This is a genomic window from Aliiglaciecola sp. NS0011-25 (assembly GCF_040370605.1).
Lineage (GTDB): Bacteria > Pseudomonadota > Gammaproteobacteria > Enterobacterales > Alteromonadaceae > Aliiglaciecola > Aliiglaciecola lipolytica_A.
Genome location: NZ_BAABWR010000004.1, coordinates 57,672 through 259,999, shown reverse-complemented (window position 1 = coordinate 259,999; position 202,328 = coordinate 57,672). Strand labels below are relative to the sequence as shown.

The window sequence follows — 202,328 nt, the reverse complement described above, 5'->3', positions numbered from 1 at the left end:
TTTGGGGACAGTCAGTTCTTGACTAAATCGTATTTAAAAAATGTCAGATTAGGCAAGGACTAAATCAAGTTATTTTATTCGGTTTTAGCCCAGCCAATTTTTCGTAACATTCGTTTTAAGGCGGCACTTTTTAGAGGTTTAGGTAAAAACATAAGGTCCGCTTTTTGCGCATTTTCTCGCATAATGTCACTGCGATCGGAAGAGTTTAGGATGCCTGGAATACTGTATTGCAGTTTATTCCTAAGACGGTTGGCGATGTCTAACCCAGTTAACTGATTATCTAAGTGAAAATCTAACAGCATGAGGTCTATGTTTTGCTCTATTTTTTCAACATCCTCTAGGCTCTCAACACTGACGACGTTAGCTTCCCAGCTCTCTAATAACTGAACGACAGCCTCGCGAGTTTGCGGATCGTTTTCGGCCAACAATACGGTTCTACCATGCAAAATCTCGGTTTTTGCCAACCCAGTATCGGTAGATTTAACTCGGCTTTTTCGTTGTTTGCTAAGTGGTAAAGAGACAGAAAAGTTACTGCCTCTGCCAATCTGCGATTGCAGTTGAATAGGGTGATTCAGCAGTGACGAAATACGATCGACTATTGTCAGTCCTAACCCTAAGCCTTGCTGAATATTGGTTTTATCTAACTGTTTAAATTCTTCAAAAATATAACCTTGGTCAGTGCTGGAAATACCTGGTCCGGTGTCCAATACGCACACTTTAATCTGGTTTTTGCTGCGACGGCATCCGATCAGAATTTTTCCCGCTTGGGTATATCGGATTGCGTTAGATAATAGGTTTTGAATAATACGCTTAAGTAGTTTTTTATCTGAAATTACAACAGCGCTGCTGTGCACGTAAATCAAATTCAAGTTTTTTCGTTGTGCGATCAGATTAAAATCGTTGAATAAAGGCGATAAAACATCATCAATGGGGAACTCTTGAATATGGGATTCAAGTACCCCAGATTCTAGTTTTGTCATGTCTAAAAGCAATGAAAGTAGCTCTTCTGCATTGTTAATAGAATCATTTAATGATTGGCTTAATAGTTTTATTTCCGGTTCGTTAGATTTTTGCTGTATTAGCTCACCAAATAAACTTGCCGCATTGAAAGGTTGCATTAAGTCATGTCCTGCAGCAGCTAAGAACTTCGTTTTACTTTCATTTGCTCTTTCGGCAAGCAGCTTGGCTTTGGTTAACGCTAGATTGGAATGTTTCAGTTCTTCAGTGCGCAAATCCACTCGCTTTTCCAATTGCGATTTGGCTAATTCTAATTGCTGTTGAATTTCCATATATTCTGTAATATCGCTATAGGTGGTAACAAATCCACCTCCAGGAAGTGGGCCTCCATTGAGTTCAATCACCTGACCATTGGGTTGCTTGCGAACATATTTATAAATACTGCCTTGTTTAATATATTCGATCCTTTTGTCTATTTCCTGCTGCGGGTTGTCTAAACTACCAAACAATCCCCGCTGGGCATTAAACGCCAGAATTTTGCGCATTGAGATACCGGCATGTATATAACCTTCAGGGTAGTCGAACATTTGTATATAGCGTTGATTCCAAGCTATCAATTTCAGATCTGGGTCGATAACACTGATACCTTGCTGGATATGCTCAACACTGGATTGTAGAATTTCGTGATTAAATTGAAAGGTTTGCGCGGCTTCTTCCACCCATTCGACTAATTCAGTCAGAGGAACTTCATCTTTTTCTGCTATGGCTGAAATTAATATTCTTGAACTTGCGCCGCCTATTTTGGCCGCCAACATACTTTCCACCGATTCGACAATATTGATACTGGCATAACTGCTTTGTGCCGCATCACCTAGTTTATTTTTGATTCCATCAAGTTCATCTTGATTGAGCACATTTTGTGTCAGTGCTAGTAACTTAGACAATTTAATCGGTTGTTTCTGTGGGAAACTATTCTTAGGACTATTTTGTTGACTCTGTGGGGCAGAGGGGAAAAACCAAGTGATCAGCCCAAAGCAAATGCCATTGGCTAATAAACTAAATATAAATCCTCGTCCTAATTCCAAATCTGTTGGCGTAGGATCAAAATAGTAACTTGAGGTAATACTGGGCCAAAGCAACCAATAAAACCAACCTGCAGCGCCAACTAAAAGCCCAACATAGGCAGCTAATTTACTTGATTTTTGCCAATAAAGGCTCAGAATCATCATCGGAAATGTTTGCGCCAATAGTGCCATGGCAATTATGCCGCTGTTGACCAGCGGGGAGCCTGAACTCACATCTTTATGATAAAAGTAGGAGACGGCTAATACCGAAGCGATAGTTAGCCGTCGAATAAACAAAATGATGGCGGGACTTAAATTATTCTGTTTGTGATTAATTAATTTGAATTTGACCCAAGCAGGCGTAATTAGGTTGTTAGAAATCATTATCCCAACAGCTAAGGTGGCTACGACCACCATACTGGTTGCGGCGGCTAACCCGCCAATAAAACTCACCAATGTTGTAATCGCGCTATTTGAATTCAGTGGCAGTGCCAGCGCATAGATATCTGTGGAAATATCTTGTTGATCAAAAATTATGTGGCCTGCTAGGCCGATAGGCATTACAAACAATCCCATCCCCACTAAAAACAGTGGGAATAACCACCTGGCAGTATTGAGCTCATTTTTTGATTTGTATTCCACAAAGTTCACATGAAATTGCCTCGGCAGACAAAACATCGCGCATATGCCTAATAGAACATGACTGACATACACCCAACCTCCTGAGTTAGTGTGTAAAACCTGTTGGGCTTCAGTCGATAACTGAGCTTTACCCATTAAGTCGAATACGCCGTTAAATAACTCATAACAAACGAAAATTCCAACAAAACTCAGAGCAATAAGTTTCAAAGATGAGGCAAACGCCACGGTTAGCATTAATCCGGGCTTTTTATCGGTTAAGTCAAACGAGCGAGCCCCTAAAAAAATAGCTAATATGGCAAGCACTATTGCGAAATACAATCCCATACTGGTGGAGGATTCATTAGTTAATAGTGTCAAGCTGTCAACTACCGAATCGAGCTGCAAAGCCACGTAGGGCACCACACCAATAAAACACAGTAACGACACTGTTGCGGCTAGCAAATTTGCGCTGTTGTATTGCATACCAATAAAATCGGCAAGTGAACTAATATTATTCCGTTGGCATATTTCTGCTATTTTCTGTAACGTACCAAAACCAAAAAGCATCACTAATATAATGCCTAAATAAGTTGGTACAAACGCCCATCCGTATTGTGTTGCTTGGGTTGTTGTACCAAAAAACGCCCATGATGAGCAGTGAACGCCCAAGGCTAAACTATAAATTATCGGATGTTGTCGTCCCTGCCGTAAATATTTATCGCCCAAATAACCAACCAAAAACAAGGCGATCAAATACATGAAAATGACAGTCGACATGGAAACAAGGCTAAACATGGATTAGTACATATCCTTTTGCAGCGGCTATTAGTTGAAATTTAATTAGTTTTTTCAGCCAAACTCACTATAAAACCGATTGCTTTTAATTCCAATTGGAAATGTTTTTTCTATTTCATTAAAAAAACTGGGGTCTTTGCCCTTGAAGCCGTTTAAACAAACCCCATTAATAACGCAACTCGAAGTTAATCCGATTAAGTTAAGTGAAAAAGGCGATGGAGTAAGGCATGAGCAAAGAGCAACAGCCAACAGATGATAATCAACAGGAACAACCTGAATTCAACCAAGCGGAACAAGCTGAAGTTGAGCAAGCGGCTGAAAATGCCGATGCCGGTGATTCCGAACAAACAATTGCAAAGTTACAAGAAGCATTAGCTAAAGCAGAAGCGACTGTAAACGAGCAAAGAGATTCGGTTTTGCGCGCTAAAGCTGAAATGGAAAATGCTCGTCGCCGCGCAGAAGGCGAAGTAGAAAAAGCGCGTAAATTCGCTTTAGAGCGTTTTGCAGGAGAGCTTTTACCTGTAGCAGACAATTTGGAGCGAGCTATTCAGTTAGCTGATCCGGATAACGAATCGCTTAAACCTATGATTGAAGGTGTGGATATCACCCTTAAGTCATTCGTAAGCACAGTAGAAAAATTTGGCTTGAAAGTGATAGATCCGCAGGGTGAACCCTTCAATCCAGAATTGCATCAGGCAATGTCGATGCAAGAAAATGCAGAGCTACCTCCTAATACGGTGATGGCTGTCATGCAAAAAGGCTATGAAATTAACGGTCGGTTGCTACGTCCTGCGATGGTAATGGTTTCTAGAGCCGCTGAAGGTGGCGTTGACATCGAAGCATAAGAGTTTTTGTGGAGATTTTTTTACATTTAACATTGAAAAAAATCAGAATAACCCCACAAATGATAAGACTTAGTTTTAATAATTTTTTAATGGAGACACGCTAATGGGTAAGATCATTGGTATCGACTTAGGTACAACAAATTCATGTGTCGCAGTTTTAGAAGGCGACAAAGTTAAAATTCTTGAGAATGCGGAAGGTGATCGCACAACGCCATCTATCATCGCATACAGTAACGACGGCGAAACTTTGGTAGGCGCACCTGCTAAACGTCAAGCAGTGACTAACCCACAAAACACTTTATACGCAATTAAGCGTCTTATAGGTCGTCGTTGGGAAGATAAAGAAGTACAACGTGACATCGACATCATGCCATTTACTATCACTAAAGCTGATAATGGTGATGCATGGGTTGAAGTTAAGGGTGAGAAATTGGCTCCGCCACAAATCTCAGCTGAAGTACTTAAAAAAATGAAAAAGACAGCAGAAGATTACTTGGGTGAAAAAGTCACCGAAGCGGTTATCACTGTTCCTGCTTATTTTAATGATTCACAACGTCAAGCAACTAAAGATGCAGGTAAAATTGCCGGTCTAGAAGTTAAACGTATCATCAACGAGCCAACTGCCGCTGCTCTAGCATACGGTATGGACAAGAAAAAAGGTGATAACGTCGTTGCTGTTTATGACCTTGGTGGTGGTACTTTCGATATCTCAATCATTGAGATTGATGAAGTTGAAGGCGAGCACACATTTGAAGTACTAGCGACTAACGGTGATACTCACCTAGGTGGTGAAGATTTCGATAACCGTGTAATCAACTACCTAGTTGACGAATTCAAGAAAGATCAAGGCGTAGATTTACGTAAAGATCCACTTGCAATGCAACGTCTAAAAGAAGCCGGTGAAAAAGCTAAAATTGAATTATCTTCTGCACAACAAACAGAAGTTAACTTGCCATACATCACTGCTGATGCGTCTGGTCCTAAGCACCTTACTATTAAAGTAACGCGTGCTAAGTTAGAGTCATTGGTTGAAGATATGGTAAAAGCTTCTCTTGAACCAGTGAAGCAGGCTTTGGCCGATGCTGATTTATCCGTTAGCGATATCAACGACATTATTTTAGTTGGTGGTCAGACTCGTATGCCACTAGTACAAAAATATGTAACTGAATTCTTCGGTAAAGAGCCGCGTAAAGATGTTAACCCTGATGAAGCTGTTGCCGCAGGTGCTGCGATTCAAGGTGGTGTTTTAGCCGGTGATGTTACAGATGTATTGTTGCTAGACGTTACACCATTGTCTCTTGGTATCGAAACAATGGGCGGTGTTATGACTGCATTGATTGAGAAAAACTCTACGATTCCTACTAAGAAATCTCAGACTTTCTCAACTGCAGAAGATAATCAGTCTGCTGTAACTGTACACGTATTACAGGGTGAGCGTAAGCAAGCGTCTGGCAATAAATCTCTAGGTCAATTTAACCTAGAAGGTATTCGTCCAGCACAACGTGGCGCTCCTCAAATTGAAGTCACTTTCGATATTGATGCTGATGGTATTTTACATGTATCTGCCAAAGATAAAGATACCGGTAAAGAGCAGAAAATCACTATCCAAGCTTCTTCTGGTTTGAGTGAATCTGAAGTTGAAAAAATGGTAGCTGACGCAGAAGCAAATAAAGATGCTGATGCGAAATTTGAAGAAATGGTACAAACACGTAATCAAGCTGATGCAATGATCCACGGTACCAAAAAGCAAATTGAAGAAGCCGGTGACGACTTACCAGCGGAAGACAAAGCAACCATCGAAACTGCAATTGAAGCACTTGAAGCAGCTGTTAAGAGTGAAGACAAAGCGGAAATTGAAGCTAAGACTCAAGAATTGATTCAAGCTTCTGCTAAGTTGATGGAAATTGCTCAAGCTAAAGCTGCTGCTGAAGGCGCTGCTGCTGGTGCAGAACAACCGCAAACAGAAAATGCGACAGCTGAAGACGATGTTGTTGATGCTGAGTTCGAAGAAGTGAAAGACGATAAGAAATAAGCGTCTTAACCTGTCGTAATTGGCAGGTAATTGATAAAAATAGGCGCAGAAATAACCTTTCTGCGCCTTTTAAGTGTTATCCCCTTGTTACTTAATAGCGCGTTTAGGTGACAAGGGGATAAAGCCCGAATTAACAGGGCATCTAACGTTGCTCAAGTTCAAACACGGTAAATTGTGTTTGTCATCAAAAAGGATAAACAAGCGATATGTCGAAGCGAGACTATTATGAAGTGCTTGGTGTTAGCAAAAGTGCTGACGAGCGCGAAATTAAAAAGGCATACAAACGCCTCGCCATGAAATTTCACCCTGATAGAACCAAGGGTGATAAAGGCATGGAAGAAAAATTTAAAGAGGTGCAAGAGGCCCACGAAATCCTAACCGATTCGCAAAAACGTGCTGCTTATGATCAGTATGGTCACGCTGGTGTTGATCCTAACCGAGGTGGCGCTGGCTTCGGTGGCGGCGCTGATTTTGGCGATATTTTTGGTGATGTATTCGGCGATATATTTGGTGGCGGCGGCCGTGGAGGGCGTCAGTCAAGAGCGCGTCAAGGTTCCGACTTACGATATAATTTGGAACTTAGCCTTGAAGAAGCGGTTCGCGGTAAGAGTGTCGAGATAAAAGTACCTACCTTGGTTGCCTGTGAGCCTTGTGATGGCACTGGTGCGAAAAAAGGCACTAAACCAACGACTTGCCCTACCTGTCATGGTAATGGACAAGTGCAAATGCGTCAGGGCTTTTTTGCTGTGCAGCAAACCTGTCCTACCTGTTCTGGTCGTGGCCAAATTATTTCCGATCCTTGTCGTGAATGTCATGGTCATGGTCGCACGGAGAAAACGAAAACCTTATCGGTTAAAGTACCAGCGGGCGTTGATACCGGAGATCGTATTCGTTTAACTGGTGAAGGTGAAGCGGGAGAAAGCGGTGCACCTCCTGGTGATTTATATGTTCAGGTGCATGTTCGTGAACACAATATCTTTACCAGAGATAGCAATAACCTGTACTGTGAAGTGCCGCTAAGCTTTACTGTTGCAGCCCTTGGTGGTGACATTGAAGTGCCCACTTTGGATGGCAAGGTTAAGCTGAAAATCACGCCTGAAACGCAAACCGGTAAGCTTTTCCGTTTACGTGGTAAAGGGGTGAAGTCGGTACGAAGCGGTAGTGTTGGTGACTTGATGTGCCGCGTAGTTGTGGAAACACCGGTGAACCTGAACAGCAAACAAAAAGAATTGTTGCAGGAATTAAATAATTCCATGGGTAAAGGCGACGAAGCAGCTAAATACCGTCCCAAAGAGAAAGGTTTTTTCGATGGTGTGAAGAAATTCTTCGATGACTTAACCAGTTAATTGAAAAATAAGTGATATGATAAAGACGTCATTTTTATGGCGTCTTTTTTTATACCTAAGATTTATGCTTTAATTTACGAAGTGGTTACTGATGGTAAGCAGCTTATTTTAAATAAATGTTTAACTAATTAGTTATTGATTTCTAATGATATAACAATGTAAATTGCTGTTTGTACGTCGAATCTAAGTCTATGAATCCAAAAACTATCCATTTAATCGAGGTCAATATGAAAAACATTATCGCTCCTGCGATGTTAGGTATTACATTGTTAACTGCAAGTTTCGCATCAGTCGCAGTTACGCCAGCTAAATCTGAAAAGCATGCCGGTGATGCAATAGAATATCGTCAAGCTATATTGCAATTAGTTAAAAGTAACGTTGGAATTATGGGCGCTATGGCGAAAGGACAAGTTCCTTTGAGTGCTGAAACATTAGAAAAGAATGCAAGCCGCATTGAACAATTATCCTTGATGATGGACGATTACTTTTCAGTCGACACAAGTAAGTTCAGTGTTGAAACTGAAGCTTTACCGGCGATTTGGAAAGACTATTCTGACTTCCAAACTAAAATTACGGCATTAACAGAAGCGGCAAGTAATCTGAAAATGGCCGCAGCAAGTGGCGATGAAGGCCAGCTAAAAGCAAACATTGGCGCAATCTTTAAATCTTGTAAAGGTTGTCATGATTCTTACAAGGCTGAATAACACCTTGTAAGAAGTCATTTTTAATTAAAAATAATAGTCTACTTCTGGCACTGGTGCTGCGATAGCAATTAACCAATACAAGAAGGCGGCAATGACAATTGCAAGAATAACCGCTAATAATAATCTAGATGAACCGATACCGTTTTGCGCGGCATCGGTTTTTTTTCCAGTAATCATAGCCCCGATTAAGGGAATTTTGCGTCCAAATTGATACCAAAGGATGGCCAGGATATGAATCCCAGCTATGCCTAAAATAACGTTGAATATTTGATGGTGTAAACCGTCCAACCAACTCTGTGTATCGCTGCTCACCGCTGACATATAAGGTCCAGAAGCAAGCACATCATCACTTGCAAATAAACCTGTGATGGCTTGAGCCCCTACAATTAAGATGACTGCTGGAACGATTAAACCACCCAATGGATTGTGACCAGTGAAATGAGGGTTTTTGGCTTTCAAAAAAGCTACCAAATACTGCCAGATAGCCTTCGGAGGATAGATGAAATTACTAAATCTTGCGTATTTTGGACCAACTAACCCCCACATTAAACGGAAGATAATGAGTCCTAGAGTGAAGTATCCAATATAAAAATGAATATCCATATACTCGCTACCTAATTCAGCCGTTATCCATTGGGATACCAAAGCTAAAACCAATAACCAGTGAAAAAGCCTAAGCGGAATATCCCAAATTAATTTCTTTTGCATTTTGATTTTTCTCCAAAGAGGTACCAATATCCTCACATTATCTAAGATCAGTTATACTCTTTTTATATTACATCCAAGAACGTTTTAGCTTAGAGACAATAAACAAGGCATTGCCTAAAATTCGTTTCGCATCATTTTGATTGATAAAAGGAATTCTCAGAGCGCCGGATGCCATAATGATATTAATAGTGGCTATTTCATGCCTTCTCATCATACGGCTTTGTATAAATTGTGTTTGTTGTACTTTATATTTTGGGAAACTGTAAAAATCGACTCCAAATAATCCTTTTCTAAGATAAATATATTCGTCATCATCAGCATACCCCCAGCGTTTCCATCGACAATATATCAAAAATACGATAAATCCACTTAGCAACTGGGTTACTAAAATACCTAAAATCCCTGATTTTGAAAAAGTTATTGCGCTTACGAGCAGATTAAAAGGGATTAACCACAAAAGCTGTCTAAAAATAAATCGTTTACTGATGGCAAGAAAGCTAATGTCATGTAATTTATTATTCGGTAACGCATCCTTGACGATGCTATGCGCTTCATCTTGCGTCACTGAAGGTACTAATATTCTGTTACTATTGGCCTGCAATTGGTTAGAATTTTGCTCTGTGCTGCTATTCTGTTTTAATTCCAAATTGACCCTGCCGAGAATCACATCTAACCAATCTTGTTTTAACGCTATTACTTGAAGGCGCGAACGTTTCATGGTGACTTCTTGTTTAGTGAATAAGCCACTTCGACGAATATATCTGTCTGTGGTTTTCGCCAACGAATAATCGTAAAATAAAACGATTGAGCCAACTACGGATATCAAAGTAATAATCAAAGTTGCAAAAAGAACTAGCGAAAAAAATGCTAACCCTAACTGCCAAATTGCCTGTGACTGTGCGTCAAAATAACGTTCATAATCAAAACCTAATTGCTCTGCCAATGAGGCTAAATAGGCGGCTAAGTTGTCATAAAATGGTGCTAGTGCACCAATAATAATCCACACTCGATTGTTAGTAATACCGTGTAAAATCAGATCTTTAATTGAACGTGTATTGAGAATTTGTTCGCTTTCAATTCCCACATTAGGTTGCTCTAAAAGAGTCTTGTCTTCATCAGCTTGCCGTTCGGTTGGCGTATTGTGTGTTTTACCCTTTGCAAGGATGGATTGTTTTAACTTTTCAGCAAAATCCACAGGTAATGCAACTATTTTTGCTTCTTGTTTCGTCGAGCCAGCAGTATCGAGTTGCAAACAACAGGTATGGGTTAGCCGGTAGTAAAGCGGCCTTTCAATGGTGACGTTTTGAATTCTAGAAAAAGGCAAATCAATATGGGTTTTAGAGAACACACCAGAGCGGATTTCAACCGTTTCATCAATCAATCGAAATGAATAAAAGAAGTATTGCAGCCAAGATGAAACACTGATTAAAGCTAAAATTCCCACAATGATTGGGACCCAGATTTGCGGGTTCTCTTGCACCGTAGAGTAGCTTATGGCAATGGCTGGCAGCAAATAGATAACATTATTGGCCGCTAATTTAATCCCACTTGCAATAAAATATAACACCGCAATGGGGGACAGTTTCTGCCAACGGTGAGTATTGAGTGTGGCATTTTCTCCCTCATTATCCATCACTTTGAACACCTTTATGATCCAAGATGAATTGCCTGATTTTTTGTGCATCATCAAGACTTAAACCAGGTATTTCAAACGTGTGCATTGCGCCCCCAGCACTAAAAACCTGTAATGAAGCCAATTTAAAGGTTCTCTCCAGTGGGCCTCGTTTTAACTCAACGTGTTGTATCCGTAGTATCGGCTGACTATAAATTTTACGAAATATTACCCCGCAGGCGAAATGCAAATCAGTGTCTGTTAAACAATATTGTTTGCATGGAATAGCTATATATAAATAGAGGCTAATTAGAATTGCGACTAAAAACGCAATACCAAGTCCCAGCGGATAGACTGCGATTAGCTCGGGGTGAATATCAATAAACGGCTGCCATCGGGTTAACGACATAACTAACATAAACATCAAGAAAAACAGCCAAGTAGAGCAGATAACCATGGGTCTATAACGGCTATTTAGAGGTTCAAAATCAATTTCTAATGGATCGGGTAAAGTGGATGTTTCTATTAGTTGATAAGACACAATCATACGGCAACATTAATTTAATTTACCCTAATGTAGCGGAATCAGAGTTTGAATCAATATATATCAGGTTACAAAATCTTAATCAGCTTAAAAACTGCTATGAAGATTTCCAATCAAATATAACTTATCGCTTTTTTACTGCTGCAAATTAGGTGTTTATATTGCACAATATTCAATAGTATTTATCTAATTGAAATGAGTAGAAAATGACAGGAATTGGTATTTTGGGAGCCAATGGCCGAATGGGCCGTGTATTAATAGATGCCGCCCATTTAGATGATAACGTGAATTTGGCCGCAGCTTCTGTGCGAGAAGGTTCGCAATGGATTGGAATGGACGCTGGCGAGTTAGCCGGTATTGGTAAACAAAATCTTAGCATTACAGCAAGTTTAGACCAACAAGCACCTGAGATAGACGTCGTCATCGATTTTACGCTGCCCGATGTGCTTGAACAAAATTTAGCTTGGTGCGTGGCAAATAATAAAGCCATTGTGATTGGCACCACTGGACTGAACGATAATCAAAAAGCGCTGTTGCAAAATGCGGCTACTAAGATTCCAGTTGTGTTTGCGGCGAACTACAGTGTAGGCGTTAATCTTATGTTGAATTTGGTTCGTCAGGCGGCAAAAACAATGGGCGATACAGCAGACATCGAAATTCTTGAAGCCCATCATCGTTTTAAAAAAGATGCGCCATCTGGAACTGCTATGGCAATTGGAGAGGCTATCGCTGACGAAATTGGCCGTGATTTAAAGCAATGTGCCGTGTACGGAAGGGAAGGTGACACTGGTGAGCGCAAACATGAAACAATTGGATTTGCTACCGTCAGAGCGGGCGACGTGGTTGGTGAACACACAGCGTTATTCGCAGATATTGGTGAGCGACTAGAGATCACTCACAAAGCTTCTAGTCGATTGACCTTTGCTAAAGGTGCGATAACCGCTGCTAAATGGCTGGTTGGCAAACCTGCCGGACTATATTCTATGCAGGATGTGCTGGGGTTTAATTAATCTGAACTAAAATAGTGGGTAAAAATTAAGTGGCGTTTACCGGTTGCTTAATTTGACGTTTTAATGACTTACCTACGAATTTTGAATCAAATGCTCATTTTAGTAATTTTTCTACATTCTAATGGATCAAATAAAACCATTAGTGTATGATCTCGGGAATTTGCCAAATTTTCGGATGAGATGTGCTTAATCTCCCGAAAATACTAGCGGTGATGAGGTAAACGGGATATAAATTAATAATTTCAACCCGTTTTTTATAGGGTTTTGATGCTTAGCTTGCAAAAAAACCTTGGGTTGTCCTTAATTAGGAGGTTGACTTGGCTATTTCTGCTCTTTTGGTGCTAGAAGACGGTTCTGTTTTCAAAGGCACATCAATTGGAGCTTCTGGTGTTTCTGTCGGTGAAGTGGTGTTTAATACATCAATGACAGGCTATCAGGAGATTTTGACTGACCCTTCATATGCTGAACAAATTATTACCTTAACTTATCCTCATATAGGTAATACCGGTACTAATGAAGAAGATGTTGAATCCACAAAAATTTGGGCTAAAGGCCTAATTATTCGAGACCTTCCTTTATTAGCTAGTAACTTCCGTAATCAATCTTCTCTTTCTGACTATTTGAAACATAACAATATTTTAGGCATTGCCGATATTGATACTCGTCGATTGACACGCATCCTTCGAGACAAAGGCGCGCTTAAAGGTTGCATTGTCACTGTTGATGATTTTAATCAAGATGATGTTTCTGAAGCCTTAAGTGCTGCTCAAGCGTTTCCGGGTTTGAAAGGAATGGATCTAGCGAAAGTGGTGACTACAGATAAAGCATATCCATGGCAAGATGGTGTGTGGTCTTTAGAAACCGGATATGCGAAAAATGTAGAAGATTGTAAGTTTCATGTAGTTGCTTATGATTTTGGTGCGAAACACAATATATTGCGCATGTTAGTAGATAGAAGTTGCCGCTTAACTGTGGTGCCAGCTACAACACCCGCCGAAGAAGTGTTAGCAATGCAGCCAGATGGAATATTTTTATCCAATGGCCCTGGTGATCCTGAACCTTGTGATTACGCTATTGCCGCTATCAAAACTTTCTTGGAAACCGAAATTCCTATTTTTGGTATTTGTTTAGGTCACCAATTGTTGGCGTTAGCCAGTGGTGCAAAAACAGAAAAAATGAAGTTTGGTCATCATGGCGCAAATCATCCGGTTAAAGACTTAAAGCGTGATGTGGTAATGATTACCAGCCAAAACCACGGTTTTGCAGTGGACGAGTCTTCTTTGCCAGATAATTTGGATGTGACACACGTATCTTTGTTTGATAAGTCGTTGCAAGGCATACACAGAAATGACAAACCGGCATTTAGCTTTCAAGGGCATCCTGAAGCAAGTCCAGGTCCCCATGATGCAGCTCCCTTGTTTGATCATTTTATTGAGCTGATAGAAAAATCAAAATCAGCAACTACTTCAATTTCAGCTTGATACTTAGAGAAAGAATACTATGCCAAAACGTACTGATTTAAAAAGCATTCTGATTCTGGGCGCGGGTCCAATTGTAATTGGCCAGGCATGCGAATTTGATTATTCAGGAGCTCAAGCCTGTAAAGCCCTACGTGAAGAAGGGTATAGAGTTATTCTAGTCAATTCCAATCCTGCTACCATTATGACAGACCCGGAAATGGCTGATGCGACTTACATTGAACCCATCCATTGGGAAGTGGTAAAACGCATAATTGAAAAAGAACGCCCAGACGCAATTTTACCTACTATGGGTGGTCAAACGGCACTTAACTGCGCCCTTGATTTGAACAAACATGGTGTATTGGAAGAGTACTCTGTTGAGATGATTGGCGCGACAGCCGATGCAATTGATAAAGCAGAAGACCGTGAGCGTTTTGATAAGGCGATGAAATCAATTGGTTTGGCTTGTCCAAGAGCTGAAATCGCACATACCATCGAACAAGCTCATGATGTGCTGAGTCGTATTGGTTTTCCTTGTATAATCAGACCTTCGTTCACTATGGGCGGCTCCGGTGGCGGTATCGCCTATAACGTTGATGAGTTTGATGAGATTTGTCGCCGCGGGTTAGACCTTTCACCAACCAGTGAGCTACTCATTGATGAATCGCTAATTGGTTGGAAAGAATACGAAATGGAAGTGGTACGAGATAAAAGCGATAATTGTATTATTGTTTGTACCATCGAAAACTTCGATCCAATGGGTGTTCATACTGGTGATTCAATAACGGTTGCACCAGCGCAAACCCTGACAGATAAAGAATTTCAAATCATGCGTAATGCAGCAATGGCAGTATTGCGTGAGATTGGTGTTGAAACCGGCGGTTCAAACGTACAGTTTGGTGTTGACCCAAAAACTGGCCGCATGGTTATCATAGAAATGAATCCTCGAGTGTCTAGATCTTCTGCACTAGCGTCGAAGGCCACAGGTTTTCCAATTGCGAAAGTTGCGGCTAAATTAGCGGTTGGCTACACCTTAGATGAACTGGCAAATGATATTACTGGTGGTTTAACCCCAGCATCGTTTGAGCCTGCGATTGACTATGTTGTCACTAAAATCCCTCGTTTTAACTTCGAAAAATTCGCTGGTGCTAATGATCGCTTAACCACACAGATGAAATCTGTCGGTGAAGTGATGGCAATTGGCCGTAATCAGCAAGAGTCTTTGCAAAAAGCGTTACGAGGCCTAGAAGTTGGCGTTAATGGCTTAAACCCGATCATCGATATTGAAGATCCGGAAAGTGAAGCGATTATTATCCGCGAGCTCAGAGAACCAGGCGCAGAGCGCATTTGGTATATTGCTGATGCAATGAGAATGGGCATGTCAGTTGAGCAAGTTTTCTCACTGACCAACATTGATCGTTGGTATTTGGTTCAGATTGAAGACCTTGTGAACCTTGAAAAACAGGTGGCTGAAATTGGCCTATCCGGGATCGATTATGACTTGATGCGCACCTTAAAACGCAAAGGGTTTGCTGATTCTCGTTTGGCTGAGTTAACTAATGTCGCCGAAAGTGACGTGCGTGAACTTAGACACTCGATGGAAATCACACCTGTTTATAAGCGCGTAGATACCTGTGCAGCGGAGTTTTCGACTAGTACAGCTTACATGTATTCAACTTATGATGAAGAATGTGAAGCTAATCCATCGGATAAAGATAAGATTATGGTGTTGGGCGGCGGTCCTAACCGAATAGGTCAAGGTATCGAATTTGACTACTGTTGTGTTCATGCAGCGCTAGCAATGCGTGAAGATGGCTATGAAACTATCATGGTTAACTGTAACCCAGAAACGGTTTCTACTGATTATGATACGTCTGACCGGTTATACTTTGAATCCGTTACCTTAGAAGATGTGCTCGAAATTGTGCGTATCGAAAAGCCTAAGGGCGTCATAGTGCAGTATGGTGGCCAAACACCATTGAAACTCGCTCGCGAGTTAGAAGCTGCCGGCGTGCCAATTATTGGTACATCTCCTGATGCTATCGATAGAGCTGAAGATCGTGAACGCTTCCAACATATGGTCAATAAATTAAACCTAAAACAACCCGCAAATAGCACCGTTAGCAACATGGAGCAGGCGTTGGTTGAAGCTGAAAAAATTGGTTTTCCATTAGTTGTTCGTCCGTCTTATGTTCTAGGTGGTCGTGCAATGGAAATTGTTTACGACTTAAAAGATTTAAAACGATACTTGAATGAAGCTGTGAAAGTTTCAAATGACTCTCCAGTGTTACTTGACCGTTTCCTTGATGATGCCATTGAAGTTGATATCGACGCCATGTGTGATGGTGAAAACGTGGTAATCGGCGGAATTATGGAGCATATAGAACAAGCTGGAGTTCACTCTGGTGATTCTGCCTGTTCCTTACCGCCATACTCATTGAGTCAAGAAATCCAAGACGTAATGCGTAAGCAAGTTAAAGATATGGCCCTAGAACTAGGTGTTGTGGGTTTGATGAATACACAATTTGCCGTGAAAAATGGCGAAGTGTACTTAATTGAAGTAAACCCGCGCGCTGCTCGTACTGTTCCGTTTGTATCTAAAGCAACAGGAATGGCGCTTGCAAAAATAGGCGCTCGTGCAATGGTTGGTCAATCACTTCCTTCACAAGGGGTAACGGAGGAAATTATCCCGCCGTTTTATTCTGTCAAAGAAGTTGTTCTGCCGTTTGCTAAGTTTCAAGGTGTTGATCCTTTGTTGGGCCCAGAAATGCGTTCAACAGGTGAAGTGATGGGAGTAGGGGATACCTTTGAAGAAGCCTACGCCAAAGCTAACTTAGGCGCTGGTGCGCCCATTCCGCAGAAAGGTAAAGCGCTGATTTCAGTTCGTCACAATGACAAAAAACGCGTTGTTGAACTTGCCCGTAAAATGATTGAGAAAGGCTTCAGTTTAGAGGCTACCTCGGGTACTGCAAAAGAGTTAAACGATGTTGGAATTGCCTGTAGTGTGGTTAATAAACTTACAGAAGGTCGTCCAAACATTGTTGACGCCATTAAAAATGGTGAATATTGTTATATTGTGAATACTACTGAGGGACGCAAAGCGATAAATGATTCCGTTTATATTCGTCGTGAAGCATTGCTCAATAAAATCACCTATACCACAACTTTGAATGCAGCATTTGCGACAGTAAATGCCCAAACTGCAGATGATCGCGCGAAAGTAAACTCGGTCCAATCTTTACACCAGAGAGTTAACGAACGCTAAACTTGTGGTAAACTAAGCAAAATTTCTAGTAATAAAAGTGCGCATTCACTGCGCACTTTTTAATTAACCTCAACATAAACAAAAGCACATATAAGTGAGCGTTGATCAATGAATCAATATCCAATGACAGCAAAAGGCGCAGAAATGTTGCGCGCAGAGCTTAATGAACTTAAATCTGTTAAGCGTCCACAAATCATTCAATCCATAGCGGAAGCTAGGGAGCATGGTGATTTAAAAGAAAATGCCGAATATCATGCAGCCCGCGAACAACAGAGTTTTTGTGAAGGCCGCATTCAGGATATCGAAGGTAAGTTATCTAATGCACAAATTATTGATGTAACTAAAATAACAAACAATGGAAAAGTTATTTTTGGGGCAACAGTCACTATCATCAATGTTGAATCTGATGAAGAAACAACCTATAAAATCGTAGGTGATGATGAGGCAGACATTAAAAATAATCTAATCTCTGTGAATTCACCTATCGCCCGTGGTTTGATAGGTAAAGAAGAAGACGACATTGTTACAATTCAAACTCCTGCAGGCACTGTAGAATATGAAGTGTGTCAGGTCGAATATATTTAAGTTTGAATTCTCAGGCGGCGGCAATTTAAGCTAAAGTTTGATTTAAATTGAATATTCAGTGCTGCGGCTGGTTTTTGCTTCTACACTACCAGCCAACGCGCCTTGCTTAGTTAGCAAAACCTCAAATTTTAAAACGCTATCAATTAAAACGTTATCAAGTAAAATACTATCAATCTTTGCGTTTAGTGTAGTCTCTCCAAGCCCATCCTAAAGCGATCAAGCTCAAAATCCATAGCGGCAAGTCTTGCCACTTTCTGTAGGGTGTAAAGCCTGTTGTACTGGCTATTTCAGCCGATAATACACCTGCCTTAAATTGCGGAAGTCGACTAATTATTGTTCCGTCGTAACCGATGAAGGCAGTAATACCATTGTTCGTTGCCCGTAAAACTGGAATGCCAAACTCTTTTGCTCTGACTTGGGCAATTTCAAGGTGCTGATCGGGACCATGGGAATGACCAAACCAAGCATCATTACTCACAGTGATGATGAAATCGGTTTCAGTTGTTAAATTTGCAGCGATTTGCCTAGGAAATGCAATCTCAAAACAAATCGCAGGAGCCAAATTGATGCCATTTGAGACCAGATTCGATTGCAAATAATCACCTCTGGTAAAGGATGACATCGGTAAATCAAAAATCGGTGCAAGTTGTCTTAGCCAACTTTCAAACGGAATAAATTCGCCAAATGGCAGCAAATGATGCTTATCGTATCTGTTTGAGTGCAAATAATGATATTGTCCCTGCGTATCCTCAGGCAGCTTTTTACCTATGGCAATGAGGTTATTAAACGCTTGTCGTGAGTCATAATCGTAGTTGACTATACCGGTGATTAACCCTGTATCCTGCTCGGTTGCTTGGCTATCTAATTGACGCAAAAAGGATTCCGCAGTTGATTCTAATTGGGGAATAGCCGCTTCAGGCCAAATAATGAGTTGATTCTGCCAATGACCTTCGGTCAATTTGCGGTATTTTTCCATGGTCGGAGCTTCTTCTTCTGGAGCCCAGCGCATTTCTTGTTTTATATTGCCTTGCACCATTGCAATGGAGACTGTGCTTGCCTTGGGCGTCACCCAATTAACAGAGTTTAATGCCCATCCGCCTATAAATATGATTGAAGCTAAGGCAATGGTAGGAATATAAACCTTTTGTTTTATACTTAATGCGCATGAGACTGCTAAAGCGATTAAAATAACACTCAGTCCCGTCTCACCGACAACCGGTATCCAGCCGGAAAGGGGACCAAGAAGTTGACTGTAACCAATAGATAACCAAGGAAATCCAGTAAATAACCAACTTCGAATAAATTCGCTTATAAACCAAATAAAAGGTGCCAACAATGGCCAGTAACGCAGTTTGCAATATCGTTTGAGCACAAACGCGAACAATCCCGGATACAAGGCTAAAAAACTGCAGAGCAGAACCATAAGCCCTACTGAGCCAATCAAGGGGAGTCCACCAAAGTCTGCAATACTTACGTGAACCCACGAAATACCGGCACCAAACCAACCTAAACCAAATGCAAAGCCGGTTTTAAATCCCGATTTACTGACTAATAAACGATAAAAGAACCCAGTTAATAAAATGGGCGTTAAAAACCAAAGCGAAAAAGGTGCATAACTGAACGTCATTAACGCACCCAATAAAATAACACCAATATAATGCAGCATGGTTTTTAACACTTAGTCTTCTTTGTTGGGTAAGGTCACTTTCAGTTGTAACAATCGACGTTTATCTGAATTAGTAATTTTAAATATCAGACCTTCAATTTCAATCTCGTCATCCGTCATTGGCATATGCCCAAATGCTTTCAAAACTATGCCACCAATGGTATCGGCTTGTTCAACATCATAGTGGGTTTCAAAGAATTGATTGAAATCTTCGATTGGTGTGAGTGCTTTAACAGAGTATGTGTAAGTATTTAGAGGACGAATATCGTCAGAATCATTTTCTTCGATATCATGTTCGTCTTCTATCTCGCCTACAATCAACTCTAGAATATCTTCTATCGTAACAAGACCTGACACGCCACCGTATTCATCTACCACTATCGCCATATGATAACGTTGCTGCCTGAACTCTTTGAGCAAAACGTCAACACGTTTACTTTCAGGTACAATAACAGCTGGTCGTAATACGTCTTTTAGGTGAAATTCCTTTCCAGGGATGAATGCATAAGCAAGTAGGTCTTTGGCTAAAGAATTCCTTCAATGTGATCTTTGTCTTCGTTGATTACTGGGAATCGAGAGTGAGCAGACTCCAGCATCACCGGTAGAAATTCTTCTACTGACTCGTCAACATTAATGGTCATCATTTGCGCTCTAGGGATCATGATGTCCCTTACACGCATTTCATTGACGCCCATCACACCTTCAATCATCTCTCTGGTCTGCGGGTCAATTACTTCTCGTTGCTCTGCATCGGATATAATATCAACCAATGCTTCTTTACTTTTCGGTTCTGCGTTAAAAGTTTGTACTAGTTTATCTAGCCAGCTTTTATTCGTAGAACCGCTAGTAGAGTGGGGGTTGTCTTCGCTCATAATATCTTTTTTAGGTTCCTTGGATCACTATATTTAATGATCTTGATAGGGGTCGTCAATGCCTAATTTTGTTAAAATTTGCACTTCTAGACTTTCCATTATTTCTGCATCCTGATCATCTACATGGTCAAACCCAAGTAAATGGAGGCTTCCATGGACAATCATATGTGCCCAGTGATCGGATAATAGTTTATTTTGTTGCTCAGCTTCTTTTTCAACTATGTCTGCGCAAACGACTAAATCGCCTAATAAATTAAGTTCTATTTCAGCCGGGGCCTCAAACGGAAAGGATAATATATTGGTGGGTTTGTCTTTTTCACGGTATGTCGCGTTTAAATTTTGGCTTTCTTCAGGTGTCACGATTCTAATCGTTAACTCTGTTTCATCGATTTGTTGATCGGCTAACGCGAATTTAACCCACTGCTCGAATTGTTGAGCTGTTGGGAGGTTGTTATTTTCGCAAGCAATTTGGATATCTAGGTCAATATTCACTTAATCGGCTTCTCATTTTCACCTTTAGCGCTTTGCTCTGCTTGTTTTTGCAATTTAGCTTTTTCTTGAGCAGACTCAAATTCTTCATATGCTCGAACGATTCGCGCGACCACGGGATGCCGAACTACATCGTTAGCAGTGAAAAAGTTAAAGGAAATATCTTGAACGTCCTTTAATACGTCTATGGTGTGACGCAATCCAGAGCGTACCCCTCTTGGTAAGTCTATTTGCGTAATGTCACCGGTAATCACCGCACGTGAATTGAAACCAATACGAGTTAAGAACATTTTCATTTGTTCTACAGTGGTGTTTTGACTTTCATCTAAGATGATAAAAGCGTCATTTAATGTTCGGCCACGCATGTAAGCTAAAGGCGCTACTTCGATAACATTACGTTCGATAAGTTTTTCAACTTTTTCAAATCCTAACATTTCGAAAAGGGCGTCATACAGAGGGCGAAGATAAGGATCAACTTTTTGAGATAGATCACCGGGTAAAAACCCGAGTTTTTCACCCGCTTCAACTGCTGGTCGAGTTAGCAGGATTCGGCGGATTTCTTGGCGTTCCAATGCATCAACAGCACAAGCAACCGCTAAATAGGTTTTACCTGTACCAGCTGGGCCCACACCGAAACTGATGTCATGGTTTAATATATTAGACACATATTGGCTCTGATTGGGGTTTCTTGGTTTGATCACGCCCCTACGAGTTTTAATATGTACTTCTTTGCCGTAATGTCCCGCTTCCGCTCTTTCAAGGCATTTTGCTTCTTGAATGGCTAAGTGAACCTGATCAGATTCCAACATTGGAATCTTACCTTTAATAGGTTGAGTTTCGATATAAAGCAATTTAAGTAATTCGGCCGCACCGTTACTTTGTAAAGGATCGCCTATCACTTTAAATTCATTATTGCGATATGTGATTTCAACCCCTAAACGGCGTTCTATTTGCTTTATGTTGTCATCTAATGGTCCGCACAAACTTGATAGACGTTTGTGATCGGCTGGTTCTAAAAACACTTCGCTGCTGACAATAGTACTCAAAATTGAATTTTACCTTTTTGACTAGTTTAATGTGATGTTGGCGAAAATTTCTGTACACCTAATGCATCTTCTTGAATTGTCTGTTTTGACAAGATAGATTTAGGTGCAACACTGACTCTCAAGCCCATATCTTTTTCACGTCTGACAACGTCTCCTCGCAATGAGTTCGCGAACACGTCAGTAATTTTGACATCGATGAATTCACCAATCATGTCAGGTGTACCTTCGAAGTTTACAACACGATTATTTTCAGTACGGCCAGACAACTCCATTGGATTCTTTTTCGATGGGCCTTCAACTAATATACGTTGTTCCGTGTGAAGCATATTTCTGGCTATTCGCAAGGCCTGTTGATTAATTCTACTTTGTAAAATTTGCAGACGTTGTTTTTTGGTTTCTTCGCTGACGTCATCTGGCAAGTCGGCCGCAGGCGTACCTGGTCGTGCGCTATAGATGAAACTAAAACTCATATCAAAATCTATTGCTTGGATTAAATCCATTGTCGCTTGAAAGTCTTCATCTGTTTCTCCGGGGAAACCAATAATAAAGTCTGAGGACATACAAAGATTAGGGCGAATTTTTTTAAGTCGACGAATTTTTGATTTAAATTCGATAGCTGTATGGCCACGTTTCATCAAATTTAAAATTCGGTCTGCGCCGCTTTGCACAGGAAGATGCAGGTGATCAACCAATTCTGGAATCGACGCGTAGGCTTCAATCAAATCATCAGTAAACTCAACCGGATGAGACGTTGTATAACGAATTCTATCGATGCCATCGATGGAGGCAATTAATTCAAGTAATTCGGCAAAGTTGCAAATGCTTTCATCGAAATGAGGTCCTCTAAATGCATTTACATTTTGACCAAGTAGATTTACCTCGCGAACACCTTGTTCAGCTAGTTGCGCTACTTCGAGTAACACATCATCAACCGGACGGCTTACTTCTTCGCCTCGTGTATAAGGTACAACGCAAAAACTGCAGTATTTGGAACATCCTTCCATAATAGAAACAAATGCGCTTGGACCATCTGCCCGTGGTTCCGGTAGACGGTCAAATTTTTCAATCTCAGGGAAACTGACATCAATAACTGATTTTGAGCCACCTTTTATCTGGTTGATCATCTCTGGCAATCGATGCAATGTTTGCGGGCCAAAAATCAAATCCACAAAAGGTGCTCGTTGTCTTATCGTGGTGCCTTCTTGTGAGGCAACACAACCACCCACACCGATAATCAATTCAGGCTTGTGTTTTTTTAAGTTTTTCCAGCGCCCCAATTGATGGAATACTTTTTCTTGGGCTTTTTCGCGAATAGAGCAGGTGTTCAACAAGATAACATCAGCATCTTCTGCTTCGTCAGCAAGCTCATAACCATGAGTAGCATCAAGTAGATCGGCCATTTTTTCCGAATCATACTCGTTCATTTGACAGCCCCACGTTTTAATGTATAACTTTTTGCTCATATTGCGTTTTTAAACCCTAATTTTTATATGCCATTTAGACGCCACCATCGACTGACTATGCTAGACAAATTTGTTACAAACTGGCTAAACCGAACCGCTTATTTTAACGTTATTTGTTGATTGGATCTAGCTTTCATCTGTTATTTAACTGCGGCGCGATCATGTCCCCTAATTTATTTAATTTTTTACTGATTAAACTGGATTTATTTCAGTATGATATAGCCATCAAAAGTAATTCAGCGTGATTAAAAAATATGTTTGATGTAGGTATTGTTGGTGGAGGAATGGTGGGTGCTGCAACTGCTGTAGGACTTGCTCAGCAGGGGCTCGATGTTGTTATATTTGAAGCGAAATTACCCGAAGCGTACTCTCCTGAACAGCCGCCAGATATGCGAGTATCCGCCATTAACATTAATGCTTATTCATTATTGAATTCTTTGGGAGCTTGGCGAGATGTTCAATCCATGCGCTTTTGCCCATTTAAAAAAATGTTAGTGTGGGAAAGCGACAAGGGCGCGACGCAATTTGATTGTAATGAAATAAATCAGCAGCAACTGGGTTTCATTATTGAGAATAGATTAATTCAGTTGGCATTGCTAAATCGTATTCATTCCTTGCCAAATATTACCTTGGTAAGTGGGGCAACGATTAAAGAAATTCAAAACGGTGTACCCAATATCATTAATACCGCTGATAATTCATCTTACCAATGTACTATTTTAGTCGGGGCGGATGGGGCAAATTCGCAGGTGAGAAGTAGCTTGAATATTGGTCAACAAGGCTGGCAGTATAAGCAACATGCGATGGGCATCAACATCAAATTGGCGGACGCTAAACAGCAAGATATAACCTGGCAGAAATTTAAACCCTCAGGCCCTTTGGCATTCCTACCGTTGTATGATGGTTTTGCTTCATTGGTTTGGTATGACTCAGCGGATAAAATTGCAGAGTTAAAACGTCTGAATCTAAGTAATTTGAAAACCCAAATTATGGCGAATTTTCCTAAAAAACTTGGCGATTTTGAGATACTTCAAAGCGCTAGTTTTCCATTAACACGGATGCATGCAAATCAATATTGCAAAGGTAATTCAGTATTAATCGGCGACGCAGCGCACACCATTAATCCATTAGCAGGACAAGGCGTGAATTTAGGTTTTCGTGATGTGTCTGCACTTTTAGAATGTTTGAGTAACTGGGATAAACAAGCAACCTCAGTGCAGCCATTATTAAAACAATATGAAAATAAACGAAAATCATCGAATTTATTAATGATGTCGACTATGGATGCAATTTACGCGGCATTTAGCAATGATAACTTGCCTTTGAAACTACTCAGAAACCTTGGTTTGAGTTTGGCTGACAATGCCGGACCAATTAAAAAACAAGTTATGAAGGTAGCATTAGGATTGACCTAAACCAGCGCCAATCCTGTAGGGAAGGGGGTTATTTCCCCCAGATTCCTTTTTCAGTTTCGCCTTGGATCTCACAGTCACCATTTAAGTATTCTGGTTTTTGACCTTTCTTACGTTTTTCAAAGTAATCCTGGCTGATTGAAACTATCGTAGGAGTCATTAACACTATGGCGATAATATTAATAAATGTCATCAAGCCTAACGCCATATCGGCCATTGCCCAGACTTTTGGTAATGAGGCCATTGAACCCCAAAAAATCATCAAAAGATAACCGCCCGTGTATACCCAGCGTCCGACTTTATTGTCTAATTTAAACATGTGGAGATTACTTTCTCCATACGCATAATTGGCAACAACAGACGTAAATGCGAATAAACTAATGGCTGCCGCAACAAAATCACCGCCAAATTCACCTAAGTGACTGCCCATCGCATCTTGGGTTAAACGTATACCTTCCATCTGCTCACTACTTGAACCACCTGCTAACAATATGACAATGGCTGTGCAAGTACATAAGATCATTGTATCTATAAAGACACCGAGCATTTGTACATAACCCTGTGAAACAGGGTGGTTAGGATTCGGTGATGCTCCAGCTGCTGCATGGGGTACACTTCCAGATCCGGCTTCGTTCGAATAAAGCCCTCGTTGTATACCATTCTTTATTGCTGCACCTAAGGCCCCAGCCGCAGCTTCGTGTAAACCGAAGGCTGATGAAATTATGTCTGAAAGCATAGCAGGGACAAGTTCGTAATTAGCGATGGCAATTCCCAAGGTTACCAAAACATATGTAATGGCCATAAAAGGCACTATCCATTCGGCGAATCTGGCAATAGCGCGAAGGCCGCCAACGACTATCATACCGGCCATTAGGATAATCACTAGACCTGAATAATGGGTCGGAATTTCATAGGCGTGATTTAAAGCGTCAGTAATAGTGTTTGCTTGTACGGCGCTAAAAATAAATCCATATCCCAAAAACAGAAATAATGAAAATAGCACCGCTAACCAGCGTTTATTGAGACCTTGTTGAATGTAGTAGGCGGGACCGCCTCGGAATTCACCATTTATATCTCGGACTTTATAAAGTTGGCCCAAAACGCTTTCTGCGAAGCCTGTTGCCATACCAAGCAAGGCAATCATCCACATCCAGAAAATCGAACCTGAGCCACCGAGTGAAATGGCAACCGCGACGCCAGCCAAATTTCCGGTGCCTACTCGAGCGGATAGGCTGGTACACAATGCTTGAAATGAACTAATTCCTGAGGCATCACTTTGGGTACTGTTTTTCATGATGCTAAACATGTGCCCGAAATGTCGGAATTGTAAAAAACCTAACCTGACAGTGAACCATACTCCAGCAAATACCAACATGACTGCAAGTATAGGAAAGTAAAAATTAGATTGCTCCCCTTCGGTTTCCCATAAAACACTTAACCCTCTGTTCCATAATAGATCGTTTATGAAACTTACAATGTCGTTTATCACTCGAATCCTTGCCCATTTATAATTTTTATAGCTGCAGTTTGAAGTGATCTAGTTCTTATGTAAAGAGAAGGAGGGCTATCATTTGACAACAAATAAAAAAGCCCAAGACAAAATCTTGGGCTTAAATATGGCTGGGGTAGCTGGATTTGAACCAACGAATGGCGGGATCAAAACCCGCTGCCTTACCGCTTGGCTATACCCCAAATGGCAGCAAGTGCAAATGCACTTGCTACGCAAAAGATGGCTGGGGTAGCTGGATTTGAACCAACGAATGGCGGGATCAAAACCCGCTGCCTTACCGCTTGGCTATACCCCAACAAAGATGGTGCGGAAGGAGAGACTTGAACTCTCACGCCGTGAAGCACTGGAACCTAAATCCAGCGTGTCTACCAATTCCACCACTTCCGCACATGCTTGTTCTAAAACAAGACTTGGTGGCTACGGCGGGACTCGAACCTGCGACCCCATCATTATGAGTGATGTGCTCTAACCAGCTGAGCTACGTAGCCATCTATCTTTGGGTACTCCGCTTTGGAGTGGCGCGTATTATGCTGATAAGGCATAAGGTCGTCAACCCTTTTTTTAACAGAATTGTTTGATTGCTCGATATCTAAGCAAAGCCAGTTAAAAAATCTACAACATGACACTTATTTGTACAAATGTATTGAATCTTTTTTAAATTAGTACTGTTTAATTCGATTTTTGAAGGATAGAAACTTTGCATTAAATTGAAAATAAAAACATAAAAAACGTTATTTTTAGATTGATTGCATGTTTTAGCAGTCATTTGTCGCACTGCTATACGCATTTTAGCTGTGATTTGGCAGATGCAACGGTCATTAGGTGAACAAATGATAATTGCCCTTTGCCTGACAACCAATTAACAGCTAGGTATATAAACCAAATGAAGTGTTATCGATTAAGAATATCGTCTTGTCATAAAACTCCTATATAAAGAATGGCAGACTAAAAATAGTTATCAATTGAAAAGACCGATAGAGAAGTTGCTTTTTGTATATTGTGTACAGCGATAAAAAAACCGAGCACTAATGGCTCGGTTTTTTAAAATTGATCGCCTGTTTAGACGAAACTAGCTATGTTAATACCGATTAAGCTTGGGTATTAATAACTGAACCTACACGTGAGTCAGGTGTAGGACTGTTTTGAGTCGAAGATGATTGAGACGGTGATTCAAGCTCGGCTTGACGTTGTTGAGTTTCAACCTGACGAGCTTGTTGCTGCGGAGCTGCTTGGGCAGCTGAACTGCTAGATGAAGAACCTACTTCCATTTTAATAATCCTCGTTGCTGATAACTATTGGTAAATATAGTACAAAAAATAACAGCATGCACTATTGTGAAATAAACAACTCTGTCAATCGCACAGCGCCTATAACAAGCTAATATGCTTACATTTAGTCAATCCATTGTTCTAATTGTTGTTGCATAAAATTCGCGATCATCGGTTGCGCTTGCAAATTAGGGTGGATGCCATCTTTTTGCATTAGTGATTTGTCTAAGGCAATTTCCTGTAAAAAGAACGGGATTAAAGGAATCTCATTTTCAACGGATAGCTCAGTGAACATGCCGGTGAACATTTGGTTATATCTGCGACCGTAATTAGTGGGTATCTGCATTTGCTGTAAAATTACCGAAAGCCCTTGCTGTTGAGCAATATCAATCATCTGTTGAATGTTGGCCTGCATTTTTTTCACTGGGTGACCTTGCAATCCGTCATTACCACCCAATTCAATGTATAAATGGGTAGGGGAGTGTTGATCGAGTAATCTGGGAAGCCGAGCTAAAGCACCGTCTGTCGTTTCACCGCTTATTGCGGCGTTTACAACGTTTATGCCTTGGTTTTGCCATGCATTTTGTAACAAACTAACCCAACCTTGTTCTTGCGTTAGCCCATAAGCAGCGCTTAAGCTATCTCCTAGAATCAGTATTTTTACCGATTGTGGATCGTCAGCTTGTTGAGCTTGCAAGTGATCTGAAATACTCAGTAAAAGTATAACTATTAACCCAACAATAAACAGACGATTTCTGTCTCTTTTAAACCATAAGTGCACTATGACAACAACTCCAAATGTAATGATAGAAACTAAACAAATCACCAAAGTAGTAAGTACGAGCGAAGGTGAACTTCAGATCCTTCAACCAATTAGTTTTAAAGTCAAGGCTGGTGAGTCGGTTGCCATTATTGGTGCGTCGGGTTCCGGTAAGTCTACACTGCTGAGTTTGTTAGCGGGTCTGGATCAGGTAACCGAAGGTGAGATCTTCTTGGCTGGTGCGCCTTTGCATTCTATGGATGAAGAACAGCGTGCTAGGCTACGGGGCGAAAAAGTTGGATTTATATTTCAAAGTTTTATGTTGGTGCAAAGCTTAACCGCATTGGAAAATATTATGCTTCCGGCTGAAATAGCGGGTTTAGATAATGCCAAACAGCTTGGTCAACAAATTCTTGAACAGGTCGGCTTGGGACATCGTGGCAATCACTATCCCAATCAATTGTCAGGCGGTGAGCAACAACGTGTAGCGATAGCACGTGCCTTTATCACTAAGCCTAAAATTTTATTTGCGGATGAACCAACCGGTAATTTGGATGCCGCTAATAGTGAAAAAGTAGAGTCTTTGTTGTTCGAGTTAAATAGAGACTCAGATACTACTTTAGTGCTTGTTACCCATGATCCCGTATTGGCGAAACAGTGTCAGCGTCAGTTGAGTATGCAAGCGGGTGTGTTAACTGAGGTTACCTCATCCGATTCACAATCAGACCAACAACAGCAGGCTAGTTAAACATGAAATATGGTTTTAATTTGGCTTGGCGTTTATTCAAGCACGAAGCTAAACGTGGCGAACTTACGATTATTTTGTTTGCGATTGTTTTGTCTGTGGCAGCGGTTTTGTCACTCTCATTATTCAGTGAACGACTTCAAGGTGCTCTGACGGCTAAATCTGCCGAGTTTATTGCCGCTGACAGGCTGTTAGAGTCAGATAAACCCGTTGATCCTAACTGGATTGCAAAAGCAAAAGAATTAGGCTTGCAAACCACCCAGCAAGTGTATGCCCGCTCCATGGTATTTGGTAACGAGCAAATGACTTTAACCAGCTTACGCGCTGCAGATGACGGTTATCCCTTAAAAGGTGAGTTAAAAACCTCAACAGAGCCTTTTGGTTTGGGTCAGGTGACTAAAAATTTACCGGCTTCTGGGGAAGCTTGGGCGGAGTCACTGTTGTTACAGAAACTCGGTTTAAAGCTTGGTGATAAAATTGAGGTGGGAGATAAGGAGTTCACTTTAACCCGAGTCATTACGGATGTGCCGGATTCTGGGTTTAGTGTGTTTGGTGGTAATCCGAAGGTATTGATAAGCCTTAACGATTTGGCTGCAACTCATATTACTGGCCCAGGTAGTCGAATTGATTACACCTACTTTTTCGTAGGGGATAGCGGTGACTTAGATGATTATTATGATTGGCTGCGACCTCAATTAAATCGAGAAATTCACTCTTGGCAATCGGTAGAAGATGACGACTCGCAACTTGGGCGTTCTGTAGGCAGAGCTGAGCAATACTTTTTACTTGCCAGTTTGTTAGCAATTGTATTGGCGGCAGTGTCTATTGCCGTTGCTGCTCAACGTTATAGCCAACGTCATTATGATCCCGTTGCGATCATGAAAACCCTGGGTGCGAGTAAACAATTAGTACAACGGGTTTATTTATATCAAATATCTTTTATCACCTTGTTGGGTATCTTAGTGGGGACGGTCGTCGGTTTTATCATTCAACAATTAGTCATTTTGGCGATTGCCGATAAAGTCAGTGTTTCCATCGATGTATGGCATTGGCGTCCTTTGGTCATTGCTGTTTTTACCGGAATGATTTGTGCGGTTTTGTTTTCACTTTATCCCTTGTTAAAATTGTTCTCGGTTCCGCCTTTGCGTGTACTCAGACGTGATTTAGGTGCTGGGATGAGTTCCAGAGTTCTGCAGTTTGCGGCCACGGGTTCAGCCATATTGATATTGATGTGGGCCTATAGCCAAAACTTGCAAATTAGCTTAATCCTGTTTGTTTCCGGTATCGTTTTAGTCTGTGCGTTGTTGGCCATCACTTATGGTTTGATCGCGGTTGGCAGAAAGTTAGGTCAAGGTAAAATGGGGGCGTGGCAGTTAGCTTGGGCGAGAATCAAAAGACGGGCTATGGATAACAGTGTGCAGCTGATTAGTTTTTCGGTCACTATTATGTTGTTACTTGTGGTTTTGGTTATGCGTAACGACATGGTCTCGCAGTGGCGCGACCAGCTACCGCAAGGCACTCCTAACTATTTCATGTCAAATATTACTGAGCAGCAACGTCCTGCATTAAATCAACATTTCGAACAGTTAGGTGTTAAAACCGATGTGTTTTATCCGGTTGTTAGGGCTAGGTTTGTGTCGATTAACGACGAAAAAATACGAACGGAGATCACTAAAGAAGATGAAGATAAACAAGATAGTGGCCGCAACGGACTAGGGCGAGAGGCTAATTTAACTTGGAGTAATCAACTCCAAAATGAAAACAAAATTGTTGCTGGAAAGTGGTTAGACGAATGGCAAACCGGAGATGAATATGGGGTATCTGTTGAGCAGAGGTTAGCGTCAAGATTAAATATTAAGTTAGATGACAAACTAACATTTAATATTGGTAGTGAAGTGATTAGCGTGAAAGTGACCAGTCTTCGCAGTGTCAATTGGCAGACCATGCAACCCAATTTCTTTTTTGTATTGCAGCCTGAAGCCATGCAGGCATTTCTACCCACTTACATCACTAGCTTTCATGTTCCAACAGAGCAAAAATCGAAAATAGCGCAGCTAATGCAGCCATTTTCCAGTGTCACCTTATTTGATGTAGACGCAAGAATTAATCAATTAAGAGCCATTGTTGATCAAGTCTCTGTGGCGGTTGAGTTTATTCTAGTGTTAGTGTTGATTGCCGGTTCTTTGGTGTTAATTGCGCAAGTTCAGGCGAGCATGGATGAGCGCCAGCAAGAGTTGGCCATTTTACGTACGCTAGGGGCCAAAGGCAGCTTGATCCGCGCCAGTGTTATTTATGAGTTTTTAATTATTGGTGCAGTGGCGGGGTTGATGGCAGCCTTTGCCAATGAACTCACCTTATATTTATTGCAGTCACAAATTTTTGAAATGCAGGGAAAACTACATTTCGAATATTGGATTATTGCTCCAGTTGTTGGTGCGGCCACTGTAGGCTTGTTAGGTGCTGCAGGATGCTGGAGGTTATTAACCTTAAATACCAGTCAGTTATTGCGGAAAATGGTGTAGACAATTAAAGCTATTCAAAATAATCATTAAAAAGGGCGATTCGCCCTTTTTCTGATTTTATTTGCTTCAATCTGGAGTGAACAGAATTACCCTTTAGTACATGATAGGCACAGTGATACTGAGTCTGAGAAACGTAGTGCATGGGGCTTATCTACTTCGGCTTCAGCATAAATTACCCAAGGATGTTCTGCGGCAATTTCCAATACGTCTGATGTTAGCTTTTCCAGCAGTGAAAAACGGTTGTCTTCTACTAGTTTGATAATTCGTTTGGTAATGATTTTATAATTTAATGCATCTTCCATATCATCTGAGTCTGTTGCTTGCTCGGCGTTGTAATGAATTTTCACATTAACGATAACGTCTTGTTTGTTCACTATTTCATCTTCATTAATACCAATGTAAGTGCGTAACCTGAGGTTTTTAATTCTGATAGTGGCTGGATTCAGCTTCATTTATTGTCACTTCCTTAAAATTCGCGAAATGTTGTTTAATCGTTGTGTTTTCAATAGGTCTATTATCTGCTAGTTTGTGGACCAACATCAAATAATCCAATGTGAATCTATATGGAAACTAAGTCGCCCACTGCGATTAAAGCAATATTAGTGTTAGCCTGTATTGTTATTATATTAGCTGGTATTAAAGCAGCCAGTACAATCGTAGTTCCTTTTCTTTTATCTATTTTTATAGCGATGGCGTGTCATCCAATTATCCATTGGGCTTCTAAATACAAGGTTCCTCGTTGGTTATCAGTGATACTAGTTATACTGTTAATTGTGATATTTGGATTTATGTTAGCAGGTTTAGTGGGTAACTCCATGGCCGAATTTCGTGAAAATATTCCTCAATACAAACAACAATTAAGTGATGAGCTAGTATGGATAACCAGCAAGCTTGAAACTCTGTTTAATATTGAAGTAAACAGTGATTTGCTCGTGTCTTATTTAGATCCCGGCATCGCCATGAGTATGGCCACTAATATACTCACCAGTTTTGGCAGTGTACTGACTAACTTTTTATTAATTATTTTAACTGTCGTGTTTATGCTTTTTGAAGCAGATTCGGTGCCTAAGAAAGTGCATATTGCGCTGGATGATCCATCCATGAAGATTCAGCAAATAGATAAGTTTTTAGTGTCGGTTAAAAATTATTTAGTAATAAAAACCATCGTCAGCATAGGCACTGGCGTGGTGATTGGCCTTTGGTTATATTTCTTAGGCCTAGATCACTTTATGTTATGGGCGGTGTTAGCGTTTCTATTGAATTACATTCCAAACATTGGGTCGATTATTGCGGCTGTCCCAGCGGTATTGCTGGCATTTGTACAATTGGGCCCTGGTGTGGCTGGACTCACCGCCATTGGATATGTGGTCACCAACACTGTTATGGGTAATGTAGTTGAACCGAAATTTTTAGGCAGAGGCTTAGGCTTATCCACTTTAGTGGTGTTTTTATCGTTAATTTTCTGGGGATGGTTATTAGGCACTGTGGGCATGCTGTTATCGGTGCCTTTGACTATGATCGTAAAAATAGCATTAGAGTCTAATCAAGATAGTCAGTGGATAGCGGTCTTGCTCGATAGTGAAGATATTCCAGATGAAAAAAAAGATGAAGCTGAGCTCAATCAGGCATCCGAGTAAAGGTCATTTCAATTTTGGCTCCACCTAGTGTGGAGTCAGTAATTTCCATTTTACCGTGGTAAGCAGAGATTAAATCGGTTACCACCGCCATACCAATACCTTGACCTTCTTGATAACTGTCTAAGCGTTTTCCTCGGTGCAATAATTCTTGGCGATGTTGCGGCTCAATGCCGTTGCCGTCATCTTCCACGGTAATGCGCAACAATTTATTGGTTTGTTGTGCCGACACTTTGACTTTAGACTTTGCCGCTTTACAGGCGTTATCCATTAAATTTCCGAGTAATTCCATTAAATCAGTTTGGTCACCTTTGAACTGGCAATTCTCTGGTATTTGTAAGCTAATCGATAAATCTTTATCAGCATGCACTTTAGCCATTGCTGATTGTAGTTTTTGAACAATCGGCAATACCGAAACTGCCTGATCCCAGCCACTGCCAGCACCGGCAACGGCACGTTTTAATTGACGTTGAATAATATTATTTATTTGTGATAAAGGTTCATTGGCTGAGCTGGGCAGATTCGGGTTACCGGCAAGCACAGCTAAAGGGGTTTTTAAGCTATGGGCTAGATCGCTAAGACTATTTTTATAGCGACTACGTTGCTGCTGTTCGGTATCGAGCAGGTGATTGATACTGCGTTTTAGTTTTTCCAATTCAGGCGGGTAGGTTTGTTGTAAGCGTTCTATATCACCTTCCTCGGTCTTTTTGATTTGACCAATCAATGTGTTTATTGGGCTCAAGGCCATATTTAAACTGGCTATTAATACGATCAAAAGTAACAAGGCTAAAAAGCCTAGCCAATACCAAAGGGTATTGGAAAAGGCATCCCGCTCTTTTTCAAAGGTGAGTTTATCTTGCACAATAAAAAAGCTGACAGGCTCAAAATCTACATTACCTTCAAACTCAGCGGTATAGGAATAGAGGAAATAATCAGCGTCCAAACTAAATTCAGCTAAAAATATTTCTTTACCAATAATTGGGGCGTCTAACTGAGGTTGTTCTGACCAGTTTAAAGTGGATAAAGACTGCCACACAACATCATCGTTTATTTTAATAAATGCATACAATCCAGAGCCAGGAATGTTGAGCTTGTCGTTAAACAGTTGTTCAGGCATTTCAGGCTCACCGTCTACCATTTCAAATTCAGAAATAAGGGTGAGACTTTGCACCCGCAATTGTTCGAGCATAGATTGACTGAGACTATCCGTGTAGGCTTGTTCTAAGGTCATTGCGCCTAAAGGAATGAAAAGTAGCAGTGCCAGCAAGGCGGCCGCAAAACTTCTGAGGCGCAACGATAACCTGATCATAATTCTCGATTGATTCGGTAGCCGCGTCCGCGCAGGGTTTCAATTGGTTTATAATTATTTTCTGGATCTAGTTTCTTACGTAAACGCCCGACAAACACTTCTATCACGTTACTGTCTAAATCAAAATCTTGATCATATATGTGTTCAGTCAATTCCGTTTTAGAAACTATTTTTTGGGGATTGAGTAAAAGGTACTCCAACACTTTGTATTCATAAGCCGTGAGTTCTAAGGATTGCCCGTTTACAGCGACTTCTTCGGCTGTGGTGTCGAGTGTTATAGGACCTTTTTCAATAAGCGGATTGGCTTGTCCTGAGGATCTACGAATCAGCGCTTTTGCTCGGGCGAGTAGTTCTTCATTGTGAAAAGGTTTAGTAAGATAATCATCTGCTCCAGCATCTAAACCTTCTACTTTTTCCTGCCAACGATCCCGCGCTGTCAAAATCAGAATAGGGCAGGTGACATCGTTTTTACGCGCATTTTTTATAACATCAAATCCGTCAATTACAGGTAGACCTATATCGACTATGGCCAAATCGTATGGGTGTTCAGCTAACAAATAGCTGGCTTTGGCACCATCATCGGCTAAATCGACACTATAACCATGTTGTTGTAACAACTGATCTAATTGGGTTAACAGTCTACTGTCATCTTCCACCACAAGAATACGCATTATTTATCTCTACTACGTTGTTTGGTTATCTTACCTGAACGTTTATCGACATCTACAGTGACCACTCGCCCATTTTTCTGTAAAACTTTGACCTTATAGGTATTTTTACTTTGGTTAACACGCAATACTCGACCGTTAACCTTTTGCAGCACTCTATTTGCAGCTTGGGCTTTATCAATGTTGTCTTTTGATGTTTCTTGGGCTGACACTTGCCCGCCGAAGCAAAGAGCAAGGGTCATTAATAAGAAAATCAATTTACCTCTGATGTGCACAATCAAAATGGGTTCCTGATTTGTTGGCGTTTTTATGATTACAAATAGTTTAATGTCTTACTGGTGATACCTTCACTTTTACTTTCACTGTATTACCTGGGCGCGAATGCATAAAGGTTTCATAGGCTGCACCTTGATAACGATATTTTACGTTATAACCTTTGATTTTTCTTACTTTTTTTGCAGGCTCATATACGGTCTCACAATGTTGGGTCACTCGAGTGCTGTATTGCGGCCCTTGCACGCTATTACCAATTGCGCCGCCGATAATGGCGCCCGTTACTGTGCTCCTGCGGTTGTCGCCAATTACATTTCCAATCACGCCACCAATTACTGCGCCGGCAATTGTTGAGTTTGTGCGCTGACGATGATCGTTGTTGTAGCGAACTGTTCGTTCAACAGGGTAACACTGCTGTATGGGTTGTTTTACCGTCGAGTATTGATATACCGGATCGACCCGAACTACTTTTGCATAATCATAACGGGTATCGGCTAACGCTTGACCAGCAGAAAAACCGAAAAGTAATGTGGCAATTGAGATGTTTTTTAGATTTAACATTTTGTCTCTCCTTTGAAATCTTAGGTTCATAATAGGAGAGACTAACTGAACTATAACTGAACTAAACCTTATCGGTTAGTTAAGCATTGGGGTTTAAACGGATTGTAGATTTCTGTTGTGCAATGGATTAAAGCAGGTAGCTGAAATCGTACTGTTTCTATTGTTAGTGTAGATGTGTATTTCCAAATCTATGTTTTTCAATTTGTACCAAAGGTCTAAGTTATCAGCGCTAGGGCAAATAATTCGTTGTATATACTGTTCTTGAACGCCTTTGGCTAAATCTAGTTTTTGGGGAATTTTGATGAACGCTCTGACTTCTCCAAAAGACGCATTCGAACCTTGATAGTCCCAGTCTCCTAAATGCAAAGCGGTGTAAAACGTTCTATCCACACTTTCCAACGTTTTTGGGTCAGCTTGATAGCTGTCTTTATCGGCGAATCGAACAATTTTCATTGAGAAGAGTTGATTACAAGCAGAAATACTCAACATGATCACAGCCAGCAAAAAAGCTCTTTTGATCAATTTAATCGTAAACTTATGTGTGTTTTTCATTCACCACCCCTTCGTTACTCAGGGTATCGGCTAGTAATTCATAAGCTTGAGTGCTGCGATGTAGCCAAGTGTCTAATCCTTTTTCACATAACAGCTTTCATAATGGCCGCAGTTAAGTAGATAAGAAAGAGGTTGGCTAAGAATTGGAACGCAGGCTTTTATCGTTAATCGAAGTCGACTTTTTTTCGCAGAGATTTGGTTTTTCCGGCTTTTTTCTTACTTTCTACTCGGCGAACTTGGGATGACTTTGTGGGTTTAGTCGCCCGTCTAGGTTTGGGTTTTTCGCCGGCTTTTTTAATAATTTCGATTAAACGAGTAACGGCATCTTCGCGGTTTTGTTCCTGCGTGCGGTAGTTTTGGGCTTTTATCACCAGAATGCCGTCATTGGTTATCCGGCTGTCGTTACTATTGAGCAAACTTGTTTTGTAAAACTCAGGCAAAGTAGAGGCGTTAACATCAAAACGAAGGTGGATTGCGCTGGAGACTTTATTCACATTTTGTCCGCCAGCGCCTTGGGCGCGAATAGCATTCATTTCAAACTGATCGTCAGATATGCTGAGGTGTTCGGTTATGCTTATTAGTGCCATGATTATCTGCCTAAGGTAAGGTTTGTGAAAATGGTTTCACGACTACACTTTTGAAAACTCCGGCCCCAATGTACGGATCGCTATCTGCCCATTGTTGAGCATCAGACAAACTATCAAACTCAGCAATGATCACCGAACCGGTAAATCCTGCTTCACCAGGAGTTGGGCTATCAATTGCCGGACAAGGACCGGCAATGACCAAACGTCCTTGTTGTTTAAGTGACTCCAATCTTTCTAGGTGAGCAGGGCGCACACTCAGTCTTAAAGGTAGACTATTGGCTACGTCCTCTGCGTAAATGACATACAACATTGAATTATCCTTCTTATCAAATTAGTTATTTATGGGTAGCCGCTTTCATCTCACAGACAAAGCTTGCAAGTTGTTCTAGCATTTTACTCGGATTATCGAGGTTTTGTTCGATAATGTTCACCGTAGCTGAACCGGAAATGGCGCCTGCTGCGCCTGCCGTTATCGCTTCAGTTACTTGTGCTGGTTTTGATATTCCAAAACCTAACAAGGGAGGAGCGACTTGGTATTGAGTTAGTTTAGCAATTAATTCGTCGGCGGGAATAGTCGCGGCTGTCTCTGCACCCGTTACACCAGCTCTACCAAGTAAATAAGTATAGCCAGACGACTTACGACCAATTTCGGCTAAGGTTTCGTCACTCGCATTTGGCGGCGCGATGAGAATTTGATTGATTTTATTGCTTTCCGCTACGTCTATAAATCGCTGTGCTTCGCGCAGGGGAACATCGGCAATTAGAATCGAATCTACTCCAGCAGCGTTAGCCGCCTGATAAAACTCCGTTAAGCCTTTTTTAATGACAAGGTTGCTATACAGCAGCAGTCCAATTGGCACCTCTGGAAAAATATCGCGAATTTGTTTAATCACATCAAAACAATCTGATGGTGTTATTTTATTCTCCAAGGCGCGAATACTGGCTTTTTGAATCGTAGGGCCATCTGCGATGGGATCTGAATAGGGAATACCTAATTCCAATGCATCGGCACCGCTTTCTACTAGTGTTTTAATGATATTAAATGAGGTTTCTTTATCTGGATCCCCAAGCATTACGAAGGGGACAAATGCGCCTTGGTTAGCTTTATTCAGGCGTTCAAACATGTTGTCGTAACGGCTCATTTTTGTTCTCCCAAAATATTGTAAACGTGGGCTAAGTCTTTATCACCTCGACCAGATAGATTCACCACTATGATAGTTTCCTCTTCTGCTTCATCTGCCATATTGAGGGCATGGGCAAGGGCGTGTGAAGACTCAAGCGCCGGAATAATCCCTTCTTTGCGAGCAAGTAATTGGAACGCGTTTAATGCTTCGTCATCGGTAACTGCCGCATACTGTGCTCGACCTATGTCGTGTAAATAAGCATGCTGAGGACCCACTGCAGGGTAATCTAAACCAGCAGAAACTGAATAGGATTCTTCAATCTGGCCGTCGTTATCTTGCATAATGTAACTGTATGCACCATGTAACACACCTTTACTACCTGTGCAGATAGCGGCACCGTGATCCGGTGTGTGAATGCCTTTACCCGCAGGCTCTACACCAATTAAACTCACACTAGGTTCATCAATGAAATCAGCAAACATACCTATGGCATTTGAACCACCACCTACGCAAGCCACAACGGCATCGGGTAAGCGTCCTTCTTTTTCCATGATCTGCGCACGGGTTTCTTCACCAATCATTCGATGAAATTCACGTACGATAGTCGGGAAAGGATGAGGTCCGGCAGCCGTACCAAGTAGATAGTGGGCCTTGTCATAGGTGGCTGACCAATCACGCATCGCTTCATTTACCGCATCTTTAAGAGTACCTGAACCGGCATTGACGGGGATGACTTCGGCACCCATTAGGCGCATACGAAACACATTTGGTGCTTGACGCTCTACGTCTTTGGCACCCATATAAATACGTGCTTTTAAGCCCATAAGCGCGCAGGCTAAAGCTGTTGCCACACCGTGTTGGCCAGCACCCGTCTCAGCGATTACTTCGGTTTTGCCCATACGTTTGGTTAATATTGCCTGTCCCAAAACTTGATTGGTTTTATGGGCTCCACCGTGTAATAAGTCTTCGCGTTTTAAATACAGTTTTACTTTCGGGTTACTCACTAGATTTTTAGTAAGAGTCATCGCTGTTGGGCGGCCCGCGTAGTCTTTTAATAAGCCGTTAAATTCTTCCACAAAGCTGGGATCATTTTGCGCATCTATAAAGGCTTGTTCAAGTTGATCTAAAGCGGGAATAAGTAACTCTGGTACATACATACCACCGTATTCGCCAAATTTACTGTCTAAGTGATTCATGTTGCTCTCTTATGTCTATATTTGTTTTAACGTTATTATTTGTCTGTAAGCTATTAGCAATCGTTGCATGATTAAACTTCAGTAGCGTCGTAACAGATCAAATAATTGTGCAATTTTTTGTTGATCTTTAATGCCTGGGGCGGATTCCACCCCCGAATTTGCATCTAGCCCTAGTACGTTAGTTGCTCTGGCATCTTGAATGTTTTGAGGAGTCAGCCCGCCAGCTAATATGACATTATTGTTATCTGGCAATTGGGATAACAACTGCCAATCAAATTGTTGTCCTGTGCCGCCGGATTGCTCGCCGACTTTGCAATCTAACAAAATCCTATCGACGTTCTCTAAATCCATAACCGGTAGGCTATTTGTGACCCCAAATGCTTTCCAAATTTCACAATTGGGCTGTAATTGAGTACGCAACGCATCAATAAAAGTTTGATCTTCTTGTCCGTGCAATTGTACCGCAGTTAAATTTAATTGATTGGCATATTCGACAATGGTGTCGATAGTGTTGTTAACAAAAACGCCCACATAATGAAATGGTACCGAATCGACAATTTGTTTTGCGCTTTGCAGAGTAATTGCGCGCGGCGACTTTTCAGCGAAAATTAAGCCGCCATAGATTGCGCCACAGCTGGCAATAACTTGGGCATCTTCGACTCTAGTGATGCCGCAAATTTTAACCTCACCGAAAAGTAGTTTTTTAACTGCACTGATAACGTCGAGTTCTTGCATCACTGAACTGCCGACCAAAAATCCGTCTACTAATGGGGCCAGTCGGCGCACATCTTTATTGGTATAAATACCGGATTCAGATATCACTACACATTCGTGCTTACTTTGTTTTATTAGAGGAACTAGTTTTTCGGTAGTGGCTAAGTCAGTACTTAAATCACGTAAATTACGGTTATTGATACCAATAATTTTAGCCCCCAAAGCCAAGGCTCTATGAGCCTCTTCTTCGTTACTGACTTCCGTCAATACATCAAGTTGATATTGCTCAGCTAGCTCAGCAAGTTGAGCATATTCTTCATCGTTGAGTACCGACAGCATAAGCAGTACAGCATCGGCATTGTGATGACGGGCCAAATATATTTGATAAGGGTCTACAAAAAAATCTTTATTTAAAACCGGCTGGCTAACGCGTTGGCGCACATATTCTAGGTATTCAAATTTACCTTGAAAGTACTTTTCATCGGTTAATACTGAAATGCACGCAGCATATGGACCATAGGCTGCAATAATCTCATCGAGATTAAAATCATCGCGAATCAAACCTTTCGATGGTGAAGCCTTTTTACATTCGAGCACATAGCCTGCATTTGGTTTAGATAACGCTTGATAAAAACTGCGATCTGAAGGAGTCAAATTATCTTTAAATGATGAAAGCGGCAGATCTAATTTACGTTGCACCAATTCTTCACGTTTATTGGCGACTATTTTTTCTAATACATTTGCCACTTATTGTGCTCCTTGTTGACTAGTGTTGGCGGCAGATAAAATGGTGTCTAATGCTTGTTTGGATTGCATGGCCTCAACCGCTATTTGCGCACCTTGTTCATACGTGGATGCGATACCTGTCAACTTCAACAAAGCGCCGGCGTTCATCGCGACCGCGGATTGGTGGGCAAGCTGTCCTTTACCGGTTAATACCGCCTCTATTAGTGCTTTATTCTCTTCAGGCTCTCCACCTTTTATACTTTCAAGTGAGTGCTCTTGTAGACCAAAATCAGCAGGCGTTAATGTGTATTCGTTAATCTCGCCATTTTTTAATTCAGCCACTTGAGATGGACCGTGCAAGGCTAATTCATCTAAGCCACTACCATGCACTACCAGCGCATGCTCATAGCCCAACAATTTTAGGGTTTTGGCAAATGGCATGACCCATTCAGGAGCGTATACCCCGATCATCATGTGTGTCGGCTTGCCTGGGTTGGCCAACGGGCCGAGTAAGTTAAACAAGGTGCGGGTTTTTAAGGTGGTTCTGACTGGCATCGCAAACTTAATTCCTGCATGATAATTTGGTGCAAACAAGAAACATAAATTTGCATCATCTAAGCAGTTTCTCGCAGTCTGCGCACTCATACTAAGATCCATGCCGAATTCTCGAAATAGATCCGCGGAACCGGATTTACTGGAAACACTGCGATTGCCATGTTTTGCCACTTTTACACCACAGCTAGCGGCCACAATTGCGGCGGCTGAGGAAATGTTGATGGTGTTGTGACCATCGCCTCCGGTTCCTACAATATCTGCAAAGGGATAATCGGGACGAGGGAAGGGCGCTGCATTATTGATTAACGCTGCCGCTGCACCAGCAATTTCTGCTGGCTTTTCACCCTTTATTTTAAGGGCGGTTAACATCGATGAAATCACGATGTCATTTAACTCGCCTTTCACTACCATTGAAAATAAGGCTTCGCAATCTTGCTGTGATAAATCCTGACCTAGGTATAACGATTCCAAATGGGAAAGAGTATTGATAGTCATATTTATGCCTTTTGCGTTAAATAACGAATGCTTTGTTCAAGTAGTTGACTTCCATGAGAGGTCAAAATCGACTCAGGGTGAAATTGGAAGCCCAACATTCTGTCGGCAGGATGATACACACACATGGGAATACCTTCAAAGTTAGCTATTACATTTAGTTCTTTTGGAATGTCACTGACTACCAATGAATGATATCGTGCCACTGGCAGTGGATTTGCTAGGCCACAGAAGAGTGCGCTGTTGTCATGCTGGATGTATGACGCTTTGCCGTGCATAACTTGTTCAGCTCTAATCACTTTTCCACCGTATGATTTAACAATCGCTTGATGGCCTAAACAAATTCCTAGTACTGGAAATTGACCTTTAACAAGCTCGATGAGTTCGAGTAAACAACCGGCTTGTGATGGCTCTCCTGGTCCGGGTGATAACAATAATAATACTTCTGAATTTTCTGCTTTTTGTTGCATTTGAGAATAGATCATTTGAGCAGAAACTGAATTTCGATAAATAATCAACTCCATTCCCATACCACGTAACTCATCTACTAGGTTGTAGGTAAAGGAATCATAATTATCCAGCAGAAACACACTAATTGGACGGCTCATAAATTATTCTCCTTAGCATGGGCACTGACAATCGCGGTAATAACCGCTTGTGCTTTGCCTCTGGTTTCGTCTGCTTCAGATTGTGGATCTGAGTCGTACACCACGCCTGCGCCAGCCTGGATATAAGCAATATTGTGTTTGACAAATGCGGAGCGAATTACGATACAAGTATCCATGTCGCCATTGCCATTGATATAACCCACTGCACCGCCATAACTTCCTCTGCGTTTTTTCTCTACTTCACGGATAAGCGATGCTGCACTGACTTTAGGGGCACCTACTAGCGTCCCCATATTCATGCAGGCGGCGTAAGCATGCAGTGCATCTAAGTCATCTCGTAATTGACCGACTACACGACTGACTAAATGCATTACATGGGAATATCTATCTACTTTTAAAAGATCTTTTACGAAGCGGGTACCGGGTTGGGAAACTTTTGCTACGTCATTTCGGGCTAAATCAACAAGCATTAGGTGTTCGGCTTTTTCTTTTTGGTCTTCACGTAGATTAAGCTCAATTCGACTATCCAAATCTACATTGATACTGCCATCAGCATGTTTTCCTCTGGGGCGAGTACCTGCAATCGGATATATCTCAATTTGATTACTCTGTTTATCGTATTTGAGTGCCGACTCGGGGGAGGCGCCAAACATACAAAAATCGTCATCTTGTAGAAAGAACATGTATGGACTTGGATTTTGTTTCTTTAGATTGGCATAAGCTGCATAGGGAGAAGGACAAGGTAATTTAAACGTGCGCGAAGGAACAACTTGGAAAATATCGCCAGCCAAAATATGTTCTTTAAGATTTAACACATCCTGTTTGTATTCGTCATCTGACTTATCCACCTCTAACTTCATCTCAATACCGACCGGCGTTGATTGCATGGGTTGTTGTTTGAGTTGTTTTAATTGGCTGATGATTTCTTCTAGTTGTTGACTGACTGAAAAGTAACTACTGCTTACATTTTTGCCACTAAATACTGTGCTAATGACTTCAGTGGTTTGTAATTGATGGTCTATCACGAGCAATGATTGGGCTAGGTAAAAAACAAAATCAGGGCAGGTATTTTCGCTGTCGGGCACCTCGGGTAGGGATTCAAAACTGGCTAAAAGGTCGTAAGCGAATGCGCCGCCTAAAAATAAGTTTTGAGGATGTTCACGCAAGCAATGAATATTTTTGACAATTAATCGCAATGCATCAAATACGGCCGGTGCTTTTAATCGAGTGTCTTCGTCAAGATTCGAATCGGGTATCGAAAACGTTAATTTCAGGGCGGCGTTATTCGAGTCTACTTCAACTTCAACGCCTGCAGGTATGTGGTGTTCAAATAACGGTAACACAGAGGCACCATTTTCATTTAACCCTTGAATGAGCACGGTGTGACCATGGCAAGTTAATTTTAATGCGGCATCCAACAAGATTAAACTCTTTAAGTTATCCTTACTGTCAATCTCCGCCGACTCAAGCAATAACGTATTGGTTTTGCTTTTGCACAACTGTTGATAGGCGCTGAGAGGGTCAGCAACATAGGGACCATGTTTAACAATGGTTTCGGCTATTCCGGGTTTTTCACTTAATTGAGTTAAACTCATGTTTTACTTCTCAAGTTTGATTTTAATTTTAGCGCGTTGCGGGCAGATACGAAAAAGGCCCGATAAACGGGCCTCTTAATAATTATTTGCTACACACACAAACACTCACAGCCCGCTAGTTAGGGATGTGCCACCACCAGATTTTGCTATTTGTGGAATGAATTGTATTTGTCATGTGTTTAAATTCACTTTGTAAACTGTAATTAAACCTTAAAATAAGGCTGTCTATTGACTTTTTTTGAGAATTTATCCAACTCCCAAGGCATTTAACCTGAATATTTTGTGGCGTTTAACATATAATAACGCTATCACCCTTATAGAAGAAAACAATTCGCTCGTTGTGTCAATACATTGGACGATAAAAAGTTTAAAATTGCCTAATTAAAGCGTTATATGATAGAAGCCATGAAAATAGATTTGCATTGCCATAGTAGTTATTCAGACGGTCGATTGACTCCCCAGGAGCTGTTAGATCGTGCTCACAATATGCAAGTAGATGTACTGGCATTAACTGATCATGACACTGTTGATGGGGTTCAAGAACTTAAAGATCATCAACAACAGTGTAAACGTAAATTAGCCGTGATTGCTGGTGTTGAATTGTCAACAAGCTGGCATGGATTTGATATTCATATTGTTGGTCTTAACGTGGATCACAACGACCCAGTATTTTTATCTCGACTTGCACAGCAGAGTCAAAGTAGACAAGAACGGGCGCTAAAAATAGCCAATAAATTAGAAAAAGCGGGTGTACCTGATGTGTATGAAACCGCAAAAAGCTTTGCTGGCGTTGGACAAATAACCCGTGCTCATTTTGCTAGAGCATTGGTAAAACTTAATGCTGTCAGCAGCCTAGAAAATGCTTTTAAAAAGTATTTAGGGAAAGGTAAAAAGGCCCACGTAAAACCTGAGTGGATAAGCATCGAAGACGCGGTGACTTGGATTCAGGATGCCGGCGGACAAGCAGTTTTAGCCCACCCAGGACATTACGACATGACCGCAAAGTGGTTGCGTCGATTGGTGGCTGAGTTTGCCCTATCAGGCGGCGATGGGATCGAGGCTAATCACATGCATTTAGCTGCAAGCAAAAGGGAATTGCTGGTGGAATTAGCCATCGAACATCAGCTGCTGGCCTCTACAGGGTCGGATTTTCATTATCCGAGTCGCTGGACGGAGCTAGGGAAAAGTTTAGCCATATCAGAGCGTTTAACGCCTGTGTGGCATGATTGGAAAAACCTCTCAGAACTAAACAATAGAATAGGAAATTAGCGAAAACTTATGAGTCAGTATTTTTATGTTCATCCTGATAATCCTCAGCAACGGTTATTGCGCCAAGCCTGTGAAATTATTCGAGCTGGTGGCGTGATTGTTTATCCCACAGATTCTGGCTACGCAATTGGGTGCCAAATGGAAGACAAGTCTGCCCTTGAACAAATTTGCAGGATACGACAGATTGGCAAAGATCATAACTTTACTTTGATGTGCCGTGATATGTCTGAATTGTCGAACTACGCTAGGGTTGATAATACCGCCTTTCGTTTGATTAAGAATAATACGCCAGGGCCATATACTTTTATTCTAAAAGCCACTAAAGAGGTACCAAAGCGGTTGCAGAACCCAAAACGTAAAACAATAGGTATTCGAGTGCCCGATAACATCATAGCGCTGCAATTGTTAGAAGAATTAAACGAACCCTTAATGTCCACGACCTTGATTTTACCCGGTGAAACTCAGGCCGAATTTGATCCTGAAGATATTAGAGACAAATTAGAACGTCAGGTCGATTTGATTATTAATGGTGGGTACTTAGGTGAGCAACCCACCAGTGTGATCGACATGTCTGAGGGGGGGATTGATATCATCCGCGAAGGCAGTGGCGACACTAGCGTATTTGGTTGAGGCGAATTAGCCAATGACCCAAGAGTCAGCGCCGAATAAAGCACCTATTCAACAGCCATTGCCCCTTGCATTCGTCAATGGCGAGGCAATGATTGATAAACCGGAAGATTTATATATTCCGCCGGATGCTTTAGAAGTTATTTTAGAAGCGTTTGAAGGGCCATTGGATTTACTTTTATATCTAATTCGCAAACAAAAATTCGATATAGTGAATTTGCCAGTGCTACAAATTACCCAACAATACATGGAATATGTTGAGGTAATGAAAGAAATAAAGTTGGAGTTAGCCGCTGAATATTTGCTGATGGCAGCGATTTTAGCCGAAGTCAAATCGCGACTCTTATTGCCTAAACGACCAGACGCCGAAGAAGATGAAGATGATCCTCGCGCTGAATTGATTCGTCGTTTGCAAGAATATGAAGCGATAAAGTTAGCAGCCCAAGAAATTGATGGGCTACCTCGAATGGAAAGAGATCTGTTCAGCGCCAGTGCTACACCGAACGAGCATGTCGCACCAATAAAAATACAACCTGAAGTGAACTTACAAGAACTCGTATTAGCGTTTCAATCGGTGATGAAAAAAGCCAAAGCCTTTGAGCATCATCAAATTGAAAGGGAAGTCTTGTCGACTCGAGAACGAATGAGCAAGATTTTAGAATTATTAGATGAAAAAGACTATCTTGGTTTTGAGACCTTATTTTTTGTATCGGAAGGAAAAGCTGGGGTAGTAGTGACTTTCTTAGCAATATTGGAGTTGGTAAAAGAGAGTTTGGTAGAATTGGTACAAGCTCAACCTTTCAGTCAAATACATCTGAAACTGCGTAATCGAGAAGAGGGTGTATGGCAAGATTAACCGATGAACAGTTAAAACAACTTGTTGAAGCGGCAATTTTTGTTGCCGATGAGCCATTGAGCAAAGATAAATTACAGACCACAGTGTTAGAAGGCCTCAGGGTGTCAAATAAAAAGCTTGATGCCGCGTTAGCTGAGCTGAAATTAGACTATGCCCCGCGAGGGATTCAACTGATTGAGGTCTCATCTGGCTTTCGGTTTCAATCGGTGGATAGCTTGAGCCCTTGGTTAAGCAAATTGTGGCAAGAACAAGCGCCGCGCTATTCTCGGGCGCTATTAGAGACTTTATCTTTGATAGCTTATCGTCAACCGATAACCCGAGGAGAGATAGAAGACGTGCGAGGGGTTTCAGTCAGTAGTCACATTATGAAAACCCTAACGGAAAGAGAATGGGTGAAAGTGGTTGGTCACAAAGAAGTGCCAGGGCGACCTTCGTTATATGCAACAACTAAAGGGTTTTTGGATTACTTTGGGATTAAAAGTTTAGCTGATCTACCGCCCATGCAAACAATTGAAGTGCTTCCTGAGTTGGAGCAAAAAGAACAAGACGAACAGCGACTAAAAACAGTGGCTGAACATATGACATCAGACACAGCGTCCCAAGAAACAGCGATAAATTTGGCTGAACTAGGACCAAATAAAGAGCAAATACATTAATGAGTGAAAAACTGCAAAAAGTACTGGCAAACGCTGGTCAAGGATCCCGTCGTGAGATGGAAAAGTGGATAGAGCAGGGACGTATATCGGTAAACGGTAATGTCGCTACTTTGGGAGACCGAGTAGAAAATACCGATCAAATACGAGTGGATGGTCAGTTGTTAGCCTTAGCCCAAGAAAAGCCGGTGTGCCGCGTGCTGATGTACAACAAACCCGAGGGAGAATTGTGTAGTCGCAAAGATCCTGAAGGTCGCCCCACAGTGTTTGACCGCTTACCTAAAATTCAGAATGGTCGCTGGATTGCGGTAGGTCGCTTGGATATTAACACCAGCGGACTACTATTATTTACTAACGATGGTGAACTGGCTAATCGATTAATGCATCCTAAGCATGAAATCCAAAGAGAGTACGCCGTTCGCGTGTTTGGTGAAGTTGATAGTAAGATGATAGCGCTATTGAAAAAAGGGGTGGAGTTGGATGATGGTATGGCTAAATTTACTACCATATCTCGTCGTCCTGGGGATGATGAAAGCCTAAACTCTTGGTTCAATGTTACCTTATCTGAAGGACGTAATAGAGAAGTTCGTCGTCTATGGGAGTCGCAAGGCGTGCAGGTCAGTCGCCTGATTCGGGTTAACTACGGTGGTTTAGAGTTGCAAAAGCGCTTACCTCAAGGTGGCTGGATAGAATTAACCTTAGATGAGCTTAATCCGTTGCGTAAATCTGTACAATTACCCAATGAAACTGAAAGTTTGATCAATGAAAAGCGTAACAAGCTTGATCACGTTAGGATTAGTCGCATGCGACGTTCAGTCAAAAAGCATAAATTGAATAAGAATTTAAAAAGAAGAAAATAACAATTTAAAAAATGCGAAAAAAGCACCTTTTGATTAAATTCGAAGGTGCTTTTTTTATGCTCTTAAGTGAGTTACAAGGAAATAATGAGTAAACCAATTGAACAGGCCAAGCCTACTGACCACACCAAACTTCTCAGTACGTGGATATCTAACCAATAACAAATAGCATAAATTAAACGTGAGATAACAAATCCAATCGCTAGGTATTGAGCGATATCACCCACGTTTTGCGTAATTAGCGCCGTTAATGCACCGGGTATAAACATGATTAGTGCTTCAAAACTATTTTCGTGAACGGCTTTGGCTCGCGCACCAAAACCGGTGAGTTTACTCTGTTGCGCACGAGGGTTTCGATTGTCATAACCTCCCTGCTTATTCTGCGCAATGGCTAAAGGTGCTTTGAATACAATTGGCATAATAGTGGCAATGATTAAACAGATGATAATAGTCGTCATGAGATACTCACAATGTGAACCTGATTGTCTAAGTATAACGTTAACATCTAAATATTTGTTTAAACAAATACCTTTTTAATTATCACCGATTTATGTGTGCTGGGAAATGTAAAAAATGGCCGTCTACATAAGAGTTATGAAAGACGGCCGAATAGTCGGGAATGACATTTGGTACCGTTAAATAAAGGTATTTACATATTGCTGTCGAATTGAAATTCAACTTTATTCAGTAATTGCGCATCATCAATGTTTAGCTCGACTTCACGATAAAGAATGATTTGACCTGCAACAGTTGCCCCTTGTTTTATACTCAAAGTAGGCACTGAATGATCGTTATTGTTACGATTATTTTTGTGGAAAATGATATCGCCCAGCACTTGCGTGTTGTTGGTTAGCAAAATATCTCCGTTGTGAGTGTGCACAGAACCTTCGACTACAACACCATTTAACTTAATCTCACCATTGATGGTTTCGACCTCTTGAGCAACTTTCGAAGAATGCTGCAAACTGATATCACCGTTGACGGTTTTGACAAAACCTGCACTGCTAAAATGGTGACCCGCTTCAATGTCACCATTTACGGTTGACGCATTTTCGACTGTGACATAATCACCCATTTCGATACTGCCATTGACCGTATCGACAGTTCGAGCAGTCACATTATCGTGTAACTCAATGCTGCCATTTACTGAGCTGACGTTAGAGACGTGTTTACCTTGAGATACTTCTAATCCACCAAAAACACTACTCACGCTATTACCGTCCGATGTGTCGTTACTACCGCCTCCAACATGGATGATGCAACCAGATAAAACGAGCATAGTAGAGGTGGCGATGATTGCTCGTGAAATAGTTTTTAGTGAGTTAGCGCTTAACATAAAATTCCTAAGTATGTGTGATAATTGTAATTTGAGTTGTATTTTTATAAGAAGTTGCAGAACTCAGGCCATATTTTTAACTGTATGATTTTAATGTATTTTTTATTTTATGAGAATGAAATAATTAATTTTTTTAGGCAGAATAACAAAATATTAGTCAATTATGCTGAGTGTTTAGCGATTTTCACAGCGCCTTGTTTAGAGAGTAAATGAAGTCGGGTAGGTCACTCAAATAACGGGATTTAAGCTATTTGGTATTCCCACAAGCGCCGCCTTTCAACGACGCTTTTGAGGGGTAAATTGGGTTTACTTATTTACTTTTTTTCTAAAAGGGTGATTAAACTGGACGTGTCGAATCTACCCCCTCCATTGGCCTGAACTTGGCTATAAAATTGATCTACTAGAGCCGTTAACGGTAAATGTGCCTTCGATACTCTCGCTTGGTCCAATACTATACCGAGATCTTTGCGCATCCAATCGACGGCAAACCCAAAGTTAAACTCATTATCTAACATAGTGCTGGCACGATTATCCATCTGCCAAGATTGTGCAGCGCCTTTAGAAATAACCTCAACAACTGCCTCAGCATCTAAGCCATTTTGTTTGGCAAAGTGTAATGCTTCAGATAAACCTTGTACTACACCGGCAATGCAGATTTGATTCACCATTTTGGCCATTTGACCACTACCAACCGGACCTAATAGCTTTTGCATTTTGGCGTAACAGCGAATTAGCGATTCTATTTTTTGATAGTCCCTTGGCTCAGCTCCAACCATCACGGTAAGGGCACCGCTTTGTGCTCCCGCTTGGCCGCCAGAAACGGGGGCATCTGCATAGCCGATATTTTTGGATTGAGCTATTTGAGCTAGTTCTTGTGCCACTAAAGCCGATGTCGTTGTATGATCAACAAAAATACTGCCTTCTTTCATTGTATTAAATGCGCCTTTATCACCTACTGTTACTTCCCGTAGGTCGTCATCGTTACCCACGCAGGCAAAGACAACATCTTTACCTTTTGCTGCTTCAGCGGGGGTTGCAGCTTTTGCACCCTTATACTCTTTTAACCAAAGCTCAGCTTTGCTATCAGTACGATTATAAACGGTCACTTTATGGCCTGCATTGGCTAAATAGCCCGCCATAGGAAAACCCATGACCCCTAGGCCAATAAACGCGATATTCAGAGAATGATTTTGATTCGACATAGGAATTCCTTTTAAAATTATGCGCGTTGAGCGCTAGTCTGCTGTTCGTCAGTGGTTTTGGTTTTTAAGCCACTACTGGATTCTAAAACATAGGTTTTTGGCATAAAGCAATCTACCGAAGACTCCTGCATTTCTTTGTTAAACTGTTCAGGATAATCATCTGTCAGTAAACAGCCAGCTTCAAGGCTAGGGTATATTTCATCATAACGCTTTATTTCTGTTTGGCTTATGCGCCGATAAATATGCCCTCTGTTGATTGAGCTATGGTCAGTCAGGCCTGCTGAAGAGACTATATCTAAAGTGGCATGTACTGTTTCTTGGTGATACCTGGCCACTCGTTGGGCTTTGTCTTCGACCACGATGCCTTTGGCTAAATTCTTATCTTGTGTGGCAATCCCGGTGGGGCATTGGTTAGTATTGCACACTAAAGACTGCACGCATCCCAGTGCCATCATCATACCGCGAGCGCTATTACAAATGTCTGCACCTACCGCAATATTTCGCACTACGTGAAAGCCGGTAAACGTTTTGCCACTTGCAATGACTTTGATGTCTTTTTTAAGATCGAAACCTTGTAAAATATCGCAAACATACACAAGTGCTTCTCGAAGAGGCATGCCCACTGAGTTAGAGTATTCTAATGGCGCTGCACCTGTGCCACCTTCACCACCGTCTACAGTGATGAAATCAGGTTTTATGCCGGTTTGAATCATGGCTTTACACATCGCCACAAATTCACTTTTTTGACCTATACAAAGTTTGAAACCAATGGGTTTTCCGGCTGATAAATCCCGCAATTGTTGAATAAAATCCATCATTTCAAGAGGCGTTGAGAATGCACTGTGTCCGGGAGGTGAGTCGACGCGGGTACCTGGTTCGACTAATCTTATTCGTGCTATTTCAGCGGTATTTTTATCCGCAGGAAGAATACCACCATGACCTGGTTTAGCGCCTTGTGATAATTTGATTTCAATCATCTTTATCGATTCTTTTTGGGCCACTTGCTTAAACGCTTCAGGATCAAAATTTCCCTGATTATCACGGCAACCAAAGTACCCCGTACCGACTTGCCATACGATATCGCCGCCATTCTCGAGGTGATAAGGGCTAACGCTGCCTTCTCCAGTATTGTGATAAAAGTTACCTAGCTTTGCGCCTTTGTTTAAGGCGCGAATGGCGTTTGCACTTAACGACCCGAAACTCATAGCTGATATATTAAATACACTGGCTTCGTATGGTTGTTTGCAATCTGGACCACCAACCTTAACTCTTGGTTCAGGCTGCTTTTCGTCGTAATGTATCGCGCCTACTGAATGGCTTATCCATTCATAGCCAACATTTTGTGTTTGTAGTTTTGTTCCATAGGGCAGGGAGTCTAATTGACCCTTTGCGCGTTGGTATATAACCGAACGAAACATACGATTAACAGGCACTCCATCAGTTTCTGATTCAAAAAGATACTGGCGCAGAAAGGGTCTTATATCTTCCATTAACCATCGCCCGTGACCGACTATGGGGAAATTTCGTAACAGTGCATGTTTGGTTTGAAATATATCGTAAAAACCAACAACGGTTAGGGGGATAAGAATAATGAGTCCCCATGTAGACGCTGACCATAAAACGCTGGCAAGGATTAACAGCCCCCAACTTAAAAAACAAAATACATAAAATGCTAAACGCATGATTTTCCCCATTCAACACTAAACCACTATTTTGATTAGGATAATGTTCAGTGAACTAGTTTATAACGTCAACCTGAGATTAGATTGAACTTCTTCGATAAGTGTCTTGGGAACATGGTGTTCTTTGGCTAACTTTTGCCATTGTGACACCTGTTCTACGACCTCATCTATGATGCGATCAATTTTTCGTTTATTAAAAATTGGACTTAACTGAGCGAAGGAATATAAATCCTTTCTATCAAAGTTATCACGCTTGCCATTTATAGACATCCAATGACTGTTGACCCATCTACTGCCTGGTTTGTAACTGTACGCTAAGTCATAGGCAGGGGCTAACGTCCATTGTTGCTGTTGATCAAACATAAACGAAATATTTTTTGCATGATCATCGTGATTTTTGGCCACCACATTGAATACCATTCTTCTGAATATTTGTTCGGCTTCTTTAGCAGATAACTTTAAGCTTCGGGCAACGTCAAATAACTCTGCATAAGAATAGATTCCCACTTGCTTAAAACTAACGTGAGCAAGTCCATTTAATGTTTGGACGTGGACTTTGTCATTGCCGATACGATCAAATCTTTGGGTGATAAAGTGTCGTCGTTTACCTTCGTTGAGCAAATAACAGGGCATCATATCTATTTGACTGGCCGTGGCCATTAAATAGTAAACGTATTCCATTGCCCCATAACCGGTGGGATCACCAAATGTTTCCTGGTTCTTATTGTGTTCACTTACCCCATCAAATTTCATTAAATAATGGCTGAACCCGTCTGGCGCATTAGTTTGTCCAGAACGCACTTGGGTAAAATCTGAATTAAATGCTAAAACCGCTTTCGGCCTTGCGCCACCAGCACTCATACCAACCGACATTAGCGCCATCATCGCTTCTTTGTCCTCATAACCTTGTTGATTCAAAGATACATTAAATTTGGACCTTTGATTGACAATGTCTTGGGCAACTTCCACGAGGTTTTCAACCTCAAGTTGCTGTGATGAGTTAAGATTTTTATGCCGGGTCGCTGGGGCAAAAGTTAGTGCGCCCATGCCGCGAGTACCTGTGTATTTTAAGCGTTGAAGAGGGGATATATCCTTTGCTGATTTCCCCTGCGAAGCAACCCATGCATTGATGACGGCATTACCAAAATCATCGGGTAGGGAGTCAGCAACCAATCCGGGGAGGCCTTTAAATGCGGCAAAGTCGGTTTCAGGGAAAGTATAAATCTGTTTTGATAAAGGCATTTTTAACGGTGACAATTGAATACCGGTTTTGATGAATGCCGGAGTGTACTCGAACGCGCCCAACTGTTTATCAGGATCATAGCTAACCGCACCAACTTGGTGATCCAGGTAATTCACTATGACTACCTCTTTTACCATGCCGGATCACCTTTTTTGCTTGCTGGATTATTACCTGATGCTCGTTGTCTTTGTTGGCCTTGCCGTTTGGCTAACTGAATGGGGGACTCGGTTGGAATAGGAATAAACAGATCCAATTGTTTGCTCAATCCCAAAGCGACTAAAATAGCTACCACTGTTTCTAATTGAGCATGACCTTTTTCCGCGCGCATAACCACCTTTCTGGAAAGGCCTGTTTTATCTGCGATGTCTTGTTGCGTTAAATCAGCATTCAGGCGGGCTTGTTTCAAACGTTCACCTAAATCGGCTACAATCTCTTTTGTTTGCATAACTACCTAAAGTGATAAAAAGGACACATTAATAAACATTATACCAATAATGTCCCAATTTAATGACTTTATCAACATCTATCTTAGTGTGCTTATTTTAGGACTTAACATGAATTATGTTTTTTAAAGTCCTATTCTTGGGACTTTATTCTTGGCGGGTTATAATCGGTTTTGATTAAAGAATTGGGTAATTGCGTTAGCATCTATATCAACACCCTGTTTTTCAAGCCAATGGATCGCATCTACCAGTGAAGAGAAAAACTGATAATTAACCTCGGCAGCTTGATAACCAGTAGATAATTGTTGCTTGATTGTATTACTGATATCAGAATCTAGAATCACCACTGCCACCGCTGTAATCCCCAGCTGCTTGCGTAAAAAGGTCTGCTTTTTAAACAAGTTATAAGTTGAAGGTGGAAATAAACTTTCTCCATATAAACAACTTAATTGCGCCCATGGACGGTTTTTATCAACCGTGCGGAAATTGTCAATCGTTTGCTGCAGTGAGCCCTCTAATGCTTCATCATTCCATGGGCCTCGCCCACTAAAAAGTAACACTTGGCCACATTTTCCTATGACATGCTCACCATGTTCTTGCAAAATAACTGTACCTTTAAATGCTTGTCTGACTAAGTTAAAACTATAGACCGGAAAAAGTAAAATTGCGTCTATAAGAATTAAAATATGCGATATTCAGCTAAAACCCATTTGAGCCATAGCGCTTAAATGGGTTTTAGCACAGTGGTGCAATTAAAAATGGTTACTTTTCGTTAGCCAGGTTCAGAGCCAATACCTCACAATTGAGTTCTGCCAAAATGGATTCAGCAGTATTCCCCAGAAATGCAGCGGAAATGCCTTTACGTGCCACTGTGCCTAAAATCACTAGCTGCGCATCAATTTGCTTGACCACATTTGGAATCACTTTTTCTGGCAAGCCTGCAACAACATGTTTTTTTGCCATACTTATTTCATGTTCTTTTTCCATCCCATCGAGTTTTTCACTATGAAATTGGGCACTATTGGCGCTGAGCTTTTCAAAATTGATAGTAGGAAAGTCAATCGACGCACTCATGTTATGCACTAAATAGGCGCTAACAGTATGTATTTCACTGCCGCCTAATTTGGCAAAAAGTCTAGCGGCTTCTAGTATGTCTTTATTTAATGCTACATGATTATCGTCTTTGGCCAACACATCTACCGCTGCCAAAATCGGCGAGTTTGTCCAAGTCTGGTGTTTCACAAGCAATAGCGGCGCTTTGCAATATCGCAGCAAATGCCGATCTAATGGTAACGCAAAGGGATTAATGCTCATGGCATCTGCAGAAATACGTTTTATAACCAGATCAGGTTGAATTTTGTCTACGGCGTCTTCTATCCCTTCATAAACTTCGCGACACCATTCAACATGGGTGGTGCACTTTATGTTCTTTTTCTCGAGATCTTCAGCAATGCTATTCATATAGAGATAGCGATCTGCAAGATATTCTTTTTTCATTTCTTTACGGTGGTCACTAGATAGAATATCGGTCAATTCTAAAATAGGTTCATAAATGACATTGAGAAGATGAATGTGCACTTCATTGAGCTCTGCAAATTTCAAGGCTCGAAGCAATGCTTCATGCTGCTTGCGCTTACCACTGATCACAACTAGAATTTTTTGCGGGGTTTTCATAGTAATCTCCATTAATGAATCAAACTTATACATTCCGACCATACACCGATTACCCAAGCAAAACTTGATGTCGATCAAACTTGATGAATAAACAGTTTAGTTCAATATTTCAGAACTAAATTTTAATTTTTCTGTTCTGCTTCGTTTTTATTCAGCCGAAGGGCTGAGGGCTTCAAAACCATTGACTAAGTCAGAAAGCTCTTCATCAATTGCACTTTGTCTGAGTTTGTTAAATGTCTTTTGCATCTGCTCTTGTAACTCTTCGATATTTTTTTCAGCCCGCTGCATGGCGATTAACCGACTGGCATTTTCGCTCGCGAGTGACTCAATACAACCTTTGAAAAGTGATGTGAAAATGTATTCTTTTATCAGCGTGCTAATGGTGAGCGTATTATTGACTAACAATTGTGGCAGACATTGATTAGGCCAAGTTAGAGAAACAAATTCGTGTTTCCACTTTTGGTCAATGGGTAATATTCGCTGAAAACAGGGGGCATAGTTAGGTTTATCTAGGGTACGATTGAAAAACAGATAGACCTCTTTGAGCTGATTGGTTTTTTGTTGGTGTTCAATTTCCAACAAAATTTCAGATACAAAAGAAGTAATGCTTTCTATTGAATTAGGCAGTGAAAACTGTTTTCCAAGTGGTGCATTTACGCCTTCTAGCAAAGATTGAATTCGTTCACCGGCGGTCCAAATAACTTGCGCTGCGCCGAAGTCTTTCCGTTTTGAATTTAAAAAGTCTACTAAAATATCATTAAATTGCCCCACTAATCCTTGATCTGAGCCAATTACAATTATGCCTATTTGGGTTTTATGATCTGATGGTTTAGATACTTTATCTGTTGTTGGGTAGTCACTTTTGTCGGTATTTAGAAAATAAGCCACTAGTCCTAATTGCACAGTTCGATAATAATCATCAAGTGAAAGCACGGCGTTTTCATATTGGTTGATATTGGCGGCAGCCATAGCTTTCATTGTTCTAACAACTGATTTTAAATCAGTTGCACTTACAATTTTACGTTGTAAATCGCTATTCGATTCACTCATATTAAGCTTCGCCAGTGACAGTGCTTTGGTCAATAGCAGCGTCAGTATTTGTATGGAAAGGTTCAAGCACCTCTTTAAACATTGCAAAGATGAGGTTTTGTTCATCTTTATTAAGGTCGTTGCTTAATTCTAAGTTGTTCAGAATATCCTGACTGAGGGTATTTATTCCTTTCACTACCGCATCTTGTGCCTCTTGGATATGTTCTAACGGAATAGTGTCAAAGAAATGATTTGTCAGGGCTAAGAGCACAACAATTTGTGCTGACACTGCTAGCGGTGACGATTCAGGTTGTTTAAGACAGGCACGAATGCGTTTTCCGTGCTCAATAGTCGCCAAACTATTTTCGTCTAGGCGTGCACCAAAACGGGCAAATGATTCCAACTCTTCAAATTGTGCATACTCTAATTTTAACGTACCTGAAACGGCTTTGAATCCAGCGCGTTGGGCTTTTCCGCCTACTCTGGAAACTGATTTTCCTACATCTACTGCCGGTAAAACCCCTAAATCAAATAATTTAGGAGATAAGTAAATTTGTCCGTCGGTGATTGAAATTAGGTTTGTGGGGATATAAGCCGACATATTTTGTTCTTCGGTTTCGATTATGGGTAAAGCGGTAAGAGAGCCGCCTCCATTTTCTTGATTTAAATGGGTAGAGCGTTCAAGTAATCTTGAGTGCAGATAAAAAATGTCGCCTGGAAATGCCTCTCTTCCTGGTGGTCTGCGTAGCAATAAAGACAACTCCCGATAGGAACGAGCATGTCGAGTTAAATCATCATAAACAATTAATACGTCTTTACCCGCATGCATGAAGTACTCGCCAATACTGGTTGCAGCATAGGGCGCGATATAATCTAAGCCTGGTGGATCATTACCCTCAGTGACCATTACAACCGTATAATCGAGGGCATTATGCTGTTTTAATGTGGCGATAGTTTTTGCAATCGAAGATGACTTTTGGGCGATTGCACAGTAGATACATATTACATTTTTGTCTTGCTGATTTAATATGGTATCAATGGCGATGGAGGTTTTTCCGGTTTGCCGATCGCCCATAATTAATTCCCTTTGCCCGCGTCCAACGGGGAGTAGGGCATCGAGCACCTTAATTCCGGTTTGTAATGGTTCTGTAACTGGTAAGCGTGACATGATCTCAGGTGCTGGACGCTCAATAGGTAAGCGTGGCGTTTGTGCAAGTTGACCTTTGCCATCTACGGCATGACCTAGAGGATTAATGACACGCCCCAGTAGGTGTTCGCCCACTACAATGTCCATTACCCGGCCAGTTCGCTGTACTTGGTCACCTACGCTTAATTGACAATAGTCACCTAACAATACGACGCCAACCTCATTTTCATCTAGATTAAACGCAATGCCGAAGATATTATTTGGAAAAAGTACTAATTCCTCAAAGCCAACACCTGGTAGTCCAGTAACCGATGCGATACCTTGGGACACACTTTCAACAATGCCTATTTCCTGAAGCACACAATTGATATTCGCATCACCATTGGATTGTTTTAGTTGTGCAAACAGTGAGTCATAGTTTTGCTTTAAACTAGGCTGAGGATCCGGCTTCATTTTGTCTCCGCACTTATTTAATTTCATCTGTGTTTGGGCTCTTACTGGCGTCAAACTGGGTCTCGTCATCTGCTAAGTCAAGTGAACTTGTTTTAGGTATCTGATGATTGATATTCTCTTTTAATAGATTTAAATAATTGTGTGCACTCCAGGGTATTTTCCAACCATCAAAAATAACCTCTATGCCACAAATTAGCTCAGGGTTGAGTGTGTAAATAAATTTGATTGCTTCAGCGTTATCTTTCGAATAGGTTTTAATGAACCATTGCTGTAAGGCGTTTTTTTGCGCCGCGCTTAACGCAAAGGTACTGTGAATAGAAATGTGTAAATTTGAGTTAATAGCTTTATCTATTTCAGCGTGTTGTTTGCTGTCCATAATGGTGAGTTGTAGTAATAATTTGTCGAACATCAAATTTTGAACGTCACTATCAGCAAGATCCCGCAGTACTTTTCTACAGGTGGCATATACTTCCTGCATACTTTTTATTACAACTTCTTGTTGCAAACTTTGCATATCTTGCTCTATTCCTTGCAGCCGATTAGCAAGAATATCCGCGGCCTCTTGTTGTGCCAAGGCAAGTAATTTTTGTCGTTCGTCTTTGGCCTCTTGATTGGATTGACGAATAATCTCGCTGCGCTGTTTTTCTATTTGGCTTAGTTTTAATTGATACTCAGCTTGAAGTGCTTCTGCTTGCTGGTTTTTATCATTTGCGGCACTTAAAATCTGCGCAATTTTGGTTTCTCGTTTATTCAGACCGTTGATAATGGGGTGATATAAAAAGCGTTTTAATAACCACAATAATATTAAAAAATTGACGGTTTGAGCGATTACGGTAAACCAATCGATAGGCATTATTTAGTTCCCAACTTTATCTACAAAATAGTTCCAAAAGGGATTACTAAAAAGCACGATCATCGAAACTACAAAACAATAAATGGCCGTAGACTCAATCATGGCTAAGCCCACAAATAGCGTTCGAGTTATGGTTGATGACGCATCTGGTTGTTGTGCGAGTGCTTTTAATGCATTGGCTATCGCTGTCCCTTCAGCTAAAGAAGGGCCTAATACTCCGATGCCAATTGTCAGCCCCGCAGTGATGATCGAACAAATAGCAATTAGGGTGAGGTTATCCATTAGTTTTCTCCTGTGTCGAAACGGATATTGATGTAAATTTGGGGTGCTTTGCTGATCCTGCGCAGTAGCTGCAGCGATATACACAGCTGCGAGAATAAAGAATATGTAGGCTTGTACCATTCCGGTTAATAGACCTAACAAAGACATAATAATGGGGAATACAAATGGGGAGATAATCAGCAAAATAGCGATAATCATGGCTCCGCTCATCATATTTCCAAATAAGCGTACCGACAACGCTAAGGTACGAGACAGCTCACCTATGATATTAAACGGCAGCATAAAGACATTAGGTTGAGCGTAAGACTGCAAATATTTTAATACTCCCTTTTGTTTTATTCCGTAATAGGGGACAGAAATAAACACACAGAACGACAATGCGATTGTGGTAGACAAAGAACCTGTTGGTGGCTCAAAGCGAGGAAATATAGTGAGCAAATTAGCCGTTGCAATAAACAAAAATAGGGTGCCTAGAAAGCCAATGTATTTAGCCGGCTTACGCAAACCTGCTTCGCTTATTTGCTGCAAAATAGTCACTACTAATACTTCTAAACCATTTTGCCAGCGAGTAGGCTGCAATTGATCATTCAATTTACGGGTAATCAGATACGCACTTAGTACTAAAATAGCCATTATCAACCAAGTGAAAACGATAGTGGCATTTAGCTTTAAAAAGCCAAACTGCCAAAAGATGATTTCATCGGGCGTAATATGCATGGTTGTGAACCTTCTCTGTTATTTCTGAATTACCAATAAGTGAAACCATGTGCTTCTCATTTAGTTGTTAAACTGGATTGGGTTTTGCACTAATTGACAACATTCTGTTAGTTACGACTCGACCAATTAGAAAACCGATCAAGCATGAAATAAGTAGCCAAAATTGCTGATTTGAAATTAAATAGAAGGCAATTAAGCTCAACCCCATGCGCAATATAAAACCACCGATAAACCAATAAACCGGTTGTGCTGATCGCAGTCCTTTTTGCACCGTAATCCATAAGCTATAGAAAAAGCTAATGCCTAAAACAACACCCGCAACCAACGCAAATAGCATATTTAATGGTTCGATCATGGTTAGTCTTCCTCGTCTGTTGAGTTGTTATCATTCTGGTTGTGAATCGCTTGATGCTCTTTGTTGACCCAGCCCCATGCAGTGAAGCAACCAATAGCTAAGCCGGCCAATAATAACGCTAAAGTCCAAGAGCGTTGTCCATCGTAATTTTTGTCTATCCAAATGCCTAAACTGACACCCAAAAAAGTCGGTACCGCCACTGACCAACCTATGACTCCCATCATGCCTAACCCAAACCATACACCGGGATTTTTGTGGCGTTTCGCTTTTAGTTTTAATTGCGCTTTTGTTTCTACTTGCTTCACCAAAGAATGCGTTGTGTGTTTTTCGGGTTGTGACTTGCCATCTTTGCTAGACATTAGGCATCAATCTCTAGACATTGATGAAAACTGCTTCAAAAAAGTCGTTTCTAATTTGGCTAACACACTGCGCAATTCCAATTGTTGTTGATCTAATTTTAGAAATTCTTGCTCGACAGTTTCGTGCAACTGCTCTAAAGAACTACCAATTACGGCTCTGCGTACAGAGATCAGCAACTGCTTTCCTGTTTTAACCAGCATACCCTCATCAATCGCAATATAAGCATACTCATTAGCAGATACCTGATAGGTTAAAATACCAGGCACCACAGGTGTCACGCAGTCCAGTCGATTGGGTAAAATCCCAAAACTACCTTCGGGGGTTTCGACTACAACACTGATGACATCCTTTATTTCCAAAAATATTTGATGGGGAAGTAAAATTTTAACTTGCATGTTGGTTGTCCTGTTGGCCTGCCTCTGCACTATCACTTTTTGATTTCAAGGCTTCACTAACGTCACCAATCATGTATAACGCACTTTCAGGATAGTCATCAAAATCACCCTGCAGAATTTGCTCACATCCGCTTAGGGCACATTCCAAACTAACAAATTTTCCTTGCATGCCAGTGAATTGTTCCGTAGTGAAAAAAGGCTGTGTAAAGAAGCGCTCCAAACGACGGGCACGAGTAACTATTTTACGGTCTTTATTAGAAAGCTGCTCTAATCCAAGCATCGCGATAATGTCTTTTAATTCATCATATTGAGCGAGTATTTGTCTGACTTGTTGAGCTAATTTGTAATGCCGCTCACCGACGATATTTGCTGTTGCTAAACTTGAACTGGATTGCAGCGGGTCGATGGATGGATATAGGCCTTCACTGGCACGTTTTCGGGAAAGTACCAATGTTGCCGAAAGGTGTGAAAAAGTATGGGTTGCGGCAGGATCGGTGAAGTCATCGGCAGGCACATACACAGCTTGTATCGATGTTATCGCACCATTTTGCGTGTTCGCTATGCGCTCTTCCAAACCGGATAACTCGGTACCCAATGTTGGCTGATAACCCATCCTCGAAGGCATTTGTCCCATCAGACCAGATACCTCAGAGCCGGCCTGAATAAACCGAAAAATATTGTCAATTAATAGCAAAACATCTTTGTGTTCATCGTCACGAAAATACTCCGCCATAGTGAGGGCGGCATGACCAATTCGAAAGCGGCTACCGGGCGGCTCGTTCATTTGTCCGAATAGCATAACCATATTATCCAGCACGCCAGCCTGCTTCATTTCCCGATAAAGCTCTTCACCTTCACGGCAACGCTCGCCAATACCACAAAAGATACTCACTCCTTTTTGATGGCTAACCATGTTGTGGATCATTTCTGTTAACAGTACCGTTTTACCCACACCAGCACCGCCAAATAAACCCGCCTTGCCACCACGTTCGAGTGGGCATAACACATCGACAATTTTTATTCCGGTCTCGAAAATTTGTAATTGACTGGATAATTTAGATAACGGCGGGGGATTTTGATGCACACTGCGACGTTCACAGTTTTGGTCAAAATCTTTGCCGTCAATAGGGTTGCCGAACACGTTAAACATACGCGATATGATTTGTTTGCCGATAGGCACGGTAAGAGGCTGGCCAGAGTCTTCAGCTTGCATACCTCTGGCTAAACCCTGAGTAGGGGTCAGTGCAATGGTACGTACTTTATTATTAGGTAATTGGGTAAGCACTTCTAACGCGATAGTGCGATTTTTAGCATAGATAATATTGTGAATAGCAGGCGGTTTGTGATCGAACTTAATTTCGACAATGCTACCGCGCACGGCACTGACTACACCGACTTGACTAGGTGCGTGTTGCCAATCTTCTATTAATGAATCAGAGGATTCTATACTCGACATTTACGATGCACCTTAGTTGACATGATCATTATAAATTTCATTGCTGCTTGCGAATTGATCTCGATCAAACTCACAAATGATAATGGTTTATAAATTAAGTAAAGGTTATCGCTAATTTATTTATATTTATTGGGTTTTAAGAATTAGACATATCTTCTAGCTTAGCAACCCCAAAACTTATCCCTAACGAGATGGCGCTTTGCAGGGTTAGGTCGTCCTTTGAAACCCCTTTGGTTTGATTTGCGACTTGTTCTAAAGGGACGCTGGTTAATTGATTATTTTGTTGCACAACAACCCGTCCGAATTGTTTTTCAGTAACCAGTTTTGCTGCAAAGGTACCTACGTTTGTAGCAAAAATACGGTCATTTGCTGTGGGCGAACCGCCGCGCTGAATATGTCCTAAAGAGGTTGCTCTTACTTCAATACTTAAGCGTTTTTCCAGCTGACTTTTAAGTACATTTGAAATACCGCCTAAACGTATCGGATCTGGGCTGTCAGAAATCGTTTGTTGCACGGCCATAGATCCATTTTCAGGTTTTGCGCCCTCTGCAATCACAATAATAGAATAGTGCTGATCACTGGCTCTTAATTCGCATGCTGAGACGATTTCATCCAGATTATAAGGAAATTCTGGAATCAGAATGACATCTGCTCCCCCTGCAACGCCTGCATGTAGCGCAATCCATCCGGCGTAACGTCCCATGGTTTCAAGGATCATAATTCGTTTGTGTGAATGGCCGGTGGTACGCAATCTATCAATTGCTTCGGTTACAATTGATACCGCCGTTTCAAAACCAAATGTGCGTTCGGTGCACATCAAGTCGTTATCAATTGTTTTCGGAACCCCAACAATATTCATACCTAGTTTTGTTAGTTCATAGGCAATTGACATAGTGCCATCACCGCCAATCATCACTATGGCATCAAGACCGAGCTCTTGATAATAAGACTGCACATCTTGTGAGCAGTCTTTACCTTGGTAATCAAAAGGATTTGCCTTATTACTGGTACCTAAAATGGTACCGCCTAAGGGTAAGATCCCACTGCAGTCAGCATAACTTAATTGTCGTACTTTGCGTTTTAGTAGGCCATCAAAACCATCTTCGATACCTATAATTTCAGCATTATTGTTTAACATTAACGATTTTGCTACAGCGCGTATTGCTGCATTTAAACCCTGACAATCACCACCGCCAGTCAGAATGCCTATCCGCATTTTTTAAACTTCCTACGTATTCTAATAATTGATATTGGTCATCTATTTATATCGGGGAATATCACCCAACGACTTTACCACTGTCTGGTGATTGCGCTATTAGTAATAACCCTTACTTTGTATATCAAATTAGCAGAAGAAGAGGCGAGTTTGTTCCATCTCGCAAAGCAAATATGCGGGTATGTCGTCGGTTAATCTCTCATTTTAAACCGACTATAACCACTTTCGTTTTTTGAAAAATAGCAACATGCCACAAACCATGCTTAAAATAATTAACCAAACTACCAGGTAACCGTAGGGTGACAATAATTCAGGCATACTCAGAGGGCCGGCGCTGGGATTGAAATTCATGCCATAAATACCCACCACAAAAGTAGGTGGTATAAATAGCGTGGCAATGATGGTCAATACCCGCATGACTTCATTTAATTTCAAACTAACTAAACTCATGTACAGCTCCATCAAACCATTTGTCATTTCATGGTAGGTTTCGATTAATTCAAGTAACGAAATACTATGGTCGTAACAATCCCTTAAAAAAACTTTAGTTTTTGCGCTTATTAGGCTTTGCGTGTCGTCTCTGATGAGTTGGTTAAGCAGCTCTCGTTGTGGCCAAATTTGCCTTCTTAGTAAAACCACATCGCGGCGTAATTGATGAATTTTCTGTAAGATTTCTTTATCGTGATTTTTTAATAATAGCTCTTCTGTTGAATCAATCAGCTGCGCATAAGTTTCCAGTACCGGAAAGCACCAATCAACCACGGAATCAATTAAACTGTAAAACAAGTAGTCAGCTTTATGGGTTCGCATCTTGCCGCTAGCAAGGTTTAATCTGGTTTTGACGCCAGAGAACGGGTTGAATTGACCACTGCAAAAAGAAACCACAGTGCCCTTCATTAAAAATAAGCTAACTTGTTGCAGATAAATATTCGATTCGCTTTGCACAGGTAGCGAAAAAATAGAGAAAATTTGACCATCGTGGGTTTCTATTTTAGGCCGTTCGGCTCGGTTGGCAACGTCCTCAATGTATAACTCGTGTATTCCAAAATTCGTTGCCAAATGACTCAATAATGCTTTGTCAGGATTACCCTGAACGTGCACCCAAGTAATATTGTCTTTATTGACGTATTCCATGCATTGTTCGACCGTAATACCACTTTGTTCAACCACTTGATGTTCATTGTAGTTAAACAAAGTAATGTTAACCGCCCCATCAACAGATGCATCAATAAGCCCTGGTTGCGCCCCTGGCTGACCATATTGTTTGCGGAATAGTTTCATAATTGTCCTTATATGATGGCTTAGATAACACCACTAACTCTAGGCTATATTTCGTTGCTAATTTAGCACTACAGGAAAAGATGTAGCATCATCATTAAACTAGAAAAGGATTAAATTAACCACATAGTTGGTCGTTTACCCCGAATACTCGTGAAGCAATACAGACATTTTAATTATCGACGCAGCAAGCACTATTTTAAAGGGGAGGGCTGTTTTCCCTCCTTTGTTGGGGGGAACCTTTATATTCGATATGTTTTGAGGATGGAGTAATAATTTGATACTAATAACTGTAAAAGTTATTCAACAGAGGTCGGTATGTGTTCGAAAGCACTACATGGTTCTTCAACTATCAAATTCATGTTAACGCTAGTTAAGTGTTTATACTCTTGCCAACCAATTATCAAATTCACGCTGTAATACTGACAATTTTTGAGATGATATGCGTTCCATATCGCTGATGTTGATAACATTGCATCCGTTAATATTCTCTTCCTGCAATAAGCGAGATAGTGTTTTATGATACTTATCCATCAAAAATGCTACGAACGCCCAGCTTGTAGCATACATTTCGGTTCTTTGAGTGTCCCAGTGGTGCTGATTTGCATTAAATAAGGTTACCAGTGGAATAGCGCCAAATTTACGGATATGAGTTACCCAATGGTTATACAAAGGGTTATCAGTGTGACTTGTTTCGGCATATTCAGCGATCCCCTCATTTAGCCATCTATTCATGTGTCCAAACCAATGACGATTAATCGAGTGCATTGCTTCATGGACCGCTGTATTAACACTCTGTTCATCATTATTCATCATAACAACTGACTCATTTATACTGCTTGCGTAAAATCCGATTGCTGACTTAACAGAGGGGGCTATACGTTTCTGATAAGTGCTGTAATTATTTACATCTGTGAATAATCTAAAATTGATGGTTATCGGCTTTACTAATTGTTTTGGAGTGATCTGAGCAAATAATGCTTTGTTTGCCATAACCCGCGATTCAATTTTATGTTGGAGACTAAATGGCGGGTGAGTGCCAGTGTAGTTAATAGATAGTTCTTCGGGGCGAATTGTTCCTATCACTGAAACCGGAGTGGCACTGTCAATCTTACGTGGCTTATCGCTAAGGTGGCGAGTGCCGCTATCATCTATCCATGTGTATATTTGCTTGCTCGCAGATTTAGGCCGCTTATCAGAGCATACTGCGTCGCTGGCAGATAACTCAGTATGATTAATTAAATTGGCATTTGCAGTTTTTTTACTGGCTTGTTTAGAACTAACACGTGGTTCTACATTTTGTTGTTTTTTAGAGTTTTCGAAAGTTAAATTTTGCTGGGAAATGCGTTCGTTTTTGTGGTCAATCAACCCATCGATATAAGATATGGGGTGTGAAAACCATTCTGGCAAAGGAAAGCGATCTCTACCGATATAAAGCACAACAATAGAGTTAACAACGATAAGCGATAAAGCTACTCCAAGCTTTAATACACGATTTATGTTTATGAACATAAATGTCCTTATAAAATGCCTATAATTCAAAGAAATATTTTAAATTTAAATGTATATCAGCAGATTTTAAAATGATTAACTAGACTCTAAATAGAGCCAAGTTATCTAGAATAATACGTAATTTAAGCTTAATTAACGGTTTTGTTTTATCTGTATCAAGATGCTTAGACACTAAGATTAGTGAGTGAAGTTTTAGAGGTGTCCATTACTAGCAAGTTGCTAATTCCTCAGGTTTCCATACAAACAGATAAACTGGTGATAATCATTGGCAAATTCGTCATTCGTCTTCTTACTTTAATTGAAAAATTATTGCCATTTAAATAATAGAGAATCATACGGTTTTTCTGAATGTTATTGATAAGAGGTCATCTCAAATAACATGGTGGACATTGTTTGAAAAGGTAATAAATATTGCAGCACTTAAGGCATATAGAAGTATTCAAATACCCAATATTTAGTTAGACCCGATTATCTAAATTGATCTTAAGTACAAGGATCATATTTAGTTAATAAATTCCCATTGTTGCCATACAAGGAGCGATAAATACTCAATACACTCTGCCTTGCATTTTCTTCTTCAGCAATTTTAACGGTTCTAATTTGATGTTTCCTGTATTCGATTGCGGCTCTATTAATGAGGGGGAATGTTAAGGGCTTGAATTTTTCAGTGTATAGTCCTTTCACTAGACCAACGAATAGGTCAACATCATTTTCCATCTCGGCTTTAATAATTGCGTAACCTAGGGTTCCCATGTCAGCGATTATATAATAATGCTCTCTCATCTTTTTATATGGTGTCATTTTAGGAGAGTTAGCATTAGTGGCAATTAACTTATTTAAATTGTCTATTACCTGTTCTGCATTTTCTTTATATTGTTTGACTAATTCCAAGACGTTGTTGCTGTTAATGCTTGTAGAATGATCAGCATAATTAAACTGCATGTCTCGGGACAAACTTTTTGCGTAGAGTCCATAATAAATATTACAAACTGGGTTTGAATTCGCATTATTGGCGTAAAAAAGCGTTACTAATAAGAATAAACAACTAAAAAAGCGGTTGAGCGTTAGTATATTTACCATTGGATCCTTCCTTGCGCTTAAATCGTGTTAGGGTAATTTAATTCTGCCATTAAGTATTTTATTGGTCAATATTTGAACAGTGTGTTTTAGGGGGGCGACTTTTCTATTGGCATTTAGAGCATATTTTAACGGGTTAGTTGAAGACGAATTGATTGTTAAAGTTATTTATTTGAAATTTGTGAAAGAGTCTCCTAATTTAATGTAATAGATTTGCCTTAAATGGAATTAAAATGTCAAATAATGACTTAGGTACACTCGCTTCCTCAAAACGTGAACTCACTTTCATCCGGTACCTCGCGGCGTTAGGCGCTATTGTTGGTGGAAATATTGGATATGAATTCTATTTAGGTAGTGGCGACACACTTCCAATCTTAGCGGGGGTGTTAATTGGCGCAATAGCAGGCGCACTGTGCGCAAAAGCGCTGAGCATAGCTATTCAAATCGCTGTAATGACACTCATTGTTTTATATTACGCAAATCGAATTTTCAATATCTGGGCTTTGATAACCTCATAAGCCATATATCTGTGGGGTCACCAATAAGTCAGCCGTTGAAATATATCCAGTGGATTTACATCCTGAGTTGGCTGTTCTGCATAGAGAAGTTCATAGCGGTAGATACACTAATTTGTACCCCTAAATGTCCCCCTAAAAATCAAACTATCAACGGTCATTAGCGAACCTTCTCCGATCAAAAACCCATAAAAAAACCCTGTTAATCACCGTTTTTAGCGGCTTTGGCAGGGGTTTCGTCGTTCGTCGAACGTAAATTTGGTGGAGCTGGCGGGAAGTGACACTAAGTTTAGTTAATTGACATAACCCTAGAATACATAAGGCCTACAACCTGTTCAAGCACTCTGTAACCACTAAAAGTGTGACACTTGTGTGTGACACTTACCAAACTCTTTCAAATGAATACGTTTGATGAGCTGTACAATGCTATGTCAATGTTTACATAATATAAATTCTTATAAAACAATAACTTATATGATTATTTTCTTTCATTTTCTTTAATCTTTAACTATATTATTGATAATTTATATAAGGATGAAATCATGAATTTTGAAGTGCCACAACACCTTTTAATAAACGAAACTTTTGAAGATAAACAATACTCCTTAATTCCGTATGTAGAGCTTGTAGCTAATGTGAATATACTCATTCTGAATGCAGTTGTTGGGGACAGTACCATCGGAAAAATGACTAAGATGTTTTTAGTGGTAGATTTTTTGGATATGTATCAAATTTTATATTCGTTACTTGGGGTTAAAAGCTTCAATTTAACTCTATTAACGCGACGAGATGATAATAATGGGGTTTATGCCGTTTCCGATGTTATTGAAATACTTATGGGTAAGGATGAAGCAAATCAAGATGGTTATATATATCGTTGTAAAAGTGGAAAAACTTATATAGATTCTTCTCTTGCAAACAATGAGCACGAGCTGCGTGGACTACAGACTTTATACAAGATTGAAGATTGAGTCGAGTTTAATGAATAAGACATTCTAAGGACTTGCTATTGTCAAATTACATGAGCATATACGCGCTGATGTATCACTGATGCGGAAGTTTGATGTAAAGGTCAGCTTTATTTCACTTTCGAAGCGAAAAAAGGAGGGGATCTTTTAAGTTTCAATCAGCTTCAATTATAAATCACTCGTTTTATAAATAACAACGTTCCTACTAATAAGTTGTTTCAATGACTGCCGCTAGTGAAGAATATGCAATGCGAAAACGAACTAACACTATCCATGCTTCAACACTAAAGCATTACTTTTGGAAACCTTGGTTTATTCAATAAAGCTAGCCGAGAAACACGGCCATCCACTTAGAAGCTTTGACTGAACTTGAAAACCATTATTAAACAAGGATTTACTAAATGAATTTATCTATTGAAGATCTCTTTTCAATTGTTGTCAACCTAAGTGGTTGGTTAGTATTTTTACTTGCTACCATTTTTGTGCCTAAATATTTGGGAGCAAAAGCTAAGGGGCTTGCTCAAAAAGAAGATGTTGAAGCTGTTACACGTATTGTAGAAAAAATTCGAAAGGAACACGCGAAGGATCTTGAATTATTGAAAGGAGAAATACAAAGTAATTTAGGTAACCAAGAGTTGAAACGAAAAGTGTATTCAGACTTTGTAAAAAGTTTATATGTTTTTAACGATGGTAATAAGGATGAGACTTTAAAGGATTTATTTATAGATAGTTATTCTTTAATGTGGGTTTGGGCACCTGATGAGGTTTTGTTAGTTTTAAAAGATTTTGTGCAACTACAGACTGATATTGGAAAAGGTTTAAACGTCAATCAAGATGATGTGAAAGCGTCATATTCGAAATGTATTTTAGTATTGAGAAAGGATATCTACAATAAAACGGAATTGGAATCGTCTGATTATAAATTCCCTCGGTTTTGAACGTTAACCAGCTTTACTACGCGATTTATTTTAACTCGTCAATGTGAACAATTACATTGCTTATAATTTAGATTAATATAAGCCTTATTACAAAATCTATACACAAAAGGGATTTATTTAATGAAAACAGAATATTACCTAGAATCTAGTTATTCAATCTCAAATAAATCAACTAAAATTACGATAGAAAAATCTAAATATGAACGTTTAAAAGAATGTAAGGTAATCTTGTCTGAAGCGTTTGCACTTGAAGAAAAATATGAGTTATTAATCTCCAATTACAATGAGCTAGAAACTCAACTTCTCAAGAATTCATTATCATTTATGTTGGATAGAACTGATGATATTTATCATGATGGATTTGAAGAAAGATTGATGTTTAATCGGTGGATAGTTAACCTGTTATCGTCTGCCAAGATGATATTCGATCAAGTAAATACCCATGTTAGGAAATGTTTGCCATACGAAAATGGCGAAGTACTAAAGGAAAGAGTCAATTCTCTATATTCAAGAGAGTATGACAAGCATTTTGAATATCGATTTATGTGCGCCTTGAGGAATTTTGTTCAACATTGCGGCTTGGCTGTTCATGTAGTCAAACGAAATAGGAGTTGGACAGAGCAAGACAGCACTGACAGAATGAAAAATAGTGTAATTATATTGACTAAAAAAGCAAACCTCTCAGGAGAAAAACGTTTTAAAAGAGACATCTATCACGAAATGCCTTCTGAGATGAATTTAATTTATTCGACACGAGTATTTTTGGAGTCTATTAGTAAGGTTCATATAGAAATCAGAAAATTAATAGAGACATCAGTACTTTTAGCGCGCACAGAAATTGAAGAAACGCTAAGTGAATATTCAAAAGCCATAGGAAGAAACGTGACTACAGTTGAAGCCTGCTCATGCGAATTTTCAAATCACGAAGAAGTTGCTGAAAGAGTACAAATATTTTTAGAATGGGATGATATTAGAGTTAAGCTGACAAAAAGAAATAAGGGTTTAATTAATCTTCATAAGAGATTTGTCACCAATTTAATGAACCCAAAATAATAAATGACTATAAAATCCAATTCTTTAATTCAGTTATATCGACTAATACCTGACCTAACATTTTACTTGAGAGGTTTCACCAAACCGGACTAACAGCTGTAAGCGAAAATCAGACATATAATAAACACAATTTATAAAAGTTTGAATATTACATTCATGGTTGATAGCCTATATCGAAGAACTACACGGATGAATCTTATGAATAAACTGTTTCTGTTGATAGCAATCATTGTTTGCGGTAAATCTCAAGCGTCACTTATCTTTTACTCCACACTTTCTGAGTTTCAAAACAACACCGCCAATCTTGTTATCGAAGATTGGAGAAGCTACCCAACACACACAATTCTCTCTAATCAAAGTATCAACGGGATTACTTACCAACCCGAAAACTCGCTGGGAGAATCAATAGTAACGCTTGGCAGCAGTTGTCGTTACGAGGAGTATTGGTGCATCAGCCACCTTTCCGAATCTGGAAGAACGCGCAGCTTCGGGCGTGGAGCAGTGACTTTTAAATTTGAAAACCCTATTAATGCGTTTTCTATTTCCCTCATTCAGGGGATCAATGACCGCATTGATGGTACAAGCATTTGGGATATTTCTTTCGACACAGGCCAGTCAGCACAAGTTGTTAGCAATTACACAATTGATAATAGTTACGGATTAGGATACCTCGGTATAAGCGGGATAAATGGTGCTAGAGAGGTTATTGTGCGCAAAATAAGAAATGACTCGAATGTGGTTCACTCATTCAATCACATTGGATATCAGAGTATTACGGTAGATGAGCCAGCAACATTCCTCCTTTTCGCAATGGTGTTTATGTTTATGCGTAGATTTCGAAATCACACATAAACTGCTACAGACTTATGAATTTGTTTTCTCATTTAAAGCAGAATTCAACTTAATAGCAGCCCTCAACTTTAAATACTACGAGGTTACCAGTATGTATATATCAACGCTTCTATACCCACTTTTATCAACTACCGGTGTGTGTACTTAAACTTCATTCAAACTTCCAAATTGAGTTCATGCTAGCTCACTTTAGTCGATGATGTTTTTAGTGGCACTAAAATTGGAACTTTTGATTCAAAACGGGTGTTCACAAGAAGCAAGATCTATAGGGTTTAGTGGTCGCATTGAATTTGTAACCTCTTTGAATTTTTCTAATTTTTACAATTTTTGCCCCCCCGTTTTGTAATTTCGCATTTTCTTATAGTTGTTGATTATCTACTCTTAGAGCAATATTCCGTATTGTACTAGCCCAAAATCTCCCTCCATTCGCGGTGTCGATTCTCATTGCATTTAACCGGTTGGCAATTTCAGAGTAGGGCAAAGATGAGTTAATCATGGGTTCTATCATCTTCCACATTTCAGCTGCAAATTCATCAGCTTTGCGTTTTTTGGCTATGTTCCTTTCGTTTGTTTTCGTTCTAAGCCCTCCTAGCTTCCTTCCACGAGCTTTTGCTTCTGCGAGGGCGGCTTTTGTTCTTTTACTAATGAACTCGCGCTCCTGTTCGGCTAAGGCTGCGTATATGTGAAGCTGGAATGGATCGGCATGAGGCATAGTCGCAACTTTAAATTTAAGTTCTCTGTCTTCCATCATCAATGCAATCTTTGAAACTTTTCGACTTAATCTGTCGAGCTTCGCAACAAGAAGAGTAGCTTTATGACTTTTGGCTAATTCAATTGCTTGTTCTAATATCGGACGAGCTGAATTAGCTCCAGAATCGATCTCTGTAAGCTCAATCAGTACCGAGCTAGGGGAAGGTGAGTAGTTATCGAGAAAAAGCTTTATATCGCGCTTCTGGGCGTCTAAGCCTAAACCGGATTTACCCTGTTCATTCGTGCTAACACGTAAGTAAACGACATATTCCATAATTTTACTCCCCTATACAAAATAGCAACGGTGGTTGTGATATGTAAATCTTGTATTTAACTATAAGAATAGGTAGCTTCACCGTCAACTATTAAAATGGAAAAATGGGTCAAAATGAGTTATGCCATCATCTACTAAAAAAGCGGCTGGAAATCCAGTGATTACAAGGGCTCTGGCCAATTCTTCCAGAGGGCTGTCTAGAGGGCGGCCAGTACTTAGGTATAACAGTTATATTGAGAGTTATACACCGGAACAGTTACCTAAAATAACAACTAGAAAACAATTATATAAAACACACTGCTTAGACGCTAAAAAGCATCACTATATTAATTATGGATTGAGAGCTGCTGTTCTGGGGTTACTAGAGGCAGCTAATAACGATAAGACTAATACAAAACATGTGACTGTTCAGTTGAATGAAGGTTTTTCAAAGAGAGTTATTGATGAGAGTGGTACGCGAGGGTCAGCGCAATATTTTAATAGAATGTTTCGTATGCGTATCGCGGCACCATTAAATATTGCAAACTACTTTTTTGTGTTTGAAACATCTCAACGTGGCAATTTACATGTTCATATTGTACTCAATATTGATGAAAGTGAAGTAGGAAGACTAAAAGAGCTACTGAAAAGCTCTGGGTGGCTTCAAACCGATAATTTGGGGAAAGTGTCCAACTCGGCAATTAAAGTTGATAGCGGGTATCCTGTGCGTCTTTTCCGAAACGCTATGTCGCTAGAAGAGATTGAATATATCGAAATGGAAGTTGAAGATTACTCTGACGACTCACTTTGGCAATGTGTAAGAAAAAAGGCAGACGACAAAGGTAATATAGTTTGTCAGGAGTATCAGCTTAAAGAGCATCATACTATTGACGAAGGGTTAGCTGACTATTTGTGTAAAGACCTTACAGATAGTTTATTTTATGGTGGTAAGAATTACGGCATCAGTAGGTCGCTTAAGAGTCATATGAAGCCATATATCGAGCAAGTGATTAGTAAAGATAAAAAACATAAGTCCTAGGTGTAAGAGTGTGTATGTGTGGGTATCGTTACTAAAAAAGTTGCGCTTCCTGCAACGCGTATTCTTATATTTAGATGAATTAGTCTGAACTCAATCTTACATTTTCTATATACAGAGCTTGACCAAAACTTGCAGACGGCTCCGTGCCAAAAGCTGCCGTACCCGACTGCTCTGTAAGGTCGCTTCTGGGTAGTCTCAGTGGCCAAGTCAGTTAGCCTTTATAAGTCTGCCAAGAATCATATGTTTTCCAGTTAGATACCCACTCAGGAATATCACCGGCAGTCATGGGCCGAGCAATGCCATAACCCTGCGCCAACTCACAACCCAGTCGTAATAGTGCTGCTCCGTGTTCGATGGTTTCTACTCCCTCGGCAATGACTTCGCGCTTGAATGTTTTAGCTAAACCTATGACGCTTTCAACAATCGCTAAATCGTCGACATCTTCCAGCATGTCACGCACAAAGCTCTGGTCGATTTTAATCAAGTAGGCTGGTAGACGTTTGATATGGGTAAGCGATGAATACCCTGTACCAAAGTCATCCAAGGCAAAGCATACGCCTAGTTCATGGCAAGCACTCATGGTGTTAAGCAATTGGCTGATGTCACTTAACTCACTGGATTCCAATACTTCCAATTCTAAATAGTGAGGGTCAACTTCGGGATGCGCTTCTAACAACGCTGTTATGCGAGTGGTGAAGTTACCTTGTTGTAATTGATAGGCGCTAATGTTGACACTGACAGATAGGTCTAAGCCCATGCTTCGCCATTGGCTTATTTGAATTAGTGCAGTGTCTATGACCCATTCACTTAGCTCCAGACTAATGGCATGACCTTCTATCGCTGGTAAGAAATCTAAAGGTGGGACTATACCGCGAGTAGGATGCTGCCATCGGATTAATGCTTCGACACCTATCACATCACCTGTGCGCATATTCACCTTGGGTTGATAATGCAACACAAACTCACGTCTACCCAAAGCTGAGCAAACATCGCCTATACTTTGCTGCCGAATCTTCATCGCATTATCTTGTGTGGTATCAAAAAATTGATAACGGTTTTTACCTGCTTGCTTAGCAAAATACATGGCTTGGTCGGCGTGACGCATGAGCAGGTCTGCATCTGCATCGTCTTGTGGATAAAAGCTGACACCAATACTCGCTGAGATTTGCATTACAGCATCACCCAAAGTAACAGGAGCAGCAGCGGCCTTTAGTAGTCGTTTTAATACAGACTCACTATCTTCAATATTTTCCAAATCAACCATGACAGCAATAAATTCATCGCCGCCAATACGTGCCAGCGTATCACCTTCTCGTAACGCCTCTTTCATGCGCTGTGCCACTTCAACGAGTAGTTCATCCCCCACATAATGGCCGTAGAGGTCATTGACGGCTTTGAAGCCATCTAAGTCCATAAACGCAACGGCTAATGAATTATTGCGGCGTTGACACTGCACCATGGCATGGTTCAATCGGTCAGCCAGTAGTACACGGCTGGGGAGGTTGGTTAATGCATCGTAATGAGCAACGAGTTTCAGCTTTTCTTCGGCTTGTTTACGGTCAGTGATTTCTGTCCGAATGCCTACATACTGAAAGGGCTTACCTTTATCATCTAGGGTCGGAACAATAGTCGTTTTAACCCAATAGTCGCTGCCAGTCTTATTGGTATTCTTAATCTCACCATGCCACGCCTGACCACTAGAAATGGTCTTCCATAAATCCACGAAAAACTCGTCTGGGTGTTCATCGGACTTAACGATTTTGTGGTTATGGCCCAGTAGCTCTTCACGGTCATAACCGCTGATGGCGCAGAACTTGTCATTGACATAGGTAATGCGGCCAGCAACATCAGCGATGCTCACAATGGCGTGTTCGTCTATTGCACCCTTTTGAGAGATTAACTCTCTATTCAACTCTTGGGTCGCTTTGGTCGCTTGGATTAGAGCGAGTTCCTTCTCTTTTTCAGCGGTTATGTCGCGGGCAGTGACAACTATCCTTTTATCCTCAAGCGAGATAATATGTGCGCTATAAGTACTATCGCCCGATGGCATCGACAGCATGTAGTCGAATGACACTAACGAGTTAGTTTCAATTGCCTCATCAAATGCATTTTTAAACTGCTCAGATACTTGTATTGGAAGTAAATCAAGCATCTTTTTCCCAATTAATTCATCGGGTGTCAGATATAAATCTTTACTATCATTCACATTATATTTGACTATAACGCCATCACTGTCGAGTACGAACTGTATATCTCGGTTTGACTCATTCACTGCGCACATTAAATCGTTTGTCTCGTTAAGTTCCTTGCTTTGAATTTTAAGTCTGGTGACATCTTTTTGAATGCCTAAATAATGTATTAGCTTTCCTTGATTATCAAAAATTGGCGACATGCTGAGTTCATTCCAAAACATCGAGCCATCTTTTCGATAGTTTCTGAGCGTTACTAGGCAGGTTTGTTGTTTCTTGATAGTTTCACGAATGATAGTTAATTGATCTTCTTGATCTTTATCATCTCCCTGTAGATAACGACAGTTTTTACCAATAATCTCTTCAAGGCTATAGCCAGTCATCCTCTCAAAAGCCGAGTTAACAAATATCAGCGGATTATCTGGCAGTGTAGGGTCCGAGATCGTTATGCCGTCACGAGAGTTCATAACAGCTGCCTTGAGTACGTTTAGATCAATCATATTTGTCCTTTTACAGCATCAATCATAAGCGCAATCCCATTACGTGTCTGTTCGTTATAACGCCTAAGAGGCAACTACCCACTTATTGACACTCAGCAATTTTTTTATATTATTACTTTGTAACGCGGTTGTAAATTCTTCAGTAATCATTGCCTCACACCACTATTTTATTATTGCTACACGTGCGCAAGAGTTATTGATATGGCAATTGTAAAAACTACGATGAGTGAATTTGTAAGCAAGGGTTTAAGTTTTCCATAGATGATTCTGATACGGGTTATTCAAGCCTTGCTTATTTAAAGGAATTGCCTATTTCGGAATTAAAAATCGACAAGTATTTTGTTGACGACATTGAAATTAATCAGCCTGAAAAATCTTACGCTATTGTTGACACGATTATTGAAATGGCTCGCGCATTTGTTGTGAAGAGTGTTGCAGAGGGAGTCGAGACTGATAAGCAATTTGCCTATTTAAAGAAAAAGAGGCGTAATCATTATTAGGGATATTTATTTTCAAAACCAATAGATAAGGACGACTGGTTAAAGTCTGTTAACAAAGAAACTAAGAAGAAAATTGGATGAATGATTAATCTATTTGATGCTTTCTGAAGGTCTCCTAACTCAGCTTTTGATACGGTAGGTAAACATAAACCAATGACCGCTTCACGCCCTGAGTCATTCAACAAGTGTTTTATGTTGCCAATAGCGGAGAATTTCTCTCTTTCAGCGCTTTTAAATACTTTGACTCATCATAGGGAGTTCTTGTATTCCAACATTTATAAACAATTCTGACCCATTTATAGGCAAGTGCTCTCACCGCCGATTGATGAGACTTACCTTTTGAACGCTGTTTCTCGTAGTACAAACCAGCCCAATATGATTGATTTATACTTTTGGCTGACCATTCTATAAAGCTTTGTCTGACGAACTTGGAACATTGCCAACGCCAATGTACCCAACTCTTTTGACCACTTCGTTCCGTTACAGGGGACAGTCCAGCATAGTTTTGTATTTCTTGGGCGCTATTGAATCGTGATCTATCCTCCCCTAATGCCGCCAATAACCTAGGAGCCAAACACAAGCCTGTGCCGGGTAGAGAATCAAATAACTCAGCATCTGGCATACTGTTAAATAACTGACTGATTTGTTTATCATATACTCTGGTGTTTTCAATGATCGTAAGTATTTGTTTGCAAAGCGCTGTCACCAATAGCTTGTGCGGTAAAATAACACTTTGGTCATCTGTCAACGGAACGGCCTTATTTATTGCCTCAACACGCTTATCCGTATTGGATACTGCGTTTCCACCTCTAGCATGAAAGAACTTAATAATTGAATTGGTTCTGGCACGTTTAACTGCTTGTAACGAAGACCATTTTATTAAGAAGTCACAAAACAATTCACTATCTCTATGAGAGAACCACTCCAACGGCTGAGGGTAATACTGTTTCAGTGAATTGATTAACCGATTAACATTTCGACGTTTATCGTCAACCAACAAACGCCGCTGCTCAACTAAGAGCGCTAATGTACGTGTCTGGTGACTACTTGGACGTAACGGTTTCACTTTATCGGGATAATTGAGCATCATGTCTAATGCTAACTCAGCATCAGAAGGGTCATCTTTAGCGCCACTTGGAAACATTGCCTGACGATATCGTGCAAGTGTTAGACCGTGGATTGGAAAGACGGTGACGAAACTGTACTTCTGCAGTGCGTATACAATCGGGCCTTTAGTCAACTCGACTGCGACAGCAATTTTACCCTTGGCCTCTTTACGCAGCTCATTTAGCCAGCTATCTATGGATTCAGGCGTGTGTGAAATAACTTCAAAGCTACGCTCCCTACTTTTACCTATTTGCACACAAACATCATGTTTTTTATTAGCCCAATCTAAACCAACAAAAATTGAGAATTTAGTTTTCACGTCATTCATTACAAATCTCCAATAGTTGAAGTTTGTTATGTATCCTTTACTCTTCGAAAGAAATATAGACAGCGTTTTTAAGGCAAGCCCTGAGTATTCGTTATGAGTAAAGTGACTCATTGCATCGAAAGAAAAGCAGAAATCATCAAATGAATATCGCTCAATATTCGTATGTAATGAGCACATAACCTAAACAATCTAAGTGTAGATAATTAAGGTTGAAAGACTATATTTCGCTCAGGCTGTGTGAAAACTATTGATCACCTTTTGGACTAAGCACGGTGTTTATATGATCAATCAGTCTTAATGTAATCACCTATCTAATCTCCGTTTTTAGTATAATTAAATGGTCAGCCAAACCAGAGAGAATCTGTGATGTCTCACCATATTAAAGGTCAATCAAGAACACAAACTACACTGCTACCAGAAGTGCTAGATGATTTTGTCACTGAAGATAATCCCGTTCGAGTCATTGATGTTTTTGTGAATGAAATAAATCTTGAATCATTAGGTTTTAATCGGGTGCAGGCAAAACAAACAGGCCGTCCTTGTTATCACCCAGCAACACTGCTCAAGTTATATATTTACGGTTATCTAAACCGTATTCAATCATCACGCCGTTTGGAAAAAGAGACGCATCGCAACGTTGAACTGATGTGGTTAGTCGAACGTTTGCAACCTGATTTCAAAACCATTGCTGACTTTAGAAAAGACAACGGCAAAGGCATCAAGAATGCTTGCCGCCAGTTCGTTCAACTGTGCCGTCAAATGAACATGTTCAGCGATGCGGTATTCGCCATTGATGGCAGCAAATTTAAAGCTGTAAATGCCAAAAAGAATAACTTCACTCCCCAAAAAGCCAAGGACCATATTGCATTAATTGAAACGAGTATCAGCGACTATTTATTGAAGTTAGATAGTGCAGACGCTAACGATAAAAGTGATAAAGATGTGGGGTTGATGCAAGATAAATTAGCCTGGCTCAAGAATCGCCTTGTTGAGTTACAAGAAATTGAAGAAGCCGTTAATGCTCACCCAGACAAGCAGTTATCGTTAAATGACCCCGATGCGCGTTTAATGAAAACCGATAACATGAATCGCAAGGTCTGCTATAACGTGCAAAGCGCAGTTGATACAAAACATCATCTTATTGTCAGTCATGACATCACGATGTCGACAGACCGAGGCCAACTAACGCCCGTTACAACGCTAGTGCAAGAGGCTCTAGATAGAAAAGATATCACCGTTATCGCCGACAAAGGTTATTTCAGTCGTAATGATATTAAAGCAGCTCAGGATTTAGGCGCGACAGCTTTAGTCCCCCAAATCGATACATCGGGTTCTAAAAAGAAAGGCATATTTAATAAATCATTGTTCAAGTATGACCAAGACAAAGATATTTATGTTTGCCCAGCTGGAGAGGAGCTACCACATCGGCGAAACGTGTATGAGAGTGGCTTAGAGCAGAAGGTGTATGTCAATCATATCGCATGCAGGGACTGTAAAATTCGTGCTCAATGTACCCAATCAAAAACAGAACCGAGGAAAATGCGGCGTTGGATACATGAGGCTGAAATTGACGTAATGCAAACAAGGTTAGATGCTGCACCTGAAACGACGGTCATTAGAAAACAAACCGTCGAACACCCGTTTGGCACCATCAAAATGTGGATGGGGGCAACGCACTTCTTGATGACACGCAAGAAAAACGTCAGTACGGAAATGAGCCTCCATGTACTGGCCTACAATCTAAAACGAATGATGTCGATTGTTGGAATACACACACTCATTACCGCCATGCAGGAATGATGGCGAGTTGTTAGCAAAATCCTCTCTATTGCGCAGTATACAAGCTAATTTGCCATCCTTTTTAGAACCGTGACTGATAATATTTACATTACTGCTAGATAGCCTAATGACTTAAATATGGGTTTAAATCTGCGTAAAAATATCTGAATAACGATAGATTGGTCTTCGTTTTAGGTTTTCACACAGCCTGCGCTCAAAGCCGCCTGTCGAGATACGTAAAAACCTATCGACTCAAAATGTCAGATCAGATGTAAGCTACTACAATTTAGATACTTTGGATGATTAAGTTTTACTGCTTCGCCATTGAGAAGGTTTCGACTGAAACTGTTAGTATATTAACGTTCGGATTTGCAGTTTATGAACAACGTAGCTCTACTTAAAGTTTGAGTATTTTTAATTAACAAAGCCTTTTGATTGAGCTTCACGATTCACGCAAGTGCCCAATAATTTGCAGCATTCTAAAAAACGGATTTCGTGCATCATGAGTTGTATTACTTGCTATCTCTCGCAGCGCCTCAATCCGTCGTTTGTATTCGCCATTTATAACAGACTCAAGCGTATTTATATCTGACAAGCTTTCAGTTAAATAACCAACAGGTACGACTGGTGACCAAAACATGAATTTGTGGTTTGTGAAGTTATCTAGGTACTGTTCTGCATATTCTTTTTGTCGTTGATGTTTATTCTTTATTTTAATGATTGTTTGTTTATTGTCTTTATATAAAAGACCACGAATGTGAGTTGTAACCTCGCACAAATATGCAGTATTGGATTTAAAGTTAAAGCCTACTACATCCAGCTCACCCAAACCCTTTAACCCGCCACCAGGAGGTCTAACGTTGTAATCAATGACGTCGCAACCTTCTACGATCTGGAGGTGGGCTCCAACGATAAATTCACCAATATCTGTTAACATTGAGTTGAAGTCCCTATTTTATTTATAACGAAGCGTATAGAGTCATTTTTTACTCTCAAGTATCTTTTAACTACGTTGAGCATATTACTTTCTATTTGAGTCTTGCGGCTAACTTTTAGCAACTCGCTTACGTTTTTTAAACCGCTCAAAGTTAAGGTTATCTAAACACACTTGATGGTCCATTGCATCCATAAAGGTTTTAAGTCGAGAGAGGTCAACTCCTCCATGGTTATATGTTTGATTCCTTTGACCCTCTTGTGCGTGTCCAGTTAAATAATGACGTTCGGAATCGTTTAAAGTGTTGCCATTAATTGTGGTTTTATCTAAGTTGGTTGTAAAGTTGTGGCGAAATGAGTGAAATGAAACACCTTGTTTGCCATCACTGGTTCTTTTTTCAAGACCTATATACTTAGTAAATCGCTCGTTAAACCATTTTGAGGCGTAATCGCCTAATGCTTTCTCATTTGCTATGGACAGGTCTGGAAATATCATATCATTGGCTTTAAGTCGCTCTATGTAATTAATAAACCCTGCTTGAATCAACACTTGAGGTACCGGCACCAATCTAACTGAAGATTCATTTTTTTTACGCTTAGACAAATTGGACTTTTTACGAATGGGATCTCTCCATGTTTCGTTTAAATCAAGTACCCAAATACCATCTTGCAGTCGAATGTCTACTTTCTCTAAGCCGACAATTTCAGAAATCCTCGCTCCAGTTGTGTGTGCAATAAAAGGGAGCCAGAAATGATAGTATCTAGGTTGCTCTCTACTCCTCAATTTATCGCCATACAGATAAGAATCAAATATTTTTTCAAGTTGTTCTTTAGAAAATGGTACTTTTTCCAAAACGTCACTGTCTTCTTTATTCGGTACTTTGAGTGAGGGATACTCCTCGTAATTAAATGATATATTGTTGCGTTGATAACACCACTTTAGAAACGGGCGCACACATGAAAAGTGCGTTTCTACACCATTAGTAGCTAAAGTTCTACCCGTATTACGTTTGGCTGCATTAACCCAAAAGTCAACTAATTCTGCTGAGCCTGTGGGTTTAACATGTGTTTTTGATTTAGCAATATTGGGAGCGATAGTTTTGATTACATTGGAGTATCTATCAAGCTCGTTATTACCAACGTCATTACTAAGCTGTTCAATGCCAACTATCTCAATAAACCGTTCCAAATTCGAGACCACTTGGGTAAAGGTTCTGGATGCAAAGCGGGACTTTCGTTCATTTAAATATATCTTTAAAAGCTCATGTAAAGGTTTGTTTTCGCTGGTGGCAATGGTAGACGTAGTTGTTAAATTTTTTGTTGAAAGCAGCTTCTTGCAGAAATCAATTAATTTTTCATTCTTATCCTCAAGCCTGATGTTGTCTTCCTTTAACTTATCGCTAGTTAGGGTCTGATTTCTTGCATTTGATGCGTTAGAATGGCTCTCAAGCATCATTTCGGTTAAGGGGGCTGTAATACTGTCCAATATAGACTGATTGAGAGATCTCTTAGCTAATCGAGTCTTCCAGTGGTCACCAAATTCAAATGCCGCATCACAAAATTTATCGAGGCGTTCATCTACTATCTTTTTTAAATCACTTTTCAAAAATGCCATTTCGGCTGTCGAGTGTGCCTGTTCTCTATCCATACTACAAAACTCTTTAATTCTAGACTTCAGATGTGGCACAACGACGTAATAAACCGAAAGAGCTTCATTTAACTCCTTGGTTTTCAATGAGAAGCGAATCTCTAATCTGTGCCTCTTACTAATAGTATTGTTAAAGGGTAATAAAAAGCGGAGGTAATAATTTGAGTTACGATTTTTAAGAAGGTAGGGGAGTTTGAAAGCCATTTGTGTGACACCTGAGTGTGACACTTTTTCGCACTTTCGACCAAGATGTCGACCTAACTCGTTGAATTATCAACGAATTAGGTCTTAATTGGTGGAGCTGGCGGGAAATTAACTAAGTTTTCAAGGTGTTGATATTCTTAATGTTTTTGTTTTAAATTTATTTCATGTACCACTACTTGTACCACTAAAACTACTTTCGAATAGGTCAAGGAGTAAACATCCTGAGTTTTTATAAAAAAGATTTTAACTCAGCTGCGATTTCTTCGTAGATTTTGCTTTTCTTCAATTCTGGATTGATGCCAATTGGATCAACTGCACTTACGCCAAGGTTATTTAAATTCTGAATTTCCATTTCAGCATATATTGGACTTGCACAAACTACTCCGTTAGATTTAGCTGTTTTGTCTAAATCTTCTAAAATTTTAACTTGATCTTTTGCTATCGCAGCTGTCATATTTGATGTTTCGTTTTCCATAATTCTTACTTCACCTCCAGTAAATATATCTCCACCTAAACGATTACACTCATTCCATATCTTACGAGATTCATCAGCAGTAAATTTTGACTTACCAACTTTTTTGGCTATTTCTTTGATAGTTGTTTTATTTAGAGCTTTTCTATTTGCCCCAATTATTTTTAGTATCGGAGTTTGAACAGCTTTGCTTAATCTGAATTTTTTATAGCATTTTGAATTTTTACCAGAGCCTATAGCATAATGTTGTGTTTTTAATACTTCAGAATTAGACGTCAAGAAAATTTCATTCTCTCCATTCCTAGGTGGAGAGTGTGCAAATTCTCTTAACTCACCATTAAAGCGGAGCATCGCAAATTCAATTTTATTTTTCTTAGCAATATCAACCAAAATATCTAAAACAGAGTCTGAATTATTAATTACGTTTTTATAATTAGATAAAAACAATCTATACATTAAATTTGCACCAGCAAACCCGTATAAAACGTCATCTATCTTCGCAATCTTAAAATAATTTTCAGAATCAAATACTTTCGTAACGTTTCCATATCTATCTACAAAGCTAACTCTACTGTCAGACCCTATTCTGCCAGTACGGCCATCTAATCTAAATACTGTAGTTGTCATTGAACTCCCTTTCGTTAATGTAGGAGGATATCATTATTTAGTAATGTTCATCTATCGATATCAGTTTTTTAAATATAATAAAAAAGTATAAATCTTTAAGGTTTTACAAAAAGTAATAAGTATTAATTGCTTAGTCTAGGTGGAGGATAAAAATCTTTGACTAAGAATTTCTAATTTTCCATGTTTGAGTTTCATTTCGCAGTAAAATCATCTCATATCTATTTAAAAATTGAACAATTTAACTTTTTAAAGTCAATTCATTTAATGTTTATAAACGTTTTCGACTAATATAGGTTTGAATGAAAACCATAATTTTGAAAGTAACTTATGTTTCCTTACTATTAGCTTTATCTTTATTTGCTAACAGTTTAGAGAAGGCTGACGCTAACCAACCAATCGTAAAAAAGTCAGCTTCCGGTATGTGCCATGATAATAGTAGTGCGTCATATAGTCGGACTAAGAGTTATATTCCGTATAAATCCATTGCCGCCTGCATCGCCGAAGGGGGACGATTACCAAAGAGCAAAGTTAACCAGAAAGATAAAGCAACTGAAGAAGCGGTTGCTGAGGGTAGGGAGTTTGTAAGCCTCTACAACAGGGGGGTTGGCCACACTGGTTAGATTCTGATAACGATTGTCAAAATACAAGACACGAATTGCTAATTCAAACTACGACTAAGCCAGTAAGGTTTAAAGCAAGCAACGCATAGTGAATCATATGGTTAAAGCTTGCGAATCTGACTAATACTAATTGCGCTGACCACTGTTTAAAATATTAATTCAAGAAAAAATTGCGTGTTGAATAAATTAGGCTTGCACATTATTCTGTATTTAGTCGGCATGAAGTTCGGCTTAGTTTAAAATTTAATTAAAAGGATTTTTATGAAAAAATTATCAATCGTATTATTGACTTTGGGGATGTCAACATTCGCACAATCTCAATCAATTGAAAAAGCAATGATGTTGTCTGAACAGGGGCTGTCAGAACGTGCTAAATCCGAGCTGGTTGACGTTATTTTTAGTAATAAAGCTAATTCCAATAAATCTAAAGCATATTATGAACTAGGGAATATTGCTTTTAGAGAAAACAGAACTTATGTTGCTCTTAGTACTTGGACAACGCTTATAGAAATATATCCACAATCTGTAGAAGCAAAGCTGGTAAAAGAAAAGATTGTTCAATTGTCTGAAATTGTTGGAGAAAGCTCGCAAGGAAACTTAGATAACTCTATTGCATCTTCATATCTTAAAAACGCTAATTTTTGGTCTGATGATAGAAGTAAGAAATTTACTATTGATAGTAGTTGGCTTCCAAAAATAGACATGGCAATTAAGTGGTATGACAAAGTAATTAAAGAGTTTCCTGGTTCGAGAGCAGCCAAGATTGCTTATGATGAAAAAATAACGACACTTTTCGGATGGAAAGAAATCGGGAAGTACGGTTCTTCCTATGGTGTTAGAGCAGATTTTGAAAAATACATGCCTATGGTATTGAGTACGTTTGATGAGTTTGAATCTAAATTCCCCGACGCTTCTTCACTTCAAGCACAAAGGTATCAAATAGCACAAGCATATTGGAGCCAAAAAAACTGGACGTTAACCAAAGAATGGCTAAACAAAATAATAACAGCTGCAGGGGAAGGTGATTCGTTCTATAAAGATACTGCAATCAATCGTTTGAATAAAGTTGAATATTAAAAACTCATTAGTAGGCAGAACGACCTAAGTAGGTCGTTTTGATTCTAATTTAATTGTTCAAGTTTTAATCTACTGATATCTTCACTAATAATTTCTACTTGTTCGATGGTAAATGCTTTTTTAAAACCACAGAAAAACCATTCTCCGTCACAATACTCGGCAATTACAGTTTCGCTATCTATTTCTTGACACTTAACCCCGTAATAACCTTCTGAAATCTATTTCATTAATAATTTCCGCTTATTAGAAGAAAACAACAAATCGAGTCTGGAGCACCTTGAGTAAGATAATGAATGCGATTTGCAATACTCTCTATTGAATCATTAAAAGGGACCCATTAACTGTAACTATACGCGCCATAAGTGCCAAGACAAGTCCAGAAAACGCTTTATAGTGCGGGCTTTCGTTTTGATGATAGTTTTGAAATTAAATTGGATATTTGGGGAAATACCAAGTTTAATCTGATCTAAATTTTACAATACGCAAAATCAACTTTTTCTTTTTAAATATATATTCAGCTTTTAACTGGTAGCCTCGAAATATGATATAGAATGTAATTGTCGTTTACGTCAAGGCTAGTCGTGACGTTAGGGGATAATGTTTACTAAACCTTTGTTATGAAAATATTTAGTGTCGGGCGAATTACTTGATTAACTAAAGTACGAAGAACTCTTTTCAATGCCTGAAAGTTGGGTTGGGCGGCATGAGAAAGGAGAGTTCTCTGGCTTACTGATCAGTACTACTCTTTAGATTCGCTATTAGATATATCTTTAGTCTCTATCTCGTCAATTATGTTCAGACCTTCGTGCCTAAAATACAATCCAACTACTAAGAAAACTAATGACATTATACAAGCCAAAAAAATCGGAACTTTTACAGAATTAAATAGAAAACTGGCAAATGGAGCGAACATTACCCACAGCACCTTTTCACTAAGTGAGATCAATTGCAAAGCATATAAATTTTTGGCAGCCTTCGACTTGTAGTTCTGGTGCCCTTTTCCATGTAGAAAACTGAAAAATTTTGTTATATATCCCATTTCTCTGATCCTTTAGTATTTGCAAAGTACACTAATCGTAAATTACGAAGGTGTTTACTAATATGTTGATTTTATTCAGGTTTAAAGCTAATAATTTGAAATAAGTAAATCTACTTTAAAAGTAGTTTGGGGTGGTAATTTTACCTTGTGGGGTTGGAAATTCAAGGGGAATATTTGACTATATTTTAATTATGGTAGCGTAACTTAAACACTTAAATAATTTTTAATCCCAAGAAACATTGAAAATAAAGATAAAAGCCAAGGTGTGTACCAGGAACTTAAATAAGGTTCAGAGAACAGGCTTTTAACAATACAAAGTAAACCTGTTATTAAATTTAGAAGCCTAATTTTGAGTTGATACAATTCAGTTTCCTTGTCAGAACGTGAATAGATTGAAAGGGTAAGATTTTTGCCAAGTTTAATAAAATACTTTGATTTCTTTTTTGAATTATTTTTTTTAAAAGTTAACCTTTGGTTTGTCAGAATTGCATTGACATGCAATATTAGTTTTACAATCGGGCCAATATCAACGCTACTAATCGCTGCTTTTAATGGGAAAAACCAATTAGGGTTAGTTTCCATTGGTTCTCTACTACTTTCCTTAAAGGTGGCGCTTTTGAAAATCAGGAAATATCTAAAATTCATCCATAAAAATATAATCCAAAATATATAAGTTGCGTTTGTTTTATCTGTTAGAACAATATTTGAGAGTGGAAGCTTTACATCGTGACCAACAGTTCCACCGGCCATGTAATATGTGATGATCATCAAAGATATTACAATTAAGTTTCTCCTTTCTGGAATGGAGTCGTTAATAGCCATAAAGTGTCCTTCTATTCATTTATATATTGAGACTATCACTACTATAGAGGTAGGTCAGCATGAGTGTTCTTTGCTTATTGACGGAAGCTAACAATTTTAAAGATACTCAATAAGTTAAATTTGCATGATAAAGCTGCCTAACACAGAAACAATTTGAATAAACGTTATTACTGGGTATCAGTGCTCTAATAAATTATCTTTTGGTGCTGAGTAATTCCAAATCGGGCACTATTTTATCGCTTACAAAATCAATTAAGTTCAATTGAAAACACAATAACTTGTAAAATCAAAATTATAAATTTACGATTTAATTTAATCACACGGAAAGGAAGTGAAAATGTTTGGAAAATCTAAAAATGACACACCTCAATGGACTGTTCGCAAAGAATTTTTATACGACAAGATTGCGGACAAAAACTATAAACTGACTAACACTCATTCTTGTTTCAATGAAGCTCTTGGTCAAGTATCTGTGTGGTATTTGGGACGGTTTCTAGTCACAATTCCATGTGATGTTAAGTTGTATAATAAAGCCTTAGCTTATTATCCAAAATGCGATAACTTTATACGAACTGATTTTGAGTTTACAGGAGTTGATTCAGATGGTGAACTTTGGGTATTGAAAGATGGACATCTTCAATCAGTTAGCAATAAATCATTAAACTTAGCTGGATTAAGGTTTGAAAAGATCGGTAAATCTTTAGCGGTGCTTAACTATGGGGTTAACGTTTTAAATTTTACTGAAGCTGATATTGAAACGTTAGAAGAAGCCAAGGCCTCCTATCTAGATAGAAAATATCTTCGACTTCCCGATGAAAAGCTCGCTGAGTTGTTTGATAATCCACTTGAAATAAAAATGCAGCGAGACAAAAAGTTACTTAATACGATTGATCGCAAAATAATGGTTACAACAGAGACATTTTTACATGAAAAAATAGAAAAACGTATTGAAATAGTAACAGCTGAACTCGCTTTCGGAATGAATATTTTTAAAGACATTTTTGCAGCTTTTTCTGATTTTTTTGGTGGAAGAAACAAATCAATTCAAAATGCTTTGAGAGAAGCAAAGGAAACTGTTCTATTGGAGCTCAAGCGTGAAGCATATAGAGTCGGTGGAGATGCAGTTGTAGGTGTCGATTTAGACTATAGTGAAATTTCCGGTGGTGGCAAATCGATGTTATTCATAGTGGCCAGTGGTACTGCAGTTAAGCTTAAAAAATGAATAAACCATTAAAGTACTTTCCTACATCATGTAGAATTTCATATCTAAACTGACTCTTAGCCAATACAATCTCGATCTAACCCATAATAATTGGTTAACTTATTTCGGTAGTCGATTTATCTTTACGTTAAACCATTTTCTTAATTCATAGCTAGGCAACCACCAAAGATGGGAAGTCATGATACGACGATATTTAGATATTTTTATGTACGCTGTGTTCGGTTGGGTTATTTTGTTTCTTGTTGGGGAAACAATTTTATGGGAAGAATGGCTTAAGCTTTGGAAGAGGTTGTACCTAATCACTAGTGACTCTTATCAAGTTGTATTGGTACTAGCTGGACTTCTCCTTACTACATTAGCGTCACACTTTCAGGTTTATCACCCGAATAGGTCGTTAATCCCTTGTTTCCGTTATCCACCATTAACTTTCTCCGTAGGTTTAGTTATTTCGTATTGGGCTAGTCAGCAACAACTTCCAGCGTTAATAAGCAGTAACTGGGGATTGTTTGTTGGCTCTTTACTATTACCTATACTGCATTTTTTTTCCTATATGCATTCTAAAACTACAAATCAACCATCTATAGACAACCCTAGACTTAAACTGTGCGATTTGCATTTAGAACCAAGGCTTGCGGCCAATTTACTTTTAAAAGAACTAAACCATAGAAACCAACATATTGCTCTTTGTGGGGCTTTTGGTACTGGCAAATCAAGTGTAATCAGCGCAGTGTTACTTGAGAAGAAAAAAAATGCTAATAACTATAAGCTTATTCGTTGCAATATTGACCTATGGGGAGTTGACACTGATTCTATTGTGGCATTCGTATTAGATGCGATAACACTTACATTATCTAAATATATGGACGTAAGTGGGTTTAGGCAATTACCTAGTCATTATTTGGAGGCCTTAAAAGCGAGTAATTCCTCATGGAGTTTCTTATCTTCTTTATTGAATAAGCATGAGTCTCCCGACAATTTACTTAAACGTTTGGATGAGCTTTTGTATATAACTCAAAAAAAATTGGTTGTGACGATTCAGGATATAGACAGAAATGCCGACGCTGAAGCTAGTATGTCAATACTCGCTGGGCTACTGGAAAGGCTTAAACAACAAGGGAGCAATATCACATATATTTTTGCAGCAGAAAATACACCAGCTTTTTCAGAAACAATTCGCAGAATTTGTCCAGTCCGTATTGATTTGACTCTACCGTCGTTGACAAAGCAAATTTCAAGTCTACAAAATGACTTAATTGAGACCTTACCAGCTAGTTATTTAACCTGCTTAAACTATAAAAGTACTGGCTTTAGTCAGAGTGATGCTGCTATGTTCGCAGAGCTATTACCATCATTTCGAGCCTTTAATTCACTGAGCAAAATGGTAATGCAATCATGGGGGGAACCTCAAAGTAAAGGTCTGCGAGGCGAAGTTAATCCGCACGAACTTATATCGATGTATATCCTAAAAAACGAATATCCGCAGATTTACGATCTTATTAATTATGCAGATTCAAATGGGTTTGAAAATTCACTAGCCAGCTTATTGGATAATCATATGCCAGCAGCGTCTGAAGCTGAGAAAAAATTGGTGATAAAAGTTTTTGTTTCCCTTGGTTTTTTGAGTAACTATGGCTTAGAACTCTCACAGCTTAATGAAATTGAAGATGCTGATACTGGAACAACAAAAATCGATATCGCCCTTACGAATAAATTCTCTTCTGCATCAAATGTTCTCTCGATTCTAAATGCTGATCGCAAAAGAATGATTCTAAGAGGATCTCTAATTAATTCTGATTTTTCTCACATGGAAGCATACTCATTATTTAAAGATATAGCTAAGGGATGTATAGAAAGCCTTGATTTACTGATGGTTAAAGTTTTAGAAAGTAAAGAGCTTTGGTTATCAGCAATTGAAGGTTATGGTGTACGAATGCTTTTAGGTAATGCGGCAAACTCAGAGTTGCCGAAAAAGTTAATTTATAAATTCTTGGAAATACCTGATGCTGAACTATCTCATCTTCTTTTTCGTAGTATATTTCGTTCTATTCAGAAGTCGACTGGCTTAGCGCCTTATGAAAACTTCATTTCATATTTATTATCTAAGCGGTTTATTGATGATAGCTTGCAGTGTGAAAAGCACTTCAAGGCAAATTCAATGGTAGATATAATATACTTTTTTGTATTAATTCAACTTGGAGTTGACGACAGACCTTCTAAAGCAATTGACGCTGCAAAAGCTTTCGTTATGGGTTTTGCCGACAGAAGTACTGTGCAATCGTCTGCTGTGCTCATAACTCTATTTGCAGGACTAAAGCAAATTTCTTTAGTTCAGACTTTTCTACAGAAGGCTTTGACACAAAAAAATATCAACATTTTAACCCAACGTTTAGAGTCTGTGGATTTAGACTCAGTAAACCTGCTAAAAACATATCAACGGCTCTATCTAGAAAATGATTTGGTTAACCAAGAGAAATTGAAGCAAGACCATGAGCAAGCTTTATCAGGGGTGAAACTTTTAGGTTAACTAATTGAAGGCGAGCACAAGTCAGTTTCAAGTATAAATACTACGAGCTGATTTATCCGCGATTATATAATAAAGGAGGCAATTAGTGGACTGTTCCATATAACGAGTTACTTGGCAAAAGGTTCCTCTATATTATCGCCAATAGTGTCAATATCATTGTTACTAAATGCTTTTGAAAAACCACAAAAGAACCACTCATCATCGCAATACTCAGCAATAACTGGTTTGCTGTCTATTTCTTTGCAAATGACCCAATAATAACCATCTGAAATCTTTTTCATTGATACCCACCTTACTTTTAAAGAAAACAACAAATTGAGTTAGCTTTATTTCGCACAAAGTGAACTTTGCGAGTCGCATTACCCGTGTGCCATTGTTCAGAAAGGACCCATTTAATCTAATAGAGTTAATTTAAAAAAAAAGAAATAATCTTTTCAATCAAAGTTTTCTTCTTTGGTTTAATCAACTCGCTACTTTTAGTAATACGAATGTTCGAGTGAAAAACTGTTGGGATTTGTAGAGGTTTACCTTTCAAGCTGTAAATTGTGTTTCGACGCTTATTTATATGGTCACCGGAGTTTTCGTCTTGCATCAAAATACCTTTTTAACTAACAAGTTTTGTAAAGTGTACATGAGGTTTGTTATCTAGTATTAAGATTTGCGTTATGTTTTAGGGTTACCGTTAACTTACCTTATACACGGGGTTTGGTCTCAACTGAACGCAATGCAAAGGATTTCATTACTTATGATCACTGCCCATACATGGACTTTGCTAGTTAGCTAAATGTTAGCGTCTACAAAGGCTTTGTTCTTAGTAGAGTTCATTGATACCTTTTTCTTTCCCTCTGGCGTCACAGGACCAGTACTAGCGCCACCATGATACTTACAACGTCCATTTGCCCAACTTGTGCCATCGTTCTTACAAGGATGGCCTGAGCGCGTTTTTGCTTCGCATTTCATGTCTCGGCAAATTTCAGGAAAGGGCAAGCTTTCTCTTGCTTTTCCCTTATAGCCACCAGCAACCCATTCATTAAAGCTATTTGTGCTGTCTTGATAATATGCTTTAAGAGCTTTAACTTGCTTGGCTCTCAATTTTGGCTCGGTAGTCATTTGATTGATAACCTCATTTTGGTAAAGAAACCTGTTGTCATGATCTGTAAATCACTCCATTTATTATTGCAAAACTAGCAGTAATTCCAGCGCTAAGGCTTGTTAAACATGGTTATATCAATCGTGAGTTTTTGGAGTCCTTACGATAGCTATTAAATCACGATTGTTTATCTCTGTTAGCAACACCATGTAGTCCCACGTAACCCATTCTGTTTAAAAACATACCTAGCCTTGGCATCGTCCATTCGTTGCCCCACGATGTTTCGAGACCTTTAGAGTGAAGGTGAGCAATAACCGTTTGATAGGTTGGTGTGCGCCACCAGCGTTCTTGACTATCAACAAACTCAATTATGACTTTTAACGTCACTTGTCTGTGTTGTGTAAATTCAATTCTTGTCATTTACTAACCTTCAATATTGCCGCAATAAATCATGGTTGCTTAATTCACGTTTTTTATCTTTTTAGTTTCGCGCAATTTCATAAAAGCCCTTTTAAAAGATGTTTTAAAGACTAAATCAAGAGCAATATAAAAGAGCAATACATGGTAGATATATAAAGGGGTAGCAGATTGCGCCTTTTAAATAAGTAAAAGTTGCCTGAAAAGAAGCAGTTTGCTGCTTTTGTTTCTTCTTGCACATTATATATTCAATTAAATGACGCATTATGCTGCTTTTGAGCCCTTTAAAAGACGCAAATTGCTACCGCTTAAACGCAAGCTTCTGGGTTTATGTGAATAAGCATCTGGAAATAACTTGCCGTTACACTCGTTAACTTCTAACCATGAGAGCGCGTATAAATAACAATTTCCTTTTCTGACTTTCTTGCATCCTGTAATTATTATCCACCCATGATCTATAAGCGTGTTTCTATGCCTTTGTAACGTATCTTTTTTCCAGCCCCATTTTTCCATCGTTTTTGGAGCAAGTGTCAAATCACCATTGTTTTTACCATTGAATTGCCGTGTAAGGTCCCAGAGCAATGCTTTAGGAGTTGCGTTCATACTTACATAATCTGGATGATCGAAAATGGCATGAACGGCTTTAAAATATTGTTGGGTATTTTTGCCTCTTCCATTGGCGTACATACCTTTAGAGTTTGCTTTTGCCATAGAAAAAAGGGGAGGTTAATCCCCCCCTCCAAATACCGCTTTTTTTAGTATGTTGTGTTGTTCGCTTTTAGATCTATCTAGGTCTATGCATATACTCATGCAAGCTAAATGTGACTCATCATCAAGTTGCGAGCCAGCCAAGGACATTAGTTTATGTAAAGCTGTGAGTTGTGATTCAACTTTTTGGTGTTGATCCATAACTGGAAAAACTTCAAATTTTTTCATGCTGCTTCCTCCTGGCTGCTAGATGTTGGCCTATTCAGATATAACGGACAGTTTTTAGAAGGGCATGCTTCAACCTGTTGTCTCCATGTACCTGACTCCGATTTGTCATAGATACAATCGTAGCACTGGGCATTTATAGCCAATCTTAGTGATTTTGGGTTCGACTTAGCCCTTTGCATTGGGGTTATAGTTTTAACGGCTATTTGCGTCTTTAAATCAGCCTTTACGGTAGCAAAGTTCATGCTGCCACCTCACTACATGCATTGTCGGTAGCTGGTGGATTGCTTGTGAAATAATATCGAGCTACGCCACTGTGCTTTTTGCCAGTCCCATCTATAAAGTTTTCAAGGACCTTTTCTATTGGGTAGCCTTGCAGTTTCAACTCCAAAATTCTTGATGCTGGTTGCATGATGCCGTGTTGACGAAATTCTGGTGTATTAACTGATTGATGTTTCTTTAACAATGCTATAATTTGCGAGCGTTGGGTATTGGCGCTAGTATCATTATCATTTAAAAGTGCATCAGTCTTTTGGTCGGGGGTGATGTGCTTTTTCATCTTTGCTCCTCGCTATGCTGCTAGATGCTTAAGCAAGTTATTTGCTAACTGCTCGCGCTGTTTAATAAGGGCTTTAACTATCTGGCGAATTTCATCGTCTGACTTGCCAACCGCTCTCGCTGAAACAATTGTTAGGCACTCGTGTTCGTAAATACCAACAGATCTATGTCCCAAGTTTATATACTTTGGGAAAAGGCCGTCGCGAATTTGCTCAAATTGAGTTGTATTTGACAGTCCAGTTAAAATCTTGATTTCTGGCTTACGTATTACTTTGAATTGTTGATATTGCATGATATGCACCTCGGTTTGTGGCTAACGTTTGTCAGCTTTCGAGATGAACTTTGATGGAAAATAAATGTTTTTATCAGTAGTTAGCCATTGTCACCAATGCTTGTTTAGGTAACGTTACCAATATCCTAGCCCACTAATGTCAAGTGCTTTAGGTAAGGTTACCAAATAACTATTTTCTTTTAGATTTGATTAGCCATTCAACCAAATCAGGTTTTTGCTTACCCCCTAGAGTTATTTCGTCTGGAGTGGAGACTTTAATAATTGCATCAATAGTAGTTTGCTCTTTTATTCCTTTTGCCATTAAATAATCAGTTAATTGTGATTTAGTCGGCCTTTTCATATTAACAGGCAGATCTTTCCAAGCTGCAAGAAAAACGTCGTAAGCCAAGTATAAATAATCAGGTGTTTCCTCAGCTTCAATCAAATTTTTTAAAGAGCAAGGTTTTTGTATATTGTGCTCTTGGGAGGCTTTCTCTAACTCGGTCCTAAAGTTTGATATTAGATCCATGTTTCTTTCAGTTTTTACATTATTGACCTGAAGGTTTGGTTCCACTCTAATACCCAGGTTCTTTTCTCCTATTTGATGTAACCATATTGCAAAGCTTTTTTTCTTAATTTTTATTTCTTCTGGTTTTTGATTTTCTATATATTTGTATAATTCAATAACCGTTGATTCATCCGGTTGCTCCCAAATCACATCTTCAGGAAGAATTTTTCCCATTTGAACGAGTTGACATTGTTTAAGGTGCGCATGATGTTCTATTGCAATTTGTACTTCGTGTTGGAGAGCTTCAAGTAACTCTTTAGCTTGAGCGCTTTTGTGTAAGACTCTATCGAACTCAATATCTTGTTGAGGGTTAACAATTTGATTCCCGTTATCATCGTGCTCTCTTATAGATAGCTCTTCTAATGTATCTTCGTACTTTTGAATTGAGGTGCTAAAAATATTTAATGCAAATATTATTGCCTCTTCACACTTCCAACCATCGATATATCTATTCATTCTTTCCCTCAAACAACCCTAAATAATCACCAAGTCAGGTCAGTAGGGTTCTGACTTTTCGGGAGCTACCCTAGACTTGGTAAACTTTCCTTTGATTTTCTAAGTTAATTTAGCAATCTAATAAAATCAAAAGTTAATTACCTAACTAGTTTTAAATTTTGTTTCGAATTTGAAAGGCTCACGTTTCCAGTTGAAGCGTTCTCAATATGCTCTGACCACCAGCACATAAGTTTTCTTCTACGCTCTATGTACTCTGAACGGTTGTAAGCTCGTCTAACTTCATTTTTATCTACGTGGGCTAGTGCGCTTTCAATTACATCAGCATCAAAGCCTTGTTCGTTTAACGTGGTACTGGCTAATGAGCGTAAACCATGTGCAACTAAAACTTTATCAAATCCCATTCGTTTAAGTGCCATGTTTGCGGTCTGACTGTTGGTGTGTGACCGAGGGTTTCTATCAGATGGAAAAACATATTCTCTGTGACCGCTAATCGGTTTAATTAGATTTAAGAGTGACAAGGTTTGCGGTGTTAGTGGTACAACGTGATCGCCGTTACCTTTCTTTTTCATATTTTCAGCGGGAATTGTCCAAGTTTGTTCTTCTAAATTGATGTCAGCCCATTTAGCTGTAGCGGCTTCACTCGGTCTAACCATAGTATGAAGTTGCCATTCAATTAAACAACGAGTCACTATTTTTATACTGGCCATACTAAGCGTTTGCATAAGTCTGGGGAGTTCATCAGGTTTCAGAGTAGGTAAATGCTTTTTCTTAGGTGATAAAAACGCGGCATGCATTTTCGATAAAGGATTGTGTTGTATAACACCTGTATTAACAGCGAAGTCCATCGCTTCATTGATTCGCTGGCATAACCGCTTTACCTGCTCATGATGGCCTTTAGCTTGAACAGGCTTCAATACTTCTATTGCTTCGGTTGCGGTGATTTCTTGAATCGGTCGCTTACCTAAAGCGGGTAATACGTGTTTTTCGAGTGAACTTAAAATTTTTTCAGCGTGGTCTTTACTAACTTTTGATGCTTTTACCACTATCCAATCTGAAACGACTTTGTTTAATGTGTTTAAGTTGGCTTCTGTTGCGGTCCGCTTCGTTTGCTCTTTGTGGGCACGTGGATCAATATCTTTGGCTAGCAATCCTAATGCATTAGTTCTTCGTTCTCTTGCATCGGCCAAAGATACCTTTGGGTAAATTCCGAAGCTCATATCTGCCCGTTTAGACGAGTAGGGGAGTTTATAGCGAAAGATCCAATCTTTTGTACCACTAAAACGCACTCTTAAATGCAGTCCTTGTCCATCTGATAGGATGTAGTTCTTCTCTCTAGGCTTCGCAGCGGCTATTTGAGAGGCTGTTAGTGGTTTAGCTATTCTAGGCATGTTAGTGGTACAAAATGTTCAATTAGTGAGCTTGTACCACTAACCGTACCACTAAAATACCGAATGTCAAAGACCATTACCGAACGCTAAAGCATAAAAAAACCCTGTTAATCACCGTTTTTAGCGGCTTTGGCAGGGTTTTCGTCGTTCGTCGAACGTAAATTTGGTGGAGCTGGCGGGACTTGAACCCGCGTCCAGAAAGCTTCAACCGTCGGTACTACATGCTTATTTTGTCTTTTATTTAACTATTTTGGACTCCGACAAACAGGATTCCTAGTAGCTGTTCCGATACTATTTCGCGGTTCAACCTCGGACAAGTTTCCCTCGCTATTCTATTAGTATGACCTTCCAAACCTTCACGAATAGAAGACGGCTGAAGTGGAAGGGCCTATACAGGTTATTAAGCTGCTAGTGCGTAGTTTTCGTCGTTTGCGACTATTTTTTTGCGGCTGTTTAAAGAGGCAAACCGCACCTCTGCATGCACCTAAGGCATCCCGATTCCTGTCGAATCCAAAATCAGCCCCGATGTAGTACTTTTTCAAGTAGCAGATAGGATAACACATCCTTCTCTAAAACAATATGTGGGGACAATAAATTTTACTTCAAGTGCTTGGGTTTTAATCGTTTTTTTATAGTTTGCGTTTTTGAGTATTATTTTTGTTCAATTGTTCTGATTAAAACGCGGCGGATTAGACCTTATTTAATCTCAATGGGGCTGGCATTAGCATTTTGACAACCTAGGGCATAGAGATGATAAGATTTTGCGAGTGAGTTATATGTAAGCTTTAAATCATATTTTTAAGATATCTAAACATTGGGTGGTTGCTGAATTACGGCTATTTTTGTTTTGATAGCATAATCAGTAGTTTTTTCCATCATAAGAAGGGTGTATGTCTTCAGATATATTTGCAGAATTTTCGTTACCTTGCGGTAAAACATTAAAAAACCGTTTGGTCAAAGGGGCAATGGAAGAAAACCTAGCCAATGCCAAACAATTACCCGATGAAACCTTGTTCAATTTGTATCAAAAGTGGGCGCAGGGCGGAGTAGGCTTAATTATTACTGGTAACGTAATGGTTGATCATATGGCCATGACTGGTCCTGGAGGCATGGCATTAGAACAAGATACCGATTTAGTACCCTTTCAAACATTGGCGCAAAAAGCCAAACAAAATAATACACAGGTGTGGATGCAAATTAATCATCCTGGACGACAGGTATTTAAGAAAATGGGCGGTAAAGTGCTGTCAGCATCTGATGTGGCACTGGATCTTGGTAAACACTCTAAACTGTTTAGCCAACCTAAAGCAATGTCGGAAGAGGAAATTGAAGACGTTATTCAACGATTTAAACGCACCGCATTATTGGCAGAAAAAGCGGGGTTTGACGGCGTTGAAGTACATGCCGCGCATGGGTATTTACTGGCTCAATTTTTATCGCCTTTAGTGAATAAACGTAGCGATCGCTGGGGAGGGAGTTTAGAAAACCGCGCCCGCTTGTTATTGGAAATAGTTCGCCAGATAAGGGCTGCTTGTGCTGCCGATTTTGCCGTTGCAGTAAAATTAAACTCAGCTGATTTTCAACGTGGAGGTTTTGATGTCGAGGATGCCTTAGCGGTAGTTAAAATGCTTGAATCATTAAACGTCGATGTAATTGAGCTTTCAGGTGGTAGCTACGAAGCTCCTGCCATGCAAGGGCGTACAGCGGATGATCGAACACTTGCAAGAGAAGCGTATTTTCTTGAGTTTGCAAGTCAAATTGCCCAACGAAGCCAGATACCAATTATGACTACTGGTGGCATCAAACGTTTACCGGTGGCCCAAAAAGTACTCGACTCTGGTGTTGATTTAGTAGGAATGGCCACTGCGCTTGCCTACAATCCTGATTTACCTAATCATTGGCAACAGGTGCCTGGAATGGTCAGCATGACACCGAAAGTTGAATGGAAAAATAAAACCTTAAGTGGAATGGCAAATATGGCCCTTGTAAAACGCCAATTGCGTCGCATTGGCACGGGAAAACCTGCAAAAATTGATGCTTCAGCCATATATACATTAATCTTGGAGCAAATTTTGTCTGCTAAGTTAACCAAGCGTTATCGTCGTAATGTGAAACTTGGTGCTGAATAGTATTTTTTTATTTTGCATAAAAGAACCTAACCAACAGGGTTTGATTAGGCTCATTGCCTGATAATTGTAATCAGGCGCTATGTTTCATCATGCGTTCTTTTTGACGTGCCCAATCGCGATCTTTAACCGTATCCCGTTTGTCATGGGCGTCTTTACCTTTGGCTAAGTGTATTTCTACTTTCACCCAGCATTGTTTCCAGTACATTGCCGTAGCAATAATCGAATAACCTTGGCGTTCGCGCGCGCCCATTAGTCGGTCAATTTCGCGGCGGTGAATAAGCAGTTTTTTTTGTCGATCAGGATCACACACAACATGGCTTGATGCTTGATTTAAAGGTGTGATTTTACACCCTTGTAAGTAGGCTTCGCCGTTGTGAATGTTCACAAAACTATCTGTTAAGTTAACTTTGCCTGCACGAATGCCTTTTACTTCCCAGCCTTGTAATTCTATACCTGCTTCGATTTTATCTTGCAGGTGATAATCATGACGGGCTTTTTTGTTTAAAGCTATCGTGTTGCTTTGATTTGATTTAGCGTTCTTTTTCTTCATAGTGGCGAATTATATCAGGACCAATTAATTTGTCTGTAGAAGAGTTAAAAAATAGTTGTATTTACATGGATGAACTATGAAATATGATATTTCGTGGTAAACTTCAACGAGAAATTGCAAGGTTACATAGAGGAAAATGAATGGCAAGTGTTCATCGCAGTGCGCTAGTAGCATTTAGTGCCGAATCGATGTTTGATTTAGTCAATGACGTAGCTTCTTATCCTGAATTTTTGCCTGGCTGCGCACAAACTAAAGTACTAGAACATAACAAAGATTCGATGAAAGCGGCTGTGCTCATTGCCAAAGCGGGTGTTAAACAATGGTTTACTACGCTAAATGCGTTAGATAGAGGCAAAACCATTGAAATGAATTTAGTTGAAGGGCCTTTCTCGCATTTAAGCGGTGGCTGGTCTTTTACTGCATTAGCTGATGATGCCTGTAAAATTGAATTGAAACTGGATTTTGCGTTCTCCAGTCGATTGGCTGAAATGGCCTTTGGAAAAGTGTTTAACACAGTCGCAACTAATATGGTGAATGCCTTTACCGCCAGAGCGAAAGAGGTATACCTATGACCGACTCGCAAATCACTGTTGAAGTAGTGTACGGCTTGCCTAAAGAACAGGCGCTTATCAGTGTAACAATAGAGAAGGGCAAGACAGCAGAAGAAGCAATTCAAGCATCTGGTATTTTACGTCGTTTTCCTGAGATAGATTTATCGGTGTTGAAAATAGGTAATTGGAATCGGACATGTAAACTTACCGACATACCTAATGACGGCGATAGAATAGAGATATATCGTCCGCTAATTGCTGACCCTAAAGAAGTACGTCGAATACGCGCTGAAAAGGCCAAAGTAGAAGGACGGGCAGATAAAGTCACAGGTGGCCGAGTAAAGTCGTAAATTAGCAGGTGCTTTAGGTAAATAGAACGGTTTTTTTGCATATGTTTAGTTAGATTGACCTTAATCCCTTGCACTGAAATTGCGCTCAAGCACGTCATTCATGGCTAAACGCCCATGGGCCCACTATCGTTCGGTAATAGTGGAAATCATAACTAATTAAGTAACTAAAAAAGAATTTTAAAATGGCGATTCAGTGGTATCCCGGGCACATGCATAAGGCCCAAAAAGAGATAAAAGATGTGCTACCTAGCGTGGATCTGGTCATCGAAGTGCTAGATGCACGGATACCATATTCCAGTGAAAATCCTGCGATTAAACACTTAAGAGGTGATAAACCTTGCATCAAAGTGCTGAGTAAAACAGATTTGGCTGATCCTGAACTCACCCTTAAATGGCAAGATTATTTAGAGCAAGAAAAAGGCGTTAAAACCTTTCCCACCACCACAGAACAACCGGCCAAAATTAAACAAATAGTTGATTTGTGTCGCAAAATGTTACCCGAAAAAGACGCAGGCATTAAATCTATTAATACCATGATTGTGGGTATTCCTAATGTCGGGAAATCGACACTGATTAATACCTTAGCTGACAGAGTTATTGCGCAAACTGGGAATGTTCCAGCGGTTACTAAAACTCAGCAACGGATTAATTTGGGCAGCGGCATTGTGTTATTTGATACTCCAGGTATTTTGTGGCCCAAAATTGAAAATGAAAACAGTAGTTATCGTTTGGCAGCGTCTGGCGCGATTAAAGATACGGCGATGGATTACGAAGATGTTGGATTTTATGCGGCGGATTACCTGATTAAAGCCTATCCTGAGTTAATGAAAGAGCGATTTGCTTTAGAATCCATACCTGAAACTGAAATTGAATTTTTAGAAGCTGCGGCAAGCAAACGAGGTGCCTTACGTGCAGGAGGGAGGGTTAATTTACATAAAATTTGTGAACTACTGATTAATGAACTTCGTTCCGGTAAATTAGGCCGTATCACCTTAGAAACGCCAGATATGGTGATTAAAGAAGAAAAACTTGTGGCGGAATTAGCAGCTCAAAAAATAGCTGAAAAAGAAGCCAAAAAACAACGTTTCAAGGACGGTTCTGCAACCCCAAATAAGCGTGATGCTAAAGCCATAAAAATGGAGGGAAAAACTAAAAATAAACGACGTAAACGTTGAAGTGGGTAGCCTAATTTTACTGAATATTTAAATGTATAGGTAAAAAAACTATCGCTAAATTGATGTTTCCAAGTAATTAGACGGAACGGGTTATTGCTCTATACTTAATAAGTATTCATTTTGTAGATGATCTTGATGACTGACTTTATTGAGCTAAATACCAAGAAGCTTCTCGAAAACGCCCACATTGGCGTCGTTATCCATCGCTGGGATACCTCCATTATATACGCAAACCCAACGTCATTACGTTTATTAAGATTGAGCTATAAACAAATAATCGGTAAATGTTCCATCGATCCTCAGTGGCGATTTTTAGATGAGTCAGGCAAAAAACTGCTGATTGAAGATTATCCTGTTAATAAAGTAAAGCGAACCCGTGAACGCCTCAAAAACGAGGTGCTTGGTGTGTTAGACAGCTCTGTGGATACTATTAGTTGGTTTTTTATTAACGCCTATTTTGAAGGGGAACCTGGCAGCCCAGAAGCCTTCATTGTGGTGACCTTTACTGATATTTCAGATTCTAAACAATTGTTTTCCTTTAAAGCCATTGTTGAAAACACCCAAGACATGGTAATCGTTACAGACGCGACAGATATTAACTACCCACTTAGTCCCAAAATTATTTACGTCAATAAAGCCTTCGAGAAAATGACCGGTTACAGTAAGGACAGTGTGATTGGTGAAACGCCGAGAATTTTACAAGGCCCTTTAACAGATAAAGAAACTACTAATCGTATTCATCGTGCGCTGGAAAATTGTCAGGAAGTCAGTGAAACCTTATTAAACTATGATGCCAATGGCAGACCCTACTGGGTTGATATGAACATCATTCCCCTCAAAAATAAATATGATGAAGTAACGCATTTTGCTGCCATAGAGCGTGACATTTCAGAGCGTATATTTTATCTCGAGCAATTAAAAAACAAAAACAATGAATTCAAAAAGTTGAAGACGGAACTAGAAAACTTAATTGATGAAAGAACCAAAGAGCTTCGTCAAGCCAATGCTAAACTAGAAAAAATAGCCTACTACGATCCTTTAACCAATATCCCCAATCGACGTTTTTTTATTGATCATGCCCACCGGTTAATTAAGTCGTGTAACAGGCGAGGGGCGTTGGTTGCTTTTGGTTTATTAGATATTGATGATTTTAAGGTGTTTAATGATAGCTTTGGTCATGATGCTGGTGATATTGTCCTAGTTGAGATCGCTAAATTCTTAAATGGTTTCTTTCGAGTAGATGACGCTTTTTGTCGATACGGAGGAGAAGAGTTCGCCTTTGTTGCAGCAATTAAAGAAGCCGATGATGCAACTAGTTTGGCGGATCGCCTGTTGGACGGAATTCGTAACCTTAAAATAGATATTAACGCTACCACGCAGATGTCGGTAACTGTGAGTATGGGGATGCAAGTGTCTATGCCCTCGGAAGAACTTGATTTAGAAAAAGGTTTAAAAGATGCCGACGTCACACTTTATCAATCAAAAGGAGAGGGCAAGAATCAAGTTAAAATCACCTTCGAACATAGATGATAAGTGACATATTTTGCTCCCGCTCCCTTTACCTAAAAATAAGTCACCTTTAAAAAGCCATCTTTAAAAAAGTAAAATGTTGACGCTAAAAATATTTACCTATGAGTGCTAACCCTTAAATGCGCGTATTAGCTTAAAGTGGAATATAAAAATGTTACACATCTGTTTATAATTCAGAGTTAAAAGATTACTATTAAATTATACGCTTGTTGCATTTTTAGGAAGCCTGTGGAAGAGACTATTTTATTTGCTAGACAACCTATTTTTGATAGAAATTGTAAAATGGTCGCCAGTGAGATTCTTTATCGAGGAGATATATTCAACTCTGATAGTGATGCCAAAAATCTGATCGCCACACGCGACCTGCTAGTTAATGTTTGCACTTCAGTTTTCAATAGTAATGTAAACCTAGATCTTCCCATGTTAGTTAACGTTGATATGGATTTTTTAGACTCAGATTATTTTTTCCCTCTACCACCTCATAATCTTATTTTTGAAATATTAGAAACCGTTGAACCTAGTGAAAAAGTGTTAAAAAGAATCGCTGAATTAAGGCGTCTTGGTTACGAATTTGCTTTAGATGACTACATTCTTGAACCCTCTAAATTTCCTTTTTTCAAACATATTAAAATATTAAAAATTGATATCCTTGATATTAATTTCAATAAATTAAAAGCTGTTTTTCCGAAATTAAAAAAAATTGGTTTTCAGTTATTGGCAGAAAAAGTTGAAGACCAAGCAAGTTTTGATGAATGCATGGAATTGGGTTTCGACTTATTCCAAGGTTATTTTTTGGAAAAACCGTCAATAATTACCGGTCAAAAAATTGATGCCAACAAAAATTCAGCATTGCAATTGGTTTCCCAGTTAAGTCGGACAGATATTGAAGCTGCAGAAGTTGCGGAGTTGATATCGCGCGATCCTGTACTCACTGTAAAAATATTAGCTCTTATAAATTGTCCAATTTATCAATTGGTTAGAGAGGTTAAGTCGGTTAAAGATGCGGTTGTTAGGCTTGGCTTAAACGTGGTCAAACAGTGGGCCATGATCTTAACTCTTGCATCAGAGTCGTCACAACCTTCAGAGTTATTTAGAACCTTATTAATCAGAGCTAAAACCTTGGCGTTATTTTCTGATAGCCCAATCACAGGTGGTGTAAAAACTGATTCGTCAGAGAGTTTTCTGGTGGGATTGTTATCTGGCATTGATGCTGTTTTTCAGGTTGAGATTAAAGATATTCTAGATAGTTTAACCCTCAGTGAATCTATTAAATCAGCATTGTTATCCCATGATAATGATCTTGGGAAGTTACTGAAAAATACCATAGGTATTGAACGCTTAGACGATCAGGTATTCGAACGCCTGTCGAAACAGGAACTCGAATTATTTAAAAAGTGCTATTCACAAGCACTGAAATGGACTGACGAAGTGATGACCTATATTGATTAAGTTTTTGTTACTCAACTTTAGTTAAAATCACTACTGAGCCCTGAAAACTCACTAGTTTTTGAAAAGGCGACTTACAGTCTGAAGTCAAATCGTTAAAATCGCAAAGCCAGTGCATCACATAAAAACTTTTGAAAAGGCTGGGCTCTGCCATAGCGTCTAGCGACTTCTTCACATAGATTACCAGCAAATAAGAAATCTTCGGCAAGCGGACATATTGCGATAAAGTCTTTGCGCTTAATTTCTTCGATTAATTTGTGATCAGCATTAAATCCTTTAGGTGGTCGTTTTAATTTCTCACCTGAGAGGGCATAAATTTCGGTAAACGGTGCGTGTTGTATCGTGTCTTCGTATGAATCAGGTTTGAGAGCAATATAGTCACGAATTGATTTCAATGCGTCAGGTTCTGGACGCCAAGTTCCGACCCCTAAAAATACATTGTCCGGCTCGATATGCAGGTAGAAACCTGGGGCGTGGACGTTTTTGCCAATTTCATGGCGGAACTGAATCCCAACGTTGGTTTTGTATGGAGATTTGTCTTTGGAAAAGCGCACATCTCGGTAGGGCCGCATCATAGAGCCACCTACTTTTTTTGGGATGGCTTCGTAATGGGGAGAAATCATTTTAATCCAAGTGTCCATACCCTCAATAAATTCTAGGGTAGGGGTGCGAACCTTATCTTCATACTCTTGTTTATGATCTGCAAACCAATTTTTATCATTGTTATTAGCCAACTGCCTCAGGAAAGTCATCAAGCTTGGGTCGAAATGGGTAAACATACGATAACTTCCTAATATTTGCGTCTTTGAATACCTGTTTCAGCTAAAATTTTAGCTGACATCTCTTCTATGGAAAACTTGGTGCTGTTCAAAAATGGGATTTTTTCTTTACGATATAGATTTTCAACTTCTCTCAATTCCATTCGACACTGCTTCATTGACGCATAACGGCTATTGGCCCTTCTTTCAGAGCGTATTGAATGCAATCTTTCCGGTGCAATGGTTAATCCAAATAGCTTATCTTTAAAGCGCCTTAGTGCTGGGGGGAGTTTTAAAATATCGCCCATATCTTCTTCAGTGAAAGGGTAATTTGCTGCTTTAATACCAAATTGCAGAGCTAAATATAAACTGGTTGGAGTTTTACCCGAACGAGATACACCACACAAAATAATATCCGCTTCGTTATAGTCTTTAACATTAGAACCGTCATCATTTGCAAGGGCATAATTAACCGCATCAATTCTGTTGTCGTAAGTTTTTTCATGGATGCTGTGGGTACGATGTTTTTCCGGCATCGAAGGGACGCCTAATGCTTTTTCCAGAGGCGCAACAAATTGGTCAAGAAAGTTATAATTAATGCCTACTGACTTAGCGACCATTTTTCTAACTTCGGTATTCACGATGGTATAAAATACTAAAGGACGCAAACCAGTCTCTTTGAATTCCTCTGAAATTTTATTTAAGACTTTTTGGGCTTGTTGTTCAGTTTCTACGAATGGTTCTGTGTAATGTTTAAATTCGACGGTAAAAAGTGACAGCAATGCATGCCCAAACACTTCCGCAGTAATGGCTGTGCCATCAGATATGTAAAAAGCTGATCTCACTACAATTCCTTAACAATGTTGTAATTTTATTACAGAAAAAAATTAAATTTTACTTTCTTCTTTACACCATTCTAAAATCCCTGACGCAAAAAGCCAGAAGGTGAACAAAATAAATTCATAAGCACCATTCTGACAACTTTATTGCATTAAAACTTATTTCGTTTGCGCCTTAGCAATCGGGCCCAGGACAAAAAAACTTTGAGGTGTTAGCAGTGCAAGAATATGTACTTTGGTATGAGCAGTTGGGAATGAATGATGTTAATCGCGTTGGCGGTAAAAACGCATCATTGGGTGAAATGATTTCAAACCTGTCTAATGCAGGTGTTCAAGTTCCGGGGGGCTTTGCTACAACCGCATACGCATTTAACGAATTTTTAGAACAAAGTGGACTCGAAGAGCGTATCCATGACGTGCTGAATAGTTTAGATGTTGACGATGTTGAAGCACTAGCTAAAGCCGGTGAAAATATTCGTAACTGGGTGATTGAAACCCCGTTTTTGCCAAAACTTGAAGAAGAAATTAAAACCGCATTTGAAAAGCTACAGGGTGACGCTGGTGATGAAGCTTCATTTGCTGTGCGTTCTTCAGCCACTGCTGAAGATATGCCAGATGCTTCTTTTGCTGGTCAGCAAGAGACTTTTTTGAATGTAAAAGGTTATGACTCTGTGCTTGTAGCCATTAAGCATGTTTTTGCATCATTGTTTAATGACCGAGCTATTTCTTATCGTGTTCACCAAGGTTATGACCACAAGGGCGTTGCATTGTCTGCTGGGATACAGCGGATGGTTAGAAGTGACGTGAGTTCTTCTGGTGTTATGTTCACCATCGATACTGAATCAGGTTTTGAAGACGTGGTATTTATTACTTCTTCTTATGGTTTGGGTGAAATGGTTGTTCAAGGTGCTGTAAACCCTGATGAGTTTTACGTACACAAGCCTACCCTAGACAAAGGCTTGCCAGCTATTGTCCGTCGCAACATGGGCAGCAAATTAATCAAAATGATCTACTCTCCAGATTTGGCCCATGGCAAACAAGTCGAAATTGTGGATGTCGACAAATCTCAAAGTTTAGAATTTTCTATTACTGACCAAGAAGTAATGGAATTGGCCAAACAAGCGCAAATTATTGAAAAGCACTATAAGCGTCCTATGGACATCGAATGGGCTAAAGATGGTACTGACGGTAAACTGTATATCGTTCAAGCCCGTCCTGAAACAGTGCGTTCGCGAGAAGACATTCAAGTTATTGAAAACTTCCAATTAAAAGGCAAAGCGAAAATTGTCACCGAAGGTCGTGCAATCGGTCATAAAATTGGTGCAGGTGAAGCCAAAGTACTTAGTTCAATTGATGAAATGGGTAAAATTCAGCCAGGCGATGTACTAGTAACAGATATGACGGATCCCGATTGGGAGCCGATTATGAAAAAGGCCTCAGCAATCGTAACTAATCGCGGTGGCAGAACTTGTCATGCGGCTATCATCGCCCGTGAATTAGGTATACCAGCTGTTGTAGGTTGCGGAAATGCAACTGACTCAATCGAAACTGGCGATAAAATTACAGTATCTTGCGCCGAAGGTGATACTGGTTATGTTTATGATGCTGAACTTGAATTTGATGTAGTGACATCTCGAATCGATTCAATGCCTGATATTCCACTCAAAGTTATGATGAATGTGGGTAATCCAGACCGAGCTTTTGATTTCGCTAGATTACCTCACAAAGGGGTTGGCCTAGCTCGTCTAGAGTTCATTATCAACCGCATGATTGGTGTGCATCCAAAAGCCCTTTTGGACTTTGATAACCAGCCAGAAGAGTTGAAAGAAGAAATTTCGGAAATGATGGCCGGTTATGAATCGCCAGTAGAGTTTTATATTCAAAAATTGGTTGAAGGTGTGTCTACCATTGCCGCAGCTTTCTCTCCTGAGAAAGTTATCGTGCGTATGTCAGATTTTAAATCAAATGAGTACTTCAACTTGGTTGGCGGTTATCAGTATGAACCTGATGAAGAAAACCCAATGCTTGGTTTCCGCGGTGCAAGCCGTTACATCTCTGAAGAGTTCCGCGATTGTTTCGCGCTAGAGTGTGAAGCAATTAAGCGCGTTCGTAACACCATGGGACTGACCAATGTGGAAGTGATGATCCCATTTGTTCGCACCGTAGGTGAAGGTAAAAAAGTAATCGAGTTATTAGCTGAACAAGGTTTGGTGCAAGGTGAAAATGGTTTACGCGTGATTATGATGTGTGAATTACCTTCAAATGCATTGCTTGCCGATCAATTCTTAGACATCTTTGATGGATTCTCAATTGGTTCGAATGACTTAACTCAATTAACCCTTGGATTGGATCGTGACTCTGGCGTAATTGCGCATTTGTTCGACGAGCGGGATGAAGCGGTGAAAATTCTATTGAGTATGGCAATCAAAGCGGCCAAAAAACGTGGTAAATACGTGGGTATTTGTGGACAAGGTCCTTCAGACCATGAAGACCTTGCAGCTTGGTTGGTGGAACAAGGAATCGATAGTGTTTCTTTGAATCCTGATACCGTAGTTGAAACTTGGTTATACCTAGGCGAAAAACACGCGTAATAGTTTATCGTCATTAAACTAATTTATAGTTAAAACAACAAAGGCAGGTTCATCCTGCCTTTTTTTGTATTTAAATTGCGCTTAGTTATCTAACGATACTTTCGGTTAAGCAGGTATCTGTCTAATCGTCGAGCAGTGACACTCATAGAGTTTTGACATTTTTGCAAGCATTTCCGAGCCAGTGGTATGTCGTAACTCAAGAGCATTAACCCGCTGATCAAAAATAGAATTGAACCTGGTAAGATCGCGAAAACAATCCCCACAGCGGATAGCACTGCGCCTATCGTAATTCGAATTGCCTTTTTCATATGCTTCTCTTTTATCCGTTGCTACTGACGTTATTGATTTATGACATAACCCGCTGCATTTCTGTTGTGCGTAAAAAACCGCAGATTAGGATCACAGTGTAGTGTTTAATTCGATTTAAATGTGTTTCGGCTTGTAACAAGTTGTGTTGAATTATTTCCAACTCAAAGGTTCTAGCTCATATTGCTCACAGATGACGGCGCATGATGAATATTTTTGGATTTGCCATGGCGTTTTGAAATGCACTTTTTCATCACTTGCCAATAATTGTTTGCTACACAATCGAAACCGTCGTACATGCCTTTTTGTTTGAATAACTGATGGGCCTTTTTCAAATTTTGTGCTGGTATTTTTTGATGGATATGATGTTCCAAGTGATAATTCACATCATTCGGACAAATTAATAAAGCGACAATTGGATTTGCCAATGTGGTACGGGTGTTTAAGCGTGGATCTAATGCGTCTATATCGGTAACTGCGCCGTGTTCGCCGATGATCCTAATTCTGCTCAGAGCAGGATATATGAATAGGTAACCTACCCAAAACGCAGCGTATGCCCATAGTACGTCAAAAAATATCAAACTAGCGATGAAAATCCCATGAACAACGATGTTGGGTAAGCGTTTTTGCCAAGTAGATACTTTAATCTGGTAGACAATTTCTTTGAATCCATTCACTCCGCTAAAATCTCGGAGAAGCTTACGGGCCATACTGGCGGGCGTTGCAGGATAGTTTGCAACAAATATTTTGTCTGGATCTTTACCTGTGCCTGCATAACGATGGTGTTGTGCATGACCGTTTTTAAAGGCTTGATAATCAACCAGTACTAAACCACCAAGTAGCCAACGGCCGACGTAGTGGTTAAGGCTGGGAGTGCGAAATAAAGTGTTATGTCCAGCGTCGTGATTAAGGATAGCGATACCCAAAATTCGCCCTCCGATAATCCAACTGCAACAAATAAATGTGTACCAATATGGAAAGCTCAGCAAAACTATTATTGCAATGGAAATCAATGCATAGTTTATAAAAACACGATACCATCCCACCAAATCAGAAGTTTGGCATAGGGCTTTCAATTCGTCAGAAGAAATATGATCTGATAGTTTTAGCAAAGTCTTAAATCCAAGTAGAGAGACCTTTTATAGGTATAACAAAAAATAGGGATATTGCAAATTATTTGTTATGAAGTTAAATTATCAAGTTGCTATTGAACGACTCGCTGCAGACAGCGCAGATAAAAAAGTTTTAGAATTATTAAGTGCCATCAAGGGATTTCAAATATCTGAGCTTACAAGCCTATCGGCAAAACAATTGCTGGTGATTGCCGATAAGCTAGAGATAAGTGAAGCATCCTTGCGTATGGCCTTATCTCGACAAACTAAACAAGGTAAGTTAATCCGCGAAAACGGTAAATATTCACTGGCAAAAAGTCGAAAACCTTTTGTACTGCCTCGATTCTGGTTAGATATGAAGCAGCGCAGCGCGAATTGGGATGGTGAATGGCTGTTGGTGAATCAACTGCAACATAAGTTTAGCCCAACGATAATGCGACGGTTAAACAATAAAGCTGATTTGCTTGGTTTTAAATCCTTTCCATCCTTGGGATGGTTGAGACCTAATAACCTAATAGATTTAAGAGAAGAAACGCTTTTTCACTTTCATTCGGTTGTTGAGGAGCCTCAATTTTTAACCTGCTGTTTGACTGATATCGATGAAGCATCTATTGGTTTATTCACGCAAAGTTGGCCGTTGGATAAATTAAATCAGTTTTATCATAAAGCTTACGAATTGATTTTCAGTGAAAGTGAATTGTTGGAAACGTTATCAGATAAAGATATTCTCATTCGTAGCTTTGCTATAGGGCGTTTAGTTGTCGAATACTTATCCAAAGATCCTTGGTTACCGGAAGATTTAATTGACTTGCCAGCACGAACTAGGCTGTTCGAGCAAACTGTTGAATACTATCAGAAAATTACGCCATTATGGTTAAACGTAATGATCCAAGAGTGAAACCGTTAGAATTTTTAGTGCCATAGAAATCAAATAGATAGTTGATTGGCTATGATAAATTTAGCATATAAATTATATTCAATGAATGTAGGTAAAGAACTAGGCATAACGCTATAATATGCCCATCTTATTTGGACGTTTAAAACAGTGACAATGTTACCGAGTATTGATCCTCAATCCGCTTTAGAAAATCACTATCAAATGTATTTGGAAGATTTAAAGTCTTCTGGCTTTACTGGTGATATTGAATACAGTTACGCTAGCCGTCTGGCTGTTGCCACTGATAACTCTATTTATCAAAAATTACCTCAAGCTGTTGTGTTTCCTAAAACGACAGCCGATCTGACCCTGATTGGTAAAACTTCAAACCAATACGATGGCGTCAAATTTAGCGCTAGGGGAGGCGGCACTGGGACTAATGGTCAGTCTCTCACAAGTGGCATTATTGTCGATGTTTCTCGGCACATGAATCAGATACTTGAAATCAATGCGCAGCAAAGTTGGGTTAGGGTGCAAGCTGGGGTAGTGAAAGATCAGTTAAATGATGCGCTCCGTCCCCTGGGCTTTTTCTTTGCGCCTGATTTGTCCACTAGTAACCGCGCCACTATTGGCGGGATGATTAGCACTGATGCATCAGGGCAGGGATCTTTAGTATATGGGAAAACCAGTGATCATGTGCTTGGGCTAACATCGGTACTGGTTGATGGTACGGTTTTAGAAACGGCACCAACGCCAATAGAAAATGTCAAAAACGACCCAGCTCAAGCGAGCCGTTTAACGAGTATCACATCACAATTAATTGCTACTTGCGTTGATAAACGTCAGCAAATTCTGGCTAAATTTCCGCGAATGAATCGCTTTTTGACTGGATACGATCTTGAACACACTGTATCCGATGATTTAACTCAGTTGGATATCAGCCGTGTTATAACCGGCTCTGAGGGATCCTTAGTCTTTGTGGCTGAGGCAAAACTGAATATTACCCCTATTGCTAAATGCAAAGCTTTGGTTAATATCAAATACGATTCATTTGAATCGGCTTTGCGTCATGCTCCTCATATGGTTGCCGCAAATGCGACTTCGGTGGAAACGGTCGATAGCAAAGTACTCAATTTGGCGAAACAAGATATTGTTTGGCACTCTGTTAAAGATCTTATTCAAGATGTGCCTGGCAAAGAAGTGCTCGGATTAAATATGGTCGAGTACAACAGCGAAGATAAAGCCGAAATAGAAGCTAAAATAGCGCAGCTTAGTGAAACCTTAGACAATGCTCAAAAACATGGATTAGACGGCATAATTGGTTATCAATTAACCTATGATGTGGCCGATATTAATCGCATTTATGCAATGCGTAAAAAGTCTGTCGGTTTGTTGGGGAAAGCGGATGGCTGGAAAAAACCCATTCCATTCACTGAAGATACAGCGGTACCACCGGAAAATTTAGCTGATTTTATTATGGAGTTCAGAGCTCTTTTAGATAGCAAAGGACTTGCTTATGGCATGTTTGGTCATGTTGATGCGGGTGTACTGCATGTGCGGCCAGCCCTTGATATGTGCGATCCTAATCAACAGCAAATCATGCAAGAAATTTCTGATGAAGTAGTCGCTTTAGTCTCTAAATATGGTGGTTTGATGTGGGGCGAGCATGGTAAGGGCTACCGCAGTGAATATGGCCCTGAATTTTTTGGTGAAGAGCTTTTTCTAGAGTTACGTAAAATTAAAAGTGTATTTGATCCCTTGAATAAGATGAATCCGGGGAAAATTTGCACGCCTATCGATTCCACTGAAGAACTGGTTAAAGTCTCCGATTTGAAAAGGGGAGACTTAGACAGCCAAATACCTATTGCGGTTCGAGACTCGTTTGAGGTGGCAATGAGCTGTAATGGCAATGCCCTTTGTTATAACTACGACACCAAATCAACCATGTGTCCTTCCAGTAAAATCACTCGTGATCGCCGTCATACGCCTAAAGGTCGCGCAGGCATGATCAGAGAATGGTTACGCTTGCTTAGTCAAAATAACGTTAACGTGATTGAATTAGAAAAAGGCGAAGAAACGCCATCTTGGTTTGAACGTCTACAAAATACTCGCTACAAATCGAAAAACACCGACTTTTCACACGAAGTATTAGAGGTGATGGAAGGTTGTCTAGCCTGTAAAGCCTGTGCCAGCCAATGTCCGGTGAATGTTGATGTGCCGTCTTTCCGTTCACGATTTTTAGCCATGTATTATCAGCGCTACTTGCGGCCGGCTAAAGATGTGTTGACTGCGAACATTGAATCTATGGCTCCATGGATGGCAAAAGCGCCTGCAATGATTAACTTTTTCCAGCGTCAACCTTTGCTCAAAGAAGCAATCAAACGATATATAGGTTACGTTGATGCGCCATTATTGTCTGAGCCTTCGCTGGATAAGCGACTTGAAAAAAATCAAATCATGCCCTTCGATTTACAGGCTCTATCCGCATTAGATGAGGAACAAAAATTAAAAACAGTGTTGATAGTACAAGACCCTTTCACTAGCTATTATGAAGCTGAAGTGGTGGAAGAGTTGATTCAATTATTGCAAAAACTGCATTTTAATCCTGTTATTTTGCCGTTTAAGCCGAATGGAAAACCTCAGCATGTGAAAGGCTTTTTAGCTAAATTTGCTAAAACAGCGCAAAACACAGCAGACTTTTTAAATCAGGTTTGTGAACTGAATTTACCTATGATCGGTATCGATGGTTCTTTAGTACTATGTTATCGAGATGAATATCGTCGTATTCTAGGCAACCAGCGCGGTAATTTTCAGATTCAACTAGTGAACGAATGGCTTGCTAGTCAGTCTTTAGAAAGAGAGCTACTAGAAAGAATGCAAGTTCGTAACCCTGATGGTCTTGAATTTAAGCTCATTTCTCACTGTACCGAAAAAACCAGTATTGCCGGTAACGATGAGCAATGGCGCACAATATTCTCTTGGTTCGGTTTAGAGTTAACATCGATTGCCACAGGGTGCTGTGGAATGGCAGGCTCTTTTGGTCATGAGTTAATTCATCAACAAGAATCAAAAGGAATTTATGATTTAAGCTGGAAGCAAGCTGTAGATTCGGTTCCTCAGCAAACGCTTTTGGCAACAGGATATTCATGCCGTACTCAGGTGAACAGATACGAAGGTTTCAAGCCTAAGCATCCAGTACAGGCTCTGTTAGCAGTATTACAGAAATAATAATCGATAAGGATAGTTATGACACAACCTCAGGCCATGAGTCAGGAGCAAATGACTCAGTGGGTGCGTTCGCAGTTTCAGCGAGCCAATAAACATTTAGCAGAAAATGGTGTTATTTTTGATTCGGTGGTGACCGAAGAATGTCGTTACCTAGCACCTTACGTAGCAGTTTGGAAAATCAAAGCACTAGACAAGAAATTTTATTGGGTAATCAGTGGCGATCTACCTTGTGATTTTATGCCATATGAAAGTGAAAAAAACGCGAGAGATGTGCTTCGTCGATTTTCTTTTCAATGGCAATTGAAAGCACAAGATATTGAAGAAAGCGGAAATATTGATAAAACCCAAAAACAGTTTGCAGAGATGTTAGTTACCCGAGCGGAAGGCTTGTATGCTTTGTATAATCAAGAAGATTTGTGGAAAGAAATCAAGGGCGGCAAAGCATAGATTTTCAATCAAAAGCTATGCAAAATAAAACAGCACCTTAGGTGCTGTTTTAATGTGTCAAATCCACTCTGTTGAGTGAAAATTCTGCTGTGGAACATGCCATTTTTTGTCTGGCTATTCCTGCGTCCATATAGACTGGACCGACTGGGTTGAATCCCTGGTTTTGATAATATTGTACACCTTCCAAATCACACTGAACGTATACTTGTTGCAAACCTAGACGATGTGCATTCTCTAGTAGTGCAGCAAACAGTGTGCGGTAGACTTCAGGTCCACGAAATTTTGGAACAACTGCTACGCGGCCAATTTCCCCTCTGGTGGTTAATCTGCCTGTCGCGATTTCTTGTTTTTCATTGTCTAGCACAAGTACATGGGTTGCATGCACATCTTGCTGATCAAATTCGCATTCTCGAGGAATGCGCCACTCGTAAACAAATACCTTTTCTCTTAACCTACTAAGCGTATGTTTTGCTTTTTCCCAGTCAACGTTTTGTACCGTCAACGTCACTAAAGCGCTCCTTAAAGTATCTTAAATATCAGGGAACCACCCCCCTGCATTAACGAGTTTAGCCAAGATTTGGTTAAAAATTAAGCCGTCAGCGTAATTAATTTTCGTTTGTTTATCTAAAACGCTGGAATTGAGCATTTTAAAAAGCATACTTTCATGTTCAGATTCAACGTTAATTCTGTGTTGATTTATCCATGTAACCATTTGATATTTATTGTTTAATCTTACTTTCTGCTGGATTATTTTGGTGTCCAGTTTGCGCTCAAAGCTTACTCCTGAGTCGAGTAAATTAACAATTTCATTAAGTGAATAATTTTCTGTTAAATCAGCCTCATACATATCTACATCTTTGGTGTCGGTGAAGTAGGTAGCGATAAAATCATCAAAATGTACAGAATTGATCATTTGGTTAAACATATTTTTTAGTTTTTCAATTTCTGACGGCTTAATTTCAAAACGCGAATCTCTTAAGGTTAAGTCTGGATCGCTATAGCGAAGGTTAAATAAATTCTTGGCTTGGGCATAATCGACAAAACCGTCAAGCAATTCTCTTTGTGTCGGCGCACGAAAGCCTACTGAATAATTTAAACAGGATGTTATTGCTACGCCATTATGTGGAAAGCCGGGAGGGATATAAATTAGGTCACCTGGTTCAAGCACTTCATCAATAATGGGGTCAAAGCCGGTTATTTGTTTTAAGTTTTTAGCGGGTTGTATGGAGTCATGGTGCTTATTTGCGCCAACTTGCCATCTTCTAGAGCCGCGTCCTTGTATAATAAATACGTCATATTGATCAACATGAGGGCCAACACCTCCATTGGCTTCTGAATAACTGACCATTAGATCATCGACCCGCCAATTAGGAATGAAGTCAAAACTATCTAACAACATTTTTGCCTCAGGTATATAGTGGTCGACAGACTGCACTAACAAAGACCAATCACCTATGCAATAAGGGGTAAAGTCTGAAAATGGGCCAGGGGAGTTGGACCATTTTCCCTGTTTTTTAGAAATGATACGAGAATCTACTTCCTCTTCTTGAGCAAGGCCTGCCAGTTCATGTTCGTCTAGAGGATCAACAAAGTCAGAAAAAGCCTTACGAATGACAAGCGGTTTTTTCTGCCAATATTCGGTCAGAAAATGTTGTTTATTGGGAATGTTTAATTTGTACATTAACGTTAACTTTTCCTTTGCTGTGCGTATTGAGACTCACTTATAAAATAAGCGGTAAGTGTACCAAGTCCTTTTAGGTATAGCTTGTCTACACTCTCAAATTTAATTTGCTCTCGAGAATGTAAATAGGTGTTTTGACAAACTAGTACTTTGCTTGCTTGGCCATGACTTTCTAAGCGAGAGGCTAAATTAACCGTTTCTCCCCACACATCAAAAAGCATATTATCTAATCCAACACATCCCGCTGTAAGTGGTCCGCTGGCTATGCCGATTCTAATCTGTAAATTTAATTTTAAGTGATTACACAGATTATTAAAGCTTTCCAACATAGTCCTTGCTGCTAGACATGTCTGCAATGCTGGGTTTAATCGCTTTTCGTAAATTCCGCATACCGCCATATATTGATCGCCATTGGTTTTAATTTTTTGGAGTTGATTTTGTCTACTGATTAAATCAAATTCGCAATAAAATGAATTCAGTAACTGCATGATTTCTTGCTCATTTGTACTGCTACAATGTTGGGTGTACCCTTGAATATCGGCAAATAACACTGAACAAAAATGCTGCTCTATTTGCATGGATGGAGCCGGAGTCGTGAAGTTTGTTAGTAGGTTTTTAATCAACGGCTTAGGTAAGGTTTTCTGTAACAAATGTGATATGCGGGCTTTATCTCGACTCATTCTCAGATGAGCTGTACGGGAATTTTGATAAATCAATAAGCTAGAGGTTATGGCTGCGGCAGAGATTAATAGACAAGTGCCCATTGTCAGCCAAAACTTTTCTAATTCGTTTGCCTGAAAAGTCTGACGAGGAAATTGCCAGAACGCTTCAATACCGCAAAAACAAACGACATAAATCACCAAGTTGGGAATATATTGGCGTTTTTCCCAATCGCGGTATAAAAATGGACTAACAAACAAACCGATTATAAACAGAAAGTGGAATTGTAGATTAATATTCCAAATTACACTTGATATACCAATGTAGGATACAAAACCAAACATCAAAAGTGCTCTGGCAGAGACAAAGTGATGACGCCAGTTGAAACGTAAGATCTGGATGAATATAGCGATGTGTAACACACATAGGATTAGAACTGGAAAGCCGCCATATTGCCAAAATCGAGCAATAAAAGGCAATTGCAAGACTAAAAATATCAACACCATTAATGAAATCGTGTTTACTATTTTTATGTGGCTGAGGTTATCTAAATCCTTTTCATTGATCCCCAGAAATGCAATTTTCCGATAAAGTAATTTTAGCATTGGCAATCCTTGCCATGGTTAGAAATATATCTCTAAATCTAGCAATAAACACAGATTTTTCCCATGCTGTCCAAGTCTAGTTTTCAACTGATTTTAAGTTTATTAGTCCAGTTCGAACGCGAAAGGCAACAATGTACTGATATCTACTGTTTTGACATTATCGCTGGTGTCATACATCAAAATTTCAGTATCTTGATCAGCAAATTCTTTAATTTTTTGTCTGCAACCGCCACAGGGAGGACAGATTTTTTCATTTGGACTAGCGACTAATATCTTAACGATTTTTTTACCACCATCTAAAATCATCGCTGCGATTGCACCGGCCTCGGCACATTGCCCTAAAGGGTAGGCTGCATTTTCAATATTGCATCCAGCATAGACTTTACCGTTGTCCGCTAAAATGGCTGACCCGACTTTAAAATTTGAGTAAGGAGAATAGGAATTTTGCTGCGCTTGTTTGGCAGCTTGGATTAGTTTTTTAGTATTATTTTCCAACAATTTTATCTTTCATTTTGAAAATGGCCAAACAGTTTGCGACAAAATGCCTGTGCTTGACAAGTATTTATCTAAATTGGCTTATCTTAATGAATTTTGTAAACCGCTAAATTTACCTTGAATTATCGTATTTGTGCTGGGCTAAGCTTTACTTTCGTGTCTAAATAAGCGAGTCTTATCTTGCTCTTTTGAGTGTTATTTTCTTAACCTTTAAATCCGAATTGATTTAATTTCCGTTAGTTTATTGTCCAACTTTCAAGTGCCATAGTCATCAATATGAATAAACACCTATTACTGTCATTATTTCTAGTAACCTCAGGCCTTGCTGGCTGCAGTATTAACTCGGGCTCTGCACTGCATTCAAAAGTCGAAAGTATTTTAATTCCAGAACCGCAACCACTGAATTTTAGGTCGCAGCTGGCCATCGCTAGATACAACCAAATACTGACGCAAACATCATTAAGCAATGAAGAAAGAGCTGAACTGCTCTTTTTACGTGGAACACATTACGACAGTGTAGGTTTAGCGGGGTTGGCTCAATACGATTTTGGTCGGGCTAAGCAATTAAAGCCTGATATGGCAGAAGCATACAACTCTCTTGGTATTCATTTCACCCAACAGATGGAGTTTAATGAAGCTTATGAATCCTTTGATTCTGCTTTGGATATCAATCCAGAGTTAGATTTTGCGTTATTAAATAGGGGCATTGCACTTTATTATGGGCAGCGAAATGAACTGGCTATGCAGGATCTCATTCGTTTCTATAATAAAGATAAAGAAAATCCGTTCTCTGCTTTGTGGCTCTTTTTGGCCCACAAAGAAATAAATTATGAGGCTGCGCTGACGGAATTAAAAAAGCATCGTGAAAATCTTTCTGATGACAACTGGGGAACAATTATTGTTGATTTTTACTTAGGTAAGGTTAGCCGTAATACCCTGTTGAATGGATTTGTTTTAGGGCCTAAAACGACGGTAGAACTTAATCAACGCATGTGTGAAGTTTATTTTTACATGGGTAAATTTTATGAAAGCCTAGGTGAACGTGGTTTGGCGTTAAATTATTTCAAAATGGTTTTAAGCACTAACATTTATGATTACGTTGAACACCGATATGCACGAATCGAAATAGATATGTTGCGTAAACAGGCGTCTGAAGATTTAAAAAGTTAAGATCTATGTGTAATTAAATGATTTTACGTTTGCTGCTATTCGTCTTTTTTTTCCCCTTATTGCGGGCTGATAGTGCATTATCTCCGAGCTTCTTATTTGATATCGGCATATGTAAACCCGAGCATTACAATTTACTGTATTTGGCGGCACAACAAAATCATCAGGCCGCATTACGACAGCTTTCAAGCACCGCGATACAGCATAATCACATGTATTGGGTAAGCAAAAGTGCCGAAATTGGCTCCGTGGACTCTCTTTTCTTCTTGGCTAACAACACGTCTGAGGCGGCTACAAAAAAACACTATTTATCGCAAGCAGCTCAACTTGGGCACTCTGAGAGTCAATTTCAATTGGCATTATTAACAACTAGCAGCTCTGCCAAAGAACGTCTGCTCGAAAATGCGGCTTACTCTGGTCATAAAAAAGCGATAGTGTCTTTGTATTATTTATTAAATAAAAAAGGCACTGCTGATCAAGATAACCTTTGGTTTGCTCAAGCGGCAGAAATAGACATTGATTTAACCTCAGCTTATGCTGATTTCCTTTGGTTACAACAAAGTCCTGAGGTCAGTATTGAGTGGCTGAATAAACAAGCCGATAACCCAGTGAACGAGGTTAAATACCAAACTGCTACCTTAGCAGCTGATATTGAGCACACTCGTTGGCGCAAACCTGTAACGACGTTTTTAGATAATAGGACAGAGCAACCCCGATGCGCCATCGATATTCAATTCATAGCTGGATCCTTATTGGCTATAGAACAAATCGCTGAGTTGTCGCACCGCTTCCAAGGCGATCCACGTTTTGCTTCTTTTCCTATCTGTTTCAATCCACCTGTATGGTTATCCCCAGAAGCGTTAGCTTGCAGTAATGCTGCAGATAAAAGGCTAACATGTTCACTGCAGGCAGTCTCTGAACTGGCCAGCCTAACTGATTTTACTCACGCTATTGTCGTTGCTGACTCAGGTATTGCAAATGTGCACAATGGTGTCATGTTTCTTGATAAACAAGACGACTATAGGGTGTTTTTACATGAACTTGCGCACTTTGCGGGATTTGTTGATGAATATGAAGTTGATGCACAGATGGCGAACAAACTTTGCACCTCGACTCAAGCTCCCAATTTGGTTTATGCAGAAAATAAACCGGTACTTTCAAACACTGAGTTTGCTCGTTACCAAACTGATTACGAAGACTTAGTATTAACCAAAACATCAACTTGCGAACAAGTCAATTCCAATGCCTATAAACCGGTTCAACAAACGACCTTTATGGAGCACCATGATATTGGCGTGATCCCCAAAGTGTACTTAAACATCTGGAAAGACTCGCTAAATGATAAATTAAGTTTAACCCCTATATACGTCAATTTTGCGCAGTGGTTTGAGTCTAACGGAAATCACAAGCAAGCTGGATACTGGTGGCATAAATATAATAAATACCGCTCGTAAGTCGCTGTGGCTTTAAAAAACACGGCAGCTGAGTGAGATTAGTTGAAATGCTTAACTATAATGAAAAAGATTACAATAAGTGAGATGTTTAAACTATGCCAATTGACATAAAGCAACTGAGTCAAGCCTACCAATATTTGCCGGATGCGACTGGCTTGGTTGATGACACTGGAAATATATTGTTTATCAATCAGGCGTTTGCAGAGCTCATAGACGCAGATACAAGGGTTACAACTCAAGATTCATTAGCGCAAGTTTTTCTATTGCGCAAAGCACAGTCTAACGATTGGCAAAGTCTACTAAACACGGCCATAGATCAGTCTTGCACCGTTGAAGTTGTCATTGCCAATAAATCAAACCATCTTGTGTCATGTCGTTTGCATCTTCAATCTATTGTTGATGAAGGTCGCTTCGTTTGTTTTCTCGCCAGATTAAGCAATAAATCGATTAATGCCTCACTAGATGAAAATCTCACTACTTTGGCCTATCGAGATAGCTTAACAGGGCTGGCTAATCGATATTTATTTAGCCAGTTATTTGATCATGAAATTAGTCAGTCGCAACGCTTAAACAAACGTTTTGCGGTGTTGTTCCTTGATTTGGATAAATTCAAAAAAGTGAATGACAGCATGGGGCACGATGCGGGTGACGAAGTACTGTGTGCGGTTGCCGAAAGGTTGCAAAAATCATTACGCAAAAGCGACTTGATTGCCCGTATGGGGGGCGATGAATTTGCAATTATTATGAGTAATATAAAAGACTCAGAGACAGTCTCTAAGGTAAGCGACAAACTGATTCGAGAAATTAAGAAGCCGGTAAAAAGCGGTGCGAATGTAATGGAAGTAGGTTGCAGTATAGGCATAAGCATTTATCCCGATAACGCACTAACCGCAGAGTCTCTGCTCCAGCATGCTGATGCGGCCATGTACCGAGCCAAACACGATGGTGGCAATCGCTACCAATTCTTCAGTGACGCGTTAAATCAAGAGTTAAATGATATTCGTGTTGTTGAGCAAGAATTACAACAAGGACTTATTGATGATCAATTTGTACCTTATTTCCAACCTGTCATCGATCTGCGCAGTAATAGGGTGGTGGGAGTTGAGTGCTTAGCACGTTGGAAGCATCCTAAACGGGGTGTTTTGGCTGCTGTGGAGTTTATAGATGTTGCCGAAAAGAAGGGCTTGATAAAAGATGTTTTTAATCAAGTTTTAACCCAAGCCTTCGAACAAATTGATGATTGGACACTGTCCTTGAATGAACGCATTCCGCTGTCAATCAATATTTCAAATAAGCAATTTTATCAACATAACACCTTCGATTTAATTGACCAGTTAATTGCAAAATATAAGGTGCCATCTGATGCCATTCGTATTGAAGTAACCGAAAGTACCTTGCAGGAAAGTGAAACTGATTTGTTGGAGCATTTGAAGCGGATTAAAACATCAGGCTTCAGTATTACCTTAGATGATTTTGGGACGGGATATTCTTCGTTACGTTATCTGCAACAACTTCCCGTAGATACTCTCAAGATTGATCGCTCTTTTGTACGCAATTTAGATAATAATCCACACGATAAAATTATTGTTAAAGCGATTATACAACTCGCTGAAACCCTTGGGATATCAGTGGTTGCCGAGGGCGTTGAAACGGCCTTACAATCTGAATTTTTAGAGCAAAATAAGTGTTTTATTATGCAGGGATACTTTTTTAGTGAGCCCCTTAGCAGCAATGATTTTGAAGCCTTTATCAAGTCAAAACCATCACTTACTAAAGAACCTGTTCACAGACTTTAAGCAAAGACCAAGAATGTGAACAGGGATATTCGTTTATCGCTGATTAACGATATTCGGGAACTTTGTCACGTAACTCATTAACCCACATCGAAGTGGCACCACAAATTGCAACTGGCATAACCAAAAAGTTAATAATGGGGATCATCGAAAACACGCTGACCAACACACCAAATGAAAAACAATGTGAGCGACTTTGGTTTAAGGTGGCACGCATGGTTTTAAAGTCAATTTTGTGATTATCAAAAGGATAGTCACAATATTGGATAGCCATCATCCAAGCAGAAAATAAAAACCACAATACTTGTCCGGCTACAGGCAACAGGAAAAACAATATTAGAAAACCAATGGCGCGGGGAATATAGTAACCAAGTTTAGCCATTTCTCGACCCAAGGTGCGAGGAATATCTTTGAATACATCGAGTATTCCACTATCGCCAAGCCCTTTTCCGGTGAGATGCAATTCTACTTTTTCAGCCAGCAATCCGTTGAACGGTGCCGCTATCCAATTGGCTAAGGTTCCAAACAAAAGAGCGAATATCAACAACACTGTTATGACCGCAAGTGGCCACAAAATATAGGCTAAACCTTGTTTTAACCAGCTTAACCATTCCCAATCAGGAATGATATTAACGATATAAAGAATAGAAGACTCAATTTGCCCGACCAAAAAATATAGGGCCACTGAAAAAAGAATCAAATTTACTGCTAATGGAATAAAAACAAAACGTTTTAATCCTTTGGTTTTAATTAACGAAAAGCCCTGAAGAAAATATCCGGCACCACTGTTACTTTGCATTCTTTACTAATTCCTGCAGATTAAACTCAAAAATAGGGGTTAAGTATAACTTTGTGTTGAATCAATACAAATCCTCAATTGTTACACTTGATGACATTTGATACATTCACTACAAACTATAATAAAGATCACCAATCCCTAATGCGCTTAAAAAAAATCCGGTTGGCTGGGTTCAAGTCTTTCGTTGATCCTACCAATATTCCGTTTCCTGATGATATGACAGCAATTGTTGGTCCCAACGGTTGTGGCAAGTCTAATGTCATCGACGCGGTTCGATGGGTTTTAGGGGAAAGTTCCGCTAAAAATTTGCGTGGTGACGCAATGACGGACGTTATTTTTAACGGTTCAAGTGCGCGTAAACCAGTATCTCAGTGCAGTGTTGAATTGGTTTTCGACAACTCTTCTGGTCGAATTCAAGGGGAGTTTGCAAACTACACAGAGCTATCAGTTAAACGAATTGTTACTCGTGAAGCACAATCAACCTATTATTTAAACGCAAGCAAATGTCGACGCCGAGACGTGACAGACTTATTTCTTGGTACGGGATTAGGACCAAGAAGCTACGCGATTATTGAACAAGGCACAATTTCCCGATTAATTGAGTCCAAACCCCAAGAACTGCGGGTTTTCATAGAAGAAGCCGCTGGTATTTCTAAATATAAAGAGCGTCGACGGGAAACTGAAAATCGGATTCGCCATACCAAGGAAAACTTAGAACGATTAGAGGATGTGCGCGCGGAATTAGGACAACAAATTGATAAGCTGCAACGTCAAGCGAGCGCCGCGCGAAAATACAAAGATTTAAAAGCCAAAGAACGCACCTTAAAAGGTGAACTAGCAGCTTTACGCTGGTTGAAACACAGTGAACATATTGCAGGGCTTGAAAGCGAAATTGAGCAACAGCAAAATGAAGTTGAAGCCTTTGTTGCCAAGCAGCGAGGTGACGAACGTGGTATCACTGTCTATCGGGAACAGCAGCATAATCTAAAACAACAGTTAACCGATTTACAAAAAGAAAACTTCCGGCTAGGTACCGACATTACTAAGTTAGAACAAAATCGTCTGCACGCGAAGCAGCGTGCACTGCAAATTGAAAATGAACTTCAAGAAATTAATCAATCAATTGAAGAGTCAGAATTAATCGCGGCTGAAGAAGCGGCAAAACTCGAAAGCCTTGAAATGCAGGTCGCTGAATCAGAGCCAGAGTCTGAGGCACTACAAGCACAATTAGAAAATGCACAAGATACCTTGTTACAACATCAAGAAAAGTTACGTTGGTTAGACAATGATTTTCGTGACCATGAAAAGACTTATCAAAACACCAAACAGCAAGCGCAAAGTTGTCATAGTCAAATACAATCTACGATGAATATGCAGATGCGCACACAACAGCGCATTGGCGAGTTACAACAAGAACAAAATGAATTGCAACAGGATGTCTTAGCCGAACAAATTACAAGTTTGCAAACCCAGGTTGAACAAGCAAAAGAAGACTTTGAAGACGCTAAACAACAGTTACATAGCATCAAAGAAACACTGCTTAATGCGCGAAAGAAAGAAAAAAGTCAACAGCATCAATTATTCGAATTGAAAGGACAAGTGCAGCAATTTGACGCGCAAATATCTGCACTAAATAGTTTGCAAAGCCTATCTGATGAGGACAATTCGTTAGAGCTGCAATTGCAATCTAGCGCCGAACAATTCCAACCTTTATGGCAAGTGTTGCAAGTTGAAGCCGGATGGGAAAAAGCAGTAGAAGCGGTTACCCGCGAGTGGCAACAAGCATTTTGGTTGAGTCACTCCGGTAATATTCAGGATTATTTAGAATCTCAAAACGGTAAGCTCATCTTCGCTGATCAATTGGAACAGTTAAAACCTGAAGGCACTTTGGCGTCCAAAATTTCTAATCCAGATATCCCAGATTGGTTCTGCCAAGTACTAACAGTCGAGACGGCTGAACAGGCATTAGCATTACAACAAACGCTAAAATCAGGGCAAAGTATTGTTAGCAAACAAGGCCAGCGTTTTGGCAAAGGATGGTTGGACTTAGGAGACCCGCAAAACCAAGGGGGAATGATCGAAAGGGCAGCGAAAATAACCGAGTTAACGGCGACGCGTCAGCAACTTATTGATGATAAATTGCTTCAGCTGGAAGATTCGGTTTCTCAAATGGCGCAAGCTAGCGAACACCTTGAATTAAAAATAGAAGAATCTCAGGCTAATTTTAAACAGGCTGAGCAAACCTTAATTCAAAGGCAAAATCAATTAAATTTGATAGAAATGCAGCAACAACAAACTGCATTAAGACAGACAAAGCTTAGTGAAGAACTAGGTCGGCAACTGCAGCTATTAGAAGACGAAAAAATGCAGTCGGAGCAATTAGCGGAGCAAGTCCAAGAATTAGAAGTTGAGCTTGAAGACATGTCGGCTAAACAACTCGACTTCGAACAACAAAAATCTCGATTATTGGAACACGAACAACAAGCTCGACATCAGGTTGAAGCCCTTACCAGCCAATCCCATCAACTTGCGTTGTCATTACAGCAGCTAAAAAGCCAATTTCAAGGCGTCAGTGAGGCGAATCGTCGCACTAAACAGTTATTGGAAAACCTGCAAAATCGTCACAGCATGCTATCTGCAGAGCTTACCGAGCTATCTAAACCTTTCGATGAGCAACAGCAAACTTTGGCTGCGTTGTTAGAACAACGGGTGGAAGTTGAGATTCAACAAACTGAAATTAGTGATCAATTGGCGGAAGTCGAAAATCTGTTATCTGATGCTGAAAAAGGCCAGCAGGGAATTGTTGAAAAAATTCAACAAATGCGCAGCCAGTTGGAGAGTAAAAAACTGGAATGTGAAGGTTATCGGGTACGCGCCAATAGTACCCTTGAAAATTTAGATGAACTCAATCAAAGCTTAAAGAGTATTTTGGAAACGCTACCCGAAGAAGCAGAAGAAACTCAGTGGCAACAACAACTGGAAACGACACTTGCAGCGGTATCGCGTCTTGGTGCGGTGAATTTAGCGGCGGTTGAAGAATATGAAATTCAGTTTGAGAGGAAAAAACATCTAGATGATCAAAATAACGATTTGGTGGCCGCGTTAGAGACACTGGAAAGTGCTATACGTAAAATAGATCGAGAAACACGAACACGTTTTAAAGAGACTTTTGATAAAGTGAATGATGGGTTGAAAGAACTGTTTCCTAAAGTGTTTGGTGGAGGTTCAGCTTATTTGGAACTTACTGGTGAAGATTTACTCGAAACAGGGGTGACAATCATGGCGAGACCACCAGGTAAGAAAAATAGTACAATTCACCTTCTTTCTGGTGGAGAAAAAGCGTTAACCGCTTTATCATTGGTGTTTGCAATTTTTAGATTAAATCCGGCACCGTTTTGTCTTCTTGACGAAGTCGATGCTCCGTTGGACGATGCCAACGTGGGACGTTTTTGTAAGTTGGTGTCTGAAATGTCGAAAAGTGTGCAATTTATATATATCACCCACAATAAAATTGCGATGGAAATGGCTAAACATTTAACCGGTGTCACTATGGCGGAACCAGGGGTTTCTCGTATGGTAGCAGTGGATGTTGAAGAAGCCGTGGCGATTGCTCAAGCATAAAAATAGGGTATTAAGCTCATATGGAAGAATTACGACTAGCATTTTTAGTCATTGGTGCGGTAGCCATCATCGGTATCTTGATGCATGGTATGTGGAGTGTGCGTAAGAACTCACAAGACAAAGGGCACGCGAACCTAGAAACCCAAGATTGGGATGACGATTATGATGATATTGAAGACGTTGATGTCGAGTCTGATTCAGACGTTATCGTGCTCGATCCCGCACTTAAATCAAATAATAAGGTTGAACCTAGTTTAGGTGGCGATAATTTCGACGAGCTCGGCATAGGCGCTGTTCGCGTTGTCAGTCAAGCCCCCAAAAAGCCCAATTCAAATGAAACTGATGAATCTAAGGATATCCTTGAAACTGACTTATCTGACGGTGCCAATGAAGTGGTTAAAGAACAGATAAAAGAATCAGAAGAAACCAAACCTAAGATTTATTCTTCTGTTGTGACTCAGCCCAAGCCTGAATATGCTGCACAGCAAGTTCATGCCATGCGCAGTCGAATGAGTGCAATTGACAATACTGATCCGAGTGATATTCCAGAACCTCCGCCGTTTTTGCTTAGAACGAGTGGCGAAGAATCTACAGACGAGGCGAACACAGCCGATTCAACAATCGATTTTTCGGCGATAGAACAAACCACCCCCAGAGCTGACGTAAAACAAAAGCCAGTTGTGAAAACGCCGCCTTCAGATAAACCAGAAGCGCCGTTGCTAACCGAACCTAAAATAGAACCTGAAATTAAAGCTCAGACCGCTCCAGAAAGTAAGGTAAGCCTTGCTGACCAAGCCCGTAATTTTGTTAAGCGCAGTAAATCTGAGCCTAAATCACGAAAACGTAAAGAGCCGCAAATTCGTGAAGACCAAATGAAGATCGATTTTGATGATCCAGAGCCTGAGATTGATGGCCACGGTGAACAAAATAAATCGCAAAATGCCACAAACGCGCCAAGTAAAGAAAATAACCAACCACCAGAACAACAGGTGCTCGTGCTTAACGTGCGAGCGAGCGATGATAATCCCATTCAAGGAGCTGCATTGCTGCCTATGTTATTAACCCTTGGTTTTAAATTTGGTGACCAAGATATTTTCCATCGTCACGTGAATAGTAATGGTAAAGGTCCGGTATTATTTAGCTTGGCTAATATGTTCAAACCAGGCGTGTTTGATATTGATAATTTGGAAAACTTTAATACCTTAGGTGTGTCATTATTTATGATGTTGCCGATTGAAGGAGATCCCCATCAAGTCTTCAATATGATGCACAATGCCGCTCGAAAAATTGCCGATGAATTTTCTGCCCAAGTACTTGACGGAAGACGCAGTGCTTTGACGAAACAAAGTTTGCAGCAGTATGTTGAGAAAATCAGAGAGTTCGAAAGAAAGCGAATGATCGCGCGCTAAATTACAATTTATTGGGGCAGTAATTTTACTGTCCCCAGATTAACCTTTCCCATCTATTCCGTTTTGCAGGTAATTACATGAGCCAATCTGCCGACCTTTTGCAGCAGTTAAACGACATTCGCACACAAATTAACGAATATAATTATCAATATTACGTATTGGATGATCCTTCGGTGCCAGACGCCGAATACGATCGTTTAATGGGTGAACTGAATGCTATCGAAAAACAGCACCCTGAATTAATTACCGCTGACTCGCCTAGTCAGAAAGTGGGTGGGGCGGCTTTATCCGCGTTTACTCAGGTTGAACATGAAGTGCCGATGTTGTCGCTAGATAATGCCTTTAATAACGACGAGCTGAGCGCGTTCAATAAACGAATACTTGATCGGCTTAAACAAGATATTACCTTGGAATATAGCTGCGAACCTAAACTAGATGGGCTAGCGGTTAGTATCTTATATGAAAATGGCATTTTGGTAAGGGCCGCCACTCGAGGCGATGGACGAGTAGGGGAAAACATTACCAGCAATGTGAAAACCATTAAAAACGTTCCGTTAATGTTACGTGGCGATAATTTCCCCGCACGTTTGGAAGTTCGAGGCGAGGTGTTCATGCCTAAAAAGGGGTTTGAGCAACTTAATCAAAGGCAACGCAATGCTGATAAAAAGGTATTCGCCAATCCGCGTAATGCCGCTGCCGGAAGTCTTCGGCAACTTGATCCTAAAATAACTGCGAGTCGCCCATTGTTATTCTATGCCTACTCAATGGGCTTGGTGGAACAAGAGGTGCAAGAGCTAGCCAACAAACACAGTGAACGTTTAGTCCAGTTAGTGGCTTGGGGACTGCCTGTTTGTAACGAAATCTCAGTGGCCTTAGGAGATCAAGAGTGCCATGATTATTTTGCTAAAATTGGTCAAATGCGCGATACATTAAGTTATGAAATAGACGGAGTTGTGTTCAAAGTTAATGATATTGCGCTTCAACAAGAGTTAGGATTCGTGTCAAGAGCGCCGCGATGGGCCATCGCACAAAAGTTTCCAGCGCAAGAACAAATGACAAAGCTAATTGATGTTGAGTTTCAAGTTGGCCGTACTGGCGCGATTACACCTGTTGCCCGTTTAGAGCCGGTATTTGTTGGTGGTGTAACCGTTTCTAATGCGACTTTACACAATCAGGACGAAATCCAGCGGCTGGGCGTTAAAAAAGGCGATACGGTGATCATTCGCCGAGCTGGCGACGTAATTCCTCAAGTGGTCTCTGTTGTGGCTAAAATGAGACCTGAGGATGCCACTGAAATCACTTTCCCAACTCAATGTCCTATTTGTGACTCAGCTGTTGAGAAAATAGAAGGTGAAGCTGTTGCTAGATGCAGCGGTGGCCTATTTTGTCCCGCTCAGCGTAAGGAGGCGATGAAACACTTTGCATCTAGAAAAGCACTCGATGTAGACGGTTTAGGCGATAAATTAATTGAACAACTCGTTGATTTGGATTTAGTTAAAAGTCCTGCCGACTTTTTTAAATTAGACTTAGCACAACTGTCCAATATGGAACGTATGGGTGAAAAGTCGGCAGCTAATCTAGTCAATGCATTGTTAGATGCCAAACATACTACATTTCCTAAGTTTTTGTATTCTCTAGGTATTCGAGAAGTAGGTGAAGCAACCGCGGCTAACTTGGCAAACCACTATTGCACTTTAGATGCACTTAAATCAGCGGATCAAGAATCCTTGCAAGAAGTCAGTGATGTTGGTGTGATTGTGGCCGCCCATGTGTTTCATTTTTTGCGTGAACCCCACAATATTCAAGTCATCGATGATTTGCTTGACGCAGGAATAACATGGCCAGAAATCATTCCCAAAACCGCTGATGAGTTACCACTGAAAGAGCAAACGTTCGTTTTGACTGGCACCATGGAAACCATGGGACGTAGTGAAGCTAAAGCGCAATTACAACTTTTGGGAGCTAAGGTATCAGGCAGTGTCTCTGCAAAAACAGATTACTTGGTGGCAGGTGAAAAAGCCGGCTCTAAACTCACTAAGGCGCAAGATCTAGGCGTGGCGGTTCTCACCGAACAAGACTTGATTGACCTACTGGCACAATATTCGTGAATTGTTACTAATATTTACTCAAAAGGTAACTTGTTTAGGTTATCCATTGTTTACAGCCTATGTAGATAGGCTGTAATGCTCTTATCAGTAAATAAGGAATAACTTGTATGCCCACAAACATGAAAACCACAGAAAACGATTCAGAAGTCTTGAGTTTTATTAATAGTGTTGAGAATGCACAACGTCAACAAGATGCTTTGGTTCTGTTACAAATATATACTGAGATTACAGCTCAAAAAGCAAAAATGTGGGGAAGTTCAATTGTTGGTTTTGGTCGATACTCCTACACGTTGGCAAACGGTAAACAACAACAGTTTATGCGTAGTGGATTTTCCCCGCGAAAACAAAACTTAACGATTTATGTCGGCGCAATGTTGTCTGAAGATCAGAGCTTATTGGCAAATTTAGGTAAACATAAAACCAGTAAAGCATGCTTGTATATCAATAAGTTAGCGGATATTAACCTGGAGGTTTTAAAACAAATCATTACTCAAGACTTAACCATTATGGATAATCGTTATCCCCAATAAGCATTAGCTTATAGGCCAATGTAGACACGCTAGGGGTTATTGTGTGGTCGCAATTTACGTTTATTCCAAGCTTTATTTACTGAATATCGCCAAATGGCATCAAGGCTAAAGTAACCCACAATACCGCACACGATTGAGCAAATCCCACAGCCTACTAAAAACGCCGGACCTATGGTTTCCATACTTTGCACAACCCAATCCCAACTGAGTTGAAATTTAAAATGGCGCTCTGGTGTGCCTAACACCTTGGTACCTAAAAGATATGCAAGATAAAACATTGGAGGCATGGTAAATGGGTTAGTTACCCACACTGTTGCCATTGAAAGGGGAAGGTTAACCCGCAAAGGAATGGCAGAAGCAGCTGCTAACCACATTTGAAATGGCACCGGCCACCAGGCGAAAAATAACCCAATACCAAAAGCACCTGAAGCTGATTTTCTATTCAAATGCCACAAATTGGGGTCATGAAGTACAGTTCCGAACATTTTTAACGCTTTATGGTTCTTGATCGTTTGATGATCTGGTAAAAAGCGTTTAATAATCTTTTTAGGCATAGTTAACCGAATTTCATACCACTGTTGAGGCAAAGGAATTGCTAAACACTATACAACGTAATAAACAACTTTGGCTTGTCAGTTTTGTGACAATTGCAGTGTCCAGTATTTTGTGGACGCATCTACCGAGTTCCTATTTGTTGCCAGTATTACTTCTAATTGCCTGGCTGTTCACACGAAATCCCCTAGTTATGCCCTTTTCAAGCGCACTATTTATCTCAGGGGCGCTATTTGCAATTGTGTGGATGGCGAGTGTAGGCCATTGGCGGGTTAATTGGCAACTACCAGAGCAAGATATTCGACAAATTAGACAAGTTACAGGTTCAATCGAAACAATCGTAAGTGCGAAACAAAGCGCAAGATTCAATTTAATAGTCGCAAGCATTAATGGCCAAACTCACTATCGAAAGTCGCGCATTAGACTAACGTGGAAATCACCTACATGGCCGCTAAAGCAAGGACAAGTCGTTGCTTTAAAGATTAAACTAAAACCTATTCATGGACTGGCGAACGAGGGCAGTTTTGTCTATCAGAAATGGTTACTCTCGCAAAACATCGTTGCTACAGGCTATGTTCTTAACAAAGAAGCGCATTTAATCAATGATACTTCGACATTGCGGCAGCAGTTAATTGATAAATTTGAGCGACTTAATTTGCAACACAGTGGCTGGATAGCGGCAATTACGTTTGGCGATCGTTCCGGTTTAGAAGCCGATGATTGGCAAATGATTCAAGCTACAGGAGTCGCCCATTTGGTGGCTATTTCTGGTCTACATTTAGGTGTTGTGGCGTGGTTATGTTACTTGCTATTTAATCTCGTTTTACGTTTGTTGTGTTTTTATTCTTCGTTATCTCAACGGATTAATTATCACCACATTTCGCTTCTAACGACATTAATTTGCACGTTTTTTTATGCTTACTTGGCGGGGTTTTCGTTGCCAACGTTAAGAGCATGGATCATGTTATCGGTATGGGCAGTGCTGCTAATAACAGCGCGCTTTATCACATTTAAATGGTTTATCTTAGGCAATATTTTTATCTTTATACTCATTGCTCCTATGAGTTTGTTGAGTGCCAGTTTCTGGTTGAGTTTTGGTGCTATCGCTTTTATTGGTTTAGTCACCTGGCTATGGCCTGCGATTCCACAAGATACTAGCGCTCAAACGTTATCTTCGAAGATTAAACAAAAGTGCAAAGTGGTTTTACGATTACAACTTATGCTGTGTTTTTTGATGATGCCCATTGTCGCTGTGTATTTTTCTATGATTTCAGTGAGCTCTCCTATTGTTAACCTACTTGCCGTTCCTTTGGTGACCTTATGCATAGTACCCATGTGTTTAATTGGCTGTTTGCTGCTCTTGTGTTGTGAATATTTGGCCGCATTTGTATTTTATTGGATTGACTGGATGTTAGATAATAGCCTTGACGGTTTAGCGTTCTTTGCTCAAATGAGTTGGTCTCGAATTGAACTTCCTGGTATTCCAATTTTGGTCTGGGCGTGCGTATTTTTGGTATTGCTGGCGGTATGTATGCCAATTAAAAGCAGGTTTAAAGTGCTGAGTTTTATTGGGATTATTCCGCTAATAAGTTACTTTTTACCAGCAAACACGGACACATGGAAGGTGCATATTCTGGATGTCGGGCAGGGGCTTTCAGTATTGATTGAGCAAGATCAAAAAGCACTGTTATATGACACTGGAGCTGCATATCCTAGCGGATTTAATATGGCACAGGCGGTAGTGCTACCTGTTTTGAAAAGTCAAAATATCACATCGCTTGATTGGGTGATTGTGAGTCATTTTGACAATGATCACGCTGGCAGTTTAGCGCAATTATTTGCGGGGATTAAGGTCACAGGTTTCATTTCGAATCAAGATGTATGTGATAGTAACCTATTTGTTAAGTGGCATGACTTAACCATAACTGGGCTTTGGCCTTTAGCGGGAAGTAAGGGGATTGGCAATGATCACTCTTGTGTTGTTTTAGTGTCAGATGGTCATCAGAGTATCTTACTGCCTGGAGACATTAGTAAGCAGGTTGAACACAAATTAATGAATAAATACCAAAGTTTGTTAAATGTGGATATTTTAGTCGCCGCTCATCATGGCAGCGACACATCGTCAGTCATGCCTTTTATTAGGGCAACTGCGCCGCAATATGCTATTTTCAGTCAAGGTTATTTAAATCGTTGGGATTTTCCAAAACAGCAGGTGGTAAATCGTTATGTGGAGCAAGATATCCATCTAATTTCTACCGCGGAGTCTGGGCAAATTAGTTTTGAGTTATCTTTGCGCGGTGAACCAATTAAGGTCATTGGTTTTCGTGATAAAGGACTACAAAGCTGGTTTAATCGATATTTATGGCATTAATAGAGTCCATTTGTATCAAAAATAAACAATTAGAGTCGGCATAAATAAATTTTATGCAATCATCATTTTAATCGTAATATCAATTTTTAATAGATTGGAATTACAGCTATAATCAACAAGTTATCTAACGTATAAGTTGCACATAAATGAATTCAACGCTTCCCACACAATCTCTGTTTAAACGTTTTATGGTTTATTTGAAGGAATTCAAATTAGCGTTTTTAATGGCGATTATTGGCATGATCGGATATGCCGCTATTGATTCTTGGATATTTTCTCAATTACAGCCGATTATTGATAATAGTTTGGGCAATCAAAACTTTGAAACATTGCGTATTGCCGCCTATTTCGTGGTACCAATATTTATCGCTCGTGGCTTATTTAATTTCATGGGAACTTACATATTGTCATGGATTGGCAGCCATATTGTCATGAAAATGCGCCAGCAATTATTCGAAAAATACATGTATCTTCCGGTTTCATATCATGATGATAATGCGTCTGGCGGACTAATTTCGAAAGTCATTTATGATACTGAACAAGTTTCAGGTGCAGGCAGTAAAGCGTTATTAACCTTGATTCGCGAGGGCGCATTTGTCATCGGTTTATTAGCGGTTATGTTTTATTATTCATGGCAACTTTCATTGGTCTTTATCTTAATTGGCCCCGTGGTTGCGGTCATAGTGTCAATCGTCAGCAAACGATTCCGTCAGGTCAGTAAAACGATTCAGCAAACGATGGGCAACTTAACCTCGTCAGTTGAGCAAGTTATCAAAGGTCATAAAGTTGTATTGATGTTTGGTGGCCAAAAACAAGAAAAATTAAAATTTACCGAACGTAATAACCACAATCGCCAGCAAAATATGAAGTTAGTTGTGGCCCGTGTGTTGAGCGTTTCATCCATCCAGATTTTAGCTTCCATTGCATTGGCAGTGGTTTTGTATATTTCTAGCTTACCTAGCATGGTAGAAGATCTCACTCCCGGAATTTTTACAACCGTTGTGGTTTGTATGACTATGTTGCTCAAACCCCTCAAGCAACTTACCACGGTGAACAGTGAGTTTCAAAAGGGCATGGCTGCCTGTGCCAGTGTGTTTGACGTGCTCGATCAAGAAATTGAATTGGATACTGGCAGCAGGCAAATTAGTCGCCTGAAGGGTAAAATTGAATTCGACAATGTCACCTTCACTTATCCTGATACGCCCACGCCAGCGTTAAATAACATATCTTTTAAAGTTGAAGTGGGCCAAACCTTTGCTTTAGTCGGTCGTTCTGGCAGTGGCAAATCAACCATCTCTAGTTTATTGACGCGTTTTTATAATATTCAACAGGGGCAAATTCGTTTAGACGATATACCCATTGAAGAAATAAAGTTAACCGATTTACGTAAACAATTTGCATTGGTTTCACAACACGTTACGCTTTTTAATGACACCATTTTTAACAATATCGCCTATGCGTCTGAGGACATTGACAGCTCCCGCGTGTACGAAGCGGCTAAAATTGCCCATGTGCAGGAATTTGTTGATCAATTACCTGAAGGTTACAACACTATGGTAGGCGAGAACGGTTTGAAGTTATCTGGTGGTCAACGCCAACGAATAGCCATTGCTCGCGCAATTTTGCTTGATGCTCCCATATTAATTTTGGATGAGGCGACCTCGGCACTAGACACTGAATCGGAACGTTTAATTCAAGATGCATTAGATAAATTACAACAAGATAGAACCAGTATTGTTGTTGCTCATCGTTTGTCTACGATTGAGAATGCTGACCAAATAATGGTGATTGAGCAAGGCAAAATAATTGAGCAAGGAGATCACCAAACACTATTGCAACAACAAGGTGCTTATTCTCAGCTACATAGTTTGCAATTTAGTGAAGGGAATAAACAGTAAGTGACTTTTATTGAAAAAGTTTGGTTTGATAATTCACCCCAATATCAATTAGTCAAATGGGTGTTATTGCCACTTACCTGCCTGTTTTGGTTGTTGTCGGGTTTACGGCGAGCTGGATATAAGTTGGGGTGGCTGAAAAGCCATAAAATACCGGTTCCGGTTATTGTGGTGGGCAATATCTCGGTGGGCGGAAACGGTAAAACCCCGTTAGTGGTTTATTTAGCAAAGTGGTTAACTGAACAAGGTTATAAACCCGGTATTTTGAGCCGAGGTTATGGTGGTAACGCATCTTTATTTCCATCCAGCGTCGACTTTGAAAGTGATGTTAACCGAGTTGGCGATGAACCTTTGCTAATCAAACGGCGCGCCAATTGCCCAGTCGTTATTGATCCTAAACGTCCACGTGGCGCCAAATACTTGGTCGATAAACACCAGTGTAATGTAGTGATTTGTGATGATGGGTTGCAGCACTATGCATTGCAGCGTGATATTGAAATTGTGGTTATTGACGGGGCAAGAAAACACGGTAATGGTTGGTTATTACCAATGGGGCCGTTGAGGGAAAAGCAAAGTAGATTGAAAACCGTCGATTTTGTTATTAATAACAGCGGTATACCAATACCACCTGAGATACCCATGGAAATTAAATCTGGGGACTTTATTAATGTAAAGGATGGCAATCAGCACAAAGCGGTTGCAGATTTTAACGAGCCCGTTACGGCTATTGCAGCAATTGGCAATCCTCAGCGCTTTTATAATTTGTTAGCGCATTTAAAGGTACCGGTAAAACAACATATTTCATTTCTTGATCATTACCAATTTAAACAACTAGACTTTCCTAATGGTACTATCGTCATGACTGAAAAAGATGCGGTAAAATGTCGTGACATAGCCAAAGATAGTTGGTGGTTTTTGCCAATTTATGCAAAATTACCGGAAAGTTTTACGCAACAACTAAAACAAAAACTAGACTCCATTGATAAGGATACATAAAGCGAATGGCATTTGATAAAAAACTACTGGAAATACTGGCGTGTCCAGTATGTAAAGGTAAGCTGCAATATCAGGCTAAAGATTCTGAGTTGATTTGTCGGTTTGACCGGTTAGCATATTCAATTAAAGATAATATTCCGGTTATGCTTGAAAATGAAGCACGGGAGTTAACATCCACTGATATAGAAAATTTGGATAAAGCGAAACAATGAAATTTACCGTGATTATTCCTGCTCGCTATGCATCTACGCGGTTTCCTGGAAAACCACTAGTTGAAATTGGCGGTAAACCAATGGTTCAACACGTTTATGAGAGAGCGCTGGAAGCAGGGGCTACCCGAGTGATAGTGGCTACCGATGATGCGCGTATAGCAAAAACCGTCACCGATTTTGGTGGTAATTACTGTATGACAGCTGCACATCACGAATCAGGCACGGAAAGGCTGGCAGAAGTGGTGGATGTCGAAGGTTTGTTAGCACACGAATTAGTTGTCAATGTGCAGGGGGACGAACCTTTTATCCCCGCCGAGAATATACGCCAAGTAGCAGAGAATTTATTTCAATATAAAGACGCTGAAATGGCGACCTTGGGAGTCAAGATTACCGATGTTGAAGACGCCTTCAATCCAAACGTGGTAAAAGTCGTAACCGATAAGATGGGCTATGCGTTGTATTTTTCTCGCTCAGCAATACCCTATGACAGATCACGCTTTATGGACGCCGACAGTATTGATGAAATCGGTGATTTTTACCTAAGACATATTGGTATTTATGCCTATCGAGCTGGCTTTATTAAGCAATATGTCAATATGGCGCCATCAGGGCTTGAACAGATAGAATCATTAGAACAATTGCGTGTTTTATGGCATGGAGAACGCATCCATGTTGATGAAGCGCAAAAAGCGCCACCAACAGGAATTGATACTCCTGAAGATTTAGAAAAGCTGATTCAAACCTTACAAAATGGAGAGTGATAATGCCAAATGCAGTTATAACCGGTGCAAATCGCGGTATTGGGTTGGAATTAACCAAGCAGCTTTTAGCCCAAGGTTGGGACGTGTATGCGTTATGTCGTAACAGTTCGGACGAGTTAGATAAAAGTGGAGCTAAGGTCGTTACAAAAGTCGATGTAGGCAATCCCGACTCACTACCGAGTGCATTAGCCAAAATAAAAGATGTGAAAATTGATTTATTAATCAATAACGCTGGCGTGTTAGGTAGAGATTCTATAAAAGAATGGGACCCTCATACGATTGAACATCAATTTAGAGTCAATGCCCTAGGCCCGTTACTCGTTACCCAAACCTTGCTAGAGCAGCTTAAAAAAGGCGCTAAAGTAGCTCATATCACCAGTCGAATGGGATCGTTGACCGACAATAGCTCTGGTGGTTATTACGGCTATCGAATGTCTAAAGCTGCCCTTAATGCCGTCGGTGTTTCTATGGCAAACGATCTTAAGGAACGTGGCATAGCTGTTGCGTTATTGCACCCTGGCTATGTTCAAACTGAAATGGTCAGTTATGGTGGAGATATCTCAGCACAAGATGCAGCATCGCGTCTATTGACTCGCATTGAAGAGTTAAATTTAGATAATACTGGTAGCTTTTGGCATTCCAATGGTGAGATTTTACCTTGGTAAAGTATTTCTGTTAAACCCCATGCAAAAACTTAAACAACGCTATACCGGAAAATTAGTTCGAGTGCTGTGTGGGGTACTCTTTCTTTTTTATCTGCACAGTGCAGCGGCGAATCAAGTGATTCATGTGGCGGTTGCAAGTAACTTTTTATCTACGTTAAAACAATTAAAGTCTGAGTTTGAACGCACCCACAATAGCAAAGTTTTAATTAGCGCAGCCTCTACCGGAAAATTGTATGCGCAAATTTCCCACGGCGCGCCATTCGATATATTTTTGTCCGCCGACGATGTACGCCCTCAACAGTTGGAAGCGCTAGGTTTTTCCAAACAACACAAGGCATTTACCTATGCCTATGGGAAGCTAGTAGTGTTTCATCCGAGTATTGAATCAACGCAGTTTTCGTTTAGCCAGTTAGCCAACAATCGTGTTGAACATATTGCGATTGCCAATCCAAAACTGGCACCTTATGGGGTAGCGGCTAAAAATTGGCTACTGGGTAAAGGCATTTGGCAAGCAGTAAGTGATAAAATTGTAATGGGAGAAAATATTAATCAAGCCATGCAATTTGTGAAATCAGGCAATGCGCAAGTTGCCATAGTTGCGTTGAGTATGATGAAGGAAGAGCCTATCAGTGCGTTTTCTGAGTTGCTGACGACAGATTATCAACCCATAAGGCAACAAGGAATTTTACTGTCCAATAATAAAAATACTGCCCAATTCGCAGCCTTTTTATTTACTGAACCTGCTCAAACCATCATTCAGCAAAATGGTTACATCTTGCCATGATGTTAAGCGAAACGGATTTAATAGCCTTTTGGCTAACCATTAAATTAGCACTTATATCCACCGTTTTATTATTAGTGATAGGCTTTCCATTAAGCTTTTGGTTAGCTAAATCTAAGTGGCGTTATAAGTTTATATTTGAAGCATTAGTGGCGCTTCCTTTAGTTTTACCTCCTACCGTTCTTGGTTTCTATTTATTAATTTTGATGAGTCCAAATGGGGTGTTGGGAGAAATATCCAATGCGCTAGGAACTGGTAATTTAGCCTTTAGTTTTACCGGCTTGATCATAGGCTCTTGCATCTATTCTTTGCCGTTTGTCATTCAACCCCTGCAAACTGCATTTGTAAATTTGCAACAACGTCCGTTAGATGTAGCTGCAACGTTAGGGGCGTCAAAGTCAGAACGCTTGTTTCGGATTATCATTCCATTGTTAAAACCAGGGATCATCAGTGCTGCAGTCTTAGGGTTTGCTCATACCTTAGGAGAGTTCGGTGTAGTGTTAATGATTGGAGGTAATATTCCTGGTCAAACTCAAGTGGTTTCAATCGCAATATACGAACACGTAGAATCACTTGAGTATCAACAGGCACATTGGTTAGCAGGCACATTGTTGTTGTTTTCGTTTGTTTTGTTGTTAATTGTTTATGCAACCAACAAAGGTTTCAAAGTGGTGAATAAATGAGCCTATTGGTACGTTTCTCGAAACCACTAAAGAGTAGAACGATTGACGTTAAACTAGATGTTAACAGTGCTGGTGTGACGGCCATCTTCGGTCCATCTGGTGCGGGTAAAACAACTTTGCTGAGGGTTATTGCTGGATTAGATAAATATCCGAACGCTGAAGTCAATTTTGATAAAAAAGTTTGGCAGAATGCGAGTACATGGATTGCCCCTGAGAACCGTCATATCGGTATGGTGTTTCAACAACCGAGTTTGTTTGAACATCTAAATGTTGCGCAAAATATTTACTTTTACCAAGGATTAAAAGCCCATAAAGGTCGCAAAAAGCGGTTTGATGTTTCGCAGTTAATTGAATTATTGCAGTTAACTCCCTTGTTAAATCGCTTACCTAAAACATTATCAGGTGGCGAGCAGCAAAGAGTCGCTATCGTCAGAGCTTTAGCGACACAACCCGATTTATTATTGATGGATGAGCCGCTGTCTGCTTTAGATGAGCAACTTAAAAGCCAATTTTTAGATTATTTAGAACCTTTACTTGAACAAATTGCGATACCCGTCATCTATGTTACCCATTCTAAGTCTGAATTGGCCCGAGTTGCTAAACAGGTAGTGTTGATGGATAAAACAGGTATTACAGGGCAGGGGGAAAGTACAGAATTACTCACAGATCTCAATCAACCATTGACCTTGGGATCAGATCTTCAAAGTGTATTAAGTGCCAAGGTTGAATTGATTGATGAGCAACAGCATGTCAGCGCTTTAAAAACCCAAGCTGGACAGCTTTGGGTAAGTGTTATCAACAAACCAATAGATCAACGAATGAAGGTGGTGATACACGCAAAAGACGTCAGTGTGAGTTTATCCCGGGCTGCAGATACCAGTATCCTTAATGTGCTGCCAGCCGACATAATGGATTTTAAGTTCACTGCAAACGGTAGTGTTATTTTAAAATTGAAAGTAGGCACTAGTGTCATTCTCAGTCAAATTACCCAACGATCCTTTGAGCAATTAAAGTTAGCCAAACATCTTCGAGTGTTCGCACAAATCAAAGGTGTTGTTTTAAAGTAAGTGTATGCAGATGATCAGAAAAGTGTATTAACAATGACTATGCAATGTATATACATTGACTATCATATGGATATCGGTCAATATTGCCTCATCACGAGAGCAAACCTTACTTTTAATTGGCGTTTTGGAGATTATTTTGCAGCATAAAAAATCAAAGAAAAATAGCCAGCTAATTGTTAGGATTAATGATCAGGAACGAGCTGAATTTGTGAAGCTTTGTGACGAGTTAGATACAAGCGCAGCCCGTGAAGTTCGGCGTTTTATTCGTGATTTCTTAAAACAACACAAGGATCGAGATTAATCGATTAGTGTTTGTATTTTCATCATTTTTTAAGGAGATGCCAGCATGGCTAAAGTAAAGACTTTGAAAGCAAAAATTAAGACCAGTAAAGCGAAAATCGCAAAGCAAAAAAATAAACTAGCAAAATTGAAAAAGCAGCTTAAAAAAGCGAAATAATTATTGGGCGTTCTGTCCCAATTTTCCTAAGTAGAAGTTGTTTGCGGAAATTCTTTAAAAGAATTTCCGCTTTTTTTTTACGATTTCAGACCGTTCTAGTGGCCAATGCCGGCGGGATATTCGCGGCTTTTTGTGCGGGGCCAAATACCGCTATTTGCCCTACAATCCAAAGTACTAACATACCTGCGGGCACAAAATACCAATCTAGTGCATTCAGGCTAAACATATTCACTAACAACATATTTAAACCAACTGTTAGTACGGCACCTAAGACGACACCTACAGTGCTTATCAAAAAATTCTCAATCATGAAGTAACGCACAATCGACCCTTGACTTGCCCCTAACGCTCTCCGTGTGCCTATTTGTTTTTTACGACGATTAACACTAAAGCTGGCTAAACCAACAATACCTAACCCGGTTACTATGGTAAGGATTACCATAGTGGTTGAAAGTATTTTTATCATCGCGGTATCTCCGCGATAGCTGCGTTCTCGTGTTTCTTGAACGGTACGCATGTTGCGAATAATGCGTTGTTTATTTGATGAGGCTAGCGCTTCTTCAATAATCGGCATTATTGCATCACGTTGTCCTGGTAGAGCGCGGATATAGTAGCGATTGGACTCAAACTCGGTTAACTCCGGTGTAAGAACTGTGTGTTCTAAGTCATCCCAACCCACCCAAGGAGCTTGAATTTTATCGACAATCCCTTTTACGATCATAGGTTCTGTTTGACGAATATAAATGGTTTTACCCACTACATTTTGATAAGGGATATCCGCAAATAAAGACTCCGCAAGGACTTTAGTAATAAGTACATTATCAGGCCAATCGGTCACACTTCGTTGCCGCCACCTCACGTCGTTCGGTAAGAAGTTTTCACCGGCAATTACTTCTAAATCAAGTGCATTGATGGCGTGTTCATCGACCATATAAATCGCAGCGCCTTCGCTTTCTTTTTCTTCGCCTGGTTCAGTTTGAAAACTCATCGACCAGCCACCACCACTGACAGGAATGGCGTTAATTTGGATTGCATCTAGTACCCCAGGCGTAGCGCGGATTAATGCTAAATCATCAATGGCGGTACTTTTAGGATCAAAACTCGTACCAAAACCTGTAGTGGTTAGGTAAAAGCTATTGGCCTCATCGATGCCGCTTTCTCGCTCGATACGTTGCGCACGTTCAAGAATAATAAATATTGAATTGACCACTATTGTCATAGTGACGGCAATTTGTATTGCAATCAAAATGGCACCCACCTTGTTGCGCATTAAAGCACGAAAGATTGGACCAATTTCCCATTGATTAGAGCTCATAGTCTTCTCCTTATTGACTTTTTAATTGGCTGGCTGGGGCGATGTTACAGGCGCGCCAAGTAGGGTACATGCCGGCTAAAATACTCGAAACTAACGCAAGTAAAATCGCACTGGCCATCATGGTAATATCCAGTCCAACTAAATTTTGCACAAACTCACCGTACAAAGATTTAATACCTTCGAGTCCAAGAAAGGCTAAACCCAGTCCCAAAATACCGCCGGCTATGCCAATGCAGGCCGTTTCGACGATATGCTGAATAAACAGGTCTGTTTTAGACGCGCCTACCGCTCTGCGTAAACCTATTTCTGCAGCTTTTCCAGTAAATTTTGCCAGCAACAAACCTATGGTATTAAGCAGGCAAACTAATAAAAACATAAAGGACACCCACATCATGATTTGGGCGTCGTCGGCAACCACTTCTTGGTTTTCCATCCATTCCATGACGTTAGAAAGGCGGTTGTTCAATGGGCGGGCAAAACGTCCTAAGGCTTTTTGTTCGTTGACATAGTTATTTAAAAAATCCATGTACTGGGCTTTTTCATTTGCGTTTCTAAGTTCAACCCACATCTGATAGTTAACACACTCAGATTGTAAAAATGCAGCAAAACCTTCACCTTCTGGGGTTTTCCAACAATTGGTATTGCCGCCATTAGATAATTCTAATTCTTGCTTCATATAAAACGGCATAAAGACTTCTTCGGTTTCATCAAAGGCACCAGTGGTGACATCATAAAACCGTGGCACTAACAGCCAATCGTTTAAAACACCCACCACTCGGAAGTTTTCGCCTACAATCCGAATCGTACGACCAACAGAGTTTTCTCCTCCAAACACACGTTCATTCGTGGCTTTGCTGATCACCACCACATATTCTCTATTGTCATCGCTGCTATCAGGCCAGCCACTGCCAAACAAAAAAGGGGCATCAAACATCGGGAAAAAATCAGAAAAGGCTAAACGAATGCTGGCCATAAAGGGCTTCTCATCTTGACCTTGAGGTTCGACAACACCGCCGGTAGAAGCCATGGCTGTTTGCCGATACGCTTGTTTTGCTTGCATCAAATTGGTGGCTTCAGTCCAGGTGATTTGATCCGGTGGCTCATTCGGCTCGCGGGCAGGTTCAAACTGTGACCAACTGTCTAATTGCACATAGAAAAGTTGTTCACTTTTATGGGGAATGGGATTAGCTGACATCAGATAGTTAACTGTTACCGTAGTCATACTTGCACCAATACCAAGACCAATAGCGGTGATCATCAGTGCACTTAAAATAGGGTTTCGCTTGATGCTTTTTAGGGCCAAACGCAGATAATAAGTAAACATTATTTTTCCTTATCCGTTGGCCGCTTGATTAAGCTCAGCGATAGTGGGCTCAGATGAGTCAGTTAATTCACTGACTTTGCCATCTCGTACGTATATATTGCGTTTGGCTTGGGAAGCCAAATGTTGATCATGGGTCACCATAACGATAGTCGTGCCTTGGTCATTAATTTGTTTGAGTAGCTCCAATACACTTAATGCCATTTTAGTGTCCAAATTTCCGGTTGGTTCATCGGCAAGTAAGAACCGTGGATCACCGGCTAAAGCTCGGGCAATGGCGACACGTTGTTGCTGCCCACCTGAAAGTTGCGAGGGTAAATGCTTCATTCGGTTAGCCAAGCCGACTAATTCGAGACTTTCTTCAATCCGTTTTTTGCGTTCATTACTTTTAAATCCGCGGTAACGAAGGGGCACATCTACATTATCGAACAGGTTTAGATCAGGGATAAGATTGAAACTTTGAAAAATGAACCCTATTTTTTCATTTCTTAGTTGGCTGCGTTTTTTGTCATTAAGACGACTGACATCTTGACCATCTAGCTGGTAAGTACCACCTTCGAAGGTTTCTAACAAACCTGCAATGTTTAAAAAGGTGGTTTTTCCAGAGCCAGAAGGGCCAGTGACGGCGACAAATTCACCTTCATCTACCTGTAAATTGAAATCACGTAAGGCGTGGGTTTCAACCAAATCAGTACGAAATACTTTTTTTACGTCTGTCATTGTTAACATGTGCTTTCCTTAATTCTTTTTGCTTTTAATGTAGGAGTGATTAATTGGTGATGAGAATTCGCTGCGCACCGTTGAATTGTTCTGTACCGGAAATGATGATGGTGTCTCCGGCATTCAGACCTTGCATTATTTCAACATTGGATAAACTTCTAATTCCGGTGGAAATCGGCGTTTTTTCTGCCATTCCGTCTTTAACCAGATATGCAATGCGGCCACTGCCACTGTCTAAGAACTGTCCTCGTTGCACCATTAACACATCTTCCTTACTTTCCATTAGGATGCGCGTGGTTAGGCGTTGGTTTTGACGCAATCCTTGTGGCTGTTCTAAGGCTTCTCCTGCAGCATTGTGGGAGGCGAAACGCACTCTCCCATTCACTTGATTGTTCTCTATTTCAGGTGAGATAGTGACTAGGGTGGCCAAGTGCGTTTCGCCATTGAAACTAACTTCTGCAAGCATACCAATCGCCAAATCGTCGGCGTAGCTTTCTGGAATATCAACTTCTAACTCGAATTCTGATAAGTCCACCACGCTTAAAATGGGCTGGTTTTGTGTAACTTGGTTTTTTTGCTGTACCGCTAAATTACCGACGATGCCATTGACTGGAGAGCGCATTGTCAATTCGTCCACTTTGCGTGTTAATTCATCAACCAGCAAAGCTTGTCGTTCCAATTGCAGTTGTTTGGTTTGAATTTCAAAGGCTAAACTCTCTTGGTTTAACTGAGCATCGTGCACCGCATGTTGGTGAACGAGTTTGGCATTTTGCAGATCATCTTGTGCTTTTTCATAATCGATCTGGCTTATGGAGTGGGTAGCATAGGCTTTGTCTGCACGGCGTTTTTCTCGATCCGCGGCAGTGAGTGAGACCAATGCAAGATCGACGGCTTTTTGATTTTCCAGTGCTTGTTTTTTCGCTTGTATTTTTTCTCTGTCCAACTCCATTTGCGAACGCTGTAAACTGGACTCTTCTTGTTTTAGTTCATTGGTCAACGCTGGGCTGTCGATCAATGCTAACACTTGATTGATAGTCACCGAATCACCGGCATCCACTTTAAAAGTAATAGTACCTTGGGCTGGGCTATACAGACGGGGACTAATAGAGGCTACAACTCTGCCTTGTACAGACAAATCTCTAACCAGATCACCTTTGTGCACGGTGGCAAGTCGTAAACGCTGAGCTGAAACCGAATGGTCTGAACTTGACCAATTACTAAAAGCCGGTGCTAAGCTAAAATAGCAAACGATTAACACTACGCTAATGCCGATAATTATGAACAGTGGTTTTTTATTTTTTTTGCTAGCCAGTACGACATCTTGTCCACTGGTATCTTCAATTTTCATGGTGTTTTCTCTGAAATTATTAGAACAATCACAGAGTAAGTCGCAGCCAGAATAAAAAAGGTTTAAATGATCTTAAAATAAATTTTAAATGGGTGTTACTAAGCGCGGCATGTCATAGGGAATATTGCTTAAAAATAGCGCTCGATAGACACGAGCGCGCTACTTATATAAATTTGTGGGTTAGCGATTACGGCCCATTTTGTCATGGCTGCTTACCCAGTGGCCGGCAATGACGGCGCAAGCTAATGAAATGTCACCGGCTAATACGGTCGCAGCAACGATTTCAGCAAATTTATTGGCTTTGTCTTTGCCCACACAATCTAATAGCTGTAAACATTCATTTTGTGTAGGTAAACCTGTACCGCCACCAAAGGTGGCAACTATTAATGAAGGTAAGGTAACCGCAAGATAAAAATCACCATTGTCTAATAATTCATGGGATAACATACCCGCATGAGACTCAACTACATTCGCTTCATCTTGACCGGTGGCAATATATAAAGACGCGATGCCATTAGCTGAGTGGGGTCCATTATAAGCCGCACCGGCTAATTGCGCGCCATTATTCGCTAGCGTAGTAGCACCTGCTAGCACTTTTGTATCCACATTCATGACACGAGCTAACACTTCTTTTTTCAAGATGATCTCGGCGATCACGCGCTTGCCTCTTGAATGCAGCATATTTAGATGAGAGTGTTTTTTATCGGTATCCATGTTGCCAGAAAGCAAATACATGCAGGGGATGGGGGAGTTTGCTTTAATCCATTCACAGGCGACAAGGGTCGCTTTGCCCACCATATTTTGACCCGCAGCATCACCGGTGGTGTAGTTGAAACGCAAGTATTGTGTTTTCGCCACTGACCATTGTTGAATATGCTCTAATTTGCCAATACTGGTTGTGGTTTCGGATACGGCTTTTATTTGCTCAAAATTTTGTTCTACCCATTGTCCAAAGTCACGGGCTTGTCTGGCATCTTCAAAGATAAACGCTGGAGCACGTTGCATCCAACCTTCAACTACCGTCGTTTTTACCCCGCCACATTCATTTATGACACGCATTCCACGGCTGTAACTGGCCACTAATGTACCTTCAGTGGTGGCAAGTGGGACGTAAAATAAACCTTTGGCATGTTCACCATTAATTTGCACTGGACCGGCAATACCTACTGGCATCTGTACGATTCCAATAAAGTTTTCAATATTGCCTGGTAATACACCTGGATCAATACTGAATTCACCCGTGTATTTTAAATCAGTACCGGTTTTTTGTTTCAGAAACTCCCGTCTGGTTTTGGCCATTTCAACAGTGTGATCATTTTCTGAGTTACGGGGAATCCGAGTATCTTCAGACATAGTAGATTTCCTTATTATCGATAGAGTGCAGGTTTTGCAATAAACGCTGTCTTTCAATTAATACATAATTACACCTACTTAGACAATTTTTTTATCAAAAATATGTAAAATAATTGTTAATTTTGTTGGGCGTTGCTGGTCATTTTCCGTTTAAGTTTATTATTAGTGTCTCGGCTGCTGCGAATGATGTCATCGGAATAAACCGTGTTTTGTTGTTTTGCCATACGGTCGTAGAGCACGACATTCACTGAGGCCGCTAAATTCATACAACCTATGGTAGGGACATACAGTATCTCGTCACACTGATTGAGGATCTGTTGTGGTATGGAGCCATCCTCAGGCCCAAAAACATAAATAGCTTTGTCAGGATGTTGAAAATGAGGCAGTGGTGTCGCGCCCTCTACCAGCTCAAAGGCGATTTTTCGATAACCAGCAGGTAAGTCATCAAATATGTTTTCTTTGCCCGTTAGCGGTATGTGTGCATTTGCATTTTTTGTATCGGTAGCGAAATTTTTCGCGTGCTCATAACGTTTGCCTGTATACACAATTGATTTTGCTGAATAACACCCAGCAGCGCGCAGCGCAGCTCCCACATTGGTAGGGCTTTTAGGATTAATGAGACCGACAATATAATGATTCGATTGATTTTGTTGTTGGGGTTTGTCCATTTTTGATTAGCATGATGTGATAGTTTGGACTAGGATACTTTAGATTGGATTATAAAACACCATGGAGCAATTTGATGAGGTTTACTATATTTATTCAAGCATTGGATTTAGGTCAGTGCAAAGATCAAATTCAACGTCAGGCTTTATTTGATATTGCACTTATGTTTGTGATGATTGATGGCGTCATAGATGAGCAAGAAAGAAGCTATATGCAAGGTTGGTTAGCGCAACTAGAATGGTCTAGTGAAACCGATAAATTGGATTATTACAATACGGTAGAGAGTAAAGTTATTGATGCGATAGCTGAAAATGAAATTGAAAACTTTTTAGCCCATCGCGCGATTTTGTTATCCGACCCTTGGATGAAAGAACAAGCGTTACAGCTGGCCGTAGACATCTCACGTGCCGACGGTCAATTAGATGAATCTGAAAAGGCTGCGATAGAATTTTTAATGGTTAAATTGGCAGATAAACGCTAAGAGCAAAAGCCCTTAGCTTGATACTTGAGCCCTTAGCATACGGCTTGAATTATTAGCGCACTGTTCCATTTAAGTTCGAATTAACCTCGAGACCAACAGCTTGCTGTCAGCAATCATTTCTATCGTGTTTCGACGCAATTTCAGCAGTAGCAAATAGGTTAGTGGTACTAAAAATAAACTGGTGAGGGTGCTAAACAACAAACCACCGATTATGGCTATCGCCATCGGCGAATAGGAAGGGCCGTCACCGCCAATACTCATGTCGCCAAACGCAAGTGGTAAAAGTCCTAGCACAGTTGTAGAGACGGTCATCAAAATAGGGCGTACTCGGGTGAGACAACCTTCAATAATGGCGTTGTGTACAGTCATTCCTTGATTTACTAATTGATTAATCCGGTCGACCAATACAATACCGTTATTTACCACTATTCCCATTAAAATCAGCATCCCAATCATGCCCATTACGGTCATTGGATTGCCTGTAATTAAAAACGCCCAAAATACCCCAGTAAATGAAAAAATCAACGAAGTTAATACCGATGTGGGTAATAATAATGATTCGAAAAGCGCTGCCATAACAATATAAATCATACACACGGCTAGGATCATATTTGTGATCATCACGCCTTCATCTTCGTCTTGACGTTGGAAACTGCCATCTAACGCCCAACTATAACCGCTGGGCAGTTGCACATTTGCCATTATAGATTCAATACGTTCTTGTGCTTCTTCGATGGTGAGTTCACTTTCTAAATTAGCCCCAATACTTAGTGCCGTTTGCCTGCCGTCCCGCTGAATTTGTGACATTCTTGGTTTAATCGTTAAGTCAGCCAACATATCCAAAGTGACATTTTGATCAAGGTTTCTAGACACCGTTAAGTTACGTAATGCGTCTATAGAGGTTTGCAGTGTTTCATCGTAAAGCAAACGAATGTCTATTTCACCATTACTGTCATTTCTAAAGGTTCGCAGATTTGCCCCTCGTAATGCCGTGCTAATAATAGTGGCAACATCATTGGTGTTTAATCCAAAACGAAAGGCTTTGTCTCTATCTACTTTAATTTGTAACTCATAATTTTGACCATCTATATCAGCCTTAACGTCTGTTAAACCATTAACGCTACTCAACACTGGTACAATTTCACTGGCAATTTGCATTAAGGTTTCAGATGACTGTCCAAATAACGATATTTTGACACCGCCACCACTGCCTTCATCCCACTGAAAAGAAGGTTTTGCACGTGCAAATGCAGGGAACTCATCTTTAATTAACTTTTTTAGATCGGCGATTTTCATCGGGATTTCATCTTCTAGAGTTAAGCCAGATACCGCTTCTCCCGCAGTGAAATAGCTATATACCTGTTTGATGTGAAATCTTTCTTTATTGGCGTATAAATAGTCTTCCATTTTAGCCACGGTTTTTTCAACTTCCTTGAGGCTATAGTTGGCCTGAACATTATAGTTCAACCAAATTCGGCCATTATTACCATTGTTTTGTTCGTCGCTCTTTAATAAGTTCATGGGGATCATAGTGCTGATTAATATGAGTACAGCAACAAGCGCGGTTTTTCCTTGATTCTCTAAGGTCCAAGTTAAAATAGAAGCATAAACATTTTTGATCTTTGATGGCTTCACTTGTTTAGGTTTCGCTTTAATTTTTAGCTTAGTGGTTAATAAAGGAATGAGTGTCTGCGCTAAAATTAATGACGCAAACAGTGAAATGCAGATAGATACGGCTACATGTTCAAGAAATACGGTTATCTCTTCTTTGGCGCCAACTATATTGGGTAGAAAAACGATGGCTGTGGTCGCCGTTCCAGCGATAACAGCTAAACTCACCAAAGCAACCCCTTTCTTAGTTGCTTCCACAGGGTCAGGTTCTTCTTCCCGTGCTTGGAAAATGCTTTCAGTAACCACAACAGCATTATCCACCAGCATGCCAACCGCCAACATTAAGCCCATTAAAGACAATATATTGAGGCTATATCCTAAGAAGTACATACAGGCCAAGGTGATACAAATTGCAAATGGCACCGATAGGACCACAACTAGGGTAGTAGCAAGGTTACGTAAGAATAAATACAATACAATGATAGAGAGGATGGCACCGAGCAAGCCCGAATTGAGCAGGTCTTGCAGCGAAGTGGTAACAGAATCCGCCTCATCATCCATGATAAATACGTTAATGCCATTAAACGCGGTGCTGTTTCGAGCTTTTTCAATCTCTTGCATAACCGCGTCGGATACCTCCACTAAGTTAGCACCTGACTCACGAAAGATATTGAGACCAATCGCATGGGTGCGATCTAAGTGGCGTCCTTCTTCTGCTCTAGGGGTTTCATATTTCACACTGGCAATGTCGTTCAAACGTACATTCCGTTGGATAATGAGATCTTCAATTTCCTGTTTGCTACGGTATTCGCCAATTGGATTGACTGTGATTTTTTGGTCCAAATCAAAAAACTGACCAGCCGTCATGGAGAAGTTGGCATCGCGCAGGATTTTGGTTAATTTAGCCGTATCAATGTGCAAAGCTGCAATGCGTTGAGGATCTAAGCGAATCGATATTTGTTTTTTCTGAACACCATATAATTCAACTTTTGAGACACCTTTAATGCGCTCGATCGGCATTTTTAGGTTGCGCTCCAGTAAATCATACGAGTTAGAAATATCACGGTCACTCGACAATCTAAGTTGAAAAACTGGCATATCTTTTAGGTTGAACTTGAAGACTAGAACTCGCTCTACATCATCTGGCAAAAGGTGGCGGATAGCATCGATTTTCTCTCGTGCTTCGATGCTTTTAGCTTTGATATTGGCATCCCAATCAAACTGTATCTGAATTTCTGCATTGTTTTCAGTAGAACGAGAGCGCAGTCGTTTGATGCCCGACATTGTGGCTAATGCTTCTTCCACCGGTTGGGTGATCATTTTATCGATTTCTGCAGGCGTGGCATCTTTATAGGGAACCTGAATAAAAATTTCTGGAAAATCAATGCCCGGAAACTTCTCTAAAGGCAGCATTTTACTGGCCGCTAACCCCATGATTAACAGAGAAAAGAATAACATGGAAATGGTTACTGGACGACGTATGGCAAAGCTTGCCAATGCAGCGCCAGCGTGGGCAAACTTATCCATAAACCACCTCACTGTTTGGCTTGTCGGTTGTGCTTTGGTTCACTTCTGGGATAAATGATTTGCGATCAAATATGCTATACAACACGGGGATCATAAATAGAGTTAGGAAGGTTGCGAACAACAATCCAAAAATTACTGTAATAGCCATAGGTGTGCGAATTTCCGATCCTTCACCTAAACCAATTGCCATTGGAAGGAGGCCTAATATAGTGGTTAAGGTGGTCATTAGGATAGGGCGTAAACGACTGTGCGCAGCTTGTTTAATTGCGGTCATCTTATCTTCGCCTTTTGCACGTAATTGATTAATTCTATCAATTAGCACTATGGCGTTATTTACCACTATTCCAGCGAGCATAATCAAGCCAATGAATACCACCACACTGATATTTGTGCCGGTTAAAAATAAACCATAAATTGAACCTGCGCAGGCCATGGGAACAGTGAATAAAATTAAAAATGGATGCAATAAGGACTCAAACTGCGAGGCCATCACCAGATATACCATAAAAATCGCCAAGGCCAGGGCCATATAAAGGGAATTAAAACTCGACTCCATTTCTTCACTTTGGCCGGTGATCCTAGCTTGTAAACTAACGGGTAAGTTGATTTCATCAATGGCTGAGCGAGCGTCGATTACAGCCGCACCTAAATCACCGTAATTAAGGTTAGCAGTGACCAGTACCACCCGTTGTTGACCCACTCTGGTTATTTCACTTGGACCGACTGACATCTCAATAGAAGCCACAGCGGCTAAGGGGATGACGTTATTGCTATTTGGGTTTACCACTATTTGTGAAATATCTTGGATTGAGTCTCGTTGGGTAACTTGGTTTCTGACTAAAATATCCACTTTACGATCATCGACACTAAATTGACTTGCCACTTCGCCACCAATTTTGGCCGCTATTAACTTTGAAACATCCGGTGCATTGAGTCCTAATTGGGCCAGTTTGGCATGGTCGAACTGCACTTTTAATTCAGGGTTGCCATTTTGCAACGAGCTTTTTATATCGGCAAATCGTCTATTTTTAGAAAGAGCTTGTGCTAGCTTGTCACCGTAACGTTTTAACATCGACAAGTCATATCCTGAAATTTCCACCACCAGTGGAGTCGAAAAACTGAATAGTTCCGGTGTACCGAATTTACTTTCCAGACCTGCTTGATTAATTAGGTATTCACGCATAGCTGTGACAACAGCTTGTTCGTCTTGGGCAGAGGCATCAGTTTTCATCACCACATTTAACTTACCCCAATGATCACCACCTTGGGAGGGGGAAGCATTCATTAAACTGCCAGTACCAGCTAAAGAGTAGGTGCGTGCTACTTGCGGTTGTTTTTGCGTAAAAGTGGCCAGTTTAGCAAATACCTCATCGGTATTTTCTAATCTAGAGCCTGTAGGTAAGGTAATTTCAACATTAAATTCGCCTTGGGCTAACGGTGGAATCAGTTCCAAACCGATTTTAGGTAATAGTAAAAGCGATAGAGCAGAACAGGTAACCACAATTGCAATAACTGCAACCCGAGCTTTCATTGCCACATTCAGACTATGGTAATACGTTGATGACACGACATTGTAGAACTTATCGAACCCCCACAATACCGGTTTGAATAGTATTGATAGCGCTTTAGATAGCCCTCTAAACACAGTTAAAATGATGCTGGTTACCATCACAGGTACAACATAAAAGATTAATTTAACGAGAAGAGTTAATGGTAAAAATAGGTAATATCCAGTTAGTTTTAACTTGCCTGTGGGTTTAGCTTTAACCGGCCTAGGTCCCAAATCCAATTCTTTACTTGGCTGATTAGACTTTTCTCTTGCTGCAAGCATAGGGATGAGGGTTAATGCTACAACTAAGGATGCTGCCAGTGCAAACGTAACGGTAAGGGCCTGATCACTGAATAATTGACCAGCGATACCTTCAACAAACACTAACGGAAAAAATACGGCCATGGTGGTAAGGGTAGACGCCACTATTGCCATTGAGACTTCTTTTGTTCCTTGCGCGGCAGCTTCTAAGGTATTGGCATTGTCTTTTTTATGCCTATCGATGTTTTCCAGCACTACGATACTGTTATCAACTAATAAACCTATGGCCAGCGCAATGCCACCCAGACTCATAATGTTTAAACTGATATCGTAGCTATACATTAAATTAAAAGTCGCGATAATTGATACTGGAATGGAGATGGAAATAATTAATGTGGGCCAGATATTTTTCAGGAAAAAATACAAAATAAACATAGCCAGAATACCACCTATGATGGCCGCAGACTTTACTTCTTCCAATGCGCTGGCGATAAATAATGACTGGTCGTAGACCATTTGTATTTGGTAGTTCTGCGGCAATGTCTGCTTCAGTGATTCAAGTCTGGCTTTTACCGCGTTAGCTACATTGACCGTATTAGCGTCACCTTCTTTATAGATTGCTATTTCAACACCTTCGAGTCCGTCAAATCGGGTGACTGAGGTGCGTTCTTTAAAGGCATCTTTGATTTGGGCTACGTCGCTTAAACGAATATGTTTGCCTTCTCGTGTAGCAATATACAAATTACGCATATCGTCTAAGGTTTGAAATTGATTTAGGGTTCTGACTAAATATTCTTGCGAACCGTCTTCCACTCGGCCACCGGACGCATTTACATTTTCGTCTTTCAAGCGTTTAATGATTTCCGCTAAAGGTATATTTAATTGACTAGTACGATGTTGATTAATCAGAACATGGATTTCATTTTCTAGGCCACCGCCGACCCGAACGGAAGCGACACCTTCAACCGACTCCAGTTTGCGTTTTATGTGTTCTTCGGCATAAGTACGAACCTGTTTCATGTTCGCTTCATCCATAGTCGCTTGTGCTACCTTAGAGTCGTTAGCGGGGGGCGAAGCGGCATTGTTTGTTCCTAGTCCGAAGCGCATTACAGGATCTAAACTTGGATTGAATCGCAATAATAAAGGCCGTTTAACATCAAGGGGTAAAAGTAAAACATCGAGTTTTTCGCGAACCTCTAAGCTGGCCATGTCCATTTCGGTGCCCCATTCAAACTCCAGCACTACATCAGACTGTCCAGCTTTAGAAGCTGAAGTGACTTTGCGAACACCTTTGACTATGCCTACTGCTTCCTCAACCGGTTTGGTAACCAATTGTTCTATCTCTCCTGGAGCGGCTCCTACATAGTCAGTGCGAATGGTTAGAGTCGGGTAGGAAAGCTCTGGTAGTAAGTTCAAAGACAAACGTGATAGAGAAACAAATCCGAATAAGAGTACAGCTAAGGTAAACATCCACACTGTCACCGGACGTCTGACCGCAATTTCAATTAAATTCATAATGTACTCCTCAATTAGCTGTTGACGATTTCAACAACGGCTTTGTCTTTGAGGTTTTGGTGCCCGGTTACCACCACTTTTTCAGTGCCAGTAAGGCCTTTGATAACTTCAACGAAGTTTCCTTCTTGGTAGCCAACTGTAATCGCAATTTTGTTTGCGATACCGTCTTCGTCTACCACAAATACATTGGTTTTATCGTCAATGGCCAGTAGTGCTTTACGAGGCAACAAAGTCGCATCAAGGTGGGTGTCATAATTTAAACTGACTTGAGAGAACATGCCTGCTTTCAATAAATTATTTTCGTTTGGTACTCTAAGGGTAACTTTAAAAGTCCCGGTTTTTGAATCAATGACCGGACTGATACGCTCAACATAAGCATTGATTGTTGTATTCGAAAGCGCTGATAAAAGTAAGCTTGCTGGTTGGTCTTTGTGCACCCGAGACAATTCTTTTTCCGGTAAATAGACAATTCCGTAGAGTTGTTTTTGTTGCACAATATGAAACATACGCTCGCGCTGGAACGATTCGGTTAGGTTACCCACTTTAGCGTTTCGTTCGGCGATATAACCGCTGATAGGTGCAACTATGGTTGCTTCTTTCAAATCGAGTTTAGCCAAAGCCAGTGTTGCTTTGGCTGATTCATACTGTGCAGTAAGCTTGTCGTAAGTATCATCACTTATCAGTTTTTTATGATAAACCTTATTGACTTTCGCAAGCTCTTTTTCGATACCTTGTAAATCTGCTGCTGCTCGCAACAAGTTTAGTTCGTAACGTTCGGGATCTAATTTCGCTAAAACTTGACCTTTTTCAACGTAATCACCTTCTTCAACTAATATTTGATCAATTATTCCCGATGCGCGGGCAACAACAAATGCTTCTTCTTTAGCTTCTAATACTGCTGTTGTTGCATAATTGGAGGAAATATTACCGCGCTCTAAATTTTTCACTTCAACAGGAATAGGGATGACTTTTACCTGTTCAGCTTCTTGCTGGTCATTTTTATTGGCTTCTGCCTGTCCACAGGCTGTTAATAAAAAACTTGAGCAAATAAAAGCTGCCAGTGATAACTGCTTTATTGTTGAGCGTGAAATTGAAGCGTGGTTGTTGTAATTATGCGCGTCCATTGTATTTTCCAAATTTAACCAAATATTTTAAGTGAATATCGTCACGACACTGTTTAGTGAGTCGTATTTGATGACTGTTCTATTTACTAGACTAAGCACTCACTGTGCCATTGATTAAAATCTTTATAAATCAATTAGATATAGAGATGGATTGTGGTTTTTTGTGAATTTGATTAACTGTATTTGGTGAAATTTACTAAAAATTAGTTGATTTATTACTAGCTGCGAGACGTTGCCATGCAATAAACCGCGCTCTTTATTGAAAAATAAATAACCCCTTTTAAAATTCTATTCGTTGGTACTGATAACTATGTGTAAAAGGAATAAAAATGAACACTATTAAATCAGACAATTCAACGACTACTAGCTCTATCGATTTAACGCTTAAAAACAGATTTAAACTGCGTAGATTTAGCTATTTATTAACCTCTACAGTTATCGCTTTTAGTCTTGCCGCTTGTTCGTCTACAGAAAGCGATAATCAAGTCAAACAGGCGAAGCACAGAGCTGAAGCTGAAAAAATTATGATGACCGCACAACGAGCTGAAGCGCAAGGAAAATTACATAGTCGCCAGCGACATGAATCTCAGCTGTTCGCAATGGCTGACTTATCTGCAGCCACTTCTCCTGGATATTATCCTCCTCAAGTGCCAGCGCCAGGGAACCCTGCTTATACAGAAAACTATCAACATGAAGAAGAAAACCAGGTTTTTACCACCAGTAATAATCCAGTTTCAACATTTTCAATTGATGTGGACACAGGTAGCTACAGCAATGCTAGACGAATGTTAAACCAAGGATGGCTGCCACCGGCAGACGCTGTTCGGATTGAAGAATTCGTAAATTATTTTGATTATCAGTATCCAGTGGCTGAAGAATCCTCTCATCCTTTTGTGATTGATACGCAGGTTTCAAATTCGCCTTGGAATCAAGGCCGTAAGTTGATGCGAATTGGTTTAAAAGCCCATGCTTTAAATGATAAATCCGAAAAGCAACTTGAGGCGAGCAATAAAAATCTAGTGTTCTTATTGGATGTTTCTGGCTCTATGAATTCTGCGAATAAATTACCTTTGGTTAAGCGTGCTCTGATGATGTTAACCAATCAATTGACAGAAAACGATAGTGTAGCCATCGTGGTTTATGCCGGAGCATCTGGTGTAGTACTTGAGCCTACCAAAGCCAATCAGAGTGTAAAAATAGAACAAGCGCTAAACCGCCTATCCGCTGGTGGATCAACCAATGGTGGAGAGGGTATTGAGCTTGCTTATAAATTAGCTAAACAAGCATTTAAGGAAAATGGTGTGAATCGTGTGATTTTAGCTACTGACGGCGATTTTAATGTTGGCAGGGTCAATCATCAGCAATTAATTGAATTAGTTGAAAAACAAAAAGAGCAAGGAATTGAACTCACCACCTTAGGTTTTGGACAAGGTAATTATAATGACCACTTGATGGAGCAATTAGCGGATAAAGGCAATGGCAATTACGCTTATATAGATACGTTGCTTGAAGCGCGAAAAGTATTAGTTGAAGAATTAGATGCTACTTTACAATCGGTTGCCCGAGACGTGAAAATTCAGGTCGAGTTTAATCCTAATACGGTGGCGGAATATCGTTTAATTGGCTATGAAAATCGTCGCTTAAATAAAGACGATTTCAATAATGATAAAGTCGATGCGGGGGAAATCGGAGCTGGCCATACTGTTACAGCATTTTACGAAATCGTATTGCAAGATGGCGCTAAATTTAATGACGATTTACGCTATCAACAGACCCATAAAAATGCCGCAGCTAGTCTGAATAATGAATTGGCCCATGTAAAGTTGCGTTATAAACCTATGGACAACGACACTAGTATCATAATCGACCAAGTTATTGAAAAACAAAATGTTACTGATTTTGATGCACAATCCATGGATTTTAAATTTGCAACTTCTGTTGTTGGCTTTGCTCAATTGTTGAAAAATAGTAAATACACCCAAAATTTAGATTTTGAAAAGGTGATTGAGCTTGCTAATAACAACAAAGGTAAGGATGATTACGGCTATCGTGCTGAGTTTGTTTCTTTGGTGAGAATGGCAAAAACCTTACAGTCGGAAACTTCTCGTTCGGTTGCCACTCAAGAACAAAAGCAAAACTAAGAAAATAAGGCGCAGACGTCAAGGTTTGCCAAGTCTTATTCATTATTTAAGGAAGATGGACGCGTTTGAATCAAGTAGTAGATGAAGAATTGCTTAAACGATTTGCTGATGGAGATTCGGCATCCTTTGAGCTTTTATATGAACGTCATAGAGGCGGCTTGTATCGCTATATGCTGCGTCAATTAAAAGATCAGCAATTAGCAGAAGATTTATTTCAGGACACCTGGAGTAAAGTGATAGTGAATGCTGAGTCGTTTGAGCCAAACGCTAAATTTTCCACTTGGTTATATACAATGGCACGAAATAGAGTGGTTGACCAAATAAGACATTTGCGCATTGTCGATAAGCTGATTGACGATAGCACCGATGAGGTAGATAGCCAACTTGGTGCCAATCAAATTGAGCAAAATATACTAGAAAAAACGTTGCAAGCTGATAAGCAAAGCATGTTTTTAAAAGACTGTATGCAAAAGTTACCTGTCAACTTGCTGGAAGTATTTTTACTCAAAGAAGAGTCGACTATGACGGTGAAACAAATTGCAGAAGTAATTGATTCTTCTCATCAAGCAACTAAAAGCCGTTTACGTTATGCCTACGGTCAGTTAAAACAATGTTTATCTAAAAAAATGCCTGATTGGGTAAGTAGTGGTGAAGGTCATGAGTAATAAAAATCAAGCTAAAAATGAGAATATTACTGATCCTGATGTGAGTGTCGTATATCAGGCACAGGAAAAACCAGTACCGACTGCAGCATTGGATAAGCGCATATTGGAACTCGCCAAACAACAAGCAAGTGATAAGGTGGTTGATGTAAAAGCGCCAGTAGCAAAATGGCGAAAATGGCAATGGCCAACTTCCATTGCCGCTTCAGTGATGTTTATTAGCTTAGTGGTATACAATCAATATGATCGTTTTGAGCCTATGTTGACAAAAGCGCCGGAGCTAAGGGTTGATACTTATGATATTGCAGACCAAGCTACATTGGACAATGAACAATTGACAAAAAAATCAAAACTGGAAATTCGTGAACTTAGCAGCCCACCAGTTTCATCCAGAATGGCCTCAGAGCCACTGCTAGATAAAAGTGAGTTTGTGCGAGATTCTGTAGAGGAGCCTGAGCGAGCCCAATATGCTGAAAAAGAAGCATTAACTTTAGCTGCAAAAGCTATGGATAATGTTGAGATTGAGCCTTTATCATTTGAGCTTGAAATGCCCCTTGAGGTTGATGTTGAACAACAAATTCCTGCAGATATTGTGTTAACTCAAGAAGCTGCAACTGAACAAGCATTTAAACAAGCAGAGTTGATTGCCAAACAACAAAAATCACAGTTAGCAAAAAGAGAACATCAAGGTCAAACGAGGCTGTCTTTAATTGAATCAAGCGCAATGTTTAACGACAATCAACCCTCAACATCTAAAATGCAGGTTAATACCGAATATCTTGATAGCCTGTTAAAGCAACTTGAAGAACATAGTGCACCGAAAAACAAGAACGCAGATAAAATCCAATCTCTTAGTCAGTTGCAGAATGATATTTTTGATTATCTATCACTACTTAAGATGGCCGATCCATTAGTTGAAATAGACCCAAAATATTTACAAGTGTTAACTGAAGAGCAAAACAAGAAATTAAGTGAGTAGATGTGCATTGGCAACGTTGGATAAGGATATAGGAATTGCTTGAATTGGAGAGATTGAGGCAATTGATAATCTTAGCGACATCTTTTTGGAGAAACAGAACCGCGTTTAATCTCACATCTGTTCGCCACGTCTTGTAAGCGTCAATGGGCGCTCAGTTATGCAATTTTAAGAGCTGTTTTGGGGTGAAATTTAAGTGATTTTTAGCTCAACAGCTTCTATGTTTCCAATCTTTTTCAGATGTTAATGAATAAAATTCTAAAGGTCGTTAAAGGGCTTGATATCTTCTATACTCAGAAATGCTGAAGCAGCTGCGCGTTGAATTAATTGTTCGCAGATTGATTTACTCGTGACTCTACTTAATTCTCAATAGGAGCAATGTGATGAGCGACAAAAAATGCCCATATCAACCAACAGACCTAACTACCAATGGTGGAGCGCCGGTTGTTGATAATCAAAATAGTCTGACGGCTGGTAAGCGCGGCCCTGTGCTAGCCCAAGATCTTTGGTTAAATGAAAAGCTTGCGAATTTTGTGCGTGAAGTTATCCCAGAGCGCCGAATGCATGCTAAAGGTTCTGGTGCATATGGTACTTTTACGGTTACCCATGATATTAGCCAATATACTCGCGCAAAAATATTTAGTGAGGTAGGCAAAACAACCGAAATGTTTGCACGTTTTAGTACGGTAGCAGGTGAACGTGGAGCTGCCGATGCTGAACGTGATATTCGCGGTTTTGCCTTGAAGTTTTATACCGAAGAAGGGATTTGGGATATGGTTGGTAATAATACCCCTGTATTCTTTTTACGTGATCCTCTCAAATTCCCAGATTTGAATAAAGCGGTTAAACGAGATCCTCGCACCAATATGCGCTCTGCTACTAATAATTGGGATTTTTGGACGTTGCTGCCAGAAGCCTTGCATCAAGTTACTATTGTGATGAGTGATCGTGGTATTCCAGCTTCGTATAGACACATGCATGGCTTTGGCTCGCATACTTACAGTTTTTGGAATGACGCCGGTGAGCGATATTGGGTCAAATTCCATTTTCGCACTCAACAAGGCATCAAAAACTTAACTGATGCGGAAGCCGCTGAAGTTGTCGCTATGGATCGGGAAAGCAATCAAAAAGATCTTTACGAGTCTATTGAGCGAGGGGATTTCCCTAAGTGGAAGATGTATGTGCAAATTATGCCAGAAATAGAAGCTGATAAAGTTCCTTACCATCCATTTGATCTCACTAAAGTGTGGCCAAAGGGCGATTATCCACTTATTGAGGTAGGTGAATTTGAGTTGAACAAAAATGCTGAAAATTACTTTGCGGATGTTGAACAAGCGGCATTTGCTCCAAGTAATTTAGTGCCAGGGATTAGTGTATCACCTGACCGCATGCTGCAGGCGCGTTTAATCAACTACGCGGATGCTCAGCGTTATCGAGTGGGTGTTAATCATAATCAGATTCCTGTTAACAAACCGCGTTGTCCTGTAAATAGTAATGCCCGTGATGGTGAAGGCCGTGTAGATGGCAACTATGGTGACAAACCACACTATGAACCTAATAGCTTTAATCAATGGCAGGAGCAGCAACAATTTGCTGAGCCACCTCTTAAAATCGATGGTTATGCTAAACGCTATGATTTTCGTGAAGATGATGATGACTATTTTAGTCAGCCACGTTTATTGTTTAATTTGATGAATGACGAACAAAAACAAGCGCTTTTTGAAAACACGGCTAGACAAATGGGGGATATTTTTGATTTTATCAAATATCGTCATATTCGAAACTGTAACCAGTGTCACCCAGCCTATGGAGAGGGCATTGCTAAAGCCCTAGGATTAACGGTAGAGGATGCAATAAAAGCACGAGAAGCGGATCCTGCTCTTCATTTACCTAGCTGTTTATAAATAACTGTTTTTTGCTCAATAACAAACACCGTTTTTAGCGGTGTTTTTTTACAATTGGACAGGCATAATTTATTTTTTACAATTGGACAGGCATAATTTATTTTTTACAATTGGACAGGCATAATTTATTTTTTACAATTGGACATGCATTTTTTACAAAAAAAATAAATAGACAAAAAAATAAAAAAAATAAATAGACAAAAAAATAAAAAAAATAAATAGACAGTCATTACAAAAATAAATAGACAGTCATTACCAGTCATCTGTCATTACCAGTCATCTACTGATTTGACGAGATAAATTAACGCTTAGGAGCAATTTAATGGGTGCGGAAATTAGAATTTTTGAGAAAAATAGATAAAAACTGGTTTTTACGCTGCTATACCCGATTGAAATTCAGCCGTCGTACCGCATTTCATCTGCGGGGACCTTTAAGCCATAAATTTAGGTTTTTTGAGCTATTTTAAGCTTCATTCTAACCGTATTTCTGTCGACGTCGGCGTTTATAATTCTTGAGGGTATTGATTTGACCTGCGGCCATACTAAACGATGTTTCAAAACTTGAGAATAAACATTGCCAGGATTTTTCATCCAAACCAAGTCGTTGTAAAATGGGGGATTCATCAATATCTATTGAGCCACTTTTGTTGGGATGCAGGCTACGTCCTGACAGGTCGACTAATTTTAGATAGTCGATGAGATTAAATGTCAGTCCAGGTGGTTGAGGTTGTGTAGGATTGCCCACAAAAGGCATCAAAGTTGTTGGCTGTTTTCCTTTTTTGAAATCGCGTATGCGTCGTTTAATACTCGTGTGCTCTGAAGTTTCAGGAGTACTGGCTAACTTGGCACGGATAGGATTTAAGTCCACATAAACCATACACGCCGCTACTGCGTGCTCATCTAATAAAGCTTGAGATTTAAAGCGTCCTTCCCAGAAATGGCCAGTGCATTGGTCTTCGTGGTTGGCTTTTCGCGCAATGGGCTCGTTAAGCTCTCGCATAAACCAACTGATATCGGTCAAGCGCTGTCGATAGATGGATAACGTAGCGTGTAAAGTGGTCCGCTGCGCATCGGTGAGCAGCGGCGAATCGGTACTCATGAACTTTTGGGTTAACAATGTTCCCTTGTGGAGTTTATGCCATCTTGAACACACTTGTTTATCAGTCCAGTCATTGGCTTTTTCTACATTCACATGCAATACCACATGGGAATGGTTGCTCATAATAGCAAAGGCACAGACTTCAATAGCAAAGACAGTGGACAAAAACAGTAACCTATCTTCAACCCATTGACGGCGATGCTCGAAACTTTTTCCTGTGAATTTATCTTCCCCGCACAAATATGCTCGGCGTACACAGCGAGAAACGCAGTGGTAGTAGGGTGTATCTGTCAAACAGATTTGACGCTTCCTTGCTAAGGGCATTGTTCTTCCTTATGAACCTTATACCTATAGCTTAGTTGATAGTGTCAAAGTGCTAGTCTAGTTTGTGGCTGTCTAAATACGAGATGCCTGTCTAAATACGAGATGTTGTGGCTGTCTAAATATTAGATATTCCTAGTCTACTCCTTTACTGGAATGTCTTGGAGTAACTTTATAATTGCGCTGTTGTTGTTCAGGTTAGCTAAATCTATTAGGTAGCTTTTTTCGAGTTCTTGCATTGGATGTCCACAGATAAGATCTTTTATGGTTTGAACTTCACCATTTACAATTGCGGTTTTAAGGGCTGCAAAGTGGGCAATGCTATTATCATTTTGATTCGATGTGCTAGATGTCATTTGTTGTCCTCCAATTTATATTCAAATATTAACCTAGCATATCAATCTGTGTATTAACAATTTCCTCTTCATGCCTTACGACGCATATTCTCAAACAGAGATGGTTCCCAAGGTCGCATTGCCATCAGTATGCCCATGTGTTGACGCTTCGCTAGCGGTAACGCGGCATCTTCTTGGTTGAGGTCAGATGCTTCTTTCGTGAGTTGGTTTAATTTACGCTGAATTATTTCTATTGATGTTTGTGAATATCTACCACGGATATATAACCTAAAATTCCATATTTCATCTTTTTTTGGAGCCATAAACTTAACCATGACTTCTTGTTCCATGAACTTTTCCAAAGGTCCACCCGGTATCCATCTGAAGTCTTGAGCGATTAAGGTCTTATAATGGTTATTGGGCAACAAACTGATAATTTTAAGCTTGTCCAATTTCGCTAATAGACGAGTGCATTCGAATTGATCAATATCGTAATGTTCAATTAACTCATTATAAGTCCACGAGTCCCGCACACAAACTGCCACTAACAATAGTTTAGGGTCAGCGAGTAATTGTTTTTCCTGCTCAACTGTTAGCTGACTGAGTTTGTCTGTTTGTTGTTGGGCAACAGAAAATAGATCGGATAGTGATATTTGTAGCACATCGCATATTTCTTCTAAACGCTCCAATGTAAAACTGTTGGTTGAAAATATACGTTTTATATTGGCCTCACTCATGGCTAATTTCTGAGCTAGATCGCGATAGGTAACTTGTTGCTGTTTTAAAAGTTGCTTGAGTGTTTTGCTAACTAGTCCAATTTGACTCATGGTTACTCTTTAGTATTGAATTAATAAACTATTGGTTGAGTTTTAGTATACATAAAACAACTTTGTTTACATAGGGTATACCTTTTTACTATTGTTTATCTCGTTCACAACAAACAGGAAAAACAATATGAAACGTTTAACAACTGCATTAATTATTATTTTATCGGCGTCATCGCTAAACGTATATGCAAATGGATCCGCTCACCATAGTGGTCAAGCGAGTAAACATTCTGCATTGGCAGCATCAGAAGGCGTAGCCTCTACAGCGAAAGTGGCAAGCGTTGTGATGGTAACGCCGGTGATTGTCGCCGGTGGCGTGAGCTTAGTCGCTGGAAGTGTTGTTGCCGAAGCCGGAGACGCATTGAGTGATAGCGCAAGAGCTTCACACGCGACTTCTCATCTCCAGCATCAACATACGTTGGTTATAACAGAACATACAATCACCGCTGATCCTGCTCCAATCCAGGTGATTAACGAAAAATAAATTAAAACTAGCAATATGAGTCTTGTCATTAAAGTTATTAGGAGAGTAGGGAAATGAAAATTAGCGCATTGTATATATTCATCGTTGTTAGCATTTTTAGTTTTACCGTGCCCAGTGCTTTGGCGGGAAGCCAAAGTGATGCACCCAATCAGCATGAGCCCGAAGAAATTGTAAAATTCGCTAAAGATGTTGAAAAATATGCGGCATCAAAAGGCGCTCGAGCATTTATCATCGCCAGAGTAGGCAGACCAGAGAAAGATTTGCCTAAAGGAATTAAGTTCACGCATACCGCCATTGCCTTGTATTCAAATATCACCTTAGATAGTGGTGAAGTTGTGCAAGGTTATGCAATTCATAACCTTTATCAACAAAACGGAAAAGCGGATAAAAGTGAGCTAGTCGTTGACTATCCCGTAGACTTCTTTTGGGGAGTACATGAGTTATCTGCAGGAATTTTAATTCCTAATATGGAAGTTCAACAGAAATTAATAGACTTGATCGGTTCAGGTAAAGATAAAACCTTGCATAACCCAAACTATTCGGTCATTGCTAATCCGTTCAATTCGATCTTTCAAAATTGCACTGAGTATACACTCGATTTGCTTAACTCGGCTATTTACAACACTCAGGATGTCGCGCAATTAAAGGTCAACGCAAAAGCACACTTTCAAGCACAACGAGTGAGAACCAGTCCATTTAAATTACTATTAGGATCTATGTTTATGGATGATGTCACCACCAAAGATCACAGTGGAAAAGTATATACCACTACGTTTACAACCATTGGTCAGTATCTACGTCAAAATGAACTAGCCAGCGAATTTGTTACTTATTCAGCATCTGGAGACATAAACACATTGTAAAGTATAATATTAATAAACTTTAAGGCTTGAAATAATCAACATTTTATAACTGGGTTTATCATTAGTGTTTTTGAAGGCAAACTACATTCATACTTTCAGCAACACTCGAAACAAGTGAGAATAATCATGACAACACAAACGTTAAATACTGCATTACAAGCTCCAACTAAATCTTATACTTATGCCGGGGTTGCAGCATTAATCATTGGCATAGGGGCTTACGGTGTGGGACTTTTTAACGCACAAATGTTACTCAATGAAAAAGGCTACTATTTGATAACCTTACTTTATGGTTTGTTTTCAATAGTATCATTGCAAAAAAACGTGCGAGACAAAGCTGAAGGCATTAACACTTCTTCAATTTACGGAAGCCTATCTTGGATATCAACAGGGTTAGCCATAGCACTGTTGGTGATTGGGTTGATTAATGCTGATTTATTATTAAGTGAAAAGGGATTCTACGCTATGGCATATACATTGAGTTTGTTTGCTGCTGTTACGGTTCAGAAAAATGTTCGGGATAAACAAGCTGCGACAAATGAAGGAATTGAAAATACCGTGAAAAATAAACAAACCTCAGAATTAGCCGCAGAATAATCTGCGATCTAGCAAGGTATTAAAGCCTGTTTAGTCACTAAACAGGCTTTTTCAGTTTATAACTCTTCAACTCTATATGACGTGGTAATGTTCACATTACCTGCTAACATCAACATCACTGAACAATATTTTTCACATGATAGCTGCACCGCGCGAGCTAAATGTTTATCACTTATTTTTTCACCGCTAACCACATATTCGGCATGAATATCTGTAAATACTTTCGGGGCTGATTCGGCGCGAGTGGCTTTGAGTTCACATCGACAACTACGTAAAGGCAGACGAGATTTTTTCATGATCTCCACCACATCAACTGAAGAACAAGCACCTACCGATAATAAGACAGTTTCCATCGGAGTTAATTGCTCGCCATTTCCGTCTAATTGAAGGGTTTTTCCTGAGTCGGTTTCACAATCAAACAGCATATCTTTTTGCCAGGTAACAGTCGCCTGCATTACATGTTCCTTATTCATATCGTAAGAGCTTTACTTTACGAGAGTGATTTTATTTTTGTCGATTAAAATTCGTTTTTGCTTAAACAATGAGCCTAGCGCTTTTTTATAAGCATTTTTACTGGCGCCAAAACGCTGAGTTATTTCATGAGGTGGGCTTTTGTCTGTTAAGGTTGAAAGACCGTCATGGGCAATCAAATCGTCGATGATCAAATCGGTTAACTCTTTTCTGGCGCGCTCACTATGGAATTGAAAACATAAATCTATTTTGCCATCTTCGCGAATGCGTTTCACAAAACCTTTCATCTTTTGGCCAGTACGAATTGGTTTAAAGACCTCATCTTTAAAAATCAAACCGAGATGGGTACCATTAATTACGGCTTTGTAGCCTAAATCAGTGCGGCCACAAATAATTAAATCTGCTTCTACGCCGGCTTTAAGGTCGTGGCCGTCCTCGGTTAAAAAATCACGAAGCTTGGTGGATGCAGCAAGTCGTCCAGTTTCCGGATCCTCAAAAACATATACAACGTATTCGATACCTTCTGACATTGGTCGTTCTTGTTCACTAAACGGCACCAATAGATCTTTTTCCAATCCCCAATCTAAAAATGCGCCAACACGGGTCAGGCTTTTTACTTTTAGTACCGCCACTTCATTTACTTGGGCGAGGGGAATTTTTGAGGTCGCAATAATACGATCTTCGCTGTCATGGTAGATAAACACATCGACCATTTGACCTACTTCACAGCCTTCAGGGGCAGAGCCATTTGGCAATAAAATACGCTCTACTTGCGAACCATCGAGATAAAATCCAAAGGGTAATTTGTCAACCACTTCTAAGTGATTCATTTTTCCAATTTGTAGCATACACCTGACTTTTTTTAAGAATGAAGTAAACTAGCGAATCTCGGTCGTGATCTTGGTGAAAATCTTCATTTGGAATTCGCCTTAGATCATCATTATATCTGAATTTACTAGGAGCAATAAGCGCTTGATCAAACTAAATTGTGACTTAGGCGAAAGTTATGGCGCGTGGCGCATGCCACATGATGATTTGATCATGCCATATGTTGATATGGCAAATATTGCCTGCGGTTTTCATAGTGGCGATCCGCAAGCCATTCAATCAGCCATACAATCCGCTAAAAAACATAATGTAAAAATAGGGGCACACCCTTCCTATCCAGACTTACAGGGTTTTGGCCGTCGGAGTATGGCGCTAACTGAAACTGAGCTTATTCCACTCATGCATTATCAAATAGCGGCATTAGAGGGCATGGCAAAACTACAATCTAAAACCGTTGATTATGTGAAACCTCATGGCGCTTTATACAATGACATGATGGCCAGTAAAGGTTTATTTGAGACAGTTTTAAAAGCCCTGAGCAGTTATTCCGAAAGATTAATATTAGTTATTCAAGCCGTGTCTAATTGGCAATCCTATCAACAATTAGCTGATCAATATAAAATTGAACTTCAATATGAAGCCTTTGCAGATAGGCGTTATGCAGACACGGGCTTACTGTTATCCCGCGCTAAACCTGGCGCAGTGTTGCAGTTAAATGATATGTTTTCGCAAGTGAGAAGAATGGTTGAGCGTCAAGAAGTGGTATCTGCTACTGGACAAATTTTACCATTAAAAATTGATACTCTGTGTGTACATGGTGATAGTGCAGGGGCAGCAGAGGCTGTTAAACACATACGTGAATTATTGTCCTAATGTTTCCGATTGAACCAATCAAAATAGATGTCGCCAGCGAAAATGCGCTTATCGTGTATTTTGCAGGGGCAACATTGAATCGTAAAAATCAACAGGTGAGTATGTTTGTGCATTTATTGGAACAAGCAAATTCGCCTTGGTTGTTAGATGTGATTCCTGCTTACCACTCTGTACTGATTACCTTTGATATTTTGCAAACCGATTATTTTGCAGTAAAAGCTCGAATAATCGAATTGGTGAAAGCTTTAAAAGATGGCCAAACAAAACAAATATTTGCGAACCAAGAGACGAACATTGTGGAGCTGCCCGTTTGTTATGGGTTGAGCGAAGATAACGATTTGCAGCGGATCGCGGACCACAATCAGATCACGGTCGAACAAGTTATTCAGTTTCATCAACAAAATAGTTATCGTGTTTATTGTTTAGGGTTTTCTCCTGGTTTTGCATTTCTAGGAGAAACCGATGAAAAAATCGCAACGCCTAGACTAACCACTCCTCGCAAACAAGTGCCTAAAGGTGCTGTGGCTATCGCTGACAGACAAACTGCTGTTTATCCAAATGTCTCACCGGGTGGATGGAATATCGTCGGTGTGTGTCCATTAGCGTTATTTGTTCCAGAGCGAGCTTCACCATCGCCTTTTAAAGTGGGTGATACGGTTAGATTTAAGGAAATTAGTGAACACAAGTATTACCAGTTGTTGGAGGCAAATAGGTGACTGACTTTGTTGAGGTAATAGCGACCGGATTGCAAAGCATATTAGTGGATTCAGGTCGCAGCGGTTATCAGCACCTTGGAATTACCACAGGCGGTCCAGCAGATCGTCGTAGTTGCTCGTGGGCTAATTGGCTTTGTAACAATCAAAATATAGCCGCCAGCATTGAAGTCATAGGTTGCGGGTTTAGCCTCAAAGCACATTCTTATTGTGAAGTGGCTATTACCGGCGCAGCAACACAGATCACGATTAATGGCCTAAGTTATAGTCCTTGGCGCAGTTTTGCATTAGATGCTGGCGATTCTTTAACGATTAACAAAGCGGATAATGGACTGCGTAGCTATGTTGCAATCCAACAAGGTTTTCGAGTCCCAGAAACATTTGGGAGCTGTACAACAGTCACAAGAGATAGGTTAGGGGGATTAACTCAAGACGGGCAACCTTTGAAACAAGGCGATCGAATTGCATTCTATAGTCAAACTCATGCCATTCACCCCGTAACCGCAAAAATCGCTCCTATTGAAGCACAAAGAAATGCTATTGTTGACCCTTACAGTGAATTGACCTTGCGTTTAATCGAGGGTTATCAAATTGATGATTTTACACCTACGGCACTTAAACAATTTTATCTTAATCAATATGTTGTAAGCCCTGACTCAAGTCGGATGGCCACCAAATTAACGGGTAATCCTATCAAAGCGCCGAACAAGCCTATGTTATCTGAAGGTATTACCCGAGGGGCTGTGCAAATTCCTCAACAAGGTTTACCAATTATAATGTTGGATGATCGGCAAACTGTGGGAGGCTACTTTAAAGTCGGTAGTGTGTTATCCATTGATTGTGATTTATTGTCACAAGCAACACCTGGTTGCAGAGTCACTTTTTCACCAATTGATATTCATACTGCGCACAACTTGGTTAATTTAGCTGAGGTTAAGCACGCAAATCTGTTCACTCAAATTAATCTTAATTAATACATTTTTGGCCAGAATATGACGGAAACAATTGTATACCTAAACGGTACTTTTATGCCTCAAAGCGAGGCAATGATATCTCCATTAGATCGTGGATTTTTGTTTGGTGATGGGATTTACGAAGTCATACCTGCTTACGATCGCAAAATGGTCGGTTTCACTCCGCACATTGCACGTTTGCAAACGAGTTTATCCGCTATTGGCATTACACTAGATTGGTCTGTCGACAAGTGGCGTACAGTACTGAATGAATTGTTGGAGCACAATAGTGGAGATAGCCTAGCGGTTTATATCCAAGTGAGTCGTGGTGTCAGTCCAAAACGTCAGCATGGATTCCCAGATAATGTTAAGCCCACAATGTTTATGATGTGTTATGCCATAAAACCACCGGTTAACTATGATGATTCTGATAACAAAGGATTAGCCTTAGTCAGTCAACAGGATCTGCGTTGGCGTCAATGTCATATTAAGTCTACGTCTCTACTGGGTAACGTTTTGCATTATCAAAGTAGTCAAGATCATAAAGTAGATGAATGTTTACTTTACAATGAAAATAAGCAGATTACTGAAGCATCCTCATGTAATGTTTTTGTGATGAAAGACAAACAAATTTTCACTCCGCCGTTAGACTCTCAATTATTACCCGGCATTACTCGCGCGATCGTACTAGATTTATTAACCACTCAAACTAACTACCAAGTTTTTGAGCAGAATATTAGTCTACAACAAGCCCGTTCAGCTGATGAAATATGGTTAACCAGCTCGACCAAAAATATCGCTCCAGCAGTGAGTTTAGATGGTGAAGCAATAGCAGATGGAAAAATTGGTGAAATATACAAAGAACTAAACCTGTTATTTAATAAATTTAAATACGATTACTGATTTCTAATTTTAATCGTTAGACATTCCCTTTGCTGTAGGACAGGTATACTTAATGAGTCGCCCCACCGAAATTACTATTGATTTGAACGCGTTAGTGGCTAATTGTAATTATGCAAAATCACTTTCTCCAGACAGTCAGACTGTCGCTGTAGTTAAAGCAGATGCCTATGGTCATGATGCTGTCGAAATCGCTAAAGCGCTGCAACAGCATGTGTCAATGTTTGCCGTTTCTAGCCTTGAAGAAGGTCTCGAATTGAGGCAGCAGGGCATCAAACTACCGATTCTGTTATTGGAGGGCTGTTTTCACCAAGAAGAACTATTTATTGCGTGTAAACAAGGGTTTAGTGTGGTTACGCATAACCAGTTGCAGTTGCAGATGTTACAAAATTTGAATGCTGAAGAAGCGGTTGAAGTGTGGTTGAAAGTTGATACAGGTATGCATCGGCTTGGATTTCAACCTGAAAATGTAACTGCTATTTTTAGCCAGTTAAAAAGCACTAAGCAGGTTAACAACGTGGTGCTTATGACGCACTTGTCAGTGGCTGATGAAATCGATAACCACTTTACCAGCTCTCAACTAAAGAAATTTATTGCTTGTTGTGAACAATTAGAAGGTAAATTTTCAGAGACAATTTATACCAGCATAGCGAATTCGGCTGGGATAAAAGCATGGCCGTTAGCCAGAGGAACATGGAATCGTCCGGGGATTATGTTGTATGGCGTGTCGCCATTTATGTCTAATCACGATATGCAGCAACAACTAATACCAGTTATGACGTTAAAGTCAAAGGTCATTGCACTGCGAAATGTTCCGCAAGGTGAAAGTGTAGGCTATGGCAACACTTGGAAAGCCGAACAAGAGTCTGTAGTGGCAACAATCGCTGTGGGGTATGGTGATGGTTACCCCCGCACAGCTAAGCTTGGAACACCGGTACTGGTGAACGGTCAAAGGGCTAAGCTGTGTGGCAGAGTGTCTATGGATATGATCACGGTTGATGTTACCGGATTGCTAGATATAGAAGTTGATTCTGACGTTGAATTGTGGGGAAAAAGTTTATTGGCTAACGAAGTTGCAAGCTGGGCAGATACCATTGGTTATGAATTGGTAACGCGGATGCCTAAACGAACCCGTCGCCGAATCATTAACCTATAGAAGATTGAATTTCTACTTCAATCTTCTAATTAAGATTACATGTCTTCGTCACAATTCCCATCGGTGCACTCACCATAAAGATACAAGCTGTGATGAGTTAACTTCATTTTGTTCTGACTAGCGACTTCGTCTTGACGTTTTTCAATAATCGGATCTTCAAATTCGATTACTTTGCCGCATTTTAAGCAGACTAAATGATCATGATGTTGTTTGTGGCTAATTTCAAATACAGACTTACCGCCTTCAAAGTGGTGTCTATTCAAAATTCCCGCATCATCAAACTGATTCAAAACACGGTAAACAGTCGCTAAACCTATTTCTTCACCTTGCTCAATCAATAATTTGTATACGTCTTCAGCACTAATATGTTGGTTCGCAGGTTCCTGCAAAACCTCGAGGATTTTAAGTCGTGGCAGGGTAATTTTTAGCCCTGCTTTTTTTAATTCTTTATTTTGATCCATCTGTTTTTCTAAACGATAATTGGTGAGTTCATTATAGGGAAGTAATTCAAATATGAAAGGGATAGCGAACAAACTAATCACTAAAGGGATTAAATATTTCAATTACATCAACATTTTTTTAACATAGCGTGCTTTCTGAACAGATTTACGAATTTAAACTCACAAACTGAGTGCTTGTCCAAATGTTCTATACTGAATTATTTCAAATTGAAAATTACGTCAAATTTAATATCCATTCTTGATTAGAAGGGATAAATCGTTTGGCTAAGTTTAGGATTCGATATGAGACTAAATGTAGTAGGTAAGATTATTGCTGGTTTCGTTTTGGTCGGTTGCGTGATGGTGGTCACCAATATAGTGTCTTATTTTGGATTGGCTGATATTCGTGATTCCGCGCAAAGTGTAGTGCAACAGAAAATGCCGGTGCAAGCCAACATGTTGCAAGTTCAAACCGGAATTTTGTCACTGGCTACAATATCGACAAATGCTTATTTTGAACAATCCATAAAGCAATTGCAGAGTAATCAACAAACCTTCGATCGGTTGTCCACAGAGTTCACGGTTAACCTCAAAAACCTTAATCAAATAATTGGTGAAACAAATACTGCGTTTCAACTAGGCGCACAGCATGCATCCGCGTATGTTACACAGTCTAAGAATATGTACCAAGCGAGAGTTCAACAGCTGTTATTGACAGCAGAGATCGACCAAAACGCGGCTAATATTATTGCTGTGGCTGACGAAACTAGTGCGCTATTGGGTGACTTAACCTTCTTAGAAGGGGATGCTCCCAATCTCGATATCTTGATTGGTACGGCGATTAATGCAGACAATAAAATTATGCCGTTATTTAGTGCAATAAAAGAGTACATAACAACCAATAACACTGAAATAAGTGAAACGATTAAAGGGGATATTGAATTTACCTTAAGTAATGTAGCAGTCGATATTGACTATTTAAATAGATTATCAGAAACAGTAGACACCCAAGGTTACATTGACGGGCTGAATGCACAATTCTCACAATTACAAAAACTACTGTTACAAGATCCCGGTTTATTCTCAGCTCAACAGGAAAAAATTTCGTTACTTGTTAAAGCAAAAGATTTTAATGTTATTGCCAATCAACATTTAGATAGCGCTAAACAACACTTTTCGACGGTTTTTTCCGAAGTTAACCAAGATACTTTATTAGGGCAAAATGCCATTATCGAAACGGTTAACTCTAACATTTGGAAAGGTCTTATATTTTTAGGTGTTGCTGTTGCTGCGGCAATAATCTTTGGAAGCATAACGACGCGCAGCATTGCAGCACCCATAGCAAGAATTAATCGTAGTTTAGGACTAATTAGTAGCGGAGATTTAACCCATAAGGCGTATTCAACCAATCAGGACGAATTTGCTATATTGGCAACCAACGTTAATAAAGTCACTGAAAGCTTGCGTGCGGTTGTTGAAAAAATTCTATTGCAAGAAGCGTCGTTAGAAAATGCCATGCAAACAACCGCTAATTTGAGTGAACAAACGTTAATTCAAGTTGAGCAGCAAAAACAACAACTCAATTTAACCGCCGCTGAAACCAATTCTATTCGACAAGCGAGCAAATCTAACACGCAACAAATTCAGCATGGTATGCATCAATTGCAACAGGTGAGTAAACAAAGTGCCAATGTGAGTAAATTAGTTTCTTCAACTCATAAGCAAATATCTGAACAAACTCAACAAGCAGAGCAATCCTCTACCATTATTCATCGATTAGACGAAAACAGTAAAAAAATTGGCAGTATATTAGACGTGATTAAAACAATTGCACAGCAGACCAATTTATTAGCATTAAATGCCGCAATTGAAGCTGCAAGGGCAGGTGAGCAAGGGCGTGGTTTTGCAGTCGTAGCAGATGAAGTGCGTACACTAGCAAATCGTACCCAAAACTCGACGGCCGAAATTGAAGCTATGATTGAAAGTTTGCAGCTTGATGCAGAGCAAGCTGTCAAAGCGATTAGCAGTGGTAATGAATTTGCCAAGCAAAGTGAGCAGCAAATTTTTGACGTGGCACAACAAGTAACACAAATAAATGAAACCATAGATAGTTTACGAAAAATGAATCAAGAAATTGTTAGCTCTACTTTGGAGCAGGATAGCTTGTTTGAGAAAATTGCAATTAAACTGAACAATGTCGTCGATTTGGCTGAGAAAAGTGCGGAATCTACGCATTCTTCAACCGCGTCAAACCAAACATTAACTGATTTGATGGTTGAAATGAAAAAGGCAGTTAGTCAGTTCAAGTTGTAAACGGGGTTGTTTAAACCCCTTGTTGTGCGAGGCACAACAAGGGGACGACTTTACAAGTACATTCAACACTTTGTTGCCGTGTTGATAAAAGGATAAATAATTCTAGTAATTTATGCCAGCTCAGACAAACAAAGCTCTTCGTGAATCTGTTTGCACCAGTCTTTCACTCGCTGCTCGGTTAGCTCTGGTTGACGATCTTCATCGATGCCAAGCCCAACGAAGTGTTCGTCGTCTGCCATGCCTTTAGATGCTTCAAAATCATAACCTTCACACGGCCACTGTCCTACCAAAATCGCACCTTTGGCTTCCACAATATCCCGTATCATACCCATCGCATCTAGAAAGTATTCAGCGTAATCTTCTTGATCGCCACAACCGAAAATAGCGACTAGTTTGTCGTTAAAATCAATTTCTTCCAGCTCAGGAAAAAAATCATCCCAATCACATTGAGCTTCGCCGTAGTACCAGGTAGGGATCCCGAATAAAAGTAAATCGAATTCGGCAATGTCTTCTTTACTGCTTTTAGCAATATCATGAACATCAATGAGATTCTTACCCAGTTCTTTTTGGATCATTTTCGCAACATGTTCTGTGTTGCCTGTATCACTTCCAAAAAATAAACCTACACTTGCCATTCCAACTTTCCTTTACTTAACTAATTCGATGCCTAATTATATTAAATGCCACTGTTTTCCCAAAAGATCTGGATCAAACCTTTAGCAATAAATCCGGCTGCACCTAAAAATAAAACAAGATAAACAACTGCTCGACCAAGGAAGGGCACATTGTTCTTTTTTAATACATCGTGTATCGCAAACCCCATAAGGGCAAATAGCGCGACCAAAGTCAGGTTTAACACGATTGCCTCTATTTGCTCATAATATTCATTTAGCATCGTAAAACCTTCAGAATAAAAAAACGCGCAGAATATACCACACAAAGTGACGCAAGCGAATTACCCACAAGTATCATTTTGCAAAAAATCGCTGACTAAACGATTAAAGATGACTGGTTTTTGTGCATGTAACCAATGTCCAGCTGAACCAATCACTTTTGCACGGCTATTTGGAAACAATGCGCTAATGGCAGATTTGTGTTCAGGTAAAATATAGTCTGACTGACCACCTTTAATAAAAAGTACCGGTACCGAGCAAACATTATCACTGCTAATTCCTTTAGAAATTGCGGGGTAATCCCGTTGCAGTAACTGTAAGTTAAAGTCCCAGCGCCAGTTACCATCAACTTGTTTTAAACTTTTTAATAAAAATTGACTTACACCAGGCTCTTTTAAATATTCAGACATCACAGCATCAGCATCACCTCTTGACGTTATACTTTTTAAGTCAACGGCATTTAATGCTTTAAATACATTCTGGTGGCGAGGTGTATAGCTCACAGGAGCAATATCAGCAATGACTAACTTGTCAATTAGTTGCGGGTTATCGAGGGCTATTTTCATGGCTATTTTGCCGCCTAAAGAATGCCCTAAAATGGATACTTTTGTTATGTTCACAGAAGCTATTAACTGTACAATTTTGTTAGCATAGCTAGTGAATGAAAATGCATCAGTAAAAGCCGATTTACCATGGTCAGGTAAATCGATACTCAAAACATTGTGACTGTCCTCAAGTGCTTTTCTTACCATAGACAAATTATCTAGGCTGCCAAATAGGCCATGTAAAAGCACTAAATAAGGTTTTTCAGCTTGATTGCTGCTTAAATGATAATTAATAGATTGCATAAGTGTTTAGATAGGGATAATTGCTTGCTAAAACAAGCAATTTAATTGAATTAATTGCACATAGCCAGAAATTAGCCACATTCTGACTATGTGTTTAACAGATTACTTACATATTAGGGTAATTAGGTCCTCCTGCACCCTCAGGTGTTACCCAAACAATATTTTGCGTAGGATCTTTAATATCGCAGGTTTTACAATGCACACAATTCTGCGCATTAATTTGCAGCTTTTTGTCACCCTCAGGGCTGTCAATAATCTCGTAAACGCCAGCAGGACAGTATCGTTGCGCCGGTTCATCGTATTTCGGTAAGTTTATGACGATGGGAGTTGCCGGATCTTTTAAACGCAAATGGCAAGGCTGATCTTCTTCGTGATTGGTATTCGATAAAAATACTGATGAAAGTTTATCGAAACTAATTACGCCGTCAGGCTTAGGGTATTCAATTTTCGGAAATTCACTGGCTAAGCCTATAGCGCCATGATCAGTAGTCGTATCTTTAAGCTTAAAGAGGACTTTACCACCAAGGAAATTTTGCTCAAACGTATTGTAAGCACCCCCTAAAAAGGTACCAAACTTGTGTAATGCAGCGCCGAAATTCTGTGAACTATAAAGTTCTTTGTACAACCATGAATTTTCGAATTTTTGTGCATAGTCGGTTAAATCTTGACCCACTTTATCTTGGCTGATTGCCTCAACAATGGTTTCAGCGGCAAGCATGCCCGATTTCATCGCTGTGTGATTTCCCTTTATTTTTGCAAAGTTAAGGGTGCCAGCATCACATCCTACAAGGATCCCCCCTGGAAATGTCATTTTGGGAAGGGAATTATATCCTCCTTTAGCAATTGCTCTGGCACCATAGGAAACCCGCTTACCACCTTCTAAATATTGCTTTAGCACTGGATGCTGTTTAACTCTTTGGAATTCGTCAAAAGGACTCAGGTGTGGATTCTTGTAGTTAAGATCAATAATGATCCCCACTAAAACTTGGTTATTCTCTGCGTGATATAAATAACTTCCACCGGTTTCGCTATTGAGTGGCCAGCCAGCAGTGTGAACCACCAAACCTTCTTGATGTTTGCTTGGGTCGATATCCCAGATCTCTTTAAAGCCAATACCATAATGTTGAGGTGCTTTGTCTTTATCGAGTTCAAACTTAGATATCAGTTGTTTGCCCAAGTGACCACGACACCCTTCGGCGAAAACTGTGTACTTTGCTCGTAATTCCATGCCAGGCATATAGCTGTCTTTGTGTTCGCCAGAAGCACTTATGCCCATATCGCCGGTGATAATTCCGCCCACGCTGCCATCTTCGTTGTATATTATTTCTGAAGCGGCAAAGCCTGGAAAAACCTCTACGCCCAATTGTTCCGCTTGATCGGCTAACCAACGGCATACATTCCCCATACTAACGATATAATTACCTTGGTTGTGCATGGTTTTTGGGGTCATGAAGTTAGGTAATTGCGTCGCTGAGCTTTGATTCTTTAAATAGTAAATGTGGTCCTCAGTGACTTTTGTGGTCAGAGGGGCCCCTCGGTCATTCCAATCAGGAAAAAGTTCGTCCATAGCTTGGGTTTCGAAAACCGCACCAGAGAGAATATGGGCACCAACTTCTGAACCTTTTTCAACTACACATACCATTAACTCTTGTTCATTTTGTTGAGCTAATTGCATAATTTTACAAGCAGTTGATAGTCCGGCTGGCCCAGCACCTACAACTACAACATCAAACTCCATCGATTCACGTTCCACGGGTTTCTCCCCTTATAGATATCTATTAATTAAAGAAATAAACAATTAAGTAACTATCACCCACAGTTACCAAAGTTGATTGATACTATTCATCAAGTATATAGTTTGCATCAACCAAAAAGCAGGTCCTGAAAGTACCTTTTAACCTGCCATTAAAGTCAATTAAATCAATATCTTACTTGGCAATTTAATCTTGGTTTTTGGGCGAAATTAAGCTTGAAAAATAGCGCTTTTTATTAACATTAACATAATAAAACTTAAGCTCAAATGGAAATAATGACCTACAATTTATAACCAAAATACGGGAAGCCAGATTTGTAACTTTGATAACACTTAGTTGACGCTTAGGTAAACAGCCAGTAAATTTACGCAACCTTACAAATACGCATAATTTGCGTTATAACTTCTCTACACTTTATATCTGATTAGAGGTAAACATGAAAATTTTAGTGCCGGTTAAACGTGCCATTGATTACAACGTAAAAGTACGCGTTAAAGCCGATAACACAGCGGTTGATTTGACCAACACAAAGATGTCTATTAATCCGTTCTGTGAAATCGCAGTCGAAGAAGCGGTTAGACTAAAAGAAAAGGGTATTGCCACTGAAATCGTGGTGGTTTCAATTGGTGATAAAGCCTGCCAAGAACAAATAAGAACCGCTTTAGCACTAGGTGCAGATCGTGGAATCCAAATTGATACCAGTGAAACGCTAGATTCTTTACAAGTTGCTAAACTTCTATCAAAAGTGGTTGAAGAAGAGCAACCAGGCTTAGTTATTCTAGGTAAACAGTCTATTGATTCGGATAATAATCAAACCGGTCAAATGTTAGCTGCGCTAACAGGTATGCCACAGGGTACTTTTGCATCTGTTGTGGATGTGGATGGTGATAAAGTAAAAGTGACCCGTGAAATTGACGGTGGTTTACAAACTGTTGAATTGAATCTTCCAGCGGTGGTGACTACAGATTTACGACTCAATGAGCCACGTTATGCAACGTTGCCTAATATTATGAAAGCAAAACGCAAACCTATCGATGTTAAAGCGGCTGATAGTTTTGGTGTAACGCTTACGTCGAACGTTAAAACGTTAAAAGTAATGCCGCCAGCACAACGTAAAGGTGGTATTAAAGTAGCTGATGTAGCAGAGCTCGTCGAGAAATTAAAAACAGAAGCGAAGGTGATCTAATGGCTGTTTTAGTATATGCAGAACACGACAATGAACAACTAAAATCTGAAACTCACAAGTTAGTTAATGCGGCCAGTAAAATGGGCGCAGATGTGGTTGTTTTGGTTGCAGGACAAAACTGCACAGGCGTAGCTGAACAAGCAGCTAAGATTGCAGGAGTAAGTAAGGTGCTATTGGCAGATAACGCTGAATACGCTCATCAGTTAGCTGAGAATATTGGCGAGCTGGTCACAGAGTTAGCTGCTGATTATTCTCATGTGATTGCAGCCGCTACCACCACCGGCAAAAACTTTATGCCTCGTGTAGCTGCACTATTAGATGTCGCACAGATATCTGATGTTATTGCTGTTGAAAGCGAAGATACCTTTGTCCGTCCTATTTATGCCGGTAACGCAATTGCTACGGTACAAAGTAGCGACAGCAAAAAAATACTCACAGTTCGAGCTTCAGCATTTGACGCTGCAGAAGAAACAGGCTCAGCTGCTGTCGAAGCAATTGATAATGTGAAGACTTCTGAAAAATCATCATTTGTTAGTGCTGAATTGACCAAATCTGAACGTCCTGAATTAACTGCCGCTGAGGTCATTATTTCAGGTGGTCGCGGAATGCAAAATGGTGAAAACTTCAAGTTACTTGAAGGTATCGCTGATAAATTAGGCGCTGCAATTGGTGCATCTCGTGCTGCTGTAGACGCTGGCTTCGTACCAAATGATATGCAAGTTGGGCAGACGGGTAAAATCGTTGCTCCTCAACTGTATATTGCGGTGGGCATTTCTGGTGCCATTCAACATTTGGCGGGTATGAAAGATTCAAAAGTCATTGTTGCTATCAACAAAGATGAAGAAGCGCCGATCTTCCAAGTTGCCGACTACGGTTTAGTGGGAGATTTGTTTGATGTGTTGCCTGAGCTAGAAGCGGCACTTTAGACTATATAAAAATTATAAAGGCAGTCTGCTGTGAAGCAAAACTGCCTTTTTTATGATTCGTTGTTAGTCGTTTTTTGTGCTGAAGATAGTTAGCAAAAATTACACAGATACGACAGAGTTCTCATCAAAGGAAATTGGTGATGTTACGTAAGCATCGGCGTTCCAATCATTTTCCCATTTTTCATCGTCTAATAAATATCGAAATTGATATTCTGCATCAGCTGGAAGATCTACGGTTGAAGAGAAAGAACCATTTTTCAGTTTCTTCATAGGAGCCGTAGCAGTATCCCAATCATTAAAGTCGCCCACTAAACGCACTGTCTCAGCATTCTTAGCTTCTTCCTTCGATAATTTGAAAGTTACTTTACACACTGGTTTCGATTTAAGATATTGTTTTTTGAAGCTCATAAGCTCCTCCTTTAGGTAATTAAATTACATTAATAGACTATTAATGCAGCAATATTACAGTTTTAATCTAATTTTGTGAAATATAATTACACCATTTCCCGATTTAATCAGTGCAATCTAAGTGGATACGCCCTCATAAGGTGCGAAATTAAGCTCCCGCTTAAATTTTGTGCACTGATTTGGCGTGAAATCACCTTTTTAAACGGTTTACCTGCTATTTATAAGTTATTAACTCATATATTGTGCCAATTTTCCTTAATCTAGATCAACAAGTATACAATCATCGTTGATTACAAAATTCATTGTCTTGACCAACATAATTTACTGCTTGATGTAACTACCGAAATTCAGATTAAACGATGGGTAATTATAGACTCATATTGTTTGGATTTTGTAGTTTCGAGGGGGAAATTTTTAGTTTAATGATGTGCAAAATGGCAAGTAAAAACAGCTGAAGTCTGTTTCTAATTGGAGATGAAATTATCTGCAGTTTCGCCCTTGCTAAGTATTAAAGCAGATAAAAAAAACGATCCTAAAAGGATCGTTTTTATATGTATATGAGGTATTTTTAAATTAATAGAAGCTTATTTTTGCTTCAATACCAAAGATACGTGGTTGGTTCATAATTCCAGTTAGGTTATTGAAATCTATTGCACCTTTTACATTATCTTCATCGGTAATATTTCTACCGAAAAGTGCGATAGTGTAGTTGTTTTGGTAGTTCTCATAACCAATACGCAGTCCACCTTCGTAATTACTATCGGTGGTGAATTCAACTGAATCATATAGGAATAAACTGGTTTCACCTTGGAAGGCCCAATCTGTGAATACAAATAATTCGCCATCATCGCCGATTGGTGCAGCGTATCTTGCGGTGAAGTTGAAAATTGTTTCAGGCGCTTGTGGGAAAGGGTTGCCATCGATGCTTGCGGCATAACCATCAGGACGTGGATCAAATACGGTGCAATTTCCTGTGAATGCAAAATCAGCATTGGCGCCACATGGTAGGATAGTCAAACCACTATCTTGAATTTCTGTGTGGTTATAACTGTAGCCTGCAGTTAATGTTAGATAGTCTGTTACCAAATATTCCACATCAATTTCGAAACCATATCCGACACCTTTGTCAGCATTGATCAGCGCAGTCGTATTTGCACCACCGCCAATTGCACTTAATTGCATGTCGTCAATTTCATAGTAAAAAGCAGCGGCATTGATGCGTAAGGTATTATCTAACAGGTCTTTTTTGATACCCAATTCAGCAGAATTAATGGTTTCTGCTTCTGCAACTGAAGGACTTGCTTCAAATGCAACATCGCGGCCTTGTATGGTTTGCGCTCTAAAACCATTCGCTAGTCGAGCAAACACTGAGGTGTCGTTATCTAGCTTATAATTTGCGCTTAGTTCCCAGCTTAATTGTCCATCATCAACATTGATGTCTTCGTACTCTTGGATTGATGCAGCACCAATTACTAACGCGAAGCCGTCAACATTCTGTTCGCCAACGATCAAAGATTTTTCATCATAGGTATAGCGAAGACCACCAGTTACCTCTAATTTTTGGTTAACTTGATAAGAGGTTTGACCAAAAACAGCCCAAGTCGTGTTTTCATGATAGACGGTGGTCGCGCCGTAAAATCCATCTATACTGGTTACGTTAAAAGATGAATCATAATAAAATGCGCCCACTTGCCAACTCATCGCTTCATCTGTTTCACTGGCTAGGCGAATTTCTTGAGTTAACTGTTCTAAATCATCCAACTTATCTTGTGTAACTGCAGAAAACGCAATGTTACCAGGGAAAGTGGTTTCTTCAGTACCATCACCATTTATATCTGCTGGTTCGTTTAATACTACACCACCATCAATATCACCTAAGCTATAACCTTCAGCTTGTTCGTATGCGGTAATGCTGGTTAAAGACATATTTTCAAGCGCAAATTCTAATTTTAGAGAGGCCCCATAATTGTTGTACTCTTGCGGATTATTGTCAGCACCATTACCATCAATATCGCCATCATAGTAAAGCACGTCACGATCATAATTTTCGTTTAGGTCGTTGCTACCTTTGGTAAATATGTTGGCGCGGAATATAGACGCTGTGCCATCTAACTCTCTGCCGTGAACGTTTAATAAGGCAGAAAAGTCTTCATTTGGTGAGAAGAGTAGTTGTCCACGCCAAGCTTTTTCATCGAAACCACCCATGGCGTCATTTTCGCCAGTATAGGCATTATCAATCCAATCGTCACGATTCTGCGATAAAACTGAAAAACGACCTGAAAGGTTATCGGTTAGACCACCGCCAACAGCACCTTCGAAGTTTAACGTACCTAAATTGCCGACTCCTAATTTCATATAAGCATCGAAGTCTTCAGTGGGCTTCACTGAATCAAATTTTACAATGCCGGCGGTGGTATTTCTACCAAATAGGGTGCCTTGCGGTCCTCGTATTACTTCTACTTGCGAAACATCAAATAATGGGAAGCTTTTTAATATGACGTTTTCTTTTACAACATCATCCATCACAATAGAAACAGGTTGAGATGCGGCTAAATCGAAATCTGAATTCCCCAATCCGCGAATATAAAACCGTGGAGCAACACGACCGTTAGATGTCTCGGCATATAGTCCAGGTACTCTCACTGCTAGTGCAATGATATCTTCACCACCGGAAAAGATACTTTCAAAACGTTCACCGTTTAATGTAGCAATTGAGATTGGAACATCTTGAATACTTTGCGTGCGTTTTTGTGCCGTCACGGTGATTTTTTCCAAACTACGCTCTGCGGCAACGGTATCTTGCTCTTGAGCGAAACTTAATTGGCTAAATAAGGCCGATTGTATGCACAGTGCAATCACTGTTTTATTAAGTGTTTTCATTATATTACCAAGTTGTTAATTTAAATTAGTTGTGTGTTTATCCTTTTGCTTTTTAACCTTGAGAAGAGATAAAAAGCGGATATATTTTTAGAATTGGGTCATGTTTTAAGCTGCAAACATTATTTGGGCGCTAGTGTAATTTTATATTCCAACAGAATCCAATATTTATAGCTCAGATACGACCAATGCTTTAAAGATAGTCATAAATGCCGACATTATTCGGTTATTTTTCAGATTTTTCGTTTGTTATTTAGCGAGTTCGAATTTAACTATAAGTACGAAAGAATTTTTTGCGATATTGACTCGGAGATAAACCGGTTAGTGAGTTGAACAATCGTGTGAAAGAGCGAGGATCTTCATAACCTACTTTTGTCACTATGGCTTCCAACGAAGAGTTCTCGGTTTCTAACAGTTTCTTAGCCGCTTCGACGCGAATGGATTGCAAATATGAAAAAGGAGTTTGCTCTGTGGCAATTTTGAAACGTCGCAAAAAGGTACGATTGGTTAGGCTAACTTGATTCGCCAGTTGGTCTAATGAAATAGGTTGATGATAGTTACTTTCTAACCACTCTTGCGCACGCAAAATCTCAGCATCTTGATGATATTTTTTACTTCTTAATTGCGCGTAAGCGGCTTGATTTCCCCGAGAAATATCTAACACATGGGCTTTAGCTGTATTGGTAGCCACATCATGGCCGCAATATCGCTCAATCAATAGCAGGGTTAGATCGAACCAAGCCATGCCGCCACCGGAACAGTAAATATTACCATCTTGTGTAATGAGTTTGTTCGACAACAAATCAACTTGTGGGTAACGCTTAGCAAATGTCTCAGCATATCCCCAGTGTGTTGTCGCTTTTTTATTATTCAAAATGCCTGCTTCGGCGAGAAAAAAAGCGCCGCTACAATTACTGGCAATATCAGTTCCTTTGCTATTGAAATATTGTAAAAAAGGTAGCAGGTTACGATTTGCTGACAACACCTCTTCGAGTTTTCCGCCTATAGTTGGGATGATTAATATGTCAGTTTGGTCAACATCTTCAATGGCTACTTGGCTCTTTAAAGTGAGGTGGTTGATGCATTCAATATCACGTTTTCCCACTGAAGCTAGCTGAACATTAAAAATTCGTTCAGGGGGTTTGCCTTGCATCCGTTGCCAAGTCACACCCGCTAACGCAAATATATCTAATGCGCCTGTTATTGCACTGGCATAAGCATGTTCATAACCTAAAATGGTGACATTGTGCACGTTAAAATGACTCTATATAAGTTGGGTTTTTAAAAGCTTATCACGATTATGAATGTGTGGCGATATTAGCCATAAAAGAGTCAATAATGACAGTTAGCGTACAGGTCTAAATATGTGATGCTAGGTGCATGATCTAACTAAGGATGCACCTAATGAATGATGAATTAATCCACCCTAAAGAATTACCGTTTCAATTATATGAAGTGCTTGATATTGAATCGTTATTGCAACGTGAACGTTTTGCTGAACACAATAAAGAAACCTTCGATGCCATTTTAGCAACAGCTAACAAAATCGCTTCTGAGAAGTTTGCCACCCATAATGCTATTGCCGATGCAGATGAACCCAAATTTGACGGCACAACAGTGCATATGATCCCACAAGTTAAAGAGGCATTTGATGCTTATAACGAGGCGGGATTCATGGCTGGACGTTATGATTTTGAAGAAGGTGGAATGCAGCTTCCTGAAACCATAATGATGGCAACCTCTGGCTACTTTATGGCGGCTAACCCATCGACTTCAGGGTATGCCTTCTTAACCGTCGCCGCAGCCAATGTGATTGGTAATTTTGCTTCAGAATCGTTAAAGCAACAATTTATGCCAAGAATGCTCAGTGGCGAATTCACCGGCACAATGGCATTAACCGAACCCCACGCGGGTTCTTCACTGGCAGACATACGAACTAGTGCGGTTAAAGCCGAAGATGGTAGTTACCGTATTAAAGGCAGTAAATTATATATCTCTGCCGGTGAACATCAGTTATCTAACAATATTGTACATTTAGTGTTAGCCAAAATTCAGGGCGCTCCTGCTGGCGTTAAAGGTATTTCACTGTTTGTTGTACCTAAATATCGCTTAGATGAAGCGGGCGAGCCAAGTACTAAAAATGACGTTGCATTGGCCGGATTGATTCACAAAATGGGCTATCGCGGCACAACCTCTACCGCATTGAGTTTCGGTGAAAATGGGGATTGTCATGGGTATTTGTTAGGGGAAGCTCATCAAGGGCTTAAGTACATGTTCTTGATGATGAACGAGGCGCGAATCGGTGTTGGTTTTGGGGCCGCTATGATTGGTTATAGTGGCTATCAATATTCTTTAGCTTACGCAAAAGATCGCACTCAAGGCCGTATTCCTCCAAATAATGCACCTACAGATCCGGCGACCGAAATTATTAATCATGGTGACGTCAAACGTATGTTATTGGCCCAAAAAGCCTACGTTGAAGGTGCAATGTCCCTTTGTTTATATGCCGCTAGGTTAGTGGATGATGTGAAAACGTTGGAATCTGCAGAACAAAGAAAAGTGACTGAAGAGCTGTTGGATCTGCTCACGCCTGTGGTTAAAGCATGGCCATCTGAGTTTGGCGTGAAGGCAAATGATTTAGCTATTCAAGTCTTAGGAGGAGCAGGCTATACACGAGAATACCCAGTCGAACAGTGCTGGCGTGACAATCGCCTTAACCCTATCCATGAAGGGACCAATGGTATTCAAGCCTTAGATCTGCTCACACGCAAGTTGTGGCAAGCAAATGGCGCAGGTTTAAACACATTGCAAACCCGCATACTGGCAGATTTTAACACTGCGACGGGAGAGAACTGTGCTCCTTTAGTGAAATCCACTTTGGACTATATGGCAAAAATGCAACCGCTAATTCCGGTGCTTGGAGAAGCATTGCGAAATGAAAAGCTGCCTAATTTATTGGCTAATGCCCAATGTTTCATGAATGTATTTTCGAGCATTGTGATGAGCTGGATTTGGATCCGTCAAGCAAACGTGGCGGAAAAAGCATTGGCAGAGTGCAAAGCTGAAGATAAGTCATATTACCTTGGCAAAATTCAAGCGGCAAAATATTACATCAATTGGGAACTCCCTTTGATAGATAGAGACTTAAAACTACTTCAAGCATTCGACAGTAGTTGCAGCGATATGCAACCCGAATGGTTTTAATCACAAAGAAATGGAAACAACAATTATGAAAAGCAGACAATTTCTTTTAGCTTCACGTCCGGTAGGGACGCCAACGGCAGCAAACTGGGATTTTGTGAAAACAGAATTACCCACACTTGGAGACAATCAGATAAAGGTAAAAGTCCTGTATATTTCTCTCGATCCCGCCATGCGTGGTTGGATGAATGAAGGTAAATCCTACATTCCTCCAGTTGGTATTGGCGAAGTCATGCGAGCCGGTGGTGTCGGTGAAGTGCTCGAATCAACTGATCCTAATTTTAGCGCTGGAGACTTTGTATACGGCGGTTTTGGTGTGACCGATTTCGCCGTTATTTCAACTCAGGGCGTGTATAAAGTTGATCCCAATTTAGCACCGTTAGAGCGCTATTTAGGTGTGCTAGGCATGCCGGGTATGACTGCATATTTTGGTATTTTGGACACCGGTCAGCCTAAAGCTGGCGAAACTGTTGTGGTTTCAGGTGCTGCTGGCGCTGTAGGCACTGTTGTTGGACAAATCGCAAAAATCAAAGGTTGTCGAGTGGTAGGTATTGCCGGCGGTGAAGATAAATGTCGTTATTTGATTGATGAATTAGGGTTTGACGGTGTCGTTGATTATAAAAATTCAGACGTTAAAAAAGCCTTAAAAGAGCAGTGCCCAGATGGTGTTGATGTGTTTTTTGATAACGTCGGTGGCGACATTCTCGATGACGTATTAACTCAGATAAACATGAAAGCCAGAATTGTTATTTGTGGCGCAATCAGTCAATACAACAACACTACAGCAGTTAAAGGCCCTTCAAATTACTTAACATTATTAGTCAATCGAGCTCGTATGGAAGGCATTGTGGTGTTTGATAATATTGAAAATTACGGCAAAGCAGCAGCTGAAATGTCAGGTTGGATCGCTGATGGTAAACTGATTGCCAAAGAACACGTAGTAGAAGGATTAGAAACTTTTCCTGATACCTTACTGATGCTTTTCAGAGGGGAAAATTTTGGTAAGTTGGTGATTAAGGTGGACCATACATCATGAAAGCTGCAGACGTAGAAAATAAACATATAGTGGTTACAGGCGGGGCATCAGGGATTGGCGCTAAAACTACCGAGTTATTGGCGTCTCGGGGAGCTAAAGTGTTTTTTGGCGATCGTAATGTCGAGGGTGGAAAGGCCCTGAGTGAAGCGCTACAAGCGCAGGGATACGCTGTAGAGTTTTTTGCATTAGATGTTACTCAAAATGATTCTGTTAAAGCCTTTTACGCAGCAGCCATCGCTAAATTTGGACAAATTAATGTGGCCCTCAATAACGCTGGTGTCGACCATACACCGGCACGCATGTTGGATGTTCCAGATGAAGAGTTTCATCGCAATATTGCAATCAATTTGACAGGCGTCTGGTACTGCATGAAACAAGCTATTCAGCATATGCTGGAAGTGGGTGGTGGCCATGTAATTAATTTGGCCTCAGTCGCTGGAGTATCGGGGGCACCGACTATATCCGCTTATGGCGCATCGAAACATGGTGTGATTGGACTGACTAAATCAGTCGCTATTGAGTATGCTCGGGCCAATATTCGGGTTAATGCGGTATGTCCTAGTTTTGTTAAAACACCCATGGTTGAAACTGTGTTGGCGAATTTTAATGAAAAGCAACAGAACTCTCTGATTGGTGCTAACCCAATGAAACGCCTTGGTGAAGCAGAAGAAATTGCCTATGCAATAGCATGGCTGTGCAGTGATGAATCAAGCTTCATGACAGGCCATTCAATGGTGTTAGATGGCGGATTAACTGCTTAATTAAATTATCCTTAGGCTCTTAGTCGTAAGGGCAATTAATTTCCAGAGCGCTTAAATGCAAAGCTCTTTATTTACAGGAACAAAAAATGAACAAAAATTTATTCGATTTAACTGGGAAAGTGGCATTAGTAACAGGTGCTAGTAGAGGCATCGGAGAGTCGATTGCACGATTACTCGCTGCTTATGGCGCTGAGGTGATTGTTTCAAGCCGTAAAATTGATGGTTGTGAAGCCGTTGCCCAGAGCATTCGCGATAATGGCGGTAAAGCCCATGCTATGGCTTGCCACGTTGGCGAAATAGCACAAATAGATGCTACCTTTGCGCAAATCAAAGAACAGTTTGGTCAACTAGATATTTTGGTGAATAACGCTGCGGCCAATCCCTTTTTCGGACACATTTTAGATACTGATCTTGCCGCCTACGATAAAACTGTAGATGTGAATATTCGCGGTTATTTCTTTATGTCAGTGGCTGCCGGTAAAATGATGAAAGAGCAGGGCGGTGGGGTTATTCTTAATACGGCTTCGGTGAATGCACTTTCGCCAGGCGACATGCAGGGTATTTATTCAATTTCGAAAGCTGCCGTAGTGAGCATGACCAAAGCTTTCGCTAAAGAATGTGGCAGTTTAAATATTCGCGTTAACGCGCTACTTCCAGGTTTAACCGATACTAAGTTTGCATCCGCGTTAACCACTAACGATAAGATCCTAAAACAAGCTCTACAGATTATCCCATTGGGCCGAGTAGCAGATCCTGATGAAATGGCAGGTACTGTTTTGTATTTAGTCTCTGATGCATCAAGTTACACAACCGGCACAACGGTTGTCGTTGATGGTGGTATGATGGCGTAAACACAGCCGTTATTACAGGAAATACCATGCAACATCAGTTAGTGGTTTGCTCCGATATTTTTGGACAAACCGAGTCATTTAAATCGTGGTGCAAACAGATTTTACCTGCGGACTGGCAACTTACCATTGTCAGTCCGTATATCTCTTCGGTGAACTTTACTGATGAAGCCTTGGCTTATTCCGCATTTCAACAGGCTGGCGGAATACAACGTTATACTTTGCGAATTGCGGCAGCTTTGGCTGCTAGCCTCGCGGACAAAACCGTCATAGGCTTTAGTGCTGGGGCAGCTTCACTATATAAGTTGTTGAGTGAAAAAGACTATTCGCAAAGTATCGATAATTTTTATGGTTTTTATCCAGGCCAAATACGTTTTTTTACTAAACTCAAGCCTTCTCTACCAACCCAACTTTATTTTCCCCATAAAGAACCGAATTTCAACATAGATACTGTGATTGACGAATTAGCTATACATGACAATGTGAAGTGCCAAAAGACGGAATTCGAGCATGGTTTTATGAACTTGGCATCAAGGGGATACAATAAAGACGCTGAGCTAATTTTTACGCAAGAAATTAATCAGATATTATCGCTCCAAGCGGCTATTTAACCAACTTGGAACGATAAACATGGTGTAGATGAGGGTTATGCTGTGATTTTTTCAACCAAAGCAATTGCATCGCCAATATAATTTGCGGGTGAAATTTGCTTCAATTCAGTTTTCACATTATTGGGTAAATCTAAATTATCAATAAATTCAGCTATCGCAGCCTGATCGACTTTTTTACCTCGAGTAAGCTCTTTTAACTTCTCATAAGGTTTTTCAATACCATAACGTCGCATTACTGTTTGAATGGGCTCAGCCAACAATTCCCAATTATTGTTAAGCTCGTTAAGCAAACTTTGCTCATTTACCTGTAATTTACTGATCCCTTTCAAAGTAGATTCATATGCAATTACAGAGTAGCCCATACCCACACCGAGATTTCTCAAGACAGTAGAGTCAGTTAAATCACGTTGCCATCTTGAGATAGGTAACTTAGTGGCTAAATGATTAAACATTGCATTGGCTAAACCCAGATTACCTTCAGAGTTTTCAAAATCAATAGGGTTGACTTTATGGGGCATGGTTGAAGAACCAATTTCGCCGGCAATGGTTTTTTGTTTAAAGTGACCTAGGGCAATATATCCCCAAATATCTCGATCGAAGTCGATCAAAATAGTGTTGAAACGGGCCATTGCATCATAAAGCTCAGCAATGTAGTCATGGGGTTCAATTTGAGTTGTGTATTGGTTCCAATTTAGCCCTAGACTTTCCACAAAAGACTGTGAAAAAGCATTCCAGTCTATATCTGGATAAGCACTTATGTGAGCGTTATAGTTACCCACTGCTCCATTGATTTTACCCAAAATAGTGACGTCTTTAATTTGCTCGCGCTGACGTTGTAAACGATGCATGACGTTAGCCATCTCTTTACCCATAGTGGTAGGAGAAGCTGGTTGCCCATGGGTTCTTGCCATCATAGGGATACTTTTATAATCAATGGCTAAGCGTTTAGTCTCAGCAATTAATTTGTCACAGTAAGGCAATATAACTTGTTCTCTTGCTTCACTTAACATTAGTCCATGAGACAAGTTATTGATGTCTTCAGAGGTACAGGCAAAATGAATAAATTCACTGACACTATTTAGCTCTTGGTTATTTTCAACTTTTTCTTTTAAAAAATACTCAACGGCTTTGACATCATGATTGGTTGTTTTTTCAATGGCTTTGATACGCAGGGCATCTTGTTCACAAAAATTATCAACGATATTATTGAGTAAAGTCATCGCTTCCGCTGAAAATGCCGGTACTTCGGTAATTTCGGCGGTGGTAGACAATTTTTGTAACCAGCGTACCTCGACTAGAACACGATATTTTAGCAAACCGTATTCACTGAAATAGTGTCGTAAGGCTGAACTTTTCGAGCCGTAACGGCCATCAACGGGGGAAACTGCAGTTAGTGCAGACAATTCCATGAATTACTCCTATTGAGATTGGTGAATACTGTGTTGTAACGTCAATGCGTTTGTCACAATGCTTTTTCGGTTAAATAAAATTTGTCGTCTTTTACCGCCTAATTGGCGCCATAAAACGGCAGAACGTAGACCACTTAATAAAAGCGCTCGGACTCTATGTTGGTTAGCGTCTTTCTTTAATTGATTAGGGGTGCCGGCTATTTGGATTTTTGCGCCCAAAGGGCTTATTACATCTGAATAAACACTGGCTAAATTACTGATCATTTGTTCATCGAATAAATCTAAATGTAAAGTTTGACGTTGAATTTGCTCTATGCGTTTTGATAGCACATCTAACTTTTTCGATGATTTTTTGAGTTTGCGCTCTAAGCCTAAGATGCTGGCGATATAACGGGTAATTTCAGCGTCTTTTTGCATAGGTGTATTACCTAACTGACCAATTAACGTACCCAGTCCAAGCTTTAAGTTTTCGATACTACCATACACTTCAATTGTGCTTTGGGCATCAGTAAGAACTATGCTATTGATACTTGCCTTGAATGCATCGATGTCGGCTTCGCCTTTTCGGGCTACTGACTGCACTAAGGATGCGGCCTGACATACACCGGCTAAGGCTAAGGTTTTTTCTTTTTCATTGTCTATGTTCAACGCAAATAACTCTCTATAATTCCGCCACCTAGACATTCATCTTGTTGATAAAATACCGCGGATTGCCCAGGTGTCACTGCTTTTTGCGGATCATCAAAAAGCACTTTAATGTGGCCGTTAGGCTGAGGCGTAATAGTACAGGGAATATCTTCCTGACGATAACGTGTTTTTACTGCACAACGTATTTCTTGTTGCGGACCTAAGCGGTCAACCCAATGTAGTTGGTTTGCGATTAAGCCTACAGAGTAAAGGGCTGGGTGATCTGCGCCTTGGCCAACAATTAACACATTACGTTTGACGTCTTTGTCGACGACATACCAAGGTTCATCGCCAAATTCTTTTTTACCACCAATGTGCAAGCCTTTACGCTGACCAAGAGTATGGAACATCAGTCCATCATGTTGACCTATCTCAATACCTTCAGCGGTTTCAATCACGCCAGGTTGAGCAGGTAAATACTGTCCTAAAAAGTCTTTGAACTTTCGTTCACCAATAAAGCAAATACCCGTACTGTCTTTTTTATCGTGAGTAATAAGATCTTGCTGCTCAGCAATTCTGCGTACTTCAGGTTTTTCGATATTGCCAACAGGAAAGAGGGTTTTGGCAATATGTTCTTCCCCTAATGTGTACAGGAAGTAACTTTGGTCTTTATTTGAGTCCAAACCACGCAACATTTTCCAGTGACCATTTCTCATTTCACGGCGCACGTAGTGCCCTGTGGCAATATAGTCAGCACCTAAATCTTCAGCTGCAAACTCTAAAAAAGCTTTAAATTTGATTTCCTTGTTACACATAATATCTGGGTTCGGGGTACGCCCAGCCCGATATTCTTCAAGAAAATATTCAAAAACATTGTCCCAGTATTCGGCAGCAAAATTGATTGTATGTAACTCGATGCCAAGTTTGTCAGCTACTGCTTGCGCATCTGCTAAATCTTCAGCAGCTAAACAATATTCATCACTGTCATCTTCCTCCCAGTTTTTCATAAACAGGCCTTCAACTTGATAACCCTGTTGCTGAAGAAGATAAGCGGCCACAGACGAATCCACACCACCAGACATTCCAACGATGACTTTTATGTTAGCGTTTTGTAAATTTGTGGTCGTGTTCGTATTTGACATATTTGCTGGCGAATTCTTGGCTGCTAAATTGGGCGGCAAGTCTAGCAAAATAAAGCCTTTAGATAAATACGCAGGATTACAAAAAAGAACTAATTTATAACCAAATAATTAAACCATAATGGTTTTCTGAACTCCCTATAAAATCCGATATTTTCCGTTCTCTATGCCGTCAATTGTCCACTGCCCAATTTGATAACGAATAAGGCGTAGAGTGGGGAAACCGACGGCTGCAGTCATTCTTCGAACTTGTCGATTACGCCCTTCAGAAATGGTTAACGATATCCAACTGGTTGGAATATTGGCTCTAAATCTTACCGGCGGTACACGTTCCCATACATCTGGAGGTGGAATTTTTTTAACTAGGGCGGGCATCGTTGGACCATCTTTCAATTCGATGCCTTTACTTAATTTACTAATAGCTTCCGGCGTAATATCACCATCTACCTGTGCCCAATAAGTTTTGGCAGTCTTCTGTTTTGGGTTGGCAATTTGATGTTGCAGTCTACCGTCATTGGTTAATACCAATAAACCTTCACTATCCCGATCTAATCGCCCAGCAGCATAAACATCAGGTACATTTATAAAGTGTTTAAGAGTTTTACGATTTTGCTCATCGGTAAATTGGGTAAGCACATCAAAGGGTTTATTAAATAAAAGTACGGTTCTTTTTTGAGCAGTTGGTTTCTTTTTTATGTGTTTTTTTTGATTCATTTTGAATAACTATTCACTTTTTTATGGTTTTCGTGTGCTTGGATCTAGTAAACGGAGTTTAGCCCATATATCATTGTTTGTTAGCATCTATAACCTTTCGTGATGAACTATTTATTGTCGTTGTACACGAAGACTCAATCTAATTTATGCATAAATAATGTAATAAAATACTGGTTATAATAGCTATATTGATTAGAATCTGTGCTCAAATTTTTAAGTTTTTTGATAAATTTTTTAATTATCAGCGCTTTCGTCTGAGTAATTTGGATTAACCAGGCGGTTACGCCGCCACCACTGAGGTATATAATGACTACATCAAAGTCTAAGATTATTTACACAAAAACTGATGAAGCCCCTGCGTTGGCTACATATTCACTTTTACCCATTGTACGTAAATTTGCTACTGCAGCGGATATAGAAGTTGAAGTGAGTGATATATCGTTAGCTGCCAGGATTTTGGCTATCTTCCCTGACTACCTAACCGATGAGCAAAAAGTCCCTGATGCATTATCTATCTTAGGGGATCTTACCCAGTCACCAGAAACAAATATTATTAAACTGCCGAACATCAGTGCTTCAATCCCTCAATTAAAAGCTGCGATTAAAGAGCTACAAGATAATGGTTTCGCGTTACCTGAATTTCCAGAAAATCCGCAAACAGACGAAGAAAAAGAAATTAGAAACCAATACGGTAAAGTGCTAGGTAGTTCAGTAAACCCAGTACTTCGTGAAGGGAACTCTGATCGTAGAGCACCTACAGCGGTTAAAAACTATGCGAAAAAACATCCTCATTCAATGGGGCCATGGAGCCAAGCTTCTCGCACCCACGTTGCCCACATGCATGGTGGTGATTTCTACTCAGGTGAGAAGTCGGTCACGGTAGAGAAGGCGGGTCATGTTCGTATCGAATTCACCGACACTGCTGGTAATAAAACGACGCTAAAGCCGCGTGTTGATTTACTTGCTGGTGAAGTGATTGACGGCATGTGCATGAGCAAAAAAGCATTGTGTAAATTCTTTGAAGAACAAATTCAAGATGCCAAAGAAACGGGTATTTTGTTTTCTTTACACGTTAAAGCAACCATGATGAAAGTGTCTCACCCAATTGTATTTGGACACTGTGTTAAGGTTTTCTACAAAGAATTGTTCGATAAGTACCAAGACTTGTTTGATGAGCTAGGTGTTAATCCTAACAATGGTCTGGGCAGTGTTTACGATAAAATCGCAACCTTACCTGCTTCTCAGCGTGCCGAAATTGAAAAAGATATTAACCGTTGTTATCAAGACCGTCCGCCGCTAGCGATGGTTAATTCAGACAAAGGTATTTCTAACTTGCACGTACCAAGCGATGTTATTGTTGATGCGTCTATGCCTGCAATGATTCGTAGCTCTGGTCAAATGTGGGGTCCAGATGGAAAACCTCAGGATACTAAGGCTGTTATCCCAGAAAGTACTTATGCAACGATTTATCAAGAAGTGATTAACTTCTGTAAAACTCATGGTGCATTTGATCCAACTACTATGGGTACAGTTCCAAACGTCGGTTTGATGGCGCAAAAAGCTGAAGAATACGGTTCTCACGATAAAACATTTGAAATGACCGGTGACGGTAAAGTACAAATAATCGATCAAGATGACAATGTACTTATCGAGCACGCGGTTGAAGAGGGTGATATCTGGCGTATGTGTCAGGCCAAAGATGCGCCTATTCGCGATTGGGTGAAACTTGCGGTTACTCGTGCAAGACTTTCAGGTATGCCAGCAATTTTTTGGTTAGATGATGAACGTGCTCATGATGTTCAACTAATCAACAAAGTAACTGAGTACTTAAAAGAGCATGATACTGAAGGTTTACACATTGAAATAATGGCGCCAGTTCGTGCTATTCGTTACACCATGGAGCGCGCTATTCGTGGTTTGGATACGATTTCTGTTACCGGCAACGTATTGCGTGACTACCTAACTGACTTATTCCCAATTTTGGAACTAGGTACCAGTGCAAAAATGTTGTCTATCGTGCCACTAATGGCCGGTGGCGGATTGTTTGAAACGGGGGCTGGCGGTTCTGCGCCAAAACACGTTCAACAATTTGTTGAAGAAGGGCATTTGCGTTGGGATTCGTTAGGTGAGTTTCTTGCTATCGCCGTATCTCTTGAAGATTTAGCGATTAAAAATGACAATGGTAAAGCTAAGGTATTGGCAGCAGAGTTAGATAAAGCTACTGAAACCCTACTGAATAATGGTAAGTCACCATTACGTAAAGCGGGACAACTTGATAACCGTGGTAGCCATTTCTACTTGGCTATGTATTGGGCACAAGGGCTTGCTAGCCAAACTGAAGATGCTGAATTGGCAGAGTATTTTGCACCAATTGCAAAAGCATTAAGTGACAATGAAGAAAGTATTGTTGCGGAAATTGATGCAACTCAAGCTAAACCAGCAGATATTGGTGGATATTATTATCCAAATGAAAGCTTAATTACTAAAGCAATGTGTCCAAGCTCTACACTAAATTCAATTATTTCTTAATTGTATTTGGACTTTATCGATCGCATCCATTAGGGGCGGTCGATAAACAAGACACACAAAAAAGCAGGCAATGTATGCCTGCTTTTTTATTTGAAAAGTAGTATTAAGTCTAGCTTAACTATCTTTCAGGTTCGTCGCTTATGCCTATGTTCTCTGCATGTAAGCCTTTTGGGCCTTGCTGAACTTCATAGGTCACTTCTTGACCTGCTTTTAAAGAACGATAACCGTCCATCTTAATCGTGGAGTAATGTGCGAAAATATCTTCTCCACCATCATCAGGGACAATAAAACCGAACCCCTTTGCATTGTTAAACCATTTGACTTTTCCGACCGCCATACATCTGCTTCCTTTTAATCCCTTGAACTGACACTGCTTAATCCCCACTATAAGTATAGTAAAGATAGGGCAAATCGACTGCATAACGTTTTACCCTATTTAAAATGTAGATATTTTAACCTACAAATGTCAAGGTCAAATTAATTTAATCGACAAAAATTGTAAAAAACAGCACAATTTAAGTCAAAACGGCACTATTATTTGAATATGAGCAAAGATAATACGATAAGCATAGATCACAACAAGCACTTAGAAGCGGTTAAAAAGAAAGTTGAACCGCCTCCGATGTACAAAGTTTTGATCAATAACGATGATTACACACCGATGGATTTTGTTATCGAAGTGTTGATGCGCTTTTTTAATATGGACGCAGAAAAGGCCAGTCAGCTAATGTTAACTGTCCATTACCGTGGTCGCGCTGTTTGCGGTGTTTATACAGCTCAGATCGCCGAAACCAAGGTGATGCAGGTCAATCAGTATGCCAGAAAGCATCAGCATCCATTGATGTGCAGTATGGAACAAGCATAAACGAACTTAACTACGGTTAAATGTCTTTAGCTAAAGTTTTTATGCCGCTGATCGCACAAAACATTTGATTTTAACCTTTGAATCAGAGAGTCTGATTACGAAGAAAGATGTGAAAATGGAGGCTTTAACCACTGAAATGTTAGTTTCTAAACAGCGTTTTTGTGGCTAATAAACTGATCAATAAGGTTTTATCCGTATTCCAGATAAAAATCAGCGTCAGTTTACTTCAGGGTTAACTAACCAACCCGATTTTAGGAGGGTATAAGTATGTTGAATAAAGATTTAGAGCAGACCCTTAACGAAGCGTTTATATTTGCCAGAGAGCATCGTCATGAGTTTATGACGGTGGAACATCTGTTACTAGCGCTTTTAGATAACAAAGCCGCCAGAGAAGCTCTCAAAGCTTGTGGAGCAAATATTGAGTCAATAAAAGCTGAGTTGGTCGATTTTGTCAAAGACACGACTCCGCTAATCTTAGAAGATGACACTAGCGACCGTGAAACGCAGCCCACTTTAGGGTTCCAGCGAGTGCTTCAGCGCGCGGTTTTTCATGTGCAGTCATCTGGCAAAGAAGAAGTGACAGGTGCCAATGTTCTGGTAGCGATTTTCAGTGAACAAGAATCTCAAGCGGTTTATATTTTGAAAAAAACCGATGTCACACGCTTGGATGTGGTTAATTTCATATCCCATGGTGTGAGTAAAAATGATGAAGAATCCAGTATTGAAAACCAAGAAGAGACTGTCGAAGGTGAAGAAAATACCTCGGTGCTTGAAAAATATTCTTCCAATTTAAATGTTCTGGCCAAAGCGGGTAAAATTGATCCTCTTATCGGTCGAGATGCTGAATTAGAAAGAACCATTCAAATTCTATGCAGACGACGCAAGAATAATCCACTACTAGTGGGCGAAGCTGGCGTCGGTAAAACCGCCATTGCAGAAGGTTTAGCGTATCGCATAGTGAATAACGAAGTACCTGAAGTAATAGCTTCATCAACAGTCTACTCATTAGATTTAGGTGGATTATTAGCGGGAACTAAATACCGTGGTGACTTCGAAAAACGCTTGAAAGGTATTCTTAAAGAGCTGAGTAAAGATGACGATGCTATATTATTTATCGATGAAATTCATACCATCATAGGTGCAGGTGCCGCATCAGGTGGTGTTATGGATGCATCTAATTTGTTGAAACCTAAGCTTAGCAGTGGCGAGCTGCGCTGCATCGGCTCTACTACTTATCAGGAATACCAGGGTATTTTTGAAAAGGACAGGGCGCTTGCACGACGTTTCCAAAAAATTGATGTGGCAGAACCCAGTGTGGCTGATACCACGAAAATTCTTATGGGGTTAAAAAGTCGCTATGAGAAACACCATAGTGTGCGCTTTACTAATCAAGCGATTAAAGCGGCCTCAGAGCTCTCTGCTAAGTATATAAACGAGCGTCACTTGCCTGATAAGGCTATTGACGTGATCGATGAAGCAGGAGCTTCACAGCGCTTATTACCCGTATCTAAGCGACGTAAAACGATTGGTGTAGGTGAAATAGAGCACATTATTGCCAAAATGGCCCGTATTCCTGAAAAGTCAGTATCAGCTTCTGACAAAGAAACACTGAAAAATCTGACACGGGATTTGAAATTAGTCGTGTTTGGACAAGACCAAGCCATTGAAACCTTATCTGATGCGATTCGTTTGTCTCGTTCAGGTTTGGGAATTGAAACTAAACCTATTGGTAATTTCATGTTCGCTGGTCCTACAGGTGTCGGTAAAACAGAAGTTACTCAACAATTAGCCAAAATTATGGGTGTAGAGTTGGTCCGCTTTGACATGTCTGAATATATGGAACGCCATGCGGTCAGTCGATTGATTGGTGCTCCCCCAGGCTATGTAGGCTTCGATCAGGGGGGCTTGTTAACGGATGCCGTGATTAAAAATCCTTACTGTGTTGTGTTGCTTGATGAAATTGAAAAAGCCCACAGTGATATTTACAACATTTTGCTACAAGTGATGGATCACGGAACCTTGACCGATAACAACGGACGCAAAGTTGATTTCCGTAACGTGGTTTTAGTTATGACCACGAATGCCGGTGTGCAAGAAACCATTAGAACGTCGATTGGTTTCAAACAGCAAGATCACAGCTTTGATGCAATCAGTGAAATTAATAAAATATTTACGCCGGAATTTAGAAACCGTTTAGATGGGATCATTTGGTTTAATCACCTTGAGTCAGATGTCATTCTTCAAGTGGTGGATAAATTTATTATTGAGCTGCAAGTACAGCTGGATAACAAAGGTGTGTCTATGGAGATTGACGATGCAGCTCGTAATTGGATTGCAGAAAAAGGTTACGACAGAGCAATGGGCGCGCGTCCAATGGCCAGAACTATGCAAGAGTATGTGAAGAAAAATCTAGCTAACGAATTGCTATTTGGTGAGTTGGTGAATGGTGGTAGTGTTAAAATCACCATGAAAGACGATAAGCTTAAGTTTGATTATTCTAATCAAAGCTCTAAACAAGCCAGTAAAGTGTAATCGTTTAAGTTACTAGTTGTTGCTAGTCCAGATAAACAAAAACCCAGCTAGGCTGGGTTTTTTTATGCTCAATTAGCAAAAGGAACGTCTCTTATCTGGCGCGATAAATGATACGGCCTTTTGTTAGGTCGTAAGGAGTCATCTCAACTGTTACTTTGTCGCCAGTTAATATACGTATATAGTTTTTGCGCATCTTTCCTGAGATGTGCGCAGTGACGACGTGTCCGTTTTCTAATTCAACCCGGAACATAGTATTAGGAAGTGTGTCCAATACGGTACCTTCCATTTCAATACAGTCTTCTTTCGCCATGTAAGTTGTTTACCTCAATTAATAAGTGTCAAAAATGCCGCGCAGATTTTGCCCAATATAAGAGCAAGAGTAAAGGACCTAAGTGCTTTTTTTTGTGATTAATTGCCATTTATTGTCAATAAAGCGCTGGTGAGGGTAAAAATTAGCCTTGTAGCTCATTTTTTGACAGGCATCTATCTGATATCCCAAATACAAAAATGTTTTATTATTGAGCTTGGCTTGTTCAATTTGTTTGATAATTGCGTAAGTTCCAATGGACCGATTGGTGAATTCAGGTTTGAAAAATGTATAAAGAGCGGAAAAACCGTCACTCAAAACATCGGTAACAGCAACACCTATTAAAGTGTCATCTAAGTGGAATTCAATAAAAAGAGTGTCTAACCAATCACAGTCGATGAATCCATCATATTGATTTTTGCTTGCAGGAAACATGCTACCGTCGTTATGGCGTTGATTAATATATTGGGCGTAAATTGGATAGTACTCAGGTTTATTTTTCGAGCTGGTAAATACTTGAATATCGGAATTCTTATTTATAATTCGCCGTTGGCTTTTCGACGGTAAAAAGTTATTAGCTGGAATTCTAATTGATTGGCATGCGTTACATTGGCGACAATGAGGGCGGTAAATTTGATCACCGCTACGGCGAAAACCCTGCCCAAGTAAATAATTGTATTGGTTATCCAGTTCATCATCAGTGTCTGTCACTAGCACTAGCAACTGTTCTTTCTGCTCGGCTAAATAACTGCATGGAAATTGTTGAGTTAGTCCAAATTTCATGTTCATACCGACAACACCCGAGGAGTCCACGAGTTAGATGTTTGTTTTTCTGCCGCAGAGGATAATAATCTTAAAAAAGTCGCTCTGGGTATCTCTTCACAACCTAAAGTGGCTAAGTGGGGGTTTTGCATTTGGCAATCTATAAGTTCTACACTATTCGTTCTCATCAGATTAACTAAATAGTGAAATGCGACTTTAGAAGCGTTGGTTTGTAGGCTAAACATGGATTCCCCGCAAAAAACATTATTGACGAAAACACCATATAAACC

General features: G+C 40.1%; 181 protein-coding genes, 4 tRNA genes, 1 other RNA gene and 2 pseudogenes (1 of these 188 only partly in view). 80 read left to right on the top strand and 108 right to left on the bottom strand.

What is annotated here, in order from left to right; translation table 11 throughout:
• Nucleotides 1-74: 74 nt before the first annotated feature.
• A complete protein-coding gene (locus tag ABWV72_RS05555) occupies nt 75-3,437 on the bottom strand; it encodes a PAS domain-containing hybrid sensor histidine kinase/response regulator (RefSeq protein ID WP_353369204.1) in 3,363 nt (1,120 codons plus the stop codon).
• Between the two features lie 227 nt (nt 3,438-3,664).
• On the opposite strand from ABWV72_RS05555, the gene grpE reads away from it, so the two are divergent.
• The 4 genes from grpE (at nt 3,665) to ABWV72_RS05535 (ending at nt 8,364) form a co-directional block, all read left to right on the top strand.
• Nucleotides 3,665-4,282, top strand: coding sequence for a nucleotide exchange factor GrpE (grpE, locus tag ABWV72_RS05550; protein ID WP_216048442.1), 618 nt, complete (start codon nt 3,665-3,667; stop codon nt 4,280-4,282).
• A 103-nt stretch (nt 4,283-4,385) separates the two neighbouring features.
• Nucleotides 4,386-6,314, top strand: a complete 1,929-nt coding sequence (gene dnaK / locus ABWV72_RS05545; RefSeq protein ID WP_303500659.1) for a molecular chaperone DnaK — start codon at nt 4,386-4,388, stop codon at nt 6,312-6,314.
• A gap of 206 nt (nt 6,315-6,520) precedes the next feature.
• The gene (gene dnaJ, locus ABWV72_RS05540) at nt 6,521-7,660 is read left to right on the top strand and encodes a molecular chaperone DnaJ (protein ID WP_216048444.1); all 1,140 of its coding nucleotides are present in this window, start codon (nt 6,521-6,523) and stop codon (nt 7,658-7,660) included.
• A 227-nt stretch (nt 7,661-7,887) separates the two neighbouring features.
• The gene (locus tag ABWV72_RS05535) at nt 7,888-8,364 is read left to right on the top strand and encodes a c-type cytochrome (protein ID WP_216048445.1); all 477 of its coding nucleotides are present in this window, start codon (nt 7,888-7,890) and stop codon (nt 8,362-8,364) included.
• A 24-nt stretch (nt 8,365-8,388) separates the two neighbouring features.
• On the opposite strand, the gene ABWV72_RS05530 is transcribed toward ABWV72_RS05535, so the two are convergent.
• From ABWV72_RS05530 to ABWV72_RS05520, 3 genes are all read right to left on the bottom strand, one after another.
• Complete coding sequence (locus tag ABWV72_RS05530; protein ID WP_216048446.1) at nt 8,389-9,072, bottom strand: cytochrome b/b6 domain-containing protein; 684 nt, start codon at nt 9,070-9,072, stop codon at nt 8,389-8,391.
• Between the two features lie 67 nt (nt 9,073-9,139).
• Nucleotides 9,140-10,705 carry a PH domain-containing protein gene (locus ABWV72_RS05525; RefSeq protein WP_353369218.1) on the bottom strand — a complete coding sequence of 522 codons (1,566 nt, stop codon included), beginning with the start codon at nt 10,703-10,705 and terminating at the stop codon, nt 9,140-9,142.
• Nucleotides 10,698-11,225 (bottom strand): PH domain-containing protein, encoded by a 528-nt coding sequence (locus ABWV72_RS05520; protein ID WP_353369199.1) that lies wholly within the window; start codon nt 11,223-11,225, stop codon nt 10,698-10,700. Before ABWV72_RS05520 ends, ABWV72_RS05525 begins: the two co-directional genes overlap by 8 nt.
• A gap of 209 nt (nt 11,226-11,434) precedes the next feature.
• Between ABWV72_RS05520 and dapB the strand changes: the two genes are divergently transcribed.
• The 4 genes from dapB (at nt 11,435) to greA (ending at nt 17,548) form a co-directional block, all read left to right on the top strand.
• Entirely contained in the window at nt 11,435-12,238 is an 804-nt protein-coding gene (gene dapB, locus ABWV72_RS05515; protein ID WP_303500660.1) for a 4-hydroxy-tetrahydrodipicolinate reductase, read from the top strand.
• A 317-nt stretch (nt 12,239-12,555) separates the two neighbouring features.
• Nucleotides 12,556-13,719, top strand: coding sequence for a glutamine-hydrolyzing carbamoyl-phosphate synthase small subunit (carA, locus tag ABWV72_RS05510; protein WP_342804565.1), 1,164 nt, complete (start codon nt 12,556-12,558; stop codon nt 13,717-13,719).
• A gap of 19 nt (nt 13,720-13,738) precedes the next feature.
• Nucleotides 13,739-16,963: a carbamoyl-phosphate synthase large subunit gene (gene carB, locus ABWV72_RS05505; protein ID WP_216048451.1), complete on the top strand. Its 3,225-nt coding sequence runs from the start codon at nt 13,739-13,741 to the stop codon at nt 16,961-16,963.
• 108 nt (nt 16,964-17,071) lie between these two features.
• Complete coding sequence (gene greA, locus ABWV72_RS05500; protein WP_216048452.1) at nt 17,072-17,548, top strand: transcription elongation factor GreA; 477 nt, start codon at nt 17,072-17,074, stop codon at nt 17,546-17,548.
• A 169-nt stretch (nt 17,549-17,717) separates the two neighbouring features.
• On the opposite strand, the gene lnt is transcribed toward greA, so the two are convergent.
• The 5 genes and pseudogenes from lnt to miaB form a co-directional block, all read right to left on the bottom strand.
• Entirely contained in the window at nt 17,718-19,214 is a 1,497-nt protein-coding gene (gene lnt, locus ABWV72_RS05495; protein ID WP_353369216.1) for an apolipoprotein N-acyltransferase, read from the bottom strand.
• Between the two features lie 12 nt (nt 19,215-19,226).
• Nucleotides 19,227-20,086, bottom strand: a pseudogene (locus tag ABWV72_RS05490) (CorC family transporter).
• Nucleotides 20,087-20,119: 33 nt separating this feature from the next.
• Nucleotides 20,120-20,578, bottom strand: a complete 459-nt coding sequence (ybeY, locus tag ABWV72_RS05485; RefSeq protein WP_342804563.1) for an rRNA maturation RNase YbeY — start codon at nt 20,576-20,578, stop codon at nt 20,120-20,122.
• Nucleotides 20,575-21,621 carry a PhoH family protein gene (locus ABWV72_RS05480; protein ID WP_216048455.1) on the bottom strand — a complete coding sequence of 349 codons (1,047 nt, stop codon included), beginning with the start codon at nt 21,619-21,621 and terminating at the stop codon, nt 20,575-20,577. Before ABWV72_RS05480 ends, ybeY begins: the two co-directional genes overlap by 4 nt.
• Nucleotides 21,622-21,647: 26 nt before the next feature.
• Nucleotides 21,648-23,084, bottom strand: a complete 1,437-nt coding sequence (gene miaB, locus ABWV72_RS05475; RefSeq protein ID WP_353369195.1) for a tRNA (N6-isopentenyl adenosine(37)-C2)-methylthiotransferase MiaB — start codon at nt 23,082-23,084, stop codon at nt 21,648-21,650.
• Nucleotides 23,085-23,338: 254 nt separating this feature from the next.
• On the opposite strand from miaB, the gene ABWV72_RS05470 reads away from it, so the two are divergent.
• Nucleotides 23,339-24,499, top strand: a complete 1,161-nt coding sequence (locus tag ABWV72_RS05470; RefSeq protein WP_353369193.1) for an FAD-dependent oxidoreductase — start codon at nt 23,339-23,341, stop codon at nt 24,497-24,499.
• Between the two features lie 28 nt (nt 24,500-24,527).
• On the opposite strand, the gene ABWV72_RS05465 is transcribed toward ABWV72_RS05470, so the two are convergent.
• The 7 genes from ABWV72_RS05465 to ABWV72_RS05435 form a co-directional block, all read right to left on the bottom strand.
• Nucleotides 24,528-25,985, bottom strand: a complete 1,458-nt coding sequence (locus ABWV72_RS05465) for an alanine/glycine:cation symporter family protein (protein ID WP_342804561.1) — start codon at nt 25,983-25,985, stop codon at nt 24,528-24,530.
• 128 nt (nt 25,986-26,113) lie between these two features.
• Nucleotides 26,114-26,188, bottom strand: a tRNA-Gln gene (locus ABWV72_RS05460).
• Between the two features lie 38 nt (nt 26,189-26,226).
• Nucleotides 26,227-26,301, bottom strand: a tRNA-Gln gene (locus ABWV72_RS05455).
• Nucleotides 26,302-26,308: 7 nt separating this feature from the next.
• Nucleotides 26,309-26,393: transfer RNA gene (locus ABWV72_RS05450), tRNA-Leu, on the bottom strand.
• 24 nt (nt 26,394-26,417) lie between these two features.
• A tRNA-Met gene (locus tag ABWV72_RS05445) sits at nt 26,418-26,494 on the bottom strand.
• A 600-nt stretch (nt 26,495-27,094) separates the two neighbouring features.
• Nucleotides 27,095-27,274, bottom strand: coding sequence for a hypothetical protein (locus tag ABWV72_RS05440; RefSeq protein WP_216048459.1), 180 nt, complete (start codon nt 27,272-27,274; stop codon nt 27,095-27,097).
• 124 nt (nt 27,275-27,398) lie between these two features.
• Entirely contained in the window at nt 27,399-28,055 is a 657-nt protein-coding gene (locus ABWV72_RS05435) for an arylesterase (protein WP_502902116.1), read from the bottom strand.
• A gap of 22 nt (nt 28,056-28,077) precedes the next feature.
• On the opposite strand from ABWV72_RS05435, the gene ABWV72_RS05430 reads away from it, so the two are divergent.
• Complete coding sequence (locus tag ABWV72_RS05430; protein ID WP_342808284.1) at nt 28,078-28,782, top strand: ABC transporter ATP-binding protein; 705 nt, start codon at nt 28,078-28,080, stop codon at nt 28,780-28,782.
• A gap of 2 nt (nt 28,783-28,784) precedes the next feature.
• Nucleotides 28,785-31,301, top strand: coding sequence for an ABC transporter permease (locus tag ABWV72_RS05425; protein WP_216048460.1), 2,517 nt, complete (start codon nt 28,785-28,787; stop codon nt 31,299-31,301).
• A gap of 86 nt (nt 31,302-31,387) precedes the next feature.
• Here the strand turns inward: ABWV72_RS05425 and folX are convergent, their stop codons facing one another.
• Nucleotides 31,388-31,753, bottom strand: a complete 366-nt coding sequence (gene folX / locus ABWV72_RS05420; RefSeq protein ID WP_216048461.1) for a dihydroneopterin triphosphate 2'-epimerase — start codon at nt 31,751-31,753, stop codon at nt 31,388-31,390.
• Between the two features lie 111 nt (nt 31,754-31,864).
• Here folX and ABWV72_RS05415 point away from each other — a divergent pair, with 111 nt between their 5' ends.
• On the top strand, nt 31,865-32,938 hold the full coding sequence (locus tag ABWV72_RS05415; protein WP_353369190.1) for an AI-2E family transporter: 1,074 nt from the start codon (nt 31,865-31,867) through the stop codon (nt 32,936-32,938).
• On the opposite strand, the gene ABWV72_RS05410 is transcribed toward ABWV72_RS05415, so the two are convergent.
• The 13 genes from ABWV72_RS05410 to ABWV72_RS05350 form a co-directional block, all read right to left on the bottom strand.
• Nucleotides 32,919-34,244, bottom strand: coding sequence for an ATP-binding protein (locus tag ABWV72_RS05410; protein WP_353369188.1), 1,326 nt, complete (start codon nt 34,242-34,244; stop codon nt 32,919-32,921). The two genes, ABWV72_RS05415 and ABWV72_RS05410, sit on opposite strands and share 20 nt — an antisense overlap.
• Nucleotides 34,241-34,915, bottom strand: coding sequence for a response regulator transcription factor (locus ABWV72_RS05405; RefSeq protein WP_216048464.1), 675 nt, complete (start codon nt 34,913-34,915; stop codon nt 34,241-34,243). The genes ABWV72_RS05410 and ABWV72_RS05405 overlap by 4 nt, the downstream gene beginning before the upstream one ends.
• A complete protein-coding gene (locus ABWV72_RS05400) occupies nt 34,915-35,187 on the bottom strand; it encodes a PepSY domain-containing protein (RefSeq protein WP_303500821.1) in 273 nt (90 codons plus the stop codon). Before ABWV72_RS05400 ends, ABWV72_RS05405 begins: the two co-directional genes overlap by 1 nt.
• A 49-nt stretch (nt 35,188-35,236) precedes the next feature.
• Nucleotides 35,237-35,746, bottom strand: coding sequence for a glycine zipper 2TM domain-containing protein (locus ABWV72_RS05395; RefSeq protein ID WP_353369185.1), 510 nt, complete (start codon nt 35,744-35,746; stop codon nt 35,237-35,239).
• Nucleotides 35,747-35,839: 93 nt separating this feature from the next.
• Nucleotides 35,840-36,298, bottom strand: a complete 459-nt coding sequence (locus ABWV72_RS05390; RefSeq protein ID WP_353369183.1) for a hypothetical protein — start codon at nt 36,296-36,298, stop codon at nt 35,840-35,842.
• A 164-nt stretch (nt 36,299-36,462) separates the two neighbouring features.
• On the bottom strand, nt 36,463-36,885 hold the full coding sequence (gene arfB, locus ABWV72_RS05385) for an alternative ribosome rescue aminoacyl-tRNA hydrolase ArfB (RefSeq protein WP_216048467.1): 423 nt from the start codon (nt 36,883-36,885) through the stop codon (nt 36,463-36,465).
• Nucleotides 36,886-36,895: 10 nt separating this feature from the next.
• A complete protein-coding gene (locus ABWV72_RS05380) occupies nt 36,896-37,195 on the bottom strand; it encodes a YciI family protein (RefSeq protein ID WP_216048468.1) in 300 nt (99 codons plus the stop codon).
• A 25-nt stretch (nt 37,196-37,220) separates the two neighbouring features.
• Nucleotides 37,221-38,027, bottom strand: coding sequence for a tryptophan synthase subunit alpha (gene trpA / locus ABWV72_RS05375; RefSeq protein WP_353369180.1), 807 nt, complete (start codon nt 38,025-38,027; stop codon nt 37,221-37,223).
• Nucleotides 38,024-39,205 carry a tryptophan synthase subunit beta gene (trpB, locus tag ABWV72_RS05370; protein WP_216048470.1) on the bottom strand — a complete coding sequence of 394 codons (1,182 nt, stop codon included), beginning with the start codon at nt 39,203-39,205 and terminating at the stop codon, nt 38,024-38,026. Before trpB ends, trpA begins: the two co-directional genes overlap by 4 nt.
• Nucleotides 39,206-39,283: 78 nt before the next feature.
• On the bottom strand, nt 39,284-40,666 hold the full coding sequence (trpCF, locus tag ABWV72_RS05365; RefSeq protein ID WP_342804556.1) for a bifunctional indole-3-glycerol-phosphate synthase TrpC/phosphoribosylanthranilate isomerase TrpF: 1,383 nt from the start codon (nt 40,664-40,666) through the stop codon (nt 39,284-39,286).
• Nucleotides 40,667-41,695: an anthranilate phosphoribosyltransferase gene (trpD, locus tag ABWV72_RS05360; protein ID WP_216048472.1), complete on the bottom strand. Its 1,029-nt coding sequence runs from the start codon at nt 41,693-41,695 to the stop codon at nt 40,667-40,669.
• Nucleotides 41,696-41,697: 2 nt separating this feature from the next.
• Entirely contained in the window at nt 41,698-42,300 is a 603-nt protein-coding gene (locus ABWV72_RS05355) for an aminodeoxychorismate/anthranilate synthase component II (protein ID WP_216048473.1), read from the bottom strand.
• A complete protein-coding gene (locus ABWV72_RS05350) occupies nt 42,297-43,895 on the bottom strand; it encodes an anthranilate synthase component 1 (protein WP_353369177.1) in 1,599 nt (532 codons plus the stop codon). The genes ABWV72_RS05355 and ABWV72_RS05350 overlap by 4 nt, the downstream gene beginning before the upstream one ends.
• A 405-nt stretch (nt 43,896-44,300) precedes the next feature.
• Here ABWV72_RS05350 and ABWV72_RS05345 point away from each other — a divergent pair, with 405 nt between their 5' ends.
• Genes ABWV72_RS05345 through rluB form a run of 5 tightly spaced genes read left to right on the top strand, consistent with a single transcriptional unit; the run spans nt 44,301 to nt 48,160 of the window.
• On the top strand, nt 44,301-45,164 hold the full coding sequence (locus ABWV72_RS05345) for a PHP domain-containing protein (RefSeq protein ID WP_353369175.1): 864 nt from the start codon (nt 44,301-44,303) through the stop codon (nt 45,162-45,164).
• A gap of 9 nt (nt 45,165-45,173) precedes the next feature.
• Nucleotides 45,174-45,794, top strand: coding sequence for an L-threonylcarbamoyladenylate synthase (locus ABWV72_RS05340; protein ID WP_216048476.1), 621 nt, complete (start codon nt 45,174-45,176; stop codon nt 45,792-45,794).
• Nucleotides 45,795-45,807: 13 nt separating this feature from the next.
• Nucleotides 45,808-46,647, top strand: coding sequence for a segregation and condensation protein A (locus ABWV72_RS05335; protein ID WP_216048477.1), 840 nt, complete (start codon nt 45,808-45,810; stop codon nt 46,645-46,647).
• Nucleotides 46,635-47,303, top strand: a complete 669-nt coding sequence (scpB, locus tag ABWV72_RS05330; RefSeq protein WP_342804553.1) for an SMC-Scp complex subunit ScpB — start codon at nt 46,635-46,637, stop codon at nt 47,301-47,303. Before ABWV72_RS05335 ends, scpB begins: the two co-directional genes overlap by 13 nt.
• Nucleotides 47,303-48,160 carry a 23S rRNA pseudouridine(2605) synthase RluB gene (rluB, locus tag ABWV72_RS05325; RefSeq protein WP_216048479.1) on the top strand — a complete coding sequence of 286 codons (858 nt, stop codon included), beginning with the start codon at nt 47,303-47,305 and terminating at the stop codon, nt 48,158-48,160. Before scpB ends, rluB begins: the two co-directional genes overlap by 1 nt.
• A gap of 71 nt (nt 48,161-48,231) precedes the next feature.
• Here the strand turns inward: rluB and ABWV72_RS05320 are convergent, their stop codons facing one another.
• The 21 genes and pseudogenes from ABWV72_RS05320 to ABWV72_RS05220 form a co-directional block, all read right to left on the bottom strand.
• Entirely contained in the window at nt 48,232-48,615 is a 384-nt protein-coding gene (locus ABWV72_RS05320) for an MAPEG family protein (protein WP_216048480.1), read from the bottom strand.
• A gap of 191 nt (nt 48,616-48,806) precedes the next feature.
• Nucleotides 48,807-49,493, bottom strand: a complete 687-nt coding sequence (locus ABWV72_RS05315; RefSeq protein ID WP_353369172.1) for a DUF4097 family beta strand repeat-containing protein — start codon at nt 49,491-49,493, stop codon at nt 48,807-48,809.
• A gap of 314 nt (nt 49,494-49,807) precedes the next feature.
• The gene (locus ABWV72_RS05310; RefSeq protein WP_303500808.1) at nt 49,808-50,695 is read right to left on the bottom strand and encodes an NAD(P)-dependent oxidoreductase; all 888 of its coding nucleotides are present in this window, start codon (nt 50,693-50,695) and stop codon (nt 49,808-49,810) included.
• Between the two features lie 17 nt (nt 50,696-50,712).
• On the bottom strand, nt 50,713-52,377 hold the full coding sequence (locus tag ABWV72_RS05305) for an FMN-binding glutamate synthase family protein (protein WP_342804552.1): 1,665 nt from the start codon (nt 52,375-52,377) through the stop codon (nt 50,713-50,715).
• Nucleotides 52,378-52,437: 60 nt separating this feature from the next.
• Nucleotides 52,438-53,757 (bottom strand): type II toxin-antitoxin system HipA family toxin, encoded by a 1,320-nt coding sequence (locus tag ABWV72_RS05300; RefSeq protein ID WP_353369169.1) that lies wholly within the window; start codon nt 53,755-53,757, stop codon nt 52,438-52,440.
• Complete coding sequence (locus ABWV72_RS05295; protein WP_216048485.1) at nt 53,751-54,065, bottom strand: helix-turn-helix transcriptional regulator; 315 nt, start codon at nt 54,063-54,065, stop codon at nt 53,751-53,753. Before ABWV72_RS05295 ends, ABWV72_RS05300 begins: the two co-directional genes overlap by 7 nt.
• A 159-nt stretch (nt 54,066-54,224) precedes the next feature.
• Nucleotides 54,225-54,665 carry a hypothetical protein gene (locus ABWV72_RS05290; protein ID WP_353369167.1) on the bottom strand — a complete coding sequence of 147 codons (441 nt, stop codon included), beginning with the start codon at nt 54,663-54,665 and terminating at the stop codon, nt 54,225-54,227.
• A gap of 160 nt (nt 54,666-54,825) precedes the next feature.
• Entirely contained in the window at nt 54,826-55,737 is a 912-nt protein-coding gene (gene uspE / locus ABWV72_RS05285) for a universal stress protein UspE (protein WP_353369165.1), read from the bottom strand.
• 147 nt (nt 55,738-55,884) lie between these two features.
• Entirely contained in the window at nt 55,885-56,787 is a 903-nt protein-coding gene (locus ABWV72_RS05280; RefSeq protein ID WP_353369163.1) for a F0F1 ATP synthase subunit gamma, read from the bottom strand.
• 1 nt (nt 56,788) lies between these two features.
• Nucleotides 56,789-58,366 (bottom strand): alternate F1F0 ATPase, F1 subunit alpha, encoded by a 1,578-nt coding sequence (locus ABWV72_RS05275; RefSeq protein WP_353369211.1) that lies wholly within the window; start codon nt 58,364-58,366, stop codon nt 56,789-56,791.
• A gap of 13 nt (nt 58,367-58,379) precedes the next feature.
• On the bottom strand, nt 58,380-59,219 hold the full coding sequence (locus ABWV72_RS05270; protein WP_353369161.1) for a F0F1 ATP synthase subunit B family protein: 840 nt from the start codon (nt 59,217-59,219) through the stop codon (nt 58,380-58,382).
• A 3-nt stretch (nt 59,220-59,222) separates the two neighbouring features.
• Nucleotides 59,223-59,501 (bottom strand): F0F1 ATP synthase subunit C, encoded by a 279-nt coding sequence (locus ABWV72_RS05265; protein WP_216048495.1) that lies wholly within the window; start codon nt 59,499-59,501, stop codon nt 59,223-59,225.
• Between the two features lie 60 nt (nt 59,502-59,561).
• Nucleotides 59,562-60,218: pseudogene (locus tag ABWV72_RS05260) on the bottom strand (F0F1 ATP synthase subunit A); the annotation flags it as partial.
• Between the two features lie 67 nt (nt 60,219-60,285).
• Nucleotides 60,286-60,573, bottom strand: a complete 288-nt coding sequence (locus ABWV72_RS05255; RefSeq protein WP_342804542.1) for an N-ATPase subunit AtpR — start codon at nt 60,571-60,573, stop codon at nt 60,286-60,288.
• 2 nt (nt 60,574-60,575) lie between these two features.
• Nucleotides 60,576-60,932, bottom strand: a complete 357-nt coding sequence (locus ABWV72_RS05250; RefSeq protein ID WP_353369159.1) for an AtpZ/AtpI family protein — start codon at nt 60,930-60,932, stop codon at nt 60,576-60,578.
• Between the two features lie 6 nt (nt 60,933-60,938).
• On the bottom strand, nt 60,939-61,328 hold the full coding sequence (locus tag ABWV72_RS05245; RefSeq protein WP_216048499.1) for a F0F1 ATP synthase subunit epsilon: 390 nt from the start codon (nt 61,326-61,328) through the stop codon (nt 60,939-60,941).
• Nucleotides 61,318-62,784, bottom strand: coding sequence for a F0F1 ATP synthase subunit beta (gene atpD, locus ABWV72_RS05240; protein WP_353369157.1), 1,467 nt, complete (start codon nt 62,782-62,784; stop codon nt 61,318-61,320). Before atpD ends, ABWV72_RS05245 begins: the two co-directional genes overlap by 11 nt.
• 136 nt (nt 62,785-62,920) lie before the next feature.
• Nucleotides 62,921-64,000 (bottom strand): 6-phosphofructokinase, encoded by a 1,080-nt coding sequence (locus ABWV72_RS05235; RefSeq protein WP_353369155.1) that lies wholly within the window; start codon nt 63,998-64,000, stop codon nt 62,921-62,923.
• Between the two features lie 213 nt (nt 64,001-64,213).
• Nucleotides 64,214-65,281 (bottom strand): magnesium/cobalt transporter CorA, encoded by a 1,068-nt coding sequence (corA, locus tag ABWV72_RS05230; RefSeq protein WP_216048502.1) that lies wholly within the window; start codon nt 65,279-65,281, stop codon nt 64,214-64,216.
• 378 nt (nt 65,282-65,659) lie between these two features.
• Nucleotides 65,660-66,790: a hypothetical protein gene (locus tag ABWV72_RS05225; RefSeq protein ID WP_353369152.1), complete on the bottom strand. Its 1,131-nt coding sequence runs from the start codon at nt 66,788-66,790 to the stop codon at nt 65,660-65,662.
• A gap of 483 nt (nt 66,791-67,273) precedes the next feature.
• Nucleotides 67,274-67,870 (bottom strand): hypothetical protein, encoded by a 597-nt coding sequence (locus tag ABWV72_RS05220; protein WP_303500799.1) that lies wholly within the window; start codon nt 67,868-67,870, stop codon nt 67,274-67,276.
• Nucleotides 67,871-68,100: 230 nt separating this feature from the next.
• On the opposite strand from ABWV72_RS05220, the gene ABWV72_RS05215 reads away from it, so the two are divergent.
• The 5 genes from ABWV72_RS05215 (at nt 68,101) to ABWV72_RS05195 (ending at nt 72,193) form a co-directional block, all read left to right on the top strand.
• Nucleotides 68,101-68,385 (top strand): glycine zipper 2TM domain-containing protein, encoded by a 285-nt coding sequence (locus ABWV72_RS05215; protein WP_353369150.1) that lies wholly within the window; start codon nt 68,101-68,103, stop codon nt 68,383-68,385.
• Between the two features lie 539 nt (nt 68,386-68,924).
• Nucleotides 68,925-69,353, top strand: coding sequence for a hypothetical protein (locus ABWV72_RS05210; RefSeq protein WP_353369148.1), 429 nt, complete (start codon nt 68,925-68,927; stop codon nt 69,351-69,353).
• A 398-nt stretch (nt 69,354-69,751) separates the two neighbouring features.
• Nucleotides 69,752-70,288, top strand: coding sequence for a hypothetical protein (locus ABWV72_RS05205; RefSeq protein WP_353369146.1), 537 nt, complete (start codon nt 69,752-69,754; stop codon nt 70,286-70,288).
• Nucleotides 70,289-70,408: 120 nt separating this feature from the next.
• Nucleotides 70,409-71,341, top strand: coding sequence for a hypothetical protein (locus tag ABWV72_RS05200; protein WP_353369144.1), 933 nt, complete (start codon nt 70,409-70,411; stop codon nt 71,339-71,341).
• Nucleotides 71,342-71,539: 198 nt separating this feature from the next.
• Entirely contained in the window at nt 71,540-72,193 is a 654-nt protein-coding gene (locus ABWV72_RS05195; RefSeq protein ID WP_353369142.1) for a hypothetical protein, read from the top strand.
• 358 nt (nt 72,194-72,551) lie between these two features.
• Here ABWV72_RS05195 and ABWV72_RS05190 read toward each other — a convergent pair whose 3' ends face one another.
• Nucleotides 72,552-73,217, bottom strand: a complete 666-nt coding sequence (locus tag ABWV72_RS05190) for a recombinase family protein (protein WP_353369140.1) — start codon at nt 73,215-73,217, stop codon at nt 72,552-72,554.
• 121 nt (nt 73,218-73,338) lie between these two features.
• Between ABWV72_RS05190 and ABWV72_RS05185 the strand changes: the two genes are divergently transcribed.
• Nucleotides 73,339-74,235, top strand: a complete 897-nt coding sequence (locus tag ABWV72_RS05185; protein WP_353369138.1) for a hypothetical protein — start codon at nt 73,339-73,341, stop codon at nt 74,233-74,235.
• A gap of 211 nt (nt 74,236-74,446) precedes the next feature.
• Here the strand turns inward: ABWV72_RS05185 and ABWV72_RS05180 are convergent, their stop codons facing one another.
• Nucleotides 74,447-76,924 (bottom strand): sensor domain-containing protein, encoded by a 2,478-nt coding sequence (locus ABWV72_RS05180; RefSeq protein WP_353369136.1) that lies wholly within the window; start codon nt 76,922-76,924, stop codon nt 74,447-74,449.
• A 230-nt stretch (nt 76,925-77,154) separates the two neighbouring features.
• On the opposite strand from ABWV72_RS05180, the gene ABWV72_RS05175 reads away from it, so the two are divergent.
• Entirely contained in the window at nt 77,155-77,424 is a 270-nt protein-coding gene (locus ABWV72_RS05175) for an EAL domain-containing protein (RefSeq protein WP_081336889.1), read from the top strand.
• 190 nt (nt 77,425-77,614) lie between these two features.
• On the opposite strand, the gene ABWV72_RS05170 is transcribed toward ABWV72_RS05175, so the two are convergent.
• Complete coding sequence (locus tag ABWV72_RS05170) at nt 77,615-78,859, bottom strand: IS110 family RNA-guided transposase (protein ID WP_353369134.1); 1,245 nt, start codon at nt 78,857-78,859, stop codon at nt 77,615-77,617.
• 366 nt (nt 78,860-79,225) lie between these two features.
• Between ABWV72_RS05170 and ABWV72_RS05165 the strand changes: the two genes are divergently transcribed.
• Complete coding sequence (locus tag ABWV72_RS05165; RefSeq protein WP_069945381.1) at nt 79,226-80,659, top strand: IS1182 family transposase; 1,434 nt, start codon at nt 79,226-79,228, stop codon at nt 80,657-80,659.
• A gap of 421 nt (nt 80,660-81,080) precedes the next feature.
• Here ABWV72_RS05165 and ABWV72_RS05160 read toward each other — a convergent pair whose 3' ends face one another.
• The 3 genes from ABWV72_RS05160 to ABWV72_RS05150 form a co-directional block, all read right to left on the bottom strand.
• Nucleotides 81,081-81,575 (bottom strand): hypothetical protein, encoded by a 495-nt coding sequence (locus tag ABWV72_RS05160; RefSeq protein ID WP_353369131.1) that lies wholly within the window; start codon nt 81,573-81,575, stop codon nt 81,081-81,083.
• 108 nt (nt 81,576-81,683) lie between these two features.
• Nucleotides 81,684-83,423, bottom strand: a complete 1,740-nt coding sequence (locus ABWV72_RS05155; protein ID WP_353369129.1) for a site-specific integrase — start codon at nt 83,421-83,423, stop codon at nt 81,684-81,686.
• A gap of 229 nt (nt 83,424-83,652) precedes the next feature.
• Complete coding sequence (locus ABWV72_RS05150; protein WP_353369127.1) at nt 83,653-84,522, bottom strand: hypothetical protein; 870 nt, start codon at nt 84,520-84,522, stop codon at nt 83,653-83,655.
• Between the two features lie 299 nt (nt 84,523-84,821).
• Here ABWV72_RS05150 and ABWV72_RS05145 point away from each other — a divergent pair, with 299 nt between their 5' ends.
• A complete protein-coding gene (locus tag ABWV72_RS05145) occupies nt 84,822-85,142 on the top strand; it encodes a hypothetical protein (RefSeq protein ID WP_353369125.1) in 321 nt (106 codons plus the stop codon).
• Between the two features lie 261 nt (nt 85,143-85,403).
• Complete coding sequence (locus ABWV72_RS05140) at nt 85,404-86,219, top strand: tetratricopeptide repeat protein (RefSeq protein ID WP_353369123.1); 816 nt, start codon at nt 85,404-85,406, stop codon at nt 86,217-86,219.
• Nucleotides 86,220-87,462: 1,243 nt separating this feature from the next.
• On the opposite strand, the gene ABWV72_RS05135 is transcribed toward ABWV72_RS05140, so the two are convergent.
• Nucleotides 87,463-88,080, bottom strand: coding sequence for a hypothetical protein (locus ABWV72_RS05135; RefSeq protein ID WP_353369121.1), 618 nt, complete (start codon nt 88,078-88,080; stop codon nt 87,463-87,465).
• A 337-nt stretch (nt 88,081-88,417) separates the two neighbouring features.
• Between ABWV72_RS05135 and ABWV72_RS05130 the strand changes: the two genes are divergently transcribed.
• On the top strand, nt 88,418-89,302 hold the full coding sequence (locus ABWV72_RS05130; RefSeq protein WP_353369119.1) for a YbjQ family protein: 885 nt from the start codon (nt 88,418-88,420) through the stop codon (nt 89,300-89,302).
• 205 nt (nt 89,303-89,507) lie between these two features.
• Nucleotides 89,508-91,826: a P-loop NTPase fold protein gene (locus ABWV72_RS05125; RefSeq protein WP_353369117.1), complete on the top strand. Its 2,319-nt coding sequence runs from the start codon at nt 89,508-89,510 to the stop codon at nt 91,824-91,826.
• A gap of 107 nt (nt 91,827-91,933) precedes the next feature.
• Here ABWV72_RS05125 and ABWV72_RS05120 read toward each other — a convergent pair whose 3' ends face one another.
• The 10 genes from ABWV72_RS05120 to ssrA all read right to left on the bottom strand — a co-directional run bounded on the left by ABWV72_RS05120 (nt 91,934) and on the right by ssrA (nt 98,031).
• Nucleotides 91,934-92,107, bottom strand: coding sequence for a hypothetical protein (locus ABWV72_RS05120; protein ID WP_353369115.1), 174 nt, complete (start codon nt 92,105-92,107; stop codon nt 91,934-91,936).
• A 499-nt stretch (nt 92,108-92,606) separates the two neighbouring features.
• Nucleotides 92,607-92,936, bottom strand: a complete 330-nt coding sequence (locus ABWV72_RS05115) for an HGGxSTG domain-containing protein (protein ID WP_353369113.1) — start codon at nt 92,934-92,936, stop codon at nt 92,607-92,609.
• Nucleotides 92,937-93,093: 157 nt separating this feature from the next.
• Nucleotides 93,094-93,336, bottom strand: a complete 243-nt coding sequence (locus ABWV72_RS05110) for a DUF1330 domain-containing protein (RefSeq protein ID WP_353369111.1) — start codon at nt 93,334-93,336, stop codon at nt 93,094-93,096.
• Between the two features lie 261 nt (nt 93,337-93,597).
• Nucleotides 93,598-94,044: a hypothetical protein gene (locus ABWV72_RS05105; RefSeq protein WP_353369109.1), complete on the bottom strand. Its 447-nt coding sequence runs from the start codon at nt 94,042-94,044 to the stop codon at nt 93,598-93,600.
• Between the two features lie 15 nt (nt 94,045-94,059).
• A complete protein-coding gene (locus tag ABWV72_RS05100; RefSeq protein ID WP_353369107.1) occupies nt 94,060-94,269 on the bottom strand; it encodes a hypothetical protein in 210 nt (69 codons plus the stop codon).
• Nucleotides 94,270-94,507: 238 nt separating this feature from the next.
• Nucleotides 94,508-94,825, bottom strand: coding sequence for a helix-turn-helix domain-containing protein (locus tag ABWV72_RS05095; protein ID WP_353369105.1), 318 nt, complete (start codon nt 94,823-94,825; stop codon nt 94,508-94,510).
• A gap of 12 nt (nt 94,826-94,837) precedes the next feature.
• The gene (locus tag ABWV72_RS05090; RefSeq protein WP_353369103.1) at nt 94,838-95,116 is read right to left on the bottom strand and encodes a helix-turn-helix transcriptional regulator; all 279 of its coding nucleotides are present in this window, start codon (nt 95,114-95,116) and stop codon (nt 94,838-94,840) included.
• Between the two features lie 169 nt (nt 95,117-95,285).
• Nucleotides 95,286-96,119, bottom strand: coding sequence for a hypothetical protein (locus ABWV72_RS05085; protein WP_353369101.1), 834 nt, complete (start codon nt 96,117-96,119; stop codon nt 95,286-95,288).
• Nucleotides 96,120-96,256: 137 nt separating this feature from the next.
• Nucleotides 96,257-97,507 carry an integrase domain-containing protein gene (locus ABWV72_RS05080; protein WP_353369099.1) on the bottom strand — a complete coding sequence of 417 codons (1,251 nt, stop codon included), beginning with the start codon at nt 97,505-97,507 and terminating at the stop codon, nt 96,257-96,259.
• A 164-nt stretch (nt 97,508-97,671) separates the two neighbouring features.
• Nucleotides 97,672-98,031, bottom strand: a transfer-messenger RNA (tmRNA) gene (gene ssrA, locus ABWV72_RS05075).
• Between the two features lie 366 nt (nt 98,032-98,397).
• Between ssrA and ABWV72_RS05070 the strand changes: the two genes are divergently transcribed.
• On the top strand, nt 98,398-99,636 hold the full coding sequence (locus tag ABWV72_RS05070; RefSeq protein WP_353369097.1) for an NADH:flavin oxidoreductase/NADH oxidase family protein: 1,239 nt from the start codon (nt 98,398-98,400) through the stop codon (nt 99,634-99,636).
• 70 nt (nt 99,637-99,706) lie between these two features.
• Here the strand turns inward: ABWV72_RS05070 and smpB are convergent, their stop codons facing one another.
• Nucleotides 99,707-100,186 carry an SsrA-binding protein SmpB gene (gene smpB, locus ABWV72_RS05065; RefSeq protein ID WP_216048506.1) on the bottom strand — a complete coding sequence of 160 codons (480 nt, stop codon included), beginning with the start codon at nt 100,184-100,186 and terminating at the stop codon, nt 99,707-99,709.
• 140 nt (nt 100,187-100,326) lie between these two features.
• Here smpB and ABWV72_RS05060 point away from each other — a divergent pair, with 140 nt between their 5' ends.
• From ABWV72_RS05060 to ABWV72_RS05040, 5 genes are all read left to right on the top strand, one after another.
• Entirely contained in the window at nt 100,327-100,758 is a 432-nt protein-coding gene (locus ABWV72_RS05060; RefSeq protein ID WP_216048507.1) for a type II toxin-antitoxin system RatA family toxin, read from the top strand.
• Entirely contained in the window at nt 100,755-101,087 is a 333-nt protein-coding gene (locus ABWV72_RS05055; RefSeq protein WP_216048508.1) for an RnfH family protein, read from the top strand. The genes ABWV72_RS05060 and ABWV72_RS05055 overlap by 4 nt, the downstream gene beginning before the upstream one ends.
• Before the next feature lie 182 nt (nt 101,088-101,269).
• On the top strand, nt 101,270-102,262 hold the full coding sequence (gene ylqF, locus ABWV72_RS05050) for a ribosome biogenesis GTPase YlqF (RefSeq protein WP_216048509.1): 993 nt from the start codon (nt 101,270-101,272) through the stop codon (nt 102,260-102,262).
• Between the two features lie 135 nt (nt 102,263-102,397).
• Complete coding sequence (locus tag ABWV72_RS05045) at nt 102,398-103,792, top strand: diguanylate cyclase (protein WP_353369094.1); 1,395 nt, start codon at nt 102,398-102,400, stop codon at nt 103,790-103,792.
• A 228-nt stretch (nt 103,793-104,020) separates the two neighbouring features.
• Nucleotides 104,021-105,241, top strand: coding sequence for an EAL and HDOD domain-containing protein (locus tag ABWV72_RS05040; RefSeq protein ID WP_303500795.1), 1,221 nt, complete (start codon nt 104,021-104,023; stop codon nt 105,239-105,241).
• Between the two features lie 92 nt (nt 105,242-105,333).
• On the opposite strand, the gene ABWV72_RS05035 is transcribed toward ABWV72_RS05040, so the two are convergent.
• Nucleotides 105,334-106,017 carry a DUF2461 domain-containing protein gene (locus ABWV72_RS05035; RefSeq protein WP_353369091.1) on the bottom strand — a complete coding sequence of 228 codons (684 nt, stop codon included), beginning with the start codon at nt 106,015-106,017 and terminating at the stop codon, nt 105,334-105,336.
• Nucleotides 106,018-106,028: 11 nt separating this feature from the next.
• The gene (ppsR, locus tag ABWV72_RS05030) at nt 106,029-106,841 is read right to left on the bottom strand and encodes a posphoenolpyruvate synthetase regulatory kinase/phosphorylase PpsR (RefSeq protein ID WP_216048513.1); all 813 of its coding nucleotides are present in this window, start codon (nt 106,839-106,841) and stop codon (nt 106,029-106,031) included.
• Nucleotides 106,842-107,053: 212 nt separating this feature from the next.
• Here ppsR and ppsA point away from each other — a divergent pair, with 212 nt between their 5' ends.
• Nucleotides 107,054-109,426 (top strand): phosphoenolpyruvate synthase, encoded by a 2,373-nt coding sequence (gene ppsA, locus ABWV72_RS05025; RefSeq protein WP_216048514.1) that lies wholly within the window; start codon nt 107,054-107,056, stop codon nt 109,424-109,426.
• A gap of 479 nt (nt 109,427-109,905) precedes the next feature.
• On the opposite strand, the gene ABWV72_RS05020 is transcribed toward ppsA, so the two are convergent.
• The gene (locus ABWV72_RS05020) at nt 109,906-110,844 is read right to left on the bottom strand and encodes a fatty acid desaturase family protein (protein WP_353369088.1); all 939 of its coding nucleotides are present in this window, start codon (nt 110,842-110,844) and stop codon (nt 109,906-109,908) included.
• 70 nt (nt 110,845-110,914) lie between these two features.
• Between ABWV72_RS05020 and ABWV72_RS05015 the strand changes: the two genes are divergently transcribed.
• The 3 genes from ABWV72_RS05015 to ABWV72_RS05005 all read left to right on the top strand — a co-directional run bounded on the left by ABWV72_RS05015 (nt 110,915) and on the right by ABWV72_RS05005 (nt 115,396).
• Nucleotides 110,915-111,742, top strand: coding sequence for a hypothetical protein (locus ABWV72_RS05015; RefSeq protein WP_353369086.1), 828 nt, complete (start codon nt 110,915-110,917; stop codon nt 111,740-111,742).
• Nucleotides 111,743-111,895: 153 nt separating this feature from the next.
• Nucleotides 111,896-114,949, top strand: a complete 3,054-nt coding sequence (gene ydiJ / locus ABWV72_RS05010; RefSeq protein WP_353369208.1) for a D-2-hydroxyglutarate dehydrogenase YdiJ — start codon at nt 111,896-111,898, stop codon at nt 114,947-114,949.
• A gap of 18 nt (nt 114,950-114,967) precedes the next feature.
• Nucleotides 114,968-115,396: a DUF4826 family protein gene (locus ABWV72_RS05005; protein WP_216048518.1), complete on the top strand. Its 429-nt coding sequence runs from the start codon at nt 114,968-114,970 to the stop codon at nt 115,394-115,396.
• A gap of 49 nt (nt 115,397-115,445) precedes the next feature.
• Here ABWV72_RS05005 and ABWV72_RS05000 read toward each other — a convergent pair whose 3' ends face one another.
• From ABWV72_RS05000 to cdd, 4 genes are all read right to left on the bottom strand, one after another.
• Nucleotides 115,446-115,904 carry a GNAT family N-acetyltransferase gene (locus ABWV72_RS05000; protein WP_353369084.1) on the bottom strand — a complete coding sequence of 153 codons (459 nt, stop codon included), beginning with the start codon at nt 115,902-115,904 and terminating at the stop codon, nt 115,446-115,448.
• A gap of 21 nt (nt 115,905-115,925) precedes the next feature.
• On the bottom strand, nt 115,926-117,077 hold the full coding sequence (locus ABWV72_RS04995; RefSeq protein WP_353369081.1) for a cupin domain-containing protein: 1,152 nt from the start codon (nt 117,075-117,077) through the stop codon (nt 115,926-115,928).
• 5 nt (nt 117,078-117,082) lie between these two features.
• Nucleotides 117,083-118,342 carry an adenylate/guanylate cyclase domain-containing protein gene (locus ABWV72_RS04990; RefSeq protein WP_216048521.1) on the bottom strand — a complete coding sequence of 420 codons (1,260 nt, stop codon included), beginning with the start codon at nt 118,340-118,342 and terminating at the stop codon, nt 117,083-117,085.
• A 102-nt stretch (nt 118,343-118,444) separates the two neighbouring features.
• Nucleotides 118,445-118,837, bottom strand: a complete 393-nt coding sequence (cdd, locus tag ABWV72_RS04985; RefSeq protein ID WP_216048522.1) for a cytidine deaminase — start codon at nt 118,835-118,837, stop codon at nt 118,445-118,447.
• A gap of 276 nt (nt 118,838-119,113) precedes the next feature.
• Here cdd and nlpI point away from each other — a divergent pair, with 276 nt between their 5' ends.
• The 3 genes from nlpI to ABWV72_RS04970 all read left to right on the top strand — a co-directional run bounded on the left by nlpI (nt 119,114) and on the right by ABWV72_RS04970 (nt 123,254).
• Nucleotides 119,114-120,007, top strand: coding sequence for a lipoprotein NlpI (gene nlpI, locus ABWV72_RS04980; RefSeq protein WP_216048523.1), 894 nt, complete (start codon nt 119,114-119,116; stop codon nt 120,005-120,007).
• A gap of 17 nt (nt 120,008-120,024) precedes the next feature.
• Complete coding sequence (locus tag ABWV72_RS04975; protein WP_353369076.1) at nt 120,025-121,458, top strand: SEL1-like repeat protein; 1,434 nt, start codon at nt 120,025-120,027, stop codon at nt 121,456-121,458.
• Between the two features lie 95 nt (nt 121,459-121,553).
• Complete coding sequence (locus tag ABWV72_RS04970) at nt 121,554-123,254, top strand: sensor domain-containing protein (RefSeq protein WP_353369074.1); 1,701 nt, start codon at nt 121,554-121,556, stop codon at nt 123,252-123,254.
• 43 nt (nt 123,255-123,297) lie between these two features.
• On the opposite strand, the gene cysZ is transcribed toward ABWV72_RS04970, so the two are convergent.
• Complete coding sequence (cysZ, locus tag ABWV72_RS04965; RefSeq protein ID WP_216048526.1) at nt 123,298-124,050, bottom strand: sulfate transporter CysZ; 753 nt, start codon at nt 124,048-124,050, stop codon at nt 123,298-123,300.
• Nucleotides 124,051-124,191: 141 nt separating this feature from the next.
• Between cysZ and smc the strand changes: the two genes are divergently transcribed.
• From smc to ABWV72_RS04945, 4 genes are all read left to right on the top strand, one after another.
• On the top strand, nt 124,192-127,671 hold the full coding sequence (smc, locus tag ABWV72_RS04960) for a chromosome segregation protein SMC (RefSeq protein ID WP_342804528.1): 3,480 nt from the start codon (nt 124,192-124,194) through the stop codon (nt 127,669-127,671).
• 20 nt (nt 127,672-127,691) lie between these two features.
• A complete protein-coding gene (zipA, locus tag ABWV72_RS04955; RefSeq protein ID WP_353369071.1) occupies nt 127,692-129,080 on the top strand; it encodes a cell division protein ZipA in 1,389 nt (462 codons plus the stop codon).
• 77 nt (nt 129,081-129,157) lie between these two features.
• The gene (gene ligA, locus ABWV72_RS04950; protein WP_353369069.1) at nt 129,158-131,188 is read left to right on the top strand and encodes an NAD-dependent DNA ligase LigA; all 2,031 of its coding nucleotides are present in this window, start codon (nt 129,158-129,160) and stop codon (nt 131,186-131,188) included.
• A gap of 107 nt (nt 131,189-131,295) precedes the next feature.
• Nucleotides 131,296-131,718, top strand: a complete 423-nt coding sequence (locus ABWV72_RS04945) for a DUF1801 domain-containing protein (RefSeq protein WP_353369067.1) — start codon at nt 131,296-131,298, stop codon at nt 131,716-131,718.
• 29 nt (nt 131,719-131,747) lie between these two features.
• Here the strand turns inward: ABWV72_RS04945 and ABWV72_RS04940 are convergent, their stop codons facing one another.
• A complete protein-coding gene (locus ABWV72_RS04940) occupies nt 131,748-132,272 on the bottom strand; it encodes a DUF2062 domain-containing protein (protein ID WP_216048531.1) in 525 nt (174 codons plus the stop codon).
• 38 nt (nt 132,273-132,310) lie between these two features.
• Between ABWV72_RS04940 and ABWV72_RS04935 the strand changes: the two genes are divergently transcribed.
• The 10 genes from ABWV72_RS04935 to ABWV72_RS04890 all read left to right on the top strand — a co-directional run bounded on the left by ABWV72_RS04935 (nt 132,311) and on the right by ABWV72_RS04890 (nt 142,002).
• Nucleotides 132,311-134,641 (top strand): DNA internalization-related competence protein ComEC/Rec2, encoded by a 2,331-nt coding sequence (locus tag ABWV72_RS04935; protein ID WP_353369065.1) that lies wholly within the window; start codon nt 132,311-132,313, stop codon nt 134,639-134,641.
• Between the two features lie 146 nt (nt 134,642-134,787).
• Entirely contained in the window at nt 134,788-136,539 is a 1,752-nt protein-coding gene (gene msbA, locus ABWV72_RS04930) for a lipid A export permease/ATP-binding protein MsbA (protein ID WP_216048533.1), read from the top strand.
• On the top strand, nt 136,540-137,532 hold the full coding sequence (lpxK, locus tag ABWV72_RS04925) for a tetraacyldisaccharide 4'-kinase (protein ID WP_353369062.1): 993 nt from the start codon (nt 136,540-136,542) through the stop codon (nt 137,530-137,532). It abuts the gene before it with no gap.
• A gap of 5 nt (nt 137,533-137,537) precedes the next feature.
• A complete protein-coding gene (locus tag ABWV72_RS04920) occupies nt 137,538-137,744 on the top strand; it encodes a Trm112 family protein (RefSeq protein ID WP_216048535.1) in 207 nt (68 codons plus the stop codon).
• On the top strand, nt 137,741-138,505 hold the full coding sequence (gene kdsB / locus ABWV72_RS04915) for a 3-deoxy-manno-octulosonate cytidylyltransferase (RefSeq protein ID WP_216048536.1): 765 nt from the start codon (nt 137,741-137,743) through the stop codon (nt 138,503-138,505). The genes ABWV72_RS04920 and kdsB overlap by 4 nt, the downstream gene beginning before the upstream one ends.
• A gap of 2 nt (nt 138,506-138,507) precedes the next feature.
• Complete coding sequence (locus ABWV72_RS04910; protein WP_342804522.1) at nt 138,508-139,170, top strand: SDR family oxidoreductase; 663 nt, start codon at nt 138,508-138,510, stop codon at nt 139,168-139,170.
• The gene (gene modA / locus ABWV72_RS04905; protein WP_353369059.1) at nt 139,148-139,954 is read left to right on the top strand and encodes a molybdate ABC transporter substrate-binding protein; all 807 of its coding nucleotides are present in this window, start codon (nt 139,148-139,150) and stop codon (nt 139,952-139,954) included. Before ABWV72_RS04910 ends, modA begins: the two co-directional genes overlap by 23 nt.
• Nucleotides 139,951-140,634, top strand: coding sequence for a molybdate ABC transporter permease subunit (gene modB, locus ABWV72_RS04900; RefSeq protein ID WP_216048539.1), 684 nt, complete (start codon nt 139,951-139,953; stop codon nt 140,632-140,634). Before modA ends, modB begins: the two co-directional genes overlap by 4 nt.
• The gene (gene modC / locus ABWV72_RS04895; protein ID WP_353369056.1) at nt 140,631-141,701 is read left to right on the top strand and encodes a molybdenum ABC transporter ATP-binding protein; all 1,071 of its coding nucleotides are present in this window, start codon (nt 140,631-140,633) and stop codon (nt 141,699-141,701) included. The genes modB and modC overlap by 4 nt, the downstream gene beginning before the upstream one ends.
• Nucleotides 141,702-141,837: 136 nt before the next feature.
• Nucleotides 141,838-142,002, top strand: a complete 165-nt coding sequence (locus ABWV72_RS04890) for a hypothetical protein (RefSeq protein WP_216048541.1) — start codon at nt 141,838-141,840, stop codon at nt 142,000-142,002.
• Nucleotides 142,003-142,243: 241 nt separating this feature from the next.
• Here the strand turns inward: ABWV72_RS04890 and ABWV72_RS04885 are convergent, their stop codons facing one another.
• From ABWV72_RS04885 to ABWV72_RS04860, 6 genes are all read right to left on the bottom strand, one after another.
• Nucleotides 142,244-143,473, bottom strand: a complete 1,230-nt coding sequence (locus tag ABWV72_RS04885; protein ID WP_342804518.1) for an ABC transporter permease — start codon at nt 143,471-143,473, stop codon at nt 142,244-142,246.
• A gap of 10 nt (nt 143,474-143,483) precedes the next feature.
• Entirely contained in the window at nt 143,484-144,797 is a 1,314-nt protein-coding gene (locus ABWV72_RS04880; protein WP_303500776.1) for an ABC transporter permease, read from the bottom strand.
• A 9-nt stretch (nt 144,798-144,806) separates the two neighbouring features.
• Nucleotides 144,807-145,523 (bottom strand): ABC transporter ATP-binding protein, encoded by a 717-nt coding sequence (locus ABWV72_RS04875; protein ID WP_303500775.1) that lies wholly within the window; start codon nt 145,521-145,523, stop codon nt 144,807-144,809.
• A gap of 40 nt (nt 145,524-145,563) precedes the next feature.
• Nucleotides 145,564-146,862 carry an efflux RND transporter periplasmic adaptor subunit gene (locus tag ABWV72_RS04870; protein ID WP_216048545.1) on the bottom strand — a complete coding sequence of 433 codons (1,299 nt, stop codon included), beginning with the start codon at nt 146,860-146,862 and terminating at the stop codon, nt 145,564-145,566.
• 180 nt (nt 146,863-147,042) lie between these two features.
• Nucleotides 147,043-148,215, bottom strand: coding sequence for a hydroxymethylglutaryl-CoA reductase (locus ABWV72_RS04865; RefSeq protein WP_216048546.1), 1,173 nt, complete (start codon nt 148,213-148,215; stop codon nt 147,043-147,045).
• A 116-nt stretch (nt 148,216-148,331) separates the two neighbouring features.
• Nucleotides 148,332-148,883, bottom strand: coding sequence for an RNA methyltransferase (locus tag ABWV72_RS04860; protein ID WP_342804516.1), 552 nt, complete (start codon nt 148,881-148,883; stop codon nt 148,332-148,334).
• A gap of 74 nt (nt 148,884-148,957) precedes the next feature.
• On the opposite strand from ABWV72_RS04860, the gene ABWV72_RS04855 reads away from it, so the two are divergent.
• Nucleotides 148,958-149,362 carry a tellurite resistance TerB family protein gene (locus ABWV72_RS04855; protein WP_216048548.1) on the top strand — a complete coding sequence of 135 codons (405 nt, stop codon included), beginning with the start codon at nt 148,958-148,960 and terminating at the stop codon, nt 149,360-149,362.
• Nucleotides 149,363-149,431: 69 nt separating this feature from the next.
• On the opposite strand, the gene ABWV72_RS04850 is transcribed toward ABWV72_RS04855, so the two are convergent.
• The 3 genes from ABWV72_RS04850 to ABWV72_RS04840 are packed head-to-tail and all read right to left on the bottom strand — an operon-like array spanning nt 149,432 to nt 156,949.
• On the bottom strand, nt 149,432-152,500 hold the full coding sequence (locus ABWV72_RS04850; protein ID WP_353369051.1) for an efflux RND transporter permease subunit: 3,069 nt from the start codon (nt 152,498-152,500) through the stop codon (nt 149,432-149,434).
• Nucleotides 152,493-155,825 (bottom strand): efflux RND transporter permease subunit, encoded by a 3,333-nt coding sequence (locus ABWV72_RS04845; RefSeq protein ID WP_353369049.1) that lies wholly within the window; start codon nt 155,823-155,825, stop codon nt 152,493-152,495. The genes ABWV72_RS04850 and ABWV72_RS04845 overlap by 8 nt, the downstream gene beginning before the upstream one ends.
• A gap of 14 nt (nt 155,826-155,839) precedes the next feature.
• The gene (locus ABWV72_RS04840; RefSeq protein ID WP_216048551.1) at nt 155,840-156,949 is read right to left on the bottom strand and encodes an efflux RND transporter periplasmic adaptor subunit; all 1,110 of its coding nucleotides are present in this window, start codon (nt 156,947-156,949) and stop codon (nt 155,840-155,842) included.
• Between the two features lie 329 nt (nt 156,950-157,278).
• Here ABWV72_RS04840 and ABWV72_RS04835 point away from each other — a divergent pair, with 329 nt between their 5' ends.
• The 4 genes from ABWV72_RS04835 to ABWV72_RS04820 all read left to right on the top strand — a co-directional run bounded on the left by ABWV72_RS04835 (nt 157,279) and on the right by ABWV72_RS04820 (nt 162,632).
• Nucleotides 157,279-159,090, top strand: coding sequence for a vWA domain-containing protein (locus ABWV72_RS04835; RefSeq protein WP_353369046.1), 1,812 nt, complete (start codon nt 157,279-157,281; stop codon nt 159,088-159,090).
• 65 nt (nt 159,091-159,155) lie between these two features.
• Nucleotides 159,156-159,755 (top strand): sigma-70 family RNA polymerase sigma factor, encoded by a 600-nt coding sequence (locus tag ABWV72_RS04830; RefSeq protein WP_353369044.1) that lies wholly within the window; start codon nt 159,156-159,158, stop codon nt 159,753-159,755.
• On the top strand, nt 159,748-160,731 hold the full coding sequence (locus ABWV72_RS04825) for a hypothetical protein (RefSeq protein WP_353369042.1): 984 nt from the start codon (nt 159,748-159,750) through the stop codon (nt 160,729-160,731). The genes ABWV72_RS04830 and ABWV72_RS04825 overlap by 8 nt, the downstream gene beginning before the upstream one ends.
• A gap of 380 nt (nt 160,732-161,111) precedes the next feature.
• The gene (locus tag ABWV72_RS04820; protein WP_353369040.1) at nt 161,112-162,632 is read left to right on the top strand and encodes a catalase; all 1,521 of its coding nucleotides are present in this window, start codon (nt 161,112-161,114) and stop codon (nt 162,630-162,632) included.
• A 475-nt stretch (nt 162,633-163,107) separates the two neighbouring features.
• Here the strand turns inward: ABWV72_RS04820 and ABWV72_RS04815 are convergent, their stop codons facing one another.
• The 3 genes from ABWV72_RS04815 to ABWV72_RS04805 form a co-directional block, all read right to left on the bottom strand.
• A complete protein-coding gene (locus ABWV72_RS04815) occupies nt 163,108-164,055 on the bottom strand; it encodes a transposase (protein ID WP_353369038.1) in 948 nt (315 codons plus the stop codon).
• Nucleotides 164,056-164,192: 137 nt separating this feature from the next.
• Nucleotides 164,193-164,408, bottom strand: a complete 216-nt coding sequence (locus ABWV72_RS04810; RefSeq protein ID WP_216047526.1) for a hypothetical protein — start codon at nt 164,406-164,408, stop codon at nt 164,193-164,195.
• Between the two features lie 68 nt (nt 164,409-164,476).
• Nucleotides 164,477-165,214 (bottom strand): helix-turn-helix domain-containing protein, encoded by a 738-nt coding sequence (locus tag ABWV72_RS04805; RefSeq protein ID WP_353369036.1) that lies wholly within the window; start codon nt 165,212-165,214, stop codon nt 164,477-164,479.
• A 127-nt stretch (nt 165,215-165,341) separates the two neighbouring features.
• Here ABWV72_RS04805 and ABWV72_RS04800 point away from each other — a divergent pair, with 127 nt between their 5' ends.
• The 3 genes from ABWV72_RS04800 (at nt 165,342) to yiaA (ending at nt 167,158) form a co-directional block, all read left to right on the top strand.
• Nucleotides 165,342-165,698 carry a hypothetical protein gene (locus ABWV72_RS04800; RefSeq protein WP_353369034.1) on the top strand — a complete coding sequence of 119 codons (357 nt, stop codon included), beginning with the start codon at nt 165,342-165,344 and terminating at the stop codon, nt 165,696-165,698.
• A 53-nt stretch (nt 165,699-165,751) separates the two neighbouring features.
• Nucleotides 165,752-166,561: a DUF2145 domain-containing protein gene (locus ABWV72_RS04795; RefSeq protein WP_353369032.1), complete on the top strand. Its 810-nt coding sequence runs from the start codon at nt 165,752-165,754 to the stop codon at nt 166,559-166,561.
• A 126-nt stretch (nt 166,562-166,687) separates the two neighbouring features.
• Complete coding sequence (yiaA, locus tag ABWV72_RS04790; RefSeq protein ID WP_353369030.1) at nt 166,688-167,158, top strand: inner membrane protein YiaA; 471 nt, start codon at nt 166,688-166,690, stop codon at nt 167,156-167,158.
• A 56-nt stretch (nt 167,159-167,214) separates the two neighbouring features.
• Here the strand turns inward: yiaA and ABWV72_RS04785 are convergent, their stop codons facing one another.
• Together ABWV72_RS04785 and ABWV72_RS04780 are read right to left on the bottom strand one after the other, a co-directional pair.
• On the bottom strand, nt 167,215-167,613 hold the full coding sequence (locus tag ABWV72_RS04785; RefSeq protein WP_216047521.1) for an OsmC family protein: 399 nt from the start codon (nt 167,611-167,613) through the stop codon (nt 167,215-167,217).
• A 30-nt stretch (nt 167,614-167,643) separates the two neighbouring features.
• Nucleotides 167,644-168,459: a CvfB family protein gene (locus ABWV72_RS04780; RefSeq protein ID WP_342804507.1), complete on the bottom strand. Its 816-nt coding sequence runs from the start codon at nt 168,457-168,459 to the stop codon at nt 167,644-167,646.
• A gap of 145 nt (nt 168,460-168,604) precedes the next feature.
• Here ABWV72_RS04780 and ABWV72_RS04775 point away from each other — a divergent pair, with 145 nt between their 5' ends.
• The 5 genes from ABWV72_RS04775 to alr are packed head-to-tail and all read left to right on the top strand — an operon-like array spanning nt 168,605 to nt 173,052.
• Nucleotides 168,605-169,330 carry a 5-oxoprolinase subunit PxpA gene (locus ABWV72_RS04775; protein ID WP_216047531.1) on the top strand — a complete coding sequence of 242 codons (726 nt, stop codon included), beginning with the start codon at nt 168,605-168,607 and terminating at the stop codon, nt 169,328-169,330.
• Nucleotides 169,330-170,046: a 5-oxoprolinase subunit PxpB gene (gene pxpB, locus ABWV72_RS04770; protein WP_353369027.1), complete on the top strand. Its 717-nt coding sequence runs from the start codon at nt 169,330-169,332 to the stop codon at nt 170,044-170,046. The genes ABWV72_RS04775 and pxpB overlap by 1 nt, the downstream gene beginning before the upstream one ends.
• On the top strand, nt 170,043-171,017 hold the full coding sequence (locus ABWV72_RS04765) for a 5-oxoprolinase subunit C family protein (protein ID WP_353369025.1): 975 nt from the start codon (nt 170,043-170,045) through the stop codon (nt 171,015-171,017). Before pxpB ends, ABWV72_RS04765 begins: the two co-directional genes overlap by 4 nt.
• Nucleotides 171,018-171,035: 18 nt before the next feature.
• Entirely contained in the window at nt 171,036-171,899 is an 864-nt protein-coding gene (locus ABWV72_RS04760; protein ID WP_353369023.1) for an aminotransferase class IV, read from the top strand.
• Nucleotides 171,900-171,951: 52 nt separating this feature from the next.
• Nucleotides 171,952-173,052, top strand: coding sequence for an alanine racemase (alr, locus tag ABWV72_RS04755; protein ID WP_353369021.1), 1,101 nt, complete (start codon nt 171,952-171,954; stop codon nt 173,050-173,052).
• A 35-nt stretch (nt 173,053-173,087) separates the two neighbouring features.
• Here the strand turns inward: alr and fur are convergent, their stop codons facing one another.
• Nucleotides 173,088-173,513 carry a ferric iron uptake transcriptional regulator gene (gene fur, locus ABWV72_RS04750; RefSeq protein WP_216047515.1) on the bottom strand — a complete coding sequence of 142 codons (426 nt, stop codon included), beginning with the start codon at nt 173,511-173,513 and terminating at the stop codon, nt 173,088-173,090.
• 282 nt (nt 173,514-173,795) lie between these two features.
• Between fur and ABWV72_RS04745 the strand changes: the two genes are divergently transcribed.
• Nucleotides 173,796-175,805, top strand: a complete 2,010-nt coding sequence (locus ABWV72_RS04745; protein WP_353369019.1) for a methyl-accepting chemotaxis protein — start codon at nt 173,796-173,798, stop codon at nt 175,803-175,805.
• A 110-nt stretch (nt 175,806-175,915) separates the two neighbouring features.
• Here ABWV72_RS04745 and fldA read toward each other — a convergent pair whose 3' ends face one another.
• From fldA to ABWV72_RS04725, 4 genes are all read right to left on the bottom strand, one after another.
• Entirely contained in the window at nt 175,916-176,440 is a 525-nt protein-coding gene (fldA, locus tag ABWV72_RS04740) for a flavodoxin FldA (protein ID WP_216047513.1), read from the bottom strand.
• A 41-nt stretch (nt 176,441-176,481) separates the two neighbouring features.
• Nucleotides 176,482-176,700 carry a DUF2788 domain-containing protein gene (locus ABWV72_RS04735; protein ID WP_216047512.1) on the bottom strand — a complete coding sequence of 73 codons (219 nt, stop codon included), beginning with the start codon at nt 176,698-176,700 and terminating at the stop codon, nt 176,482-176,484.
• Between the two features lie 60 nt (nt 176,701-176,760).
• Nucleotides 176,761-177,546 carry an alpha/beta fold hydrolase gene (locus ABWV72_RS04730; protein WP_353369016.1) on the bottom strand — a complete coding sequence of 262 codons (786 nt, stop codon included), beginning with the start codon at nt 177,544-177,546 and terminating at the stop codon, nt 176,761-176,763.
• 106 nt (nt 177,547-177,652) lie between these two features.
• On the bottom strand, nt 177,653-179,299 hold the full coding sequence (locus ABWV72_RS04725; protein WP_353369014.1) for an electron transfer flavoprotein-ubiquinone oxidoreductase: 1,647 nt from the start codon (nt 179,297-179,299) through the stop codon (nt 177,653-177,655).
• A 437-nt stretch (nt 179,300-179,736) separates the two neighbouring features.
• On the opposite strand from ABWV72_RS04725, the gene ABWV72_RS04720 reads away from it, so the two are divergent.
• Together ABWV72_RS04720 and ABWV72_RS04715 are read left to right on the top strand one after the other, a co-directional pair.
• Nucleotides 179,737-180,486, top strand: coding sequence for an electron transfer flavoprotein subunit beta/FixA family protein (locus ABWV72_RS04720; RefSeq protein ID WP_216047510.1), 750 nt, complete (start codon nt 179,737-179,739; stop codon nt 180,484-180,486).
• A complete protein-coding gene (locus ABWV72_RS04715) occupies nt 180,486-181,412 on the top strand; it encodes an electron transfer flavoprotein subunit alpha/FixB family protein (RefSeq protein ID WP_342804499.1) in 927 nt (308 codons plus the stop codon). The genes ABWV72_RS04720 and ABWV72_RS04715 overlap by 1 nt, the downstream gene beginning before the upstream one ends.
• A gap of 99 nt (nt 181,413-181,511) precedes the next feature.
• On the opposite strand, the gene ABWV72_RS04710 is transcribed toward ABWV72_RS04715, so the two are convergent.
• The 3 genes from ABWV72_RS04710 to ABWV72_RS04700 form a co-directional block, all read right to left on the bottom strand.
• Nucleotides 181,512-181,820, bottom strand: a complete 309-nt coding sequence (locus ABWV72_RS04710; RefSeq protein ID WP_216047508.1) for an isoamylase early set domain-containing protein — start codon at nt 181,818-181,820, stop codon at nt 181,512-181,514.
• 573 nt (nt 181,821-182,393) lie between these two features.
• A complete protein-coding gene (locus tag ABWV72_RS04705; protein WP_216047507.1) occupies nt 182,394-184,700 on the bottom strand; it encodes a TonB-dependent receptor in 2,307 nt (768 codons plus the stop codon).
• Nucleotides 184,701-184,965: 265 nt separating this feature from the next.
• Nucleotides 184,966-185,949, bottom strand: coding sequence for a GlxA family transcriptional regulator (locus ABWV72_RS04700; protein ID WP_353369011.1), 984 nt, complete (start codon nt 185,947-185,949; stop codon nt 184,966-184,968).
• 152 nt (nt 185,950-186,101) lie between these two features.
• On the opposite strand from ABWV72_RS04700, the gene ABWV72_RS04695 reads away from it, so the two are divergent.
• The 5 genes from ABWV72_RS04695 (at nt 186,102) to ABWV72_RS04675 (ending at nt 191,154) form a co-directional block, all read left to right on the top strand.
• Nucleotides 186,102-187,901 carry an acyl-CoA dehydrogenase gene (locus ABWV72_RS04695; RefSeq protein ID WP_353369009.1) on the top strand — a complete coding sequence of 600 codons (1,800 nt, stop codon included), beginning with the start codon at nt 186,102-186,104 and terminating at the stop codon, nt 187,899-187,901.
• A gap of 25 nt (nt 187,902-187,926) precedes the next feature.
• Nucleotides 187,927-188,934, top strand: coding sequence for an NADP-dependent oxidoreductase (locus ABWV72_RS04690; RefSeq protein ID WP_353369007.1), 1,008 nt, complete (start codon nt 187,927-187,929; stop codon nt 188,932-188,934).
• Nucleotides 188,931-189,695 carry an SDR family NAD(P)-dependent oxidoreductase gene (locus ABWV72_RS04685; protein ID WP_216047503.1) on the top strand — a complete coding sequence of 255 codons (765 nt, stop codon included), beginning with the start codon at nt 188,931-188,933 and terminating at the stop codon, nt 189,693-189,695. Before ABWV72_RS04690 ends, ABWV72_RS04685 begins: the two co-directional genes overlap by 4 nt.
• A gap of 86 nt (nt 189,696-189,781) precedes the next feature.
• Nucleotides 189,782-190,546 (top strand): SDR family oxidoreductase, encoded by a 765-nt coding sequence (locus ABWV72_RS04680; RefSeq protein ID WP_342804495.1) that lies wholly within the window; start codon nt 189,782-189,784, stop codon nt 190,544-190,546.
• A gap of 26 nt (nt 190,547-190,572) precedes the next feature.
• On the top strand, nt 190,573-191,154 hold the full coding sequence (locus ABWV72_RS04675; RefSeq protein WP_216047501.1) for a hypothetical protein: 582 nt from the start codon (nt 190,573-190,575) through the stop codon (nt 191,152-191,154).
• Between the two features lie 35 nt (nt 191,155-191,189).
• Here the strand turns inward: ABWV72_RS04675 and purB are convergent, their stop codons facing one another.
• From purB to ABWV72_RS04655, 4 genes are all read right to left on the bottom strand, one after another.
• Nucleotides 191,190-192,563 carry an adenylosuccinate lyase gene (gene purB / locus ABWV72_RS04670; protein ID WP_342804493.1) on the bottom strand — a complete coding sequence of 458 codons (1,374 nt, stop codon included), beginning with the start codon at nt 192,561-192,563 and terminating at the stop codon, nt 191,190-191,192.
• 9 nt (nt 192,564-192,572) lie between these two features.
• Nucleotides 192,573-193,211 (bottom strand): high frequency lysogenization protein HflD, encoded by a 639-nt coding sequence (gene hflD / locus ABWV72_RS04665; RefSeq protein ID WP_502902112.1) that lies wholly within the window; start codon nt 193,209-193,211, stop codon nt 192,573-192,575.
• Entirely contained in the window at nt 193,208-194,332 is a 1,125-nt protein-coding gene (mnmA, locus tag ABWV72_RS04660) for a tRNA 2-thiouridine(34) synthase MnmA (RefSeq protein ID WP_216047498.1), read from the bottom strand. The genes hflD and mnmA overlap by 4 nt, the downstream gene beginning before the upstream one ends.
• Nucleotides 194,333-194,467: 135 nt before the next feature.
• On the bottom strand, nt 194,468-195,043 hold the full coding sequence (locus ABWV72_RS04655) for a pseudouridine synthase (protein WP_216047497.1): 576 nt from the start codon (nt 195,041-195,043) through the stop codon (nt 194,468-194,470).
• 306 nt (nt 195,044-195,349) lie between these two features.
• Here ABWV72_RS04655 and ABWV72_RS04650 point away from each other — a divergent pair, with 306 nt between their 5' ends.
• Nucleotides 195,350-197,572: an NADP-dependent isocitrate dehydrogenase gene (locus ABWV72_RS04650; protein ID WP_216047496.1), complete on the top strand. Its 2,223-nt coding sequence runs from the start codon at nt 195,350-195,352 to the stop codon at nt 197,570-197,572.
• A 118-nt stretch (nt 197,573-197,690) separates the two neighbouring features.
• Here ABWV72_RS04650 and cspD read toward each other — a convergent pair whose 3' ends face one another.
• Nucleotides 197,691-197,909: a cold shock domain-containing protein CspD gene (gene cspD, locus ABWV72_RS04645; protein ID WP_216047495.1), complete on the bottom strand. Its 219-nt coding sequence runs from the start codon at nt 197,907-197,909 to the stop codon at nt 197,691-197,693.
• Nucleotides 197,910-198,116: 207 nt separating this feature from the next.
• On the opposite strand from cspD, the gene clpS reads away from it, so the two are divergent.
• Both clpS and clpA read left to right on the top strand, forming a co-directional pair.
• Nucleotides 198,117-198,437 (top strand): ATP-dependent Clp protease adapter ClpS, encoded by a 321-nt coding sequence (clpS, locus tag ABWV72_RS04640; protein WP_303500961.1) that lies wholly within the window; start codon nt 198,117-198,119, stop codon nt 198,435-198,437.
• 267 nt (nt 198,438-198,704) lie between these two features.
• Nucleotides 198,705-200,969, top strand: a complete 2,265-nt coding sequence (gene clpA / locus ABWV72_RS04635; protein WP_216047493.1) for an ATP-dependent Clp protease ATP-binding subunit ClpA — start codon at nt 198,705-198,707, stop codon at nt 200,967-200,969.
• A gap of 91 nt (nt 200,970-201,060) precedes the next feature.
• On the opposite strand, the gene infA is transcribed toward clpA, so the two are convergent.
• The 3 genes from infA to aat form a co-directional block, all read right to left on the bottom strand.
• Nucleotides 201,061-201,279 (bottom strand): translation initiation factor IF-1, encoded by a 219-nt coding sequence (infA, locus tag ABWV72_RS04630; RefSeq protein WP_008844395.1) that lies wholly within the window; start codon nt 201,277-201,279, stop codon nt 201,061-201,063.
• Nucleotides 201,280-201,357: 78 nt separating this feature from the next.
• On the bottom strand, nt 201,358-202,059 hold the full coding sequence (locus ABWV72_RS04625) for an arginyltransferase (RefSeq protein WP_303500960.1): 702 nt from the start codon (nt 202,057-202,059) through the stop codon (nt 201,358-201,360).
• 2 nt (nt 202,060-202,061) lie between these two features.
• Nucleotides 202,062-202,328, bottom strand: the 3' portion of a protein-coding gene (aat, locus tag ABWV72_RS04620) for a leucyl/phenylalanyl-tRNA--protein transferase (protein WP_353368998.1). The gene runs 432 nt beyond the window's last position; 267 of the gene's 699 nt are visible here — the last part of the coding sequence; its start codon lies off the right edge, out of view; its stop codon occupies nt 202,062-202,064.

Coding starts and splice junctions, on each gene's coding strand:
- ABWV72_RS05555 (WP_353369204.1), bottom strand. CDS start 3,437: ATGTTTAGCCTTGTTTCCATGTCGACTGTCATTTTCATGTATTTGATC.
- grpE (WP_216048442.1), top strand. CDS start 3,665: ATGAGCAAAGAGCAACAGCCAACAGATGATAATCAACAGGAACAACCT.
- dnaK (WP_303500659.1), top strand. CDS start 4,386: ATGGGTAAGATCATTGGTATCGACTTAGGTACAACAAATTCATGTGTC.
- dnaJ (WP_216048444.1), top strand. CDS start 6,521: ATGTCGAAGCGAGACTATTATGAAGTGCTTGGTGTTAGCAAAAGTGCT.
- ABWV72_RS05535 (WP_216048445.1), top strand. CDS start 7,888: ATGAAAAACATTATCGCTCCTGCGATGTTAGGTATTACATTGTTAACT.
- ABWV72_RS05530 (WP_216048446.1), bottom strand. CDS start 9,072: ATGCAAAAGAAATTAATTTGGGATATTCCGCTTAGGCTTTTTCACTGG.
- ABWV72_RS05525 (WP_353369218.1), bottom strand. CDS start 10,705: ATGGATAATGAGGGAGAAAATGCCACACTCAATACTCACCGTTGGCAG.
- dapB (WP_303500660.1), top strand. CDS start 11,435: ATGACAGGAATTGGTATTTTGGGAGCCAATGGCCGAATGGGCCGTGTA.
- carB (WP_216048451.1), top strand. CDS start 13,739: ATGCCAAAACGTACTGATTTAAAAAGCATTCTGATTCTGGGCGCGGGT.
- greA (WP_216048452.1), top strand. CDS start 17,072: ATGAATCAATATCCAATGACAGCAAAAGGCGCAGAAATGTTGCGCGCA.
- lnt (WP_353369216.1), bottom strand. CDS start 19,214: ATGCTGCATTATATTGGTGTTATTTTATTGGGTGCGTTAATGACGTTC.
- miaB (WP_353369195.1), bottom strand. CDS start 23,084: ATGAGCAAAAAGTTATACATTAAAACGTGGGGCTGTCAAATGAACGAG.
- ABWV72_RS05470 (WP_353369193.1), top strand. CDS start 23,339: ATGTTTGATGTAGGTATTGTTGGTGGAGGAATGGTGGGTGCTGCAACT.
- ABWV72_RS05440 (WP_216048459.1), bottom strand. CDS start 27,274: ATGGAAGTAGGTTCTTCATCTAGCAGTTCAGCTGCCCAAGCAGCTCCG.
- ABWV72_RS05430 (WP_342808284.1), top strand. CDS start 28,078: ATGATAGAAACTAAACAAATCACCAAAGTAGTAAGTACGAGCGAAGGT.
- ABWV72_RS05425 (WP_216048460.1), top strand. CDS start 28,785: ATGAAATATGGTTTTAATTTGGCTTGGCGTTTATTCAAGCACGAAGCT.
- folX (WP_216048461.1), bottom strand. CDS start 31,753: ATGAAGCTGAATCCAGCCACTATCAGAATTAAAAACCTCAGGTTACGC.
- ABWV72_RS05415 (WP_353369190.1), top strand. CDS start 31,865: ATGGAAACTAAGTCGCCCACTGCGATTAAAGCAATATTAGTGTTAGCC.
- ABWV72_RS05410 (WP_353369188.1), bottom strand. CDS start 34,244: ATGATCAGGTTATCGTTGCGCCTCAGAAGTTTTGCGGCCGCCTTGCTG.
- ABWV72_RS05405 (WP_216048464.1), bottom strand. CDS start 34,915: ATGCGTATTCTTGTGGTGGAAGATGACAGTAGACTGTTAACCCAATTA.
- ABWV72_RS05395 (WP_353369185.1), bottom strand. CDS start 35,746: ATGTTAAATCTAAAAAACATCTCAATTGCCACATTACTTTTCGGTTTT.
- ABWV72_RS05390 (WP_353369183.1), bottom strand. CDS start 36,298: ATGAAAAACACACATAAGTTTACGATTAAATTGATCAAAAGAGCTTTT.
- arfB (WP_216048467.1), bottom strand. CDS start 36,885: ATGGCACTAATAAGCATAACCGAACACCTCAGCATATCTGACGATCAG.
- ABWV72_RS05380 (WP_216048468.1), bottom strand. CDS start 37,195: ATGTTGTATGTCATTTACGCAGAGGACGTAGCCAATAGTCTACCTTTA.
- trpA (WP_353369180.1), bottom strand. CDS start 38,027: ATGAGCCGTTACGACAACATGTTTGAACGCCTGAATAAAGCTAACCAA.
- trpB (WP_216048470.1), bottom strand. CDS start 39,205: ATGAATCACTTAGACAGTAAATTTGGCGAATACGGTGGTATGTATGTA.
- trpD (WP_216048472.1), bottom strand. CDS start 41,695: ATGACTATCAATACTCTTTCCCATTTGGAATCGTTATACCTAGGTCAG.
- ABWV72_RS05355 (WP_216048473.1), bottom strand. CDS start 42,300: ATGAGCCGTCCAATTAGTGTGTTTCTGCTGGATAATTATGATTCCTTT.
- ABWV72_RS05350 (WP_353369177.1), bottom strand. CDS start 43,895: ATGAGTTTAACTCAATTAAGTGAAAAACCCGGAATAGCCGAAACCATT.
- ABWV72_RS05345 (WP_353369175.1), top strand. CDS start 44,301: ATGAAAATAGATTTGCATTGCCATAGTAGTTATTCAGACGGTCGATTG.
- ABWV72_RS05340 (WP_216048476.1), top strand. CDS start 45,174: ATGAGTCAGTATTTTTATGTTCATCCTGATAATCCTCAGCAACGGTTA.
- ABWV72_RS05335 (WP_216048477.1), top strand. CDS start 45,808: ATGACCCAAGAGTCAGCGCCGAATAAAGCACCTATTCAACAGCCATTG.
- scpB (WP_342804553.1), top strand. CDS start 46,635: ATGGCAAGATTAACCGATGAACAGTTAAAACAACTTGTTGAAGCGGCA.
- rluB (WP_216048479.1), top strand. CDS start 47,303: ATGAGTGAAAAACTGCAAAAAGTACTGGCAAACGCTGGTCAAGGATCC.
- ABWV72_RS05320 (WP_216048480.1), bottom strand. CDS start 48,615: ATGACGACTATTATCATCTGTTTAATCATTGCCACTATTATGCCAATT.
- ABWV72_RS05315 (WP_353369172.1), bottom strand. CDS start 49,493: ATGTTAAGCGCTAACTCACTAAAAACTATTTCACGAGCAATCATCGCC.
- ABWV72_RS05310 (WP_303500808.1), bottom strand. CDS start 50,695: ATGTCGAATCAAAATCATTCTCTGAATATCGCGTTTATTGGCCTAGGG.
- ABWV72_RS05305 (WP_342804552.1), bottom strand. CDS start 52,377: ATGCGTTTAGCATTTTATGTATTTTGTTTTTTAAGTTGGGGGCTGTTA.
- ABWV72_RS05300 (WP_353369169.1), bottom strand. CDS start 53,757: ATGGTAAAAGAGGTAGTCATAGTGAATTACCTGGATCACCAAGTTGGT.
- ABWV72_RS05295 (WP_216048485.1), bottom strand. CDS start 54,065: ATGCAAACAAAAGAGATTGTAGCCGATTTAGGTGAACGTTTGAAACAA.
- uspE (WP_353369165.1), bottom strand. CDS start 55,737: ATGAAAACCCCGCAAAAAATTCTAGTTGTGATCAGTGGTAAGCGCAAG.
- ABWV72_RS05280 (WP_353369163.1), bottom strand. CDS start 56,787: ATGAGTGAATCGAATAGCGATTTACAACGTAAAATTGTAAGTGCAACT.
- ABWV72_RS05275 (WP_353369211.1), bottom strand. CDS start 58,366: ATGAAGCCGGATCCTCAGCCTAGTTTAAAGCAAAACTATGACTCACTG.
- ABWV72_RS05270 (WP_353369161.1), bottom strand. CDS start 59,219: ATGCCTATCGATTGGTTTACCGTAATCGCTCAAACCGTCAATTTTTTA.
- ABWV72_RS05265 (WP_216048495.1), bottom strand. CDS start 59,501: ATGGATAACCTCACCCTAATTGCTATTTGTTCGATCATCACTGCGGGG.
- ABWV72_RS05255 (WP_342804542.1), bottom strand. CDS start 60,573: ATGATCGAACCATTAAATATGCTATTTGCGTTGGTTGCGGGTGTTGTT.
- ABWV72_RS05250 (WP_353369159.1), bottom strand. CDS start 60,932: ATGTCTAGCAAAGATGGCAAGTCACAACCCGAAAAACACACAACGCAT.
- ABWV72_RS05245 (WP_216048499.1), bottom strand. CDS start 61,328: ATGCAAGTTAAAATTTTACTTCCCCATCAAATATTTTTGGAAATAAAG.
- atpD (WP_353369157.1), bottom strand. CDS start 62,784: ATGTCGAGTATAGAATCCTCTGATTCATTAATAGAAGATTGGCAACAC.
- ABWV72_RS05235 (WP_353369155.1), bottom strand. CDS start 64,000: ATGCGGATAGGCATTCTGACTGGCGGTGGTGATTGTCAGGGTTTAAAT.
- corA (WP_216048502.1), bottom strand. CDS start 65,281: ATGAAACTATTCCGCAAACAATATGGTCAGCCAGGGGCGCAACCAGGG.
- ABWV72_RS05225 (WP_353369152.1), bottom strand. CDS start 66,790: ATGTTCATAAACATAAATCGTGTATTAAAGCTTGGAGTAGCTTTATCG.
- ABWV72_RS05220 (WP_303500799.1), bottom strand. CDS start 67,870: ATGGTAAATATACTAACGCTCAACCGCTTTTTTAGTTGTTTATTCTTA.
- ABWV72_RS05215 (WP_353369150.1), top strand. CDS start 68,101: ATGTCAAATAATGACTTAGGTACACTCGCTTCCTCAAAACGTGAACTC.
- ABWV72_RS05210 (WP_353369148.1), top strand. CDS start 68,925: ATGAATTTTGAAGTGCCACAACACCTTTTAATAAACGAAACTTTTGAA.
- ABWV72_RS05205 (WP_353369146.1), top strand. CDS start 69,752: ATGAATTTATCTATTGAAGATCTCTTTTCAATTGTTGTCAACCTAAGT.
- ABWV72_RS05200 (WP_353369144.1), top strand. CDS start 70,409: ATGAAAACAGAATATTACCTAGAATCTAGTTATTCAATCTCAAATAAA.
- ABWV72_RS05195 (WP_353369142.1), top strand. CDS start 71,540: ATGAATAAACTGTTTCTGTTGATAGCAATCATTGTTTGCGGTAAATCT.
- ABWV72_RS05190 (WP_353369140.1), bottom strand. CDS start 73,217: ATGGAATATGTCGTTTACTTACGTGTTAGCACGAATGAACAGGGTAAA.
- ABWV72_RS05185 (WP_353369138.1), top strand. CDS start 73,339: ATGCCATCATCTACTAAAAAAGCGGCTGGAAATCCAGTGATTACAAGG.
- ABWV72_RS05180 (WP_353369136.1), bottom strand. CDS start 76,924: ATGATTGATCTAAACGTACTCAAGGCAGCTGTTATGAACTCTCGTGAC.
- ABWV72_RS05170 (WP_353369134.1), bottom strand. CDS start 78,859: ATGAATGACGTGAAAACTAAATTCTCAATTTTTGTTGGTTTAGATTGG.
- ABWV72_RS05165 (WP_069945381.1), top strand. CDS start 79,226: ATGTCTCACCATATTAAAGGTCAATCAAGAACACAAACTACACTGCTA.
- ABWV72_RS05160 (WP_353369131.1), bottom strand. CDS start 81,575: ATGTTAACAGATATTGGTGAATTTATCGTTGGAGCCCACCTCCAGATC.
- ABWV72_RS05155 (WP_353369129.1), bottom strand. CDS start 83,423: ATGGCTTTCAAACTCCCCTACCTTCTTAAAAATCGTAACTCAAATTAT.
- ABWV72_RS05150 (WP_353369127.1), bottom strand. CDS start 84,522: ATGACAACTACAGTATTTAGATTAGATGGCCGTACTGGCAGAATAGGG.
- ABWV72_RS05145 (WP_353369125.1), top strand. CDS start 84,822: ATGAAAACCATAATTTTGAAAGTAACTTATGTTTCCTTACTATTAGCT.
- ABWV72_RS05140 (WP_353369123.1), top strand. CDS start 85,404: ATGAAAAAATTATCAATCGTATTATTGACTTTGGGGATGTCAACATTC.
- ABWV72_RS05135 (WP_353369121.1), bottom strand. CDS start 88,080: ATGGCTATTAACGACTCCATTCCAGAAAGGAGAAACTTAATTGTAATA.
- ABWV72_RS05130 (WP_353369119.1), top strand. CDS start 88,418: ATGTTTGGAAAATCTAAAAATGACACACCTCAATGGACTGTTCGCAAA.
- ABWV72_RS05125 (WP_353369117.1), top strand. CDS start 89,508: ATGTACGCTGTGTTCGGTTGGGTTATTTTGTTTCTTGTTGGGGAAACA.
- ABWV72_RS05120 (WP_353369115.1), bottom strand. CDS start 92,107: ATGAAAAAGATTTCAGATGGTTATTATTGGGTCATTTGCAAAGAAATA.
- ABWV72_RS05115 (WP_353369113.1), bottom strand. CDS start 92,936: ATGACTACCGAGCCAAAATTGAGAGCCAAGCAAGTTAAAGCTCTTAAA.
- ABWV72_RS05110 (WP_353369111.1), bottom strand. CDS start 93,336: ATGACAAGAATTGAATTTACACAACACAGACAAGTGACGTTAAAAGTC.
- ABWV72_RS05105 (WP_353369109.1), bottom strand. CDS start 94,044: ATGGCAAAAGCAAACTCTAAAGGTATGTACGCCAATGGAAGAGGCAAA.
- ABWV72_RS05100 (WP_353369107.1), bottom strand. CDS start 94,269: ATGAAAAAATTTGAAGTTTTTCCAGTTATGGATCAACACCAAAAAGTT.
- ABWV72_RS05095 (WP_353369105.1), bottom strand. CDS start 94,825: ATGAAAAAGCACATCACCCCCGACCAAAAGACTGATGCACTTTTAAAT.
- ABWV72_RS05090 (WP_353369103.1), bottom strand. CDS start 95,116: ATGCAATATCAACAATTCAAAGTAATACGTAAGCCAGAAATCAAGATT.
- ABWV72_RS05085 (WP_353369101.1), bottom strand. CDS start 96,119: ATGAATAGATATATCGATGGTTGGAAGTGTGAAGAGGCAATAATATTT.
- ABWV72_RS05080 (WP_353369099.1), bottom strand. CDS start 97,507: ATGCCTAGAATAGCTAAACCACTAACAGCCTCTCAAATAGCCGCTGCG.
- ABWV72_RS05070 (WP_353369097.1), top strand. CDS start 98,398: ATGTCTTCAGATATATTTGCAGAATTTTCGTTACCTTGCGGTAAAACA.
- smpB (WP_216048506.1), bottom strand. CDS start 100,186: ATGAAGAAAAAGAACGCTAAATCAAATCAAAGCAACACGATAGCTTTA.
- ABWV72_RS05060 (WP_216048507.1), top strand. CDS start 100,327: ATGGCAAGTGTTCATCGCAGTGCGCTAGTAGCATTTAGTGCCGAATCG.
- ABWV72_RS05055 (WP_216048508.1), top strand. CDS start 100,755: ATGACCGACTCGCAAATCACTGTTGAAGTAGTGTACGGCTTGCCTAAA.
- ylqF (WP_216048509.1), top strand. CDS start 101,270: ATGGCGATTCAGTGGTATCCCGGGCACATGCATAAGGCCCAAAAAGAG.
- ABWV72_RS05045 (WP_353369094.1), top strand. CDS start 102,398: ATGACTGACTTTATTGAGCTAAATACCAAGAAGCTTCTCGAAAACGCC.
- ABWV72_RS05035 (WP_353369091.1), bottom strand. CDS start 106,017: ATGTTTACCCATTTCGACCCAAGCTTGATGACTTTCCTGAGGCAGTTG.
- ABWV72_RS05015 (WP_353369086.1), top strand. CDS start 110,915: ATGAAGTTAAATTATCAAGTTGCTATTGAACGACTCGCTGCAGACAGC.
- ydiJ (WP_353369208.1), top strand. CDS start 111,896: ATGTTACCGAGTATTGATCCTCAATCCGCTTTAGAAAATCACTATCAA.
- ABWV72_RS05005 (WP_216048518.1), top strand. CDS start 114,968: ATGACACAACCTCAGGCCATGAGTCAGGAGCAAATGACTCAGTGGGTG.
- ABWV72_RS04995 (WP_353369081.1), bottom strand. CDS start 117,077: ATGTACAAATTAAACATTCCCAATAAACAACATTTTCTGACCGAATAT.
- ABWV72_RS04990 (WP_216048521.1), bottom strand. CDS start 118,342: ATGCTAAAATTACTTTATCGGAAAATTGCATTTCTGGGGATCAATGAA.
- nlpI (WP_216048523.1), top strand. CDS start 119,114: ATGAATAAACACCTATTACTGTCATTATTTCTAGTAACCTCAGGCCTT.
- ABWV72_RS04975 (WP_353369076.1), top strand. CDS start 120,025: ATGATTTTACGTTTGCTGCTATTCGTCTTTTTTTTCCCCTTATTGCGG.
- ABWV72_RS04970 (WP_353369074.1), top strand. CDS start 121,554: ATGCCAATTGACATAAAGCAACTGAGTCAAGCCTACCAATATTTGCCG.
- cysZ (WP_216048526.1), bottom strand. CDS start 124,050: ATGCAAAGTAACAGTGGTGCCGGATATTTTCTTCAGGGCTTTTCGTTA.
- smc (WP_342804528.1), top strand. CDS start 124,192: ATGCGCTTAAAAAAAATCCGGTTGGCTGGGTTCAAGTCTTTCGTTGAT.
- zipA (WP_353369071.1), top strand. CDS start 127,692: ATGGAAGAATTACGACTAGCATTTTTAGTCATTGGTGCGGTAGCCATC.
- ligA (WP_353369069.1), top strand. CDS start 129,158: ATGAGCCAATCTGCCGACCTTTTGCAGCAGTTAAACGACATTCGCACA.
- ABWV72_RS04945 (WP_353369067.1), top strand. CDS start 131,296: ATGCCCACAAACATGAAAACCACAGAAAACGATTCAGAAGTCTTGAGT.
- ABWV72_RS04940 (WP_216048531.1), bottom strand. CDS start 132,272: ATGCCTAAAAAGATTATTAAACGCTTTTTACCAGATCATCAAACGATC.
- msbA (WP_216048533.1), top strand. CDS start 134,788: ATGAATTCAACGCTTCCCACACAATCTCTGTTTAAACGTTTTATGGTT.
- ABWV72_RS04920 (WP_216048535.1), top strand. CDS start 137,538: ATGGCATTTGATAAAAAACTACTGGAAATACTGGCGTGTCCAGTATGT.
- kdsB (WP_216048536.1), top strand. CDS start 137,741: ATGAAATTTACCGTGATTATTCCTGCTCGCTATGCATCTACGCGGTTT.
- ABWV72_RS04910 (WP_342804522.1), top strand. CDS start 138,508: ATGCCAAATGCAGTTATAACCGGTGCAAATCGCGGTATTGGGTTGGAA.
- modA (WP_353369059.1), top strand. CDS start 139,148: ATGGTGAGATTTTACCTTGGTAAAGTATTTCTGTTAAACCCCATGCAA.
- modB (WP_216048539.1), top strand. CDS start 139,951: ATGATGTTAAGCGAAACGGATTTAATAGCCTTTTGGCTAACCATTAAA.
- modC (WP_353369056.1), top strand. CDS start 140,631: ATGAGCCTATTGGTACGTTTCTCGAAACCACTAAAGAGTAGAACGATT.
- ABWV72_RS04885 (WP_342804518.1), bottom strand. CDS start 143,473: ATGAGCTCTAATCAATGGGAAATTGGTCCAATCTTTCGTGCTTTAATG.
- ABWV72_RS04880 (WP_303500776.1), bottom strand. CDS start 144,797: ATGTTTACTTATTATCTGCGTTTGGCCCTAAAAAGCATCAAGCGAAAC.
- ABWV72_RS04875 (WP_303500775.1), bottom strand. CDS start 145,523: ATGTTAACAATGACAGACGTAAAAAAAGTATTTCGTACTGATTTGGTT.
- ABWV72_RS04870 (WP_216048545.1), bottom strand. CDS start 146,862: ATGAAAATTGAAGATACCAGTGGACAAGATGTCGTACTGGCTAGCAAA.
- ABWV72_RS04865 (WP_216048546.1), bottom strand. CDS start 148,215: ATGTCTGAAGATACTCGGATTCCCCGTAACTCAGAAAATGATCACACT.
- ABWV72_RS04860 (WP_342804516.1), bottom strand. CDS start 148,883: ATGGACAAACCCCAACAACAAAATCAATCGAATCATTATATTGTCGGT.
- ABWV72_RS04855 (WP_216048548.1), top strand. CDS start 148,958: ATGAGGTTTACTATATTTATTCAAGCATTGGATTTAGGTCAGTGCAAA.
- ABWV72_RS04850 (WP_353369051.1), bottom strand. CDS start 152,500: ATGGATAAGTTTGCCCACGCTGGCGCTGCATTGGCAAGCTTTGCCATA.
- ABWV72_RS04845 (WP_353369049.1), bottom strand. CDS start 155,825: ATGAATTTAATTGAAATTGCGGTCAGACGTCCGGTGACAGTGTGGATG.
- ABWV72_RS04840 (WP_216048551.1), bottom strand. CDS start 156,949: ATGGACGCGCATAATTACAACAACCACGCTTCAATTTCACGCTCAACA.
- ABWV72_RS04835 (WP_353369046.1), top strand. CDS start 157,279: ATGAACACTATTAAATCAGACAATTCAACGACTACTAGCTCTATCGAT.
- ABWV72_RS04825 (WP_353369042.1), top strand. CDS start 159,748: ATGAGTAATAAAAATCAAGCTAAAAATGAGAATATTACTGATCCTGAT.
- ABWV72_RS04820 (WP_353369040.1), top strand. CDS start 161,112: ATGAGCGACAAAAAATGCCCATATCAACCAACAGACCTAACTACCAAT.
- ABWV72_RS04815 (WP_353369038.1), bottom strand. CDS start 164,055: ATGCCCTTAGCAAGGAAGCGTCAAATCTGTTTGACAGATACACCCTAC.
- ABWV72_RS04810 (WP_216047526.1), bottom strand. CDS start 164,408: ATGACATCTAGCACATCGAATCAAAATGATAATAGCATTGCCCACTTT.
- ABWV72_RS04805 (WP_353369036.1), bottom strand. CDS start 165,214: ATGAGTCAAATTGGACTAGTTAGCAAAACACTCAAGCAACTTTTAAAA.
- ABWV72_RS04800 (WP_353369034.1), top strand. CDS start 165,342: ATGAAACGTTTAACAACTGCATTAATTATTATTTTATCGGCGTCATCG.
- ABWV72_RS04795 (WP_353369032.1), top strand. CDS start 165,752: ATGAAAATTAGCGCATTGTATATATTCATCGTTGTTAGCATTTTTAGT.
- yiaA (WP_353369030.1), top strand. CDS start 166,688: ATGACAACACAAACGTTAAATACTGCATTACAAGCTCCAACTAAATCT.
- ABWV72_RS04785 (WP_216047521.1), bottom strand. CDS start 167,613: ATGCAGGCGACTGTTACCTGGCAAAAAGATATGCTGTTTGATTGTGAA.
- ABWV72_RS04780 (WP_342804507.1), bottom strand. CDS start 168,459: ATGAATCACTTAGAAGTGGTTGACAAATTACCCTTTGGATTTTATCTC.
- pxpB (WP_353369027.1), top strand. CDS start 169,330: ATGTTTCCGATTGAACCAATCAAAATAGATGTCGCCAGCGAAAATGCG.
- ABWV72_RS04760 (WP_353369023.1), top strand. CDS start 171,036: ATGACGGAAACAATTGTATACCTAAACGGTACTTTTATGCCTCAAAGC.
- alr (WP_353369021.1), top strand. CDS start 171,952: ATGAGTCGCCCCACCGAAATTACTATTGATTTGAACGCGTTAGTGGCT.
- fur (WP_216047515.1), bottom strand. CDS start 173,513: ATGGATCAAAATAAAGAATTAAAAAAAGCAGGGCTAAAAATTACCCTG.
- ABWV72_RS04745 (WP_353369019.1), top strand. CDS start 173,796: ATGAGACTAAATGTAGTAGGTAAGATTATTGCTGGTTTCGTTTTGGTC.
- fldA (WP_216047513.1), bottom strand. CDS start 176,440: ATGGCAAGTGTAGGTTTATTTTTTGGAAGTGATACAGGCAACACAGAA.
- ABWV72_RS04735 (WP_216047512.1), bottom strand. CDS start 176,700: ATGCTAAATGAATATTATGAGCAAATAGAGGCAATCGTGTTAAACCTG.
- ABWV72_RS04730 (WP_353369016.1), bottom strand. CDS start 177,546: ATGCAATCTATTAATTATCATTTAAGCAGCAATCAAGCTGAAAAACCT.
- ABWV72_RS04720 (WP_216047510.1), top strand. CDS start 179,737: ATGAAAATTTTAGTGCCGGTTAAACGTGCCATTGATTACAACGTAAAA.
- ABWV72_RS04715 (WP_342804499.1), top strand. CDS start 180,486: ATGGCTGTTTTAGTATATGCAGAACACGACAATGAACAACTAAAATCT.
- ABWV72_RS04710 (WP_216047508.1), bottom strand. CDS start 181,820: ATGAGCTTCAAAAAACAATATCTTAAATCGAAACCAGTGTGTAAAGTA.
- ABWV72_RS04705 (WP_216047507.1), bottom strand. CDS start 184,700: ATGAAAACACTTAATAAAACAGTGATTGCACTGTGCATACAATCGGCC.
- ABWV72_RS04695 (WP_353369009.1), top strand. CDS start 186,102: ATGAATGATGAATTAATCCACCCTAAAGAATTACCGTTTCAATTATAT.
- ABWV72_RS04690 (WP_353369007.1), top strand. CDS start 187,927: ATGAAAAGCAGACAATTTCTTTTAGCTTCACGTCCGGTAGGGACGCCA.
- ABWV72_RS04685 (WP_216047503.1), top strand. CDS start 188,931: ATGAAAGCTGCAGACGTAGAAAATAAACATATAGTGGTTACAGGCGGG.
- ABWV72_RS04680 (WP_342804495.1), top strand. CDS start 189,782: ATGAACAAAAATTTATTCGATTTAACTGGGAAAGTGGCATTAGTAACA.
- ABWV72_RS04675 (WP_216047501.1), top strand. CDS start 190,573: ATGCAACATCAGTTAGTGGTTTGCTCCGATATTTTTGGACAAACCGAG.
- purB (WP_342804493.1), bottom strand. CDS start 192,563: ATGGAATTGTCTGCACTAACTGCAGTTTCCCCCGTTGATGGCCGTTAC.
- mnmA (WP_216047498.1), bottom strand. CDS start 194,332: ATGTCAAATACGAACACGACCACAAATTTACAAAACGCTAACATAAAA.
- ABWV72_RS04655 (WP_216047497.1), bottom strand. CDS start 195,043: ATGAATCAAAAAAAACACATAAAAAAGAAACCAACTGCTCAAAAAAGA.
- ABWV72_RS04650 (WP_216047496.1), top strand. CDS start 195,350: ATGACTACATCAAAGTCTAAGATTATTTACACAAAAACTGATGAAGCC.
- cspD (WP_216047495.1), bottom strand. CDS start 197,909: ATGGCGGTCGGAAAAGTCAAATGGTTTAACAATGCAAAGGGGTTCGGT.
- clpS (WP_303500961.1), top strand. CDS start 198,117: ATGAGCAAAGATAATACGATAAGCATAGATCACAACAAGCACTTAGAA.
- clpA (WP_216047493.1), top strand. CDS start 198,705: ATGTTGAATAAAGATTTAGAGCAGACCCTTAACGAAGCGTTTATATTT.
- infA (WP_008844395.1), bottom strand. CDS start 201,279: ATGGCGAAAGAAGACTGTATTGAAATGGAAGGTACCGTATTGGACACA.
- ABWV72_RS04625 (WP_303500960.1), bottom strand. CDS start 202,059: ATGAAATTTGGACTAACTCAACAATTTCCATGCAGTTATTTAGCCGAG.